At 62.0% G+C, this 227,185-nt stretch carries 219 protein-coding genes, 2 tRNA genes and 1 pseudogene (2 of these 222 only partly in view); 128 read left to right on the top strand and 94 right to left on the bottom strand.

Annotated elements, in window-relative coordinates:
- Window positions 1–306, top strand: the 3' portion of a protein-coding gene (locus ASS64_RS03775) for a DUF1801 domain-containing protein (RefSeq protein WP_067690005.1). 132 nt of this gene lie to the left of the window's left edge; 306 of the gene's 438 nt are visible here — the last part of the coding sequence; its start codon lies beyond the left edge, outside the window; it ends in the stop codon at window positions 304–306.
- A 21-nt stretch (window positions 307–327) separates the two neighbouring features.
- Here the strand turns inward: ASS64_RS03775 and ASS64_RS03770 are convergent, their stop codons facing one another.
- From ASS64_RS03770 to rlmN, 8 genes are all read right to left on the bottom strand, one after another.
- Entirely contained in the window at window positions 328–1,068 is a 741-nt protein-coding gene (locus ASS64_RS03770; RefSeq protein WP_067690002.1) for a molybdopterin-dependent oxidoreductase, read from the bottom strand.
- Entirely contained in the window at window positions 1,065–1,730 is a 666-nt protein-coding gene (locus ASS64_RS03765) for a cytochrome b/b6 domain-containing protein (RefSeq protein WP_067690000.1), read from the bottom strand. Before ASS64_RS03765 ends, ASS64_RS03770 begins: the two co-directional genes overlap by 4 nt.
- On the bottom strand, window positions 1,727–2,497 hold the full coding sequence (locus ASS64_RS03760; RefSeq protein ID WP_067689997.1) for an SDR family oxidoreductase: 771 nt from the start codon (window positions 2,495–2,497) through the stop codon (window positions 1,727–1,729). Before ASS64_RS03760 ends, ASS64_RS03765 begins: the two co-directional genes overlap by 4 nt.
- A gap of 104 nt (window positions 2,498–2,601) precedes the next feature.
- The gene (locus ASS64_RS03755; protein ID WP_067690413.1) at window positions 2,602–3,048 is read right to left on the bottom strand and encodes a glycine zipper 2TM domain-containing protein; all 447 of its coding nucleotides are present in this window, start codon (window positions 3,046–3,048) and stop codon (window positions 2,602–2,604) included.
- Window positions 3,049–3,179: 131 nt separating this feature from the next.
- The gene (locus ASS64_RS03750) at window positions 3,180–3,827 is read right to left on the bottom strand and encodes an MOSC domain-containing protein (protein WP_067689994.1); all 648 of its coding nucleotides are present in this window, start codon (window positions 3,825–3,827) and stop codon (window positions 3,180–3,182) included.
- Between the two features lie 180 nt (window positions 3,828–4,007).
- Window positions 4,008–4,604: a class I SAM-dependent methyltransferase gene (locus tag ASS64_RS03745; RefSeq protein WP_067689991.1), complete on the bottom strand. Its 597-nt coding sequence runs from the start codon at window positions 4,602–4,604 to the stop codon at window positions 4,008–4,010.
- Window positions 4,601–5,590, bottom strand: coding sequence for a septation protein IspZ (locus ASS64_RS03740; protein ID WP_067689988.1), 990 nt, complete (start codon window positions 5,588–5,590; stop codon window positions 4,601–4,603). The genes ASS64_RS03745 and ASS64_RS03740 overlap by 4 nt, the downstream gene beginning before the upstream one ends.
- On the bottom strand, window positions 5,587–6,840 hold the full coding sequence (rlmN, locus tag ASS64_RS03735) for a 23S rRNA (adenine(2503)-C(2))-methyltransferase RlmN (RefSeq protein ID WP_067689985.1): 1,254 nt from the start codon (window positions 6,838–6,840) through the stop codon (window positions 5,587–5,589). Before rlmN ends, ASS64_RS03740 begins: the two co-directional genes overlap by 4 nt.
- Window positions 6,841–7,134: 294 nt before the next feature.
- On the opposite strand from rlmN, the gene ASS64_RS03730 reads away from it, so the two are divergent.
- Window positions 7,135–7,800: an outer membrane protein gene (locus tag ASS64_RS03730; RefSeq protein WP_067689982.1), complete on the top strand. Its 666-nt coding sequence runs from the start codon at window positions 7,135–7,137 to the stop codon at window positions 7,798–7,800.
- Window positions 7,801–7,864: 64 nt separating this feature from the next.
- Here ASS64_RS03730 and ASS64_RS03725 read toward each other — a convergent pair whose 3' ends face one another.
- From ASS64_RS03725 to ASS64_RS03715, 3 genes are read right to left on the bottom strand one after another with little or no spacing between them, the layout of a single operon-like run.
- On the bottom strand, window positions 7,865–8,347 hold the full coding sequence (locus ASS64_RS03725; protein WP_067689979.1) for an invasion associated locus B family protein: 483 nt from the start codon (window positions 8,345–8,347) through the stop codon (window positions 7,865–7,867).
- Window positions 8,340–8,819 (bottom strand): GreA/GreB family elongation factor, encoded by a 480-nt coding sequence (locus ASS64_RS03720; RefSeq protein ID WP_067689977.1) that lies wholly within the window; start codon window positions 8,817–8,819, stop codon window positions 8,340–8,342. Before ASS64_RS03720 ends, ASS64_RS03725 begins: the two co-directional genes overlap by 8 nt.
- Before the next feature lie 23 nt (window positions 8,820–8,842).
- Complete coding sequence (locus ASS64_RS03715) at window positions 8,843–10,744, bottom strand: lytic transglycosylase domain-containing protein (RefSeq protein ID WP_067689974.1); 1,902 nt, start codon at window positions 10,742–10,744, stop codon at window positions 8,843–8,845.
- Between the two features lie 137 nt (window positions 10,745–10,881).
- On the opposite strand from ASS64_RS03715, the gene dapA reads away from it, so the two are divergent.
- Entirely contained in the window at window positions 10,882–11,763 is an 882-nt protein-coding gene (dapA, locus tag ASS64_RS03710; RefSeq protein ID WP_067689971.1) for a 4-hydroxy-tetrahydrodipicolinate synthase, read from the top strand.
- Here dapA and ASS64_RS03705 read toward each other — a convergent pair.
- Window positions 11,760–12,833 (bottom strand): succinylglutamate desuccinylase/aspartoacylase family protein, encoded by a 1,074-nt coding sequence (locus ASS64_RS03705; protein ID WP_067690408.1) that lies wholly within the window; start codon window positions 12,831–12,833, stop codon window positions 11,760–11,762. The genes dapA and ASS64_RS03705 overlap by 4 nt on opposite strands.
- A gap of 95 nt (window positions 12,834–12,928) precedes the next feature.
- On the opposite strand from ASS64_RS03705, the gene smpB reads away from it, so the two are divergent.
- The 9 genes from smpB to alaS all read left to right on the top strand — a co-directional run bounded on the left by smpB (window position 12,929) and on the right by alaS (window position 24,534).
- Window positions 12,929–13,411, top strand: coding sequence for an SsrA-binding protein SmpB (smpB, locus tag ASS64_RS03700; protein ID WP_067689969.1), 483 nt, complete (start codon window positions 12,929–12,931; stop codon window positions 13,409–13,411).
- A gap of 130 nt (window positions 13,412–13,541) precedes the next feature.
- Complete coding sequence (locus tag ASS64_RS03695; protein ID WP_083508150.1) at window positions 13,542–14,150, top strand: DUF2062 domain-containing protein; 609 nt, start codon at window positions 13,542–13,544, stop codon at window positions 14,148–14,150.
- Window positions 14,150–16,621: a PAS domain-containing sensor histidine kinase gene (locus ASS64_RS03690; protein ID WP_067689963.1), complete on the top strand. Its 2,472-nt coding sequence runs from the start codon at window positions 14,150–14,152 to the stop codon at window positions 16,619–16,621. Before ASS64_RS03695 ends, ASS64_RS03690 begins: the two co-directional genes overlap by 1 nt.
- Before the next feature lie 146 nt (window positions 16,622–16,767).
- Entirely contained in the window at window positions 16,768–17,832 is a 1,065-nt protein-coding gene (gene recA / locus ASS64_RS03685; protein ID WP_067689960.1) for a recombinase RecA, read from the top strand.
- A 212-nt stretch (window positions 17,833–18,044) separates the two neighbouring features.
- A complete protein-coding gene (locus ASS64_RS03680) occupies window positions 18,045–18,671 on the top strand; it encodes a glutathione S-transferase family protein (RefSeq protein ID WP_067689958.1) in 627 nt (208 codons plus the stop codon).
- A gap of 103 nt (window positions 18,672–18,774) precedes the next feature.
- A complete protein-coding gene (locus ASS64_RS03675; protein ID WP_067689956.1) occupies window positions 18,775–19,941 on the top strand; it encodes a nucleotide sugar dehydrogenase in 1,167 nt (388 codons plus the stop codon).
- Window positions 19,941–20,963, top strand: a complete 1,023-nt coding sequence (locus tag ASS64_RS03670) for an NAD-dependent epimerase/dehydratase family protein (RefSeq protein WP_067689953.1) — start codon at window positions 19,941–19,943, stop codon at window positions 20,961–20,963. The genes ASS64_RS03675 and ASS64_RS03670 overlap by 1 nt, the downstream gene beginning before the upstream one ends.
- 4 nt (window positions 20,964–20,967) lie before the next feature.
- A complete protein-coding gene (locus tag ASS64_RS03665; RefSeq protein WP_067689950.1) occupies window positions 20,968–21,798 on the top strand; it encodes a trans-aconitate 2-methyltransferase in 831 nt (276 codons plus the stop codon).
- Between the two features lie 72 nt (window positions 21,799–21,870).
- A complete protein-coding gene (gene alaS / locus ASS64_RS03660; protein WP_067689948.1) occupies window positions 21,871–24,534 on the top strand; it encodes an alanine--tRNA ligase in 2,664 nt (887 codons plus the stop codon).
- A 13-nt stretch (window positions 24,535–24,547) separates the two neighbouring features.
- On the opposite strand, the gene ASS64_RS03655 is transcribed toward alaS, so the two are convergent.
- From ASS64_RS03655 to ASS64_RS03630, 6 genes are all read right to left on the bottom strand, one after another.
- On the bottom strand, window positions 24,548–24,727 hold the full coding sequence (locus ASS64_RS03655) for a hypothetical protein (RefSeq protein WP_067689945.1): 180 nt from the start codon (window positions 24,725–24,727) through the stop codon (window positions 24,548–24,550).
- A gap of 43 nt (window positions 24,728–24,770) precedes the next feature.
- A complete protein-coding gene (locus tag ASS64_RS03650; RefSeq protein WP_067689942.1) occupies window positions 24,771–25,292 on the bottom strand; it encodes a hypothetical protein in 522 nt (173 codons plus the stop codon).
- A 3-nt stretch (window positions 25,293–25,295) separates the two neighbouring features.
- Window positions 25,296–27,056, bottom strand: a complete 1,761-nt coding sequence (locus ASS64_RS03645; protein ID WP_067689940.1) for a cation:proton antiporter — start codon at window positions 27,054–27,056, stop codon at window positions 25,296–25,298.
- A 50-nt stretch (window positions 27,057–27,106) separates the two neighbouring features.
- Window positions 27,107–28,762, bottom strand: a complete 1,656-nt coding sequence (locus ASS64_RS03640; RefSeq protein WP_067689937.1) for a carbon-nitrogen hydrolase family protein — start codon at window positions 28,760–28,762, stop codon at window positions 27,107–27,109.
- 159 nt (window positions 28,763–28,921) lie between these two features.
- The gene (locus ASS64_RS03635) at window positions 28,922–30,142 is read right to left on the bottom strand and encodes an NADP-dependent isocitrate dehydrogenase (RefSeq protein ID WP_067689935.1); all 1,221 of its coding nucleotides are present in this window, start codon (window positions 30,140–30,142) and stop codon (window positions 28,922–28,924) included.
- A gap of 305 nt (window positions 30,143–30,447) precedes the next feature.
- A complete protein-coding gene (locus tag ASS64_RS03630; RefSeq protein ID WP_083508148.1) occupies window positions 30,448–30,684 on the bottom strand; it encodes a hypothetical protein in 237 nt (78 codons plus the stop codon).
- Between the two features lie 607 nt (window positions 30,685–31,291).
- On the opposite strand from ASS64_RS03630, the gene ASS64_RS03625 reads away from it, so the two are divergent.
- A complete protein-coding gene (locus ASS64_RS03625; RefSeq protein WP_157075064.1) occupies window positions 31,292–32,509 on the top strand; it encodes a sugar transferase in 1,218 nt (405 codons plus the stop codon).
- Window positions 32,510–32,656: 147 nt separating this feature from the next.
- Here ASS64_RS03625 and ASS64_RS03620 read toward each other — a convergent pair whose 3' ends face one another.
- On the bottom strand, window positions 32,657–33,169 hold the full coding sequence (locus ASS64_RS03620; protein WP_067689927.1) for a transcription termination/antitermination protein NusG: 513 nt from the start codon (window positions 33,167–33,169) through the stop codon (window positions 32,657–32,659).
- Window positions 33,170–33,433: 264 nt separating this feature from the next.
- Between ASS64_RS03620 and ASS64_RS03615 the strand changes: the two genes are divergently transcribed.
- From ASS64_RS03615 to ASS64_RS03520, 22 genes are all read left to right on the top strand, one after another.
- Window positions 33,434–33,823, top strand: a complete 390-nt coding sequence (locus ASS64_RS03615; protein WP_067689924.1) for a MarR family EPS-associated transcriptional regulator — start codon at window positions 33,434–33,436, stop codon at window positions 33,821–33,823.
- 255 nt (window positions 33,824–34,078) lie between these two features.
- Window positions 34,079–34,276, top strand: a complete 198-nt coding sequence (locus ASS64_RS03610) for a hypothetical protein (RefSeq protein WP_067689921.1) — start codon at window positions 34,079–34,081, stop codon at window positions 34,274–34,276.
- A gap of 29 nt (window positions 34,277–34,305) precedes the next feature.
- The gene (glmS, locus tag ASS64_RS03605; RefSeq protein WP_067689918.1) at window positions 34,306–36,129 is read left to right on the top strand and encodes a glutamine--fructose-6-phosphate transaminase (isomerizing); all 1,824 of its coding nucleotides are present in this window, start codon (window positions 34,306–34,308) and stop codon (window positions 36,127–36,129) included.
- 6 nt (window positions 36,130–36,135) lie between these two features.
- Window positions 36,136–37,272, top strand: coding sequence for a non-hydrolyzing UDP-N-acetylglucosamine 2-epimerase (gene wecB / locus ASS64_RS03600; RefSeq protein WP_067689915.1), 1,137 nt, complete (start codon window positions 36,136–36,138; stop codon window positions 37,270–37,272).
- A gap of 11 nt (window positions 37,273–37,283) precedes the next feature.
- Complete coding sequence (gene wecC / locus ASS64_RS03595; RefSeq protein ID WP_067690406.1) at window positions 37,284–38,558, top strand: UDP-N-acetyl-D-mannosamine dehydrogenase; 1,275 nt, start codon at window positions 37,284–37,286, stop codon at window positions 38,556–38,558.
- On the top strand, window positions 38,530–39,825 hold the full coding sequence (gene tviB, locus ASS64_RS03590) for a Vi polysaccharide biosynthesis UDP-N-acetylglucosamine C-6 dehydrogenase TviB (RefSeq protein ID WP_291171988.1): 1,296 nt from the start codon (window positions 38,530–38,532) through the stop codon (window positions 39,823–39,825). The genes wecC and tviB overlap by 29 nt, the downstream gene beginning before the upstream one ends.
- Window positions 39,826–40,022: 197 nt before the next feature.
- Window positions 40,023–40,841, top strand: a complete 819-nt coding sequence (locus tag ASS64_RS16330) for a bifunctional 2-polyprenyl-6-hydroxyphenol methylase/3-demethylubiquinol 3-O-methyltransferase UbiG (RefSeq protein ID WP_157075062.1) — start codon at window positions 40,023–40,025, stop codon at window positions 40,839–40,841.
- Between the two features lie 168 nt (window positions 40,842–41,009).
- Window positions 41,010–42,179, top strand: coding sequence for a glycosyltransferase family 4 protein (locus ASS64_RS03585; RefSeq protein WP_157075061.1), 1,170 nt, complete (start codon window positions 41,010–41,012; stop codon window positions 42,177–42,179).
- Entirely contained in the window at window positions 42,176–42,982 is an 807-nt protein-coding gene (locus ASS64_RS16325) for a GNAT family N-acetyltransferase (RefSeq protein ID WP_083508145.1), read from the top strand. Before ASS64_RS03585 ends, ASS64_RS16325 begins: the two co-directional genes overlap by 4 nt.
- A 68-nt stretch (window positions 42,983–43,050) precedes the next feature.
- Complete coding sequence (locus ASS64_RS03575; RefSeq protein ID WP_198147625.1) at window positions 43,051–44,154, top strand: DegT/DnrJ/EryC1/StrS aminotransferase family protein; 1,104 nt, start codon at window positions 43,051–43,053, stop codon at window positions 44,152–44,154.
- A 59-nt stretch (window positions 44,155–44,213) separates the two neighbouring features.
- Window positions 44,214–45,299: a DegT/DnrJ/EryC1/StrS aminotransferase family protein gene (locus ASS64_RS16320; protein WP_198147624.1), complete on the top strand. Its 1,086-nt coding sequence runs from the start codon at window positions 44,214–44,216 to the stop codon at window positions 45,297–45,299.
- A gap of 7 nt (window positions 45,300–45,306) precedes the next feature.
- Entirely contained in the window at window positions 45,307–46,320 is a 1,014-nt protein-coding gene (locus ASS64_RS03570; RefSeq protein WP_067689903.1) for a polysaccharide biosynthesis protein, read from the top strand.
- Window positions 46,313–47,476, top strand: a complete 1,164-nt coding sequence (locus ASS64_RS16315) for a glycosyltransferase family 2 protein (protein WP_083508143.1) — start codon at window positions 46,313–46,315, stop codon at window positions 47,474–47,476. The genes ASS64_RS03570 and ASS64_RS16315 overlap by 8 nt, the downstream gene beginning before the upstream one ends.
- Before the next feature lie 275 nt (window positions 47,477–47,751).
- Window positions 47,752–48,009 carry an acyltransferase gene (locus ASS64_RS16910; protein WP_234002301.1) on the top strand — a complete coding sequence of 86 codons (258 nt, stop codon included), beginning with the start codon at window positions 47,752–47,754 and terminating at the stop codon, window positions 48,007–48,009.
- Window positions 48,006–49,538, top strand: coding sequence for a lipopolysaccharide biosynthesis protein (locus ASS64_RS03560; RefSeq protein WP_083508141.1), 1,533 nt, complete (start codon window positions 48,006–48,008; stop codon window positions 49,536–49,538). The genes ASS64_RS16910 and ASS64_RS03560 overlap by 4 nt, the downstream gene beginning before the upstream one ends.
- Window positions 49,535–50,845 carry an O-antigen ligase family protein gene (locus tag ASS64_RS16305; RefSeq protein WP_083508140.1) on the top strand — a complete coding sequence of 437 codons (1,311 nt, stop codon included), beginning with the start codon at window positions 49,535–49,537 and terminating at the stop codon, window positions 50,843–50,845. Before ASS64_RS03560 ends, ASS64_RS16305 begins: the two co-directional genes overlap by 4 nt.
- A 62-nt stretch (window positions 50,846–50,907) precedes the next feature.
- The gene (locus ASS64_RS03555) at window positions 50,908–52,044 is read left to right on the top strand and encodes an N-acetyl sugar amidotransferase (protein WP_083508139.1); all 1,137 of its coding nucleotides are present in this window, start codon (window positions 50,908–50,910) and stop codon (window positions 52,042–52,044) included.
- Window positions 52,041–52,655: an imidazole glycerol phosphate synthase subunit HisH gene (gene hisH / locus ASS64_RS03550; RefSeq protein WP_067689892.1), complete on the top strand. Its 615-nt coding sequence runs from the start codon at window positions 52,041–52,043 to the stop codon at window positions 52,653–52,655. The genes ASS64_RS03555 and hisH overlap by 4 nt, the downstream gene beginning before the upstream one ends.
- A complete protein-coding gene (locus tag ASS64_RS03545; RefSeq protein ID WP_067689889.1) occupies window positions 52,655–53,434 on the top strand; it encodes an AglZ/HisF2 family acetamidino modification protein in 780 nt (259 codons plus the stop codon). Before hisH ends, ASS64_RS03545 begins: the two co-directional genes overlap by 1 nt.
- A gap of 22 nt (window positions 53,435–53,456) precedes the next feature.
- The gene (locus ASS64_RS03540; protein ID WP_198147622.1) at window positions 53,457–55,565 is read left to right on the top strand and encodes a bi-domain-containing oxidoreductase; all 2,109 of its coding nucleotides are present in this window, start codon (window positions 53,457–53,459) and stop codon (window positions 55,563–55,565) included.
- Between the two features lie 209 nt (window positions 55,566–55,774).
- The gene (locus ASS64_RS16300; protein WP_198147621.1) at window positions 55,775–57,244 is read left to right on the top strand and encodes a heparinase II/III family protein; all 1,470 of its coding nucleotides are present in this window, start codon (window positions 55,775–55,777) and stop codon (window positions 57,242–57,244) included.
- Window positions 57,244–58,446 carry a glycosyltransferase family 4 protein gene (locus ASS64_RS03520; protein WP_067689867.1) on the top strand — a complete coding sequence of 401 codons (1,203 nt, stop codon included), beginning with the start codon at window positions 57,244–57,246 and terminating at the stop codon, window positions 58,444–58,446. The genes ASS64_RS16300 and ASS64_RS03520 overlap by 1 nt, the downstream gene beginning before the upstream one ends.
- Window positions 58,447–58,531: 85 nt before the next feature.
- On the opposite strand, the gene ASS64_RS03515 is transcribed toward ASS64_RS03520, so the two are convergent.
- The gene (locus ASS64_RS03515; RefSeq protein WP_304438364.1) at window positions 58,532–58,846 is read right to left on the bottom strand and encodes a tyrosine-type recombinase/integrase; all 315 of its coding nucleotides are present in this window, start codon (window positions 58,844–58,846) and stop codon (window positions 58,532–58,534) included.
- A complete protein-coding gene (locus ASS64_RS03510) occupies window positions 58,771–59,439 on the bottom strand; it encodes a site-specific integrase (protein ID WP_067689861.1) in 669 nt (222 codons plus the stop codon). The genes ASS64_RS03515 and ASS64_RS03510 overlap by 76 nt, the downstream gene beginning before the upstream one ends.
- A 35-nt stretch (window positions 59,440–59,474) precedes the next feature.
- On the opposite strand from ASS64_RS03510, the gene ASS64_RS17100 reads away from it, so the two are divergent.
- Window positions 59,475–59,720, top strand: a complete 246-nt coding sequence (locus ASS64_RS17100; RefSeq protein WP_157075060.1) for a helix-turn-helix transcriptional regulator — start codon at window positions 59,475–59,477, stop codon at window positions 59,718–59,720.
- A 17-nt stretch (window positions 59,721–59,737) separates the two neighbouring features.
- Here ASS64_RS17100 and ASS64_RS03505 read toward each other — a convergent pair whose 3' ends face one another.
- Both ASS64_RS03505 and ASS64_RS03500 read right to left on the bottom strand, forming a co-directional pair.
- Window positions 59,738–59,971, bottom strand: coding sequence for an HGGxSTG domain-containing protein (locus ASS64_RS03505; protein ID WP_067690402.1), 234 nt, complete (start codon window positions 59,969–59,971; stop codon window positions 59,738–59,740).
- 29 nt (window positions 59,972–60,000) lie between these two features.
- Window positions 60,001–60,597 carry a hypothetical protein gene (locus ASS64_RS03500; protein ID WP_067689858.1) on the bottom strand — a complete coding sequence of 199 codons (597 nt, stop codon included), beginning with the start codon at window positions 60,595–60,597 and terminating at the stop codon, window positions 60,001–60,003.
- A 372-nt stretch (window positions 60,598–60,969) separates the two neighbouring features.
- Between ASS64_RS03500 and ASS64_RS03495 the strand changes: the two genes are divergently transcribed.
- From ASS64_RS03495 to ASS64_RS03480, 4 genes are all read left to right on the top strand, one after another.
- Window positions 60,970–62,376: an O-antigen ligase gene (locus ASS64_RS03495; protein WP_083508136.1), complete on the top strand. Its 1,407-nt coding sequence runs from the start codon at window positions 60,970–60,972 to the stop codon at window positions 62,374–62,376.
- 70 nt (window positions 62,377–62,446) lie between these two features.
- Entirely contained in the window at window positions 62,447–63,172 is a 726-nt protein-coding gene (locus ASS64_RS03490) for a polysaccharide biosynthesis/export family protein (RefSeq protein WP_067689852.1), read from the top strand.
- The gene (locus tag ASS64_RS03485; protein WP_067689850.1) at window positions 63,169–65,313 is read left to right on the top strand and encodes a polysaccharide biosynthesis tyrosine autokinase; all 2,145 of its coding nucleotides are present in this window, start codon (window positions 63,169–63,171) and stop codon (window positions 65,311–65,313) included. Before ASS64_RS03490 ends, ASS64_RS03485 begins: the two co-directional genes overlap by 4 nt.
- 50 nt (window positions 65,314–65,363) lie before the next feature.
- The gene (locus ASS64_RS03480) at window positions 65,364–66,503 is read left to right on the top strand and encodes a hypothetical protein (protein ID WP_067689848.1); all 1,140 of its coding nucleotides are present in this window, start codon (window positions 65,364–65,366) and stop codon (window positions 66,501–66,503) included.
- A gap of 331 nt (window positions 66,504–66,834) precedes the next feature.
- On the opposite strand, the gene ASS64_RS03475 is transcribed toward ASS64_RS03480, so the two are convergent.
- Both ASS64_RS03475 and cpdR read right to left on the bottom strand, forming a co-directional pair.
- Window positions 66,835–66,909, bottom strand: a tRNA-Val gene (locus tag ASS64_RS03475).
- Window positions 66,910–66,988: 79 nt separating this feature from the next.
- Window positions 66,989–67,381 (bottom strand): cell cycle two-component system response regulator CpdR, encoded by a 393-nt coding sequence (gene cpdR, locus ASS64_RS03470; RefSeq protein WP_067689845.1) that lies wholly within the window; start codon window positions 67,379–67,381, stop codon window positions 66,989–66,991.
- Window positions 67,382–67,579: 198 nt separating this feature from the next.
- Here cpdR and ASS64_RS03465 point away from each other — a divergent pair, with 198 nt between their 5' ends.
- Window positions 67,580–68,530, top strand: a complete 951-nt coding sequence (locus tag ASS64_RS03465) for an N-formylglutamate amidohydrolase (RefSeq protein ID WP_067689843.1) — start codon at window positions 67,580–67,582, stop codon at window positions 68,528–68,530.
- A gap of 213 nt (window positions 68,531–68,743) precedes the next feature.
- Here the strand turns inward: ASS64_RS03465 and ASS64_RS03460 are convergent, their stop codons facing one another.
- The 5 genes from ASS64_RS03460 to ASS64_RS03440 all read right to left on the bottom strand — a co-directional run bounded on the left by ASS64_RS03460 (window position 68,744) and on the right by ASS64_RS03440 (window position 74,038).
- Window positions 68,744–69,556 (bottom strand): class I mannose-6-phosphate isomerase, encoded by an 813-nt coding sequence (locus ASS64_RS03460; protein WP_067689840.1) that lies wholly within the window; start codon window positions 69,554–69,556, stop codon window positions 68,744–68,746.
- Window positions 69,553–70,572 (bottom strand): mannose-1-phosphate guanylyltransferase, encoded by a 1,020-nt coding sequence (locus ASS64_RS03455; protein ID WP_369815349.1) that lies wholly within the window; start codon window positions 70,570–70,572, stop codon window positions 69,553–69,555. The genes ASS64_RS03460 and ASS64_RS03455 overlap by 4 nt, the downstream gene beginning before the upstream one ends.
- A gap of 117 nt (window positions 70,573–70,689) precedes the next feature.
- Window positions 70,690–71,670, bottom strand: coding sequence for a hypothetical protein (locus tag ASS64_RS03450; RefSeq protein ID WP_067689836.1), 981 nt, complete (start codon window positions 71,668–71,670; stop codon window positions 70,690–70,692).
- Window positions 71,671–71,734: 64 nt separating this feature from the next.
- A complete protein-coding gene (locus ASS64_RS03445; RefSeq protein WP_067689833.1) occupies window positions 71,735–72,523 on the bottom strand; it encodes a SapC family protein in 789 nt (262 codons plus the stop codon).
- Window positions 72,524–72,589: 66 nt separating this feature from the next.
- Window positions 72,590–74,038 carry an FAD-binding oxidoreductase gene (locus ASS64_RS03440; protein WP_067689831.1) on the bottom strand — a complete coding sequence of 483 codons (1,449 nt, stop codon included), beginning with the start codon at window positions 74,036–74,038 and terminating at the stop codon, window positions 72,590–72,592.
- A gap of 185 nt (window positions 74,039–74,223) precedes the next feature.
- Here ASS64_RS03440 and ASS64_RS03435 point away from each other — a divergent pair, with 185 nt between their 5' ends.
- Both ASS64_RS03435 and ASS64_RS03430 read left to right on the top strand, forming a co-directional pair.
- Complete coding sequence (locus tag ASS64_RS03435; RefSeq protein WP_067689828.1) at window positions 74,224–74,766, top strand: hypothetical protein; 543 nt, start codon at window positions 74,224–74,226, stop codon at window positions 74,764–74,766.
- Between the two features lie 118 nt (window positions 74,767–74,884).
- Window positions 74,885–76,234 carry a DEAD/DEAH box helicase gene (locus ASS64_RS03430; protein ID WP_067689825.1) on the top strand — a complete coding sequence of 450 codons (1,350 nt, stop codon included), beginning with the start codon at window positions 74,885–74,887 and terminating at the stop codon, window positions 76,232–76,234.
- Between the two features lie 45 nt (window positions 76,235–76,279).
- Here the strand turns inward: ASS64_RS03430 and ASS64_RS03425 are convergent, their stop codons facing one another.
- The gene (locus tag ASS64_RS03425) at window positions 76,280–78,589 is read right to left on the bottom strand and encodes an ATP-dependent helicase (RefSeq protein WP_067689823.1); all 2,310 of its coding nucleotides are present in this window, start codon (window positions 78,587–78,589) and stop codon (window positions 76,280–76,282) included.
- A 147-nt stretch (window positions 78,590–78,736) separates the two neighbouring features.
- Here ASS64_RS03425 and ASS64_RS03420 point away from each other — a divergent pair, with 147 nt between their 5' ends.
- The gene (locus tag ASS64_RS03420) at window positions 78,737–79,042 is read left to right on the top strand and encodes a hypothetical protein (protein ID WP_067689820.1); all 306 of its coding nucleotides are present in this window, start codon (window positions 78,737–78,739) and stop codon (window positions 79,040–79,042) included.
- A 276-nt stretch (window positions 79,043–79,318) separates the two neighbouring features.
- Window positions 79,319–79,759 (top strand): hypothetical protein, encoded by a 441-nt coding sequence (locus ASS64_RS03415; RefSeq protein ID WP_067689817.1) that lies wholly within the window; start codon window positions 79,319–79,321, stop codon window positions 79,757–79,759.
- A gap of 22 nt (window positions 79,760–79,781) precedes the next feature.
- Here the strand turns inward: ASS64_RS03415 and rsmD are convergent, their stop codons facing one another.
- From rsmD to ASS64_RS03400, 3 genes are read right to left on the bottom strand one after another with little or no spacing between them, the layout of a single operon-like run.
- Window positions 79,782–80,336 (bottom strand): 16S rRNA (guanine(966)-N(2))-methyltransferase RsmD, encoded by a 555-nt coding sequence (rsmD, locus tag ASS64_RS03410; protein WP_067689814.1) that lies wholly within the window; start codon window positions 80,334–80,336, stop codon window positions 79,782–79,784.
- Window positions 80,333–81,100, bottom strand: coding sequence for a pseudouridine synthase (locus tag ASS64_RS03405; protein ID WP_067689812.1), 768 nt, complete (start codon window positions 81,098–81,100; stop codon window positions 80,333–80,335). The genes rsmD and ASS64_RS03405 overlap by 4 nt, the downstream gene beginning before the upstream one ends.
- Before the next feature lie 18 nt (window positions 81,101–81,118).
- The gene (locus tag ASS64_RS03400) at window positions 81,119–82,282 is read right to left on the bottom strand and encodes an aromatic ring-hydroxylating dioxygenase subunit alpha (RefSeq protein WP_067689810.1); all 1,164 of its coding nucleotides are present in this window, start codon (window positions 82,280–82,282) and stop codon (window positions 81,119–81,121) included.
- A gap of 71 nt (window positions 82,283–82,353) precedes the next feature.
- Between ASS64_RS03400 and ASS64_RS03395 the strand changes: the two genes are divergently transcribed.
- Together ASS64_RS03395 and ASS64_RS03390 are read left to right on the top strand one after the other, a co-directional pair.
- Entirely contained in the window at window positions 82,354–84,087 is a 1,734-nt protein-coding gene (locus ASS64_RS03395; protein WP_067689807.1) for an MFS transporter, read from the top strand.
- Between the two features lie 64 nt (window positions 84,088–84,151).
- Window positions 84,152–84,529 carry a PilZ domain-containing protein gene (locus ASS64_RS03390; protein WP_067689804.1) on the top strand — a complete coding sequence of 126 codons (378 nt, stop codon included), beginning with the start codon at window positions 84,152–84,154 and terminating at the stop codon, window positions 84,527–84,529.
- On the opposite strand, the gene ASS64_RS03385 is transcribed toward ASS64_RS03390, so the two are convergent.
- From ASS64_RS03385 to purB, 8 genes are all read right to left on the bottom strand, one after another.
- Entirely contained in the window at window positions 84,526–85,827 is a 1,302-nt protein-coding gene (locus ASS64_RS03385; RefSeq protein ID WP_067689801.1) for a folylpolyglutamate synthase/dihydrofolate synthase family protein, read from the bottom strand. The two genes, ASS64_RS03390 and ASS64_RS03385, sit on opposite strands and share 4 nt — an antisense overlap.
- 8 nt (window positions 85,828–85,835) lie before the next feature.
- Window positions 85,836–86,684, bottom strand: coding sequence for an acetyl-CoA carboxylase, carboxyltransferase subunit beta (gene accD, locus ASS64_RS03380; protein WP_067689797.1), 849 nt, complete (start codon window positions 86,682–86,684; stop codon window positions 85,836–85,838).
- Between the two features lie 152 nt (window positions 86,685–86,836).
- A complete protein-coding gene (gene trpA / locus ASS64_RS03375) occupies window positions 86,837–87,625 on the bottom strand; it encodes a tryptophan synthase subunit alpha (protein ID WP_067689794.1) in 789 nt (262 codons plus the stop codon).
- A gap of 216 nt (window positions 87,626–87,841) precedes the next feature.
- Complete coding sequence (gene trpB / locus ASS64_RS03370) at window positions 87,842–89,059, bottom strand: tryptophan synthase subunit beta (RefSeq protein ID WP_067690399.1); 1,218 nt, start codon at window positions 89,057–89,059, stop codon at window positions 87,842–87,844.
- A gap of 87 nt (window positions 89,060–89,146) precedes the next feature.
- Window positions 89,147–89,788, bottom strand: coding sequence for a phosphoribosylanthranilate isomerase (locus ASS64_RS03365; RefSeq protein ID WP_067689792.1), 642 nt, complete (start codon window positions 89,786–89,788; stop codon window positions 89,147–89,149).
- A 10-nt stretch (window positions 89,789–89,798) separates the two neighbouring features.
- Window positions 89,799–90,473: an orotidine-5'-phosphate decarboxylase gene (gene pyrF, locus ASS64_RS03360; protein ID WP_067689789.1), complete on the bottom strand. Its 675-nt coding sequence runs from the start codon at window positions 90,471–90,473 to the stop codon at window positions 89,799–89,801.
- Window positions 90,470–90,823 (bottom strand): lipopolysaccharide assembly protein LapA domain-containing protein, encoded by a 354-nt coding sequence (locus ASS64_RS03355; RefSeq protein WP_067689787.1) that lies wholly within the window; start codon window positions 90,821–90,823, stop codon window positions 90,470–90,472. The genes pyrF and ASS64_RS03355 overlap by 4 nt, the downstream gene beginning before the upstream one ends.
- Before the next feature lie 59 nt (window positions 90,824–90,882).
- Window positions 90,883–92,193, bottom strand: coding sequence for an adenylosuccinate lyase (gene purB / locus ASS64_RS03350; protein WP_067689785.1), 1,311 nt, complete (start codon window positions 92,191–92,193; stop codon window positions 90,883–90,885).
- Between the two features lie 211 nt (window positions 92,194–92,404).
- On the opposite strand from purB, the gene ASS64_RS03345 reads away from it, so the two are divergent.
- Entirely contained in the window at window positions 92,405–95,176 is a 2,772-nt protein-coding gene (locus ASS64_RS03345; RefSeq protein ID WP_067689782.1) for a DUF3857 domain-containing protein, read from the top strand.
- Here ASS64_RS03345 and radC read toward each other — a convergent pair whose 3' ends face one another.
- Window positions 95,177–95,887 carry a DNA repair protein RadC gene (radC, locus tag ASS64_RS03340; RefSeq protein ID WP_067689779.1) on the bottom strand — a complete coding sequence of 237 codons (711 nt, stop codon included), beginning with the start codon at window positions 95,885–95,887 and terminating at the stop codon, window positions 95,177–95,179. It abuts the gene before it with no gap.
- Window positions 95,888–95,947: 60 nt separating this feature from the next.
- On the opposite strand from radC, the gene ASS64_RS03335 reads away from it, so the two are divergent.
- The 8 genes from ASS64_RS03335 to ASS64_RS03305 all read left to right on the top strand — a co-directional run bounded on the left by ASS64_RS03335 (window position 95,948) and on the right by ASS64_RS03305 (window position 102,517).
- Window positions 95,948–99,175: a YdbH domain-containing protein gene (locus ASS64_RS03335; protein ID WP_234002299.1), complete on the top strand. Its 3,228-nt coding sequence runs from the start codon at window positions 95,948–95,950 to the stop codon at window positions 99,173–99,175.
- Between the two features lie 32 nt (window positions 99,176–99,207).
- Window positions 99,208–99,375 carry a YnbE family lipoprotein gene (locus ASS64_RS16295; RefSeq protein WP_369815348.1) on the top strand — a complete coding sequence of 56 codons (168 nt, stop codon included), beginning with the start codon at window positions 99,208–99,210 and terminating at the stop codon, window positions 99,373–99,375.
- Between the two features lie 11 nt (window positions 99,376–99,386).
- Entirely contained in the window at window positions 99,387–99,776 is a 390-nt protein-coding gene (locus ASS64_RS03330; protein WP_157075076.1) for a YdbL family protein, read from the top strand.
- Between the two features lie 161 nt (window positions 99,777–99,937).
- Window positions 99,938–100,258: an AtpZ/AtpI family protein gene (locus ASS64_RS03325; RefSeq protein ID WP_067689776.1), complete on the top strand. Its 321-nt coding sequence runs from the start codon at window positions 99,938–99,940 to the stop codon at window positions 100,256–100,258.
- Window positions 100,259–100,313: 55 nt separating this feature from the next.
- The gene (locus ASS64_RS03320; protein ID WP_255356007.1) at window positions 100,314–101,102 is read left to right on the top strand and encodes a F0F1 ATP synthase subunit A; all 789 of its coding nucleotides are present in this window, start codon (window positions 100,314–100,316) and stop codon (window positions 101,100–101,102) included.
- A gap of 39 nt (window positions 101,103–101,141) precedes the next feature.
- Window positions 101,142–101,369, top strand: coding sequence for a F0F1 ATP synthase subunit C (locus ASS64_RS03315; RefSeq protein WP_040964046.1), 228 nt, complete (start codon window positions 101,142–101,144; stop codon window positions 101,367–101,369).
- Between the two features lie 82 nt (window positions 101,370–101,451).
- Window positions 101,452–101,946 (top strand): ATPase, encoded by a 495-nt coding sequence (locus ASS64_RS03310; RefSeq protein WP_067689772.1) that lies wholly within the window; start codon window positions 101,452–101,454, stop codon window positions 101,944–101,946.
- Window positions 101,939–102,517, top strand: a complete 579-nt coding sequence (locus ASS64_RS03305; protein ID WP_067689769.1) for an ATP synthase subunit B — start codon at window positions 101,939–101,941, stop codon at window positions 102,515–102,517. Before ASS64_RS03310 ends, ASS64_RS03305 begins: the two co-directional genes overlap by 8 nt.
- A gap of 158 nt (window positions 102,518–102,675) precedes the next feature.
- On the opposite strand, the gene ASS64_RS03300 is transcribed toward ASS64_RS03305, so the two are convergent.
- From ASS64_RS03300 to aroA, 7 genes are all read right to left on the bottom strand, one after another.
- A complete protein-coding gene (locus ASS64_RS03300) occupies window positions 102,676–103,641 on the bottom strand; it encodes an NADPH:quinone oxidoreductase family protein (RefSeq protein ID WP_067689766.1) in 966 nt (321 codons plus the stop codon).
- Window positions 103,642–103,825: 184 nt separating this feature from the next.
- Window positions 103,826–104,581, bottom strand: a complete 756-nt coding sequence (gloB, locus tag ASS64_RS03290) for a hydroxyacylglutathione hydrolase (protein ID WP_067689760.1) — start codon at window positions 104,579–104,581, stop codon at window positions 103,826–103,828.
- A gap of 146 nt (window positions 104,582–104,727) precedes the next feature.
- The gene (gene rpsA, locus ASS64_RS03285) at window positions 104,728–106,431 is read right to left on the bottom strand and encodes a 30S ribosomal protein S1 (protein WP_067689757.1); all 1,704 of its coding nucleotides are present in this window, start codon (window positions 106,429–106,431) and stop codon (window positions 104,728–104,730) included.
- A gap of 386 nt (window positions 106,432–106,817) precedes the next feature.
- Window positions 106,818–107,765, bottom strand: coding sequence for a bifunctional helix-turn-helix transcriptional regulator/GNAT family N-acetyltransferase (locus tag ASS64_RS03280; protein ID WP_067690385.1), 948 nt, complete (start codon window positions 107,763–107,765; stop codon window positions 106,818–106,820).
- 72 nt (window positions 107,766–107,837) lie between these two features.
- Window positions 107,838–108,458 carry a d(CMP) kinase gene (locus ASS64_RS03275; RefSeq protein ID WP_067689754.1) on the bottom strand — a complete coding sequence of 207 codons (621 nt, stop codon included), beginning with the start codon at window positions 108,456–108,458 and terminating at the stop codon, window positions 107,838–107,840.
- Window positions 108,455–108,715, bottom strand: coding sequence for a permease (locus ASS64_RS03270; protein WP_234002297.1), 261 nt, complete (start codon window positions 108,713–108,715; stop codon window positions 108,455–108,457). Before ASS64_RS03270 ends, ASS64_RS03275 begins: the two co-directional genes overlap by 4 nt.
- On the bottom strand, window positions 108,712–110,001 hold the full coding sequence (gene aroA / locus ASS64_RS03265) for a 3-phosphoshikimate 1-carboxyvinyltransferase (protein ID WP_234002321.1): 1,290 nt from the start codon (window positions 109,999–110,001) through the stop codon (window positions 108,712–108,714). The genes ASS64_RS03270 and aroA overlap by 4 nt, the downstream gene beginning before the upstream one ends.
- Window positions 110,002–110,190: 189 nt before the next feature.
- On the opposite strand from aroA, the gene ASS64_RS03260 reads away from it, so the two are divergent.
- The 6 genes from ASS64_RS03260 to rimM all read left to right on the top strand — a co-directional run bounded on the left by ASS64_RS03260 (window position 110,191) and on the right by rimM (window position 113,793).
- Window positions 110,191–110,535 (top strand): TIGR02300 family protein, encoded by a 345-nt coding sequence (locus ASS64_RS03260; protein WP_067689751.1) that lies wholly within the window; start codon window positions 110,191–110,193, stop codon window positions 110,533–110,535.
- A gap of 299 nt (window positions 110,536–110,834) precedes the next feature.
- Window positions 110,835–110,910 (top strand) — tRNA-Ala (locus tag ASS64_RS03255).
- A 213-nt stretch (window positions 110,911–111,123) separates the two neighbouring features.
- Window positions 111,124–111,282 carry a hypothetical protein gene (locus tag ASS64_RS16605; RefSeq protein WP_157075058.1) on the top strand — a complete coding sequence of 53 codons (159 nt, stop codon included), beginning with the start codon at window positions 111,124–111,126 and terminating at the stop codon, window positions 111,280–111,282.
- A 15-nt stretch (window positions 111,283–111,297) separates the two neighbouring features.
- The gene (ffh, locus tag ASS64_RS03250) at window positions 111,298–112,794 is read left to right on the top strand and encodes a signal recognition particle protein (protein WP_067689748.1); all 1,497 of its coding nucleotides are present in this window, start codon (window positions 111,298–111,300) and stop codon (window positions 112,792–112,794) included.
- Between the two features lie 34 nt (window positions 112,795–112,828).
- Window positions 112,829–113,299 (top strand): 30S ribosomal protein S16, encoded by a 471-nt coding sequence (gene rpsP / locus ASS64_RS03245; RefSeq protein WP_067689745.1) that lies wholly within the window; start codon window positions 112,829–112,831, stop codon window positions 113,297–113,299.
- Between the two features lie 8 nt (window positions 113,300–113,307).
- Window positions 113,308–113,793, top strand: a complete 486-nt coding sequence (rimM, locus tag ASS64_RS03240; RefSeq protein WP_067689742.1) for a ribosome maturation factor RimM — start codon at window positions 113,308–113,310, stop codon at window positions 113,791–113,793.
- On the opposite strand, the gene ASS64_RS03235 is transcribed toward rimM, so the two are convergent.
- Entirely contained in the window at window positions 113,790–114,704 is a 915-nt protein-coding gene (locus tag ASS64_RS03235; RefSeq protein ID WP_067689739.1) for an NAD(P)/FAD-dependent oxidoreductase, read from the bottom strand. The two genes, rimM and ASS64_RS03235, sit on opposite strands and share 4 nt — an antisense overlap.
- Before the next feature lie 55 nt (window positions 114,705–114,759).
- Here ASS64_RS03235 and ASS64_RS03230 point away from each other — a divergent pair, with 55 nt between their 5' ends.
- The 15 genes from ASS64_RS03230 (at window position 114,760) to rimK (ending at window position 128,162) form a co-directional block, all read left to right on the top strand.
- A complete protein-coding gene (locus ASS64_RS03230; protein ID WP_067689736.1) occupies window positions 114,760–115,722 on the top strand; it encodes a carbon-nitrogen hydrolase family protein in 963 nt (320 codons plus the stop codon).
- Window positions 115,712–116,011 (top strand): hypothetical protein, encoded by a 300-nt coding sequence (locus ASS64_RS03225; RefSeq protein ID WP_067689733.1) that lies wholly within the window; start codon window positions 115,712–115,714, stop codon window positions 116,009–116,011. The genes ASS64_RS03230 and ASS64_RS03225 overlap by 11 nt, the downstream gene beginning before the upstream one ends.
- Before the next feature lie 48 nt (window positions 116,012–116,059).
- On the top strand, window positions 116,060–116,908 hold the full coding sequence (gene trmD / locus ASS64_RS03220; RefSeq protein WP_067689730.1) for a tRNA (guanosine(37)-N1)-methyltransferase TrmD: 849 nt from the start codon (window positions 116,060–116,062) through the stop codon (window positions 116,906–116,908).
- Window positions 116,909–116,920: 12 nt separating this feature from the next.
- A complete protein-coding gene (rplS, locus tag ASS64_RS03215; protein ID WP_067689727.1) occupies window positions 116,921–117,289 on the top strand; it encodes a 50S ribosomal protein L19 in 369 nt (122 codons plus the stop codon).
- A 273-nt stretch (window positions 117,290–117,562) separates the two neighbouring features.
- A complete protein-coding gene (locus tag ASS64_RS03210; RefSeq protein ID WP_067690378.1) occupies window positions 117,563–119,809 on the top strand; it encodes a S9 family peptidase in 2,247 nt (748 codons plus the stop codon).
- A gap of 86 nt (window positions 119,810–119,895) precedes the next feature.
- Window positions 119,896–120,921 (top strand): aspartate-semialdehyde dehydrogenase, encoded by a 1,026-nt coding sequence (locus ASS64_RS03205; RefSeq protein WP_067689724.1) that lies wholly within the window; start codon window positions 119,896–119,898, stop codon window positions 120,919–120,921.
- Window positions 120,918–121,463 (top strand): hypothetical protein, encoded by a 546-nt coding sequence (locus ASS64_RS03200; RefSeq protein WP_067689721.1) that lies wholly within the window; start codon window positions 120,918–120,920, stop codon window positions 121,461–121,463. Before ASS64_RS03205 ends, ASS64_RS03200 begins: the two co-directional genes overlap by 4 nt.
- 25 nt (window positions 121,464–121,488) lie before the next feature.
- Window positions 121,489–122,136: a 2-hydroxychromene-2-carboxylate isomerase gene (locus tag ASS64_RS03195; protein ID WP_067689717.1), complete on the top strand. Its 648-nt coding sequence runs from the start codon at window positions 121,489–121,491 to the stop codon at window positions 122,134–122,136.
- Window positions 122,100–122,582, top strand: a complete 483-nt coding sequence (locus ASS64_RS03190) for a GFA family protein (protein WP_083508133.1) — start codon at window positions 122,100–122,102, stop codon at window positions 122,580–122,582. The genes ASS64_RS03195 and ASS64_RS03190 overlap by 37 nt, the downstream gene beginning before the upstream one ends.
- Complete coding sequence (locus ASS64_RS03185; protein ID WP_067689712.1) at window positions 122,579–123,343, top strand: alpha/beta fold hydrolase; 765 nt, start codon at window positions 122,579–122,581, stop codon at window positions 123,341–123,343. The genes ASS64_RS03190 and ASS64_RS03185 overlap by 4 nt, the downstream gene beginning before the upstream one ends.
- Window positions 123,340–123,858, top strand: a complete 519-nt coding sequence (locus tag ASS64_RS03180; RefSeq protein WP_067689709.1) for a hypothetical protein — start codon at window positions 123,340–123,342, stop codon at window positions 123,856–123,858. The genes ASS64_RS03185 and ASS64_RS03180 overlap by 4 nt, the downstream gene beginning before the upstream one ends.
- Window positions 123,859–123,930: 72 nt before the next feature.
- Window positions 123,931–125,775: a M2 family metallopeptidase gene (locus ASS64_RS03175; RefSeq protein WP_067689707.1), complete on the top strand. Its 1,845-nt coding sequence runs from the start codon at window positions 123,931–123,933 to the stop codon at window positions 125,773–125,775.
- A complete protein-coding gene (locus tag ASS64_RS03170; RefSeq protein ID WP_067689704.1) occupies window positions 125,769–126,785 on the top strand; it encodes a YncE family protein in 1,017 nt (338 codons plus the stop codon). Before ASS64_RS03175 ends, ASS64_RS03170 begins: the two co-directional genes overlap by 7 nt.
- A complete protein-coding gene (locus ASS64_RS03165) occupies window positions 126,782–127,246 on the top strand; it encodes a RimK/LysX family protein (RefSeq protein ID WP_067689701.1) in 465 nt (154 codons plus the stop codon). The genes ASS64_RS03170 and ASS64_RS03165 overlap by 4 nt, the downstream gene beginning before the upstream one ends.
- A 10-nt stretch (window positions 127,247–127,256) precedes the next feature.
- Complete coding sequence (gene rimK, locus ASS64_RS03160) at window positions 127,257–128,162, top strand: 30S ribosomal protein S6--L-glutamate ligase (protein WP_067689698.1); 906 nt, start codon at window positions 127,257–127,259, stop codon at window positions 128,160–128,162.
- A gap of 167 nt (window positions 128,163–128,329) precedes the next feature.
- Here rimK and ASS64_RS03155 read toward each other — a convergent pair whose 3' ends face one another.
- The 5 genes and pseudogenes from ASS64_RS03155 to rpsF form a co-directional block, all read right to left on the bottom strand.
- Entirely contained in the window at window positions 128,330–129,298 is a 969-nt protein-coding gene (locus tag ASS64_RS03155) for a DMT family transporter (protein WP_067689696.1), read from the bottom strand.
- A 135-nt stretch (window positions 129,299–129,433) separates the two neighbouring features.
- Window positions 129,434–130,888 (bottom strand): annotated as a pseudogene (locus ASS64_RS03150) (AMP nucleosidase); the annotation flags it as partial.
- Window positions 130,889–131,002: 114 nt separating this feature from the next.
- The gene (gene rplI, locus ASS64_RS03145; RefSeq protein WP_067689690.1) at window positions 131,003–131,671 is read right to left on the bottom strand and encodes a 50S ribosomal protein L9; all 669 of its coding nucleotides are present in this window, start codon (window positions 131,669–131,671) and stop codon (window positions 131,003–131,005) included.
- 11 nt (window positions 131,672–131,682) lie between these two features.
- Window positions 131,683–131,907, bottom strand: a complete 225-nt coding sequence (gene rpsR, locus ASS64_RS03140) for a 30S ribosomal protein S18 (protein ID WP_067468986.1) — start codon at window positions 131,905–131,907, stop codon at window positions 131,683–131,685.
- Window positions 131,907–132,272, bottom strand: coding sequence for a 30S ribosomal protein S6 (gene rpsF / locus ASS64_RS03135; protein ID WP_050601122.1), 366 nt, complete (start codon window positions 132,270–132,272; stop codon window positions 131,907–131,909). Before rpsF ends, rpsR begins: the two co-directional genes overlap by 1 nt.
- Window positions 132,273–132,425: 153 nt before the next feature.
- On the opposite strand from rpsF, the gene ASS64_RS03130 reads away from it, so the two are divergent.
- The 3 genes from ASS64_RS03130 to ASS64_RS03120 all read left to right on the top strand — a co-directional run bounded on the left by ASS64_RS03130 (window position 132,426) and on the right by ASS64_RS03120 (window position 136,520).
- A complete protein-coding gene (locus ASS64_RS03130) occupies window positions 132,426–133,652 on the top strand; it encodes a hypothetical protein (protein WP_198147618.1) in 1,227 nt (408 codons plus the stop codon).
- Between the two features lie 51 nt (window positions 133,653–133,703).
- Window positions 133,704–134,654 (top strand): DUF808 domain-containing protein, encoded by a 951-nt coding sequence (locus tag ASS64_RS03125; RefSeq protein ID WP_067689684.1) that lies wholly within the window; start codon window positions 133,704–133,706, stop codon window positions 134,652–134,654.
- Between the two features lie 423 nt (window positions 134,655–135,077).
- Window positions 135,078–136,520 (top strand): diguanylate cyclase, encoded by a 1,443-nt coding sequence (locus tag ASS64_RS03120; protein ID WP_198147617.1) that lies wholly within the window; start codon window positions 135,078–135,080, stop codon window positions 136,518–136,520.
- Here the strand turns inward: ASS64_RS03120 and ASS64_RS03115 are convergent.
- A complete protein-coding gene (locus ASS64_RS03115; protein ID WP_067689678.1) occupies window positions 136,517–137,944 on the bottom strand; it encodes a Mur ligase family protein in 1,428 nt (475 codons plus the stop codon). The genes ASS64_RS03120 and ASS64_RS03115 overlap by 4 nt on opposite strands.
- A gap of 54 nt (window positions 137,945–137,998) precedes the next feature.
- Between ASS64_RS03115 and ASS64_RS03110 the strand changes: the two genes are divergently transcribed.
- The 5 genes from ASS64_RS03110 to dnaN all read left to right on the top strand — a co-directional run bounded on the left by ASS64_RS03110 (window position 137,999) and on the right by dnaN (window position 142,367).
- Window positions 137,999–138,823, top strand: a complete 825-nt coding sequence (locus ASS64_RS03110) for an LD-carboxypeptidase (RefSeq protein WP_067689675.1) — start codon at window positions 137,999–138,001, stop codon at window positions 138,821–138,823.
- 22 nt (window positions 138,824–138,845) lie between these two features.
- On the top strand, window positions 138,846–139,781 hold the full coding sequence (gene fabD, locus ASS64_RS03105; RefSeq protein ID WP_067689672.1) for an ACP S-malonyltransferase: 936 nt from the start codon (window positions 138,846–138,848) through the stop codon (window positions 139,779–139,781).
- A 31-nt stretch (window positions 139,782–139,812) separates the two neighbouring features.
- Window positions 139,813–140,193: a GxxExxY protein gene (locus ASS64_RS03100; RefSeq protein WP_067689669.1), complete on the top strand. Its 381-nt coding sequence runs from the start codon at window positions 139,813–139,815 to the stop codon at window positions 140,191–140,193.
- A 52-nt stretch (window positions 140,194–140,245) separates the two neighbouring features.
- Window positions 140,246–140,998: a 3-oxoacyl-[acyl-carrier-protein] reductase gene (gene fabG, locus ASS64_RS03095; protein WP_067689666.1), complete on the top strand. Its 753-nt coding sequence runs from the start codon at window positions 140,246–140,248 to the stop codon at window positions 140,996–140,998.
- Between the two features lie 244 nt (window positions 140,999–141,242).
- On the top strand, window positions 141,243–142,367 hold the full coding sequence (gene dnaN / locus ASS64_RS03090; RefSeq protein WP_067689663.1) for a DNA polymerase III subunit beta: 1,125 nt from the start codon (window positions 141,243–141,245) through the stop codon (window positions 142,365–142,367).
- 10 nt (window positions 142,368–142,377) lie between these two features.
- Here dnaN and ASS64_RS03085 read toward each other — a convergent pair whose 3' ends face one another.
- Entirely contained in the window at window positions 142,378–143,328 is a 951-nt protein-coding gene (locus ASS64_RS03085) for an acyltransferase (protein ID WP_067689660.1), read from the bottom strand.
- Between the two features lie 137 nt (window positions 143,329–143,465).
- On the opposite strand from ASS64_RS03085, the gene ASS64_RS03080 reads away from it, so the two are divergent.
- Window positions 143,466–144,539, top strand: a complete 1,074-nt coding sequence (locus tag ASS64_RS03080) for a DUF2855 family protein (protein ID WP_067689657.1) — start codon at window positions 143,466–143,468, stop codon at window positions 144,537–144,539.
- On the opposite strand, the gene ASS64_RS03075 is transcribed toward ASS64_RS03080, so the two are convergent.
- The 7 genes from ASS64_RS03075 to ASS64_RS03045 all read right to left on the bottom strand — a co-directional run bounded on the left by ASS64_RS03075 (window position 144,536) and on the right by ASS64_RS03045 (window position 153,659).
- The gene (locus ASS64_RS03075) at window positions 144,536–145,546 is read right to left on the bottom strand and encodes an NAD(P)-dependent alcohol dehydrogenase (protein WP_067689654.1); all 1,011 of its coding nucleotides are present in this window, start codon (window positions 145,544–145,546) and stop codon (window positions 144,536–144,538) included. The two genes, ASS64_RS03080 and ASS64_RS03075, sit on opposite strands and share 4 nt — an antisense overlap.
- Complete coding sequence (locus ASS64_RS03070) at window positions 145,543–146,325, bottom strand: crotonase/enoyl-CoA hydratase family protein (protein WP_067689651.1); 783 nt, start codon at window positions 146,323–146,325, stop codon at window positions 145,543–145,545. The genes ASS64_RS03075 and ASS64_RS03070 overlap by 4 nt, the downstream gene beginning before the upstream one ends.
- 4 nt (window positions 146,326–146,329) lie before the next feature.
- Window positions 146,330–148,081: an amidohydrolase family protein gene (locus tag ASS64_RS03065; RefSeq protein ID WP_067689648.1), complete on the bottom strand. Its 1,752-nt coding sequence runs from the start codon at window positions 148,079–148,081 to the stop codon at window positions 146,330–146,332.
- 63 nt (window positions 148,082–148,144) lie between these two features.
- The gene (locus ASS64_RS03060) at window positions 148,145–149,632 is read right to left on the bottom strand and encodes an MFS transporter (protein ID WP_067689645.1); all 1,488 of its coding nucleotides are present in this window, start codon (window positions 149,630–149,632) and stop codon (window positions 148,145–148,147) included.
- A gap of 34 nt (window positions 149,633–149,666) precedes the next feature.
- A complete protein-coding gene (locus ASS64_RS03055) occupies window positions 149,667–150,545 on the bottom strand; it encodes an alpha/beta fold hydrolase (RefSeq protein ID WP_369815340.1) in 879 nt (292 codons plus the stop codon).
- 23 nt (window positions 150,546–150,568) lie between these two features.
- Complete coding sequence (locus ASS64_RS03050) at window positions 150,569–152,257, bottom strand: alpha/beta hydrolase (RefSeq protein ID WP_067690375.1); 1,689 nt, start codon at window positions 152,255–152,257, stop codon at window positions 150,569–150,571.
- Window positions 152,258–152,348: 91 nt separating this feature from the next.
- Window positions 152,349–153,659, bottom strand: coding sequence for an FAD-dependent oxidoreductase (locus ASS64_RS03045; RefSeq protein WP_067689638.1), 1,311 nt, complete (start codon window positions 153,657–153,659; stop codon window positions 152,349–152,351).
- 186 nt (window positions 153,660–153,845) lie between these two features.
- Here ASS64_RS03045 and ASS64_RS03040 point away from each other — a divergent pair, with 186 nt between their 5' ends.
- Window positions 153,846–156,071: an EAL domain-containing protein gene (locus ASS64_RS03040; protein WP_083508131.1), complete on the top strand. Its 2,226-nt coding sequence runs from the start codon at window positions 153,846–153,848 to the stop codon at window positions 156,069–156,071.
- 156 nt (window positions 156,072–156,227) lie between these two features.
- A complete protein-coding gene (gene lepA, locus ASS64_RS03035; RefSeq protein ID WP_067689635.1) occupies window positions 156,228–158,063 on the top strand; it encodes a translation elongation factor 4 in 1,836 nt (611 codons plus the stop codon).
- Window positions 158,064–158,179: 116 nt separating this feature from the next.
- On the opposite strand, the gene ASS64_RS03030 is transcribed toward lepA, so the two are convergent.
- The 4 genes from ASS64_RS03030 to ASS64_RS03015 form a co-directional block, all read right to left on the bottom strand.
- A complete protein-coding gene (locus tag ASS64_RS03030) occupies window positions 158,180–159,097 on the bottom strand; it encodes a hypothetical protein (RefSeq protein ID WP_067689632.1) in 918 nt (305 codons plus the stop codon).
- Between the two features lie 5 nt (window positions 159,098–159,102).
- Window positions 159,103–160,431: a DNA cytosine methyltransferase gene (locus tag ASS64_RS16290; protein ID WP_083508130.1), complete on the bottom strand. Its 1,329-nt coding sequence runs from the start codon at window positions 160,429–160,431 to the stop codon at window positions 159,103–159,105.
- 45 nt (window positions 160,432–160,476) lie between these two features.
- Complete coding sequence (locus ASS64_RS03020; RefSeq protein WP_234002296.1) at window positions 160,477–160,908, bottom strand: very short patch repair endonuclease; 432 nt, start codon at window positions 160,906–160,908, stop codon at window positions 160,477–160,479.
- A gap of 532 nt (window positions 160,909–161,440) precedes the next feature.
- The gene (locus tag ASS64_RS03015; RefSeq protein WP_067689627.1) at window positions 161,441–162,313 is read right to left on the bottom strand and encodes a hypothetical protein; all 873 of its coding nucleotides are present in this window, start codon (window positions 162,311–162,313) and stop codon (window positions 161,441–161,443) included.
- A 270-nt stretch (window positions 162,314–162,583) separates the two neighbouring features.
- Between ASS64_RS03015 and ASS64_RS03010 the strand changes: the two genes are divergently transcribed.
- Entirely contained in the window at window positions 162,584–164,800 is a 2,217-nt protein-coding gene (locus ASS64_RS03010; protein WP_067689624.1) for a CHASE2 domain-containing protein, read from the top strand.
- A gap of 21 nt (window positions 164,801–164,821) precedes the next feature.
- On the opposite strand, the gene ASS64_RS03005 is transcribed toward ASS64_RS03010, so the two are convergent.
- The 4 genes from ASS64_RS03005 to ASS64_RS02990 all read right to left on the bottom strand — a co-directional run bounded on the left by ASS64_RS03005 (window position 164,822) and on the right by ASS64_RS02990 (window position 168,263).
- Window positions 164,822–165,715 (bottom strand): FecR domain-containing protein, encoded by an 894-nt coding sequence (locus ASS64_RS03005; protein ID WP_067689621.1) that lies wholly within the window; start codon window positions 165,713–165,715, stop codon window positions 164,822–164,824.
- Window positions 165,715–166,092, bottom strand: coding sequence for a hypothetical protein (locus tag ASS64_RS03000; protein WP_067689618.1), 378 nt, complete (start codon window positions 166,090–166,092; stop codon window positions 165,715–165,717). The genes ASS64_RS03005 and ASS64_RS03000 overlap by 1 nt, the downstream gene beginning before the upstream one ends.
- A gap of 93 nt (window positions 166,093–166,185) precedes the next feature.
- Window positions 166,186–167,451 (bottom strand): glutamate-5-semialdehyde dehydrogenase, encoded by a 1,266-nt coding sequence (locus tag ASS64_RS02995; protein WP_067689615.1) that lies wholly within the window; start codon window positions 167,449–167,451, stop codon window positions 166,186–166,188.
- Between the two features lie 44 nt (window positions 167,452–167,495).
- Window positions 167,496–168,263, bottom strand: a complete 768-nt coding sequence (locus tag ASS64_RS02990) for a pyrroline-5-carboxylate reductase (protein WP_255356013.1) — start codon at window positions 168,261–168,263, stop codon at window positions 167,496–167,498.
- A 250-nt stretch (window positions 168,264–168,513) separates the two neighbouring features.
- Between ASS64_RS02990 and proB the strand changes: the two genes are divergently transcribed.
- Both proB and ASS64_RS02980 read left to right on the top strand, forming a co-directional pair.
- Entirely contained in the window at window positions 168,514–169,683 is a 1,170-nt protein-coding gene (proB, locus tag ASS64_RS02985) for a glutamate 5-kinase (protein ID WP_067689609.1), read from the top strand.
- 81 nt (window positions 169,684–169,764) lie between these two features.
- Window positions 169,765–170,568 (top strand): outer membrane protein assembly factor BamD, encoded by an 804-nt coding sequence (locus ASS64_RS02980; RefSeq protein WP_067689606.1) that lies wholly within the window; start codon window positions 169,765–169,767, stop codon window positions 170,566–170,568.
- Window positions 170,569–170,576: 8 nt separating this feature from the next.
- Here the strand turns inward: ASS64_RS02980 and ASS64_RS02975 are convergent, their stop codons facing one another.
- On the bottom strand, window positions 170,577–171,734 hold the full coding sequence (locus tag ASS64_RS02975; RefSeq protein ID WP_067689603.1) for a diguanylate cyclase: 1,158 nt from the start codon (window positions 171,732–171,734) through the stop codon (window positions 170,577–170,579).
- A gap of 130 nt (window positions 171,735–171,864) precedes the next feature.
- Here ASS64_RS02975 and recN point away from each other — a divergent pair, with 130 nt between their 5' ends.
- From recN to ASS64_RS02950, 5 genes are read left to right on the top strand one after another with little or no spacing between them, the layout of a single operon-like run.
- Entirely contained in the window at window positions 171,865–173,529 is a 1,665-nt protein-coding gene (gene recN / locus ASS64_RS02970) for a DNA repair protein RecN (protein WP_067689600.1), read from the top strand.
- Window positions 173,529–173,993 carry an endonuclease domain-containing protein gene (locus ASS64_RS02965; RefSeq protein ID WP_083508129.1) on the top strand — a complete coding sequence of 155 codons (465 nt, stop codon included), beginning with the start codon at window positions 173,529–173,531 and terminating at the stop codon, window positions 173,991–173,993. The genes recN and ASS64_RS02965 overlap by 1 nt, the downstream gene beginning before the upstream one ends.
- On the top strand, window positions 173,993–176,176 hold the full coding sequence (gene ligA / locus ASS64_RS02960) for an NAD-dependent DNA ligase LigA (protein WP_067689594.1): 2,184 nt from the start codon (window positions 173,993–173,995) through the stop codon (window positions 176,174–176,176). Before ASS64_RS02965 ends, ligA begins: the two co-directional genes overlap by 1 nt.
- A 28-nt stretch (window positions 176,177–176,204) precedes the next feature.
- Entirely contained in the window at window positions 176,205–176,738 is a 534-nt protein-coding gene (locus ASS64_RS02955) for a hypothetical protein (RefSeq protein ID WP_067689591.1), read from the top strand.
- On the top strand, window positions 176,735–177,226 hold the full coding sequence (locus tag ASS64_RS02950) for a CinA family protein (protein ID WP_067689588.1): 492 nt from the start codon (window positions 176,735–176,737) through the stop codon (window positions 177,224–177,226). Before ASS64_RS02955 ends, ASS64_RS02950 begins: the two co-directional genes overlap by 4 nt.
- Here the strand turns inward: ASS64_RS02950 and ASS64_RS02945 are convergent, their stop codons facing one another.
- Window positions 177,227–177,898, bottom strand: coding sequence for an SDR family oxidoreductase (locus ASS64_RS02945; RefSeq protein WP_067689584.1), 672 nt, complete (start codon window positions 177,896–177,898; stop codon window positions 177,227–177,229).
- Window positions 177,899–178,039: 141 nt separating this feature from the next.
- On the opposite strand from ASS64_RS02945, the gene ASS64_RS02940 reads away from it, so the two are divergent.
- Window positions 178,040–179,509 (top strand): FAD-binding protein, encoded by a 1,470-nt coding sequence (locus ASS64_RS02940; protein ID WP_067689581.1) that lies wholly within the window; start codon window positions 178,040–178,042, stop codon window positions 179,507–179,509.
- 38 nt (window positions 179,510–179,547) lie between these two features.
- Window positions 179,548–180,696 carry a serine hydrolase gene (locus tag ASS64_RS02935; protein WP_234002295.1) on the top strand — a complete coding sequence of 383 codons (1,149 nt, stop codon included), beginning with the start codon at window positions 179,548–179,550 and terminating at the stop codon, window positions 180,694–180,696.
- Window positions 180,697–180,741: 45 nt separating this feature from the next.
- Here ASS64_RS02935 and ASS64_RS02930 read toward each other — a convergent pair whose 3' ends face one another.
- The 4 genes from ASS64_RS02930 to ASS64_RS02915 are packed head-to-tail and all read right to left on the bottom strand — an operon-like array spanning window position 180,742 to window position 183,964.
- Window positions 180,742–181,458, bottom strand: coding sequence for a DUF2459 domain-containing protein (locus tag ASS64_RS02930; protein WP_083508126.1), 717 nt, complete (start codon window positions 181,456–181,458; stop codon window positions 180,742–180,744).
- Entirely contained in the window at window positions 181,455–182,360 is a 906-nt protein-coding gene (locus ASS64_RS02925) for a 50S ribosomal protein L11 methyltransferase (protein ID WP_234002294.1), read from the bottom strand. Before ASS64_RS02925 ends, ASS64_RS02930 begins: the two co-directional genes overlap by 4 nt.
- Entirely contained in the window at window positions 182,353–183,264 is a 912-nt protein-coding gene (gene bla, locus ASS64_RS02920) for a subclass B3 metallo-beta-lactamase (RefSeq protein WP_067689575.1), read from the bottom strand. The genes ASS64_RS02925 and bla overlap by 8 nt, the downstream gene beginning before the upstream one ends.
- The gene (locus ASS64_RS02915) at window positions 183,254–183,964 is read right to left on the bottom strand and encodes an SDR family NAD(P)-dependent oxidoreductase (RefSeq protein ID WP_067689572.1); all 711 of its coding nucleotides are present in this window, start codon (window positions 183,962–183,964) and stop codon (window positions 183,254–183,256) included. The genes bla and ASS64_RS02915 overlap by 11 nt, the downstream gene beginning before the upstream one ends.
- 108 nt (window positions 183,965–184,072) lie before the next feature.
- Between ASS64_RS02915 and sdhC the strand changes: the two genes are divergently transcribed.
- From sdhC to ASS64_RS16600, 4 genes are all read left to right on the top strand, one after another.
- Complete coding sequence (gene sdhC, locus ASS64_RS02910; RefSeq protein ID WP_067689569.1) at window positions 184,073–184,453, top strand: succinate dehydrogenase, cytochrome b556 subunit; 381 nt, start codon at window positions 184,073–184,075, stop codon at window positions 184,451–184,453.
- Window positions 184,454–184,464: 11 nt separating this feature from the next.
- On the top strand, window positions 184,465–184,851 hold the full coding sequence (gene sdhD, locus ASS64_RS02905; RefSeq protein ID WP_067689566.1) for a succinate dehydrogenase, hydrophobic membrane anchor protein: 387 nt from the start codon (window positions 184,465–184,467) through the stop codon (window positions 184,849–184,851).
- The gene (sdhA, locus tag ASS64_RS02900) at window positions 184,851–186,680 is read left to right on the top strand and encodes a succinate dehydrogenase flavoprotein subunit (protein WP_067689563.1); all 1,830 of its coding nucleotides are present in this window, start codon (window positions 184,851–184,853) and stop codon (window positions 186,678–186,680) included. Before sdhD ends, sdhA begins: the two co-directional genes overlap by 1 nt.
- A 70-nt stretch (window positions 186,681–186,750) precedes the next feature.
- Window positions 186,751–187,188, top strand: coding sequence for a hypothetical protein (locus tag ASS64_RS16600; protein WP_157075056.1), 438 nt, complete (start codon window positions 186,751–186,753; stop codon window positions 187,186–187,188).
- On the opposite strand, the gene ASS64_RS02890 is transcribed toward ASS64_RS16600, so the two are convergent.
- Both ASS64_RS02890 and ASS64_RS02885 read right to left on the bottom strand, forming a co-directional pair.
- Window positions 187,185–187,472, bottom strand: coding sequence for a type II toxin-antitoxin system RelE/ParE family toxin (locus ASS64_RS02890; RefSeq protein WP_067689557.1), 288 nt, complete (start codon window positions 187,470–187,472; stop codon window positions 187,185–187,187). The two genes, ASS64_RS16600 and ASS64_RS02890, sit on opposite strands and share 4 nt — an antisense overlap.
- The gene (locus tag ASS64_RS02885; protein ID WP_067689554.1) at window positions 187,469–187,711 is read right to left on the bottom strand and encodes a type II toxin-antitoxin system ParD family antitoxin; all 243 of its coding nucleotides are present in this window, start codon (window positions 187,709–187,711) and stop codon (window positions 187,469–187,471) included. Before ASS64_RS02885 ends, ASS64_RS02890 begins: the two co-directional genes overlap by 4 nt.
- Before the next feature lie 75 nt (window positions 187,712–187,786).
- Here ASS64_RS02885 and ASS64_RS02880 point away from each other — a divergent pair, with 75 nt between their 5' ends.
- Together ASS64_RS02880 and ASS64_RS02875 are read left to right on the top strand one after the other, a co-directional pair.
- Window positions 187,787–189,094 carry a M20/M25/M40 family metallo-hydrolase gene (locus ASS64_RS02880; RefSeq protein WP_067689551.1) on the top strand — a complete coding sequence of 436 codons (1,308 nt, stop codon included), beginning with the start codon at window positions 187,787–187,789 and terminating at the stop codon, window positions 189,092–189,094.
- A gap of 26 nt (window positions 189,095–189,120) precedes the next feature.
- Window positions 189,121–189,966: a glycoside hydrolase gene (locus ASS64_RS02875; RefSeq protein ID WP_067689547.1), complete on the top strand. Its 846-nt coding sequence runs from the start codon at window positions 189,121–189,123 to the stop codon at window positions 189,964–189,966.
- Here the strand turns inward: ASS64_RS02875 and ASS64_RS02870 are convergent.
- Window positions 189,963–190,616 (bottom strand): peptidylprolyl isomerase, encoded by a 654-nt coding sequence (locus ASS64_RS02870; RefSeq protein WP_067689543.1) that lies wholly within the window; start codon window positions 190,614–190,616, stop codon window positions 189,963–189,965. The two genes, ASS64_RS02875 and ASS64_RS02870, sit on opposite strands and share 4 nt — an antisense overlap.
- Before the next feature lie 137 nt (window positions 190,617–190,753).
- On the opposite strand from ASS64_RS02870, the gene ASS64_RS02865 reads away from it, so the two are divergent.
- Both ASS64_RS02865 and ASS64_RS02860 read left to right on the top strand, forming a co-directional pair.
- On the top strand, window positions 190,754–191,143 hold the full coding sequence (locus ASS64_RS02865; RefSeq protein ID WP_067689541.1) for a BlaI/MecI/CopY family transcriptional regulator: 390 nt from the start codon (window positions 190,754–190,756) through the stop codon (window positions 191,141–191,143).
- Window positions 191,140–192,861 carry a M56 family metallopeptidase gene (locus tag ASS64_RS02860; RefSeq protein ID WP_067689538.1) on the top strand — a complete coding sequence of 574 codons (1,722 nt, stop codon included), beginning with the start codon at window positions 191,140–191,142 and terminating at the stop codon, window positions 192,859–192,861. Before ASS64_RS02865 ends, ASS64_RS02860 begins: the two co-directional genes overlap by 4 nt.
- Before the next feature lie 97 nt (window positions 192,862–192,958).
- Here the strand turns inward: ASS64_RS02860 and ASS64_RS02855 are convergent, their stop codons facing one another.
- A complete protein-coding gene (locus ASS64_RS02855; protein WP_067689536.1) occupies window positions 192,959–193,813 on the bottom strand; it encodes a neutral zinc metallopeptidase in 855 nt (284 codons plus the stop codon).
- An 89-nt stretch (window positions 193,814–193,902) separates the two neighbouring features.
- Between ASS64_RS02855 and ASS64_RS02850 the strand changes: the two genes are divergently transcribed.
- From ASS64_RS02850 to ASS64_RS02830, 5 genes are all read left to right on the top strand, one after another.
- Entirely contained in the window at window positions 193,903–194,658 is a 756-nt protein-coding gene (locus ASS64_RS02850; RefSeq protein ID WP_067689534.1) for a 3-hydroxybutyrate dehydrogenase, read from the top strand.
- A gap of 6 nt (window positions 194,659–194,664) precedes the next feature.
- Entirely contained in the window at window positions 194,665–195,018 is a 354-nt protein-coding gene (locus tag ASS64_RS02845) for a hypothetical protein (protein ID WP_067689532.1), read from the top strand.
- Window positions 195,019–195,037: 19 nt separating this feature from the next.
- A complete protein-coding gene (gene guaB / locus ASS64_RS02840; RefSeq protein WP_067689530.1) occupies window positions 195,038–196,540 on the top strand; it encodes an IMP dehydrogenase in 1,503 nt (500 codons plus the stop codon).
- A gap of 112 nt (window positions 196,541–196,652) precedes the next feature.
- On the top strand, window positions 196,653–197,825 hold the full coding sequence (locus ASS64_RS02835; protein ID WP_067689527.1) for an RsmB/NOP family class I SAM-dependent RNA methyltransferase: 1,173 nt from the start codon (window positions 196,653–196,655) through the stop codon (window positions 197,823–197,825).
- A gap of 68 nt (window positions 197,826–197,893) precedes the next feature.
- Window positions 197,894–198,400, top strand: a complete 507-nt coding sequence (locus ASS64_RS02830; protein WP_067690362.1) for a tetratricopeptide repeat protein — start codon at window positions 197,894–197,896, stop codon at window positions 198,398–198,400.
- An 85-nt stretch (window positions 198,401–198,485) separates the two neighbouring features.
- On the opposite strand, the gene ASS64_RS02825 is transcribed toward ASS64_RS02830, so the two are convergent.
- A complete protein-coding gene (locus ASS64_RS02825; protein ID WP_083508124.1) occupies window positions 198,486–198,962 on the bottom strand; it encodes an RNA pyrophosphohydrolase in 477 nt (158 codons plus the stop codon).
- The gene (locus ASS64_RS02820; RefSeq protein WP_067689524.1) at window positions 198,959–199,909 is read right to left on the bottom strand and encodes an alpha/beta hydrolase; all 951 of its coding nucleotides are present in this window, start codon (window positions 199,907–199,909) and stop codon (window positions 198,959–198,961) included. Before ASS64_RS02820 ends, ASS64_RS02825 begins: the two co-directional genes overlap by 4 nt.
- A 174-nt stretch (window positions 199,910–200,083) precedes the next feature.
- Between ASS64_RS02820 and ASS64_RS02815 the strand changes: the two genes are divergently transcribed.
- From ASS64_RS02815 to ASS64_RS02785, 8 genes are all read left to right on the top strand, one after another.
- Window positions 200,084–202,015 carry a 2-oxoacid:acceptor oxidoreductase subunit alpha gene (locus ASS64_RS02815; protein ID WP_067689521.1) on the top strand — a complete coding sequence of 644 codons (1,932 nt, stop codon included), beginning with the start codon at window positions 200,084–200,086 and terminating at the stop codon, window positions 202,013–202,015.
- 3 nt (window positions 202,016–202,018) lie between these two features.
- Window positions 202,019–202,360 carry a hypothetical protein gene (locus ASS64_RS16595; protein ID WP_157075055.1) on the top strand — a complete coding sequence of 114 codons (342 nt, stop codon included), beginning with the start codon at window positions 202,019–202,021 and terminating at the stop codon, window positions 202,358–202,360.
- A 4-nt stretch (window positions 202,361–202,364) separates the two neighbouring features.
- A complete protein-coding gene (locus ASS64_RS02810) occupies window positions 202,365–203,399 on the top strand; it encodes a 2-oxoacid:ferredoxin oxidoreductase subunit beta (protein WP_067689517.1) in 1,035 nt (344 codons plus the stop codon).
- A 113-nt stretch (window positions 203,400–203,512) separates the two neighbouring features.
- Window positions 203,513–204,121 carry a hypothetical protein gene (locus ASS64_RS02805; protein ID WP_067689514.1) on the top strand — a complete coding sequence of 203 codons (609 nt, stop codon included), beginning with the start codon at window positions 203,513–203,515 and terminating at the stop codon, window positions 204,119–204,121.
- A gap of 86 nt (window positions 204,122–204,207) precedes the next feature.
- A complete protein-coding gene (locus ASS64_RS02800; RefSeq protein WP_067689511.1) occupies window positions 204,208–205,149 on the top strand; it encodes a metal-dependent hydrolase in 942 nt (313 codons plus the stop codon).
- A gap of 167 nt (window positions 205,150–205,316) precedes the next feature.
- On the top strand, window positions 205,317–206,723 hold the full coding sequence (locus tag ASS64_RS02795) for a deoxyribodipyrimidine photo-lyase (RefSeq protein WP_067689507.1): 1,407 nt from the start codon (window positions 205,317–205,319) through the stop codon (window positions 206,721–206,723).
- 41 nt (window positions 206,724–206,764) lie between these two features.
- Window positions 206,765–208,012 (top strand): cyclopropane-fatty-acyl-phospholipid synthase family protein, encoded by a 1,248-nt coding sequence (locus ASS64_RS02790; RefSeq protein ID WP_067689504.1) that lies wholly within the window; start codon window positions 206,765–206,767, stop codon window positions 208,010–208,012.
- The gene (locus ASS64_RS02785) at window positions 208,009–209,217 is read left to right on the top strand and encodes a serine hydrolase (protein WP_067689501.1); all 1,209 of its coding nucleotides are present in this window, start codon (window positions 208,009–208,011) and stop codon (window positions 209,215–209,217) included. Before ASS64_RS02790 ends, ASS64_RS02785 begins: the two co-directional genes overlap by 4 nt.
- A 21-nt stretch (window positions 209,218–209,238) precedes the next feature.
- Here the strand turns inward: ASS64_RS02785 and ASS64_RS02780 are convergent, their stop codons facing one another.
- From ASS64_RS02780 to purF, 3 genes are all read right to left on the bottom strand, one after another.
- Window positions 209,239–209,586 carry a PilZ domain-containing protein gene (locus ASS64_RS02780; RefSeq protein WP_067689498.1) on the bottom strand — a complete coding sequence of 116 codons (348 nt, stop codon included), beginning with the start codon at window positions 209,584–209,586 and terminating at the stop codon, window positions 209,239–209,241.
- Window positions 209,587–209,713: 127 nt separating this feature from the next.
- Entirely contained in the window at window positions 209,714–210,424 is a 711-nt protein-coding gene (locus tag ASS64_RS02775) for an SDR family NAD(P)-dependent oxidoreductase (RefSeq protein WP_067689495.1), read from the bottom strand.
- A gap of 47 nt (window positions 210,425–210,471) precedes the next feature.
- Complete coding sequence (gene purF, locus ASS64_RS02770; RefSeq protein WP_067689491.1) at window positions 210,472–211,896, bottom strand: amidophosphoribosyltransferase; 1,425 nt, start codon at window positions 211,894–211,896, stop codon at window positions 210,472–210,474.
- Between the two features lie 174 nt (window positions 211,897–212,070).
- On the opposite strand from purF, the gene ASS64_RS02765 reads away from it, so the two are divergent.
- The 9 genes from ASS64_RS02765 (at window position 212,071) to ASS64_RS02725 (ending at window position 221,638) form a co-directional block, all read left to right on the top strand.
- Window positions 212,071–213,312: a lipoprotein-releasing ABC transporter permease subunit gene (locus ASS64_RS02765; protein WP_067690356.1), complete on the top strand. Its 1,242-nt coding sequence runs from the start codon at window positions 212,071–212,073 to the stop codon at window positions 213,310–213,312.
- Window positions 213,305–213,991 (top strand): ABC transporter ATP-binding protein, encoded by a 687-nt coding sequence (locus ASS64_RS02760; RefSeq protein ID WP_067689488.1) that lies wholly within the window; start codon window positions 213,305–213,307, stop codon window positions 213,989–213,991. Before ASS64_RS02765 ends, ASS64_RS02760 begins: the two co-directional genes overlap by 8 nt.
- 47 nt (window positions 213,992–214,038) lie before the next feature.
- Window positions 214,039–214,317 (top strand): hypothetical protein, encoded by a 279-nt coding sequence (locus tag ASS64_RS02755; RefSeq protein ID WP_067689485.1) that lies wholly within the window; start codon window positions 214,039–214,041, stop codon window positions 214,315–214,317.
- An 82-nt stretch (window positions 214,318–214,399) separates the two neighbouring features.
- Window positions 214,400–214,909, top strand: a complete 510-nt coding sequence (locus tag ASS64_RS02750) for a hypothetical protein (protein WP_067689482.1) — start codon at window positions 214,400–214,402, stop codon at window positions 214,907–214,909.
- Window positions 214,910–214,916: 7 nt separating this feature from the next.
- A complete protein-coding gene (locus ASS64_RS02745; protein WP_067689480.1) occupies window positions 214,917–215,396 on the top strand; it encodes a glutathione peroxidase in 480 nt (159 codons plus the stop codon).
- 167 nt (window positions 215,397–215,563) lie between these two features.
- On the top strand, window positions 215,564–219,040 hold the full coding sequence (gene dnaE / locus ASS64_RS02740) for a DNA polymerase III subunit alpha (RefSeq protein ID WP_067689477.1): 3,477 nt from the start codon (window positions 215,564–215,566) through the stop codon (window positions 219,038–219,040).
- Between the two features lie 34 nt (window positions 219,041–219,074).
- Window positions 219,075–220,673, top strand: a complete 1,599-nt coding sequence (locus ASS64_RS02735) for a long-chain fatty acid--CoA ligase (RefSeq protein WP_067689474.1) — start codon at window positions 219,075–219,077, stop codon at window positions 220,671–220,673.
- Between the two features lie 45 nt (window positions 220,674–220,718).
- Complete coding sequence (locus ASS64_RS02730; RefSeq protein ID WP_067689471.1) at window positions 220,719–221,186, top strand: DUF411 domain-containing protein; 468 nt, start codon at window positions 220,719–220,721, stop codon at window positions 221,184–221,186.
- A gap of 20 nt (window positions 221,187–221,206) precedes the next feature.
- Window positions 221,207–221,638: a DUF1330 domain-containing protein gene (locus tag ASS64_RS02725; protein WP_067689469.1), complete on the top strand. Its 432-nt coding sequence runs from the start codon at window positions 221,207–221,209 to the stop codon at window positions 221,636–221,638.
- Window positions 221,639–221,685: 47 nt separating this feature from the next.
- Here ASS64_RS02725 and ASS64_RS02720 read toward each other — a convergent pair whose 3' ends face one another.
- The 6 genes from ASS64_RS02720 to ASS64_RS02695 form a co-directional block, all read right to left on the bottom strand.
- Window positions 221,686–222,006, bottom strand: a complete 321-nt coding sequence (locus ASS64_RS02720) for an endonuclease domain-containing protein (protein WP_234002293.1) — start codon at window positions 222,004–222,006, stop codon at window positions 221,686–221,688.
- Window positions 222,007–222,115: 109 nt separating this feature from the next.
- Window positions 222,116–223,213, bottom strand: a complete 1,098-nt coding sequence (locus tag ASS64_RS02715) for a PA0069 family radical SAM protein (protein ID WP_067690353.1) — start codon at window positions 223,211–223,213, stop codon at window positions 222,116–222,118.
- 40 nt (window positions 223,214–223,253) lie between these two features.
- Complete coding sequence (locus ASS64_RS02710) at window positions 223,254–224,246, bottom strand: sodium:calcium antiporter (RefSeq protein WP_255356012.1); 993 nt, start codon at window positions 224,244–224,246, stop codon at window positions 223,254–223,256.
- 97 nt (window positions 224,247–224,343) lie between these two features.
- A complete protein-coding gene (moaB, locus tag ASS64_RS02705) occupies window positions 224,344–224,871 on the bottom strand; it encodes a molybdenum cofactor biosynthesis protein B (RefSeq protein ID WP_067689455.1) in 528 nt (175 codons plus the stop codon).
- A gap of 12 nt (window positions 224,872–224,883) precedes the next feature.
- Window positions 224,884–226,602, bottom strand: coding sequence for a lytic transglycosylase domain-containing protein (locus tag ASS64_RS02700; RefSeq protein WP_067689452.1), 1,719 nt, complete (start codon window positions 226,600–226,602; stop codon window positions 224,884–224,886).
- Window positions 226,599–227,185: the 3' portion of a hypothetical protein gene (locus ASS64_RS02695; protein WP_067689448.1), read on the bottom strand. The gene runs 199 nt beyond the window's last position; 587 of the gene's 786 nt are visible here — the last part of the coding sequence; the start codon falls outside the window, past its right edge; its stop codon occupies window positions 226,599–226,601. The genes ASS64_RS02700 and ASS64_RS02695 overlap by 4 nt, the downstream gene beginning before the upstream one ends.

Here is a 227,185-nt window from a genome sequence, read left to right as displayed (position 1 = left end):
AAGATGTGGGGGCCGAGCATCATCGGCTACGGCAGCTACCGCACCACCTATGCCAGCGGGCGCGAGGTGCATTGGATGCGGACCGGCTTCAGCCCGCGCAAGGCGAAGCATTCGCTCTATCTGATGGGCGGCTATTGCGATGAGGCAACGGGCGAACGCCGCGACGAATTGCTGGCGAAGCTGGGCAAGTACAAGACCGGCAAGAGCTGCCTCTACGTCAACAAGCTGGCCGACGTGGATATTGAGGTTCTCGAAGCGCTGGTGCGTAACGACTGGGAAGGGATGAAGCGGCGCTATCCAGACTAGGTCGAACCCCTGCGCGAGGACTCAGATCCCCGCATACCACTGGTACCCGGCGCGGTCCTCCCAATAGCCGCCCTGGCCTTTGCCGATCTCGTCGAGAGTGGCGACCGCCTCGATCGCGGTGAGGTATTTGGCGTGCTTATAGCCCAGCTGCCGCTCGATCCGCATCCGCAGCGGCGCGCCGTTGCGGATGGGCAGCGGCTCGCCATTGAGGCTGTGCGCGACGATGGTCTGCGGGTGATAGGCATCGATCAGGTCGACGCTCTCGTAATAGTCCTGCCCGTTGAGATTGTCGGCGCAGCGGAAGACGATGAACTTCGCCTCTTCGCGCAGGCTTGCGGCGTCGAGCAGGAGCGAGAGCTGTGGCCCGGTCCATTCGCCGATCGCGCTCCACCCTTCGACGCAATCGTGGCGCGTGACCTGGCTGCGCTGGGGCAGCTTGCGGATATTCTCGAGACTGAGGCTGAGCGGCGTGTCGACCAGGCCGCGCACCTCGAGCCGCCAATTGGCGAAGCCTTCCTCGGCATGGCGCGGATAGTCGCCATTCTGCGGGTCGACGGAGCCATTGCCGCGCAAATAGGGCGAGATCGCGCTGCGCGGATATTCGGGGGCGAGGGCCGTGCGATCGGTCAGCAGCCGGTGTGCGCCTTCGTGCCACTTTTCCGCCGCGCCGAGGAGCGACTTGCCCGCGTCGGTTTCGGCGATCCTGTTGCAGCCCGCGACGAAGGCGGCGCCCGCGGCGACGAGGAAGTTCCTGCGCTTCATCCCTCGCGCCCCCCGGTAATCATGTCGCGGATCTGACGGTACGGCCCGGCGAGGATCACCAGAACGACATGCACCACGAAAAAGGCGGCGATGGCGAAGGCGAAGATGAAATGCAGGCTGCGCGCCGATTGCCGTCCGCCGAGCAGCTCGACCAGCCAGCCGAAGGTGGGCTCCATGCCGGGGCTGATGGCGATGCCGGTGAACACCATCATCGGCAGGAACACGCCCAGCACGAGGCCATAGGCGAGCTTCTGCAGGAAGTTGTATTTGCCGCCGTCATGGTCGAAATCGAGCTTGAGGTGCTGGACGATGTCATGCCGGATTGCGCCCGGCTTCCATTCCTTGCGACTGGTGACGATGTCGTGTTTGAAGTGGCGGTTGGCGAGCATGACGATCCACATGAACAGCAGCCCCAGCGCAAAGGGCCAGGCCATGAGGATATGCCAGTCTCGGGCCACGGCGAGGCTGTAATAGCCGGGGATCGTCATCCAGTCGGGAAAGCGCGGCACGGTGAGCCAGGCCTGCTCCGCCGCAAAGCCCCAATCGCCCCAGTAGAGCCGGCGATGCGCATTGGAGATCGTCAGGCCGGACATGAACAGTACGACCACGCAGACGAGGTTGAGCCAGTGCCACAGCCGCGTGCTGAGCGCGTGGCGCTTCATGCTTCGGCCCTCTCGCGGGCGAGATAGATCACGTCGCGTGGCTGAGCGAGCAAGTGCTGTCCGCTGTCGACATAGAGCGTCTGCCCGCTGGCGAGATGACCCTGCGCGAGGAAGAGCGCGGCATCGGCGACCTCCTCCGGCCCGGTCTTGCGGCCGAGCAGATTCATGCGATGCGAGACCTCGGTTTCCGCTTCGGTCTGGTCGTGGCTGGCGAGGATGGCGCCGGGTGCGAGCGCATAGACCCGATCTTCTGGGCGGGCCGCGCCCATCGCCAGCATCGGCACGGTCGCTGCCAGCGCGTGCTTGCTCATCGTGTAGCTGAAGAAGTCCGGGTTGGGGTTCGCAAGCTTCTGGTCGGTGAAGTGGATCACGCGCCGTCCGCCGCTCGCCTTCGCATGGGCGAGATAGGCCTGGGCCATGCGGGCGGGGCTTCGCGCGTTGATCTGCATGGCCCGGGCATTCGTCGCCGGGTCGAGTGCGGTTACAGCGTCATTGTCGAAGACCGCCGCGCAGTTGATGAGGGCTCGCCAGTCCGCCAGCCGCTCGGCCAGCGCCTCGACCATCGCGACTGCCGCATCGCCATCTTCGAGATCGCACTGCACCGCCTCCGCCGAGGGGAGCTGCTTCGCCAATGCTTTGGCCTCGCCGTGCGAGGAGCCGTAATGGACGAACACATGCCATCCTGCCTCGCCGAAAGCACGGGCGACCGCCGCGCCGATACGCTTTGCGCCTCCCGTTACGAGCACCGCTGGCCTGCTGTCGGTCATTGGCCGCAACCATAGCGCCATGACGCGCAAAGGGAAGGCGCGCCGCCACCCGAGGGGAAGGTGACGGCGCGCTGCATTTGCAACCCGAGGGTTGCTTCAAAGCGTTAGCGGCACTTCAGGCTACCGCGATCGATCTCGCGGCCGACCAGCGCGCCCACCGCGCCGCCGAGAATCGCACCCAGCGTGCGATCGCCGCGCCCGGCGATCTCGTGACCGGCCAGCGCGCCGACGCCTGCGCCGATTACCAGCCCGGTCGTGCCATTGTCGCGGCGGCAGTAATAGCGCCCGTCACGCCCGCGCCACATGCGGTCGCGGTGGCTGATCCGGCGTGGTTCGTAATAGCGGCCGTAACGGTCGTAGACCCGGTCGTGGCCGCGGCCGCGATGCCAGCGGCGATCATCGTCGTCGTAGTCGTCATCGTCGTCATAGGACGCGGTCATGTCGGCGATGGCGTAGGGTTGTGCGGCCGGAGCGGGGAGTTCGACAGCTGCGGCGGGTGTGGCCAGCGCGGCCAGCGAACCTGCAGCGATACCAAGTGCGATCTTCTTCATCGATACGTTCCTCATTTCGAACTTTGTGTTTCGATGACTCCCAAAATCGTGAGAGGCTCCACAACCTCGGATGAACGGCGCGTTGTGCGGCGAAAAACGCGGTGAACCGAACCGCTCCGAGCGACGAATCGCTACTTCCCGAGCTTCCGGCGGATGCGCGTTCGCCATTCCGCGCTCAGCCTTTCGAGTCCGGCGATGTCTTCCAGCTCTTCACGCGTCGCCTTGTGTCCGGGATCGTAGAGCTTGGCGAACAGCCGGGAGACGTTCCACCCGTCGTGCCCCGCCTCGATCCGCTCGAGCGGATCGCCCGCCAGCGCTTCGCCTTCTTCGACGACGCGATAGTACCAGCCGCAGACATGCTGCTTCACGATCCGCGCGACCATGCCCTTGTGGCCGAAACGGTGCTCGATCTTCCAGCAGGGCTGGCGCGGCTGGCTGACTTCGAGCAGCGCGCCGCCCAGGCGAAAGCGATCGCCGATCCGCACCTGGTCTTCGGTCAGGCCCGAGGCCATCAGGTTCTCGCCGAATGCCGCGGGGCCCGAGAGCAGCGGATGGCCACCGAGCCATTCGCCCCAGCCCGCATAGTGATCGTGCGGGTAGTGATGGACCGCCATGTCGACGCCGCCGTGGTTCTTGGTATCGGCGACCATGTCGCCTTCCAGGCCGAAGCTGCGGATCATGACCTTCCCCTCGACCGGCCGCTTGTCGATGGCGCTCAATTCCGCGCCGTTGAACGGTTTGGGCAGGCCGACACACAGGGCCTCGACACGCACGCTCATTGCGCAGACCCCGATCCTACGGCTTGGGAGACATGGACCGCATGGACCACCGTCCAGGCGGGAAAAACGCCAGTCGGCGCGAAGCGGCGGATTCCTGCGGGTTCGAGGTGATGGGTGCGGGCCATGCGAGCCTTTCAGCACATCGTCCTGGTGTAGGAAAGGGGGCCGGGCTTCCGGGCCTCAGCATGGACGGCGAAGCGTGAGCGCCAGCCAGTCGCGCTGCGTTCCGTCCGCTGCCTCTCCCGCGTAGATCTGCCTTTCCTCGATCGCGAAACCGGCGGCGCGATAGGTGTCCTGCAACCACTCGTCGCTCGGGAAATTATGCAACCGGCCGAGCAGGTCGCGCCCCTCGCCATCGCCGAGCTTGAAATTGGCAAAGTGCCAGCCTCCCGGCCGCAGCGCGCGAAGAATGGCGGTCAAGACGCCGGGCATGTCGTCACGCGGCAGGTGCAGCAGGCTGGCATGGGCCCAGACGGCATCGTAGGCCTCGATCGCATCGAGCTCGCCGAACAGCATGAGCCGGGCGCCGACCTCGAAGCGTTCGTTCGCCTTGCGCACCATCGCCGGTGTGCCGTCGGTCGCATCGCAATCGAAGCCCCGTTCGAGGATACGCGCCGCATCGCGCCCGCCGCCGCAGCCGAGTTCGAGCACGCGCGCCCCTGGTTCGAGCCGGTCGAGGAAGGGATCGAGGTGGCGGCTCGGCGCTTGCCCAAAGCTCAGCGTGTAACGCGGCGCGTTCGCCTCGTAGAATGCGATCGTGGCCGGATCGGTACTCATTCGTCTGCGGCTTGCCAGCGCGCTTCGGCGGGCCGATAGCGCGGCATCCGCTCGCGCCACGTCTCGCCGCGGGCATAGCGGAACACCAGGATGATCAGCACCATGGTGACCGGGAAATCCGCGAAAGTGGAATAGAACAGCCAGGTGTCGGTCGAAGTCCATAGCGCGACGACCAGGTTCGCCAGCGCCATGACCGCGCCAAGAACGCCCATGCCTAGGCCGAGGCGGACCGGGTCGATATCGGTGTAAGGCAGGTAGCGCATCAGCCGTTTGGAAAGGCGTTTGCCGCCCATTGCGCCATCGGCGAAGAACAGCGCGGCGCTGACCAGCCCGATCGCGGTGGTGCGGTACTTCACCGCCTCGTCGCTCTGGAACGCCAGCGCGAATCCCGCAGACAGTAGCAACAGCGCGATCCCGAACAGTGCAAGACCGCCCAGCAGGTCGATCTTCGTGAGGCGTTGGGCGACCAGCAACGCCAGACCCACGCCCGCGCCGACCAGCGCGGCGGTGGTAAGGTCGGTCAGTTTCGCTACCATGAAAAAAAGCAGGCCGAGCGCGATATCGACCCCGATCGGGATCCGGTTGCGCTTCCAGACGCCGGAATCGTAATCGCCGCTCTTGCCGGTAGCGCTCATCATCTTGCGCGCGCTTTCGGGCATTGCGATGGTGCGGCCGGGATGGCTTTCGTAGACCAGTTCGCCATCGACCCGCGCGGCGATGGCGATGGTAATCCAGTTGATATATCCGGCCTCGACGCTCAGCCGGCGTCCGTCGGGCAGGGTGGTTTCGAGACGATGATTGCGCGCGCCCTCTTCGCCGACGGCGGGCGTGAAATCGCCGGCGACCACTTTCCCGTCGACGCTGAGCGTGCTTTCGTTTCCGGCGAGCCCGCTACGGATCAGCACCTCGCAGGCATGCGGGCCCAGCGTGAACGGGCGTCGGTACGGGTATGCCCACTTTCCGACGCGCGCCGCCGCTTCGGTCATACGGTGGTCGCGGCCTCGGCGGCTTCCGCCGCTTCGCGATCCCGCTGCGCGCGGCTCTTCTTTTCGGCGGCAGTCTTGAGCTGGCCGCAGGCGGCATCGATATCGCGGCCGCGCGGGGTGCGCACGGGTGCGCTGATGCCGTGTTCGAAGACGATTTCCGAAAAGCGCTTGACCCGCTCGGGCGTCGAGCATTCGTAGGGCGCGCCCGGCCAGGGATTGAAGGGGATCAGGTTAACCTTGGCGGGCAGCTTGTACTGCTTGAGCAACCGGACGAGTTCATGCGCATGCTCGTCGGTATCGTTCTTGTCCTTGAGCATCACATATTCGAACGTGATCCGCCGGGCGTTGCTGGCGCCGGGATAGGCGGCGCAGGCCTCGAGCAGTTCCTCGATGCCGTACTTCTTGTTCAGCGGGACGATCTCGTCACGGATTTCCTTGGTTACGGCGTGGAGCGAAACCGCCAAATTCACGCCGATTTCCTCGCCGCAGCGTTCCATCGCCGGGACGACGCCGCTTGTCGACAGCGTGATCCGACGCTTCGAGAGGGCGAGGCCGTCGCCGTCCATCACCAGCTTGAGCGCGCCCTTGACGTTGTCGAAATTGTAGAGCGGTTCGCCCATGCCCATCATCACGATATTGGTGAGCAGGCGACCGTCGGAGGTGTAACGCCCGCTGTCCTCCTCCGTATCGAGGCCCGCCATCGAGCCCTTGGGCCATTCGCCCAGCGCATCGCGCGCGAGCATGACCTGGCCGACGATTTCGCCCGGAGTGAGGTTACGCACAAGCCGCATGGTGCCAGTGTGGCAGAAGCGGCAATTGAGCGTGCAGCCGACCTGGCTCGACACGCACAGCGTGCCGCGATCGGCATCGGGGATGAAGACCATCTCGAACTCGTGGCCGTCCGAGGTCTTGAGCAGCCATTTGCGCGTGCCGTCGGTCGAATGCTGGGCTTCGACCACGTCGGGGCGGCCGATGAAGAACCGCTCGGCCAGCCACGGGCGCATGGTCTTGGCGATATCGGTCATCGCCGCGAAATCGGTCACGCCGCGATGATAGAGCCAGTGGAACACCTGCTTGGCGCGCAGCTTGGCCTGCTTCGCGTCGAGCCCCGCTTCGGCGAACAGTTCGCGAATGCGCTCCTTGGGCAGACCGATCAGGTCCACGCGGCCATCTTCGCGCGGCGTGATGTCACGCGCGACGGGTACCGGGTCGACCTGCCCGGGGATGCTCATGAGTGTCGTATCGGCCATGGGAGCGGCGCATATAGGGCCTAATGCGGCGAAAGCAAAGCATGTGCGCGGGGCCGCGCGCAACTCGGCATGCGCACTCGCGTTCCCACCATTCGTCGCAAATCGCCGGCGCCAAGCTCGCCCCTTCGCAGATGCACAATCCGACGATGGATTTGCACGGTCGAACGCGCAACATGTGTTCAATCTGCAACTATTTCCTGTTGTACGAGGTTAATGAAACTGTTTCGACCTGGGCGGCGTTCTCCCGGCCCAAGCAGCGCAAAAGCTGCGGGTAACCAAGAACGGAGTTCGCACATGAATAAGATTTCCACCCTCCTCGTCGCCGGTTCGATGGCTGCCATCTCGGCCCCTGCCATGGCGCAGGATGCCGACGGCAATTTCGACGGTTTCCGCATCCAGGGCGTGGCCGGTTACGACGCCCTGCAGGCGGGCAGCAGCGTCGACGACGACGGCAACGACAATAACGACCAGTCGATCGACGGCGTGGTCTACGGTGTCCAGGCCGGTTACGATTTCGACCTCGGCGGGGCCGTCGTCGGTCTCGAGGCCGAGCTGACCGATTCCAGCGCCAAGACCGAATTCACCGATGGCGATTTCGAAGGCTTCGGCTTCGGCCGCGTCGATGCGGGCCGCGACCTCTTCCTCGGCGCACGCGTGGGTGCCAAGGTGGCGCCCGATGCGCTGATCTACGCCAAGGGCGGCTATACCAATGCGCGTCTGAACATCCTGTCGAACGACGGCACCACCGAGTTCCGGGAGAACTTCGACCTCGACGGCTACCGTGTCGGTGCCGGCGTCGAATATTCGATCAACCCACGCACCTTCGTCAATCTCGAGTATCGCTATTCGAACTACAGCGAAGGTGAAGTCGATTTCGACGGCGATCTGCCCGACAGCGACCGCTTCGACGTCGACCTCGACCGTCACCAGGTGATGGCCGGTGTGGGCGTGCGCTTCTAAGCGTCAAGCCGAACACAAAGATGCGGGCCGGGGAGCGCGAGGACGCTTCCCGGCCCGTTGCGTTTCAGCGCCGCGCGCAGGCGAGCGTGGCGGCATCCATCGCGGTCGCGGCCCCGGCGAGCGAATAGCTGTTGGCGAAGCGCCGCCCGCGCCTGTCGGTTGCGCGAATGGTCATCCGGTCCGCCGAGCGCATCGCGGCAACGATCGCCGCGTCCATCGTGCGGTCCTGCGCCCAGGCATCGCCCCCGCCGCCGGTCAGCCGGAAACGCTTGCCGCCGACCGTCAGGGTGATGGTGCCGCGCTCCGCAAGCTGGCGCGACAGGCGGAAATGGACCTGCCCGCGCAGGTTGCGGCGCGGCCAGGTGCCGACCGTGGCGAAGGGTTCGAACTCGCGGCTCGCCTGGCTGGGGGCGGGGATTGCGATGGCATAGCAGCGCGGGACCGAGGAATCGCGGAAAGCGCCCCAGTCGGAAAAGACGCCGAGGCTGTCCTTTGCCGCGAGTGGTGCGGCCAGTCCGATCAGGAGCAGGGCGGCGAGCCTACGCATAGGCAATCGCCATCACTTCCCATTCCTTCAGCCCGCCGGGAAGGCGCACGCTGCGCAAATCCCCGATCGCGGCACCCTTCAGCGCGCGGGCAAGGGGCGAGGACCAGCCGATCCGTCCGGCGCTCGCATCCTGCTCGTCGTCCCCTACCAGAGTCACGACCTTCTCGTTGTCGTCCTCGTCGGCGAGTGTGACCGTGGCGCCGAAGAAGGCGCGCGTCTTGTCGGGCTGTGCGGCGGGATCGATCACCCGCGCGGTCTTCATGCGCCGCGCCAGATGCGCAAGTTCGCGGTCGATCTCGCGCATGCGCTTGCGGCCGTAGAGATAGTCGCCGTTTTCGCTGCGGTCGCCATTGCCCGCCGCCCAGCTGACGATCTCGACGATCTCGGGCCTCTCCGTGCCGAGCAAATGGTCGTAGCGCGCCTTCATCGCGGCAAAGCCGGCGGGCGTGACGGGATTGGTCTTGCCTTGCATCAGGCCAGCGGCCCTAGCGCAAATCAGCGCCGCAGGTAATTGGCGATATCGCGCTCGTACCCGGCCGACTTGTCCGGGTGCATGTTGGCATAGCTGACCGCGTTCCCGATCACGCGCATGACATAGTAGCGCGTCTCGAAATTCGCGGGGATCTGCTCGATCCAGGTCACCCAGTCGACGCCGCCGGTCCGCGGATCGCCATTGAGCCGCAGCCATTGGTTCACCCGGCCGGGGCCTGCATTGTAGGCGGCGAGCGCCAGCGGATAGGCACCGTCATAGCGGTCCATCAGCCGCGCAAAATGCGCATCGCCCAGGCGGATGTTGTAGCTCGGGCTCTCGGTCAGGCTGGCGGACATGTAGTTGATGCCGATCTTGCCCGCTTCCTCGCGCGCAGTGCCGGGCATCAGCTGCATCATCCCGCGCGCGCCGGCATGGCTGACGCGGTTACGGTCGAATTCGCTTTCCTGCCGCGCGATCGCATGGACCATGGTCCAGTTGGCCCCGGCGTGCGTCGGCACGGTCGGATAGCCGAGCCGCTCGAAACCCTTAAGACCGTGCTCGCCCGCAACCAGACCGGCCACGACGGCCATTTCCTCCAGACCCGTTTCGCGCGCGAGCTGGCCGACCAGCGCCATCTGCGCGGGCGTGTCGGCCTTGTCGGCGATCGCTTCGAAGAAGGCGCGCTCGGTGCGCCAGTCGCGGCGGTTGCGGGCGATCGCACGCAGCGCGCCGGTCAGCGGGTCGGCTTCGAAGGCTGCGCGATCGGCGTCGCTCGGCTGCGGCACCGCGGCAAAGCTGGGCATCGGCCGCCCGAGTTCGCTGAGCGCGAGCTGGCCGTAATACCAGTCGGGAAATTCGGCGGCCATTTCCCAATAGCGCTCGGCCTCGGCACGGTCGCCGGCACGCGCCGCGGCGCGACCGGCCCAGTAAAAGCCTTTCGAGCGGGTCAGCGGGGTCTTGGCGGCGGTACCATAACGATAGAACAGCGGCGCGGCCTGCGCGCCGTCGCCGAGCGACCACAGTGCCTTGGTCCCGCCGAGCCACATCAGGTCGGTATATGTGTCGCGCAGGGCGAAGGACCCGTCCGAGATATCGGTGCCGGGCGCGAAGATATCGTCGACCTTCGAGGCGATGCTGACCGCCTGGCTCGCCCCGGCGCTCTTCGCCACCGCCAGCGCTTCGCTGACGAATTGCGTCCCGTCGAAGGCGGGCGATGCAAAGGCGGCGCGCGTCGACAGCAGGTTCACCGCTTCATAGGGCTGGCCCGAATTGCGGTAGTGCCGTGTCAGATTGTAGACATAGCCCGCATCGTTCATCGCACCGGCGGGCACAGTCAGGCCGGCCTGCGAAGGCGTGCTCCCCTGCAGCAGCGCGAGCCGCGCCTGCGCCATCGGGCGATAGGCAGGCGACACGCGCGAAATATGGCGCGAGGCGGCTTCGTAATTGCCCTGCCACAGCAGCGCGTCCATGCGCGCGTCATGATCTTCGGGGGCGAAGCGGCTGCCGAACAGACCCTGCATATAGAGTTCGGCCGGGCCGCTCATCGTGCCTCCACGCCAGGCGGCGCGGGCCATTTCCAGGGCCTCGGGGCGGTCGAGCGAAGCCAGCGCCAATGCGTAGCGGGCCTTGGCGCTGTTGGTCAGCGGCGGATAGCGGTCGAAGAAGGCGACCAGCGCTTGCGGCGAGGGCGCATCGCGGTCGAGCGCGGCTTCGGCGCGCCGCTGCAGCAATTGCTGCTTGGGAAAATCGGGATAGGTCGTCAGGAAGCTGGCATAGGGAGCGAAGGGGAGCTCATCCTGGCTGGTGAGATACTCCCACTGCGTCACCGCCTGATCCATCCGCCCGGGCTGCTGCGCCACCATCTCGCTGCGCGCGCCATCCTGTGCCTGAGCCATTGCGGGGAAGGCCAGTGCGGAACCGGCCATAAGTGCTAGCGTGAGAACTGTTTTTCGACCCATGCTGGACATCGTGGCCGGCCTCTCCTTATCAGGCGCTGAATGAAAAGTGGCGGTGCCCATGAAAACGGGCCTTGTTTCCTATCTCTAACGCAGGACTTCGGTAAATGTTCTCAGGCTCGATTCCCGCTCTGGCGACTCCTTTTCGCGACGGATCGTTCGACGAGGCCGCTTTCCGCAAGCTCGTCGACTGGCAGATCGAAAACGGCAGCAAGGGACTGGTCCCCTGCGGCACCACGGGCGAGGCCTCGACCCTGTCGAATGCCGAACATCACCGCGTGGTCGAGGTCTGCATCGAACAGGCGGCGGGGCGCGTCCCGGTCATCGCGGGGTGCGGATCGAACGATACGCGCAATGCGTTGCTGCACATGCAGTTTTCGAAGAAGGCCGGAGCAGCGGCGGGTCTGTGCGTCGCGCCCTATTACAACCGCCCCAGCCAGGCCGGTCTGATCGCGCATTTCAGCTATCTGGCCGAGAACAGCGACCTGCCGATCGTGCTCTACAACGTGCCCAGTCGCACGGTCACCGATATCGAGGACGAAACGGTGGTCGAACTGGTGCGCAAGTATCCGGACCGGATCGTGGCGATCAAGGATGCGAGCGGCGACCTCTCGCGCGTGGCCGACCACCGCATGGGGCTGGACCACGAGTTCTGCCAGCTATCGGGCAATGACGAATTGTGGCTGCCGCATTCGGCAGCGGGCGGGGCGGGGTGCATTTCGGTCACCGCCAATGTCGCACCCGCACTCTGCGCGGAGTTCCACGAGGCGATCGCCGCGAACGATCTGGTCAAGGCGCGCAAGCTCAACGACCGGCTGTTCCCGCTGCACTATGCGATGTTCTCCGACGCCAGCCCCGCGCCGGTGAAATACGCGCTCAGCCGCGTGCACGACTGGTTCTCCCCCGACGTCCGCCTGCCGCTGTGCAATGCCAGCGAGGCAAGCCGCAAGGCGGTCGACGAAGCGCTGGCGATCGCGGGGCTGGTCTAAAGCACCTCGTCCTCGTCGAGCAGTGGAGCGGCGGGGAAGGGTGGTTCGCTGACCGCGAGTGCTTCGACGATGCTGTCGGCATGCTCGCCCGCGTGGTCGAGCGCTTCGACCTCGGCGACATGGAACAGCGCGTCTCCCTGGTTGACGATCGGCAGTGTCGCATGGCCAATGATCACTCCATTGCTCGGACTGACCAGGTCTTCCGGGTCCTCGCCGAACAGCCCGCCGACCCGCGCCAGCAGGTCGCCTTCGCGCACGACGTCGCCCGATCTGCACACCCGTCGCGATACGCCGCCGCGCGGCGCGCGGACCCAGCTGGATCGCGTCGAGCGCAGCGGAACCTCGACATCGCCGAGGCCATCGTCGCCTTCGACCATTCCGATATGGGCGAGCACGCGCAGCACGCCCACCACGCCGACATCGATCGCGAAGCGGTCGAAACGCAGGGCCTCGCCCGCTTCCAGCAGCAACATGGGCGTTTCGCGCTCGGCAGCCAGCGCGCGCATCGATCCGGCGCGCAGCGGGCTCTCGATGATGATCGGCGCCCCGAAGGCCATGGCCAGTTCGGACAGATAGGGACTGCCCGAAGCGATGCGGATCTGCGGCAGATTGTAGCGATGCTTGGCAGCCGAATGGATATCGATGCCGAGCGAACAGCGGTCGATCACATGCGTCAGGAATGTGTGGGCCAGCTGGGCAGCCAGGCTGCCTTTCTCCGAGCCGGGGAAGCTGCGGTTCAGATCGCGCCGGTCGGGCAGGTAACGGCTGTGCGAGGCGAAACCGTAGATATTGACCGCAGGCGCGAAGATGATCGTGCCCGCGAGCCGCTCGGGCGAAAGCTGCTCGAGCAGCCGCTGGATGACCGCGGTGCCAATGATCTCGTCACCATGGATCGCCCCGCTGACGAAGATCGCCGGGCCGGGCATCGCGCCATGCATCACTTTGAGCGCGAGCGCCGAGTTGAGTCCTGTGACCTGCTGGCTGACCGGGATCGCGACCGTGGCCTGTGAACCTGCTTCGATTGCGATGTCGTAGATGGAGAAAGATTGGATTGCGGTACGGTCGTCCATCGTGAGCATTCGCCACATGCCCAAGCGAGTTGGCAAGCGATTTCGCGTCTCGACCCTTTCCAAGCGCTGCCCTGTCGCCTACATGCGCCCGCCTTATGGCCCGTCCCAAACCCGCAACGTTCGACAAGCAGAAGGTCGTCGCCGACAATCGTCGCGCGCGGTTCGACTACTCGATCGAGGACACGTTCGAGGCCGGGCTGGCGCTGCAGGGTACCGAGGTGAAGGCCTTGCGTGCGGGTGAGGCGAGCATCAAGGAAAGCTATGCCGAGGTGCGCGACGGGCAGGTCTGGCTGGTCAATGCCAACATCCCGGAATACTCGCATGGCAACCGGCTCAACCACGAACCGCGCCGCCCGCGCAAGCTCTTGCTCCATGCGCGCGAGATCGAGAAGCTGTTCGGGGCGGTCGAGCGCAAGGGCATGACGCTGGTGCCGCTGTCGATTTACTTCAACAGTACCGGCCGGGCGAAGGTCGAGCTCGCACTGGCCAAGGGCAAGCAGGCGCATGACAAGCGCCAGTCGATCAAGGAGCGCGACTGGAAGCGCGACAAGGCCCGCCTGATGCGCGAACGCGGCTGATCCGCGCCGTTCACCCCTTAAAAATCGCGTCCCCGCTAACCACATCGCCAGCTATGCCGCATTCGTCGCAACCCGCTTCCCTCAACCCCTTGCGCCCGCCAGTGAGGCGGCGCATGGCAGGGTCGTGGCAATGAGCGAGCGCAGATCAAAGACATTCCTGGCGGACTGGCTCCGCCGGCACATGCCGACGCGCGAGCAAATGGCGAGGAACAAGTATCTGCGGCCGATCGCGCATCGCTTCCTGACGCCGGAACTGTGGCGTTTTACCCGCCGCAGCGTTCCGCGCGGTGTGGCGCTCGGAATATTCGCGGGCTTCATCATTCCGGTGGGTCAGATATTCCTCGCCGCGTTCATGGCTTTGCCGGCGCGTGCGAATGTGCCGCTTTCCGCGCTCGTGACCTTTATAACCAATCCCTTTACCTTCCCCTTCTGGGCGGTGGTGGCGAATAAGCTGGGTGCCTTCATCCTGAAGGTCGATCTGGCGACGACGGGCGGCGCCGCGCAGGACGAAATCAACAGCGGCCGCTGGGCTTGGCTGATCGAGATGTTCGAAGGGGTGGGGGTGACGGTTCTGGTGACGATATTCGGCTTCATTATAATGGCCGTCGTCGGTGCCGCGGTCGGCTATCTGCTTGCAGGTGTGGTCTGGCGTTTCGTGGTCGCGCGCAAGCGTCAGCGCCGCCTGCGCGCGATGGAGCGCCGTCTCGACGAGCGCCTGCATAAGGATGCCGAAGCATAATGCTGCGGGAGGACAACCCGGTCTCGCAATTTCCTCCGGTGCCTCTCCTGCTCGGGATACTGGTGGCCTGCCTCGTCTCGGTCGGGCTCGTCTGGATGGTCGGCCAGCAGTCCATCGTCGCGCTCGCCTATGGCGGAGCGCTCGTCGCAATCCTTTTGACGTTGCTGCTGATGGCCAGGCTGCGGGGCGCGCCGGTCGAGGAATTGGCATTTCAGGCCGACTGGTCGGTCACCAGCGCAGCGATGGAAAACCGTCGGCGCGGAGTGGCGATCATCGACCGGGCGAACCGGCTGGTCTGCGCCAATTCGACCTATGTCGACTGGTTCGATGGCGAGACCGCCCCTTACGATCTGCCGTTCGACGAACCCTCTCGCGAGGCGATCATGGATGCGGCGCGCGATGCCTGGCGCGACGGGAAGGCGAAAGCCGACGAGTTGCAGCTGTCCGGATCGGAGGCGCAATACCGGTTGCATGTCGATCGCAGCGGTCGGGGTGAATCCTATCTCGTCTGGCGGTTTGCCGAGATTCGCGAGGAGCGCAGCTATGACGGGCTGGCCGAACGGCTTTCGGGCCGGCTTGGCGACGTGATCTCGCGCGCAGGGCTCGAACTCGCGCTGGTTGCGCCCGACGGCATCGTGCTGACGACCACCCCGGGCCTGGCGGAGCGCGCAACCGGCAATCGCGAGAAGTCGCTTGCAGGCCATGAATTCGTGCAATTGCTGCGCTCGGACGATCGCGACCGCATTTTCTTCGCCCGCGAGGGCCAGCAGGGTTCGCCGCAAACGCTCGTTCACGTGCCGCTCGATACGCCAGCGAATGCGCGGCTGAGCGATGCCGATCAGGCCCCTTCGCTGATGTTGCTGATCGACAGCACGGTAGGGATCGGCGGCGGCTGGGAAGGCAGTGGCAAGGCCGCCATTCCGCAGCTCGAGGCGCTGCTGTCCGCGCTGCCGCTCGGCCTTGCGCTGACCGACCGCGATGGTCGCTTCCTGTTTGCCAACAAGGCGTTCCTGCGCGCGGTCGAACGCAAGGAGCAGGGACTGCCGCAATTCCCTTCCGACCTTGTCGTGCAGGACGACAAGGCCGCCATGGCAGATACCGTGCGGCGTTTTGCCAAGGGCGCGACCGCGAGCGGCGACATGGCCGTGCGTCTTTCCAACGACAAGGAAGAACCGGTCTCGATCGGCCTTGCCGGCATACGCGGGCTGGGCGATGCGGCTGTTCTGCTGTCGATCTCCGATTCCTCTGAGGAAAAGCGTCTGCGCCGCCAGGTCGCACAGGCCACCAAGATGCAGGCGGTGGGCCAGCTTGCGGGCGGCGTTGCGCATGACTTCAACAACGTGCTGACCGCGATCATCGGCTATTGCGACCTGATGTTGTTGCGCCACACGCCGGGCGACAGCGACTATGACGATATCCAGCAGATCAAGGCCAATTCGAATCGCGCTGCGAGCCTGACGCGGCAGCTCCTCGCCTTCAGCCGCCAGCAGACGCTGCGTCCGGTGGTGCTGCAACTGCCCGATGTCGTCAGCGAGGTAAGCCAGCTGTTGAAGCGCCTGATGGGCGAGAAGATCGAATTCTCGGTTCGCCACGACCGCGAGCTCGGTTCGGTTCGGGCGGATCCGCAACAGCTCGAGCAGGTCATCATCAACCTGGCCGTCAATGCGCGCGACGCCATGCAGGCGAATGCGCTCGAGCGTGGCAAGCAGGACTGGAAGGGACGTCTCACGCTCGCCACGCGGCGGGTCTCGGCGCGCGACGTGCGCAAGATGGGCATCGATATCATGCCCGCCGACGATTACACCGTGCTCATCGTGCAGGACACGGGCGGCGGCATTCCGCCTGAGCATCTCAACAAAATCTTCGAACCCTTCTTTACCACCAAGGAGCAGGGCAAGGGCACCGGGCTCGGTCTCTCGACGGTCTACGGGATCGTCAAGCAATCCAACGGCTTCATTTTCGCCGACAACGTCCAGGGTCCCGACGGCACTCCCATCGGTGCGCGGTTCACCATGTACCTGCCCGTGCATAAGGGCGAGTTGCCCGCCAGCATGCGCGGCGAGGCGGCGGAAGAGGCCAAGGCGACCGAATGGTCGGCAGGCGGCAACTTGCTGCTGGTCGAGGACGAGGACATGGTGCGGGCAGTGGCCGAGCGGGCGCTGGCGCGCGCCGGCTATACCGTGACCACCGCGACCGACGGGGAAGAGGGGCTGGCCGAAGTGGCCAACGGTTCGACCGAATTCGATCTGATCGTATCGGATGTCGTCATGCCCGCGATGGACGGACCGGCCATGGCGCGCGCGATCCGCAAGGTGAAACCCGACATCCCGATCCTGTTCATGTCGGGCTATGCCGAAGAGCAATTGCGCAACGAGATCGATATCGACAACATGCACTTCATTCCCAAGCCCTTCAGCGTGCAGCAGATCAACGCCAAGGTTGCCGAGGTACTCGGCGAACAGCGCGATTAGCGGGCGGACCAGTCGAATTCCGCGCGCTGGAACGAAACGTGAAAATAAATTTCGTTCCCCACTTGTTCTTTGAGAACAAAGCCGATACACCAATTGCCAGTTGAAGAGTCGAGACCCGGCTCTGGCCAAGCGCAGGAGGTAATGTCATGGCGGCAAGTCTGAAGCTCGTAGAGGACAAGAAAGTGGACGCAGACCGCCAGAAGGCATTGGACGCCGCGCTCGCGCAGATCGATCGCGCATTCGGCAAGGGCTCGGCAATGAAGCTGGGCCAGAAGGAAGCAATGCAGGTGGAGGCGATCTCCACCGGTTCGCTCGGCCTCGATATCGCGCTGGGTGTGGGCGGCTTGCCCAAGGGGCGCGTGATCGAAGTTTACGGTCCGGAAAGCTCGGGCAAGACCACGCTGGCGCTGCATGTACTGGCCGAAGCGCAGAAGGCGGGCGGCACGGTCGCCTTCGTCGATGCCGAACATGCGCTCGACCCGGTCTATGCCCGCAAGCTCGGCGTTGATATCGACGAGCTTATCGTATCGCAGCCCGACACGGGGGAGCAGGCGCTCGAAATCACCGATACGCTGGTCCGCTCCAACGCGATCGACGTGCTGGTGGTCGATTCGGTCGCCGCGCTCGTGCCGCGCGCCGAGATCGAAGGCGAGATGGGTGACAGCCACGTCGGCCTGCAGGCCCGCCTCATGTCGCAATCGCTGCGCAAGCTGACCGGTTCGATCAACCGTTCCAAGTGCATGGTGATCTTCATCAACCAGCTGCGCATGAAGATCGGGGTGATGTACGGCAATCCGGAAACCACGACCGGGGGCAATGCGCTCAAATTCTATGCTTCGGTCCGCCTCGACATTCGCCGCACCGGCCAGATCAAGGACCGCGACGAGGTGATCGGCAATTCGACCCGCGTGAAAGTGGTCAAGAACAAGGTCGCCCCGCCGTTCAAGCAGGTCGAATTCGACATCATGTATGGCGAGGGCATTTCGAAGATCGGCGAAATCCTCGACCTCGGCGTCAAGGCCGGCGTGGTCGAAAAGTCGGGCAGCTGGTTCAGCTACGACAGCGTCCGCATCGGCCAGGGGCGCGAAAACGCCAAGAAGTTCCTCAAGGAAAATCCCGAGATGTGTGCCAAGTTGGAAGCCGCCATTCGCGGCCGCACCGACGAGGTCGCCGAAGAGATGATGACCGGTCCGGACGCGGACGAGGACTGACCTCTCTTCAAGCGGGAGCGTGCCGGTCCCATTCCCCCGGGCGGCGCGGAAGCCGGACTGTCCCCCGGCGCTCCCGAACAAACGGAAAGCCGGTGCGCGCCGCCTCATGGCCGTACCGGCTTTTCCGTATCCCGGGTTGGCGCAATTGGGCCATGGCCGCTCCTCATCCGCGCGCCTAGGGTGCAGGCGAATCGCGAAAGAGGAGCGCCCGCATGACCATTACCGTCCACCATCTCAACAACAGCCGCTCGCAGCGTATCCTCTGGCTGCTCGAGGAATTGGGGGCGGATTACGAAATTATCCACTACCAGCGCGATGCGGAAAGCAATCTAGCACCGCCGGAGCTGAAGAATGCTCACCCGCTCGGCAAGTCGCCGCTGATCGAGGACGACGGTCTGCGGGTGGCGGAAAGCGGGGCGATAATCCAGTATCTGTGCGAGCGTCACGGCGGCGAAAGCTGGCTTCCTGATCCGAAAAGCGAGGACCACGTCCGTCACCTCGAATGGATGCAGTTCGGAGAAAGCAGCTTTTTCGTGCCGGTCATGCTCAAGATCTATGCCGGGCGCCTCGGCGATGCCGCGGCCCCGCTCATGCCGCGCGTCGATGAACAATTCGAAGCGCATGTGAAATTCGCCGAGGACAATATCTCAGACGATCTCCATTTCGTCGGCAATGACTGGTCAGCCGCCGACGTGATGATGAGCTTCCCGGCCGAGATCGCCGTGATGCAGGGATATGGGGAGAAGGCGCCGAAGCTCGCGAAGTTCGTCGAGGCGATCCATGCGCGCCCCGCCTGGCAGCGCGCCCGCGAGCGCGGCGGCGCCTATTTCATCTGGTGAGCTTTGCGGGGAGGGCAGGCTTGCAATCGCCCGCGCCTCCCCACAGAAGGCGAGCGCTGCCGAAGCACCGGCGGCCAAGCGGACCGAGGGTTTGGGAAGTTCGATGAAGATTGCCGTTTTCGGGCTTGGCTACGTTGGCCTGTCCAACGCCATCATGCTCTCGCAGCATAATACGGTCGTCGGCTGCGATATCTCGCCCGAGCGCGTCGCACTGCTGCAGGATCGCCAATCGCCAATTCAGGACGAATTGGTCGAAGAATATCTCAAGCGCGACGACCTCGATCTCGCCTTCACCACGGACGCCGGCGCCGCGATCGAGGGCGCAGATTTCGCCATCGCCGCGGTTCCGACCAATTACGATGTCGACACAAATTTCTTCGACACCTCCGCCGTCGATGCTGTGATCGAGCAGGTGCTCGGAGCCAACACCACCACCGTGGTCGTGATCAAGTCGACCGTGCCCGTGGGTTACGTGACCCAGGCTCGTGAGCGTTTCGCCAGCGACCGGATCATTTTCAGTCCCGAATTCCTGCGCGAAGGCAAGGCACTCTACGACAACCTCCATCCCTCGCGCATCATCGTGGGCGAGCGGTCCGAGCGCGCCCGGCGCTTCGCCGACCTGTTGCTCGAACCGGCGCTCGAGGACGATGTCCCGGTTCTTCTTACCGATGCCGACGAGGCCGAGGCGATCAAGCTCTTCGCCAATACATACCTCGCCATGCGCGTCGCCTTTTTCAACGAGCTCGACAGTTATGCACTCTCGCACGGCATCGACACGCGCCAGATCATAGAGGGTATCGGTCACGATCCGCGCATCGGCAGCCACTACAACAACCCCTCTTTCGGCTATGGCGGATACTGCCTGCCCAAGGATACCAAGCAGCTGCTCGCGAATTACTCGGAAGTCCCGCAGAACCTTATCCGCGCGATCGTCGACGCCAATCGTACGCGTAAGGATTTCCTGTCGGACCGGATCATCGCGAAAGAACCCAAGACGGTTGGGGTTTTCCGCCTCGTCATGAAGGCCGGCTCGGACAATTTCCGCCAGTCGTCGATCCAGGGGATTATGAAGCGCGTGAAAGCCAAGGGCATCGAGGTGATCGTCTACGAACCGGTGATAGAAGAGGACAGTTTCTTCGGAAGCCGCGTCGAGCGCGATCTGGAAAAATTCAAGGCCGAAGCCGACGTCATCGTCGCCAACCGGCTCGATCCGGACCTCGCCGAAGTGCGCGAGAAGGTCTTCACCCGCGACCTGTTCGGCGCCGATTGATGGGCGAAAGCCGTACAGCGCTGGTTACGGGATCGGCGGGCTTCATCGGCTATTTCACCTGCCGCCGCCTGCTGGCCGACGGTTTTGCGGTGATCGGGATCGACAGCCTTTCGGACTATTACGACCCCGAACTCAAGCGCAGACGCCAAGCGGGTCTGCTGCAGAACGCGGGCTTCACGGCGATAAACGAGGCGATCGAGACTCCCGGCCTGCTCGCCGACCTGTTTGCGCAGCACCAGCCCGACATCGTTATCCACCTCGCCGCTCAGGCGGGCGTGCGCTATTCGATCGACAATCCGCGGACCTATCTGGAAAGCAATCTGGTGGGCACGTTCGAACTGCTCGAAGCGGCGCGCACGCATCCGCCGCAGCATATGCTGCTCGCCTCGACGTCGTCGGCCTACGGCGCCAACACCGAAATGCCCTATCGCGAGACGATGAAGGCGGACCACCAGATGTCCTTCTATGCCGCGACCAAGAAGGCGACCGAGGCGATGGCGCATTCCTACGCGCATCTGTTCGAGTTGCCGGTGACGATGTTCCGCTTTTTCACCGTCTACGGCCCCTGGGGGCGACCGGACATGGCGCTGTTCAAGTTCACCCGCGCGATGCTCGAGGGCGAGCCGATCGACGTCTACAACCACGGCGACATGATGCGCGATTTCACTTACGTGGAGGACCTCGTCGAAGCGATCCGCCGCCTTGTCGACACAGCTCCCGAACGCCCGCAATCGCCGGAAGACATTGCCGAGGGCGACAGCCTCTCGCCGGTAGCTCCCTGGCGCGTCGTCAATATCGGCAATTCGCAGCCGGTCCAGCTCGGCGAGATGATCGCGGCGATCGAGGATGCGCTGGGGATCGAAGCGAAGCGCAATCTGATGCCGATGCAGCCGGGCGATGTGCCCGCCACCTGGGCCGATGCGCAACTGCTCCACTCGCTCACCGGCTATGTCCCGAAAACCGACATCCGCGAAGGCGTGCAGCGTTTCGTCGAATGGTATCGCGACTACTATCGAGTGTGAATTCATGACCAACCAATTCGAATGGACCGGCCAGGTCGGGAACGTCTGGGCTGCTGAGTGGCAACGGACCGATCGCAGTTTCACCCCCGTGACGCACCGTCTGCTCGAAGCCGCCCGATCGCAGGATTTCGCGCAGGCGCTGGACATCGGCTGCGGTGCGGGTGAGCTTGCCGTCTCGCTTGCTGTCGAGGCGCCCTCCGCAAGGGTGATCGGTGTCGACGTGAGCGACGAATTGCTCGCCATCGCGCGCGAACGCGGCGATGCCTTGCCAAACCTGCGGTTCGAACTCTGCGATGCGGCTGCGTGGTCGTCGGGCGAGGGGGAACGGCCCGATCTGCTCGTTTCGCGTCATGGCGTGATGTTCTTCGACGATCCCGTCGCCGCATTCGCGCATATCGCGGGCGAAGCTGCGCCCGGGGCGAACCTCATCTTTTCCTGCTTCCGCGAGCGAGGCGAGAACGCCTGGGTGCGCGAGCTCGCATCCGCATTGCCGCCGGGCGAGGGGCCCAAGCCGGACCCGAATGCACCGGGCCCCTTTGCGTTCGGCAATCGCGACCGGGTGGCGGGTATTCTCGCCGATGCCGGTTGGCGCGAGATCGACTTCGAACCGATCGACTACCCGATGCTTGCCGGGGAGGGCCCGGGCGCGGTCGACGAAGCGCTGTCCTATTTCCTGCGCATAGGCCCCGCAGCGCGCGCTGTGGCATCGCTCGAAGGGAAGCAACGCGAGGATGCGCTTGCCGGCATGCGCAACGTTATGGAGCGCAATCTGAGCGACACCGGTGTCACATTGCCCGCCGCCTGCTGGATCGTCACCGCCTGCGCGCCCGGCTGATCGCCGATACTGCACAGTCTGTCCGGGCATTCGCGCTTGTCGGCTGGGGCGCGATTGCCTAACTGCGCGCTCATGACTTCGACCAACGACATCCGCCGCAGCTTCCTCGATTATTTCGGCTCGCACGAGCACGCCGAAGTCGCCAGCGCGCCGCTCGTTCCCTTCAGCGACCCGACGCTGATGTTCGTCAATGCCGGCATGGTGCCGTTCAAGAATGCTTTCACCGGTCTCGAAACGCCGCCCGCACCGCGGGCAACCAGCGCGCAGAAGTGCGTGCGCGCCGGTGGCAAGCACAACGATCTCGACAATGTCGGCTACACCGCACGCCACCACACCTTCTTCGAGATGCTCGGCAATTTCAGCTTCGGCGACTATTTCAAGGAGCAGGCGATCGAGCATGCCTGGACGCTGCTGACCCGCGAATGGGGGCTCGACAAGGACCGCCTGCTGGTCACGGTCTACCATACGGACGACGAGGCTTTCGATCTTTGGAAGAAGCTGACCGGCTTCGCCGACGAGCGGATCATTCGCATCCCGACCAAGGACAATTTCTGGGCCATGGGCTCGGATGGGCCATGCGGGCCCTGTTCGGAAATCTTCTACGATCATGGCGAGCATATCTGGGGCGGCCCTCCGGGCAGTCCGGAAGAAGACGGCGACCGCTTCGTCGAAATATGGAACCTCGTCTTCATGCAGTTCACGCAGGAGAACGACGAGATCGTCGGCGACCTGCCCAAGCCGAGCATCGACACCGGCATGGGGATCGAGCGCATCGCCGCGGTGATGCAGGGCGTGCACGACAATTACGACACCGACACCTTCAAGAACCTGATCGCGGCGAGCGAAAGCCTGACCGGGGTCGAGGCAGCGGGTGATCGGACCGCCAGCCACCGGGTGATCGCCGATCACCTGCGCTCGACCAGCTTCCTGATGGCCGACGGCGTGCTGCCGTCGAACGAAGGGCGCGGATACGTGCTGCGCCGGATCATGCGCCGCGCGATGCGTCATGCGCACCTGCTTGGCGCCAACGAGCCACTGATGCACCGGCTTGTGCCCGCGCTCGTAACCGAGATGGGGCAGGCCTATCCCGAGCTCGTGCGCGGTCAGGCGCTGATCGAGGAGGTGCTCGAGCGTGAGGAAACCCAGTTCCGCCGCACGCTCGACAAGGGGCTCAAGCTGCTCGACGAGGCGACCGGCGACATGGGCGAGGGCGGCACGCTCGACGGCGAGACCGCGTTCAAGCTCTACGACACCTACGGCTTTCCCTACGACCTTACCGAGGATGCGTTGCGCAGCCGCGGGATTGGCGTCGACAAAGACGGGTTCGATGCCGCGATGGAACGGCAGAAAGCCGCCGCACGCGCCGCATGGAGGGGGTCTGGCGAAGCCGCCAGCGAGGACGTCTGGTTCGATATTGCCGAGCGCGAGGGCTCGACCGAATTTACCGGCTACAACTCGACCACGGGTGAGGGGGTGGTAGTCGCCATCGTCAAGGACGGCACCGAGGTGGAATCGGCCAATGAGGGGGATACGGTCGTCATCCTGACCAACCAGACGCCTTTCTATGGCGAAAGCGGCGGACAGACGGGCGATGCGGGCCGTATCTGGACGCCCGAAGGGCTCGACTTCGCGGTCGAGACCACCGACAAACCCCTGGGCCGCTTGCACACGCATGTCGGCACGATCGCCAAGGGCTCGGTAAAGCTCGGCGACGCGGTGCATCTCGAGGTCGATGCCGAGCGCCGCGACCGCATTCGCGCGAATCACTCGGCGACGCACCTCGCACACGCTGCTCTGCGCAACCGGCTCGGCGGACATGTGACGCAGAAGGGATCGCTGGTCTCCGATGACCGATTCCGCTTCGACTTCTCGCATCCCAAGCCGCTGAGCGACGAGGACATCGCCGCGATCGAGGCCGAGGTGAACGAGGAAATCCGCGCCAACGAACAGGTCGGCACGCGGCTGATGACGCCTGACGATGCGGTTGCCGCAGGTGCCCTGGCGCTCTTCGGAGAAAAGTACGGCGACGAGGTTCGCGTATTGTCGATGGGCCGGGCGGGCGACGAGGGTCGCAGCTATTCGGTCGAGCTATGCGGCGGCACGCATGTCAAGGCCACGGGCGATATCGGTGTGTTCAAGATCGTGTCCGAAAGCGCGGTCAGTTCGGGTGTGCGCCGGATCGAGGCCCTGACCGGAGAAGCCGCGCGCCAGTGGCTGGTCGCGCGCGATGAGGCGGTGCGCGCCATCGCCAATGCGCTCAAGACGTCCCCGGACGAAGCGCCTGCGCGGGTTGCGGCGCTGGTCGATGAACGCAAGCGGCTGGAAAAGGAACTGGCCGAGGCAAAGCGCGCCCTGGCGCTGAGCGGTGGCGGTTCGGGCGATGCCGGACCGGCGGACGAGGACATCGGCGGCGTGACCTTCTCCGGCCAAGTGATCGAGGGATTGAGCCCCAAGGAACTGCGCCCGCTGCTCGACGAGGCCAAGACCCACATGGGTTCGGGCATCGCGGCAATCTGCGCGGTCAATGACGGCAAGGGTGCCTTCGCCGTGGCGGTAACCGACGATCTGACCGAGCGTTTCAGCGCGGTCGACCTCGTTCGCATCGGCGTAGAAGCGCTGGGCGGCAAGGGCGGGGGTGGTCGCCCCGACATGGCGCAGGGCGGCGGTCCCGACGGCAGCAAGGCCGAAGCGGCGCTCGCTGCCGTGCGGGATGCGATCGCTAAGGTTTCCGCTTAACGAACAAGCGCAATCACGCGCTGGGGGTCTTCTTGGTCACCCCGCTGGAACCCTGCTCGATATCGTAGCCTTCGGTATCGCCCGGAGCGCCCCGTTTGCTCGTCGGCGCCTTGTCCTTCAGCGGGTCCTGTACGTTCTGCGGCTTGAATTTCTCGCTATTGGGCGTCGGTTCGGTCGGGTCGGGATTGCTCATGTCTTTCTCCTTTGCTCAACCAACGCGCGGGCAATGCGAAAGTTCAGGATTTCCGCAGGTGGGCGGGATCGAGCGAGGCATAGATGCTGCGCAGCGCCCGTTCGCAGCGCGCGATCCGCCCGCTGTCACGCACAGTGTGAAGCGATCCGGCGATTTCCCGCAATTCGCGGCCTACCTGCCGCAAATCTTCCTTCAGACCGTCTTGCGGTGCAGCCTCCATCGCCTTTTCGGCCAAATAGGCAAGGTCGCTGACCGGGCGCATGGCGAGGAAGGCCTCGATCATGGGGCGGAGCAGCGCCCGATCTTCGCGCCAGTCCCTGCCGCCGAACAATTGCTGGACCACATGCTGGCCCGCCCCAAAGCACTCGTAGCGGGTGCAGCCGGCAAAGCCTTGTTCGACACGATCTTCGTAGATCGTACACAGCCCGTCCTTGCCAAGCTTGGGGCAGGGCTCGCCTGCCGCCTTGGCGGCGGAGAACCCCGGCATGTCCTGGGATGGATAGGCGATGCAGCACAGCGCCGCGCAGCGGCTGCAGTCCGAGCGGGTCTCCAGCACGGGCGCCACGGCTCAGGCCTCCGTTGTGCTCGTGCGCAACTTGGGCTTGTAGGCGAGCGCACCTTCCTGCTCGATCTGCTCGCGAAACTCGTCGCGCTTTTCGTGGATCGAGGCGATCACCGGTCCCATCGCCACGCCGATATCGACCAGCACCGCCTCGGACAACTGAAGCGAGCTTTCCAGCGTTTCCGGCACTGCATGGCTGGCGCCGACGCGATAGAGTTCGGCGGCATGGCGCACATCGCGTGCGCGGCAAACGATCAGCAGGTCGGGATACTCCTTGCGCAGCTTGGAGACCAGCCGTTGCACCAGCACCGGTTCGTCCATGGTGAGGACGACGGCCAGAGCGTTTTCAACCCCCAACCGGGTCATCGAATCGCCTCGGGCCGCATCGCCGAACGTGGCGCGAAAGCCGCTGCGCTTCGCATCCTCGATCAGGTCCGGATCGGAATCGAGCGCGATATAGGGTTTGTCATGCGCGTGGAGCATCTGCGCAACCAGCAGACCCACGCGGCCTGCCCCGACGATGATGACCCTTGCTTCATTGCCCGTGTCCTCGGGCAATTCGGGAATGGGTTCGACTCTCCGCGCGATCGCACGACCGAGACGTGCGAGCAGCGGCGTGACGGTCAGGCCGATGGCGGTCACGATCTGCCAGAACTGGGCTGTGCCGGGCTGGATCAGCAGGGCCGAGCTGGCCGCGGCGATGATGATTAGGCTGGTCTCCGATGGGCTTGCCATCAGGATCCCCGTTTCCGCGGCCGTGCTGCGGCGCGCGCCCATCAGACGGAGCAGAACGCCGGTAACCAGCGCTTTGAACGGCAGGATCAGCAGCACAGCTGTCGCAATCAGGCCGAGGTTCTCCCAGATCGTCTGCAAGTCGATGCTCATGCCGACCGTAATCAGAAAAACACCCAGCGCGAGCCCCTTGAAGGGCTCCATGATCGTTTCGACTTCACCGTGATATTCGGTCTCGGCAATCAGCAGGCCCGCGATCAGAGCGCCGACGATCGGCGACAGGCCTACCGCCGCGGTGGCGAGACTGGCGCCGATCACCACCAGCAGGGAGGCGGCGAGGAAAAGCTCTGGGCTCTTGGTGCGCGCGGCCTGGCCGAACAGGCGAGGAAGGGCGACACGTCCCAGAATCATCATCGCGGCGATGACGAGGCCGCCCTGCCACAGAGTGGTGAGCATGCCTTCCCAGCCCTCTCCTGCCGCATTGGGTGCCATGGCGCCGAGGACGAAGATGATCGGCACGATCATGATGTCTTCGAACAGCAGCATGGCCAGGGCTGCGCGGCCGACCGGCGAATGCGTGCCGGCGATGGGCAGCACGATGGCGGTGGAAGAGAAAGCCAGCGCAAAGCCCAGGGCGAGCGCGCCGGTCCAGAATTGCCCCATCATCGACAGCGCGATCGCGAGGCAGCTGCCGATCACGATAAGCTCCATCGCGCCGAGCCCGAAGACCAGTTTTCGCATTTGCCACAAGCGGTTGAAGCTGAGTTCGAGACCGATCGTGAACAGCAGCAGGATTATCCCGAACTCGGCAAATGGCTCCAGCGCCTCGGGATCGGATATGGTTATGTGATTGAGCCATGGATGCTCGAAGACGAGCCGCCCGAGGCCATAGGGCCCCACGGCAATGCCGATCAGGATGAAACCGATGATCGGTGTTACGCGAAAGCGCGTGAAGACCGGGATGACGAGCCCTGCCGCCCCGAGAATCACCAGCGCGTCCGATACCGCCGGGCTTGCGAATTCAGCCGATGCCATGGACTTACTCGTAACCGCGCCTTGCTACGCTGTCACGACGCTTGCGCGGCCTAACCCCCGCCGGCATGCGAGGGGCCGAGCGGTTCGCGGCGCGGGCGTGGTTTGCCCGGGTGTTTGCCGTCCTCGTCCCATTCGATGCGGTAGAGGTCGAAGCGGCGGTCGGCGAGGTTGCGCACCGTCCCCTCGGCACGGGCCCAGCTGAGATCGGCGAGATTGATATCGCTGATCGTCAGCGTCTCCACATTCTCGCTCGCCTCGGCGGCGATCCCGTCGCGCGCGAAGGGGAAGTCGCAGGGCGTCAGGATGCAGCTTTGCGCATATTGGATGTCCATGTTCGCGACATTGGGCAGGTTGCCGACATTGCCGCTGAGGACGATGAAGCACTGGTTCTCGATCGCTCGCGCCTGCCCGCAATAGCGCACGCGCAAGTAGCCCTGGCGGCTATCGGTGCAGAACGGCACGAAGATGATTCGCGCGCCCTCGTCGGCCAGCCGGCGGCTGAGTTCGGGGAATTCGCTATCGTAGCAGATCTGCACGCCGATCGGACCGCAGTCGGTCTGGATCACTTCGACCTTGTCGCCGCCCTTGATGTTCCACCAATACCGCTCGTTCGGGGTGGGATGGATCTTTTCCTGCGCGTGGACCGACCCGTCGCGCAGGCAGACATAGGCGACGTTGTGAATGTCGCCATCCTCCATCCGTGTCGGGTGCGAGCCGGCAATGATGTTGATGTTGTAGCGCATCGCCATTTCCGAAATGTCGGTGCGCAGACGTGGAGTGTATTCGGATAGCCGCTCGATCGCTTCGACCGGCGACAGCTCCTTCTCCTCGAAACTCAGCAGCATGAGCGTGAAGAGTTCGGGAAAGACGATGAAGTCTGCCTCGTAATCGCTTGCGACATCGACGAAATAGCGAATCGCGCGCATGAATTCGTCGTAATCGGCAACCTGGCGCGCCTGGAGCTGGCAGGTCGCCACGCGCACCGCCTCGACCCCGCGCGGGAGTCGTTTCTTGACCGGTTGGTCGCGCTCCACATAGGGATTGCGCCAGACCATCATGACGGCATTGGCCATCGAGGCTTTGTCCTCGGGCAGATAGCCTTCCATGATCCGTTCGGGCTCGAAGCCATTGGCCAGTTGGAAGCGCAGCACCGGGTCGTGCAGTTTCCCTGCGACGACCTTTTCGAGATAGTCATCCGGTCCATCGACCCGCCGGCGAAAACGGCGATAGTTGGGCATCCGCCCGGCGAATACTATGCCGGTCAAATCCTTCTCTTCGGCGAGCGCGCGGCGTTCTTCGTAAAGCCGTCGCCCGATGCGCACACCGCGTACCTTGGGATCGACGCACATCTCGTAACCATAGAGCCAGTCGCCGGTGGGATCGTGCCTGCTGCCATAGCCATTGCCGGTGATCTCGTCCCAGTCGTGCGGCTGGAATGCGAGCGCCTGAGCCAGTTGCATGGTCGCGCAATAGCCGACCACCTCGTCGTCGAGCAGGGCGACGAAACAGCCTTCCTTGAAATTGTTGATCTGGCCGCGGATTTCTCCGTGGGTATAGGCGGGCATGTCCTCGTAGACCCGGCGAACGAGTTTCGCGATGCCGGGGATGTCCTTGATCATCGCATTGCGCACCTCGAGCCGGCGCTGGCCGAACTTCTCCGTGCCCTTGCGTTTCACACTGCGCGTCTTGGTCGGCTGCTTGGCCATTAGCCCCTCGATTAAAGTGTTTGCGAGCGACCAAAGGTCGCGCGGCAATCCATGCTCATACCGTGCCAGAAAAGCAAAGGGCGCCGCGTCATTCGACGCCGCGCCCTTTGCTTCCTCGCCATGCTCATCGCAATGACGAGCAAGCGGGGTGGTTCCTCATCAGGCCCAGGCCTGCATTTCCTTCTCGAGATTCTCGACGATCGCCTCGAAGAATTGTTCGGTGGTCATCCAGCTCTGGTCCGGACCGATGAGCAGCGCGAGGTCCTTGGTCATATTGCCGCTCTCGACCGTCTTGATGCAGACCTTCTCGAGCGTTTCGGCGAACTTCACCACCTCGGGCGTGTTGTCGAAGCGGCCGCGGTAGATCAGGCCACGGGTCCAGGCGAAGATGCTTGCGATCGGGTTGGTGCTGGTCGCCTTGCCTTCCTGGTGCTGACGATAGTGGCGCGTGACGGTGCCGTGCGCGGCTTCGGCTTCGACGGTCTTGCCATCGGGCGTCATCAGCACCGAAGTCATCAGGCCCAGCGAACCGAAGCCCTGCGCCACCACGTCCGACTGAACGTCGCCGTCGTAGTTCTTGCAAGCCCAGACGAACTTACCGCTCCACTTGAGCGCGGCGGCGACCATGTCGTCGATCAGACGGTGCTCATAGGTGATGCCGGCTTCCTTGAACTTGTCGGCGAACTCCGCGTCGAACACTTCCTGGAACAGGTCCTTGAAGCGGCCATCGTACTTCTTGAGGATGGTGTTCTTGGTCGACAGATATACCGGCCAGCCGCGGTCGAGGCCGTAATTCATGCAGGCGCGCGCGAAATCGCGGATACTGTCGTCGAGATTGTACATCGCCATGGCGACGCCCGAGCTTTGGAACTCGTAGACGTCGAGATCGATGTTCTCGCCGTTCTCGCCTTCGAACACCAGGCGCAGCTTGCCCGCGCCGGGAATGAGCGTGTCCTTTGCGCGGTACTGGTCGCCGAAAGCGTGGCGACCGACCACGATCGGGTCGGTCCAGCCCGGGACGAGCCGCGGGACGTTGTCGATCACGATCGGTTCGCGAAAGACGACGCCGCCGAGGATGTTGCGGATCGTGCCGTTCGGGCTCACCCACATCTTCTGGAGGTCGAATTCCTCGACACGCGCTTCATCAGGCGTGATCGTCGCGCATTTTACGCCGACGCCATACTTCTTGATGGCATTGGCTGCGTCGACAGTGATCTGGTCTTCGGTTTCGTCGCGCTTTTCGATCGACAGGTCGTAATACTTCAGGTCGACATCGAGATAGGGCAGGATTAGCCGTTCGCGGATCCACTGCCAGATGATTTTCGTCATTTCGTCGCCGTCGAGCTCGACGATCGGGTTCGCAACCTTGATCTTCGCCATGGGTTTCCTGTTCGTTCGGATGTGTGTTGCGCGCGCCATAGCAGAGCGCCGGGCGAGGGCAAGGGAGCGGTCGCACCATCGCGGCCCACCGAGAGCGAGCGAAGGTCAAAAGCACTGACCTGCGACCATAGGCCTTTGCCACGGCCATTACACGACCGGGCAGGATCGGCGGAGATAGGACACGGCAATGGCCCCGATGGACCGGTCAAGCGATAGATAAAGCGGCGATCGGAATTTACGCCGCACATGAAAAACCGGCCGCGGAAAAGCTCCGCGACCGGTTCAATCAAAATTCAGTCAGATCGTTAGACGCTGATCGGCGTGTCGTCGTCGTCGCTTGCAGCGGCGATGATGCCACCGATAACGGCCAGGCCAGCCAGGATAGCGATGATGAGGCCAGTGCCACCCAGTTCCGAGCTATCTTTGGCGCTCTGCGACGAACGCTCAACGGCAACCGAGGCAGCAGGTGCGGCCGAAGCAGCTACGGGCGCGAACGCCATTGCAGCAGCCGAAGCCGAGATCATTATTTTCTTTGCAATCATGTTTATCTCCGTTGCATTTTTTGTTCACGACAAGCGACACAAATTTCGCGCCGCAACGCGCCCGTTTTCGATTCTCTTGATAATTGAAGTGACGCGGTGTCGCAACCCCTTTTGTCCTCTGAATCGAACCGTTTGTCTGCTTGAAGCCCCAATAATTCCGATTGGTTCCCAGAAAGTTGACGTCTCAGCTATTTTCGGGCCCGTCGAACTTCGCTCTTCATAAGCCGCGTCGTTGAAGCAGAATGGTCCTCCGCCTCCCCGTCGGCGGAGCTTGCACGGAAGCCGGACGGTTTACTTTGGCCCAACCATTGCGTGGCCTTATCCCTAACGCTGCGATGTCAATCCTGCGCAGTTCAGCCCTGCCGATCTGGCAGCTATGAAGGACACTTTCTGACAATCCCACTATGGTAAGTGGACTGACCTAAGGCTATCGGCACCAACTTAGAAAAACCCGGCTGGTCTGAATTGCAAGTTGAGGCTAGATAGAGACAAGCGCCGCTAAGGCTCTCGGAGGAAAATCTTGTCAGTAAATTTGCCCTCGGCGATAGTTCGTCGCGGCTTATTCCACTCGTTGCGATTTGAGCTCGCTTTCGTTCTGTTGCTTGGTGTGGCAGTGCCGATTTTTGTACTCGCGGTGGTTGAAGTGGGTGCGCCTCCCAGCCCAGCCCGGGCGGTCAATTGGATCGCGCAAGGGCCCGCCGGGAATTCGCTCGTAGGCGTGACGCTCTGCGCCTTGGGTGCGATCGCGGTTCTTCGCCGATTGGGGTTCTATCCGGGCGTGGCTGTCGCGAGGTCGATTCTGCCAGTGATGGGGATCTCATTCGGATTGCTGATCGCGGTCATCGCCGGGTTCAGGCTCGATTATTCCAGTAAAGTACTTGCCACTGGATTTTTTGGCATCTTGACCGCGCGTTTCGCCATCACTGCAATGCGATCACGAGCCAAGGGTTTATTGTATTACCTCGTTCCGGGAGGGCGGGCAGATCTTATTGGTGACCTGCGTTCAGCGCCAGTCATGGTTCTGACGAGCCCCTCGCTAAGAAATCTGCCCGATTGTGCGATCGTAGCCGATGTGTATGCGGACCTCGCGCCCGAATGGGAGAGATTTCTCGCCGAGGCTGCGATCTCCGGTCGCCCCGTGTATCATTACAAGCAAGTCTGGGAGGCGGAGACCGGTCGGGTGCAGATAGAACATCTGTCCGAGAATAGCTTCGGCGCGCTCGTCCCGAACTTCGCTTATCAGAAAATGAAGCGTGCGATCGACTTGGCGCTTTCCTTGCTCCTGCTTCCGATTATCATCCCTCTGGTTTCTGTTTGTGCCCTGGCGATTAAGTTGGACAGTAAGGGGCCGGTATTCTTTCGTCAGCGGCGAATGGGGTTCCGCGGGAATGAGTTCCGTGTCCTCAAGCTTCGAACGATGAGCGAAGGGCACAACGGTGAGAATCGCGATCTGTCGATCACACGGTCCGGAGACAAACGTGTGACAAAGGTCGGCGGTTTCCTGCGCCGGACCCGGTTGGATGAATTGCCCCAGGTCATCAACATCTTGCGCGGGGAGATGAGCTGGATCGGACCGCGGCCCGAGGCGGTAAGCCTTTCGAAATGGTACGAAGGCGAGATACCATTCTACCGGTATCGGCATATTGTCCGGCCCGGGATCAGTGGATGGGCCCAGGTCAATCAAGGGCATGTGGCCGAAGTGGATGAAGTGGACGAAAAGCTGCAGTACGACTTCTACTATATCAAGAATTTGTCGTATTGGTTAGACATCATTATAGTGCTGAGAACCGTTAAAGTCATACTTTCAGGCTTCGGTTCCAAATGAAGATGGCGCCGCCTACATTGGATGTGGGGGTCGGAAATGGCCATAAACTAAATTATGGTGCTGCGTGTTCTCACCCGTTCGATCAACGGCCGGTTACAATTTCGACAATCGTAGGGGGCAGCATTAAGTCGCAGCGAACTCGGCTCACTAAATCACAACCCTCAAATCTGAACGCGGCATCGAAGAACGTATTGATTGGCCCATCATATCGATGAGCACCCACGCGCGTTCGTTCGCCGCCAATTTCTCCACTACTCCAAAAAAATTGGCCAAGGGCCCGTGGCTGATCTCAACCCTATCTCTTTCTGCGACGGCGACATGGTTCCGAATGCAGCCTTCATTGTCGCAACGGCTCATGAGTTCTCCGATGAGCTCCTCCGGCACGATCGCGGGTTCGAGACCAAAGCTCACCAATTTTGCTACCCCATAAGTGGAGCGTATTGCTCTCCAGGGTGTATCATCCGCCTCGATGCCGACGAACAAGTAGCCTGGGAAAAAAGGAGTCTTCACCGGCGTGAGCTGACCTCTTAATCGACGGGTCCGGCGGTCTAGTGGAAGGAAACACTTGAACCCCTGCCGTTCCAAGTTGCGCTTGGCTATGGAGGTCGAGTTGGGCTTCACCTGCGCAAGCAGCCAATGCGATGTATTTTCGGGTCTCATTTGGCTTGTCCCCTTGGGAAATCTGATGTTTTTCCGTGAGCAAACAATGCATTCCGGTGGAGAAGGCATTCGGTGAGGGTTACGGTGAAACCGATTGATGATCGTTGGGATCGGTGAAATCCATTTGCCCTTGACCGCTATGCGCAAGCTGATATCGCTCAAAGTTGAACGATGCAAATGCATTGTCACCAAGATGGTCCAGATTCCGTGCGGGTGGTGTTCACCAGGCTCGGTGCGGTAGCGTGCCTGATCTCGGTGTGATCGATGGCTGGTCGTCCTACAAAACTCAATGAAAGTGCGCGCTTTCGAGCGCTTCGCCTGCTCGAGAAAAAGCCCGACGTTTCTCAGCGCGAACTGGCTGAAGAAATTGGGGTCAGCGTGGGTAGTGCGAACTATGTAGTCCGCGCCTTGATTGAGAAAGGGCTGGTCAAGGTGGCCAATTTCAAGGCTGCCAAAGACAAGCGCCAATATTCTTACATTCTCACGCCCAAGGGACTCGCTGAGAAGGCTGCGCTGACCGGCCGGTTTTTGGTAAAGCGGCTAAAGGAATATGAGGCGCTGAGAAAAGAAATTGAGGAACTCAGATTGGAAGATCGGCCTCGATCCGGCGAAGGTCCCGAAGTCTCTCCAGTTGACGAAGACGGGGGGCGGTAATGGTATGCAACGGTATGTGTTGGCCTTTCTGGTCCAACCCCTTATCGCATCATTGTCGGAAGCATTTTGCTATCGATGGAGAATAAAGAAATCTTGATTGCGATGCTTTCTCGCTTAGCGTTATCGGAGGCTTGCGGTCACTTCTTACATATCCGGCTCTGGGCCGACTTGTCGGATGCTCAGGGTTTTTGCGTTGTCGGGGTTTTAAGTGCCTTGAGTGCGAGAGCGCTCTTGGCTGAATAACTGGGGGGAACCATGAATCAGAAGGAAGTTAAGGAGCTCGAAGAAATCGAGCGCGAAAAAGCTTTGGATCAATTGGTTATGATCGTTCGGGCACATGACCTTGAGATCGATGAGGTGTTGTCGGTGTTTCCGCAATTCAGGCAAAAAGACACTGAGAGCGGCGACTTGAAAATCGCAAAAAAATACGATCCGATTTTCAATCCCTACTAAATCAAAACATCAAATCCGGCTTTGCAAGAATGTGCGGCATTATTGGAATTGTGAGCGAAGAAGCGGTCGCTGATCGGTTGGTCGATGGCCTGCGGCGGATGGAATATCGCGGCTATGACAGCGCTGGCGTTTGCACGCTAAGCGACGGCGCAATTGTGCGTCGCCGTGCGGAGGGGAGATTGCTGAACCTTGTCGGCGTTTTGGAAGTGGATCCTGCGCCCGGCGCGATTGGGATTGCGCATACGCGCTGGGCGACACATGGTGCGCCGACCGCTGCGAACGCGCACCCGCACGCAACCGGTGAAGTCGCGATCGTTCACAATGGCATTATCGAAAATTTCAAAGAGCTGCGCGCTGAGCTGGCAGATGCAGGCCGCACTTTTGAAAGTGAGACCGATAGCGAGGTCGTGGCGCATTTGATCTCGCAGCGGGTCGAAACAGGCGATAGTCCGGAAGAGGCGGTGCGCAATGTGCTCCCGCGCCTTCGCGGAGCCTTTGCCTTGGCCATCGCATTCCGTTCGCAACCCGACCTGTTGTTTGGTGCGCGGCTCGGCTCGCCTTTGGTAGTCGGGCATGGCGAAAGCGAGATGTTCTTAGGTTCAGACGCGCTCGCGCTCGCGCCCCTTACTCAAAAAATCACCTATCTCGAAGAAGGCGATTGGGTCGTTATCGACCGCGAGCACGCCCGAATATTTGATGAACGTGGCGAGTCGGTTGATCGTCCGGTTCAATCTTCTGGAGCTTCGGCGGCTGCGGTGGAGAAAGGCAATTATCGCCACTTCATGCAGAAAGAGATTTACGAGCAGCCGACAGTCGTTGCGCAGACTCTTTGTTCTTATCTGCGCCGCGACGACAATTCGGTCGCATTGCCGCAATTCGATTTTGACGTGGCCGCAATTCGCCGCCTGACCATTGTTGCATGCGGCACCTCTTTCTATGCTGGAATGGTCGCGAAATACTGGTTTGAGAATTTTGCCCGCGTGCCAGTGGATATCGATGTCGCGTCGGAGTTTCGTTACCGAGAGCCTGTGCTGGAAGAAGGGGGCTTGGCGCTCCTTATCTCTCAGTCTGGTGAGACGGCTGATACTCTCGCAGCTTTGCGCCATTGCAAGGCCAATGGTCAGGTGATTGGCGTCGTTGTAAATGTGCCGACCAGTTCGATGGCGCGCGAAGCGGATTTGCTTCTTCCCACCCATGCTGGGCCGGAGATTGGCGTGGCGTCGACTAAAGCCTTTACCTGCCAGCTCGCTGTGCTGGCCGCGCTAGCGGCGCATATGGCGGTCAAGAAAGGCCTAATGACCCGCGATGAAGAGATTGATGTAGTACGTCATTTGTTGGAGACGCCAGCGGCTTTGAACGCAGCGCTCGCACATGATGATGACATTGCGGCTATGGCGCCGCTGATCACGCCGGCGCGCGATGTGCTTTATCTCGGGCGCGGGCAGGACTTTCCATTGGCGCTCGAGGGCGCGTTGAAGCTCAAAGAAATCAGCTACATTCACGCGGAAGGTTATGCATCGGGTGAGATGAAGGACGGGCCGATTGCGCTCATCGATGACGGCGTGCCAGTAGTGGTAATCGCCCCATCTGGGCCGCTATTTGAAAAGACGGTCTCCAATATGGAAGAGGTGCGCGCACGGGGTGGGCAATTGGTCCTGATCTCCGACGCAGAAGGTCTGAAACAAGCGGGGGAAGGTTGCATTGCCACGATCGAAATGCCGGTTGTCCACCCACTTATCGCGCCACTTGTCTATTCGATACCCGTGCAATTGCTGGCCTATCATGTGGCTGTGGTCAAAGGCACTGACGTCGACCAACCACGCAACCTTGCCAAATCGGTGACAGTAGAGTGAGTTTGAATGAGCAATAAGTTCAAGGTTTTGCTGGTATTTGGCACACGGCCTGAGGCCATAAAGATGGCGCCCGTAGTGAAGGCTCTCAAGGCTGCGCCCGAGATAGATGCAAGTGTTTGCGTTACAGCGCAGCACCGCGAAATGCTTGACCAGGTTTTGAGTCTGTTTGAGGTCGTGCCAGACTATGATCTGGATTTGATGAAGCCTGGTCAGGGCCTATTTGAGATTACCAGCGGCGCACTGCTCGGACTAAAAGAGGTCTTATCAAAGGCCTCACCCGATCTCGTTCTGGTGCACGGGGACACGACAACCACCCTTTCCGCGTCTCTGGCGTCCTATTATGAGCGCATCCCGGTTGGCCATGTCGAGGCAGGTCTGAGGACCGGGAACGTTTATTCACCATGGCCCGAAGAGATCAACCGCAAGATTGCGGGCGCGATTACGCGCTTGCATTTCGCTCCAACTAAGAGGTCGAAACAGAACCTGCTCACTGAGAATACGCCCGAAGAGCACATTTTCGTGACGGGCAATACAGTCATCGATGCCCTGCTGGACGTTGTCGAACGGCTAGAGTCAGATTTTGAAAAGAGCGCCGAATTCGATGAAGCTTTCAATATCGACCCTTCGCGGCGGATGGTGTTGGTCACTGGCCATCGTCGGGAAAGCTTTGGTGATGGCTTCCAGCGAATTTGTGATGCATTGGCCCAATTGGCGAAGCGCGATGATATCCAGATCATCTATCCTGTACACCTCAATCCAAACGTGAAAGGGCCCGTAGAGGAGAGGCTAGGCTCGCTTGATCAAGTGAAGCTGATACCGCCTCAGGATTATCTGCCTTTTGTACATTTGATGCGTCGTGCGGATGTTATTCTGACAGATTCCGGTGGCGTCCAAGAAGAAGCGCCTTCGCTCGGAAAGCCAGTTCTTGTGATGCGTGACACCACTGAACGGCCTGAGGCAGTCGCAGCCGGGACGGTAAAGCTTGTAGGAACCGACGTCGAACTGATCGTCAATGAAGTGACTTCACTGCTCGATGATCAGACGGCGTATGAGAGGATGTCGCGGGCGCACAATCCCTATGGCGATGGGCTTGCGTCAGGTCGCGTTCGCGACGGCATCCTTGCATTCGCAGAATCGCAGTGATGGAAAGTAGAATGGAATATCACTTCAAGAAAATATCTGTCGTAGGGCTAGGGTATATCGGCTTGCCAACGGCGGCTATGTTTGCGTCCCGGAAGATCGAAGTCGTTGGAGTAGATGTAAACCAAAATACCGTTGATACGATCAATAGGGGTGACATCCACATAGTGGAGCCAGACCTCGACATGGTCGTGCATTCAGCGGTAACGCAAGGCTATCTGCGTGCTGCGATGACCCCTGAGCCTGCTGAAGCTTTTCTTATCGCAGTGCCGACGCCGTTTAAGGGCGACAATCACGAGCCTGATTTATCCTATATTGAAGCCGCGTCCGAAGCGATTGGCCCGGTTCTTGAAAAAGGAAATCTAGTCATTCTGGAGTCAACATCGCCAGTCGGCGCCACAGAAGCGATGGCGGGCTGGCTGGCTGATGCCCGCCCTGATTTGTCTTTCCCTCAGGACATGGGCGAGGCATCGGACATTCGGATCGCCCATTGTCCTGAGCGAGTCTTGCCAGGCAAAGTCATGCAAGAGCTGATCACGAATGATCGCGTGATTGGGGGCATCACTAGGCGCTGCTCAGAACTGGCTGCTTCTCTTTACAAGAGTTTTGTAACCGCCGATTGCGTCATCTCATCGGGTCCTCGTGTCGCCGAGATGGCCAAACTCACTGAGAACAGCTACCGGGATGTCAATATCGCCTTTGCGAATGAACTTTCCGTCGTTGCTGAAAAGCTGGAGATTGATGTTTGGGAACTGATCGGCCTCGCTAACCGCCACCCAAGAGTTAACGTATTGCAACCGGGGCCGGGTGTGGGGGGGCACTGCATCGCAGTGGATCCATGGTTCATCGTTTCTTCTGCTCGCGAGCAGGCCAAGCTCATCGAAATGGCGCGCGGGGTGAATGATGCCAAGCCCGAATGGGTGCTTGCCAAGGTCCGAGAGAAAATTAGCCAAGCAATTGCTCGAGGCTCTGCGAAAACCGAAGACCAAATCTCGATTGCGGTCTACGGATTGGCCTTTAAGCCCGATATCGACGATCTACGTGAGAGCCCAGCGCTTCGCATTGTCTCCCAACTGGCCGCCTCACACAAGGGCCCGATCACGGTGATAGAGCCGAATATTACTGCACTGCCTGAGGAACTTAATTTGGAACAAGTGACTTTGACGACGGACGCCGCCAGTGCGGACATTCACCTGATGCTCGTTGATCACCAATCTTTCAAGCAAATGCACAAGCCTTCAGGTGCAATAGTAGACACTCGTGGAGTTTGGTGCACAAATGATTGCTGATCAAGACAAGCGAATTGGAGTGATAGGGCTTGGCTATGTGGGCCTGCCGCTTGCTGTTGAATTCGCCAAGCATTTTTCTGTGGTTGGTTTCGACATTAATCAAACCCGAGTAGAGCAATTGCGCGCCGGGCACGATGACACCCTAGAAACCTCAGACGAAGAACTCGCGCAGGCGACCAGACTGCATATTACCTGTGATGACGCAGACTTGGCGGCGTGCAACTTTTACATTGTGACAGTTCCAACACCGGTCAACGAGTTCATGCAGCCTGACCTTTCCGCCTTAGTGAGCGCCTCAGAGCTCATTGGCTCCATGATCTCTCAAGGCGATTTTGTAGTTTATGAATCAACTGTCTATCCTGGGGCTACTGAAGATGAGTGCGTTCCTGTAATTGAGCGCGTCTCGGGTTTGAGGCTTAATCAAGATTTCTTTGCAGGTTATAGCCCAGAACGCATAAATCCCGGTGACACAGAACGACGGCTGCCCCAAATCAAAAAAATCACTGCAGGCTCAACTACTGAGGCAGCTGCAACGATTGATGCCGTCTATAAGAAGATCATCAAAGCGGGTACATTCTGTGCAGAAAACATTCGCGTTGCTGAGGCTGCCAAGGTAATCGAGAATACCCAGCGAGACCTCAATATAGCCTTGGTCAATGAACTCGCTATCATTTTCAATCGTATGGGTATTGATACGCAAGCGGTTCTAGAGGCTGCTGGTACGAAGTGGAATTTTCTTCCCTTTAGACCCGGTCTGGTCGGCGGCCACTGCATCGGTGTCGATCCCTACTATCTCACACACAAAGCGCAATCTGTTGGGTATCATCCCCAGGTTATTTTGTCGGGCCGACAGTTGAACGAAGGAATGGGGATCTTTGTTGCTGAGCAACTCATTAAGGCTATGACACAAAAGGCGATTGACTTGCCAGGTTCGCGCGTATTGATCCTTGGCCTTGCGTTTAAGGAAAACTGCCCCGATCTCCGGAATACCCGCGTGATAGACGTTGTGCAAACTCTGCGAAGCTATTCTATCGATGTCGATATCCACGATCCTTGGGTAAACCCTTCCGAGGCCAAAGATAAATTGGATATCGAGCTTATCGCAAATCCACAGGTTGGCTCTTATGATGCTGTACTCATCGCTGTTCCTCACAACCAATTTTTGGAACGGGGCGGCGAGAGGCTCAGAGCTTTTGGGAAACCTATACATGTTCTCTATGATCTCAAATCGGTCCTTCCATTTGGGGAAAGTGATCTGAGGCTTTGACAGAATGGGGGAGATGTGGAGATAGTCAAAGCATTTCTCGCAACAAGTGTTCTTGACGCTCTTTTACAAATAATTGGATGTCAGATTAGTGGGCTTTAGATGTGAAGAATTGTGAAGCATGCGGCGGGTCAAGACTCTCGTTGCGCAAGGTGTCGCCAGATCTTGCTTATTGGCAGTGCAGAGAGTGCGCACATCACTTGATAGATGCGCCAGACGGTCTTGAAGCGGCGTTTAGAAATGCGCAAGAAAAGTATTTCGGCGATGAGTCTATACTTCTAACAAAAAAACCTACTGTAATGGAGCGAGAGATACTTGCCGAAAGGAAGCGGCTTTCTGAGCGGTATATCCCTGCACATGCAAATATATTAGAGGTTGGCCCAGGGTCGGGTTTTTTTGCCGACCTGCTTCAGAAGCGAGGCAATAGAATAGAGCTAGTTGAACATTCTCCCCAATTGGCTTCCGCTCTCTACAGCCGTTTGGAGACTAAAGTTCATGTGGGTGAATTTGAAGCGTTAGAGCTTTCTTTTGACGATACAGATGTATTTTGTTCTTTCCACGTGGTTGAGCATGTACAGAGCCCATTGGCGCATTTGCGTGCTGGGTTTAGCGCTGTTCGTCCAGGCGGATTAGGGTTGGTGGCCACGCCCAATGCAGCATCTTGGGAACAGAGCTTCTTTCCAAGTCTTTCTCCAAATTTTGACTACGCACATTTGCGTGTGTTCTCGCCAAAATCGCTTGCAATGTTCTGCGAGCAGGCTGGATGGAAAGTGGAGGTCGCGTTGACACAAGAGTATATGAGTAGCTGGCTGCGAGTTTTTTCAAAAGTGGTGAGAAGAGTGCGGCGAGAGCATGAAGTGGAAACAGCCGGTAAGTATGCAACTCCCTCAAAGCGTTTGGAGATGGCTTACAAGACAATAGCCAATCTCACTTGGCCATTTCGAAAGCTTCAAAGTGCGCTTGGAGGCGGTAACGAAGTTTTACTTGTCGTGCGTCGTCCATCAGATGGTTGGCGATGAGGGTCTCTAGAAAATCTGAGGTTTTGCAACGCCGCCGGAAAGCGACCTGCTGAAAATTCATATGGCAATGTTTTGCCGTTCGGGACCTGTTCAGCTTCAGTTTGGGGGTTGCGGCGTGGGGCTAGAGAAAAAAGACTGTTTGAACCGAATTACCAGTGAGAGCTCCCTTTGAGAATAGCACATCTTTGTCTGGCCGCCTTTTACATCGATAATTTTGGTTATCAGGAGAACATCCTCCCTCGGGTGCATAAGCGGATGGGACATGATGTAGAGATTATTGCCTCAACAGAAACCTACGTAGATCAAACGAAGCTGGGCTATGTACAGCCGTCCAGTTACATGAATTGCGACGGTATCTGGGTGCATCGACTGCCATACGCCAGTTGGGTGCCGAAGCCTATCAGAAGCAAAGTGCGCGCTTATCAAGGCCTATGGGAGAAGCTTACCGAATTCGCCCCCGATCTCATTTTCCTACACGATATCCAATTCTGGGATATCCTCACCGTGCGCAAATACGCTTTGCAGCACAAGGTTCCGGTGAGAGCTGACGGACACACCGATTTCATCAATAGTGCCAAGGGCCTTATATCAAAATACGTACTTCATGGGATGTTCTATAGAAGCCTCATCAAGACCGCTGATCCTGTTATTGATAAGTATTTTCCGACTCTTCCCGCGCGGGGCGATTTTATGAATGTAATGTATGGCATTGCACCGCATAAAATGGAACTGCTGCCTTTCGGATTTGATGATGGCGCAGTTTCTGGATTGGATCGTCAAGCTATAAGGTCTGAACTCCGAAAAAAACATGGCATCCCGGATAACGACACGGTTATCGTAACGGGCGGTAAGCTAGATATGCGCAAGAATATCCATGTTCTTGTCGAACGCTTTTCTCAACTGCATCAAGCGGGGAAGTTAGACGGAATGCACCTTGTTGTATTCGGCAAGGCAGACCCTCTAGTCAAACGCGAGCTGGATTGTATCAGACTGAGCAAAAATGTTCATATGCTGGGCTGGGTTAGCGCTGACGAGCTCTTCCGAGTTTTCTGGTGCGGTGATCTCGGCTTTTTCCCCGGAACACATTCGGTTGTTTGGGAGGAGGCTATTGCACATGGCTTGGGAGCAGTTTTCCATCGTTGGGAGGGGATGCAACACCTCGATCTCGGCGGAAACGCTATTTTTATAGATGACGCCGAACCTGCGACGCTTGATCAACTGTTATTGGATCTTGTGCGTGACAACAAAGCACTTGTTTCACAGTTGGGCCACATCGCCAGCACAGTCGGTCCCGAGATTTTCTCTTTCCAAGAAATTGCCGAGAAAGCAATTAAATGAGCGCATCTCTCGAAATTCTGTCTGCAGACAACGCGGATTTTGAAGATCATAAGATCATATGGGAAGTGTTCTTTGCCGCTCGATCACGCGGGCTCTCTTTGAAAGTACATGCGCCTTGGCTTTTCAGCGGTCCACCGTTCAAATGCATTCGAGCCAACTACATGGACAGTCGCGTCGGTTGCGCAATTTTAAAACCATGTCGGCAAGAGGGCATCGGTGCATTTGGTTTGATTGGGTTCGTTTGTGTAAGGTATGAGTTCCGAGGATGCGGTGTTGCTCAATCAATATTGTCCAAGTTATTGGATGAGGCAAAGTCTATGCAGCTGGCGTCTCTTATTTTGTGGACCCAAGCACCACAATTGTATGAGAAACTGGGCTTCTCAAGAAGCCAGGATGATGTTCTTTATGAACTGCCATCTTTGCCCGATTCAGAAGTAGTGCGCTTGCCGAAACCTTTGACCACTCCCTTGAAGGGACGATATGGGCCCAGAGGCTTACCACCATTTGCTTCGTCAGCTTACCAAATTAAAAACGGGCAAGCGGAACTGCTGGTTCTAGACTGTGGTGGCATAATGACTTTGGCCGAATGGAATGGGCCTGTTAACGATGTGATTGACGTGGTCATGAAAACCCGCGGCCAAGATTGGTGGGTTAATGCGCTGTTGGGCGATGAACTTCTCGAAGAGATACACGCCCGCTTGGGAGATACACTTGGTGAGCAACCGTCTGCCCGGATGGTTCTCAATCTGTCTTCGACTGGCGATGAATATACGCAGGATGTTAGGTTACTTGACAGAATTTAGATGTCTCAGGTTTCGACCGAAATCCAAATGTGACATGCTCGGCTTCGGCTAATAAAGATCGACGATCAGTGAAAGATTTAGATACAATAGTGCCTCTAGTCAAAGTTGCTATGCCTGCCCGCGAGAAGTTGATGCCGGCTCTTGAGAAAGTTCTCTATGGCGGATTTATAGCAGAGGGCGAACCAGTCTATGAATTTGAGAGGCAATTTGCCGCCAAATTTGAGCTGGGTGAGATTCTGGCAACCTCAAGCGGTACTGGCGCCCTACACATCGCGCTTTTGTTGGCTGGGGCAGGTCACGAAAAAGAAGTCATTTCCACCTCAATGACAGCGGAGCCCACCAACACAGCTATCCTACAAACGGGCGCAATACCAGTATTCGCAGATGTAGATCCAGATACCGGAAATCTTGATCCTGCCAGTGTCAAGCGAGCAATTAATGATAAAACGGCGGCGATAGTAGTTGTTCATTATGCTGGATATCCAGCAGATATGAAGCAATTGCGCGAGCTTGCAGATGCATCTGGCATACAGCTTGTTGAGGATTGCGCGCATGCCTTAGGGGCACGCTACGCCGATCAGCCAATTGGGACGTGGGGAGACAGTGCGATCTTCTCGTTTCAAGCAATCAAACATATGACTACGATCGATGGTGGAGCGCTTGTCTTACACGACAAAAGCCAGATGGAACGTGCGCGGCGCCTAAGATGGTTCGGACTCTCTAAAGGAGTGGCCAGGACGGAGGTGAATATCACTGAGGGTGGCTACAAATACAACATGAACAACGTAGCTGCGACGATTGGGTTGATGCAATTGTCCAATCTTGACGAAATGATACAAAGTCATAAGCAAAACGGGCAGTTTTTTGATAGTGCCTTTGAACCTGTGGCAGGAATAAAACCCGCCAAAATTCTTGCGGGCACTGAGCCAAGTTATTGGATTTACACACTACTCACAGACTGCTCCAAAGACGTGATACGTTGCCTAAATGACAATGGGGTAGCTGCGTCAAAGCTACATCGCCCAAATCATCTGCATTCCGTCTTTGCTTGCCCCAAGACGTCGTTAGGAGGTGTCGAGCAGTTCTATGACAAGTTAGTCCACATTCCCTGTGGCTGGTGGGTCGACGCGGTAGCCCGGGACAAGATTGCAGAGCTACTTAAAAAGGGCTGATCGAGACTATGCCACCTTTGTTCGATTGCCGTCTGTCGCCCGATGCCAGAGCTGCGATGATGCCCGTTCTGGAATCGGGTCAACTGGCTGCAGGAGCTAAAGTCCATGCTCTTGAGGACGCGATTGGGAGTCTCTCGAGTGGGAAAGAGGCTGTCGCCTTCTCAAACATGAGCATGGCTTTGACGATCGCCTTGGAGATAATTGGTGTTGGGGTTGGCGATGAAGTTTTGACACTTTCGCTAAATTGCTTGTCGTCAAACTCCCCGATCAAGAATGTTGGTGCAACGCCAGTCTGGGTCGATGTCAACCCTCAGACAGCGACCATGGATACCGAAGATGCTGAACGAAAAATCACGCCCAGAACCAAAGCGATAATTGTCTATCATGTCGCAGGATATCTTGCTGAAACTGAAAGACTGCGAGCAGTTTGCGATCAAGCAGGAATTGCGCTCATCGAAGACGCCAATGCTGCGTTTGGCAGTCAATACTCCAATGGCAGCAATGCTGGCAGCATAGGCGATTTTGCAGTATTTTCTTTCTACGCCAATCGCCAGGTCAATGGCATAGAAGGAGCCGCCCTGATCTGTCCCAATGCTGATACAGCCCAACGCGCCCGCAGGCTGCGGCGCTATGGGGTTGATGAAAATAGATTTCGAGATGAGCGCGGTGAAATTGACCCGACAGCTGATGTGGCTGAGATTGGGTATTCAGCCAGCATGACAAATGTCAACGCCGCCTGTGCCTTAGCCAATCTGAGGACGCTCGATGAGCGAATGGCTGCGGTTCGCAGGAACCGCAATCTCTACAACAATGCTCTAAAGAATGTTGAGGGAGTTGATCTTGTAGCAGCCTTAGATGGTACGGACCCCGCCAATTGGGTGATGTTGCTTCTGTGCGAACGTCGTGATGACCTTCTTGCCAGTCTAAAAGCTAGAGGGATAGGATCTTCCTGCCTACATCAACCCAACCATATCTACAGCGGCTTCGAAGGGCGAGAAAGCTCCTTACCAGGCACTCTCCACCTTTCACAGAGAATGATCGCAATTCCATGTGGATGGTGGATTGACACCCAAACAATAATGCAAGTGATCCAAGAGATTAGCGCTTCAATTAACAGCCTTGCATTGAATACACGCAAAAGCTGAGGTTAGAATGTTTAAAGACAAGACTCTGATGATCACAGGAGGTACTGGGTCCTTCGGCAAGGTGGTTCTGGAGCGCTTCCTGAATACTGACGTTGAGCGTATTATCATCTTCAGCCGGGACGAAAAGAAGCAAGAAGACATGCGCATATCTTTGCGAAGCCCCAAAGTATCCTTTGCTTTGGGTGACGTACGCAGTTTTGAGTCGATTAACCAGGCGATGAAGGGCGTGGATTATATTTTTCATGCCGCTGCATTGAAGCAGGTGCCGTCTTGCGAATTCCATCCAATGGAGGCTGTCCGTACCAACGTAAATGGGACGGACAACGTAACCCGAGCGGCAATTGAAAACGGCGTTGATAGAATGGTTTTGCTCAGCACAGACAAAGCGGTCTACCCCATAAATGCCATGGGCATTTCAAAAGCCATGGCTGAGAAAGTGCTGATCGCAAAGGCACGGACCGCCGGCAATGACGGCGTCGTTATGTGCGCGACCAGATATGGCAATGTAATGGCCTCGCGCGGCTCAGTAATCCCACTTTTTGTTGAAAAGCTAAAAGCAAAAGAACCGCTGCGTGTTACCGACCCACGCATGACCCGCTTTATGATGTCCCTAGATGACTCTGTCGATCTGGTCCTGAACGCATTTGAAAATGGTGATCAGGGGGATATTTTTGTACAGAAGTCACCTGCATGCACCCTTGAGGTTCTCAGTTTGGCATTGATGGAGTTGTTCAATGTCGATGTACCCATTGAAATAATGGGGACTCGGCATGGCGAGAAACTATTCGAAACTCTTGTGTCTCGTGAGGAGATGTCCAAGGCTGATGAGATTGGCAAATATTTCAGAGTGCCTGCGGACAATAGGGACCTTAATTATGAACTCTTCATAAGTGAAGGTAGCCCGGATAGGAATGAAATAGAAGATTACACTTCCCACAATACGCAGCGCTTAAGCGTGGAAGAGACAAAAGGCTTGTTACTAACTCTTCCTTTTATCAAGAGAAGCTTAACCCGTGGATAAATTTATCGATGAATCGAATAAGATCATTCTTTCTATAGCAATTCCGACAAAAGATAGGTCGGACTACGTCAAAGTTTTGATTAATGATTTGACGAGAAGTTCAAATGAAAGCTTCGAGATCGTAGTGCACGACAATTCAAGCCACTCTGGCTTGGGACAAACGATCGCCGCCTTGAAGGATGACAGGATCCGATACCATCATGAGCCTCGATGGTTGTCCGTAGTTGATAATTGTGATGCAGCGGTACGAGCGTGTCGAGGCACATATGTTTGCATGATTGGAGACGATGATGGCATCTTGCTCTCCGAGGCTCTTGATGCTTTGGCTACTTACAAACGCGACGGCATCGAAGCCGTCACCAGCCCCGTGCTACACTACGTCTGGCCTGATCTCGAACACCCTCTAATCACCGGCTACGCTGGTCGTCTCGCTAAGAAACCGATAAAGGGTAACTCGGCCATTAGCGATTTTAACCGACATGTAGGCTCTGTTTTTCGTCATGCTGGTGCTTTCGGTTTGCAGGGCTTGCCGTGCGTCTATCACGGTTTTATTGCAAAGATCGCACTCGATCGTCTTTATTCTCTCAGCGGAAGTTATTTTCCTGGACCTAGTCCAGATATGGCCAACGCGGTTGGCCTCACCTCAGTTTTGTCAAAAATCTCTTGGCACTCCAAGCCTTTGGTAATTACGGGCCATTCAGCTGTTAGCACTGCTGGCGCAGGTACCAGGAAAAGCCATCACGGGTCCATTGCTGCCCAACCTCATTTGCCAAAAGACACTGCGCAAACGTGGGACAAAGACATTCCCTTTTTCTGGTCTGGCCCAACAATTTACGCGCAGTCCTTGCGCTCCGCAGCAAGACGTTGCGGCAGGAGAGGTCAGGATGCGCGAAATCTCGCTTGCCTTTATGCAACTTGTCTTATTTATCATCGAGAGTACCTCCAGGATATACGCACGGCGATACGACATTCCGAATTGCAGGGTTTTTGGTTGTGGGTGCAAATCATATTTTTTGGCAGCAAGCTAACGCTCATGCGTGCAAAAAGCCTTCTGAATAACTTGATGCGATCAAAGAGGGGGCGCGGCAGCGGTTCTGTTGGAGCCAAAACGATTTCGGATGCGATGAGAATAGCCAAAGAATGGAGTCGGAGTTGAAGCCAACGGGAGCCAAAAAACGGCCCAATGTCGTAGCCTGGGTCGTTGCGGTGCTTAGTGGCATATGGCGCGAATTTATTCTTGCCCTCCCTATCGAGCTTAATCGGGTAAGACTACTCTACTATGGCCGGCGCGGAGTAGTTCTCGGGGGTAGAGTTGCAATTTCACCCAACGTTCGGCTGACAGGGAACATTGAAGTTGGTGAAGGTAGCTCGATTGCACAAAACTGCACTATCTCTGGTGAAACGGCGGGCGTGTCAATAGGACGGCACGTAATGCTTGCACCCAACGTTGTCGTTGTGGCGTTTGATCATGGCTTCGCAGATTTGGAAGTCCCTATGGCGCATCAGGCCAATGAAGAGAGCAAAGTGATCATTGAAGATGATGTATGGATCGGAGCGAATGTAACCATCGCAAAGGGTGTTACGATCGGCAGTGGTTCGATTGTGGGTGCTAATAGCTTCGTAAATCGTGATGTTCCAGCAGAAACGATAGTAGCCGGAGTGCCCGCTGTTCTGGTTGGTCGGCGATGAATCTGAGAACAAACTTGATTGCCAGCATAGGGAGCCGGGCTATATCCGCGCTCTCCACTTTTCTGTTTGTCCCATTCTACATAGATATCCTCGGCGTTGAAGCATTTGCTGTCATAGCCCTTTCCGTATCAATTTCAGCAATTTTGATGGTCCTCGACCTGGGCCTTTCCGCTTCAATTGGCCGTGAAATGGCTCGCACTGACACAGACGACTGCGAGCGGCATCGCTCATTTCGGGCGATCGAAAATGTGTATTTGCTTATCATTTGCTGCATTGCAATTCTTGGGGTTCTCTTCGGTCAGGCTTTGGCGAATAACACACTTTCTGGTACTTCGATCGATCGAACTGTGATAGCTTGCTGCTTAATGATCGTCGCAGTAGAGGCGGGCGGTCAACTACTCTTTCGTTTCTATATTAACGCGCAAATTGGACTTGAAAGACATATTTCTGCCAATCTAATGCTAATAGCGTGGACAATTTTTCGAAATGCCTTTGTCCTTATATTGATTGGGTATTGGCCGTACCTGATAACTTTCTTCATATGGCAACTTGGAGTTACTCTGCTTCTCGCAGCGCTCGGGCGACTGGCCTGTTCCCAGATGATGAAGAATTGGCCTACGCAAACGCGCGCCCTGTTCAACTTAGATTGGAAGGCGTTGAAGAAGCTTCGCCAGTTTGCGTTTGGTATGCTGATTATCTCGTTAATTGCTGCACTGAATACCCAGTTAGACAAAATTCTTGTTAGTGTCTATTTCGCTGCCGAACAATTGACTATTTACACATTGGCTAGCACGATGGGGACATCGATATTGATCTCAGCGAGCCCGGTGCTGACTGTGACCTTACCTCGCCTAACGGCACTCTTCACCAAGGGGCAGACACATGAGGCACTCTTGGTTTACCGCAAGTCAATGCGTGTAGTCGCATTGATTGCGTACCCTGCAGCTGCTGCAATAGCTTTTAACGCCGAAGAAATGATGTATGCTTGGACCGGAGACAGAGAGCTTGCACTGCACACGGCTCCACTCGTTCCCATGCTTTTGGTAGGTAACTTAGCGATAGCAGCCGCCACAATTCCCCACGCAGTTGCCATCGCAAATGGCTTTACAACGTACAGCAATATATTAGGTGTTTGTTCGTTTGTTGTATCCGCTTTCGGATATTACTTTGCTGTTATTTTCAACGAGCTGATCATATTGAGCTTTGTATATATGATGGTCCAGTCGATTGGTACCGCTGTATTTGGATGGAGTGTTTTCAAGAAATATTATGGAGCATCCTATTTCAAAACGCTGGCAGTTGACCATGGGCTCGTTCTCGCATCCGTTTTGGTCGCTGCTTTCGCAATCAACCATTATGTTCCATTCCCCTCTAATAACCGGGCTTTCGCAGGTATGGGTATATTGTTTAACGTGATCGCTTGTTTCTCAGTAGCCGCGTTTTCTGTCTGGTTGGCGCCCAAAATTTCCGACAGACAAGTAAAAACCCATCCCGAAGTAAGAAATGTCGAGCGGGTACGAAACCAATGAGAGCGCTATACATACCCGCACTTGCATTTCTTGCATTCAGCTATCCCGCCACAACTGTTTTAGGATTCTTCGCTAACACTCCCATCGATCAGGCAAACTTGGTGCTGAAGCTAGTCTTTGCAGCAATGTTCGGTATTTCACTTCTGGCAGCTCTCTCGAAAGGAAAAGTCAGACTCCCCTGGCTCAGTAAGCCTATTATGTTCTTCTTTCTTCTATATGGCCTTCGGCTTGGTTATGACATCTTCGTCAAAGGTATTGCACCTCCAAATGTTGAAGGCAGCTATATAGCAATTTATTTTTATTTTCTAACCTTGTTGCCAGCTCTGAGTATCGCTGTTGCATTTCAGCCAGGAGATTTGGCTAGGCTCAGAAGGGTGTCTTTCTACACGCTATTCGCTTCTTGTGTTCTTATTCTTCTTTATTTCTTGGAAAGTGGCGCATCCGCAGCCGACTTTCTTCGGGCCCAACGGCTTGAAATTAGGGGAGATGGTGAAGTAGCGGCAGTACTCAATCCTATCACAATCGGGATTACCGGTGGACTATTGGTCGCTTTCGCAATAGGTCAATTGGCTGTGAGGGGAAGTCTTTCGCGATCAGATTATTCGTTTTCATTTTGCGCATTAGCTCTTGGACTGGTCTGCTTGCTACTGTCAGGCTCGCGGGGGCCCTTTGTGGCCTTTATTTTCGCTCTGCTGTTCTACTTTGCCTCTGTGGTGGCGCGCTACCACCAGGCTGGGGGGCAATCTAAAGAATTAGCATCGAGATCGTTTCAGTTCCTATTCGCCTTAGGCTCAATTATTGGAGTGTATTTTATCATCAAGAGTGGTGACCTACTATTGTCAATAGCGCGTCTGGCAGAGACATCTGCCTTGAGCGGAGAGCGCGGGTCAGAAATCCGCAATCTGATCTATAGAGATGCAATTGCAAGTTTCGTTGATTCCCCGGTTTTGGGGCATTCCTATCTTGCTTATGGACAGACTGCATACGCACACAATGCGCTACTAGAAGCGTTCCTTGCGACCGGCCTAATTGGGGGGCTGATTTTTAGTTTTAGCCTTGTTGCGGTACTGAAGTCCGCGTGGACCCTAGCTACCAAGCTGCTGTCGCGTGACGCTTTGCCTTGGGCGCTGGTGACAGTAATGCTAGTCACACTTTCGATGGTTTCAAAAACACTGAGTCAGTCCCCCGACATCTGGCTGATAGCTGTTCTAACGTTATGCGCAGCGGAGAGAGGGGCTAGTCACAAAGCACTTTCAACATCTGCTCAGAAGAGTGGCAACGTGGGCCGACTTCCAATGACCTCCTGACTAAATAGCATTTAGGCGAAGTAGTTTCAGGCCCCAGATAGAACTCTCACGAGGTTCGATGAATGATTCAAGAAAAACAAATTTGCACAAATTGTGTGATGGACACAACCGACCGCGCAATCGTCTTTGATCACAAGGGCGTTTGTGATCACTGCAATACGTTCTACAGTGACATCAAGCCAAATTGGCACACTGGTGAGCGAGGCGCGGCAGATCTTGAGCGCATGGCAAACAAGATCAAAGCTGCGGGCAAAGGTCGCGATTTCGACTGCATCATTGGAATGAGTGGCGGTATTGACAGTTCATACTTGGTCTATGCAGCAAAAGAGAAGCTTGGGTTGCGGCCGTTAGTTTTTCATGTTGATGCAGGTTGGAATTCTCAGATTGCAGTGCACAATATTGAGAGACTGGTCGATGGATTAGGCCTGGATCTCTTTACCGAGGTCATCAACTGGGAAGAGATGAAAGACCTTCAGCGCGCCTTCTTTCGCTCAGGCGTTTCACATATAGATACGCCGCAAGATCATGCCTTCTTCGCGACCATGTATAAGTTCGCAACAGAGCATAATATCAAATACATCCTCACAGGCGCAAATCTATCAACTGAGTGCATCCGCAACCCGCTCGAATGGATGTATTTTCAATCAGATTCCCGCCAGATCAAAGATATCCATAGACAATTTGGCGAGCGCCCTTTGAAGACTTACCCTTTAACCTCAATATTGTGGCACAAAATATGGCTACCCTATGTCAAGGGGATCCAAGTGTTACGGCCATTGAACTATATGCCTTACATCAAAGAAGATGCTAAAACATTGTTGATGGAGCGATTTGGCTGGCAGCCTTATCCACAAAAGCACTTTGAATCGCGCTTTACGCGCTTCTACGAGAGCTATTGGCTTCCGAAGCGCTTTGGCTATGACGTCCGCAAAGTGCAATTTTCGAGCCTGATAGTGACTGGGCAAATGACCCGTGAGGAAGCCTTGGCAGAGCTTGAGAAGTCACCTTTCGATGAGGCTTCAATTGAACAAGAAATCGAGTTTATTGCCAATAAACTCGATATCACGGTGGGCGAGCTCAACGGCTATATGGAACTACCTAAGAAGAGTTATCTGGACTATGAAAACCAACAACAAATCTACAAGGTTGGCGCATTTGCAATGCGCGCGCTTGGCTTAGAGTTAGGGGGCAAGCGTTGATCGGCATTGTTGACTACGGCTTGGGCAATGTAGGGGCATTTGAAACGATTTTTCGGCGTCTAGGCCTGCCTGCGAAGCGGGCGCGGACACCGGATGATCTTGCAACTTCGGAACGATTGATTTTGCCTGGCGTTGGCGCCTTTGATTGGGCAATGGGAAAGCTTAATCGGTCTGGGATGCGGGCAATGTTAGACCGACGAGTATTGGAAGACAAAGTCCCGGTTCTTGGCGTCTGCGTCGGCATGCAAATCATGGCCGAACAAAGCGACGAAGGGAATAGCGCTGGACTAGGTTGGATCAAAGGACACGTCGAGCGGTTTCGTAGCTCTTGGTTTCAGCATAAAACTCACTTGCCGCATATGGGCTGGAATACTGTCTCGCCCAAGGCCGCTGAACCGACGTTCAAAGGCATTGATGACCCACAATACTACTTTTTGCACTCATATTTCTTCAAACCAGCAGACCCGGACCATATAATTGCTCATGCGCATTACGGGATTGAATTTGCTGCTGCGGTAAGAAGTAAGAACATCGTTGCGACTCAGTTTCATCCCGAGAAGAGCCACGATTGGGGCATTGGCCTACTTAAGAACTTTGCGATGTCCGCCTAATGCTTCGCCCACGCCTCATTCCGTGCTTACTGGTTCACAATTCCGGACTGGTGAAGACCGTGAAATTTGATGATCCTAAGTATGTCGGTGACCCTATCAACGCGGTGCGGATCTTCAACGAGAAGTCCGTCGACGAATTGATGGTGATAGATATTGATGCGACCCGACTGGGAAATGAACCCAATTATCGGATGATAGAAAATTTGGCCAATGAGAGCCGCATGCCACTTTCATATGGCGGCGGCGTGAACAGCGTAGAGCAGGTCGAGAGGATAATCGGCTTAGGTGTAGAAAAAGTGGCCATTTCCGCAGCAGCCGTCTCTAATCCTGATCTAATCCGCAAAGCGGCTGAGCGTGTAGGAGCGCAAAGCGTGGTAGTGGTACTCGACATTCAGCGAACTGGGCTTTTTCGACGGCCTGAGATCGTAACCCATAATGCCACGAAGCGGACCGGCCTTGAACCCGGCAAGTTCTTGAATGAGATCTCGCAACAGGGCGCAGGCGAAATAGTATTGAATTTTGTCGATCTCGATGGGACATTGAAGGGATATGACCTCGATTTGATTGACAGAGTTCGCCAGAATTGCAGCTTGCCCATGACGGTGCTAGGTGGCGCGGGGTCCCTTCAAGACATCGAACAGCTTTGGAATTCTCAAGGTTTGATCGGTGCCGCCGCCGGTAGCCTCTTCGTCTTTAAAGGTAGATACCGCGCCGTCCTCATCAATTATCCTAATCCGGAAGAAAAAGTGGCCCTGCTAAGACAGGTTCAACCTCTCTGATATGAAACAAGTCCTACAATCCTTGAAAGATGGAACCACCAGTCTTGAAGACGTGCCAATCCCGCGACCTGTCTCCGGCCAGTTGCTGATTAGCACTGATACGACGCTCGTCTCCGCCGGAACTGAGCGGATGTTGGTCAAGTTCGGCAAGTCTGGCTGGATTTCGAAAGCCCGTCAGCAGCCAGACAAAGTCAAGATGGTTCTAGGCAAAGCGCGGTCGGACGGGGTCGCGGCGACGTATGACGCCGTGAAGTCTAAGCTCGATCAGCCGTTAGCTCTTGGATATTGTAATGTAGGGCGCGTCGCGGAGATTGGCTCCGGTGTCGAGGGATACGAGTTAGGGGATCGCATCGTCTCGAATGGCAAACATGCCGAATTCGTAACAGTGCCAAGGAATTTGTGCGCTAAGATTCCAGCTTCTGTTTCCGCAGAAGAGGCTAGCTTTACGGTGCTCGGCGCGATCGGCTTGCAGGGCATCCGTCTAGCCAATCCCACTCTCGGTGAGTGCATTGTGGTAACGGGTCTTGGCGTGATCGGGCTTATGGTCGTGCAGATGCTTCGTGCGCAGGGATGCCGAGTGCTTGGGATCGACTTTGACGAGAGCCGCCTGTCGCTCGCCCGGCAGTTCGGTGCGAAAACCGTCAATCCCGGAGCTGGCGAAGATGTGCTCGAGGCAGCCGCCGCCTTTTCGCGCGGGAATGGCGTAGATGCGGTGATCATAACTGCGGCGTCCGATAGTGATGAGCCCATGCGTCAGGCCGCACATATGAGCCGCAAACGCGGTCGCATCGTGCTAGTAGGCGTGGTTGGCCTAAACCTGATGCGCGAGGATTTCTATGAAAAGGAGCTCACTTTTCAAGTCAGTTGCTCCTATGGGCCCGGCCGTTATGATCCGAAATACGAAGAAGGCGGACAAGACTACCCGCTCGCTTTCGTACGCTGGACCGAGCAGCGCAATTTTGAAGCTGTCCTTGATTTGATGGCTTCAGGTTTGCTGGACGTGAAGCCATTGATCACGCATCGCTTCGATATTGAGCAAGCTGCCCAAGCAATGGACCTGCTGACGTCTGGCGAACCATCGATGGGGATCCTCATCAACTACCCGGATACTGTAGATGCCGGCCGATTGGCGAAGGAGCGCAAGGTTGCGCTTGGCACAGCAAACTCAAAGCCGAGCGCGGGTAACGTCGCCTTCCTTGGTGCTGGCAACTATGCAGGCCGTGTATTGATACCCGCCTTTGCTGCCGCAGGCGCGCAACTCACAACTGTCGTCAGCTCCGGCGGGATCAGCGCAGTGCATTCCGGAAAGAAACACGGCTTTGTCAATGCGTCGACCGATGCAGCTGATGTATTCGAGGACGAAAATGTAGATACGGTCGTGATAGCCACTCGGCATGATGCCCATGCCGATCAGATCCTAGAGGTGCTAAAAGCGGGCAAGCATGTTTTCTGCGAAAAGCCGCTGTGCCTGACCGTTGAAGAGCTCAAGGAAATTGAGGCGGCAAAGGCTGATCGCCCTGATCAGCAACTCATGATCGGCTTCAACCGTCGTTTTGCCCCGCATGTTGTCCAAATGAAAGAACTGCTCGAAAAGGTCGATCAGCCCAAGGCGTTTGTGATGACTGTCAATGCTGGCGAGATACCGCCCGAACACTGGACGCAAGACCCGGTCGTTGGGGGAGGGAGGATAGTGGGTGAGGGCTGCCACTTCATCGACTTGCTACGCCACCTAGCTGGCGCACCGATCGTGTCTCATCACGCTATTGCTCTAGGTGATCATCCCGCCATTGCAGTGCGCGACGACAAAGCAACTATCACCTTGTCATTCGAAGACGGTTCAATTGGCACGATCCACTATTTCGCTAACGGACACAGCGGCGTGCCTAAGGAACGTCTCGAAGTGTTCGCCGCTGGTCGGGTGCTCCAACTCGACAATTTTCTGCGCCTGAAAGCTCACGGTTGGCCGGGCACAAAGGGCAGCAGGTTGTGGAAACAGGATAAGGGGCAAACCGACTGCGCAGCTGCCTTTATGGAAGCGGTACGCGGTACGTCGGGCCCAGCAATACCCGTCGACGAGGTCTTCGAGGTGAGCCGGGTTTCGATCGAAGTGGCCGACGCCCTCAAAAAGTAACTTCGGGGGCACAATCATTGCCTGAAACTGTCTCCACGCTAGGCAAGGTGGCGCGATTGTGGCGCACCGTGCGATATCTGAAACCAGTTCAGATTTATAGCCGTGCGCGATTTCGACTTACACGACCCACGCCGGACTCCGCTCCCGCACCACGTCGCCGAATAAGAGAGGGTGCTTGGCAAGTGCCCGCCCAGAGAGCGCCAAGCCTTTTGGCCCAAACCCGTTTTCGTTTCTTAGGTGAAGAGGCCGATCTGGCTGATGTTGGCTGGGACGAACCTACGCGAACAAAACTCTGGCGCTATAACCAGCACTACTTTGACGACCTGAATGCAAGTGGGGCAGCACAGCGTAGGGGATGGCATACTGCCTTGATCGAGCGATGGATCGTGGAGAACCCAGCAGCCAAGGGCTCTGGCTGGGAACCTTATCCAACCTCGCTGAGGATCGTAAATTGGGTCAAATTCGCCCTTGGCTGCGAGGCGCTATCCGATGCGGCATGTCACAGCCTTTCAATTCAAACACGCTGGCTGCGAAAGCGACTTGAATGGCATCTTTTGGGCAATCACCTCTTTGCAAACGCCAAAGCACTGGTTTTCGCCGGCCTCTTTTTTCAGGGCAAGGAAGCGGAAGAATGGCTGGCTGCGGGGATTGAAATCCTGCGCGATGAACTGCGCGAACAAATCCTTGCTGATGGCGCGCAGTTCGAACTCAGTCCGATGTATCATGCGCTCGCGCTTGAGGACGTTCTAGACCTAGTTAACCTCGCGCATTCCTTTGGCAGGAATGATCTGGCTCAGGAATTCGCAACTCGTATTCCTGACATGCTTGAATGGTTGCGCGCGGTGAGCCACCCCAATGGTGAGATCGCATTCTTCAATGATGCGGCACTCGGTATCGCGCCTAGCAATATCGAGCTGCTTCGCTACGCCCGTGATCTGGATTTTTCTGTAGAACCGCCAGCCACTGGCATTACGCAGAAAGTGGAATCGGGATATGTGCGCATGGAAGTGGGCGCAGCGGTTGTTATTGCAGACCTTGCTCAAATTGGGCCTGACTATCTGCCGGGTCACGCACATGCGGATACGCTCAGCTTTGAACTCGCTGTCGCTGGAAAGCGCTTGGTCACAAACTCAGGTACATCCGAATACGGGACCGGTCCAGAGCGTCAGCGTCAGCGCGGAACCGCTGCACACTCAACATTGGTTCTCGATGGTCAGAATTCGTCAGAAGTTTGGTCAGGTTTTCGGGTGGGCCGACGGGCCAGGCCGTTCGATGTTTCTGTCTGGAATGACGGGGAAAGCTTGATCGCACATGGCGCGCATAATGGTTACGCCCACTTGCCAGGTGGTCCGGTGCATCGGCGCAAATGGTGCCTTCGCAATGACAAGCTGATTATCGAGGATGAGGTCACTGGGGCTGGCGCTCATCACCTCGAGGCCTACTTTCACTTGGGCCCCGAGATTGTAGCCAACCTCGAAGCTGCAGGTGGCACTGTGGAGCTCAACGGAATTGATGGTGGACGCCGAGCGACATTTTCAGCGGAAGGGGGTGTGATCGAAGTCATACCATCAAGCTGGCACCCGGAGTTTGGGAAGAAAGTCGATACAATGGCAATCCGCGTTAGCGCCCAGCAGTCGCTGCCACATGCCTTAAGATACGAATTAGCCTGGAACTCCTGATGAAGCTGCTGATGCTCTCCAACTACTTCACGCCGGACTTAAGCGCTGGTTCGTTCCGTATGCAAGCTCTAGTCGACGCCCTCGAGCCTTGGAGCGCCGAGGGGCTCGATCTCGACCTCATCACAACTCGGCCAAACCGCTATGCTAGTCTGCGCGCGGAGGCACCAGCCTTTGAAGACCGCTCCTGGATTAGGGTGCATCGAATAGAGATTCCTTCACATAAGAGCGGGATGGCGGATCAAGCGCGGGCTTATATACGCTATGCTCAAGGCGTTCGGAAGCTCACACGCTCACAGCAATGGGATGCGGTTTTCGCTACCTCGTCTCGACTGATGACGGCAGGTTTGGGAGCCCACATTTCGCAGCGATTGGATGTCCCGCTCTATCTGGATATCCGCGACCTATTCACTGACAATATGGACGAGCTCTTGGCGGGCAGTCCCATTAAGTCTCTCATGCCGGTCTTTCGCATGATTGAGCGCAGAGCTTTCGGCCGAGCCTCGCGTATCAATGTGGTTTCGCAAGGCTTTGCATCGTATATTAAATCAATCGCTCCGAGAGCCCGGCTAAGAGTTTTGACCAACGGTATCGATTCGATCTTCTCAGATTCGGATTTTCGCAAGCCCAGTGGTGATGGCCAGAAGCCACTCATCGTTTATGCCGGGAATATGGGAGAAGGCCAGGGGCTGCATAGGATCGTCCCGCAAGTGGCCAGGCGGATTGAGGGTAGGGCTCGGTTTCGCCTGATCGGTGATGGCGGGCAAAAGAGCGCGTTGGAAGCTGCTATTGCAGCTGCCGAATTGGGCCATGTCGAATTATTACCCCCAGTCCCGAGAGCGAACTTGCTCGACCACTATCGCGAGGCTGATATTCTTTTCCTTCATCTCAATGACCTTGATGCATTTCGTAAGGTATTGCCTTCGAAAGTCTTTGAGTACGCCGCTACTGAGAAGCCGATCCTCGCGGGTGTTGCGGGACATGCGGCGGAGTTCCTGTCAGAGCACCTCCCCGATGCAGAAGTCTTCGAACCGCTCGATGCTGATGCGATGACACAAGCTATTGATCGGCTCCTTCAGAGTCCTCCCGAGCCAGACCGCACCGAGTTCCGAGAAGCTTTTGCGCGTAGCCAAATCATGGAGCGTCTGGCGAGCGATATCATAGATATGATTGATGAGCCTGCGGACCTCCGCGACCTCGCATGATAGGGGCTGTTTCGAAAGCTTTGATCAGACCGAAAAATCCTCAAACCAGGTAATCGCACATAGGTGCGGCTCGGTTTGCTGCCATTCAGACCCAGACGTTATGCTCGGCCTTCTCAAGATAACGGGCCAAGACATTCACTGATTTCCAGCCGCCCGCCCGCATGATGGCGGCTGTATCAAACCCCCGCTTCAAAAGGTCCTGCGCAGCACCCACTCGCATTGAGTGGCCGCTGAACGACGCGACCTGATCTTGGCGCAGGCCGCAGCGCTGCGCCGCTTCCTTGATCACTCTTCGGACCGTCGTTGTTTCTAGGCAACGATCAATCACCTTGTTCTGGTAGATAGGGCAGAACAGCCACTCGATCTCGGGGCCGCGATAGGCGAGCCATTCCTTAAGCAGGTTAGCAGTCGGCTTCGAAGTAAACGCGATCCGCCGCTGTCAGCTTTGCTGCGGCGGATTAGTACTCTGAGAGTTCCGTCGCACCTCTCGGTGATATCCTGATTGCGCAGCGCGATGAGCTCTGATCGTCGCGTCATCAATTCATAGCCGAGCGCCAACATCGCGCGATTGCGCAGGCCCCACGGCGTATCGGGCTCGCTTTCCAGAAATCTATCGAGATAGTTGCGCGTCAATCCCTTGGCCTGGCGGGGGCGGATCGGTTTCTGGCGCCTGACCTTGCGCATGGCGAGATTGATGTCCTCGTCAAAGGTTGGGTCGGGCAGTCGCAGCAGGCGGTGGACCTTGCGGATCGCATAGAGCCGCCGCTGTACCGTCGATGGAGCCTTGGCCTGCCCCTGGTCTTCGAGAAACTGGCAGACGGTTTCAACGCTCGCGGGGAAGGGTTCGTCGATCCGATTGTCCACGCACCAGTGCTCGAAAGCCTCGACATCCGCGCGGTAACTGCGCATTGTTGCTGGCGCATAGGCGCCTTCAAGGCGCTGGAGTTCGGAGCGCCAGCTAGATGGGCTCATATTGCTCTTTATGAAAATCATAGTGCTCAATATGAGCAAAGACAGGAAAAGATCAAGTGATAACTGCTGAGCAGATCCGCGCTGGGCGTGCCGCGGTTGGTTGGTCGGCAGAGCAGCTTGCTAAGGCGTCGGGTATCGTTCGTCGAACGGTCGTCGCAATCGAAGTCTCGACTGGCGTCCCTTCTTCAAACGCGCAAACGCTCCAGAAGATTCAATCTGCCCTTGAAGCTGAAGGTATCGAATTCATAGGCTCGCCCGATGATCGACCTGGCATCCGTATTGGCAAGCCGCCGGCCCCCTAGGACACTGGTACAAGCTTTCAGAAATCGTCGAGCATTTCCTTGCCGTCTTTGAGAAGCTCGCGGACATGCTGGCGGAATGCCTTCGCCTCGCGCGTATATTCGCCGTGTTTCAGCGCATTTTGATTGCCTATGGGCGCGCCCGATCCCTCGGCGCCGCCATGCATACGGCAGCGCTTTCTCCCGCTCACTGCTGGAGACTGGCATGGAGTACCCATTCGGGTTTTCGCGCCGCAGCGTGGGCTTTGCCGCATAGGGACGGTGTTGCGCTTATGCGTTCCCGTCACTTGCGTTTTCTCTGGCGGACTTTGGCCTTCTTGGGATTTGCCAGAGGCATCGTATCGTCTGGTTTATGCTCCAGCTCGGCAGGCCTGTTATCAGCTTCGCGCTTGCCGCCCGTTTCAACATTACCAACGATCGCTTGGCCACCTTTTTCGACACGGACATGCTCGACCGTGACTTTCTGCTGTCCCTTGCCGCGATGCTTGTTCAAGGTTTCAAGCTGCCGTGCATAAAGCGCCATCAGTTTGTGGGCGTGCTTCAGGTTGATGTCACGGCCCTCGAACGTCTGGTTCGGGACAGCTGCGCGCCGAAGGCAGTCTAGCGCCGCAAAATGTGTCCCGACCATTTGTTGAGCCAGCATGCCTTCAGCACCATCTGAAGGCTCGAGACTGTTGAAGTGCTCGATCGCCCGGGCAATACGAGTGTTGACCTGCTCCTCGCTCATCTTCTCGTGATGCCAAAGAAGATTGGCCAGTTCATTGACGCGGTCTTGCAGGTTCTTGACCTCTTTAACCTTGAGAAGCTCGCGCGCTTGCTCATCGGTTAAGAGCTTATGGGTCGGGAGAGGCTCCGGTCGCTTGTCTTTTCCATTGGGCATTGGCCGCTGTCCTCGAGCTGCAAGATTGGCGCACTGTACAGCCTATTCCGAGTCAATTCAGTGCCAAAATATGGTCGAACTCTACTGTGCAGGGGTTGTTTGCCAATTTCTGCTGGAGAGACCCCCACCCCAGTGATTTCGAGAGAAGGCATCCGTCATTGCTGAAAACAGATCGGCAGGGCCAAATGCCTGATAACGCGCAGCTTCAGGAATTCGGTCTTCTAGCAAGAATGCGATGTCAAGCAGCATTGGCGCTGGGTTCAAAGCGCTAAATGTCTGTGGACATTTAGGTCGCTATTTGGCCAACGCCGTTGCATACGGCTTGGACGCTGCAAAGGGTGCGCAGCCCGAAAGACGGAGGTGCAAACTACGATGGACGGTAGCCGTGAGCGACAAGGGCAAGTGGGAATAATGGAGGAAGGCCTAGACAGAGGCTGGATCGTACTAGGACTGCTTGCTCTCGTGTTGGCGTTTACGGGAGGGGCATCCAGATTTGATGCAATCCAAATCGTTCCGCTGCGCACTTTGTCCGCGCTCTTCTTGGTGTCATCACTTTTCTTTCTGACAAAGGAAAGACTTAAGGCCGAGCGTGCGCTCATCATATTGTTTGTATGCTTTGCGTTGATCGTGGTGGTGCAGCTCGTTCCGTTACCACCGTGGTTATGGCAGAGCCTGCCGCAGCGCGCTAACATCCTTCGATTGGACGCCGTGCTGGGTCTAGAAGGAGCCTGGCGCCCCTTGACGCTGACTCCGATGCGTAGCTGGAATGTGCTCGGGAGCTTGGTCGTGCCGGCAGCCGGCTTGTTTTTGGCAATTGCCCTTCGTGCGTCTTCTCTGACGCTATTGCGAATTGTTACAGGGTTGGGAGTTCTCAACGCGCTGTTGGGCCTTTTCCAGATCGTAATGGGAAGATCGAGCGTTTTCTATTTCTATGAAGTAACCAACAGGGGCGGGGCAGTAGGTGTTTTCGCAAATGAAAACCACGCGGCAGTTTTTGCGGCTTGTTCTATGCTGGTAGTGACATTGCTCGGTCTAAGGGTCCGTAAGGAGCGGAGTGCGGTTTGGGAGCGCTTGATCTATCCTGCTGCCTTTTTCTTGATCCTTTTTGTATCCTTGGCCGGAGGTTCACGGGCTGGCTTCGTAGCCGTCATCGGCGCGATTCTGGTCTCGATGACTATGCTCGCTTTGTCTCCGCGCCCTCGCAGGGGGCTTCACGCTGAGCAGTCAGTGGGTCGGTGGCTGGACCAGCACCCTCGCCTGATATTGGCCATTCCGGTCATTTTGGTATCGCTGACGGCAGCTGCATTTCTGACGCTTGACCGGACGCCAGCATTTCGTGAAATTCTTGTGAGAGATAGCTTTGAAGATTTGAGATGGGCATTGTGGCCGGTGATTATCGAGATGTTTGAAGGCCATTGGGTGCTAGGGACGGGTTTCGGATCCTTTGAACAAGTATATCATATCTATGAGCCATCGGCATTGTTGATGCCTTCCTATGTCAATCAAGCGCATAACGATTGGGCGCAGTTTATTATCGAGGGAGGAGTGCTGGCAGGGCTTCTTTTGACTGGACTTCTTGTTTGGATGATAAAGGCGATCGGGACCATATCGTTGCATCGAACGCGTAGGGTCGACTCAATCTTTTGGATGAGCATCTTTGCGATTGTCGGAGCTGCGTCGTTGGCTGATTATCCCTTGAGAACTCCTCTCTTTCAGCTAGTCACCATCTGGCTTTTGCTCGCCCTTTCGCGAGATGCCCGTGATATCAAAGCAACATAGTTTGATTGCTGCGGGAGTATCTGGGTCGACGCGGCTTTCATCGTTTCGGAGTTGCGCTAATGCGCGCATTATGAAGACAACAAGATCAGTCAAAAATCTCAGATTAGCCCTGAGCGGGTTGATGTTACCTCTTGCTCTTTCGGGGTGCGCAACGGATCGGACCTTTGGTCAGGCGCCCGGGATTGAAATTGCCGAGCTGGAAGAGCTTCCGGCTCCTCGTATCGAAAACCTGTATGTTATCGGTCCTCAGGAGGCGCTCGAAATCGAAGTCGTGGGTGCTGAACGGTTGAGCGGGAAGTATCTCACAGATGGAGAAGGTCGCATCTCCTTCCCGCTCGTGGGTTTGCTCGACCTTGGAGGGTTGGCGCCCAACGAGGCAGCTGACATGATCGCGAACTTCCTGCGGGGCAGCTATCTGCTCAACCCTCAAGTGCGCGTGATTCCAGAAGAAATTCCTCCCCCTACAGTATCGGTGGGAGGTCAGGTTGATGAGCCTGGAGAGTATCCGGTGCTCGGTCGGCAGTCTCTCTTGCGCGTTGTCAATCAGGCAGGCGGCTTGGCAGAGTACGCGAAATTGGATGACGTCCTGATTCTGAGGACCGTCGGGGGGCAGCGCTATATCGGCGCTTACAATATCCAGGCGATCCAACGAGGTAATTACGGAGATCCGACTGTATATCCCAATGACATAATAATCGTGGGGGATTCGCCGAACCGAAGGCGCCTGGACAGCATTTTGCGATTCGCGCCCTTGCTCTCGACTTCTGCTATTCTAATTGATCGGATTGGCCGTTGAACAATCTCAATTTTGCGTCTCATGAGCTCGCTGGACGAGATGATCGTCGTGAGCTGATCGATGATCGTGATTCCAACGATGACTCCTTTGCCATCGACCTTGAGCGGTATTGGCACGAAGCTATCGGTCTGAAATATTGGCTCGCGGGAATAATCGCGCTTGGCCTCCTGCTTGGTATTCTCATTACGTTGCTGGCGACCCCTCTGTACCAGGCCAGCGCACGCTTGGAAGTCTCTCAGGTGACGGCCGACGTCACGAATCTCGACTCACTCGAGGTTGATAGTCAGATATCGGAGCTCCAGTATCTCAACACACAGTATGAGCTTCTGGTTTCGAGGTTCATGGCCAAGCGCGTGATGGAGGCTGGTAATCTCTCCCGGGACGAAGCCTTTCGCGAAGCATTCGTGATCGAAGATGGAGAAAATCTCGATAAGCGGATCGAGGAAATACTATTCGACAATGTGAGTATCGATCCGATCACGCAGTCGAGCCTGGTCGATGTAAGGTTTTCCAGCCCCGATCCGGTTGTTTCCGCCGAAATCGCGAATCTCTGGGTTCAGGAATTCGTGGCGGCCAATTATGAAAAGCGCTTCGGTGCGAATATTGAGGCCCGAGATTTCCTTCAGAGCCAGATTGCGGAGCTTCGTGAACGTCTTTCGGAATCCGAGCAGGAACTCGTCGAATACGCAAATGCTAACGAGATTCTCGTCCTTAATGCGGGAGGCGATTCGGGCTCCGAAAGCGCGGGCCAAACGCTGGTAGGTGCTGATCTGGAGGCCCTCAATACTGCCCTTGCCGCTGCTGTCGCCGACCGGGTCAGTGCGCAGGCTGCAGTGGTCGGTGGAAATTTTCCCAGTAATGATCCGCGCAATGAATTACTTACAAGTTTGAGCGAGGCAGAAGCCGAACTCGCTGTTCTTCGCGCCAATTTCGGGCCTGATTATCCGGAGGTGCAAGAAAAACAAGCGGAAGTAGACTCGCTTCGATCGGCAATTTCTGGCGGTAGTCGCGATCTCCTTCAATCCGCGAGGATTAGAGAGGCGGAACTTCGCGATCAAGTCGAGCAGGTCAAGCAGCGCTTCCTCGGGCAGCAGGGCCAGGGGATCCGATATGGAATCCTTAAACGAGAAGTAGATACCAACCGCGAGATCTATGATGCATTGTTGCAGCGCTTCAAGGAACTCGAAGCCTCGGGCGCGGGTCAGAACAATATTCAGATTATTGACCAAGCCGACGTTCCTGCGGATCCCTATGCTCCCTCTTTGGTTCAGAACCTTCTTGTGGCGCTTGTCGCGAGCTTTGTATTCGCCGCAGGCTTGGTCTACCTCAAGGTGACCCTAAGCCAGACCTTACAGGATCCTGAAGACGTCCGCAGGCGACTGGGCCTTCCTCTCCTCGGCGCTATACCTCGCGAGATGGACGGCGATTTGACCGAGCGGCTGACTGAGCGTTCTTCGGAAATAAACGAAGCCTATACCACCGTTCGTACCAATATGAATTTCCTGACCCCCAAGGGCGCGCCGGAAGTTTTGATGTTCACTTCTTCGGTGCCAGCGGAAGGTAAGAGCGTTTCTTCGGTCGGGGTCGCCACCAGTTTTGCGCAGTTGGGCAAGCGTACACTGCTGATCGATGCTGACCTGCGTAACTCAAGGCTTAGGGATACGCTCGATCTGCATGGCTATGACAAGGGTGGGTTGGTGCCTCTCCTTGCCAGCCAGGAAACCGACATGGCGTCGCAGATCGTCTCACTCGAGCAATATGGCTTCGATTTTCTTCCAATGGGCCGCACCCCACCCAATCCGGTCGAGCTTCTTGCCGGCGAGCGGTTCGCACAGATTATCGAAGCTGCCCGCGAGGCTTACGATCAAGTCCTCATCGACGGCGCTCCGATGCTGGCCCTGGCTGACGCGGTCGAAATGTCGCGGGCCGTTGATGGCGTCGTTTTCGTCATCGAGGCAGAACGTATCAAGCTGCGAGGCATCGAGAATGCGATCGGCCGCCTTCAGCGCTCCGGCGCGCAGGTTTATGGCGCCATCGTTACCAAGGTGAGCCAGAAGAACTCCGCATATGGCTATGGCTATGGCTATGGTTATGGCTACGGCTACGGCTACGGTGAAGAGAAGCGCGAGGAACCGGCCTGATCGGCCAGACCTGATCGATGAAACTGGCTAACCCACTCCGTTTTGTGGCCATGGCAATCTTGGGCGTGGCACTCGCCATCGCCCTTGCGGCTCAGTCGGCGGGGATCGCTCTAACGCGTAAGGCGCCTGAGACTGCTCTGTCGCTCTTCCCGCTTAATGGTCTGGCGCAGGAGGAACTCGCGTCCTCGGCGTTTCTCTCGGTTGCCGAAGGTCTGGTTCCTGCCGAAGTTGGTATGCCGATGGCGGAGCAATGGGCTCTCGAAGCTTACCGGAAGGAACCTCTCACTCCCGAGGCGCATGCTATTCTCGCTCTGGCCGAAGAGGATGCAAGTGCCCGTTCGGAAATCGTGAGCCTGGCTTCGCAATTGAATCGGAGGAACCCAAGGCTCCAGGCGGTGGTTCTCCAGGAACAAGTGGCACAACAGGATTACCCCGGGGCCATCGCGACTCTCGATCGCATTCTACGCGTCCGGCCTTCGCGATCCGCCGAGCTGTTTCCCAGTTTGATCCCGCTATTCGCGCGAGAGGGAGCTGTCGACGAATTCGCTCGAATTCTCGATGGCACATCGCCTTGGCATGAGGTCTTTTTCCGTTACGCGGTCAGGGAACCGGCGGCGCTTTCCAATCTTCTCGAATTGCGCAAGCGAGTGTCCTTCGACAATCAGCAGCTGGATCAGACCCTGCTCAAGAATCTCGTTACCGAGGGCGAGCTCGATGCGGCTTACGGATTCTACAAGCAATTACGCGACGGTGATCAGTCCAGCGATCGCTTAGGAGTGCTCGACTGGGACAATACATTTGCGCCTTTCGATTGGGCATTCTCCGATCGCGCGGGATTGCGCGCTCAGCCAAGTTTGAGCGCGGAGCAGCTCGAAATCTCTGTGAAGCCGGGTGAAGGCGGCGTGGTGGCGCGACGCCTCATCAAAACACCCGACAGCCCGTTCATCCTGGAAATCGAGCACGACATCGAATCGTCTCAAGCCCTGCAGGATATTGATATCGGCCTTCGCTGTGGCGGTGCGGATAACTCTCTTGTGCTGGACCAAGACCTGGCGAGCCAAGGTAACGGATTCGAGATCGCCAACCTCCCTGACTCGTGCTCGTTCATCGAGATACTCATTGAGGCGAGGGCATGGTCGGGGCGCTCTGCCCTGAATGTGGAAATCGACTCTGTTCGAATTCGGAATTGACTGGTTGGTATCGGGCCGTTCGGGACGGTTCTGCATTGAAAGTTGATGCGATCGCTGCGCGTCCGAACTAACGCCGTGACACGATCTACGGTCCTCGACCGGCCAGGTGCCAGTCGAGGACCGTAGATCGATGCAGTGTCTGCGAAGGGGGAGCGATTGACTGGATACAGAGTGTCCCCAATCTGCCCGGCTTTCGACATGGGCCATAATTATCGACCGGTTCGATCCCGCCCAATTTGACCGAATGTCCAGGAATCATTGTCGCAGGCGCTCAGGGAACGCAAAAAGCCCGCCAAGATGGCGGGCTTTTTCATGCCTCATGGGGCTTCGATGGTGGGCGTACCAAGGTTCGAACTTGGGACCCCTACGATGTCAACATAGTGCTCTACCACTGAGCTATACGCCCACACCATCGGGCGCCCCGTTACGGGGCAGGCGGGCCATTTAGCGAGGCTTCGAATACCGCGCAAGGCCCTATCGCAGACTTATTGCAATCGCGCGTTGACCCGGTCATCCAGAACCCGTTCCACCTCGAGGACGAGGTCGCGCAAATGGAACGGTTTCGACAGGACTTTGGCATGCGGCTGTTCGCGGCTGGCCTTGAGCGTGACAGCGGCGAACCCGGTGATGAACATGACTTTGGTGTGCGGGCTCACGTCGTTGCAGCGTTGTGCAAGTTCGATACCGTCCATTTCGGGCATGACGATATCCGAGAGCAGAAGGTCATAGCCTCCATCCTCCAGCAACGGGATCGCATCGGTGCCGCGATCGACCGAATCGACTGCATAGCCGGCATTGACCAGCGCCCGTTCGAGATAGACGCGCATCGCATCGTCATCCTCGGCGAGCAGGATTCGTTGTGTCGGTGATTCCGTCATACGGTCTATGTACTCCGCGCGCTTTAAAAAAGCATGTATGCAAAACAGGGATCGTTAATGGGGCGGGAGGCGCGCGGCGGCTGGCACGACCATTGGCGTTTCCGATTCCTGCGCAGCCTGCCGGCACGCGGGTAAATCTCGCGCCCGATGAACAAATCCGAGCTTGATTAATGGGGCTGCGAGACCGACGATGAAATCATGAACCACGGCAAGGCGACACTGTCCGGCGATGCCGAGCAATTGACCGGGGGCGCGATTCCCGGACAGCCGGGGCCATCCTACAGACTGTGGCGGCGGTCGAAGGCCGACGTACCCGTGCTCATCGCGTCGCCGCATTGCGGCCGGTGCTATTCCGACGATGTTCTTGCCGCCTTGCGCGATCCCGACCAAGCGCGGTTGCGACTGGAAGATCGCCATATCGATGCGGTGGCGCACCCGGTTGCCGCCGCCTCGGGCAGCAGCCTTCTGCTTGCCGAGGCGCCCAGAGCGATGATCGACCTCAATCGATCGGTCGAAGATGTTGACTGGGGCATGGTCCGCGGCGCCAGACCCGGGCCGCGACGCCATTCGCTGGCAAACCGCCGCTCGCGGAACGGATTGGGTCTCGTGCCTCGGCGTATCCCCGGCATGGGCGAACTCTGGCGCCGACCATTGACCATGCCGGAACTCGATGAGTGGATCGAATCGATCTACCGGCCGTATCACGCTGCCCTGGGTGCCGAACTCGAGCGCCTGCGCGATCGATGGGGTGTGGCGCTGTTGGTGGATCTGCACTCCATGCCGCCATTGAAGAAATCCCATCTGCAGGACCGGCCGGCCGAATTCGTCATCGGCGACCGGTTCGGCGCGTCCTGCGATCCGGGGCTTGTCGACCTTGCCATCCGCTATCTCGGCAACCACGGTCGGCGAGTGGCGCATAATCGGCCCTATTCGGGTGGATACGTGCTTGATCGGTATGGGCAAACTGCGCGTGGCATCCACGCCATTCAAATCGAGGTCTGCCGCACCGCCTATCTCGATACGCGGCTCGACCTGCCCAGTGCGCGCGTGGCGGCGATAGCAAAGCTCCTCGCCGGGCTCGTGCGAATGCTCGGTGCGGAAACCAGGACCATGGGGCGGCGGGGGCAGATAGCCCAGGCTGCGGAGTAGTGATCCGCAACAAAAAACCACCCCGCGCTATGCGCACGGGGTGGCCAAGGTTCAGGGAGGAAATGCACTCGCGTGCATCTACCGGGAGGGCCATGAGGGGAAGCGCCGCCCGGCGATTACGAAATGGTGGTGCGACGCATCGGTTTCAAGCCCGCGGCGACCGCGGCTGCAGCACGGTTCGGCGCAGATATGGTGCGGCCTGTCAGAGCGACTTCAGCAGGTCGAATTGGGCTGAGCCAACAGCAAAAGGCAATCACCGGAAATTGACTGCGGATCGAAGTCCAATGCGAGAGCGCATTCCCCTGTGACAAGCTGGTCGTTACCAATCGAAGCCTCGCCTGAAAGCGGAATTAGGAGTGTGGGTCTATCCTCCAGGGGCGGGGCGGGACTGGAGCTGCCACATTGCCAGAAACTCAGGCTGAAGTGAGGACCATCGAGCAGCACGCCGGCATCGGTGTCGAGCCTGCTGCGATACTCAGACTGGTAAGGGCCAGTTTTGGCAATCTTCATTGCCTGATCTAGATGCAATTCTCGTGGGCGGCCGTAGTCGAACAGCCGAAAGGTGATATCGTTGTTTTGCTGGACCTCGATCAGGCTGACCCCGCCTCCGATCGCGTGGACGGTGCCCGCGGGGATGTAGAAAGTGTCTCGGGGTCGGACTTCGTGCCACACAAGCATGTCGACAATGCTGCCGTCGATCGCAGCCTGCGTCATGGCATTCGGAGTGATCTCCTCATGAAATCCGGCCGCGATGGTCGCGTCTGGCGCCGCGTCCAGAATGACCCAGCACTCGCTCTTGCCGCTACGTCCAAGGTTCATAGACCGCGCCTGGGCATCGCTCGGATGGGCCTGTACCGATAAGCGCTCGCTGGCAAATATGTATTTCACCAGCAGTTGTTGGAGCTCCGGGGGAGGTTCGAACCAGACCTCGCCGATGCGCTTCTTCGATGGATGGGAGAAGGGCGCAGGCAGCTTTTCGACACCCCAGACCTTCTCGACGAAGGTGCTGCTCAGCTTGCGGATCATTGGTCCTTGCATCGGCTTGCCTCACGGACACGTTGCACGGCACCGCGGGCGGTCACGAGGATATCCTCTCCATCGACCACCACGACCAGATCGTTAGCACCGATCAGAGTGACATGTGGTCCGTCGCTATCGATCATGACGCCTGTGGCACCGATAACTTCGCCCGGACCCACAATCACATTGTCGTCAGAGGGAAGCTGGCGCTCGCGGAACAGCGCATCCCAATTGCCGATGTCGGACCATCCCATGGAGACATCGACCATCGCGGCGTGATCCGTGTTCTCCATCACGGCGTAATCGACTGATTCTCCACGGATCTCCGCGAAGCTTTCTTGATCCGGGTGGATTGTGGCCCCTGCATTGTCTCCTCGCTCGAAAGCGCACTTGGTTGTCGCGAAAAGATTCGGTCGATGGCGCGACAACTCGGCCAGGAACTTGCCGGCCCGGAAGGCGAAGATACCTCCGTTCCAGGCGTATCCGCCATCCGCAAGAAATCCGAGCGCCGTGTCCAGATCGGGTTTCTCGACGAACCGTTGGACCCGATAGCCACCATCCAGCGCCTCCCCGCGACGGATGTATCCATAGCCTGTTTCGGGAGCCGTTGCGGCGATACCGAATGCGACCAGCCAATCCTCGGTTGCCATCTGCGCTGCGATCCGCGCAGCATTTCTGAACGCTTCCGGATCGGTTATGTGGTGGTCGCTCGGGCAAACAAGCATGATTTCGTCGGGGTCGAGGGCCAGGGCCGCCAGAGCGATGGCAGGCGCGGTGTTCCGGCCGAATGGCTCGACTACGAAAAGGGCATCGGGAGCATTGGCTTCGACCTGCTTCTCGGCAAATCGAAGGTGCCGCTCCCCGATAACAACCACGGGACGCGCGAAGATCTCGCGGTCCGCGCACCGCTCCAGCGTAGCCTGAAAAAGTGTCTGTTCGCCCAGAAGCGGAATAAACGGCTTCGGCATCGTAGCACGACTTCGCGGCCACAGCCGGGTTCCATTCCCGCCACACAGAACCACCGGTACGATCTTCGACAACGCTTTTCCCCAAAAAATCCCGGACCGATCGTCCCGCTCGGATATCGCGCCCCGACCGTAGCTCGCAAATGTTCGATGTCGAGGTGCTAGCGAATGGTGTTAGCGGTCGGCGGCTGCGGTATCGAACTCGGGAGAGAAATACCGCGACCAGTCGGCGAGGCCGTCGTCGCGGTCCTGCGCGGCGCGTTCGATCGTCGCCAGTTCCGCCTCGATGAACTCGACCCGTTCGTCCCAGCCGTCATGCGTGCGCTTGCGGAATATCCAGCCGCCGTGCCTGGGCCCCCAGGTGCGCATGAAGCGAATGGCGGCGCGCGGATCGTAGCCGGCGTTGTGGAGAAGCCAGGGCATCAGCCGGTCGGCGTCACGCTCGGACAGGCGCACCAGTTTGCGCTTCCAGCCGATCTCGCGAAAGGTCTGCGGGTGGCGAAGGATGTTGTGCGCCATTTCGTGGGCCACAGCGGCGGCAAAGGCGGCCTCGTCATATCCGAGGCCCGGGAAATTCTCACCTATGAGCACCCGGTTCCCGTCCGCTGCGGCGCTTTTCTTCGAATCGACAAGCTCGAAACGCGTCGGGCAGGCGGGGACGCCCTCAAGGCGTTCCGTCCTTACAAGAGCACCTCCGGGGGATTGCCAGGATATGTCGACGCCGCCGCGGGACAGTGCTGCATCGATCGAATCGCGTAGTGCGGAAACTCGCTCCCAGCGCGGTTCGGATTTAGGCCAGGCAACGGAAACGGATTTGCCTTCGATCGCCAGGATCGTGTCGTTCTGGACGATGCCGATGGCGGTGGCGGGCGATCCCGGGGCGACAGCCTGGGCAGCGATGTCGCCGGTTAGGCCGAACAGTGTCCGGACCGCGGCAGGGTCGCCATAGCTGTCGGCGTCGTGCAGCAGCAGGCCCGAGACCATGATCGCCCGATCGCAGAATGGGGCATTGGCCGTAGCCAGCCGATACCCGACGCGAAAAAGCCGGTCCTCGCTTTTTTGGAAAACCTCGAGCGGAACAGGCTTGGTTGTCGCCTCGCTACCATCTTCTGCCCTGGCCGGAATGGAGTGAGCCAGTGCTGCGCCGCCAGCCACAAGGCAAAGCGCGCGGAGAAAGGACGCCCGGCGATCCCATCGCCGGGCGCGTATTCCAGTTCGGTTATGCGGTCGGGACACCGGCAGTCGCGGCATCGGGCTGGGGAACCTTGCCCTGCTGGAGCTGGCGGCCGAAAATGGTCCGCATCATGTCCATCGAGAAGATCTGCGCCCAGATCAGCGGCAGCAGACCGTTCTCGGTCCACTTGCGCAGCTGGTCGCCGCGCAGTTCGCGCAGCTTTTCCTGATTGATCATCTGGAAACCGCGATAGACGAATGGCTTGTCCTTGCCCTGCTCGGTGATGGCGATTTCGCCTTCCATCAGCAGGTCGTGATCCTTGAGCTCCTTCATGAAAGCCTGGGTCCGCTGACCGGCCTGTTCGAATTGCTCGCAGAACTCGAGGATCTGCTTGGTGCCTTCGCTGGGTTCGCCATTCTCGAACAGCGGCTGGCCATCGTCGAATTCGCCAATGTTTTCCGCAGTCGGGTCGAAGCAGAGCGACAGGTCCTGGCTGTCCTGCTTGAGCCGGGCGAGCATGAAGGGATAGCGGCGGACATAGGCCGGGATGTAGATCTGTTCGGTTACGGTGCCTTCTTCGTCGACGAAGGTGTTGACGCCGTCGTTGAGGCCCATCAGCGCCAGCGGAACGGCATCCGGACCGGTCGAGAAGACGATCGGCATATCGCGCTGTGCCTGGACGAATTCGTCGACCGTCAGCGGCACGGCATGCTGCTTGGCAAGCCAGGGCGCCTTGGCCATCGGACGCGAGCGATAATTCGCATGGTCCTTGCTGTTGAGGGGCATCAGGTCATTGAAGAAAAGGGGCAAGTTGGGCTGCGGCGCGCTGGCCATGGATCTCTCCGAAATTCGATTGGATTGGGCGGCAAGCCCGATGGGCCAGCGCTCGGTAGGCGCGCTTTACGGCGTTGCAGCATCGGGCGCAAGCGGCACGAGCTTGCCCGGATTGAGTATCCCCTGCGGATCGAGGGCCTGTTTGATGTTGCGCATAAGGTTCAGCGCAACCGGATCGCCCAGTCGCCCGAGTTCGTCCCGCTTCATCTGGCCGATCCCGTGTTCCGCGCTGATCGAACCGCCGAATTCCGTGACGAGGTCGTGGACATAGGCGCTGATCACTTTCCCGTCGCTCTCTTCCCACTCGCCGCGTACCGCGCCTGCGGGAGCGAGCACGTGATAATGAATGTTGCCATCGCCCAGATGGCCGAAGCCGACCGCCAATGTGCCGGGAAAGCGGTATTCGATGCGCGGCGAGGCGGTTTCCACGAACTCGGCCATTCGCGCTACCGGTACCGAGATATCATGCTGCATTGCCGGCCCGATCGCGCGCTCGGCAGGGGAAATGCTGTCGCGTAGTTGCCAGAAGTCCTCGGCTTGGGTCTCGCTTGAGGCAAGTACGGCATCGTCTACCAGGCCAAGTTCCATCGCGCTCTCGAAGATATCTTCCACGAGACGGTCGAGATGGTCCGAGTTCCGATCTTCGGTCACCAGCTCGACCAGCGCATGCCAGGCATGGTCTTCGGTCAGCGGAGAACGAGCATCGGGCAGGTGCGCCAGGACCGATTCGAGGCAATGCGCGGGCAAGACCTCGAACCCCTCGAGCGCCGGCCCGGCCATTTGTTCGCAATGTCGCAAAAGTTCGCTGGCGGTCGAAATGCTCTGCACGCCGACCCAGGCGACCCGGCGTTCAGCGATTTGCGGCAGCAGGCGCAGTGTGGCGGCCGTGACGATCCCCAGCGTACCTTCCGACCCGATCAGCAACTGTTTGAGATCGAATCCGCGATTGTCCTTCTTCAGCGGTACCAGGCCGGAGAAAACCTCGCCATCGGCAAGCACCGCTTCGATACCGAGCACCTGCGCGCGCATCGTGCCGTGGCGCAGGACCTGTGTCCCTCCTGCATTGGTCGAGATCAGCCCGCCGATGGTTGCGGATCCCTTGCCGCCAAGGGTGAGCGGGAAGCGCATTCCTTCGGCCTCTGCAGCCTCGTGCAGCGACTGGAGCACGACCCCGGCATCGCAGGTGACCTGCATAGCATCGGCATCCAGCTCGCGAATGGTATTCATCCGGCGCAGCGACACCACCACACTGTCTCCGCTCTCGTCGGGGGTGGCGCCGCCCGACATCCCGCTGTTGCCTCCCTGAGGAACGATGGGCACGCCGTGGGCGCCGCACAGGCGAACGAAGCGGGCGAGCTCCTCGGTCGAAGCGGGCGACGCAAGGCCGATTGCCTTTCCGGTGTAGCGTCCCCGCCAATCGGTAAGCCACGGATCGACCAGCTCGGGGTCGGTGGTGAATCCTCGCGGCCCCAGGAGTTTGGTGGCAGCGCTGCTGAAGGTGTCGCTATTCGTCATGTGTGGTCCCCTTGCCACAGCTTGCCGCGCCAACGCCACCGCTTGCCAATCGAGGCAGAACAATTAAGCCCGTATTCAAGCGGGGGAGGGCAACGGACAAGTCCGCGATTTCCCGCACGTAAACCGGATCCCGGTCGAGGAGCGTTCGAATTTAATCCATGTCGCTTCTGTCTCCCCTGGCTGCCATGCTGATTGCATTGGGCACACCGCAAGGCGCGGTGGAGGATGCCGTCGTGCATCAGGGCGCGGCGAGCGAGAGCGGACGGATCGATGCCGAGGCGCTTTCGGCAAGAGGGTCAGCCTGGACCGGATTCATCGACAGTTTCCGAGTACCGGTGGCCAATCAGGTCCGGATCGAACGGCGTGTTATCTTGCGGATCAACCCTCGGCCAAGCAATATCAGGCGCGGTTTCCTTGCCGACCTGCCACGCCAAAGGGTTCCGGCGCGATTCGTCGAACGCCCGCATGGTAAATGTGTCGATGCTGGCGATATCGTCGGCGTGTCCGACCGCGGCAGTAGGCTCGTGATGTATATGCGCAACCAGCAGATGATTACCGCCGAACTCGAGAAGGCCTGCAGCCCGCGAGATTTCTATCTCGGTTTTTATGTCGAGCGCAATGAAGACGGGAAGCTGTGTGTCGATCGCGACCGGTTATTGTCGCGAGCAGGGGCGAAGTGCCGGATATCCAATCTCAGCCGGCTTGTGGCAGTGAGTGACGAGCGCTGAAGCGGCCCGCGCGCCGATTTCTTGACTTTTGGGGTATTTCCGGCGAAGGGCGCCGCTGCCGATGCTGCGAAGACGCAGATTTGTGTCGGCCAACGTTCCAGGGACAGTTTCGAACCGCATGACTTTCGCCGATCTCGGCCTTTCCGAAGACTTGCTCAAGGCAGTAAGCGAAGCCGGCTATGCCGAGCCGACCGACATCCAGCGCGAAGCGATTCCGCCGGTGCTCATGATGAAGGACATCATCGGCATCGCGCAGACGGGAACCGGCAAGACCGCGAGCTTCGTCCTGCCGATGATCGACATCATGGCCAGCGGACGCCGCCGGGCGCTGATGCCCCGCTCGCTCATTCTCGCCCCGACCCGGGAACTGGCGGCGCAGGTGGCCGAGAATTTCGAGAAATACGGCAAGAACCACGATCTCAAGCTCGCGCTGCTCATCGGCGGTGTGCAGATGGGCGACCAGGTCAAGGCGCTGAATGAGGGGGTCGATGTCCTGATCGCGACGCCGGGTCGCCTGATGGACCTGTTCGAGCGCGGCAAGATCCTTCTCAACGGCTGCGAGCTGCTCGTCATCGACGAGGCCGACCGGATGCTCGATATGGGCTTTATTCCGGACATCGAGTTCATCTGCTCGAAACTGCCCGAATCGCGCCAGACCATGCTGTTCTCGGCCACGATGCCGCCGCCGATCGAGAAGCTGGCGAAGAAGTTCCTCGACAATCCCAAGCGGATCGAAGTCAGTCGCCGCGCTTCGACGAACGAAAACATCACGGCTTTCAAGGTGCCGGTAAAGGCCCGCCAGAAGCGCGAGACGCTGCGCTGGTTGCTGGAAAACGATCACATCGAAACGGCGATCGTCTTCGCCAACCGCAAGACGACTGTGCGCGAGCTCAATAAGAGTCTGCAAAGCTACGGTTTTCGCAGCAGCGAGATCCATGGCGATATGGACCAGTCCAGCCGGATCAAGGAACTCGAACGTTTCAAGGCGGGCGAGGTCAACATTCTCGTAGCTAGCGACGTCGCGGCGCGCGGGCTCGACATCAAGGGCGTCAGCCACGTCTTCAATTTCGACACGCCTTGGCATCCGGACGATTATGTCCACCGCATCGGCCGGACGGGCAGGGCAGGGGCCAAGGGTCGCGCCTTCACCTTCGTCGCCGATGAAGATGCCGAAGCAATCGGGAATGTCGAGAAGCTTACCGGCGCCGAGATCAAGGTCTTCGGCAAGGAGGACGTACGGGTCGATTTGGTCGAGAAAGCTGCCGAAGCTGAAGCCGAAGACAAAGCCAACGAGAAGCCCAAGCGCAGCCGCAAGAAGCGCAGCGACGATTCTGCGGGCGAAAAGCCCGCGCGCAAGGCAAAGGCCGACCGCGCACCGCGGCGAAAACGGGACGAGGACGAGGCTCCTGTCGCACCGGGCGAATGGAACGGCCCGCGCCCCGGCTTTCTCGACGTCTCGGCAACCTGAGTTCTCGTAGCCGACGGCGGACCGGTTCGCCCGTGTCCGCCGCTGCTAATCCGCCAGCTTCACGAAGCTGTCGAGAACGCGTTTTTCGCCCGCTTTCTCGAATTCGATTGTCAGCTTGTTGCCTTCCTGATCGGTAACGCAGCCATAGCCGAACTTGTCATGGAACACGCGTGCGCCGATGGCGACGTCGCTGCGCGGCTTGGCGGCGAAACTCGCGGCGCTGCGACCGGGTTCGGCCAGCCGCTTTGGCGTGCTGTCGTAACCCGACGATAGTGCCCGTTGCCATCCCGGTCCGCGTGCACCTGAGCGATCCGGGCGATTCGACGAGACATGCGCGAAGGGATCGTCGGTCTCGCTCCAGTTCGCACGCCACAAGGAAGCGCCGCCGGTCATGGTGGTCTCGCTCTTGATGTGCTCCTCGGGCAGTTCCTCGATGAAGCGGCTGGGGATCGAGCTTGTCCATTGCCCGTAGATGCGCCGGTTCGCGGCGTGCAGGATCGTGCAGCGGCGCTTGGCGCGCGTGATCGCAACATAGGCGAGACGACGTTCTTCCTCGAGGCTGGCGAGCCCGCCTTCGTCGATGGACCGCTGGCTGGGAAAGACGCCTTCTTCCCAGCCGGGCAGGAAGACATGGTCGAATTCGAGGCCCTTGGCCGCATGCATGGTCATGATGGTGACCTTCTCGCCTTCGTCGGCGCGGTCATTGTCCATCACGAGGCTGACATGCTCGAGGAAATCGCCGAGAGACTCATACTCCTCCATCGCGCGGGCAAGCTCGGTGAGGTTTTCCAGCCGCCCGGCGCTCTCGGGGCTGCGGTCCTTCTGCAGCATGTCTTCATAGCCGCTTTCGGCGAGCACGGTACGCAGCAGTTCGGAAGGCGTGACCTTCTCGGCCATCTCGCGCCAATGGACGAACTGGCCCAGCAGACCGACGAGGCTGTTCTTGGCCCGCGCGGGCAATTCGTCGCTATCGCACAGGTCGAGGCTGGCCGCGGCGAGCGGCGTCTGCGTCCGGCGTGCGTGGCGGCGCATGGCTTCGAGTGTCTTGGCGCCGAGACCGCGCTTTGGCTGGTTGTAGATACGTTCGAAGGCGAGGTCGTCGGCGGGCTGGGCGATGGTACGCAGATAGGCAAGCGCGTCGCGGATTTCGGCGCGTTCGTAGAAACGGAAGCCGCCGACGATCCGGTAATTGAGACCGATCTGGATGAAGCGGTCTTCGAATTCGCGGGTCTGGTATTGCGCGCGAACCAGGATCGCGACCTGATCGAGCGGGGCGCCTTCCGCTTCCAGGCGCTCGATCTCCTCGCCGACGCGGCGCGCCTCCTCGGGCGCATCCCACACGCCGATGACGCGCACCTTCTCACCCGCCGGAAGTTCGGTCCACAGCGTCTTGCCGAGCCGTTCGCTATTGGCATCGATCAGACCCGAGGCGGCGGCGAGGATCTGCGGGGTGGAGCGATAATTCTGCTCCAGCTTTATCACCGCTGCGCCGGGAAAATCCTTTTCGAACTTGAGGATATTGGCGACTTCTGCGCCGCGCCATGAATAGATCGACTGGTCGTCGTCGCCCACCACGCAGATGTTCTTGCGCGTCTGCGCGAGCAGCCGCAGCCACAGATACTGGACCTGGTTGGTGTCCTGATATTCGTCGACAAGGATGTATTTGAAGCGCTGTTGGTACTGTTCCAGCACATCGCGGTGCTGTCGGAAGATATTGAGCATATGCAGCAGCAGGTCGCCGAAATCGCAGGCGTTGAGTGCTTTCAGCCGGTCCTGGTAAAGCTTGTAGAACTGCGCGCCCTTGCCATTGGCGTAGGCTTCGTTTTCCACTGCATCGAGATCGCTGGGATTGAGGCCGCGGTTCTTCCAGCGATCGATAAGCCCGGCGAGCTGGCGCGCGGGCCAGCGTTTCTCGTCGAGGTCGTTTTCCTGGATCAGCTGCTTGAGCAGGCGGAGTTGATCGTCGGTGTCGATGATCGTGTAATTGCTCTCCAGCCCGACCAGCTCGGCATGGCGGCGCAGCATGCGCGCGCCGATCGAATGGAAGGTGCCGAGCCACGGCATGCCTTCGACCGCATCGCCGATATGTCTGCCGACCCGCTCGCGCATCTCGCGTGCGGCCTTGTTGGTGAAGGTTACGCACAGGATTTCGCTCGGCCAGGCACGGCGGGTCGCGATGAGATGCGCCAGCCGTGCGGTCAGCGCCGCCGTCTTGCCGGTGCCGGCCCCGGCCAGCATCAGCACGGGGCCCTCGGTCGTCAGCACCGCCTCGCGCTGCGGTGCATTGAGGCGGGCCGCGTAGGGCGGAATGTCGCCGGTTTCGGCGGTCTGATCGGGGGATTCGGGAAGAGACATGGAGGCGTGAACAGTTAGGGAACAGGGCGCTCTGACGCAAGGCGACATACGCATACGCAGAAGGCAATCGCTGACAGGCTGTCGGAACACAAGGGACCGCCGCCGCGTTGCAAGGCACGTAAATCGCCGAATTCAAGGGAGAATACGATGAAACCCCTATTTGCAATCGCCGCTGCATCGGGCCTTGCTCTGACCGCCGCACCTGCCTTTGCCGACGAGCCCGGCACGAAAGCCAATTCACCGGAAGTGGTGGAGACGAATGCCAGGGGCCAGGCCACCAAGGTGCGGATCGATGGCAAGGTCTATGACGTCTGCATGAAAGACGATCAGGACGGCTGCATCAACCCGCGCGCCGCCGGGCTCAAATGGGGCAACCGACCGCTGAGCTACTGGCCTGGCAAACCGGCGAGCGAGATCGAAGGGCCTCTCCCGGCCGAAAAACCGGACAGCTAATCTCGGCTTTTCGCCCGCGCTCCCTTCTTACCTGGGTTAGAGCGCGGCGCTTGGAGGGGGCGGGGCTGCCATGGCGGCTCCGCCCCTTTTTGTGCCATCTCTGGAAGAGACCACCCGACGTGAATTTCGAACGACTGACGCCGGAGCGTTCAGAATGCAGGATGTCGGGGACGGCGCTGGCTTGCGCAGCTATTCCTCCCCACCGATAAGGATCGCACCTGAAGGGAAGGGTCAGGGTCGCGTTCGTCGCGCATGTAGAAATCCGCGGAGGATCACATGCGTAAGACTTTTTGGTATTTCATCGGTGGCCAGCTCGCCACCATATCGATTCCCGTAGTGGCGCAGGATACCGAGCCGGCTCCGCAAGTTCAGCCAGCTCCGCTGCCTACAGAGCCGGGGAACGTCCCGCTCTCGCCCGACCAACAGGCGATTGTCGACACGTGGCCCGCCGAGCGCCAGGCGGAGTTTCTTCGTTGGCCGCCGCAGGTGCAGGCATATTACTGGGCGCTTCCGCCGCAACGACAGGACATGCTTTGGCAGCTGACCGACCGTGATCGCCTGGCAATTGCGGATATGGACGAGGCCGGGCGGGACGAAGCCTGGGCGATCATCGAGAGTCGCTTGCAGGCAAACCCGATGGACGATCCGCCTGCCAATGAAAAGCCTCAGCCGGACCAGCCGGGCGAACCGCCCGAGGTCGACGAACCGACGCAATAGGTGGCTCGGCAGGTTAGATAGGTTAAGCCGCGTCGGCGGCTAGTTTCAGCAGGCTGAGCTTGGCTTTGCCGACGCGGCGATCCTTGGCGATTTCCAGTCCCTTGACGGCGATCTGTTCCTTCGCACCGGTCTCGAGCGCGATCCATGTGGCCGGACCGATCCAGCCGAGCCGTAGCATGCGATCGAGTGCGACCTGTCCCGCTCCCGTATCATAGGGTGGGTCGAGCAGGACCAGGTCGTGCGATTGTTTGGCAGGACCCAGCGACATGACCGATGCCTGCTGAACCGTGGCGCGCGGGCGGGCGTCAAGCGCATCGATATTGGCCCTGATCGCCTTGATCGCCGCGCTTTCCTGTTCGACGAAAAGACACGACGCTGCGCCGCGCGATAGCGCTTCGAGACCCAGCGCACCCGATCCCGCAAAGAGATCGAGCACCGAAAGGCCCTCGAAACTGCCCAGACGGCTGGCCAGCATGTTGAACAGCGTCTCGCGCGTCCGGTCGGCAGTCGGCCGCGTCACTTCGCCTGCGGGCGCGGCAAGTTTTCGCCCCCGCCATTCACCCGCGACGATTCTCACTGGCGTCCTCCGCGGGCCAGTTCGCGCTTGAAGGCCATGACGTCGCCGCGTTTGATTTCGAGTGCCTGCCCGCGCGGAAGATCGCCGATGTGGAACGGGCCATAGCCGATCCGCAGGAGCCGGTTCACTTCCAGCCCGAGATGTTCGAGCACCCGCCGTACTTCGCGGTTCTTGCCCTCGCGCAGGGTCAACTCGATCCAGCGGTTGCGGCCCGAGCCACGTTCCAGATCGGCTTCGATCCGGCCGTAGCGCACACCATCGACCTCGATGCCTTCGATCAGCTTGTCGAGATCTGCCTGCGTCACGTCGCCGAATGCGCGGGCCCGATAGGTACGCGGAACGCCGCTCGACGGCAGTTCCATCGCGCGCTTCATCTCGCCGTCATTGGTCAGCAGCAGCAGGCCTTCGGTGTTGTAGTCGAGCCGACCCACCGGCATCACGCGCCCTGCATCCTTGGGCAGCGCGTTGCGCAAGGCGGCGTAGATCGTCGTCCGACCCTTGGGGTCGTGTTCGGTGGTCAGCATGCCGGCCGGCTTGTGAAAAGCGAACAGGCGTGTTTCCTCGACCTTGCCGACAGGTTTGCCATCGACCGTTACGCCTTTGAGGCTGGTCAACTTCACTGCGGGCGTGTCGAGCACCTTGCCGTCGATCGCTACGCGCCCGTCGGCGATCATGCGTTCGATCTCGCGGCGGCTGGCAACGCCTGCACGCGCGAGCAGCTTGGCGATCCGGTCGCCTTCTTCGGGTAGTCGGTTGTCGGCCATGGCCGCGCAGCTAGGCCTTCAGTTGGCAGCCCGCAAGGCCTCTTCGACGGTCTCGTGGTAGCGCCTGATACCGCCTTCCATCGTGCCGAGCGTGAGATGCGGCACCGCGCCGGTCGCCAGACCCTGCTGGCCGAGCTCGGCCGCGCGAAAATCCTCGGAAGCGAAAACCCCGCCGTCGAGCAGCGCCCAGCTGCGTTCCCAGTGGTCGCGCGCCTTTTCGGTCGCGGGGTGCTCGGGAATGAGCATGAAATCCTCGACCAGCGTGCGGTCGTGCGCCTGCGGCATCATCACCATGACGTTGATGTAATCGGGGCTGGGGATGATCAGCGCGCCGGGGAGAAGCTGATAGGCATAAGTCACCACGCGGCGTAGCGCGGCCATATCCTCCAGGTCGATCCCTTCCATCTCCTCGAGCCGCCCGACGGCGCTGCGCGAATGCGGCCCGATCATGTCGCCGCTGGTGGCGCCGTCCTTGAAGAACGGGCCGATCGTCTGCGCGTGAAGCCGTGTCACATGGTAGCTTTCCAGGAAGGCATCCATAATGAGCTTCCAGTTTCCCGCGACTTCATGCGTCTTGCGGCGAAACAGGACCTGATCGCCCATGCCGAGCGCGTCGAAATCGGCGCCAAGTTTCTCGGCATAGGAAAAGTCCGCGGTCTCTTCCCGCGGGCAGAACCAGATCAGCCCGCCGGTTTCGCTGCTCGGCAGCTCGACGAGGCCATATCCGGTCTTGTCGAGGCCCGGAAACGTATCGGGGCGGGGCAGGGCGAGCAGACGGCCGTCAACCGAGTACGTCCAGGCGTGGTAGGGGCAGACCAGCTTCTTGGTACACTGCACATCCTCGCCCTCGACCAGTCTTGTGCCACGATGACGGCACACATTGAGGAACACATGCGCCTTGCCCTCCGCATCGCGCGTGATGAGGAGCGGACGGCCGGTGGCATCATGCGGAACCGCCATGCCGGGATCGGGCAAGAGTGCAGAGGGGCACAGGATCTGCGGCAATCGGTCGTAGATCGCAGCCTTTTCGCGCGCCCAGTAGTCGGGATCGATATAGACGCTTGCCGGGACGGTCGTCGCTTCCGACGCATCGCGCTTGCGACCCTCGGCAATGTCCTTGGCCAGCGCAAGCATGCCGTCCGTCGGGCGGCCTGTGGGTTGTTTGGTGTCGACAGCGCTCATGACGCCTGTTCCTTCCTCTCTCTCACCGCTAGTGTCGCAAAAAATACGCTGGATTGGAAGGACGCTAGGGAATGGCCGCGGTCGCAGAAGAAAAGAAAAAGATCTCCGCCTGGCGCGCGCTCGGCATGGCGCTGGGCAATCGCAAGACCGGTTTCATGCTGCTGTTCGGTTTCGCCAGCGGGCTGCCCTTTGCGCTGTTTCTCGGCACGCTGTTCGCCTGGCTGACCGAGGCCGAGGTCGATCTCGAGACCATGGGGATATTCTCGCTGATCGGGCTCGCCTACGCCTTCCAGTTCCTGTGGTCGCCGCTGATCGACAAGGTCAATATTCCGCTGCTGCGCAAGCTTGGGCGCCGGAAGCAGTGGATCGTCCCGATGCAGTTGCTGCTGGGCACTATTCTCGTCACGATGAGCCTGCTCGAGCCGCGCTCCCAACTCGGCATGTTCTCGCTGCTGGCAGGAATCGGTGCCTTCGCCAGCGCAACGCAGGATATTGCGATCAACGCCTGGCGTATCGACGTGGCGGACGAGGTGGCGACGATCGATATCCTCTCGACCGTCTATCAGATGGGCTACCGGCTTTCCTCGCTCGTCGGCGGGGCGCTCGGCCTGATCATCGCCGCGCGGATCGGTTGGCCGGAAACTTATGCGCTGATGGGCGCGATCCTGCTTTCTGTGGGCTTTGTCGGTCTCTGGGCGCCCAATGCCCGGGAGAATGCCGTCGATGTCGCCTCCGAAAGCGAAAAACAGGTTCGCGCGCTCAGGCAGGCCGGGGAACTCGCGCCTGCGATCCGCAACCGCGCGTTGGCGCTTGTCGCAGTTCTGTGGGCGGGGGCAATCGGCGTAGTTCTGGCCTTCATGATCATGTCGATGACCTACGCGCCGGAGGATCGGCCCAATCCGACCGAATTCACCGTCAATGTCGGGCCGTGGATAATCGTCGCGACCATTATCCTTCCCGCGCTGATTGCGGGATGGCTCGCCGCGAAGAAACGCCGGGGCGAACACCTGCTGGCTGCCGATGAAACGCCTGCGACCGGCGGTGCCTACGCGCTTGATCACCTTTACCGTGCGCTGGTCCTGCCGCTGGTCGAGCTGGTCGGGCGAATGGGCTGGTCGCTGGTGCTGATCTTTGCAGTCGTGCTGACCTACCGGATCTGCGACGCGATTTGGGGCACTTTCGCTTATCCGTTCTATCTCGGCGAACTCGCCTATACGAATGACGACGTGGCCTTCGCTTCGAAGTTCTTCGGCGTCGGCGCGATCATTGCCGGATTGGCTCTGGGAGGATTGATGCTCACCGCGATCGGTCGCATGCCGACCCTGCTCATCGGCGGCGTGCTGGCCGCGCTGACCAACCTGCTCTACGCCGACATGGCCATCGGCGGTGCCAATATGCAGGCCTTCAGCGACGCGGTGGGCTTCACCTATCTGATCGAGCAGGTGCCCGCGATCGGCGACGCGGACCTCGCCAAGCTGACGATTACCATCGGGTTCGAGAACCTCGCCATCGGTATCGCCGGGGCGGCCTATATCGCCTGGCTCTCCTCGATCGTCTCGAAGAAGTTCAGCGCGGTGCAATATGCCCTGCTGTCCTCGCTCACCCTGCTGGTCGGCACGCTCGGTCGCGGAGCCTTGGGCGAGATGATCGAGGAACAAGGCTACTTCGATGTCTTCATCCTGACGACGTGGATAGGGCTGGCAGCAGCGGTGCTGGTGTGCATCGAATGGTGGCGCGAAAGCCGCTCCAAAGCCGCCGCGGGGATCGTCGCGCCCGAAGCGGGGGAAGCCATGCCGGCAGAATAGGCTGGTAAATCGCAGTAGCCGCTGGAAAGCTTGTCGTAACCATCGCAGTGTAGTCTCGGTCTCCATGACCGACACTACGCAACATGTTTCGCCGCTGCGCCGCGATTACCAGCGGTTGACCCTCGGCGTTCCGGCGATCCTCGAGACGATCGACGCACGGCACCGCGTGGAAATCGTCGACATTTCGCAGGGCGGGGCGCAGCTGGTCTTGCCACGCAAGGATGCGTTCGCACAGGAATGCCTGCTGATCTGGTTGCATTACGAAGCATTCGGATCGGTCAGCTGGCGCAAGGGTGCGCATATCGGCCTGACTTTCGATGAGCCCCTGTCGCACAAGACGATCTTCGAAACGCGCAGGAATGCGGAGGCGATCGTCAGACAGGATGCCGAGCGGACCCAGAACGAGGCGAGGAATTGGGCCCAGGGCCCGCTGCGGTTCTAGTCCGGCATCTCATCGTTCAACTGCAACACTGCCCCCGCGAGATAGAGCGAGCCTGCGATCAAAATGGGATAATCGTCGGGCGCGATGTTCCGCAGCGCTTCCTCGGCACTCCCCGCAAAGATGGCACCTTCGCCGAATGCATCTGCGGGATGGCTCTCATGGCCGGGTACCGGGACGATCTGCAGCGAGTGGATACGGCCCGCTAACGGATCGAGCAGGGCGCGCGGGTCCTTGTTGGACAACATGCCCAGGATGAGGTGAAACCGCTCACCGAGCGCGCCGGCGATTGCTTGACCCGCATCCCGATTATGCCCGCCATCGAGGAGGATGCTGTGGCCCTCCGCAAGCGCCGTCAGCGGCCCGGACGCAAGGGGATGAAGCCGTCCGGGCCATGTCGCCTCTCGCATCCCCGCGACGATGGCACTTTCTTCGACAGGCAGTCTGTCCTGATGGCTCAGCATGGCGGTTGCCAGTCCGGCGTTCCCATATTGATGTTCGCCGGGCAGCGAGAGTTCGGGCAACTCGAAATGGTATCGCTTGTCGCGATATTCGCCGCCCTGCCAGCCATCGACGTACCAGTCCCGCCCGGCTTCGAAATGGGGGGCCGCGTGGCGCTTGGCCTGTTCGCGGATCGATGCGATCGATTCGGGCGGATAGTGCGCCATTGTCACCAGCGGAACGCCCGGTTTGGCGATGCCCGCCTTCTCGAAGGCGATACGCGCCATCGGTTCTTGCGGTACGTTCTTCTCCGGCGCGAGCAGGAAGCGCTCGTGATCGAGGCCCAGCGACGCGATCCCGCAGGCAGCGAGGACATCGGGCTGCAGCACGTTGGTTGCATCGAACCGTCCGCCGAGGCCGACCTCGACCACGCAGGCATCGGCGGGGACGCGTGCGAACTCGGTGAAGGCGGCGGCGATTGTCACTTCGAAGAAGCTTGGATTCAGGTCATCGCTTGCGTCGAGCACCTCGCGCAGCAGTTCGGCCAGTCGATCATCCTCGATCAGCCTGCCCGCCACGCGAATTCGTTCGTTATAGCGCACGAGGTGGGGGCTGGTCGTGACGTGGACCGCGTAGCCCTGCGCTTCGAGCATCGCGCGCAGGAAGGCGCAGGTCGAGCCCTTGCCGTTGGTCCCCGCAACATGGAACACGGGCGGGAGCCTGCGATGCGGGTTGCCGAGGCGATCGAGCAGCGCGCGGATCGTCTCGAGGCCGAGTCTGCCGTCGGGCACGGAGAGCTGACCCAGCCGGTCGAGCTGGGTCTGTACCCCTGCGTGGTCGGAGCGGGCGAAATCCCGCATGGCGCGGCTCAGGCGGCCTTGGCCGGCGCCAGGTAGTCGAGCAACGTTGCCAGCGTGTCCTTCAGGTCGTGGCGGTGGACCACCATGTCGACCATGCCGTGCTTGTGCAGGTATTCGGCGCGCTGGAAGCCGTCGGGCAGCTGTTCGCGGATCGTGTCCTGGATCACGCGCTGTCCGGCAAAGCCGATAAGCGCGCCGGGCTCGGCGATATGGACGTCGCCCAGCATGGCGTAGCTCGCGGTCACGCCGCCCGTCGTCGGGTCGGTCAGCACGACGATGTATGGGAGCTTCGCTTCCTTGAGGCGGCGCGTCATCACGGTCGCCTTGGGCATCTGCATCAGGCTGAGGATGCCTTCCTGCATGCGCGCGCCGCCTGCCGCGGTGACGACGATATAGGGGCAGTGCCGGGTCAGCGCGCGCTCGGCGCCCTGGCAGAAGGCGGTGCCCACGGCCATGCCCATCGATCCGCCCATGAAGCCGAAATCTTGTACGCCGACGACCGCGGGCTTGCCCTCGATCGCACCAGAACCGACGAGGAAGGCATCCTTGTGCGGGCTCTTGGCGCGCGCCTTCTTGAGGCGGTCGGTATATTTCGACGTATCGCGGAACCTGAGCGGGTCTTCCTTCACATCGGGAATCGGGAGGACCTCGTAGCCCTCGTCGAGCAGCTGGCGCAGGCGCTCGTCGGCGCCGATCCGGCCGTGGTGGTCGCAGCGCGGGCAGACGAAGGAATTGTCCTCATACTCCTGCGCGAACACCATCTGCTGGCAGCTGGGGCACTTGACCCACAAATCCTTGTCGGTGCTGCGCTTGGACAGCGAGGTGATCGAATTGCGGACGCGGGTGAACCAGTTCATGGGTGGGCCTATAGTCGGGTTGTCACAAAGCTCAAATAGGCAGCGAACCGGCGGAAGACGGTCATCCCTGCGCAGGCAGGGATCCAGATGAGCTAACGTCAGTCTCCAAGAACCGAGGTTATCTAGGCCCCTGCCTGCGCAGGGGCGACGAACTAGCGGGCGGCGCGAATGGCCCCGGCCAGCTCTGCGGTCAGCTCACGCAGCCTTTCCGGGGCGTCGGCGCCATGTTCGGCGACCAGATCGACCAGCGCCGAGCCCACGACCACGCCATCGGCCACGCGCGCTATCTCGCTTGCCTGCTGCGGCGTGCGTACGCCGAAGCCGACAGCGACGGGAATGTCGGTCGCCTTCTTGATCCGGCCGACGTTGGCCTCGATCGATTCTATCGCCGCCTGCTGCATTCCCGTGATGCCAGCGACGGCGACGTAGTAGAGGAAACCCTCGCTGCCTTCGACCACGGCAGGCAGCCGCTTGTCGTCGGTCGTCGGGGTGGCAAGCCGGATGGGGGCAATCCCCGCCTCACGAAGCGCCGGACCGAGTGCCTCGTCTTCCTCGGGCGGGATGTCGACGCAGATCACGCCGTCGACGCCTGCTTCTTTCGCAGCGGCGGCAAACCACTCGGGACCGCGCCGGATCATCGGATTGGCATAGCCCATCAGCACGAGAGGCACCTCGGGATGACGCTTACGGAACTCGGTGGCCATGCGCAGCACATCGGCGGTGGTCGTTCCGGCGCCGAGCGAACGGATATTGGCCTGCTGGATCGCGGGACCATCGGCCATCGGGTCGGTAAAGGGCATTCCCAGCTCGATCACATCCGCGCCGCCCGCGACCAGCGCATCCAGATTGGCCGCCGTGTCGCCATCGCCTGCGGTAAGGAAGCAGACGAGCGCGGGGTGGGGCTTGGCGAAGGCGTTGGAGAGGCGATTCGAGCTGTTCATAGTGTCAGGTTCGTTCATCTAACTCGGCAGAAGTCTGAGACATGGACCGGGTGTTACACTGTCCAAGCGAAGAAAAGCTGGCTGGTATGGAGAGGGGTTCTGCAATTGGGGTGCGCTGAAGGAAAAAGCGGATCATGCGGGCATGATGGCATATTCTGCGCGGTGTAGGACAGAGAGAGCATCAGCGCATCCCCCTCTCCCCTCGACGGGAGAGGGTTAGATTTCCACTCCCAGCTTCTCCGCCACCGTGAAGATGTCCTTGTCGCCGCGTCCGCACAAATTGGCGAGGATCACGCTGTCTTTCGGCATATCCTTCGCGCGCTTGGCCACGGCGGCGATGGCGTGGCTGGGTTCCAGCGCGGGTATGATGCCCTCGGTGCGGCAAAGAAGCTGGAAGGCCTCGAGCGCCTCCTCGTCGGTGACGGCGGTGTATTCGACGCGTTCCATATCCTTCAGCCAGGCGTGTTCGGGGCCGATGCCGGGATAGTCGAGCCCGGCGCTGATCGAGTGGCCCTCGGTGATCTGGCCGTCCTCGTCCTGCAGCAGATAGGTCTTGTTGCCGTGCAGCACGCCGGGGACACCGCCGAGCAGGCTCGCGGCGTGCTCGTCGCCATCGAAACCATGGCCCGCCGCCTCGACGCCGAGCAGCTTGACCTCCGGATCGTCGAGGAACGGATGGAACAGGCCGAGCGCGTTGGAGCCGCCACCGATGCAGGCGACCGCAAGGTCGGGCAGGCGACCGGTGCGATCGAGCATCTGCTGGCGTGCCTCCCTGCCGATAACGCTTTGGAAATCGCGTACCAGCTCGGGATAGGGATGCGGCCCTGCGGCGGTACCGATGATGTAGAAGGTGTCGTGGACGTTTGCTACCCAGTCGCGCAGCCCTTCGTTCATCGCGTCCTTGAGCGTGCCGCGCCCGCTCGTGACCGGCACGATCTCCGCACCCAGCAGCTTCATGCGGAAGACGTTGGGCGATTGCCGCTTCACGTCCTCCGCGCCCATGTAGATCACGCAGGGCAGGCCGAAGCGCGCGCAAACCGTGGCCGTGGCGACGCCGTGCTGGCCCGCGCCGGTCTCCGCGATGATCCGCGTCTTGCCCATGCGGATCGCCAGCAGGATCTGGCCGATGCAATTGTTGATCTTGTGCGCGCCCGTGTGATTGAGCTCGTCTCGCTTGAACCACACCTGCGCCCCGCCGAGCGCTTCGGTCAGCCGCTCGGCGAAATAGAGCGGGGAGGGGCGACCGACGTAGTGCTCGAGCAGGTCGTCGAATTCGCGCTGGAATTCGGGATCGGCCTGCGCCGCGCGATACTCACGCTCGAGGTCGAGCACCAGCGGCATCAGCGTCTCGGCGACATAGCGCCCGCCATAATCGCCAAAATGGCCGCGCTCGTCGGGCTGGTTGCGGAAGGAGTTGGGAGTGGAATCGGTCATCGCGACATCCAATGCCGCCCTGTCCGCATGAAGTCGAGACAAGATAGGTTGCGATTGTAGTATCGTGTCTTGCTTGTCGCGAACCGGTCAGTCGGCGCGCACCGCGTTGCAGAATGCGGCAATTCTTTCCGCATTCTTGACTCCCGGCGCGCTCTCGACGCCGCTGGACGTGTCGACCAGCGGCGTGCCGGTTTCCGCAATCGCCTGGGCCACATTCGAAGGGCTCAATCCTCCCGCCAGGCCCCAACCGGCCTTGCCGCGGTAACGCGAAACCAGCGACCAGTCGAACCGCAGCCCCATGCCGCCGGGCAGCGCTGCATCCTTGGGTGTCTTGGCATCGAAGAGGATGAGATCGGCTGCACCGCGGAAGTCCTGCGCCGCCGCGACATCGTCCGCGGTAGCGACGGGCAGCGCTTTCCATACCGGGACGCCGAAGCGCTGCTTCACCTGGGCTACGCGCTGCGGCGATTCTCCACCATGCAACTGGATTGCATCGAGGCGTGCCGCGTTCACACCTTCGGCGATTTGGCCATCGTCCGCATCCACGAAAAGGCCGACCCGCCCGATCGTCGATCCCGACCGCGCCGCCAGCGCCGCCGCTGCATGGGCATCGACATGGCGGGGCGAGGGTGGGAAGAAAACGAAGCCGACGAAATCGGCCCGCGCGGCGATGGCCGCGTCGAGCGCGTCGGGGGTCGAAATTCCGCAGATTTTGATCGCGACGGACATGAGGCAGGAGCTAGAGCGTCGCCTCGATCTCGCGCGCGGCCTGGGCGGGGTCCGCCGCGCGACTGATCGGGCGGCCGATGACCAGCACGCTGGCGCCATGGTCGCGCGCCTGTCGGGGAGTGACCACGCGCTTCTGGTCGCCGACCGCGTTGCCTGCGGGACGCAGGCCGGGGACGACGAAGAAACCATCCTTCCACCGGTCGTGGACCGATTTCACTTCCTGTCCCGAACAAACGATCCCGTCGAGCCCGCTTTCCTGTGCCAGGTCCGCCAGGCGCATGACGTGATCGTGCGCATCGCCTTCTATTCCGGTACGTTCCAAGTCGCGCTGATCCATACTGGTCAACATGGTGACACCGACGACCTTGGTGTTTTCTCCCGCAGCGGCCTTCGCATCCTCCATCATCGCCCGGCCCCCGCTCGCATGGATCGTGACGATTTCGGGTTCGAGACCATGTATCGCGTGCATCGCACCAGCGACCGTGTTGGGAATGTCGTAGAGCTTGAGGTCGAGGAAGATCGGCAGGCCGAGCTGGCCAATCATATGCACGCCGTGTGCGCCATGCGCGCAGAAGAACTCCAGCCCCAGCTTGATCCCGCCGACATGCCCCTTGACCTTCTTCGCGAGAGCCACGCCGTCGTCGAGGCGTGGAACGTCGAGAGCGAGGTAGATCGGATTGGTCATGCCGGTTTCGACGGTTCGGGTTCGACCGGATTGTCCGGCTCGGGAGCACTCTCTTCGGCCGGGTTGTCGGTGGCTGTCGTCGGTGCGGATGCCGGCGCCGGCGTCGCCAGTCGGTTCGTCGCCGCCTCGAGAGCACTGATGCGCCGCGCCGCCCGCCACTTGCTCGCCCGGTGGAGCAACCACATCGGAACCAGGCCAAGCAGGAAAGCGACGATTACCAGAGCTGGCAGCTTCGTCTCCAGCACGAGGTTAGACCAGATCTGCACTTCGACCGGCTTCCAGTTGAAAAAGCTGAAAGCCAGCAGCGAGAAGAGCAACAGGGCCCAGACGATGGTACGCACGATCTGCATGGAGCGATGTCCCCTCTTGTGTATCGTGACCGGATGCTAGGCTGCGGTGACCTGCGCGTCTAGCCGAAGACCCTCGCGAAGATGGTGTCGACATGCTTGAAGTGGTACTCGAGGTCGAATTTCTCTTCGAGTTGCGCTTCGGATAGGGCCGAGGTGACTTCTTCGTCCTGCTTGAGCAGGTCGAGCAGCTTCAGTTGTCCGTCGGACTCCCACACTTTCATCGCATTGCGCTGGACCAGGCGATAAGCGTCCTCGCGGCTTACTCCGTTCTGGGTCAATGCCAGCAACACGCGCTGCGAATGGATCAGGCCGCCCATGCGGTCCATGTTGGCCTGCATGCGGTCGGGATAGATCAGCAGCTTGTCGACCACGCCGGTGAGGCGGGCGAGCGCGAAGTCGAGCGTGATGCACGCATCCGGTCCGATGAAACGCTCGACCGAGGAATGCGAAATATCGCGCTCGTGCCAAAGCGCCACGTTTTCCAATGCGGGCAGGGCATAGGCGCGGATCATGCGCGCCTGGCCGGTGAGGTTCTCGGTCAGGATCGGGTTGCGCTTGTGCGGCATTGCGCTCGACCCCTTCTGGCCGGGCGAGAAGTATTCTTCCGCCTCGAGCACTTCGGTGCGCTGGAGATGTCGCACTTCGACCGCCAGTCGCTCGATCGATCCGGCGATCACTGCGAGCGTGGAAAAGAACATGGCATGGCGGTCGCGCGGGATGACCTGGGTGGAGACGGGCTCGACCGACAGGCCGAGCTTGTCGGCGACATGCTGTTCCACTGCGGGATCGATATTGGCGAAGGTGCCCACCGCGCCGCTGATCGCACAGGTCGCGATTTCCTCGCGCGCGGCGATGAGGCGGGTCTTGCAGCGATCGAACTCGGCATAGGCCTGCGCGAGCTTGAGGCCGAAGGTCACCGGTTCGGCGTGGATGCCATGGCTGCGGCCGATGGTCGGGGTGTATTTATGCTCTTCCGCGCGGCGCTTGATGGCCGACAGCAGGTCGTCGAGATCGGCGAGCAGGATATCGGCCGAGCGCGCCAGTTGCACTGCCAGCGTGGTGTCGAGCACGTCGCTCGACGTCATACCCTGGTGCATGAAGCGTGCTTCGTCGCCCACGTTTTCTGCCACCCAGGTGAGGAAAGCGATCACGTCGTGCTTGGTGACCGCCTCGATCGCATCGATCGCCTCGACGTCGATCTCGGGATCGGTCGCCCACCAGTCCCACAGCGCCCTGGCCGCACTTTCGGGCACGACTCCCAGTTCGCCGAGCTTTTCGGTGGCATGCGCCTCGATCTCGAACCAGATGCGGTATTTCGCTTCGGCTTCCCAGAGGGCAGTCATTTCGGGGCGGGCGTAACGGGGGACCATGTGTGAACTCCAGGTGCGCTCTGGCGGGATTCGCGGGATGCGCGGCGGCTAGGCGGAGCGGCCCGGAATAGCAAGGTTCGCGCATTGCATCCGAAGCTGTGTTGTGCGCGCCACTTAGGACGATGAAACGGTTCACCTTTGCGACGAATTCTTGTGAGGAAGCCGCAAATACCATAGGCTTGGCGAAAAAAGGGGGAGTTCCAAAAACTTGTTGTACCGTTCGCTTGTCATCGCACCGATGTTCGTTCTCGCTGCGCCTGCCATCGCAGGGGAAGAGGTCCGCTTCGTCGAGCCGCCGGCCTGGGTCGAGCCGCTCTATGACGGCGGCATAGCTGAATCGCGCGAAGACGTGCCGCTTTACGACCGCCAGGTACGGCTCGAAGACGGGACGGTCACCCGCTACACCGATATCGCCTATCGCCTCGATACGACCCAGGCGCTGCAGCAGATGGGCACCATCCAGCTGGCCTGGTTGCCGGACAAGGGCGACCTGTCGATCCACCGCCTCCAGATCCTGCGCGATGGCGAGATCATCGATCTCGTCGCGGACGGACTGCGTCCCGAAATCCTGCGCCGAGAGCGTGAACTGGAAAAACGATCGGTCGACGGCGCGCTTACCGCGGCTTTCGCGATTCCGGGGTTGAAGATCGGCGATGTGTTGCGCGTAACCTCTTCGACCAGCCTGCGCGACCAGGCGCTGGCGGGCGAGATGCAGGCGATCGAGACGATCCTCGCCGAACCGACCAAGATCGGATTGGGTCGCCTGCGGCTCTCCTGGCCGGAATCCGCGCCGATACGCTGGGCGACGTTGGGCGATGTCGCGGATCCCGAAAGCTGGAGCGAAAACGGCTTTACGATATTGGACTTCAACCTGCCCGTAACCCAGCCTGCAGCGATGCCAGAAGATGCTCCGGGCCGTTTCAAGGTCTCGCCGCACATTCAGGTCGGCAGTTTCGCCGACTGGGCGGATGTCTCGAGCACGATGGGCGGATATTTCGCGACCGAAGGCACCATCGCACCGGGCGGTTCGATCGCTCAGGAGATCGAACGGATCGAGCAGGCGACCACGCAGCCGCTCGAACGTGCGGCCCTGGCATTGCGGCTGGTTCAGGACGAGGTGAGCTACCTGCTGAACGGGATGGCCGGGGGCAACTATCTGCCTCAGTCTCCGGCCGAGACCTGGGCCAAGCGCTACGGCGACTGCAAGGCCAAGAGCCTGCTGCTGCTGGCGATGCTCCGCGCCATGGAGATCGAGGCGGAGGCCGTGCTGGTCGACAGCCGGAACGGCGATGCGGTGGCGATTTCGCAGCCGATCCCGGGGGCTTTCGACCATATGATCGTGCGCGCGACTATCGACGGCAAGGACTATTGGCTGGATGGCACCAGCGCAGGCACGCGCCTTGAAACCATTGGGGAAGTGCCCGACTTCACATGGGCGCTGCCGCTTCGCAGCGAGGGCGCCGGATTGATACCCGTCGAACAGCGCTGGCCGAGCGTGCCGGACAGGGTGCTGAAGGTCACCTACGACATGTCGGCCGGTGTCGATATGCCGGTGCTCTATGCGGCTGATGTCGAGCTTCGCGGCATCATGGGCGCGCGCCTTCGCGCGCAGGCCGCGCGCGACGATCGTATGACGCTGGTCGGGGTCGCGACAAAATATCTCGAAGACGTGATCGGCGGGCTCGTTTACGACGCGCGCATCACCTACGACGATGAGGCCGGGATCGCACGCCTGGAAGCCGAGGGAATGACCTTCGACCAGTTCGGGTTCGATCGCGGAGTGGCCAGTCATGCGATTCCGGGGGCGACCGTCAACTGGAGCTTCAAACCCGACCGCGCGCGCTCCGCCTGGCGCGACATACCCTATCGCACCGGCGGTCCGCTGACGATGCGGGAACACTGGACCTACCGCCTGCCCGAAGCTGCGGGCAGCATCCAGATGACCGGCATCGCCGAGCTCGACGAGACTGCGGCCGGGGTTCGCTTCAAACGCAGCACGAGGTTGGGAGACGGCATCTTCGAGATCGCCGATTCCACTTCCTATATCCCAGCCGAGATTCCGGCAGCAGAACTGGGCGATGCGCGCCGCGCCATGCGCCGAATAGCAAGCGGCGACCCCGAACTGAGATTGGAAAACCCGCAGCGGCTGTGGGAACTCGACGATCGGGCTATCGCCCGGCGGCTCCAACCGCATATCGATGCAGCATCGACGCTGATCGACCTGCAGGACGATATGGCGGCATTCCATAATTTCCGCGCCAGCCTGTTGAGCCTGGCGCGCGATTACGAGGCTGCGATCGCCGATTACGATCGCGCGATCGAACTCGAAGCGACCCCGGAAATGTATCTCTTGCGTGGCGAAGCCTATAATGCGCTGGGGGAATACGATGCCGCGCTGGCCGATGCGCAGACCGCGTTCGACCTTCAGGGCGATATCTCCTACGCTTCCAACCTCGCCATACAGCTTTCCCGCGCGGGCCGGGCCGATGAAGCGCTCGACCTCATCGACCGGCTGGGCCTCTCGGGCGACGAGGGTGTCGATGCCGAGATCGTCTGGTCGGAAATCGCCGGCCATGCCGATCGCGCCGCGGAAGCATGGGACCGATTGCAGGTCGCGCTCGACGAGCGCCCGGACGAGGCAGCCCTGCTCAATTCGCAATGCTGGACCGCAGGCATCTGGAACTACGAGGTGGAGCTTGCCGAGGAGGTCTGCGACCGCGCGGTTGCGGTGTCGGGCAATTCGCCCGGCGTGCTCGATAGCCGCGCGCTCGCCTACTATCGTCTCGGCCGAAAGGACCGCGCCATGGCGGATCTCGACGCTGCACTGGCCCAGGAACCGGGACAGGCGGCGAGCCTTTTCCTGCGTGGTCTGATCCGTCTCGAAACGGGGGACAAGGGCGGTCGCGAAGACCTGGTCAAAGCACGCCGCATCAGCCCGGATATCGATCGCCAGTACAAGGGCTATGGCCTGGTACCGCGCTGATCAAATCAGGCCTTTCGCCCGAAGGCTGACATGCCCGTCGCGCCCGACGATCACGTGGTCGTGCACGGTTACGCCCAGCAACCGGCCCGCTTCGGCGATGCGCGCGGTGATCGCGATGTCGGCGCGGCTCGGTTCCGGATTGCCGCTCGGGTGATTGTGCACGAGGATCAGCGCGGTCGCGCCGATGTCGAAGGCCTTGCGGATCACCTCGCGCGGATGGATCGCGGCCTCGTCGATCGAACCCTCGCCCAGCATGTGATCGAGGATCAGGCGATTCTGCGTGTTGAGATAGAGCACCCTTACGCGCTCGTGATTGAGATGGGCCATATCGATCGCGAGATAGTCGAGTAGCGCCTGCCAGCTTCCCAACACCGGCTTGTCTTGTACGGCTCCGCGCGCCATGCGCCTCGCGGCAAGGTTGACCGCATGGAGCGCAGCGGCGCTGGCTTCGCCCATACCTTTCACCTGTTTGAGCGCCTGCGGATCTGCCGCCAACACTGCCGACAACGATCCGAAATGCCGGATCAGCGCCTTGGCGAGCGGCTTGGTATCGCCCTGCCGGATCGCCGCGAACAGGAGGAATTCGAGCAATTCGTAATCGGCCAGCGCTTCTGCCCCGCCGGATAACAGCCGCTGACGTAGTCGACCGCGATGCCCCGCACCCGTGTGTGCTGGCGAAATTTTTCGATCCCCCGGCAACCATTCCCCCATGCACGGCGTTTCAAGCACTTGCATTGCCTTCGGCGAGCGCTAGGCGCAAGTGTGGGATCGATGGAGCGGGACGCAAACGACGATACTATGACGGTCGATATCGATCCCGTCCGCCGTGCGCGCTGGCGCCGAAAGCGCTGGGCGATCCCCGGCGTCCTGCTTGCCCTGCTTGTCGTCGCGGGCATTGCCGTGTGGTTCTCGCGCGAAACGATCGTCGACGACATCATCCGCGACCAGCTCGAAACCAACGGCGTCCCGGCAAGCTACACGATCGACCGGGTAGGTGGGCAGACGCAGGTCCTGTCGGACGTTGTCGTCGGGGATCCCAATGCCCCCGATTTCACGGCCGAGCGCGTCATCGTCGACTTGCGCCACCGCTTCGGCACGCCCGAGATCGGCGGTGTCACGCTCGTCGCGCCGAGGCTTTATGGCACCTATGTCGATGGCGAAATCAGCTTCGGCAGTCTCGACAGCCTGATCTTCGGGCCAAGCGAGGAACCTGCGGGCCTCCCGAATATCAATCTCGCGATTCGCGACGGGCGTGGGCTGATCGAGACCGAATTCGGTCCGGTCGGGCTCAAGGTAGTCGGATCGGGACTGCTGAGTCACGGTTGGGAGGGGCGACTGGCCGCGGTCGCGCCGGATCTTGCCTTGACCGGCTGCGAAACGGTGCGAGCGAGCGCCTACGGCCGACTTTCGACGACTTCGGGCGAGCCGCAGTTTTCCGGGCCCGTTCGCCTGGCTTCGCTCACTTGCGAAGAGCCCGACCTCGCCCTCGCCGACTACGCGATGGATTTGACTGTCGCCGCGGATACGAGACTGGCCAATCCCTCGATCGAGGCGCGGATCGAGGGCGGAGACACGCGTTATGCGGAGAATTCGGCGTCCGCAGTGCTGGGCACCATCCGTGCGCAGATGCGCGACCGGCTGGTCACCGCACGGTTCTCGCTCGCTGCGCGGGGGGTCGAGACTCCGCAGGCGCTGGCAGCGGTCATGACCGCCGAAGGACAGTTGCGCGCCAATGACGGGTTCGCGCGCGTCCAGCTGGACGGCAATCTCGAAGGCAACGGCTTGCGGCTCGGCCGCGATTTGGTTGCGGGCGTGGAGGGACTGGCGCGCACGGGCGAGGGCACTTTCATCGCGCCGCTTACGCGCAAGCTGGCGAATGCGCTGCAGGCGGAAACCCGCGGCAGCGCGCTCGATGCCGAAATCCGGATGCGGCTCGATCCCAATGGCTATTCCTTGCTGACACCGCGGGCGGAGCTTCGCGGAGGCAGCGGTGCGCGCCTGGTTTCGCTCTCGCGGGTCGAGATCGCTGCACAGGGTGGCGAGATGCCGCGAATCGCGGGCAACATCGCGACGGGCGGGGCGAATATGCCGCGGATCACCGGACGCATGGAGCGCAGCGAATCGGGCGGCTCGATCTTCCGCCTCGCCATGGAACGCTATGCTGCCGGATCGTCCGCTTTGGCCGTTCCGCAGATCGTTATCGCGCAGGGCAGTTCGGGGGCGCTGGGCTTTTCGGGCCGCGTCCTCGCCAGCGGCCCGCTTCCGGGCGGTTCGGCAACCAATCTCTTGCTGCCGGTGGAAGGACGCTACGGCAACCAACAACTCGCGCTGTGGCGCAAGTGCATGGATGTGCGCTTCGACCGGCTGGAGTATGCCGATCTCGCCTTCGAGAAGCGCGGGCTGACGCTGTGCCCGGTCCCCGGTCGCGCGATCCTGACCAATGGCCCGGGGGGCATGCGGATCGCCGCCGGAACGCCGTCGCTCGACCTCGAAGGCTACCTTGGCGAAACGCCCATGAGGCTCACCACGGGACCTGTCGGATTTGCCTATCCCGGCGTGATGACGGCCCGCTCGATCGACGTTGCGCTCGGGCCGCCGGACACCGCCAGCCGCTTCCGTGTCGCAGATCTCGAAGCGCGCATCGGCGAAAACGTCGCGGGTACGTTCACCGATGCCGACGTGGCGCTCGCGGCAGTGCCGTTGAATCTCAACGGGGCCAGTGGAAACTGGCGTTTTGCCGATGGCCGGCTGGCGATCGATCAGGGCGCGTTCACGCTGGTCGACCGCGAGAATCCGCCGCGGTTCGAACCGCTCGTTGCGCGCGGCGCGACCCTGTCGCTCGTCGACAATCTCATCCTGGCCGATGCCGAGCTGCGCAACCCGGCGAGCGATCGGCTCGTGACCACGGTCGACATCCGTCACGATCTTGCGAGCGGCGCAGGCCATGCCGATCTGGATGTGCCCGGAGTGCAGTTCGACCGCGGCTTGCAGCCCGACGAGCTTTCCCGTCTCGCGCTGGGCGTGATCGCCAATGCCGAAGGTGTCGTAACCGGTTCGGGTAGGATCGATTGGGCGCCGGACGGCACGATCACCAGCTCGGGCGAGTTCTCCAGCGACGATCTCGATTTCGCCGCCGCCTTCGGACCGGTGAAGGGGGCCAGCGGGACGGTCACGTTCACCGATCTGCTCAACCTGACGACCGCACCGAATCAGACGATCAGGGTGGGCTCGGTCAATCCGGGCGTCGAGGTCTTCGATGGCGAGGTGGCGTTCGAATTGCGCAATGGCGAACTGCTCGCCGTGTCGGGTGGCAGCTGGCCGTTCATGGGCGGCCAGCTGATCCTGCGCGATGTCGATCTCAACCTCGGGATCAGCGAGGAACGGCGCTACATATTCGAGATCGTCGGTCTCGACGCGGGAACATTCGTTACCGAAATGGAGCTGGAAAACCTGTCCGCCACCGGCCGGTTCGACGGCACGGTTCCGATCGTCTTCGACGAGAACGGCAATGGCAAGATCGACACCGGCGTGCTGATTTCCCGTCCACCCGGCGGCAATATCTCCTATGTCGGCGAACTGAGCTATGAGGATCTCTCGCCGATCGCCAATTTCGCCTTCGATGCGCTCAAGAGCCTGGACTACTCGCAGATGCGGGTGATCATGGAGGGGCCGCTGACCGGTGAAATCGTGACCCGCGTCCGGTTCGACGGCGTCAAGCAGGGCGATGGCGCCAAGTCCAACTTCGTCACTCGGCGCCTCGCCGCGCTGCCTTTACAGTTTCGCATCAACATCAAGGCGCAGTTCTATCAGCTGCTGACCAGCCTCAAATCGCTTTACGATCCCGCTTCCGTGCGCGATCCGCGCGAACTGGGCCTGCTGTCCGACGACGGCACACGCCTGCTGCGCCGCTCGATCACCGGCGAGGAAGCCGAACCCGACATCGATCCGGAAGATATCCTTCCGGATGAATCCACTATTCAGGAGCAGGAAAGCGAGTGAGGGCTATGACTCATGCCAAATTGACCGGGAGGATGGCTGCCGCCATGCTTGGTACCGTCGCGCTCGGAGGATGTATTACGGTCAATGCGCCCGAAGAGCCGATCGTGATCGAGCTGAACGTCAACATCCGCCAGGAAGTGATCTACCGGCTCGCGGAGGATGCGGGCAATACGATCGAGGAAAACGCGGATATCTTCTGATGGGTGACATGATGAAATCAATAACCAAATCGGTTCTTGCGGCTACGGCGTTCGCCACCGCGCTCGGTGGATTTGCCGCGCCTGCCTTCGCTCAGCGCGATCCGGCATACGCCGCCGCGCGCGCCGCCGGTCAGGTCGGCGAAAAGATGGACGGCTATCTCGGCATCGTCGTTGCCGAAACGCCCGAACTGCGGCGCATCGTCAACGATATCAACATCAAGCGGCGCGCCGTCTATTCGGAGCGCGCGCAGGCCAACAACGCCACGCTTGAGGAATATGCGCTGACGGCGGGCTGTCAGGCGATCCTCGCGACAGCGCCGGGCGAGAAGTACCAGGCCCCCGATGGCAGCTGGCAGACGCGTGGCACATCGGCCCCACTGCGCGATCCGCGTTGCCCCTGACTTGATAGGTGCGCTCGCGACGTCCGTCGCAAGCTTTCGGCTGATCCGGCCAATCGCGCCGCACTCCATGTTGACTCGCCACCACCCCCCTTCTAAGGGGGCGGCGCCCTCGGCGGGCAAGTCCGTGCCCGTGCCGCGCAACCCCCTTCAAGGAGCAAGGCATGAGCGACGACGAGCCCGCACGGGAACCTATCGAGGAGGATGCGCGGATCGACGCGCTGGAAAAGCGGCTAGCGGCCGCCCAGCAGCGCGAAGAGCAGCGTAACCGCCCGCAAAGTTCCGGGGCCGATGCGAATTATCGCAGCGGCAACCGGGTCCTGGCGGACCTCCTTGGCGGGATTCTCGGTGGAACGGTGATCGGATATGCCATCGGCTATTTTACCGGCACCAACCCCTGGGGTCTGTTGGTCGGCCTGTTCCTCGGAATAGTGGTCGCCTTCAGGAACGTAATTCGTGCGGCAAACAAGCGCCCCGAGGAATGATCTCCCAAGCGGGAATTTCCGGGGCGTTGTTCTTAGGGTTTAGGGATTAGCAGACGTGGCAGCCGATCAAGCCAAAGTCGACCCGATGAAGCAGTTCGCGATCGAGCCGATCGCCGGAACGCAGGGTTGGGAAATTGCCGGCCTCAACATCGCCTTCACCAACAGTGCGATGTGGATGCTGATCACGACCGTGGTTCTGTTCTTGTTCGTGCTGGGCGGCATGAGGCGCGAGCTGGTTCCCGGTCGCTGGCAGATGATGGTGGAGACCTTCACCGGCTTCATCGACAACATGCTCGAAGCGAACATCGGCAAGGAAGGGCGCAAATATGTGCCCTATGTCTTCAGCCTGTTCATGTTCATCCTGATCGCCAACCTGATCGGCCTGCTGCCGCTGGGCCTCGTCGGCATCCACCCGTTCACCTTCACCAGCCATTTCACGGTGACCGGCGTGCTGGCGATCATCAGCTTCTCGATCGTGCTGATCGTGGGCTTCTGGAAGCACGGCCTGCATTTCTTCAGCCTGTTCGTACCCCATGGCACGCCGTTGCCGATGGTTCCGGTGATCGCGCCGATCGAGTTCATCTCCTTCATGGTGCGCCCCTTCAGCCTCGCGCTCCGTCTCTTCGTTGCGATGATGGCCGGTCACGTGCTGCTCAAGGTCCTGTCCAGCTTCGTGATCGACGGTACCAATGCCGGTATCGGCTTCGGTGCGCTGGTCGGTCTGCCGAGCTTCCTGCTGATGATCGGGATCAGCGCCCTCGAAATTCTGGTGGCGGGCATCCAGGCCTATGTTTTCGCCCTGCTCACCTCGCTCTACATCAACGATGCAGAGAACCTTCACTAAGTTTATCCCTCAATTGCCTGTTTTCCAAAGGAGTTTGTCATGGAAGTAGAAGCTGCAAAGCTGGTTGGTGCCGGTCTCGCTGCAATCGGTGCCGGCATGGCCGCCATCGGTGTCGGTAACGTCTTCGGTTCGTTCCTCGAAAGCGCCCTGCGCAACCCGGGTGCAGCCGACGGCCAGCAGGGCCGCCTGTTCATCGGCTTCGCCGCTGCCGAGCTTCTCGGCCTGCTGGCGTTCGTCGTCGCGATGATCCTGATCTTCGTCGCCTAAGCACGACTGCCGATTTCGCACCGGCCGGGGAATGCCTCGGCCGGTGCCGTGAATTTATCGTACCCGCCTTTCGAGAGCTGCAATGCCCCAGATAGCACAGCTTGCCGATACATGGTCCAGCCAGGTCTTCTGGCTGCTGGTGTTCTTCGGCATCACCTTCTTCGTCATCGGCCGCGGCATGGTGCCCAAGGTGATGGAAACCGTCGCCCAGCGTGACGGCCAGATCGCCGCCGACCTCGCTGCCGCCAAGGCCGCGCGCGAGGCCGCCGACGAGCAGGAAGAAGCCTGGCGGGTGCGCGAGAACGAGAACCGCGCCGCGGCGCAGGCGATCGTCGCCAAGGCCAAGGACGAGGCTGCGGCCAAGTCCGAGAAGAAGCTGAAGGCGGCGCAGACGCGGCTCGACAAGAAGCTCGCCGAAGCCGAGACCCGTATCGCCGAGGCGCGCACCGCGGCACTCACGGAAGTGGAGTCGGTTGCGGTCGAAGCGGCGCAGGACATCGTCAAGACGCTCGCCGGCGTGAAGGTGACCAAGCCCACCGCCGCCAAGGCGGTGAAGGAGGCGATGGCCCATGGCTAATCCCACATCCGATCTGCCCGAAGTAATCGCCACCGAAGCCGCCCAGACGGAAGCGGTGGTCGATATGGGCGCAGCCAAGCTCGTCGGCCCCGAACTGTGGGGACTCGAGCCCTACCAGATCGTCTCGGTGGCGATGCTGGCGCTGCTCGCTTTCGCCTTCTTCGGCGCCAAGGTGCACAAGATGATCGGCGGCGGCCTCGACGGCAAGATCGCCTCGATCAAGGAACAGCTCGACGAAGCCAAGCAGCTGCGCGCCGAAGCCGAGGCGCTGCGCCAGGAATATGCCGACAAGATCGCCGGTGCCGAGAAGGACGCGGAAGCCATGCTCGCCAATGCGCAGCACGAAGCCGATGCGATCCTCGAGAAGGCCGAGGCGGACAGCAAGGCAATGGTCGAACGCCGCAAGCGCATGGCCGAAGACAAGATCGCCGCTGCCGAGCGCGAAGCGGTCGAGGACGTGCGCAACCGCGCCGTCAGTGCCGCGACCGAGGCCAGCCGCACGTTGATCGCCTCCAAGCACGACGCGGAAGCGGACAAGGCGCTGGCCGACAAGGTCATCGCCGGGATCTGAGCGACCCTTGATCGAAGAACCTTCGAGAGGGCGGTCCTGCGGGGCCGCCCTTTTCGTATGTCGCAAGTCCCAGCGAAGGCCGGGACCTCAGGCAATGACGCGCCAACCCTCCCGAGACCTCTGCGTTGGCCGTCGGCCAGCTCTGCTTCCGCAGGAGATCACGGTTCAAGCACGATCTTCCCGACGATCTCGCCGCGCTGCATGGCCTCGAAAGCCTCTCGCCAGTCGGTGAGGGGAAGGGTGCGGTCGACATGGGGCCTGATGCGCCTCTCCGCAGCCAGCCGATCGATTGCCTCGGCGATCCGCGCACCTCGATCGGGAAAGCGCCGCGCATATTCGCCCGCCCGCACACCGACGACCGAGAAGCCCTTGATCAGCGGGATGTTGACCGCGATCTCCGGGATGCGACCCGATACGAAGCCGATTACCAGCAGCTTGCCGCCGAAGGCCACGCAGCGCGTGCTCTCGTCGAATACGTCGCCGCCGATGGGATCGTAGACGAGGTCGCACAATTTCCCGTCGGTCAATTCCGAGACGTCTTCGCGAAACCGGCCGGTGTTGAGTATGACGGCATCGGGCCTGGCGATCCTGCGCAATGGCTCGATCTTGTCTTCGCGATGCGTCGCCGCGATGACTGTCGCTCCGAGAGCACGCGCAAGATCGCAGGCGGCAAGCCCCACGCCGCCGCTCGCGCCGTGGACCAGAATCGTCTGCCCCGCCTTCAGCCCGCCGATCTCTACCAGCGCGACATAGGCGGTATGATAGGCGGCGCCCATGGCCGCTGCCGTGGCGAAATCGAGATTCTCGGGCATTTTGCGCAGCGAGGCGGCGGGCAGGGCGACATAGTCGGCAAAAGCGCCGGTCTTGGCCCCGCCGCGTACCCTGTCGCCGGACACGAAGCCGCTATCCGCAGGGGCTTCGACCACTTCGCCCGCCATCTCGAGTCCCGAGACGAAGGGCGGCTCGGGTTTGAACTGGTACTCCCCTCGAGTCATCAGCAGGTCGGGATAGTTGAGCGAGGCGGCGCGAACGCGCACCAGCACCTCGCCTTCCGGCTGCTCGAGCTCGGCCAGCTCGACACCCGAAAGGTCGGGCGACAGCTTGCTGACAAAAACGGCTTTCATTGCTGCTGGGCCGGCAGATCAATAGTTACCGTATGTGACTGGGAATCAGGGGGAGCAAATAGCACAGCCATCCCGGCTACGATCCCTACCGCCCCCCAAGTGTATTTTCGCTGTCGAATGTCGGCAAAAGCCCGAGCAAAACAATAAAGGGCTGCGCCAAGTAGTATCAACATCCAGAACATGTTCAGAAATGGTCCTTGGCGGTGCGCAATGCGGCGAAGGTTTCGGCAGGGCTGTTGCCGCCCCAGCGATCGCGCAGATCGGCATCGTCGGCCCGCAGGAAGGGATTGGTTGCAAGTTCGCGGGAGAGAACCGTCGGGACCGTCGGCTCGCCCTTGGCGCGCTTCTCGTCGATCCGTGCGGCATAGAGGCGCAATTCGGCATTGTCGGGGTCGGCATGAAGCGCGAATTTCGCATTCGCCTGCGTATATTCATGCGCGCAATAGAGCAGCGTGTTGTCGGGCAGCTGGCGAATACGGTCGAGGCTGTTCCAGAACTGCTCCGGCTGGCCTTCGAACATCCGGCCGCATCCCAGCGCGAAGACGCTGTCGCCCACGAAGGCCATATCGGCATCGGCGATGTGATAGGCGATATGGCCGTTGGTGTGGCCCGACACGTCGATCACGCGCGCCTGCCAGTCGCCCAGCGCCACGCTGTCGCCATTACCTACGACGCGGTCGATCGGGCTGAGCTTCTCGACTTCCCTGGGCGCAATCACCTTGGCACCGGTTGCCTCGGTGATGGCCTTGTTTCCGCCCGCGTGATCGGGGTGCCAATGGGTGTTCCAGATCTGCGTGATTTCCCAGCCCTTGGCCTCGGCCTGCTTGAGGTACTCCGCGCCATCGGGCGTATCGATCGCCGCAGTCTCGCCGCTATCGGGATCGTGGAGGAGGAATCCGTAATTGTCGGACAGGCAGGGGAACTGGTGGACTTCGAGCATGGCGGGCAAGGTAAGCGCTGCCGCGCCAAAGGGAAAGGCCCGCCTGCCGGACTGGCAAGCGGGCCTTCCTTTGTCGTCTGGATCCCCGCCTGCGCGGAGATGACGGTGCGGTAAGCGCCCGCTTCGCAGGCGCCAACCTGTTACCGTCAGTCTTCCTTCTTCTTCAGCGCTTCGCCGAGGATATCGCCGAGCGATGCGCCCGAATCCGACGAACCGAACTGCGCAACCGCTTCCTTCTCTTCGGCGATCTGACGCGCCTTGATCGAGAAGTTCGGCTTCTTCGAGCGATCGAAGCCGGTGACCATCGCGTCGACCTTGCCGCCGACCTGGAAGCGGTCGGGGCGCTGTTCGTCGCGGTCGCGCCCGAGGTCGCTGCGCTTGATGAAGCCGGTCGCGCCGTCTTCGCCAACCTGCACTTCGAGGCCGCCATCGCGGACTTCGAGAACGGTGACGGTGACGGTTTCGCCCCTGCGCAGCGAGCCCGAAGCGCCTGCTTCGGTCGGCGCGCCCTTTTCGAGCTGCTTCATGCCGAGGCTGATGCGCTCCTTGTCGGTGTCGACGTCGAGAACGACGGCTTCGACCTGCTCGCCCTTGCGGTGCAGCGCCAGCGCGTCTTCACCCGAGATGCCCCAGGCGATGTCCGACATGTGGACCATGCCGTCGACGTCGCCATCGAGGCCGATGAAGAGGCCGAATTCGGTGGCGTTCTTGACTTCGCCTTCGACCTTCGAGCCGACCGGGTGCTTCTCGGCGAACTCTTCCCACGGGTTGCGCTGGGCCTGCTTGAGGCCGAGGCTGATGCGACGCTTTTCGCTGTCGACCTCGAGGACCATGACTTCGACTTCCTGCGAGGTCGAGACGATCTTGCCCGGGTGGACGTTCTTCTTGGTCCAGCTCATTTCCGAAACGTGGACCAGGCCTTCGATGCCCGGTTCGATTTCGACGAATGCGCCGTATTCGGTGATGTTGGTCACGGTGCCAGTCAGCTTCATGCCGACCGGGTACTTGGCCGAAACGCCGTCCCACGGATCCGATTCCAGCTGCTTCATGCCGAGGCTGATGCGCTGCGTTTCTTCGTTGATGCGGATGATCTGGACGGTCACGGTCGCGCCGATTTCGATCATTTCGCTGGGGTGGTTGACGCGCTTGTAGCTCATGTCGGTGACGTGGAGCAGGCCGTCGATACCGCCGAGATCGACGAAGGCACCATAATCGGTGATGTTCTTCACGACGCCGTCGATCACCTGACCTTCGGCCAGCTTGTCGATCAGTTCGCTGCGCTGTTCGGCGCGGGTTTCTTCGAGGACCGCACGGCGCGAGACGACGATGTTACCGCGGCGGCGGTCCATCTTGAGGATCTGGAACGGCTGAGCCATGTCCATCAGCGGGGTCACGTCGCGCACGGGGCGGATGTCGACCTGGCTGCCGGGCAGGAAGGCCACGGCGCCGTCGAGGTCTACGGTGAAGCCGCCCTTGACGCGGCCGAAGATGCGGCCTTCGACGCGCTTGCCTTCGCCGAATTCGCTTTCGAGCTTGTCCCAGGCGGCTTCGCGGCGGGCGCGGTCGCGGCTGAGCATCGCTTCGCCTTCGGCATTTTCGACGCGGTCGACATAGACTTCGACTTCGTCACCGACGCCGGGCGCGGTTTCGCTTTCGGAGCGCTGGAATTCCTTGAGGTCGACGCGGCCTTCGCTTTTCAGGCCGACATCGATGTGCGCCATGCCGTTTTCAATGGCGGTGACGGTGCCCTTGACGACGCGGCCTTCGAAGCCGCCGTCATCTGCGCCGCCGAGCTGCTCGTCGAGCATTTTCGCGAAATCGTCGCGAGTGGGATTGGCTGCAGTTGCCATGTGTGTAGTCCTAACGTTCGTTTTGCTACCGGCCACCGGTTTTCCCGGGGTCTTTACCCGTCTGCCTGCGCACCATTGCACGGGCCGTACGGGGCAAGAGGGCCGATGCCGCGCGGGGCCGGATGCCGTCGCACGGGTCCACTCAATCCAGAGATTGCGAGAACGGGCGCGCGCCTAGGCGAAACGGGCACGAAAGGCAAGTGAATTGCGGGAGCGTCGTCCGGAGACATGGACCGCATGTTACACCGTCCAAGGCGAAAACCGTCGCCGCCGGTTCGGGGACGGAAAACGGGGGGATTGGGAGGGTTTCGAGGTCGGGCGAGGGCATCGGGCAGGTCATGCCAGCGCAGGCTCCCTGTAGGAAAGCGGCCATCCCCGCGATGCGGTCATCCTGTGTAGAGCATTGCGACATCGCAACGATCGTAGCGCGCGGCATAGCGCTCCATCACTGCCCGATCGTGTTCGAAGCCGAGCTTCTCGTACAGATGGATGGCCGGGGCGCACTTGCTGTTGGTGAGGAGGTAGAGCGTCTCGGCACCGAGTTCGCGCGCGCGCTCGATTGTCGCGGCGAGCAGGAATTCGCCCGCTTTCAGCCCGCGCGCGCTTTCGCGCACGCCCATCTTGGTGAGTTCGAAGGCGCCCGGACCCGTCTTGAGCAGCGCGCAGGTGCCGACGATGCCGAGCCCTGCAGCTTCGACGAACAGGATATCGCCGCCTGCATCGATGATCCGCTCCTGCGGGTGTTCGAGGATCTCGCGGTCGGCCTCTTCCATCGCGAACATGTCCTCGATCCATTCACGGTTGATGTCGAAGAATTCGTGAGCGAGCGAGCGATCGTATTCGCGCAGGGAGAGGGGTTGCGGAACGGTACGGGCGGCGCGTTCGGCGATGGAGGCCTCGGCAAGCGCCTCTTCGATAATCGCCAGCTGGCGAAGGAAGTCGCCATCGACGCGGGCGAGGATTTGCTCCGCGGCGGCGCCTACCTTGGGCCATACGTCGCTCGCGATGGTCTGCGCCATGCGCTCGCCTTGCTCGGTAAGCGAGATCATGCGGCTGCGCTGGTCCGCGCAGGCTTCGTCCGTGGCAAGGCCGAGCTTCTTCAGGTGCCCGATCGTGCGCGTCATGCCCGGCTGGCTGGTCCCGCTGGCTTCGGCGAGCTGGCCGACCGTCTTCGGTCCCGTCCTCAGCGCCGCCATCGCCGCCATATGGCCGGGTTGCAGCGGGATACCCGCATCCGTCAGGACGCTCGCCGCGCCTGCCTGCATGCGCTCGCCAAGCCGCTTGAGGCGGCTGCCGAGAAAGGCGGGGCCCATCTGGGCAACGACATCGACCATGCGAATCTCCATAGCGTGATATATAACATGATATGGATATGGGCGAAGTATGGCAAGGGCGGGAGAGGCAGCTTAGGAAACGGCTTCAGTCACAGCCTCGATCGCGGCGGCGATGGCCTCGTCCTTTCCCAGCGCGCTGGTGTCGATCACCATCGCGTTCTCGGCAGGGATCAGCGGCGCCACTGCACGGTTGCGATCGCGCTCGTCGCGGCGGCGCAAATCGTCCTGGATTTCGAGCAAGGTCACTCCGGCCCCGCGCTCGCGCATCTCGACGAAGCGCCGCTGGGCGCGCGCTTCGACGCTCGCCGTGATGAACAGCTTCGCCTCCGCCTCCGGCGCAATGACGGTCCCGATATCGCGTCCGTCGAGGATCGCTCCGCCATCCTGCGTGGCAAAGGCTCGCTGCCTTTCGAACAGCGCCTGCCGAACGGCCTGATGGACCGAGACGCGGCTGGCGAGTCCGCCGGTTTCCTCGTCGCGCAATTGGGGATCGTCCAGCAGGCTGTCCGCAAAGCCCGTCGCCGCTAGCGCATCCTCGGCATCGTCGGGATTGCCGCCATTCAGCGAGACCTGCCTCCCGACCGCGCGGTAGAGCAGCCCGGTATCGAGATGCGGCAGGCCGAAGTGCGCGGCCAGCGCCTTGGCAATCGTGCCTTTCCCGCTGGCAGTGGGTCCGTCGACGGCGATAATCATACGCCCGTCCTGCGCGCCCGCACCGCTTTCGCCAAGCCCCAGATGGCAATCGCTGCCCAGAATCCTTCGAGCACGAGGCTGGGCCAGTTGGTGTGCACCAGCAGCGAGACGGTCAGTAGCGCCGCGCCGGTGAGATTGGTGCCGTGCAGGACGAAGGGGTTCGGGTCTTCCTTCCAGGTGAGATAGGCATAGGCGGCAATGATGCAGGCCATCCCGACGAAGCCGATGAGCGTATAGATGTCGAGCTGGTCGGTCACTCGGCCGCCTCGTCCAGCAGGGCGGTGAAATTCGGGAAACTCGTCGCGATCGGTTCGATGCTGTCGATTTCGACGCCGTCGCGGCTGACCAGTCCGGCGATTGCCATGCTCATGGCGATGCGGTGATCGAGGTGAGTGGCGATGGGGCCACCTCCGGCAAGGGGCTTACCCCCGGTCCCCTCGATAACCAGGCCATCGTCATTCTCCTCGACATTCGCACCAGCGAGGCTGAGCGCCTCGGCCATGGCCGACAGACGGTCGCTTTCCTTGACGCGCAGTTCCTCAAGCCCGCTGGTGATGGTCGTCCCTTCGGCCAGCGCAGCGGCGACGAACAGGACGGGAAATTCGTCGATCATGCTCGGTGCGATGCCGGGGTCGACCTCGATGCCTTTCAGCGCCGCATGGCGCACGCGCAGGTCGGCAACCGGCTCGCCGCCGACTTCGCGCGCATCGACGTCCTCGATGTCGGCGCCCATCAGCTCCAGCACGCGGAAGATGCCGTCGCGTGTGGGATTGAGCCCGACGTTCTCGATCACGAGATCGCTGCCCGGCACCACGCTTGCCGCTACCGCGAAGAAAGCGGCGGAGGAGGGGTCGCCCGGCACGGTGATGTCGCAAGGCTTGAGGTCGGCGGGGCCATGAATGCGGATCACGCGCTCGCCCTGGTTCTCCTCGACCGTCAGTTCGGCACCGAAACCGCGCAGCATGCGCTCGGTATGATCGCGCGTCGGCACCGGTTCGATCACCGTGGTGATGCCGGGGGTGTTGAGACCGGCGAGCAGCACCGCGCTCTTTACCTGCGCGCTCGCCACCGGCAGGCGGTATTCGATCGGCACGGCCGGTTGCATGCCTTCCATCATCAGCGGCAGCGTACCGCCGGGCGAGGGGGTGAAGCTTGTGCCCATGGTCGAAAGGGGATCGATCACCCGGCCCATCGGTCGCTTCGACAGGCTCGCATCGCCGGTAAAGGCCGCGGTGATGCTGTGGCTTGCGACGAGGCCCATGAGCAGCCGGGTGGAAGTGCCCGAATTGCCCATATCGAGCGCCTGATCGGGCTGGAGCAATCCTCCGACACCCACGCCGTCGACCACCCAGTCGTCACCGTCGCGCTCGATCCGCGCGCCCATGGTGCGCAGGGCCGCTGCGGTCGCGAGAACGTCCTCGCCCTCGAGCAGGCCCGAAATGCGGCTGCGGCCCACGGCCAGCGCGCCGAACATGAGCGAACGATGGCTGATCGATTTGTCGCCCGGTACACGGATGCGTCCGGTCAGCGGTCCTGCGGGCATGAAGCGGTGAGCGGTCAATCGGGCGTCCCGGTGATGGCATGGATAGGGATGCGGCGCTTTGACAGCGCACATACGTTCTGGCAAGGCGCGCGCGCTGTTGATTCCTGCCCAGCGGGAACCCATCAAGACAATTACGAATTCACGACCCCGCGGCGCTACGCCGGGGGCGGCAGACTCTAAGGATTACACATGGTCAAACCTGAATGGGGCACCAAGCGGACCTGCCCGAACTGCGGCACCCGCTTCTACGATCTGAACAAGGACGATCCCGTCACCTGCATCGAATGCGGCGAAGAATGGACGCCGGAACCCGTGCTCAAGTCGAAACAGCCGATCCTCGCCGAGGAAGAGAAGAAGGACAAGAAGGGCGAAGCCGACAGCGATCTGGGCGGCGACGACGACGATGACGATCTGGACATCGACATCGACGAGGACGACGATTCGCCCGACAATGAAGTCGATCTGGGCGGCGACGACGACCTCGGCGTCGAGACGAAATCGAAGGGCGACGACGACGACGCCGATGAGTCCTGATTTGCGAACCCGCCTCCGCGGGTTCGTCCTCGCTAGACGCGCAGCATAGCTGCGCACGCTACGGGCGGCCGGTTGGCCTTTGACTGCCGTGACCAGGAACCGGGCCGGCGGAGGCCCGGCAAGGGCGACCGCCCGCCCGCAGGCGCCCGTAGCGTAGCGGAGGGATAGCGCCGAGGACGCGCCCACGGATGTGGGTGCGAAAAACTGAAAAACATTCTTGCAAAGAATGGAGGCCCCTTATATTGGGCGCCTCCCGCAAGGGTGACGCGCCTCCCAGGACGCGTCGCAGGAAATGGCTCGGGGCCTTAGCTCAGCTGGGAGAGCGCTACAATGGCATTGTAGAGGTCAGCGGTTCGATCCCGCTAGGCTCCACCATTTCCGGACTTACCGTCTGACGGCCCAGACCGGGCTGCAAATGACGGCTCGGTGCGCTTCCGGTGCTCACGGACCTTTAGTCCGCTGCGCTCCGGTTCTCCCGATCCATCATTTTCGCTTCCGGCCTGAACCGACATCCGGCAAGTCCGCAGACCGGATTTGATGGTAGCAGGTCGTGGCGACGGCTGCGGCTTGCTTCCACCACACCCGGGCATGAGTTTGGGTTTCATCGGGGAATTCCCCACGCTGGCCGACGAGTTCTCGTCCGCCGGCGATTTTTGCGTTTCCGGGAGTTTCCCAGAAAAAGTGGCTCCCACTTTTTCGGTTCGGGAAGCGACCAAACAAGAGCTCGGGCCGGTCATGGTTCGATAAGGAGTTTAGGCAGTCATGTTCGACAATCTGTCCGACCGCCTCGGTAATGTCTTCGACCGCCTGAAAGGGCGTGGCGCGCTGTCGGAAAACGACGTGCGCGAGGCGATGCGCGAAATTCGCATCGCGCTGCTCGAAGCCGATGTCGCGCTGCCCGTCGTGCGCCGCTTCATCGACGCGGTCACCGAAAAGGCGATCGGTTCGGAAGTTCTCAAGTCGGTCACGCCCGGCCAGCAGGTCGTCAAGATCGTCGACGACGAACTCACCGCCATGCTGGGCGGAGGCGAGGATGCCGATCCTGCCGACCGCGAGCTGAATTTCGCCGCCAAGCCCCCGGTTGTGATCATGATGGTCGGCCTGCAGGGCTCGGGTAAGACGACCACCACTGCCAAGCTCGGCAAGCTGATCCGCGAAAAGCACGGCAAGAAGGCCATGATGGCTTCGCTCGATGTCAATCGGCCCGCCGCGCAGGAACAGCTCAGGGTACTGGGCGAACAGGTCGATGTCGCGACGCTGCCGATCATCGAAGGCCAGCAGCCGGTCGACATTGCCCGCCGCGCGATGGAAAGCGCCAAGCTTCAGGCCGCCGACGTGCTGCTGCTCGATACTGCGGGCCGCCTCCACGTCGACGAGGCGTTGATGGCCGAGATGAAGGCGATCGCCAGCGTCTCCGCACCCACCGAGGTGCTGCTGGTGGTCGACAGCCTGACCGGTCAGGACGCGGTCAACGTGGCGCAGAGCTTTACCGGCGAAGTGCCGCTGACCGGCGTGGTGCTCACCCGCATGGACGGCGATGCGCGCGGCGGTGCGGCGCTCTCGATGCGCTATGTCACCGGCAAACCGATCAAATTCGCGGGTACGGGTGAAAAACTCGACGCGATCGAGGCTTTCGATCCCAAGCGCGTGGCCGGCCGAATCCTCGGCATGGGCGATGTCGTGTCGCTGGTCGAAAAGGCCGCCGAAACCATCAAGCAGGACGAGGCGGAAGCGCTCGCCAAGAAGATGGCGAAGGGCGAATTCGACCTCGAAGACCTGCGCATGCAATTGAAGCAGATGCAGAACATGGGCGGACTTGGCATGCTGGCAGGCATGCTTCCGGGCATGAAGAAGGCCAAGCAGGCCATGGCGGCCTCGAACATGGACGACAAGGTGCTCGTCCACATGGATGCGATCATCGGTTCGATGACGCCCAAGGAGCGCAAGCAGCCCAAACTGCTCAACGCCAAGCGCAAGAAGCGCGTGGCCGCCGGTTCGGGCACGCAGGTGCAGGACGTTAACAAGGTGCTGAAGATGCACCAGGAAATGTCCCGCGCGATGAAGCAGATCAAGAAAATGGGCGGGCTTAAGGGCCTCGGCGCGCTGTTCGGCGGCGGAGGCATGGGGGCTGCAATGCCCGGCCTCGGCGGTCCCGGCGGCGCATCGGGCGGCCTTCCCGGAATGGGCGGCGGCAAGGGCCCCGGCGTGGACCCCGGCACGCTCCCGCCCGACCTTCAGGACCTCCTTAAGAAGAAATAAATTTCAGACGTTTACATTCGAAAGGTAATACCAAATGGCAGTTGCAATCCGTCTTTCCCGTGGTGGTGCCAAGAAGCGCCCATACTACCGCATCGTCGTCGCCGACTCGCGCGCTGCGCGCGACGGCAAGTATCTCGAGCAGATCGGCACCTACAACCCGATGCTGCCGAAGGATTCGGGTGAGCGCGTGAAGCTCAACGAAGACCGCGCGCGTCATTGGCTGTCGGTCGGCGCAACGCCGTCGGACCGCGTCCACCGCTTCCTCGATGCCGCCGGCATCCTCGAGCGCGCGCCGAAGAACAACCCGAAGAAGGGCGAGCCGGGTGAAGCCGCCAAGGAACGCGCCGAGGAGAAGGCCGCCAAGATCGCTGAAGCCGAGGAAGCCAAGAAGGCTGCCGAGGAAGAAGCCAAGGCTCCGGCGGAAGAAGCTGCTTCTGAAGAGGCTCCGGCTGAAGAAGCCGCCGAAACCGCTTCGGAAGACGCTTCGGAAGACAAGGGCGAGTAATCGCGCCCATGTCGGACAAACCCGTCACGCTGGCTGCCGTCACCGGCGCGCATGGCGTGACGGGCGAGGTTCGGCTGAAGCTGTTCGGCGAGGGCGTCGACGCGCTCAAGCCGCATAAAAGCTTCAACGAGGGTGCGCTGACCCTCACAAAAATCCGCAGCGACAACAAGGGCGGTGCCATCGCGCGCTTTGCCGAGGTGACCGATCGCACCGCGGCCGAGCTGCTGCGCGGCACCGCCCTTTCCGTCTCGCGCGACGCCTTGCCCGCGCTGGACGAGGGCGAATTCTACTTCTCAGACCTTGTCGATCTCGCGGTGGTCACCGACAAGGGCGACACGGTCGGTCGGGTTTGCGCGATCGAGAATTTCGGGGCGACCGACATCGTCGAAATCGAAAAGCCCGACGGCAGGAAATTCATGGTGCCGTTGACCAGTCAGGCCGTTCCCGAATGGGATGACACGCGCCTGATCGTCAGTGCCGATTTCGTGGATTAGCGCCGAAGGGGTGCCTTTTCCGACAGGTGGTTGCGGATGGTCGTCGCCGCCACGCCCGCCTGGCCCATCGCATGGCTGATCTGGTCGAGCCCGAGCACGACGTCGCCCGCGGCGAATAGGCCGGGGACGCTGGTCTCGAGATGGTCGTCGACGATGATGCAGTCCTTCTCGCTCACCTTGGCGCCGCATTTTACGGCCAGTCCCGAGCGCACCACCGACCCCAGCGCGGGATAGACGCTGTCGAACGCCAGACGTCCCTCGGCAGTGTCGAACGCAATCTGCCCGTTCTCGATTGCATAGCCGCCGCAGGGCCCCGCCACGCGGGCAATTCCCGCGTCGCCGAGCACAGTCGAACATTCTTCCGACAAATCGTGATCGCCGCCTGGTGAGACCAGCGTCAGGTCCTTCGTATAGGCACGGATGAATTGCGCCTCTGCCGTGCCGTGCTCGCCCGTGCCGATGACCGCCACGCGCTTGTCGGTCACTTCGTAGCCGTCGCAGATCGGGCAATAGCGGATCAGCCCTCGGCTTACCGCCTCGTCGTGAAGCTGGTCCTCGATACCCTCGGGCCGGTTGTTGACCACGCCGGTGGCCAGAAGGACCGAGCGGGCCCGATATTCCTCCCTGTCGCAGCAGACCGTGAAAGACTCGCCGTCGCGCCTGAGGTCCGTAACGCGTTTCGGCTCGCGCAGAGCGCCATATTTCGCCGCCTGTTCGCGCATGCGTTCGAGCAGTTCGTTGCCGTTGATGCCATCGGGAAACCCGGCGTGGTTGTGGCTCTTCGGGATCCAGCTTGCCCGGCTGGTCCCGCAATCGAACAGGCGAATGTCGAGATGGTAGCGCGCAAGGTAGATCGCGGCGGTCAGTCCGGCAGGGCCAGCGCCCACGATGATGCAATCGTCGACATCCATGGCAGGGATACGCGCGGGATGGCCATACGGTGCCCACCGGGTTAGCAAGCGGGCCATGACCAAGCTTCCCGTCGCCATCGTGCAGGCCGCTCCCATTCCGCTCGCCATCGGCGAAGGGATCGAGAAGGCGGTTCGTTTGGCACGCGAAGCGGTGGAGGGCGGGGCAAAGCTCGTCGCATTCGGCGAGACCTTCCTCGGCGGCTATCCATTGTGGCTCGACGAGGCACCCGGCGCGGCCTTGTGGGACCACCCCGGCACAAAGGCGCTGCACCGCATCCTGCTTCAACAGGCGGTGGTCGCGGACGACGAGCGGCTGCTGCCGCTGCAGGAACTCGCCGACGAAAGCGGCGCGGTCATTAGCATCGGCGCGCATGAGCGGATGCGGCAGAGCCTCTACAACAACCAGATGACTTTCCGGCCCGGCCTGCCGGTGCTCGACCACCGCAAGCTGGTGCCCACGCATGGCGAGCGGCTCGTCTGGATGCGCGGCGACGGCTCGACGCTGGGCGTCCACCAGGCCGAATGGGGCAAGGTCGGCTCGCTGATCTGCTGGGAACACTGGATGCCCCTGGCGCGCGCGGCAATGCACAACCTCGGCGAGAGCGTGCACGTCGCCGCCTGGCCCACCGTGCGTCAGGAATACGCGCTCGCCTCGCGGCACTATGCGATGGAGGGCCGCTGCTTCGTGCTGGCAGCAGGACTAGTGCAGGCGAAGAACGACCTCTTCGACGGGCTGGAGCGGGCCGGAGGGGGCGACAACGCTGCCGCGCGCGAACTGCTGGAAGCCATCGAAGCGGAAACCCTCAATCGCGGCGGCTCGCTCATTATCGCCCCCGACGCGCGCATCCTCGCTGAGGCGGGCGAGGGCGAGGAAACGCTGTTCGCAGAGCTCGATCTTACCGAGATAGACGAAGGCTTGGCATCGCTCGACACCGACGGTCATTACTCGCGACCCGATGTATTCGAGCTGCGTGTCGACACGCGGGCCAAGGATGGGGTGGAGTGGAATGATCGATAATGCAGTTTTCCTGATCGCGGCCTATGGCGCGATGACCGCGGGGCTCAGCGCCACGGTTGCGAAGGTTTCGCCGAGCATCGGCCCGAAGCTGCGCCACCTGTTCTCGGGCGCAGCCCCGCTTGCCGCGGTGCTCGCTGCGCGTCTCGAAGGCGCGGACAGCGTGACCTTGCAGGGGATGGACCTGTTTGCCGCGGGCGGATTGGTCGTTTTCGGGGTTCTTACCTCGAGTGTGGTCGGGAAATTCGTGCCGAGCCAGCAGACCGGCGAGAAGCGCCTGACTTCGCGCTGATCGCGCCGGGATGGAATTGCGCTCGCCGACCCGCTAAGGGCGCGGCCGATGACCTTCGCCGCTACGATCCTAACTCTCTATCCCGAGATGTTTCCCGGGCCGCTTGGCGTTTCGCTTGCAGGTAGGGCGCTCGAGCGAGGGGACTGGTCGTGCGAAACGGTCCAGATCCGCGACTTCGCCAAGGACAAGCACCGCACGGTCGACGATACGCCGGCCGGCGGCGGTGCGGGCATGGTGCTTAAGCCCGATGTGCTCGGGCGGGCGCTCGATAGCATCCTCCCCGGAACGGGGAGGGGGACCAGCGAAGCTGGTGGAGAGGCACTATCCCCTGATCAGAACGGTTCCGAGCAGCCGACCGTGCCCCTCCACCATCCTGCGGATGGTTCCCCTCCCCCGGTGGGGGAGGCTATTCCCATCCTCGCGATGACACCGCGCGGGAAACCGATCACGCAGGCGCGTATCCGCGAAATCGCACAGGGGCCCGGCGTCGCCATTCTGTGCGGCCGGTTCGAGGGCTTCGACGAGCGCATTTTCGAGGCCTACCCGCAGATCGAGCAGGTCAGCCTGGCCGACATCGTCCTGTCTGGCGGAGAGCCCGCCGCGCTGGCGATTCTCGACGCTTGCATTCGCCTGCTTCCCGGAGTAATGGGCGCGCCCGATAGCGGAGTCGAAGAGAGCTACGAAAATGGCCTCATCGAATATCCGCAATATACCCGACCTGCCGAATGGGAAGGGCGCACGATCCCTGAAGTGCTGCGATCGGGGGATCATGCGAAGATCGCTGCTTGGCGCAAGGCAAGGAGCGAGGAAGACACACGGTTACGCAGGCCGGACCTTTGGGAGCGTTACAGTGACGCTCGGGACCAGTCTGCCTCTGGCGCGCGGCGAAAAGACTAAGGATATGGTTCGATGAACCTCATTCAGCAGCTCGAAGCAGAAGCTATCGAGAACCTCGGGAAGGACGTTCCCGAATTCCGCGCCGGTGACACCGTGCGCGTCGGCGTCCGCGTTGTCGAAGGCAGCCGCGAACGCGTCCAGAATTTCGAAGGCGTCGTCATTGCCCGCTCGAACCGCGGCATGGGCAGCAACTTCACCGTGCGCAAAATCTCCTTCGGTGAAGGCGTGGAACGCGTGTTCCCGCTTTACTCGCCGATCGTCGACAGCATCACCGTGGTCCGCCGCGGCGTGGTGCGTCGCGCCAAGCTCTACTACCTGCGCGGCCGCACCGGTAAGCGCGCCCGCATCGCCGAGCGCCGCGAGAACGCGCCCAAGGCGTAAGCCAGACCCGTTTTCTCGTCACTGGAGAATGAAGGGCGGCCTCCCGAACGGGAAGCCGCCCTTTTTCGTGGGTATCGCATGTGAAGACCGCAATCGGTGTCGCCCGCTGCCCCGCTCCGTCGCTGCGTATCAGGCCATGGAAAGGCGCGTGGATAGGTTGACGGGATTCCCGACACGTGCGTGCAATGCGAATCTGCCCAAAGCAGCCATGCAGCGGCTTGCACGCTCCCGCCCATTTCTCCATCACCCACCACATCGATGAAGGAGAGATCGTTGCGCCACCTGACTTTCGCGACCGCACTGGTCCTCGGCACATGCCTTGCCGCCCCGCTTGCCGCACAAGACCCCACGCAGGAAACGGAGAACGCGCCCATGGAGCTGACTTTCGAGCGCGTATTCGCCTCGCCCGACCTTACCGGGCCTGCCCCGCGCAAAGTCAAGCTGTCGCCCGACGGTCGCTATCTCACCTTGCTGCGCAACCGCGAGGACGACCGCGAGCGGTACGATCTGTGGGCCTACGACCGCGAGGCGAGCGAGTGGACGATGCTGGTCGACAGCGAAGCGCTGGGTACGGGCCGGGAATTGTCGGAGGACGAAAAGATGCAGCGCGAACGCGCGCGCGTCGGCAGCCTGAAGGGTATCATCGATTACCAGTGGACCGAGGATGGCAGCGGCGTGCTCGTCCCGCTCGACGGCGATCTCTATCTCGCGCGATTGGGCGGCGAGGTCCTGCGCCTCACCGATACCGAGGAGAGCGAACTCAATCCGGCCCTGAGCAGCAAGGGCGGCTATGTTTCCTTCGTGCGCGACCGCCAGCTGTGGGTCGGCGAAGTCGGTGGCGAGGCGCAGCCGATCACGCCGAAGGAGGGCGAGGCGATCCGTTGGGGCGAGGCCGAATTCGTAGCCCAAGAGGAAATGGCAAGGCTTACAGGATACTGGTGGGGGCCGAACGACCAGCGCATTGCCGTTCAGCGTTTCGACGAGAGCATGGTCGGTATCGTCACTCGCGCCGCGATCGGCGCGACCGGCACCAAGGTTTTCGACCAGCGTTATCCGGTCGCGGGCAGCGCCAATGCGGTGGTCGAGCTGTTTGTGATGGACCCCGATGGCGAGAACCGCGTGAAGGTCGATCTCGGCGAGGAGACCGACATCTACCTCGCCCGCGTCGACTGGGCGCCCGATGGCAGCGCGCTCTATGTCCAGCGCCAGAACCGCGAGCAGACCGTGCTCGACATGCTCAAGGTCGATCCTGTCACCGGCGAGAGCGAGGTGCTGTTCACCGAACGCGCCGCGATGGACGATTACTGGATCAACCTCGGCGACGACTACAAATGGCTCGACGATGGCAGCCTGATCTGGTGGTCGGAGCGCGATGGCTTCGGCCATCTCTATCGCTATTCCGAGGGCAATTGGACCCAGCTGACCAGTGGCGAGTGGGTGGTGACCAAGCTGGTCGGCATCGACCAGCAGGCGGGCCGGGTGTTCTTCCAGGGGACGAAGGACGATGTGCTGGCGCAGCAGGTCTATTCGCTCGACCTGGCCGATCCGGGTACGATCACGCGGCTGACCGATACGGACTACGTCAACAGCGCGACGATGGATGCGAAGGGCCAGACACTCGTCGTCACCCGCTCCAACGACGATACCCCGCCGCACAGCTATATCGCCGACCAGCAGGGCAATCGTCTGGCCTGGATCGAGGAAAACGCGCTCGATGCGGACCATCCTTACGCGCCGTTCCTGGCCAGCCACCGGCCCACGCAATACGGGACGATCCCTGCCGAGGACGGCACGCCGCTCTATTGGGAGATGGTCACGCCCGAGATGGAGCCGAGCAAGCGCTACCCGGTCTATTACTACCACTACAGCGGGCCGGGGCCGCAGGTCGTCAACAAGGGCTGGAACGGCGCGCTGCGGCAGGCGATCGTCGACAAGGGCTATATCTGGTTCGCGCTCGACAATCGCGGCAGCGCCAATCGCGGCGTCGCCTTCGAGCAACCGCTCTACCGCGCCATGGGCGGGGTCGAGGTGCGCGACCAGAAAACGGGGGCCGAGTTCCTCAAGACGCTCGACTTCGTCGATCCCGACAAGATCGCGATCGATGGCTGGTCCTATGGCGGGTACATCACCCTGAAGCAGCTGCAGGCCGATCCGGGCCTTTACGCCGCCGGGATCAGCGGTGCGCCGGTAACCAAGTGGGAGCTGTACGACACCCATTACACCGAGCGTTACATGGGCAAACCGCAAGAGAATGCAGAGGCGTATGAGAAGGCCTCCGCCATTCCGGATGCCGCTAAAATCTCAGATCCGCTGCTGATCATTCACGGCATGGCCGACGACAATGTGGTGTTCGAGAATGCGACCGAAGTGATCTCGGCGATGCAGGAGGCCAATGTGCCGTTCGAGATGATGCTCTATCCCGGATATACGCACCGCGTCTCGGGCGAGCAGATTTCGCCGCATCGCTACAACACGGTTTTCCGCTTTCTCGAGGCCCACGGCGTAACGCCGCCCGAATAGCGCTTTAGGCCGCGCAATCGAATGTGCGCTTGCGGGGGCGGGGGTAATCGCTATCTCGGCCGCGCACGCAAAGTGGAGATGGTGAATTGGGTTATCGTGTTGCCGTTGTCGGCGCGACCGGGAATGTCGGTCGTGAAATGATGCAGGTGCTCGCCGAGCGCGGGTTTCCCTGCGACGAGGTGGCGGCGGTTGCCAGCAGCCGTTCGCATGGCACCGAGGTCGAATTCGGCGACACCGGCAAGATGCTCAAATGCAAGAATATCGAGCATTTCGACTGGTCGGGCTGGGACATTGCGCTGTTCGCAGCGGGCAGCGGCCCGGCGAAGGAGTATGCGCCCAAGGCCGCGGCCGCCGGCTGCGTGGTGATCGACAACAGCTCGCTCTATCGCATGGACCCCGACGTGCCGCTGATCGTGCCCGAGGTGAACCCGGATGCAATCCACGATTATGCCAAGCGCAACATCATCGCCAATCCCAACTGCTCGACCGCGCAATTGGTCGTCGCACTCGCGCCATTGCACAAGGCGGCAACCATCAAGCGCGTGGTGGTTTCGACCTACCAGTCGGTCTCCGGCGCAGGGAAGGCGGGCATGGACGAGCTGTTTCAGCAGAGCCGCGCGATCTTCGTCGGCGACCCGATCGAGCCGGTGAAGTTCACCAAGCAGATCGCCTTCAATGTCATCCCGCATATCGATGTCTTCATGGATGACGGCTCGACCAAGGAAGAGTGGAAGATGGTGGTCGAGACGAAGAAGATCCTCGACCCCAAGATCAAGCTCAATGCCACTTGTGTGCGTGTGCCGGTCTTCGTCGGCCATTCCGAAGCGGTGAATATCGAGTTCGAGAACGAGCTGTCGGCCGAGCAGGCGCAGGAAATCCTGCGCGAGGCGCCCGGCATCATGCTGATCGACAAGCGTGAGGACGAGGGATACGTCACCCCGGTCGAAAGCGCGGGCGACAGCGCGACCTATATCAGCCGCGTGCGCGACGACCCGACGGTCGACAATGGCATTGCCCTGTGGTGCGTCAGCGACAACTTGCGCAAGGGCGCGGCGCTCAACGCGGTGCAGATCGCGGAACTGCTTGGGCGCGAGTGCCTTAAGAAGGGATGATCCGACAAAGCCTTCTCGTCGTCCTCCCGCTGGCTCTTGCCGCCTGCGGCGAAGCCCGGACCGAACCCGAGCCGATCGAAACATCGGCAGATACGGTGGAGGAGGCAAAGGTGTTGGTCGATGCCAATGGCCTGGGGCCGGCGGGAGCGGCGCCCTTCCGTTTCGGTGCGGCGCGCGCGGATGTCGACGCGGCCATCAGCGAAGCGCTCGCCATCGCGCCGGGACAATCGCGCAACGAGGAATGCGGTGCGGGTCCGATGGATTTCAGCCAGTTCGGCCCGCTTCAGATCGCCTATATGGATGGCGAACTTCGCGGCTGGTTCCTGCGCGAAGGCGAGGGCGTGGCGACCTCCGACGGCGTGCAACCCGGTACGACCACGTTCGAAGGGCTCAAGCTCGAAAAGCGGGTGCGCGAACTTGACACCACGCTGGAGGGCGAATTCGAGTATACGACTGCCGATTACGGGACGATCACCGGCTTTGCCGAAGATGGCGAGAGTGTGACCGCGCTGCAGGCCGGGATAAGCTGCTTCTTCCGCTAAGGCGCTGCGCGCGTATAAGGGCCGCATGACCCTGTCCGCAGACCTCTATTTCAGCTTCCGCTCACCTTACAGCTTCCTTTCGGTCGGGCGCTACCGCGCGCTGGCCGAAGAATACGATGTCGATATCGCACTAAGGCCCGTCTATCCGCTCGCAATCCGCCAGCCCGATTTTTTCGAGCGTAACCATCCGAACTGGATGGCCTATACGATCCGCGACATGATGCGCGTGGCACAATACCACTCGATCGCCTTCGGTCCGCCGCGCCCCGACCCGATCGTGCAAGACCCCGATACCCGCGCGATTGCCGATGAACAGCCCTATATCCGGCGCGTCACCCGCATGGGGCAGGCCGCTGCTAGGCGCGGCAAGGGCCTTGTCTTCGCGCATGAGGCGGGCAGGCTCATCTGGGGTGGACAGGAGAACTGGCACGAGGGCGACCATCTTGAGGACGCTTTGACTACCGCCGGGCTCGATGCGGCGAAAGTCGTTGGCGAGGTGGAGGCGCAGGGGAAGGAACTCGACGCCGAGATTGCGGCCAACCAGGATGCGCTCGAAGCCGCCGGGCATTGGGGCGTGCCCACGCTGGTATTCGAAGGCGAACCCTTCTTCGGCCAGGATCGGATCGAGATGGCGCAATGGCGAATGGAGCAAAACGGGCTCGCCAGGCGGTGAAAGGCGAGCTGACCGGCGGCTGCCTGTGCGGCGCCGTGCGCTATACCTTGCACGAGGGCTTTCGCCTCAAACCCTATGCCTGCCACTGCACCGACTGCCAGAGCCGAACCGGTACGGCCTTCAGCGAGCATATGCTCTTTGCACTCGCCGATCTCGAAATCTCGGGCGAACTCGACACCGGCGAGTACGATCAGCCCAGCGGAGCCCATTCGCGCATCCTCGGCTGTGTGACATGCAAGGCGCGAGTCTATGCGGTGAACGACGCTCGCGAGGGCTTCGCCAGCCTGCGCTGCGGCACGCTCGACGACAGCGCGTCGCTGGTTCCCGCGGCGCATCTGTGGGTGAAGAGCAAACAGCCGTGGATCGGCCTGCCCGCGGATGCGAAGGTCATGGACGGACAGCCGCACACCACCGAGGAGTGGATCGAATTCGTGGGGATGGCATGAACGGACCGGTGACCGAAAAATTCGAGAGTTTCGACGGGACGAAACTCGCCGTCCATCGGCACGGCGAAGGGCGAACGCTCGTCTTGCTGCATGGTCTATTCTCCAGCGCGCAGATGAACTGGATCAAGTGGGGCCACCACGAAGCGATCGCGGCGCAGGGCTTCGAGGTACTGATGCTCGACTTTCGCGTGCATGGCGAGAGCGAGGCTCCGCACCAGCCTGAGAGATATCCCACCAATGTCCTGGTACGCGATGTGGCAGCGCTGGTGGATCACTACGGGCTCGACGAATACGATCTCGGCGGCTTTTCGCTAGGCGCGCGCACTTCGCTTCATGCGACCGCGCATGGCGTGCTCGAGCCACGGCGGCTGATCGTGGGCGGGATGGGGACTGCAGGGCTGGGCGAATGGCATCGCCGTGCGGCCAAGTTCCGGCGCGTGATCGACGAGTTCGATGCGATCCCGCGTGGCGATCCGGACTATTTCTCGATGCAGTTCCTCAAGTCGCAGGGAGTCGATCGGGTTGCCGCGCGGCTGCTTCTCGACACCATGCCCGATCTCGACCTTGCGCTGCTCGATGCCGTCACCATGCCCACTCTGGTGGTCTGCGGCGACGAGGATCGCGACAATGGCTCGCCCGAGGAGCTCGCCGACCTGCTGCCGAACGCCGATTTCGTCGAGGTTCCCGGCACGCATATGGGCAGCGTGACCAAGCCCGATCTGGGGCAGGCGATCGCACGTTGGCTTGGGGGGCAAACATGAGAGAACCGAAACCGAACCTGCGCTGGTGGCTGTGGGGCCTGCTGGCATTCGTGATCGTCATTCCGCTGAGCATGGCGGTTACGCATCCCGAAAGCGTGACGCTGGGCATTGCCAAACACCAGGCGGCGGGCAGCGCGGCGCGGGTGGACGAAATACAGGACCAGTGGCGCGAAGGGGGCGTACGCACGCTCGCCATTATTGCGATGCTCGGCGATCTGGTTTTCATCGGCATCTATGGCTGGGGCAGCTGGCTCGCCGGCCGCAGCTTCATGGCGATGCGGGGTTCGGCAAGGATGCTCGGCATATTGATCGCCATTTCGGCGATCATCTTTCTCGTCACAGACTACACCGAAACCATTCTTCAGGTGGTCCAGCTTCTCAGCGAACAGGGTTCGGACTGGATGGCAGCAGTCGCTGCCACGGTCCGCCCGGTGAAGATTCTCGCCTGGATCGCGACCTTCGGCGGGGTGCTGATGGCGCTCGCCATTCGTCGATTTGGCGCGCCTGCCGCTTGATTAAGCGTCTCGGCAGGTGCAATCCGGTAGCACGTGAAACTACACGCAAGAATAATCCCTGAGAGGACAACCATGAAACTCGCATCCGTCGCCCTTTCCGCGCTCGCAATTTCGCTCGCGACGCCCGCGCTCGCCGATCATCACGCTGCCGATACTGACATGGCCAGCGCCTACCCGTTGACCCCGCAGGGTGCGGCCGACTGGGTGGCGATGGTCGAAAAGGACATGTTCGATTTCTCGGTCGAATATGGCCGGGTGCTGTGGATCAATTCGACTTACATCATCCACGATAGCGACCAGCTCGCCGCCAAATACGGTGCCGAGGCGACCGAGAAGTCGGTCAAATACGCCAATGAAGCAGCGAAGTATGCGCAGGTTGCAGGGCTCGATCCAGAAGTCGCGCGCAAGCTCGACATCCTGCGCAACGGCATCGTCATGCCCGCGCCGGTCCGCGATGGTGCGGCGACCGAGCTCAACGAAATCGCCACACGGCTCGGCTCGGCCTACGGCAAGGGCAAGGGCACGCTCAACGGCGAGGAGATCAACGGCAGCGATATCGAGGCCGAAATGGGCAACCTCGACCGCACGCCTGCCGAGAAAGCCGAAATGTGGACCAGCTGGCACGACAATGTCGGCGCGCCGATGCGCGAGGATTACCAGCGCATGATCGCCATCGCCGGCGAGGGCGCGAAGGAGCTGGGCTTCGACGATCTGGGCGCGATGTGGCGCTCGAATTACGACATGTCGCCCTACCAGTTCGCCGCCGAGACCGAGCGCATGTGGCAGGAAGTGAAGCCGCTCTACATGGCGCTGCACACCTATGTGCGTGGCAAGCTCAACGAGAAGTACGGCGACGAGGTGCAGGCCGCCACCGGCCCGATCCGCGCCGATTTGCTCGGCAATATGTGGGCGCAGGAATGGGGCAATATTTATCCGCTGGTCGCGCCTGCGGGTGCCGGCGATATCGGCTACGACCTCACCGAACTGATCGAGCAGAAGGACCTCGACGAGGTCGAGATGGTCCGCGTGGGCGAGCAGTTCTTCTCCTCGCTGGGATTCGAACCGCTGCCCGAGACGTTCTGGCAGCGCAGCCAGTTCGTGAAGCCCGCCGACCGCGAAGTGGTCTGCCATGCCAGCGCCTGGGACGTCGACAATGTCGACGACCTGCGCATCAAGATGTGCATCAAGCGCAATGCGGACGACTTCAAGGTCATCCACCACGAGCTCGGCCACAACTACTACCAGCGCGCCTACAACCAGCAGGACTATCTGCACCTCAACGGCGCAAACGACGGCTTCCATGAGGCTATCGGCGACATGATCTCGCTGTCGATCACCCCCGAGTACCTCGTCCAGATCGACATGCTCGACCGGGCCCAAGTGCCCAGCGCCGACAAGGACATCGGCCTGCTGCTGCGCGAAGCGATGGACAAGGTCGCATTCCTACCCTTCGGCCTGATGGTCGATCGCTATCGCTGGCAGCTCTTCGACGGCACCATTCCCGCAGAGGGTTTGAACAAGGGCTGGAACGACCTGCGCCTCGAATACCAGGGCATCGTGCCGCCGGTCGAGCGCGACGAGACCAAATTCGATGCGGGCGCGAAGTACCACATCCCGGGCAACGTGCCCTACACGCGCTATTTCCTCGCACGCATCCTGCAGTTCCAGTTCTTCAAGGCCGCGTGCGACCAGGCCGGCTGGGAAGGCCCGCTGCACCGCTGCTCGTTCTACGGCAACGAAGAGGTCGGCAAGAACCTCAATGCGATGCTCGAAATGGGCGCCAGCAAACCTTGGCCCGACGCGCTCGAAGCCTTCACCGGCGAGCGTCAGATGAGCGGCAAGGCGATGGCCGAATACTTCGCCCCGCTGAAGGCATGGCTCGATGAACAAAACGCGGGTAAGACGGAAGGGTGGTAAGTCGCTTCGCCTCGCTCCTGGTCCTTCCGCTCGCGGTCGCCTGTGCGCCCGTGGCGGGGGAAGGGGATGCCGCCTCCCAGCCTATTGCGAGCGATGTCGAGGGCGCCCTGTTCGTCGCGGGCAAGTTCGGCAACACGCTGTCGAAGGTCGATCTTGCTACGGGCCAGCAGGTCGTCAGCGTCGACAGCTGTGCCAATCCACACGAATTGGCGACTTCACCCGATGACAGCCACGTCGCGCTGGCCTGCTACGGCGGCACGAGCGTCGACATCTTCAAAACTGCCGATCTTTCGAAGGTTGCTAGCGTCGACCTCGGCGAGAACGCGCGGCCGCACGGCATCGTGTGGCATGCGAATGGCGATCTCTATGCGACTGCCGAAGGGCGCCAATCGATCTTCTGGATCCGCGACCCGCTGGGCGCGGCAGAGACCTTCGAATACGGATCGGGCCAACGCGGGACGCATATGCTCGCGGTTGCTCCCGACGGCACGCACGCCTGGACCACCGATCTAGGATCGCGCACCGTCACGCTGATCGACCTCAAGACCCGCCGGTCACCGCAATCGGTCGAGGTCGGGGAAGAACCCGAAGGCATCTGGCTGTCGCAGGATGGCGAAACCCTTTGGGTGTCGGCGCGCGGTTCGAACGCCGCTTTCATGCTCGACCCGCAATCGCTCGAAGTGCGCCAGAGGATCGAAACCGGCGCGTTCCCTCTGCGCATCACGCTGCGCCCGCAGGGCGACTATGCGGTCACATCCGACCTCGCCGATGGCGGCTTGACCGTGATCGACACGGCCACCGGCAAGGTCGTGCGCAGCATCGCCGTGTCGAGCCCGTCGGAGGCCGCGGCGCGCGCGCAGGTGACGATCCTCTTCTCGCCCGATGGCGAACGCATTTATGTCGCCGAAACGCGCAACGATACGATCGCCGAAGTCGATTTCGACACCGGTGAGGTTCTGCGCCGCCTGCCGGGGACCGGTGGCGGCGACGGGATTGCAATCATCGAATGAGCGCCCAACGCAGGGATCTGCCGGTGGTCGGCTGGCGCGAGCTGGTGCACCTTCCCGAACTGGGATTGCACGACGTCCCGGCGAAGATCGACACCGGCGCGCGGACGTCTTCGCTTCATGGCACGGTGATCGAGGAATTCGAACGCGATGGCGAGCAATTCGTCCGCTTCGCGGTGGATTTCGAACAGCAGCACGTGCGCCAGGTTTGCGAGGCGGTGCATGTCGACATTCGCGGTATCACCAGCTCGAATGGGGAAACGCAGCGACGCTATGTGATCAAGACTCCGCTCAGGATCGGGGACGTCGAATTCCGCGCGGAAATCAGCCTCGCGGATCGCCGGGACATGCGCTTTCCCATGCTGATCGGCCGATCCTCGCTGCGCCGTCGATTCGTAGTCGACAGCGGCTATTCCTGGCTGCAGACGCCCGAACGCAAGACCACGAAAGGGCACAAGCCCTGAGGAGAACACCATGAAAATCGCGATGCTGGCGCGCAATGCCAATCTCTATTCGCACCAGCGCCTCAAGCAGGCGGCGGAGGAGCGCGGACACCAGCTCGATATCCTCAACACCACGCGTTGCACGGTCCATATCGCCAGCCACCGACCCGAGGTTTACTACAATGGCGAGCCCTGTGTCGGTTACGACGCGGTGATTCCGCGGATCGGCGCGTCGATCACCAATTACGGCCTGGCGATCCTGCGGCAATTCGAAATGCGCGGCTGCTGGCCGCTCAACGAGAGCGTCGCGATCGGGCGTAGCCGCGACAAGCTGCGTTCGATGCAGATCCTCGCCAAGCATGGGTTGGGGCTGCCGCTGACTGCCTATGCCAACGATCCCAAAGCGGCCGAGGAAATCATCAAGGCGGTCAATGGCCCACCCGTGGTGATCAAGTTGCTCGAGGGAACACAGGGCATCGGCGTTGTGCTGGCCGAAACGATGAGCAGCGCCAAGTCGGTGATCGAGGCCTTCCGCGGGGCCAACGTCAATATCCTTGTGCAGGAATTCATCAAGGAGGCCGGCGGTACCGATATCCGTGCACTGGTGGTCGGCGGCAAGGTCGTGGCAGCGATGAAGCGCACCGGCGCGCCCGACGATTTCCGCAGCAACCTTCACCGCGGCGGCAGCGCGCAGCTGATCAAGATCACGCCCGAAGAACGTTCGACAGCCGTCCGTGCGGCGAAGCGTATGGGGCTCAACGTGTGCGGCGTCGACATGCTGCGCAGCAACCACGGACCGGTGATTATGGAGGTGAACTCCTCACCCGGCCTCGAGGGCATCGAGAAGGCGACCGAGAAGGACGTCGCCGGAATGATCATCGAGTTTATCGAGAAGAGCGCGAAGGACGGCAAGACGAAGACGAAGGGGCAGGGGTAGGATCGGGATTGACCGCGATGCGCAGATCGCCCTGATGCGCGTCGAATTCGATCCAATGAGGGATGCCGTTGGCGTTATCGCGCGGCCACGGTTCGGCCATCCCTGAGGGCAGTTGGGGCGGGCCGGACCGCCGTGCGAAAGCGATTACGGCTCGAGAGACGGTCTCGTCAGCCTCCACCTCCATGCAAGCTGCCATCGCGATAGCGCCGGCGCTTGAATCGTCTGCGGATTGCGGCGATCGGTCTGCCGTCGATTGCCGCGAGTCCGAGGCCGACGAGAACCATGCCCGCGACATGCTTCGCGGCCAATGTTTCGCCGAGCACCACCACTCCGAGTATGATCGCGCTGATCGGGATCAGGAAGGTGACCAATAGCAGGTTGGTGGCACCCGCCGTCGAGAGAATCCGGAAATAGAGAATATAGGCGATCGCCGTCGACAGGATAGCCAAGCCCAGAAGCGATGCGATTGTGGACGGGGATGGAACGGCCAGAGTCCAGGGTCGATCGACGATCATTGCAACGGGCATCAGTATGATCGTGGACATCGTAACCTGGCCGGTTGCCGTGGCCATGGGCTGGACGCCCATTTCCTTGAACCGCCGGCCGAATATGCCTGCCAGCGCGTAGGAAAGCGCTGCGGCGAGTACAGCCAGTTGGGCGAGCGCATCCATCTGGATCGAACGGAACACCGCTATGCCGATCATGATGGCAACGCCGCAAAATCCGAGCGAAACCCCGATGAATCTGGCTCTGGTCAGCCTTTCGTCGGCGGTCAGGAAATGTGCCAGGACCACAGTGAAGAGTGGGGTCGTCGCGTTCAGGATCGATGCCACGCCACTGGCAATATGGGTCTGACCCCAGACGATCAGGCTGAAGGGAACGACGTTGTTGAGCAGGCCCATCGCGAGAAATGCCAGCCAGACTTCGCGTTGTAATGGCAATTTATTCCCGCGAAACGCCATGATCGCGAGCAGGGTTGCCGCCGCGATGGCAAGCCTGGCAGTGACGATCGTTAGTGGCGGGAGCTCATTTACCGCGACTTCGATGAAAAAGAACGAACCGCCCCATAGCACCGAAAGGCCAACGAGCAGGGCCCATTCCGCGCCCGACATGGAATGATTGTTGGCACGCTCCATATGCGGGTTGCTCCGTTCGCACAGACAGTCCGAACAGCATTGTCAGGCATTGGGTCGGCAGACGTCCCGTTTCTTGCGCTCAAAGCAATCGCGACACGTCAGGGTACGGGTTCTTCGCCGCGGTCACGGACTAGCTTACCTGAACGGCGGCTCGTTGAAAGCGCGCAGCTTGCGGCTGTGGAGGCGCGGGCCTTCCTCTTTCAGCCTGCGGCAGGCGGTGACACCGATCTGGAGATGCGCGGCAATCGCCTGCTCGTAAAAGGCGTTGGCCTGGCCGGGCAGCTTGATCTCGCCATGCAGCGGCTTGTCCGAAACGCACAGCAGCGTGCCGTAAGGCACGCGGAAGCGGAAACCCTGACCGGCGATGGTGGCGCTTTCCATGTCCACCCCGACCGCACGGCTGAGGCTCATGCGGTGTGCGGAATTGGTATAACGCAGCTCCCAGTTGCGATCGTCGGTGGTGACCACGGTGCCGGTGCGCATGCGTTTCTTGAGGTCCGCGCCGTGTTCGCCCGATACCTCTTCCGCCGCACCGGCCAGTGCCTGCTGCACTTCTGCGATGGCGGGAAGGGGGATTTCGGGCGGAAGGACCGGGTCGAGCACATGGTCGTCGCGCAGATAGGCGTGGGCGAGCACGTAATCGCCGATCTTCTGGCTTGGCCGCAGACCGCCGCAATGTCCGATCATCAACCAGGCTTCGGGACGCAGTACCGCAAGATGGTCGCAGATGGTCTTGGCGTTGGACGGGCCGACGCCGATATTGACCAGCGTGATGCCTTCCTTGTTGGGGCCGACGAGATGGTAGGCCGGCATCTGATGCCGCCGCCATGCCGTGTCGGACAATTGCTCGCGCGCATTGTCGGTTTTCTCGGTCAGCATAAGCCCGCCCGCGCCGGCGAGTGCGGTGTAACCGTTCGATCCCAGCTGCGAACCCGCCCAGTCGACGAATTCGTCGACGTAGCGGTGATAGTTGGTGAAAAGGACGAAGCGCTGGAAATGCTCGGTGCTCGTGCCGGTATAATGCGCCAGGCGCGCGAGGCTGAAATCGGTGCGCAGGCCGTCGAAAAGCGACAGCGGGATCGCATCGTCGGGACCTTCAAGCACGATGCCGTCGGCCAATTCGTCGCCGATATCGGCGAGCTCGGTCGAGGGAAAATGCCGCGCGATCAGGTTGGGATCGACCCCGACCAGTTCGGCGCCCGCTTCTCCATCGAGGACATAGGGAAAGGGGATCTCCTGCCGCGAGGAGCCCACTTCGAACTCGACCTCGTAATTTTCGGAAATCAGTTCGAGCTGCTCGCGCAGGTAATCGCGGAACAGCGCAGGGCGCGTGACCGTGGTGGTGTAGAGACCCGCCGCGTTCAGCCGACCGAAGGCACGATTGCGATCCTCGGGCTGGTCGCCGCCGCGAAAGCGCAGGCGCAATTCGGGATAGGCGTAGCTTCCGTCGCTGCGGCGTTCGGGCGCGGGCAGTTCGCGCTCGCGCCCGAAAGCGATGACGTCCTCGCGCAGCCGCTCCACCGCCGCGTCGTAAATCGTCTCGATTCGGTCGAGCGTCTGTTCGATCGATTCCATGGGCGCTTCTCCTGCCTCTTGTTGTTTTCGCTTTTGCGTCTCGCCCGCAGATAGGGATTGCGGGCGTCTCTTACAAAAAGGGCGCGGGGGCCGAAGCCGCCGCGCCCTGAATGTTCTCGTCGCCGAAGGTCAGGCGTCGTCGCCGTCGGGCGCGGTCGCTTCGATCTTGGCTTCGGTTTCGCTCACACCTTCGGGCGTGCTGACGCCGTCTTCGAGCATGTCGGCGGGAATTTCGCCGGGCTCGAGCGTCGGGTCGACGCGGTTGGCTTCGGCCTGCTCTTCGATCTCGCGCTGTTCGTCTTCGAACATCTGCGCCATCACGTCGATGCCCTGGCTCTGCAGTTCGGCTTCGTCGTCCGAGCGAGCGACGTTTGCCTTGATCGACACCGAAACCTCGGGGTGGAGGTCGATGCGGACTTCATGCATGCCGATCGTCTTGATCGGGTCACCCATGATGACCTGCTTCTTGTCGATGTCGTGGCCCTTGTCGTTGAGCGAGGCGGCGATGTCGCGCACGTTCACCGAGCCGTAGAGCTGGCCGGTGTTCGACGAGGCGCGGATCAGGACGATCTCTTCGCCATTGACCTTCTCGCCGGCCTTTTCGGCTTCGCTGCGGCGCTCGGCGTTTTCCTTTTCCAGGCGCTCGCGGTTCGCTTCGAAGACCTTCTTGTTGGCTTCGTTGGCGCGCAGGGCCTTCTTCTGCGGGAGCAGGAAGTTGCGGGCATAGCCGTCCTTCACGGTGACGACGTCACCGATCGAGCCGAGCTTTTCGATCCTCTGAAGGAGAATGATATCCATGGATTTTCCCCTTACTTCACGATGTACGGCAGCAGGCCGATGTGGCGCGCACGCTTGATGGCCTTGGCCAGTTCGCGCTGCTTTTTCGCGCTGACGGCGGTGATGCGGCTGGGGACGATCTTGCCACGTTCGGACATGAAGCCCTGGAGGAGGCGGACGTCCTTGTAGTCGATCTTGGGGGCGTTCTTGCCCGAGAACGGGCAGGACTTGCGGCGGCGGAAAAACGGGCGGGCCATCAGTTACGCTCCTCACGGTCGCGGCGCTTCTTCGCATCGCGCTCGTTCTTGCGCATCATCACGCTGGGGCCTTCTTCGTGTTCTTCGACACGGATGGTCATGTAGCGGATGACGTCTTCGTTGATGCGCGTCTGGCGCTCGAGCTCTTCCACGACGGCACCGGGGCCCTCGATGTTGAGCATGACGAAATGCGCCTTGCGGTTGCGGTCGATCTTGTAGGCGAGGTTCTTGAGGCCCCAGGTCTCCGTCTTGGTGACCTTGCCTTCATTCTTCTCGACGATCTCGGTGGCGGTGGCGGCGAGCTGGTCGACCTGAGCCTGGCTCAGGTCCTGTCGCGCCAAGAAAACATGCTCGTAGAGAGCCATGCCCTTGTCCTTTCACTTAGCGGCCGATCGCTGGCTGATCCGCGGGATTGCGGGGCCCCTCCGGCTTTCTTCGAATCCCCCGGGGCGGACCCGAGGGATGCGCGCACATAGCGGGATTGGCGCGGAATGCAAGCCTCTGCATTGGGTCGCGAGGTGACCGAAACATACAATCAATCGCACTTATCGTTGATGATGAAGGGGGTGGAGGTAGGGGGTATGAAAAAGTTTCACTCATGGTCGGCAGTATTCGGCAGTTTCGCGGTCTTGTTCGCTCATTCCGCTGTCGCCCAGACGCCACCGGAAGCGCAGGATGGGACGACCATCGTCCAATCCACCGATAGTTTCCGTATCGAAAAGCTGGCAACTGGCGGTCAGTCTATACCCGACAACGCGTACACTCGTCTCGTAATCGAGGCGGACCCCGAGGCGCTGAAAACGCTCGGATACGGTAAGCGTTCGGCATTCTGGCGTTTGGCAGCCGGCAAGAAATACAGTTATGCGGCCGTCCTCAAGGCACAAACGGGGCGATTTTCGGATACGATTCCGATCTATGGGCGTGATTATGAGAGCTCGCGCAAAATCGGGGAGAGTTTCGAACGAAAGGTCAGCGGCGACATTCTGGCCTTCCCGTACTTTCTGGTTGGTAGCGAAGCATCCGCCGGCATCGTAAGCTTCGTGTTCGATGCGAACATGACCGAGACCACCAGTACGGAGATTTCAGCCAATACGCTCGGCGTCGTACGAAATCTCCTCAAGGCAGTCGCCCCATCGTCCAGCGTCGTCACTACACTGACCGCAGATTCCAGCCGGTCGGTGGCCGATAAGATCGACGGGCAGGTCAACAAGCTTTTCGGAACGTCGATGGCCGAGGGAAAGACCTTCGACCTCAATATGAGAACGACAAACTCATACAGGATTACGGTTTACGCGCCATATCGGGAACTGAACGAGATGGAATATGATCGAACGGTGGGCCGCTGGACCCTTTCGGTCGCTCAGCCCCGGGCATCGATGTTCGTGGAATCCGACTGCAGTTCTTCTTGCGACTGGGCCGGCGCATTCGAGGGTGCCACGGCCAATCCGTCGAACGTCCTGCAGTTCAAGCTTGTCGATCAGATAGGCGACCAAGGCGACGTTGCGGCATATCTGCAAGCCAGAGATTGGTGGACCGAGACCGTTTCCAGCCTCGAAGACGGCAACAATCAGGAAAAGGATTTCGGCAAATTCTGCAACAAGATACGCGATGCGATTCAAGGCCTCGGGTTCAATTTCACGGACGGCACAATCGTCGCTGCATCGGTGGCACGCTCTGGATTGGTCTCATCCGGCCTGGGTGCATCGATGCAAGGTGAATCTTCCTGCAAAATTCAACCAGCTTGAATTGGCTGCCGCTCGCGGGCAATGCGCTCGCTTTAGCTGGAGGAGTAACGCGTGCCCGGTGGACTTGTAGCCCTGCTCGACGACGTATCGATCATTGCGCGTGCAGCGGCGGCCTCGGTCGACGATATCACCGTTGCGGCCGGCAAGGCAGGTTCGAAGACGGCCGGAGTGGTGATCGACGATGCGGCGGTGACACCGAGCTACGTGACGGGCCTCAGCCCGGCGCGAGAGTTGCCGATCATTTGGAGCATCACCAAGGGTAGCTTCAAGAACAAGCTCATCATCCTGCTGCCCGGCGCTCTATTGCTGAGCTGGCTGCTGCCGAGCGCGATCATCTTCATCCTCATGCTGGGCGGGGCGTATTTGTCCTACGAGGGCGCCGAGAAGGTGATGGAAAAGCTCGGCGGGCAAAAGCACGGCCAAACGGTCGACGATGTGATCGACGATCCGGTGGCGTTCGAAATGAAGCGCATAAACGGTGCGATCCGGACCGACCTGATCCTGTCGGCGGAGATCATGGCGATTACGCTGAACGAGGTCGCATCGGAAGATTTCGTGGTGCGCGCCGGCGTGCTGGCGATCGTCGGGATTGCGGTAACGGTGGTGGTCTATGGTTCGGTTGCCCTGATCGTGAAGCTCGACGATATCGGCCTGCATCTCAGGGAGAAATCCTCACAATTTGCGCAGGCGTTCGGCCGCTTCCTCGTGAACTCGGTTCCTTACCTGCTGACCTTCCTCTCCTTCATCGGGACCATCGCCATGCTGTGGGTAGGCGGCGGGATCATCCTCCACGGCCTCCACGAACTGGGTATCCACGGACCTTCAGACTGGGCGCATGGCTTGCAACACACGGTCGAGGCGGCGACCGGGGAGATGTCCGGCATTCTCGGCTGGACGACGTATGCAGGCCTGTCGGCGCTGGCAGGCCTCGCGCTCGGTTTCGTCATCGCGATCCTGCTGCACAATGTCTTGGGCGTGGGTACCGCGGAGAAGGCGCATTGAGATCGTATTTTCCAGGCGCCGGCGAATCCCTTCGCGCCTGTTTTCCCTTTTCGGCACACCATGGATTCCGGTGCAGGCGGGAGTTTCGCGGATTGATAGGCTGGTGCGCTAACGAATAACGAAGATAGGGCGGAAGATAGGGCAAGGGTGCGGCGGTTTTGTGCAATCATGGCAGGATGCTTTGGCCTGATAACGGCCGCACCTGCTGCCGCCCACGCAATCGATCTCGAAGACAGGGTGTGTACCGGCGGCGCCGACAGCGTGGAAGCCGCATTGGACCTTCCCACCCAAGGCCTCCAATGTTCCGGTAACCGTTTCGATCTCCAAGACAGGTTCGTGCGCACTTCGGTGCAATTGGAGGATCTCTTTCTCCCTCAAATCTCCGAGATGATGTGGCAGCCGGTTGCATCGAATTTCGAGTCGATGCTCATTCGATTTACCTATGCGGACGGGACCCAACGGATCGTCGACGTGGACCACCAACTGCCTGCACGCGACTGGTTTGCGGGAAATCGCTTCAACGTTCCGGTCCCGTCCTATCCGGAGCAATTGGTGGCGGTCGACACGGTTATAGAAGAACCGCATTCGCGAATGACCATCCGGAGTCCGCGCCTCATGGCGCAGGACCATGTGGAGCAGGATAACTTCGGGCGATCTCTGGTCTACGCACTGGTGCTCGGGCTCTTGATCCTGCCGGTTTTCTACGACCTGCTGTTTTTTCGCATCCTGCGGCAGAGTTTCATAATCTGGCATCTGGTCACGGTCGGCAGCATGGCGGCCTATACCCTCTTACATTCGGGCCTTATCTACGTCGTCATCCCGAACCTGGGCCTCGGAGCCCGGTGGTGGGGTATGGTCTCCAGCTTCGTCTTCTCGGTCTCTTCTGCGATCTTTCTGGTTCGCGGACTCATCGAGCGCCGCTGCATGACGCGACGCATGCTCGTGACCATGAACATTGCAGCCATCATTCCTCTTGCGTTGCTGGTCGTCTCATTCGTCGGGGTCGACCAATTGCGAATAGTATCGAATCAGCTGCAATTGCTCGGCTTCATCCCTTCGGCACTCATGGTGCTGGCGGTCTTGTTGATTGCCCTCGCCAAAGGCAGCCGCGGCGCAGTCTGGGCGATGCTGGGTCTTGGCGGGCTGATCATCGTCGGCGCGATGCGGCTGCTTAAGGGGCTCGATCTATATTTTCTGCCTTTCCCGGTGGCGGATATGATCTTTGCGGCGATGGTGGGGCTGTCGGTCTTCACGACCTTTGGGGTGGGCGACAGGTTCCTGAGCCTGCGCCGGGACCGCGATTTTGCGCGCGATCAGGCGATCCGGCTGCGCCAGGTGGCCAATACCGACGGGCTTACAGGCCTCGCCAACCGCCGCGCTTTCGACATGATGGGGCGTCTGAGCAAAGGATACGGGCTGCTGGTCATCGACGTCGATCGCTTCAAGCAGGTCAACGACAGTCACGGGCATCAGGTCGGCGATGCGGTCTTATGCCAGCTCGCCAGCGTGCTGCGCGCGGCTCTCGAGGATCGACCCGGTGCGCGCGTTTTTCGTCTAGGAGGGGAGGAGTTCGCGGTCATCGCCAAGGTCGGCGCCAGGGAGGCCCTGAGAGACTTGGCCGAAGATCTGCGGAACCGTGCGGACGGTTCGGACGAAATGACCAAGAACCTCGACCTGCCGCCCGTCACGGTCAGTATCGGCGGCGTGCTGGGCCAGGGCCAGTTGATCCACGAAGCGTTCGGCAATGCCGATGCGGCGCTCTATCGCGCAAAGGAAACCGGCCGCAACCGAACGGTGATCTTCCCCTACGATCAGGATCAAGAGCGACGCCGCGAGATGCGTTTCGAGCGTCTCGGCGGAGGCTAGTTCAACCTGCCGAAGAGATCGCGCGCGAAGGCGCTCAGCGTATCGTCCCGCGCGCCCATGATGACGATGCGATCGCCGGGCCGCGCGATACTCGCCAGCCTTTCGCCTACCTCCTCGCGCGAAGGGACGTATTCGGCATCGCCGCCAGCATCCTCGATCAGCCGCACGATCCGCTCGCTACCCTGGCTGCGATCGACCGTCCCCCCGAAATAGACCGGATCGCACAGGATCACACGATCATCTTCGTCGAGTTCCTGGGCGAAGGTTTCTGCCAGCTCTTCGCCCATCTGGACAAGCGGGCCGTAGCCATGCGGCTGGAAGAATGCGAGCACGCGGCCCGGATGCGCCTTGAGCGTGCGCAGCGTGGCGGCGCATTTCTCCGGATTGTGCCCGAAATCGTCGATCACCGTGATGGCCGAGGTACTGGTTCCGACCACGTCGAAGCGGCGTGCCAACCCCTCGAATGCAGCGAGCGCCTCGACCGCCCTGGCCACCGGGATGCCCGCCGCAGCCGCACCGGCAATCGCAGCGAGTGCGTTCGACAGATTGTGCCGCCCGGGCAGATTGAGCATAAGCGCGTGCTCGCTGCCATCGTGCCGGTCGATCACCATCGCCGCCTGGCGCATCGGACCCTCGGCAATCGAACCTGGCACGATGCCGATTTGCGCCTTTTCTTGCTCGATGCCGAAGGTAATCGTTTCCTTGGCATGCGGCAGCAACGCAAGCGCTTCGGCATCGTCGGCATTGATCACCGAGATGCGGCTACGCGCGAGATATTCGCCGAAAAGCTGGCGCAGTTCCTCCATGCTCTTGTGGTCGAGGCTGACGTTGAGCAGCACGCCCACTGCCGGGCGGTAGAGCGCGATCGAACCGTCGCTTTCGTCGACCTCGCTAACGTAAAGGGTCTGCCCGCCGACCACTGCGCTCGCATAGGGACGTTCGGGAGCGACGAAATTTTTCATCACCGCGCCATTCATGATCGTCGGCTCGCGCCCGCAGGCGTGTAGGATCCAGCCGAGCATTCCGGTAACGGTCGACTTGCCGCTGGTGCCGGCCACCGCGATCCCGGCGCCGCTGGTATTGAACAGGATCGAATTGAGCTCCGCGCGGCTGAGACGCAGGCAGCCAAGCTCCTTCGCCCGTTGCACTTCGGGCACGCTGTCCTCGACCGCTGCGCTTGCAACCAGGATCTGCTCCTTCGAAACCATACCGCTGCCGTCCTGCGGATGCAGCGCGAAACCCTGCCGCTCGAGCGCGCCGAATTTCTCGGGCGTACGGCCCTGGTCGCGGCTTCGGTCCGAGCCTTCGACCGTGCAGCCGCGCCCTGCCAGGATCTGTGCCAACGGCAGCATTCCCGATCCGCCGATCCCGCAGAAGAAGAAGGGACGGGCGAAGAGTTCGTCTGGAGTGGGCATATCGCTCATCCGCGTGCAGCTATTGAGTTGTGCCGCCCGATACAAGCGCGCTAGCAGACGCAGATGGTCAGAATTGCGATCTGCGCCCCCGGAAAACGGTTGAAGCGCGAGCGGGCCGAGGCTCTCGAAGCGTTGGTCGCGCGGCGCGACGATGTTTCGCTGCACTTTCACGAGCAGTGCTTTCTCGAGGACGGTCATTTCGCCGGGAGCGACGAAGTACGGCTCGCGGCCTTGCTCGAATGCGCCAACGATACGGATTTCGATGCGGTATGGTTCGCTATGGGCGGCTACGGGTCGAACCGCATCGCAGCGCGGGCGGTCGCGCAGATGAACAATGCGGCGCGCGGCAAATCCTATCTCGGCTATTCGGACACGGGATTTTTGCTAGGCGCGCTTTACCGGCATGGCATCGGGCGCGTGGCGCATGGGCCGCTGGCGGGCGATATCAGGCGCGATGGCGGCGAGGCGGCGATCGAGCGCGCGCTCGATTGGCTCAAGGGCGGTTCGCAGGGACTGGAACCGCATCTCGACCAACGGCCCGCCGCCGCATTCAACCTGACCACGCTCGCAATGCTGGTCGGGACCGAACTGGCGCCCGACCTTTCGGATCATGTCGTCATGGTCGAGGAAGTGGCCGAGCATCTCTATGCAGTCGACCGGATGTTCTTCCATGTGACACAGCACCTGTCCGGCATAGCGGGCTTGCGACTCGGGCGGGTTAGCGAAGTGCCCGAAAACGACCGGCCGTTCGGCAGCGACGAACTCGCCATCGCGCAGGATTGGTGCACGCGCAGCGGTATCCCGTTCCTCGGGCGCGCCGACATCGGTCACGATGCAGCCAACACAATTGTTCCCTTCGGGCTTGAGGCGCGCCGCACACGAGCCTAGGCGCGCTCGCGAGGAGATTTTCATGACTGCATTCATCTTTCCCGGACAGGGCAGCCAGAAGGTCGGCATGGGTGCCGCACTCGCCGATGCCAGCGCGCATGCGCGCGAGGTGTTCGAAGAAGTCGACGAGGCTTTGAAGCAGAAGCTTTCCGCGCTGATGAAGGACGGGCCCGAGAGCGAGCTCACCATGACGGCCAACGCGCAGCCGGTGATCATGGCCAATTCGGTCGCCACGGCGCGCGTGCTGGAGAAGGAATTCGGCGTTGCGCTCGCCGATGCGGCCGATTGCGTCGCAGGCCACTCGCTGGGCGAATACAGCGCGCTGTGCGCTGCCGGAGCCTTCTCTCTGACCGATACCGCCAAGCTGCTGCGCCTTCGCGGTATCGCCATGCAGGATGCCGTCCCGATCGGCGTCGGCGCGATGGCCGCCCTGCTCGGCGCCGATATCGACAAGGCGACCGCCCTTGCCGAAGCTGCCGCACAGGGTCAGGTGTGCGAAGTCGCCAACGACAACGATCCCACGCAGGTCGTGATTTCCGGCCATGCCGAGGCGATCGAGCGCGCCATAGAAATGGCCAAGGATCACGGCGTCAAGCGCGGCATCAAACTGCCCGTTTCGGCGCCCTTCCACTGTTCGCTGATGGGTCCCGCTGCCCTGCGCATGAAGAACGCGCTGGAAGAGACACCCCCTCAGGCCTTCACCGTCCCGTTGTTCGCCAATGTCACCGCCGCGCGCGTCACCGACCCGGCGGAAGAACAGGGTCTGCTGGTCGAACAGATTACCGGTCGCGTGCGCTGGCGCGAGAGCGTCCTCACGATGCGCGAGGCGGGGGTGGAGCGCTTCGTCGAACTGGGCGGGAAAGTGCTCGGCCCGATGGTCGGCCGCATCGATAAGGAGGCGACCACGGTCAACCTCGTCACCATGGAAGACCTGGAAAACTTCGCGAAGGAAATTTGAACGCTCACGGAGGCGCTGAGGCGCAGAGGCCATGGAGATCGACCTCAATCGCTTGACCGGCGCCGTGATCGAGGAGTGCATTCGCATCCACCGCGAACTTGGCCCTGGCCTGCTCGAATCCGTTTACGAAACGGTTCTTGCCGGTAGCCTTCAGCGCCGCGGATTCAAGGTCGACCGGCAAGTGCCGGTCGACATCCACTATGACGGGCTGACCTTTTCGAAGGCGTTCCGCGTCGACCTGCGGATCGACGGCGTGCTGCTCCTCGAAATCAAATCGGTAGAGAAGCTGTCTAACTTGCACGCCAAGCAGTTGCTGACCTATCTGCGGCTCACCGACAGCCGATTGGGGCTGCTGCTGAATTTTTCCGGCGAAACCATGAAAGAGGGAATTCGCCGCGTCATCAACGACTAGGGTGCATCCCCTCTGCGCCCCTGCGCCTCTGTGAGCGCATTGAGGAGGAAATATGTTCTCACTTGAAGGCAAGACCGCCCTCGTTACCGGTGCCAGCGGCGGGATCGGCTCCTCGATCGCCTATGCGCTGGCCAAGCAGGGCGCACGGCTCGCGCTATCGGGTTCCAACGGAGACAAGCTGCGCGCCTTTCGCGAGCAGTTGAACGACGAATTCGGCCACGATCATGTCGAGATCACCTGTGATCTGTCGAATTCGACACAGGTCGAGGAGCTGATCCCCGCCACGGTCGACACGCTCGGCAGCATGAACATCCTGGTCAACAATGCCGGCATCACGCGCGACAATCTCGCCATGCGGATGAAGGATGAGGAATGGGACGATGTGATCCGCATCAACCTCGAAGCCAGCTTTCGCCTGATGCGCGCGAGCGCACGCCCTATGATGAGGGCAAAAGGCGGCCGGATCATCTCGATCACCAGCGTGGTCGGTCACACGGGTAATCCGGGGCAGATGAACTACACCGCGGCGAAGGGCGGACTGACTGCCATGTCGAAGAGCCTCGCGCAGGAGCTCGCCAGCCGCAACATCACCGTCAACTGTGTCGCCCCGGGCTTTATCCGCACCGCGATGACCGATGCGCTGACCGACGAGCAGAAGGCCGCGATCAATGACCGCATCCCGATGGGCCGGATGGGCGAGGGCGAGGAGATCGGCGCAGCCGTGACCTATCTCGCCAGCGACGAAGCAGCCTATATTACCGGCCAGACGCTGCATGTGAACGGCGGCATGGCGATGATGGGGTAGGGAATAGGGAAGAGTTTGGTGGCGTCTTTCTGCGTCTGACTGCGTCAGTCGCTGGAACAGTGAAGTGAAGCGCGGAGGCGCTCCGCGCACACGACAAAAACCCCTACTTTTCCCCAAGGAATCACTCCTCAGCGGCGTCCAGCCTTGCTCCACATGTCGGCCCCGCTAGGGTGACTATCCGTATTCCGGCGCTGGTGGGGCGATTCCGGCCTGCCCAGTGCCCAAAAGGGACGAAAGTAGGACCATGAAGGCCACCATCGAACGCGCGACGCTGTTGCGTTGTCTCAGCCACGTCCAGTCGGTCGTAGAACGCCGCAACACCATCCCCATCCTCTCGAATGTGCTGATCGAGGCCGAAGGTGACAATTCGCTTAAGGTGATGGCGACCGACCTCGACTTGCAGGTTGTCGAGCATATGGACGCGAGCGTCGAAAGCGCTGGTTCCATCACCGTTTCCGCGCATCTGCTGTTCGATATCGCGCGCAAGCTGCCAGAGGGTTCGCAGGTGAGCCTGGAAGCGGCGGAGAACCGTATGGCGATCAAGGCGGGCCGCAGCCGCTTCTCGCTGCCGACCCTGCCGCGCGACGATTTCCCGGTGATCGTCGAGGGCGACCTGCCCACCAGCTTCGAACTGCCCGCGAAGACGCTGGCCGAACTGATCGACCGCACGCGCTTCGCCATCTCGACCGAGGAAACGCGCTATTACCTCAACGGGATCTTCTTCCACGTATCGGACGATGCCGACCCGGTGCTCAAGGCTGCCGCGACCGACGGCCACCGTCTCGCACGCTTCACGCTGCCGCGCCCGGATGGCGCCGAAGGCATGCCAGATGTGATCGTGCCGCGCAAAGCCGTGGCCGAACTGCGCAAACTGCTCGAGGAAGCGATGGACGGGAATGTCCAGATCGACCTGTCGGCCAGCAAGATTCGCTTCACTCTCGGCGGCGAGGGCGGCGTAGTCCTGACCAGCAAGCTGATCGATGGCACTTTCCCCGATTATTCGCGCGTGATTCCAACGGGTAACGACAAGCTCCTCAAGCTCGATCCGAAGAGCTTTCACGAAGGTGTCGACCGTGTGGCGACCATCGCCACCGAGAAAACGCGCGCGGTTAAGATGGGCCTCGACAAGGACAAGGTCACGCTGACCGTCACCAGCCCTGACAACGGCACGGCGACCGAGGAAGTGCCCGCCGAATATGCCTCGGACGGCTTCGAGATCGGCTTCAATGCAGCCTATCTCAAGGATATCCTCGGTCAGATCGACAGCGACAATGTCGAGATCCACCTCGCCGATGCCGGCGCGCCGACCCTCATCCGCAAGGACGAGAACTCGCCTGCCCTTTACGTCCTCATGCCGATGCGGGTCTGACCGGCTTTCTTCAGGCGGCGGGAACGGCGGCTCGGGGCCGGGCTTGCTGCACGCGCGCAATGAGCCATACACGCGCAGGCCTGTCGCAAAACCGGTCGAGTGCCAGCGATAGCGCCGCTATCGCAGCGCATGCGCTTGCAATCACGAGATTGCCGCCTCCGGCTGCCAATGCGATCAGTGGTACGTGGACGCAATATAGCGGGTAAGAGAGGTCGCCCAGTACGGCCGCTGACCGGCGCTGGGGCAGTTCGATCCGCGCCGTCCATGCGACGATAAGCGGGACGCCGATCAGGGCTGCGACGACGGCCGCATTGTTGTCTGCCGTACCGATTGTGAGGAAGCCGACCACAGCCAGGCCGATGGGAAGCCAGGCGCCATTGCCAGTGTGCCGCCGGTCGATGCCTTGCCTGCGATAGATCAACACGCCCGCAGTAAAGCCGTAGCCAACTCGTGCGAGACCGCCCACGATCGATGGCCAGTCGGCTCCGAAGTCCGCAAACCTTCCCGGTGAAAATGCCATGTTGATCAATACAAGGGCGCTCACAGCCATGATCGCGAGGAGCATTATTGCTTTCAAGCGGTAGAGCAGCAGGGCGAAAGCGAAATAGGCGAGCATTTCGAACATGAGCGACCACAGCGGCGGGTTCGCGGGAAACAGCAGGGTGGGTGATTTCCAATTGGGAAGGAGGAACAGCATACCTGCATGTCCTCCATGCAGCATCATGCCCAGCACCGCGCCCAGTGCGAGCATCGGCCAAAGCCTGACAGCTCGCCGAAGCAGGAATTCGCGCGTCGAGAACCCGTTCCTCAATCGCTGTTCGTAGGCATGAGCGATGACAAAACCGCTGAGACAGAAGAACAGGTCAACGGCGAGAAAGCCGCCGGTCATATGCAGAGCAAAGCTGGCCTCGGCATGGAAGAGCATGACACAGACGGCTGCCACACCGCGTATCGCATCCATGGTTGCGAAACGGCCGTCTGCTGGGGTGCTCCTGCCCATTGTTCCGCGCTAGTCCAACATGATTAAGGAAGGCTTGTCGGTGACCTATCGCCAGAACCTTTTCCGCACGCTAGCGTGACATTGAAGGAGAATTCACGATGGTCACGCAGGTTCATGTCAACAAGTCGGATATCGGCAAGGCCGAGCTTGCGGAATTGGCCACGGAAACGCTTGCCGACAGTGCTGTACGGCTCGCGATCGAGAGTTTCTCGGTCACCGCCAACAACGTGACCTACGCGGTGGTCGGCGACGGTTTCGGTTACTGGAACTTCTTCCCCGCGCCGGACGGCAAGGGCATCGTGCCGATGTGGGGGCACGCCCGGGTCGTCGAGAGCAACCACCCCGACATCGCCGTTGGCGAACGGGTCTATGGCTACCTTCCGATGGCGAGCCATCTCGACGTGCTGCCGGGCAAGGTCTCGACCGGCGGCTTTACCGACATGGCCGAGCATCGCCAGCCGATGAGCCCGATCTACAATCAGTATTCACGCCTTGCAGCCGATCCCGAGCACGATCCTGCACGCGAGGGCGAACGGATGATCTTCGGGCCGCTGTTCAAGACCGGCTTCCTGATCGAGTATTTCATGCGTTCGGAAGACTGGTTCGGCGCATCGCAGGTCATCCTCACCAGCGCCTCGTCCAAGACCGCCATGGGCCTGGCGAGTGTGGCCAAGCATCGCTCGCCGCAGGTAAGGCGGATCGGGCTGACTTCCGCGGGCAATGTGGACTTCGTGAAGGAAAGTGGTCTTTACGACGAGGTGCTGGCCTATGACGATGTCGGCTCCATCGCAGCCTCACCCAGCGTATCGGTCGATTTCGCCGGCAATTCGGGTCTACTCAAGTCGATGCACACGCATCTCGGCGAGGCGCTCAAATACTCCTGCCTCGTTGGCGTGACGCATATCGACGAGCGTGCCGGCGGGACCGAGGACATTCCGGGACCCACGCCGACGCTGTTCTTTGCGCCGGACCATGCGGTGGCGCTGTTCAAGAATGTTGGGCCGGAAGAGGCTGGCAAGATGCTGGCGGAGAGCTGGCACGCCTTCCTCGCCGATGCGGGAGACAGCGTGACGATCGAGCGCCGCCAAGGGCTTGCCGCCGCACGCGACGTCTTTGTCGAAATGGTTGGGGGGACGGTCGATCCCGCGAAGGGGATCGTAATCGAGCCCTAGATTTCCACCGCAATCTTGCCGAAGTGGCTGCCGCTTTCCTGGTGGCGGAATGCATCGGCGAGGTTTTTCAGCGCAAAGCTGTCGCTGATCTGGGGTTTGATCCCATTCGCGTCGATCGCGGCGATCATTTCCTGCTGCATCGTGCGGCTGCCCACGGTCAGGCCCTGCACCTTGAGGTTTTTCGAGAACAGCAGCGCGGTCTGGACCGGTCCGGCGAAGCCTGCGAGCACGCCGATCAGCGCGATATGTCCCCCGACGCGCGTTGCCAGCATCGACTGGTCAAGCGTTCCGGCACCGCCGATTTCGACCACGCAATCAACGCCGCGCCCGCCGGTGATCTCGAGCGCTTTCGGACCCCAGGCCTGCACTTCCTTGTAATTGATGAGATGGTCCGCGCCCAGTTTGCGGACGCGTTCCAGCTTCTCGTCCGAGGAGCTGGTGGCGATCACCGTCGCACCCGCCGCTTTTGCGAATTGCAGCGCGAAGATCGATACGCCGCCTGTGCCCTGCACCAGAACGGTATCGCCGGGCTTCAGCGAATAGTCGACGAACAGCGCACGCCAGGCGGTCAGCCCCGCGCAGGTCAGCGTCGCCGCCTCGGCGTGGCTGAAGCCCTCCGGGGCCCGCGTGAACCAGTGCGTCGGCGCGGTGATCGCCTCGCGCGCATAGCCATCGATCCCATCGCCCGGAACGCGGGTGAAGGCGGTGGCGGGCGGTTCTCCGTCGAGCCAGTCGGGAAAGAAGGTGCTGACGACATGGTCGCCGACGGCGAACTCGGTAACGCCTTCGCCGATAGCGGTAACTTCTCCCGCACCGTCCGACATTGGGATGCGGCCCTGCTGGGTCGGGATCATGCCTTTGACCACGGCATAGTCGTGATAATTGAGCGAGCTCGCCTTCAGCCCGACTGTGACCTCTCCCGGTCCCGGGGCAGGTGCATCGTCGATCTCGCAATAGTCGAGCGCTTCGAGTGTCGAGGGGCTGGCGCCGGTGCGGATGGCTTTCATTGCGAACTCTCCGAATTTTTGAATTCCCCGTGACGTCCGGTCCCGGCGGCGAAACGCGCTGCCCCCGATTGCGTCTCGCCACTTTCGACTATGGCCATGCCGAGCTGCATTTCATTGCGGATGGCATCGTCCTCTTCGAGCGACCATTGCTCGATGGCGGAACGCCGGTCGCTGCGCATGCAGGCTTGCGGAAAGCTGGCGATCTGGTTGGCCAGCGCAAGGGCATGTTCGAGGGCACCCCCGCTGGGAGACACCCGGTTGGTCAGCCCGATGGATTCGGCTTCTTGTGCATCGACCGGCCGGCCCGTCAGGATCAGGTCCATGGCGCGCGAGTGGCCGATGAGCCGGGGAAGTCGGATTGTACCCATGTCGATCAGCGGCACGCCGAAGCGGCGACAGAACACACCGAGCACGGCATCTTCCGCCATGACACGCAGGTCGCACCACAGCGCCAGTTCGAGCCCGCCGGCGACCGCATGGCCTTCGATTGCCGCGATCACCGGCTTGGACAGCTGCATCCGGCTCGGGCCCATCGGTGCATCGCCATCGAGCGCCAGACGATTGCCGCCGCCCTCGGCGATCGCGTGCAAATCGGCCCCGGCGCAGAACGTGCCTCCCGCGCCGGTCAGGATCGCGACATTCGCCTCGGCGTCGGCATCGAATCTGGTGAACGCCTGCACGAGCGCTTCTGCCGTCGGGCGATCGACGGCATTGCGGCGTTCCGGCCGCTCGATCGAGACGATCGCGACCGGTCCTTCGCACCGGTATCCGACCGTCATGCGCTTATTCCGCAGCCTCCAGCATCTCGACGCGCTGCGGCCCACGAATCAGGCCGCCGGGGGTTTCGCCGGTCCATTCTCCCTCGCGGAAAGTGACCTTGCCGTTCTTGATCGTCGCGACATAGCCTTCGGCCTTCTGCAGCAAGCGCTTGCCACCGGCGGGCAGGTCGAAGGCGAGCCACGGCTTGCCGAGCTTCAGCCGGTCCATGTCGATGATGTTGAGATCGGCGAGATAGCCCGGCGCGATGATGCCGCGATCTTCGAGGCCGTAGAGGCGCGCGGTGTCGTTACACTGGCGCTTGATCGCATTTTCGAGCGTGATCGTGCCGCGCTCGCGGTCGCGTACCCAGTGCTGCAGCATGAATGTGGGCGAGGCTGCATCGCAGATCGTCCCGCAATGCGCGCCGCCGTCGGACAGCGAATTCACCGTGTCGTCCGACTGCTGGAGGTCCATCAGGAAGTCGAGATTGCCATCCGCGTAATTGAGGATGGGCAGGTAGATGAAGCCCTTGCCATCGTCGCTGCACAGCAGATCGTAGGCATATTCATCGCCCGACTTGCCAGCGGCCTTGGCGCGTTCGAGGATGCTCTCGGCCGCGGTCGGCTCGTAGTTGAAATCGGGGTCCATCTCGAACTGCATGTTCCACCCGCCGCAGACCACCATGATCAGGCCGATGATATCCTGATTGACCTCAGAGAAGTCGTGATGTTCGGCCAGCAGCTTTGCCTTGAATTCGGGATCGAACAGCTTGGCCTTCTGCTCTTCCCACGGCAGGTCCTCGATGTCCTTCCAGCTCGGCTTGAGACGGAAGGGGTGGACGGTGCCCTGCCAGGCCATCACGATGCCGTTCCCGCGCAGGGCGATCTGCGCGACGATATTGGCGCCGTTGTCATTCTCGGCGCGCATGCTCTCGATCTGCTCTTCGAGCGGAAGCTCCTTGGCGATCGACTGGAGCGCGGCGAATGTGACGGGCAGGCCGGTCTCGCGGCTCATCTTGCCCATCCAGCCGAACTCATCCCATTCGCGCATCATGTCGGATGCCATTTCGAAGACGCCGTGACCCGCACGGCCCATCGCGCGGCCGATCTCTACCAGTTCCTCGGCGGTGGCGGTGGTGCCCGGGACGACTTCGCCGTCGATGTCTCGGTGGAGCACGGTACGCGAGGTGGAGAAGCCCAGAGCGCCTGCGCGAACGCCTTCTTCGACGATCTGGCTCATCTGGGCGATGTCGTCCTCGGTCGGCACGGCGCCGGGGCGCTCGCGATCACCCAGCACATAGGCGCGCACCGAACCGTGGGGCACATGCGTACCGACATCGACCGTGCGCGGCATCTTCTCGAGAGCGTCGAGATATTCGGGGAAGGTCTCCCAGTCCCAACTCATCCCTTCGGCGAGCGCGGTGCCGGGGATATCCTCGACTCCTTCCATCAGGCCGATCAGCCATTCGTGCTTGTCGGGCTTGGCGGGGGCGAAGCCGACACCGCAATTGCCCATCACGACCGTAGTCACGCCGTGCCAGCTCGACGGGGCCATTTCCTGGTCCCAGGTAGCCTGCCCGTCGTAATGCGTGTGAATGTCGACAAACCCAGGGGTGACCAGGTGGCCGCCCGCATCGATTTCCTCTTTCGCATCGCCGCTGACTTCGCCGACCTGGGCGATCAGTCCATCCTTGATTGCTATATCGCCGGAAAAGCGGTCCTGGCCGGTGCCATCGACGATTGTGCCGTTGCGAATGATCAGGTCGAATACGGGCATGATTGCGTGCTCCTCTCTCCACGGAGGAAGGTTCCACATTGCAACCGATGAGTCCAGCGGTGTTTAGGTAGTGCGTGCGGGCATTCGGACCGCGAGCAGGACGCCAAGACCGATGACGAATAGCAGGTGGATCGAAGTCATGCCGATCCGCTGATCGCCCGACCAGAGCGTGAATTGTTCGACCAGCAACGGTCCCATCCAGACAGTGATTGTGCCGGCGATGGCATAAAGCCCGAAGAACTCGCCACTGCGCCCCGGCGGGGCGAGCGTGACGAGCATCGTACGGCTGGAAGAGATGCTCGCGGTTGCAGTCACCGCGATGATGCTGATCGACCCGAGGTAGACGAGGTCGGAAAGCGTCCGGAAAACGAGGCCGTCCCACACCACGAAATTGTCGACGAGCCCGAGAAACAGGCTTTCGCGGGTGATCGTAAGCTGGAACAGGCCGACCAGCACCATGCCGAATATCTCGAGCGCGAGCGCGCGTTTGACGCCGACCTTGCCTTCCAGCCAACCGCCGAAAATTCCGCCGCCAAATGCGCAGGCGCTGGCGAAAATCGCGTAGCAGAGCATTTCGAGGAAGTTCCAACCGAGGAACAGTGCGACATAGACGGCACCCAGCGCAAGCAATGCTGCCATGCCATCCGCATAAAACATCCGCGCTATGAGAAATTTGAGCAGCTCGCGGTATTTGGTCGCCTCGCGCACCGTGCGCCAGACACTGAGCGCACCTTCGCGAAATGCTGCGATCCAGCTTGCTCCGGGAACACCGGGATCCTTGGCGTTGGTGAAGAAGGGGATCGAAAAAAGCGCGAGCCAGACCGCGCAGATGGGGCCGGCGAGACGGGCGTGCTCGAATTTCGACAGGTCGACACCGAATTGCGGGACGGCGAAGGGCCAGCCGACCATGGCGGGCAGGACAAAGAGCAGCGCGATGGCAAGGAATATGAGCGTTGCCGCGCCGTTGCCGAGACCAAGCCCCAGGCCCGAAATCATAGCGAGCCGCCTGGGCTCGCCCGACACGCTCAGCATCGCGTTGTGCGTCACCTCGGAATAGGTGTAGCTGACATAGGCGATCACCAGCAGCGCCATGATCGCCGATACGGGCAGGCCCTGTCCGCCCGGCATCGCAAACCACAGCAATGCAGAGCAGATCGTTATCGAGCCCAGGAAGACGGCAAGGATCGGTTTGAGCCTTCCGCCCCGATCGAGCGCGGCCCCGAGAAAGGGGGCGGTCAGCGCGGCGATGAAACCTGCCCATTTGGTAACCGAGGCAATGGTCGCCTGACCCTGTGCATTTGCGGCTGCTCGCGCATCTTCTTGCGACAGATCGTCGAGCGCGCCGCTCGTCAGCAGGTCGGCCCCGATGATGTCGCGCGCGAAATAGGGCGCGAAGATGTAGATGACGATCAGGATGTAGTAGGGGTTGCGGGCCCACTCGAAGATCGCCCAGGCAAAGCCTGTCCTGCCCAGCGCCCCGCCTTCACCGGTCGTCTGTCTGACGGGCTGGTTAGCGAGCGGGTTGGCGGAAAGGGCTGGATCGGTGGCCATCGCTTGTCCCTGTCCGATCCCGCTGCAAGCCCAGTCAGGCAGCCCGGGCCATCTCCGCTTCGGTGGCCGGCGCATCGAGGAAAGTGCGTAGCTTGGCCACGCTGTCGTCGGCATGGGTCAGCAGAAACAGGTGCCCGCCGCCCTCGATCACGTCGAGCTGGGCATTGGGTATTGCCATAGCAAGGATGCGGCCATTGACGAGCGGGACGATCTGGTCGTCGTCGCCCATCATCACCAGCACCTCTTTGCTCAGGAAGGGCAGGGCGGGTAGGCTCGTCCAGCCGAGCATGGCGATGAGCTGATAGAAATAGCCGCGGGGCGAGGGCGGCTTGAGACGGCCGATATGGCTGTCCTTCTGGTGTGCCTGTCCATCGGGATCGATCCCGCCATAAAGCGTCTGAAAATGCTCGTTCATGAATTTCGGATCGATGTAGCGGCGCGGATTGGCCATCTTGGTCAGCGCCTTGGGATTACCCGGCACCATCAACATGCCTGCCGTGGTCGCGGCGAGCACCAGGCGGCGCGTGCGCTTGGGGTATTGCAGGGCAAAATGCTGCGCCATTGCGCCGCCCCAGCTCACTCCCATCACATCGACTTCGTCCACGCCGAGCTGGTCGAGGATAAGGCTCGCCGTCCAGCTCATGGTGAAGGGGTTGTAAGGCAGAGTGGGATCGGGGCTCTCGCCCGTGCCCGGCATGTCGAACATGACGAAGGCACGCTCGGTCAACATCTCTGCGAGCGGTGCGACCGCCTCGATATTGGCGCCGATACCGTTGAAGAACAGAATCGGCGGATGGTCCGATGGCTCCTCCAGCCGCCAGTAAGCGACGCGTAATGTCCGACCACCCGCCTCCATCATCTGGATGTTCGCGGTCCCAGAGGATTCTTGGGGCTCGTACTTGCTTGCGGTCACTCGCGCGTCCTTTGTGCGGCTGCTCAGCAGGGTTCCATAACGTAGAGACCCGGGGCCGGGTCCAGCGGCGTGTAGTCCTTGTTCCCCAGCTTAGCGGGCGCTTTCTTCTTCTCGCCCGCGCGCGTCTGCACCCATTCCATCCAGAACGGCCACCAACTCCCGGCGACCTCCTCGGTGCCCTTGAGCCATTCGTCCGCCGTGTCGGGCAGCTTCTTCTTCGGGTCCTTCTGGACGTAATACTTCGCCTTGGGATTGCCCGGCGGGTTGAGGATCGCCTGCATGTGCCCCGAATGGCTGAGGACGTAGGTCACGTCTTTCGACCCGAACAGGCGGGTCGAGCGATAAGTCGCTTTCCACGGGGTGATGTGGTCGGTGACCCCGCCGAGGATGAACAGGTCGCTGGTGACCTTCGACAGGTCGATCTTGTGGTCGACCATTTCGACTTCGCCCTGCCTGGTGAAGGCGAGCGTTTCGAAGATGGTCAGGAAGTCTCCCATCAGGCTGGCCGAAAGATTGGTCGCATCGGCATTCCAGAACAACACGTCGAAAGCGGGCGGGTCCTGGCCGAGCAGGTAGTTGTTGATGACGTAGTTCCAGATGAGATCGTTCGGCCGCAGCCAGGCGAACCCGCGCGCGAGGTCGTCGCCCTTGATGACGCCCTTCTTCTCCGCCCGGCGGCGGGCGAGTTTCAGACCGTTTTCGCTGACCAGCGAACCGGCCTCGATATCGTTCTGCTTGGGATGCAGCACACAGACCATCAGGGTGAGCGCGCCCAGCAGATCGTCCCCGTCCGCGGCCATCTTGGACGCAAGCATCGCGGCGGTCTGCCCGCCCGAGCATCCGGCCGAGACATTGACCTTCTTCGAACCGGTGATTGTGCTCACCGCCTCCATCGCCTCGCGGCAGGAACGGACATAATCGGCCATGTCCCACACGCCCTGTTCCTTGCTCGGGTTCTTCCAGCTGATGACGAAGGTCTGGATGCCGTTGTCGAGCTGGTACTTCACCACCGATTTCTCCGGCGAGAGATCGTTGATGTACATCTTGTTGATCTGCGGCGGGATGGTGAGCTGCGGGATCTCGTAGACCTCGTCGGTGGTCGGGGCATACTGGATCAATTCCATCATCTCGGTGCGCAGGACGACCGAGCCTTTCGACGTCGCAACATTCTCGCCCAGTTTGAAGGGCTTCTTGTCCACCTGGCTGACCATGCCCTTGTTGTAGACCATGTCGTCATAGGCGTTCTTGAGGCCCTTGATCAGGCTCAGACCGCCACTGGTGATCGCCATTTTCTGCGCGCTGGGATTGCCGACCAGCGTATTCGTGGGCGCAAGGCCGTCGATGATGATGTTCGAGATGAACCGCGCGCGGTCGCGCTCGAGTTCGTCCAGTTCGAGATCCTCGAGCCATTTCGAGGCGCCCTTCTGCACCGCGAGGTAATATTGCATCCCGGCGCGCATGAACGGGTTGTACTGCCAGGCGGGATCCTGGAAACGCTTGTCCTTGGGGTGAGGGGCGAGATCGCTCTGGCCGGTCATGATCTTGATCATGTCCTCGCCCATCGCCTGGCTGTGCTTGACCAGGCGTTGGGGGTCCGAAGCCGTTTCGCGCAGCATGACCGCGACTGCGCCGAAGATATCCTCGCGGGTCAATCCGACCAGTGGTCCAAGGGCGCTGGTGGACTGGGCGGCTTCGTCTTCGAGCTTGGCCATATTCGAGTTGTTCTCCATCCTGCTTCGCGCCGTTCTGCAGCGGCTTGTCCCACGGGTCATGCGGCGTACGGACGAGCAATGCAAGCGAGCCCTATCCGCTGCGCGCGGCAATCATGCTTTCGACATCGACGAATTTCTCGCGCGGAGCGCCTTCTCGCGCGGCGGCGATTTCGGCTTCCTCGATCTTCTGCCAGTCGCGGAAAGAAACCACGTCGAGCCCGCGCGCCTCGGCCAGCTCGTCGAAGCCTTCGCGTCCGCGCTTTCGCGAGGAGGACGCAAAATCCTGATCGACGAGATCGATTACCGCGTAGCCGTCGGGCCGGTTGGTCCCGATCGTCCCGCTTGGCCCACGCTTGGCCCAGCCGACGCAATAGAGGCCGGGCAGGATCCGCCCATCGTCATTGGCGAACCTCCCCGCGCGTTCTTCGAAGGGGACACCTTCGATGGTGTTCGTCTGATACCCGATACAAGTCACCACCAGATCGGCGGGGAGGCGATAGACTTCTCCCGTGCCGACCGCACGCCCGGCTTCCACCGTGGTCCGCTCCACCTCGATCGCGGTGACCTTTCCTCCCTCGCTGACGATCGCATTGGGGTTGGCGAAGAAGTCGAAGTTCAGGGAAAGCGGCTTCTCGCCATGGATGCTTTCCGGGATCGCTGCGAATTCGCGGAGCAGCGTAACCGACTTGCGCAATCCGGGCTCGAGAATCGCATCGTCTTCCACCGGCGGCAGGTCGGCCGGATCGACACGCGGGCTGGCGCGCTCCAAATGCAGCAATTCTCCCAATTCCTTGGGCGTCATCATGATTTGGTGCGGACCGCGCCGACCGAGAATCGTTACCGTTTCGATCTTGCTCGCTTGTAACGCGGCGAGGGCATGGGCGACTATGTCCGAACCGGCGAATTCAGCCTCGGTCTTGGACAGTATGCGCGCGACATCGAGTGCGACGTTGCCCATGCCGATCACCACGGCGTGCCGCCCCGAGAGATCCGGGTCGAGCGCGGCAAATTCGGGATGGCCATTGTACCACCCGACGAAGGCTGCGCTGCCGACGACGTTTTTCGCGTCCGCCCCTTCGATATTCAGCGGTCGGTCACTTGGCGCGCCGGTAGCCAGCACGACGGCATCGTAGAGCTCTCGAAGCTCGGCGATCGAAATGTCTTTGCCGACGGTAACATTGCCAGCGAAACGCACCGTGTCGCCTACCGCAGTTTTTTCGTATCGCCGCGCAACGGCCTTGATCGACTGGTGATCGGGGGCGACACCGGTCCGGATCAGGCCGAAAGGCACCGGCAGTCTGTCGAATACGTCGATGCGCGCGTTTTCGCCCCATTTCTTCACCGCCGCTTCCGCCGTGTAATAGCCCGCCGGTCCCGAACCCACGATAGCGATGTGACGCATGCCCCTCTCCCACAAGACCAGCACTCAATGCACATGTGCCGCATGACTGGCAAGATAACGCAATCTCGCAGAAGGTCAGTGCAGACATGGTTATCCGTTTGGAAAGATATCGTCTCTATAGATGACGATTGGCGCAAGGCGTCAGAGACGAGACCCGAGAGTTTTCAGTTGGGAGTTCGATAGCAGATGGGAGGGTTCTTCTCACGATCGGCACGGGCAGTTGCCGATGGAGATTTCGCGCCGGAGAATGCGCCGGTAAACCCGATTGTCGCATCCGACGCCGTTCGCCGGGTCGAACTCCTCGACAGCTTCGAGGCTGCCGGCCTCGGCCGGTTCTGGGCAACCGACGCCCAGGGACGGCTCATCTATCTATCCGACAATGCCGCCCGAATGCTCGGCTGGACCGATGGCGAGGCGATCGGGAAGCCGCTCGGCGAGCTGTTCATTCCCGAACGAGCCGGAGATCCGGACAAGGCCGAACGTCCGCTTGCCTTCCTCTTGGGCGCGCGCAACTCGATCAGCGGGCTCAATGTTCGACTGGCTGTCGAGGGGCAGGAAGTCTGGTGGGAAATTGCCGGCAAACCGCAATTCGACGACAAGCAGCGCTTCACCGGCTACCGCGGCAGCGCAAAGGACATTACTGCCACGCGGGAGAGCCAGCGCGATGCCGCACGTCTTGCGCAATATGATCCGCTGACGGGCCTTGCCAATCGACATCGGATTACCAGGCGATTGACCGAGACGCTCAAGGCCTACCGCAATTCGAAGCGCACCTGTGCGCTGGTGATGCTCGACCTGGACCGGTTCAAGCAAGTAAACGAAACGCTCGGGCACCAGGCTGGCGACGAATTGCTCAAACAGGTCGCCACGAGGCTCGGGCGCATCGTCGACAACAAGGGCGAAATCGGCCGACCGGGGGGTGACGAGTTCCAGATCATTCTGCCCGATATGGATGATCGCGGCGCACTCGGCGAACTGGTTCAACGCCTGATCCAGATGGTCTCGCAGCCCTATTCGCTCAACGGCACGCGTGCGATCGTCGGGACGTCGGCCGGTATTGCCATTGCTCCTTATGACGGCCTCGAAGCCGAGGAACTCACTGCGGCTTCCGATCTTGCTCTACATGCTGCCAAGGGTGGGGGCCGTGGCCAGTATCGCTTCTACTCAAGCGACCTCAAGGACGGCGCAAAGAACCGCCGCCGGATCGAAGAAGACCTGCGCGACGCGATCGAGAACGGTCAACTTTCGATGCATTACCAGCCGCTGGTCTGCGCCAAAACGCATGAGGTCCGGTGTTGCGAAGCGTTGATGCGCTGGGAACATCCCGATCGCGGTGAAATCTCTCCCGCGGAGTTCATTCCTGTCGCCGAAGAGGTCGGAATCATCAAGGAAATGGGCGAGTGGGCCTTGAACGAGGTTTGCCGCCAGGCGAAACAATGGCCCGTCGACCTGCGCGTAGCGGTCAATGTTTCGGCCGTGCAATTTGCGGATGACGATTTTCCGCAGGTCGTCAGCAACGCCTTGGACAATACCGATTTCGAGCCTGAGCGCCTCGAACTCGAAATTACCGAGAGCGTGTTTCTCGGCGATGCGGGCCGTGCGGAGATCATCTTTGGCAAGCTCAAGGCGCTGGGCGTCAAACTTGCACTCGACGATTTCGGAACGGGTTATAGCTCGCTCAGCTATTTGCGCACCGCGCCATTCGACAAGATCAAGATCGACCAGAGCTTCGTTCGCGGCGCGACCGAAGAAGGCAATAACAACGCTGCCATCCTCAGCGCGATCGTCAGCCTCGCCGGAGCTCTCAACATGGAAACGGTGGCCGAAGGGGTTCAGGCAAAGGACGAGCTGGATCTTGTCACCGAACGCGGAGCGACTCTGATCCAGGGGCAGATTTTCTCCCGTGCCCTGACCAATGACGATTTCCTCGGCCGCCTGCAGGAAGGAAAGATCAAATACGAACCCAGGGGGCCGGCGAAGTACCGCGCCGATCGCAAGAAGGTGTTCCGTCGGATCGGGCTGATCCACGAAGACAGTCGCTACAAGGTGGTGATGCGCAACCTCTCGAAAACGGGGGCGATGATCGAAGGTCTGCTGGAAGTGCCCTTGGGGACGCAGGTGGTGCTCGATCTCGGCGGTGGCCAGCTGGCCGTTGCGACGGTGCGTCGGTCCAAGGGATCGGTGCAGGGAGTAAAGTTCGAAACCCCGCTGATCAGCGACGGCGCGGATGGCCTGTGCACCCGCCATCGGGTTTCGCCTTATCAAATAGAGGCAGCCGGTCGCCCCTTGGCCGCGCTGCCGCACGATCCCTATTCGCTTATCATGGCCGAGCGGATGGGCGCCGGCGCGCCTAAGAAATTCGTCGAGGTCGAAGTCGGCACACCCAAACCCGGCGCCAGCCGCGGATCGTAATCCGTTCGCGACTAGGCAAGCGCGTGCGTCGCGTGGCATGGGCCTTAGCGGATTGGCCCGCGTTGCTCGGTCGAAAACCACCTGGGCGGCAGGGAAGTTGCTACGCGCGCTTTGCTAGCTGACAGGGGGTTTCTGTGCGGCTAAAGGGCGCTCGCAATGACTGACCTTTCCAAGATCCGCAATTTTTCGATTATCGCGCATATCGACCATGGCAAGTCCACGCTGGCCGATCGGCTGATCCAGCACTGCGGCGGGCTGACCGACCGCGAGATGTCCGAGCAAGTCCTTGATAACATGGACATCGAGAAGGAGCGCGGCATCACCATCAAGGCGCAGACCGTGCGCCTCGACTACACCGCGCGCGATGGCGAGACCTATGAGCTCAACCTCATGGACACGCCCGGCCATGTCGACTTCGCCTATGAGGTTTCCCGCAGCCTCGCCGCATGCGAAGGCGCGCTCCTCGTCGTCGACGCCGCGCAGGGCGTGGAGGCCCAGACGCTCGCCAATGTCTACCAGTCGATCGAGCACGACCACGAGATCGTCCCCGTCATCAACAAGATCGATCTCCCCGCCGCCGAGCCAGAGCGCGTGGCCGAGGAGATCGAGGAGATCGTCGGCATCGAGGCCACCGGCCCGTGGGAGGAAGGCGGCGCCGTCCTCACCTCGGCAAAATCCGGCATCGGCATCGAGGAAACGCTCGAGGCGCTGGTCAAACGCATCCCGCCCCCCAAGGGCGACCGCGACGCACCGCTCAAGGCCATGCTCGTCGATTCGTGGTACGATCCCTATCTCGGCGTCGTCATCCTCGTGCGCGTGATGGACGGCGTCATCACCAAGGGCCAGCAGGTCAGGTTCATGCAGGGCGGCACGCAGCATTTGATCGACCGCGTCGGCTGCTTCACCCCCAAGCGCACCGATTTGCCCGAGCTCGGCCCCGGCGAAATCGGCTTCATCACCGCGCAGATCAAGGAAGTCGAACAGGCCCGCGTGGGCGACACCATCACCACGGTGAAGGGCGGGGCGGACACGGCGCTGCCGGGCTACAAGGAAGTCCAGCCCGTGGTCTTCTGCGGCCTGTTCCCGGTCGACGCCGCCGATTTCGAGAAACTGCGCGAGAGCATCGGCAAGCTGCGCCTCAACGATGCCAGCTTCAGCTACGAGATGGAAAGCAGCGCCGCATTGGGCTTCGGCTTTCGCGCCGGTTTCCTCGGCCTGCTGCACCTGGAAATCATCCAGGAACGCCTCTCCCGCGAATACGACCTCGACCTCATCACCACGGCCCCGTCCGTGGTCTACCGCGTCCACCTCGCCCACACCAAGACCGAGGACGCCAAGGTCATCGACATCCACAACCCCGCCGACTGGCCCGACGTCAACCGGATCGAGGCGGTGGAGGAACCGTGGATCAAGGCGGTGATCTACACGCCCGACGAATATCTCGGCGCCATCCTCAAGCTGTGCCAGGACCGCCGCGGCATCCAGACCGACCTCACCTATGTCGGCGGCCGCGCGCAGGTGAGCTACGAGCTGCCGCTGAACGAGGTGGTGTTCGACTTCTACGACCGCCTCAAATCGATCAGCCGCGGCTATGCCAGCTTCGATTACGAACAGATCGGCCTGCGCGAAGGCGACCTCGTGAAGATGAACATCCTCGTCAACAACGAGCCGGTCGACGCGCTATCGCTGATCGTCCACCGCAGCGTGGCGGAAGAGCGCGGCCGCGGCATGTGCGAGCGGCTGAAAGACCTCATCCCGCGCCACCTGTTCAAGATCCCGATCCAGGCCGCGATCGGCGGCAAGATCATCGCCCGCGAAACCATCGCCGCGCTGCGCAAGGACGTGACGGCGAAATGCTATGGCGGCGACATCACGCGCAAGAAAAAGCTGTTGGAAAAGCAGAAAAAGGGGAAGGCCCGGATGAGGGAGTACGGCAACGTGTCGATCCCTCAGGAAGCCTTCATCGCCGCGCTACGCATGGGTGAAGAGTAGCCCTCATTCTGAGGATGCGGGCGCGCCCGAATGGCGGCCTGTCCCCGCGTAGGCGTGGAGGAATGTGAGCATCCCGCAGGAGGCATCCTGCGGGCAAGAAAGTCGTGGAACTGGAGCTACCTCAACGCGGTAATGGGCGGTCGGCAACGATACAATGTACTCGAGCACCTCTTCAGTTCCAGTGAGTATAGTGCTTCATCGTCAGTTGAGTTTAAGACCTGACCTTCAAACTCTTCGCGCAAAACATTCTCAAATTCAATAACATAGAACCCAATCTCAGTTTCTTCGAGGCCGCTAACATCTGAAGCGGCGAGCGATTGCATGGCAAATGGTTTCACTGCCTTGATCGTTGGCTCAGTTAGATTTTTTGTTATTTGAAACGCTTTCATTACCTGCTCGCGAATCTGATCAAGCAGAATTCTTTCTACTCGTTGCTTGACCTCACAGGTCACATAGAACGCAAACTCTTGCCCCTCACCATCGGACGCGCTTGCCACATAGCCGGCATCGATCTCGGGCTGTGTTTTGATCCCAGTCTGAAGAAACGATACATCTCGCAAATCCGCAATGTTTGGGTCTTTAGTGAAGATCGACAATTGTGTTTCGACTAATCGCAAGTTCACGGCTATTTGTGTTAGCCAAGTTTCTTCGGTCCGCCCGAGTTGCCTGGATATGAACGGCAGAGATGCTGTTTGTATAAGGTAATCATTTGTGTCTCCGTCAGGACCAAACTCATCCGGGAAGGGCACAGTTTGGCCGGCGTCATACGGATAAAATTGGAGCACGCGCTTCTGACCATAGCGCTGACGAGCCGTGATCTGCTTGTCTTTCAAAAATTTTGGCCAATTCTCATTGGCCCGTTTGTTACGAATTATGTCCTTAAGAAAATTGGCGGGGTTTCTCTTGCTTAAATCTGCGCCGAGGTGGTCGATTGCGTTTGCAATGTCATCATTTGTCACGACTGAAAATTTATTTGGATCGGCAAGATATTTCTTTCCGAGATATTCTATAACCTCGGTCTTAGCAGACGCCATGGTCTCTATCCATTCATTCGCTTAAGCATTTGAGCTTCGATTTCTTCCTGCTTTCGCTTTTTAGCGCCGCTTTTATGAGTGCGCTTCGAGGGCGGTGCATCGATGCCGAAGAATTCGGCAGCCTGTCCGACGGTGAACCTGAGAAGGGCGTCATCTCCAAGGTGGATCGTTTCTTCTGGTTCACCGATCAACACTTCCATAGCTTTGATGACTTGATGACCAATGGCGCGCGCGAGCGGCGGCGGGACTGAATTGCCGATTTGCCTCGCGCCGTGCCATTTAGTTTCGTTGAAACGGAACCAATCGGGGTAGCCATGTAGCCGCGCCATTTCTCTAACGGTGACGCATCGGTTGTACTTGGGGTGGATTGGGCGAGGACTAGTGAAGGCACCTCGGGCGCCGTCTGTACCGGCCCGAAGGGTGTTACTGAGACCCTTGGGATGAAGCTTGTAAAACCGTGAAATTGGCTCTGTTTCTCCACCGGCTGTTTTCGAAAAGCGCCGGCGAGAGATTTCCGTGTGTTCTGTTCTTGCGCTCGAGGTGAGCAGTTTGCGATCCCAATCACGGATCTCTCCGAGGTGCCAAGCCGAATTTGTTCTGCAACGCATTTCGAGCGCATAGGTCGAGCCTTCAACCCAGTCGTCAATGGTCACTTCGTCGGTATTCCGCAACTCTTCGAATTTTTCGGCATCTGGAACGTCGCTTAGCGCGTCTGCTACCGAGGGACCGAGCGGTAGACCTTCATAAGTTCTCCGCTTCCCGTCGGCAGGATTGGTCCAAGGCATTGGATATTTTGGAAGCGTTTCACCTTTCTTCGCACCGAGAAGAATTAGGCGTTCGCGATGTTGGGGCACGGCATAGTTTGCAGCATCAAGAACCTGCCATGGCTGGCGGACCTGATAGCCAAGGTCATCAGCATATTCGATGAATTCGTCGAGAAACTTTCGATGTTTCCCGACAGTCAACCCTTTCACGTTCTCGAATACGAAATAAGTGGCATCTAGCTCCGAGACGATGCGTAAAAAGTCGCGCACTAGTCGATTGCGAGGATCGTCAAGAACACGCTGCCCGATCATCGAGAAGCCTTGGCAAGGCGCCCCGCCGAAAACCACATCCACAGTGCGGTTGCCGAGACCTGCCGCCACGCGAATTTCGCTACCCTTCAAGCCCTCGACCGAACGAGGGATCACAGCGCATTTTGGAAAATTAAACTTGTGCGTAGCACAATGAACAGGGTCGATTTCGACTGCGGCTTTGATGTCGAATCCTGCCTGCTCGAAGCCTAGGCTCATTCCACCTGCACCAGCAAAAAGGTCGACTCCTATGGGACGCATAATCAACTCCTCTGCCTGACTAACGCTGGAACGTTAGCAGAACATTTAGCGGATGTCGATCGCTTTCTTGGGTCCGAGGAAGGTTTGCAAACGCTCCGCAAGCACTTGGAAATCCTTGATTTCACATTGCCAAACTTCTTCGACCTGCCAGCCAATCTGCTCCAATTCGGACCTTTTCTGAGCGTCACGCTCACGATTCCGCGCGATTTTTGGCAGCCAGAATTCCAGATTCGATTTTGGTGGCTTACCAATCTTACAACCGTGACCATGCCAGTAACATCCGTGCACAAAGATCGCTTTCTTGCGGCCGATGAAAACGATGTCCGGTTTGCCCGGAAGCTCCTTTCGATGAAGCCTAAAGCGATATCCCATGCTGTGAAGCATAGAGCGGACAGCGAGCTCGGGCTTGGTATGCTTTGAGCCGATCCGCGACATCAACCTGCTGCGGCTCTCTTTCGTGCGGTTATCCACCATCATACGAAGATAGTGTGGTCACAACAAAATTCACGTCTTGGCGCGGATGGCTTCGATCCCCGCCTGCGCGGGGACAGGAAGGTCCAGCGGTGATGCGACCCTTGGTCGTATCGCCTTCGGCATAGGCAATGGCATCGGCCAGCCCGATTGCCCAAGCTGTGCCTGCGCGCTAATGCCGGTCGTGCAGCGGGCCAATTCCCGCTGTGAGGCGTCGTAACCTCCCAATACGTACACCGGTCGAACAAATTTCGGCCGGGTGGCCGTCACGCATGTCCAGGGTCCGCCTAAAGGTGGCGGCGCTCCGACGTACGTGCGGGGTTACGAACACCCGGCTTTGCGGACCGGTCCAGCCTCTTGAAACAAAGAGGCGGAGCCAATGGACCAACCCAGCGAGAAAGAAGAGCGGAGAGGATCGACCCTCTGGGTGAACCTGGAGGCGTGTCTGATCGGCGTGGCGGCATTTGGGCCAGGGTTGGTCTGGCTATGGGCGTGGCTGTTCTAGGCCTGTTCGGCATTTCGCCTGCGGCGTTTTCATCTAGGCCGCCACGCGCCGTTTCGCGATTACTGGTGCAATCGCCTGTGCCAGGCGCGGGGTTTCACTCCCACCCCTCATCCTTGAGCGAGCGTCGGCGCGGGTTCTCCGGGGCCTCCGGCTCCTCCTCCGCCTCGCGCTTAGCCCAATCGGGCGGGGGTAGGGGCATCGGGTCGGGTTCGCGGGAGGCGTGCTCGCGGTCGACATACATCGGGTGCTCGGGGTCCTCACTGGCCGGTAGCCGCGGGCGGCGTCTTCGTCGCGCAGGCGTTCGAATTCGGCGCGGGCGGCGAGGGTGCGGGGGCTCAGCGTCATCTCCTGCTGGCGGCGGAAGGCCTCGACCTTGCGCTCGATGCTGGCGCGCACCTCGGAGGGGGAGACGCGGCGCTGCTCGGCCTCCCATTCGGCGCGCCACTTTTTCTTCAGCCGCTCCTCCTCCATCCGGCCGACCGCGTTGAGGGCCTTGGGGCGGCCTTCCGCAAAGCGCTCGGGCGCGCGGTTTCGCAGCATGAACATCAGCAGGCGGTCGTTGTGGACGGTGCGCGTGCCGACGAGCTTGCCGTAGCTGTAGACGGGCACCTCCACCCCGTTGAGCGCGCGGTCCATCGCGGTGTCCTCGATCCGCCGCATGCCGAGATCGAGCGCGGCTTCCCATGCGGCGGCGAATTCCTCGGCGCCGGGCTGGCGGCGCAAATGGTAGGCGCCGACCGTGCTGCGGCGGACCATCCGGCAGGCGGCAGCGACCGAGCCGGTATCGGCCAGCGCCTCGATGAAGGCGCGCTGGACATGCGGCTTCCATCCGTTCGAACGGTCCTTCTTGCGCGGGACCGGGGTGAAGCTGGGGAGGGTGGAAGGGGATTTCGGGTCGTTGCTCATTGCGCAGGATGAAGCAGATTCGGCGCGAGTAGGAAAATCGGGGGAGGGAGGGGAGAGAGTTCTTGTTTTGCGTACCCGCCTCCGCGGGTTCGTCCTCGGGGCTGTCCCTCCGCTTCGCTACGGGCCCCTGCGGGTGCAGCTTGCTGCACGTCTAGCGAGGACGAACCGACGGAGGTCGGTTGGCAAACCAAAAACCCACCCGGTTCGAAAACCAAGCTCTCTTGCCCCGGCGAAAAAGCGCAATAGGATTGGGGGGAGGGAGGCCCGACGATGCTCGAACGCCTGCGCGGCCTGCGCGATGCGCCTGCGATCCTTGCGGGGCTGATCGCGCTGGCGCTGGTGGTGGTGCTCCAGCTGGCGCAGCCGGGGGCGTTGGGACGCGTGGGGCTGGCAGTGTTCGATGCCTACCAGCGCGCCGCTCCCCGCGACCTGCCCGGCGAGGAGCGGGTGGCGGTGGTCGATGTGGACGAAGCCTCCATCGCGCGGCTCGGTCAGTGGCCCTGGCCGCGCACCGAGCTGGTCACGCTTACCGAGCGGCTGACGGATGCGGGCGCCGCGGCGGTGGTCTACGACATCGTCTTTTCCGAACCCGACCGCACTTCGCCCGAGCAACTGACCGCCTCGCTCGACCTCGGCGAGAGGCTTGCGGACCTGCCGTCGCACGATGCGCTGCTGGCGCAGAGCTTTTCCGCAAGACCCGTGGTCACCGCCTATTTCCTCGACCGCGAGCCGCGCGGCGGTGCGATCGAGCCGAAAGCGAGCTTCACGCTGCACGGTTCGCTGCCATCGCGCGACGTGCCCGGCTATGCGGGTGCGATCCAACCGCTCGCGGTCCTGGAAGGGGCCGCCCGGGGCAGCGGTTTCGTCAGTCTGGAAAGCGATGCCGACGGGATCGTTCGCCGGATACCGCTGGTCGCGATCCATCGCGGCGTATTGGTGCCTTCGCTGGGCCTCGAGGCGGTGCGGGTCGCCGAAGGAGCCGGTTCGCCCAATCTCCTCGCCAGCGATGGCAGCGGGGAAACGCAGGGGGCGGGCGGGGCGGCGGTGGCCGTGCGGCTGGCGGGGCGCGAAATCCCGGTCACCGATGCCGGCGAGATGTGGGTGCATTTCCCCGCCACCGAGCGGGCGTCGCTGCCGGCCTGGCAGATCATCGATGGGGCTATCGACGATGCCGCGCTGGCCGAAGCGGTGCGCGGGCGGATCGTCTTCATCGGCGGGAGCGCTGCGGGGCTGCAGGATCTCGTCTCGACCCCGGTGGCCGAGCGGGTCGCGGGCGTGACCGTCCATGCCGCCGGGGTCGAGCAAATGCTGGCCGGCCATTTCCTCGAGCGGCCCGACTGGGCCTTCGGACTCGAACTCGTGCTCGTGCTGGGGCTGGGTGGAGTGCTGGCATTGCTGCTCCCCCGCCTGGGCGCGACGCTGGGTGCGGTGGCGGTCATCGCGGGGATCGCGCTCGTCGCCGGGGGAAGCTGGCTGGCCTTCACCCGCGCGCAATATCTACTTGACCCGACCTGGCCGGTGCTGGCGCTGGTCGCGGTCTATGCGGTGCAGACGGTCGCCGTCTTCTACCGAGAGGAGCGTCAGCGCGCCTATATCCATTCGGCATTCGACCGTTATCTCTCGCCCGAGATGGTCCGCCGTATCGCCGCCGATCCCGACCAGCTCGAACTGGGCGGCGAGGAACGCGACATGAGCGTGCTGATGTGCGACATCCGCGGTTTCAGCCGCATGTCGGAGCGCTATTCCCCGCGCGAGGTAATCGACTTCCTGATCGAATTCCTCACCCCGATGAGCGAGATCCTGCTCGCGCGGAAAGCCACGCTCGACAAATATATCGGCGATGCCATCCTGGCCTTCTGGAATGCCCCGCTCGACGATCCCGACCACCACCGCAACGCCGCGCGCGCCGCGCTCGAAATGGTTGCGATGGTCGAAGAGCTCAACCGGACCATGCCGACCCGCAAGGGCGTGGTCTGGCCGGGCGAGGTCGGGATCGGGATCGGGCTCAATTCGGGATTGTGCTGCGTCGGCAACATGGGCTCGCGCCAGCGGCTGTCCTATTCGCTGATCGGCGATACGGTGAACATGGCCTCGCGCATGGAAGGGCTGACCAAGCAATATGGCGTGCCGATCGTTACCGGAAGCGCGCTAGCGAAAGAACTGCCGGGTTTCGCGCTGATCGAGCTGGATCGCGTGCGCGTCGTAGGTCGCGATGCGCCGGAGACGATCTTCGCGCTGCTGGGCGATGAGGCGCGTTCGAGCGAAGCCGATTTCGCACGATTGTCCGCCGCCCATCACGACATGCTCGTAGCTTATCGCGCGCAGGATTGGGACCTGGCCGATGCGATCCTGGCCAAGGCGGAGGACCATTATGCGGCGCTGGGCATTCCGAAACTGTGCGCCCTCATACGCGAGCGGATCGAAGCGCTGCGCAGCGACTCGCCGCCACCCGAATGGGACGGGGTCTACCAGGCCACCAGCAAATAGCTCTACGTAGGCGCGGCGCGCCTACCGATTGCGATAATTGTTCGACTGGTTGCGATTGTGGTCCTGCGTCCGGTCGTCGGGCTCTTCATCGTCGTCCCCGTTGCTGCCGCTGAGCAGCGCGCCGACCGCAATGGCTCCCGCAATCGGGAGCAGCGCGCGCAGCAAGCCGCCGCCACCGCTCGCCGCGCGGGCAACCTCTGGCTGGAGCTGGTCCTGCACTTGCGCCAGGCCGGGGCTCGAGATGAAGAACGGCCCGATCGGCTGGGCGCCGTCGCGCGGGATGTAGGCGGCGAGGCCCGGCTGGTCGAGCAGCACGGTCTTGCCCGCAGCGCTGACTTCGGCCTGCCCGACGGTGAGGCCGCCCGCGGTTCCCGCACCCGGCCCGCGCAGCACGACCAGCGTCGCCTCGTCCCTGTCGCTGTCGACATTGCCGACGAACTCCTCGTCCTCGGCGATATCTTCGGCTTCCTCGCCGACCAGCATGTCGAGCGCGGTGCCGCGAATGCCGATCCGCCCCGAGGGTGTCTGGATTTCGCCGCTGTTGTCGCCTTCCGCGCTGCCCGAGAAGAAGCGCAGCGCGCCCTTGACGAAGGTGGCGAAGAAGCTGCGCCCTTCGTTCGGGTCGTAGACGAAGCGATCGATCCGCACGCGCGAACTCGCGCCGATGCCGAAGCTGGAGCGGTCGAGCAGGAGGATCTGCAATTGCGATTTTCGGGCCGTGTCGATCAGATCGCCCCAGGCGATGCGCTGCTTGCGCTGGATCTTCGCGGGTTTGCGGATTTGCGCATTGCTCATCCGCACGTCCCCGACGACGGTGGAGGCATTGCCCACCTCGACCCGCTGCTGCGCGGAAAGTGGCGTGGCAAGCATGCCGCCCGCGACGAGCATGGCGGTGATTTTCAACGGTGCGCCCATCACTGCACCTCTCCACCGGCTTCGCAGGCGCTGCGGGCATCGGCGAGCGTTTCGCGACCGAATTCGCGCTCTTTCAGCTTGTCGATCTCGACCAGCCCGCCGCGGATATCGTCGATCCGGCACAGGTAGAGTGCATGCAGCAGCCGCCCTTCGGCGGATTTGGGATTGACCGCCAGCATGCGTTCCAGCGTCGCCAGCGCCTCGAGATAGGCGCCTTGCCGGGCGAGTGCCTGCGCGGCCTCGATCCCGCCGCGCTCGTCCTGCGCGGCATCGGACAGGGCGTCGAGCTCGGCCAGCGTCTCGGCCTGTAGCGCTGCCGACGGCAGGCAGGTGGCACCTGCCAGCAGCATGGCGCCCATGATTTCCTTGGGTGTCATAACGTGTTCCTCCCCGGAAAACGCATGATGCGACCAGGGAGGAAGATAAAGGAAATTCGGCGATTTCTCCAGTCGCGCGCGCGACTGGCAGGTTTACGGGCGTGTCTGACCCTCGCCGTGGACGAGATATTTGAAGCTGCACAGCTGTTCGAGACCGACGGGTCCGCGCGCGTGCATCTTGCCCGTGGCGATCCCGATTTCGGCGCCCATGCCGAATTCGCCGCCATCGGCAAACTGGGTGCTGGCATTGTGCATCACGATCGCGCTGTCGATCGCGGTCATGAACCGGCGCGCTGCATCGTCGTCCTCGGTGATGATCGCATCGGTATGATGACTCGAATGCTCGTCGACCCAGGCGATGCCTTCTTCAAGTCCGTCAACGATCTTAACCGAAGCGATCGGATCGAGATATTCGGTACCCCAGTCGTCCTCGCTGGCGGGCTTCAACCGGTCGTCGATCGCGACCGCGTCGGCATCGCCGCGCAGCTCGCAATCGCCGGCCATCGCATCGGCGAATTTGGGAATGAAGGCCTCGGCCGCAGAGCGGTCGACCACCACGCTTTCGGTCGCCCCGCACACGCCCGTACGGCGCAGCTTTGCGTTGCGAATGACCCTGACCGCCTTGTCGATATCGGCTGCGGAGTGGACATAGCTGTGACAATTGCCGTCGAGGTGGAGGAGCGTGGGAACGCTCGCCTGGTCGCGCACCAGCTCGACCAGGCCGCGCCCGCCACGCGGGATCACGAGGTCGACGAATTCATCGGCCTTGAGCAGTGCGGCGACAGCGCCGCGATCGGTGGTCTGGACGGTCTGCACCGCATCTTCGGGCAGGCCCGCGGCCTTTAGCCCGGCGCGCATGCATTCGACGATCACGCGGGTCGAATGGCGGCTCTCGCTGCCACCGCGCAGGATCACGGCATTGCCGCTCTTGAGGCACAGAGCGCTGGCATCGGCGCCGACATTGGGGCGCGATTCGTAGATCATCCCGATCACGCCGATCGGCACGGCGACGCGTTCGATGGTAAGGCCGTTGGGCCGCTCGAACGTCGCCAGCTTGCGACCGACGGGATCGGGCAACTCGGCGATTTCCTCGAGCGCGCCCGCCATGCCCTCGACACGGTCCTCGCTCAAAGCGAGACGGTCGATGAAGCTGTCGGGCTTGGTGCCGCGTACGCTTTCGACATCTTCGGCATTGGCTGCGAGCAGTTCGGCCGTCCGCTCGCGCAGGGCCTTGGCCGCTTCGCGCAATGCGGTGTTCTTCGCCTCCGTGCTGGCGGCGAGCAGGCCGCGCGCAGCCTGGCGAGCGCGCTGGCCGAGGTCGTGGATATGGATTTGCGGGTCGAGTGCTTGGTCGGTCATGGTCTCTTCTCTTCTGTTTCGTGCGGGGGCGGGAGGCGCTGCGATCAGCGCAGCTCGACCGCCCGGTCGTAAGCCGCCTGCAATGTATCATGCAGGCGGGTCGATAGGCCACCGTCGCCGTTGAGCGCGTTCAGGCCCGCAGCGGTAGTGCCGCCTTTGCTGGTCACCGAATTGCGGAGGTCCTCGAGGCTTGGCGCACCCGGCTCGCTGGCCATGGCGATCGCGCCGCCGATGGTGCCGAGCACCATGTCGCGTGCTTCGTCCTCGTCGAATCCCTGTGCCATCGCGGCCTCGGCATAGGCGCGGGCGATCTCGAAGACGTAGCCCGGGCCGGAACCGGCGACCGCGGTCACGCGGTCGAGCTTCTCTTCGCTATCGACGGTGATGGTGGATCCGGCGCGGCGCATGAAGCCTTCTGCATGCGCTGTGTGATCCGTCGTCGCATGCGGGCCGGGGCAGATGCCGCTGACCCCGCGACCGATGGCGGCGGGCAGGTTGGGCATGGTGCGGATCACGGGCGCGCCGCCCATCAATTGCGACAAGCGCTCGGCCGAATAGCCCGCTGCGATCGAAAGCACGTAGCCTCCGGGCGCGAGCAGCTCTGCATAGTCGGCGAGGATGTCGTCGATCAGCTGCGGCTTTACGGCCGCGATGATCAGGTCGAAGCGCCGGTCGGCAACATCGGCCCGGTCTGCGACCAGCTCTACACCCTCGGGAACGTCGCTGCCGGCCGGATCGACGACGGTGATGGTTTCGGGCCCTTCGACCCATTGCGAAAGTAATGCGGACCCCATTTTTCCGCATCCGACAATGCAAGCAGTTTTCGTAATGACTAAAATCCGTTTCCGAGCGCAGCAGCTCTTGTTGTATCTTGCCTGTTCTTGAATATGGAGTTGAGATCGACGTAGTTATTTCCCTTAACTATATCGAATACAATCCTCTTCTATATGTATCGGTCCTTTCGAATGAATGCCGATATTCTTGAAAATCCGGTTGTGCAGTGCACAACCTCTATCTATATTGCACGCAAGAAATTTCAAGCCTAAGCAACATTCGAAAATCATGACCCAAAAGCGAAACATCGTCGTCAAAATCGGTTCTGCGCTCCTCGCCAACCAGGACCTCCTCACGCCCCGCTACGGTTTCCTTCAGCGGCTGCTGGAAGACATTGCCCAGCTGCGCGCGGAGGGCTCCAACGTCATATTGTGTTCCTCCGGTTCGGTCGCTCTGGGCCTGCGCATCATCGGGGAAACGCCCGAAAGCGCCGGAGTTTCCGACAAGCAGGCCGCTGCCGCCTGCGGAATGCCGTTGCTGCTCAATGCCTACAAGCAGGTGGGGCATGAGTTCGGATTCGAAATCGCGCAGGTCCTGCTGACGCTGGGCGATTTCGAGGATCACCGCCGCTTCCTGAACACGCGCAACACGGTGCACCGGCTGCTCGAATCCGACGTCGTCCCGATCGTCAACGAGAACGACACGATCACCACCGAGGAGATTCGCGTCGGCGACAACGATCGGCTGGCGGCCAAGGTCGCGCAGATGGTCGGCGCGGACGATTTCGTCATCCTTACCGGCGTCGACGGCCTTTACGACCGCAATCCCGACGATCCCGAGGCGCAATTCGTGCCCGAGGTGGAAGACGTCGGCATGTATATGGACGCTACCAAGGGCAAGAGCACGCTGGGCACCGGCGGAATGGGTACCAAGCTGCAGGCCGCCAACATGGCGCAGGAAGCGGGCGTGACCACCTGGATCGCGCAGGGCGAGGTCGACCGGCCGGTTTCCAACGTGCTCGACGGGACGCGCCGCGCGACCAAGATCCTGCCGCATCCCAATCCGCTGTCGGGCTGGGACAGCTGGATCGCCAATCGCTTGCAGATGGCGGGTAGCATCGTGATTTCGGACACCACTGCGGCGGCGCTCAGCGGCGACCGTCCGATCCGCCGCGAAGACATTATCTCGATGACCGGCGATTTCACGCGCGGCGATGTGCTGCATATCTATGACAGCAAGGGGATCGAGCGGGCGCGCGGCCTGAGCGACTTCACCTCCGAAGAACTGCGCGTGCTGATCAGCAACCCCGATACGCAGGCGGAAAAGCTGCTCGGCTATCGCACCAAGGGCGAGGTGATCCGCAGCGCCAACCTCGTCATGCTGGATAATCGCCACCTGCTGTGGGATGCGCCCGAGGAAATCGTGGGCGGCGAAATGGGGCGATCCGCAACGGCCTAGGGTCTTGCTTGCCGCTGCCGGGGGACAGCGGCGCGAACTTCACTTGGCGTTCATGGGGACGCTGGCTATAGGCTGCTTCCCATGACGATCCAGACCCGTTCCCCGATCAAGCTCATCCTCGGCGCCGCGCTCGCGGGTGCGACGCTTCTCACCGCCGGATGTGCGGGCCGCGACAATGGCCCCCAGGATACCGCCTATGTCGCGCGCGATGTGGAAACGCTTTATTGGGAGGCCAAGCGCCGCCTCGACCGGGGGCAGGCGCAAATCGCGGCCGCCCTGTTCGACGAGGTCGAGCGTCAGCACCCCTATTCGCCCTGGGCCCGCCGCGCCCAGCTGATGAGCTCTTTCAGCTATTACGTCGCCAAGGATTACAACAAGGCGATCCAGGCAGCCCAGCGCTTCCTGCAGATCCACCCCGGCAACAAGGACGCGCCCTATGCCTTCTACCTGATCGCGCTCAGCTATTACGAGCAGATCAGCGACGTGCAGCGCGACCAGAAGATCACCGACCAGGCCCTGACGGCGCTGAACGAGATCAACCGCCGCTTTCCCAACACCGATTATGCCGCCGATGCGCGGCTCAAGATCGACCTCGTGCGCGACCACCTCGCGGGCAAGGAAATGGAAATCGGCCGCCATTACGAACGTTCGGGCAAATGGATCGCGGCGCAGATCCGCTTCCAGAACGTGGTCGACAATTACGAGACCACCAGCCACGCGCCCGAAGCGCTCTACCGCCTGACCGAGACCAGCCTCGCGCTCGGCATTCCCGAGGAGGCGGTGAAATATGCCGCCGTGCTCGGCGCGAACTATCCGGGCAATGAATGGTACGACAAGGCGTATGAGCTGGTGCAGGATCACGCTGCGGGCGTGAGCCCGAGCTGATCGCCGCGTCAGGCGCGCATGGCCTCCAGTTCGCCGCATTGCTCCGGCGGCTGCTGTGTTTCGCCTGACGCCATGACCCGGTTCCGTCCTTCGTTTTTCGCGCGATAGAGGGCCCGGTCCGCACGGCCGTAAAGCGCGGTCCAATCCGCCGCGCCGGCGATGTCGCCCTCGGCCACGCCGATACTCGCGGTGATCGGCTCGCCATGCGGCATGTAGGCTCCGCGAATTTCGACGAGCAATTGCAGCGCGATCGCCGAATCCAGCGCCTCGACCGGGGCCAGCAGCGCGAATTCCTCGCCTCCCAGTCTTGCGGCACAGATTCCGCCGCGTGCATGGATCTGCACGAGTTGGGCAAAGGCGCGCAGCACTTCGTCGCCGACATCGTGGCCGTAGCGGTCGTTGATCGCTTTGAAGCGATCGATGTCGACCACCATCAGGCGTACTCTTCGCTCCCGCGCGGCAAGATCTTCGAACCGCTCCATCAGCGCGCGGCGATTGGACAGGCCGGTAAGCGGATCGCGGCGTGCCAGGCGAGCGGAATTGTAGCGCTCCTCGACGAGGTTCAACAGGAGGCTCTGATGCCGTTTCATCATCGTTACCTGGAACCCGATCGCCAGCACCATCGAAATTCCGAGGACGAGGTTCATCGGCTCGCCGGTCGAGGCCAGCACGACGGCCGCAGGGCCTAGCGTCACCAGCAGCACCGACAGGCCGACACCGCGGGCTGCGGTCAGACAATAGCCCAGCGTAAGGGCGCCCAGCGACATGATCGCGGGATAATAGATGCGCGTCTCGACCGGCGCGCTTGCCCAGCTGGCGATGCACCAGATGCTGCCGATGGTCGCGGTTGCCAGGCACAATTGCCACACCAGACCGATGGCCTTGCGCGCATCCGCGTTGCTTTCTTCGTATCGGGCGGGATCGTGGAGCACGACGAGGCCGAGCGTACACAGCGCGAAAATGACCAGCGGCAGGCCATAGGCGACCAGTGGGCCGGCACCCGGGCTCGCCCCGTAGACCGCCATCGGCAGGCTGAGAATGAAACCGGCGAACAGCAGCCGCGCCTGGCCGCGCATGTGATGCGCCGTGAGCATGGTGAAATCCTCGCGCAGATGCGCGGGGATGTCCGGCCCAAGCAGGCCGACGATAGTGCGTCCCAAGCTCACCTGACGGTCCTATTGCGCCAAATGCTAATTCGACGTTTATGCGCGCAGAAGATTGTTCGGCAACCAAGCTTGTCGATTGCCGTTCGCGACATGCTGACTTGAGGTGCGGCATTGGCTAGGAAGCAGCGGCATGCTGACCCGGCTATCCATCCGCAACATCGTGCTGATCGAGGCGCTCGACCTTGCCTTCGGGCGCGGGCTCGGCGTGCTCACGGGCGAAACAGGTGCGGGCAAGTCGATCCTGCTCGACGCGCTCGGCCTCGTCCTCGGCAACCGTGCCGACAGCGGGCTGGTGCGCAACGGCGAGGACAAGGCCAGCGTCACCGCGACCTTCGAATTCAACCATTTGCCGCGCGGCCTGGCCGATCTGCTCGACGATGCCGATATCGCGATCGAGGAGGGCGAGCCGCTGATCGTGCGGCGGCAATTGAAGGCCGACGGCAAGAGCAAGGCCTTCGTCAACGACCAGTCGGTTAGCGTCGGCCTGCTGCGCGAAATGGCAGGGTATCTCGTAGAACTCCATGGCCAGCACGACGACCGCGGGCTCGTCAATCCGCGCGGCCACCGTGCGCTGCTCGACCGGTTCGCCGGGGCCGACACCGCCCGGCTGGCGGCTGCGTGGGCCACCTGGCGCAAGGCCGAGGATGCGCTTGCCGAAGCGCGCGAGGCGGTCGAAACGGCCAAGGCCGACCAGGACCTGCTGCTCGCGCATCTTTCCGAACTGACCGCGCTCGAACCCAAGGCCGGCGAAGAAGCGCGGCTCGCCGAAACCCGCGCGGACATGCAGAAGGGCGAGAAGCTTTCGGGCGATCTGGAGGAATTGCGTCACCTGTGGGAAGGCTCGGATTCGCCGCTCGCGAGCTTACGCGTGGCGGCGCGGCGGCTCGACCGGATCGCGCCCGAACACCCGCTGCTCGCCGAAGCGCTCGCCGCGCTCGACCGGGCCGTGATCGAGGCGGGCGAGGCGGAGGACAGGCTAGAGGCGGCAGCCGAGGCGCTGGTCCACGACCCGGCAGAGCTGGAAGCCGCCGAAACGCGGCTGTTCGAATTGCGCGCGCTGGCCCGCAAGCACCGCTGCGAAGTCGACGAACTGCCCGCCAGGATGCGCGAGATGCGCGCGGCGCTCGAAAGCATCGAGGGTGGGGAGGCGCAGCTCGACGCGCTCGAGGCGGCGGCGAAGGATGCGGGAGCGCGCTATCGCGCCGAGGCCGAGGCGCTGCATGGCGCGCGGGTGGCGGCGGCGTTGCGGCTCGACGAGGCGGTCGCGCGCGAGCTCGCCCCGCTCAAGCTCGATGCCGCGCGATTCAGGACGGCGGTGACAGAATTGCCCGAGGACAAGTGGGGCGCGCATGGGATGGACGCGGTCGAATTCCTCATCGCGACCAATCCGGGTGCCGATTTCGCGCCGCTCGCCAAGATTGCGAGCGGGGGCGAATTGTCGCGCTTCATCCTCGCGCTGAAGGTTGCGCTGGCCGAACAGGGCGGGGCGGCGACGGTGATCTTCGACGAGATCGATCGCGGTGTCGGCGGCGCGGTCGCCAGCGCGATCGGCGAGCGGCTCGCGCGGCTTTCGGCCGACGGGCAATTGCTCGCCGTCACCCACAGCCCGCAGGTCGCCGCGCGCGGACGCACGCATTACATGATCGCCAAAAGCTCCGACGGGACGGTGACCAAGACCAGCGTCGCGCTGCTCGACGAAGCCGGCCGCCAGGAAGAGATCGCACGGATGCTGAGCGGCGCCGAGGTCACGCCCGAAGCGCGCGCGCAGGCCGACCGGCTGCTGGAGGGGGTGTGATGGGCGCTCCCAAAGCCCCCTCTTCTTCAGAGGAGGGGGTTGGGGGTGGTGGCGTCTCGCCAGAGACGCTGCGGGCCAGAGCCGCGCGTATGCGCCGCGACATGCCAGAACCCGAGCGGCGCTTGTGGCAGGAGTTACGTGGCAGCAGGTTGGGTGGTTTCAAATTCAGGCGCCAGGTCGTGATTGGAAACCGGATCGTCGATTTCTTCTGCCCGGCCAAAGGGCTGGTGATCGAAGTGGACGGCGATACCCACGATCCCGAAGAGGATACGAAACGCGATATGGCGATGTTTCGCGACCATGCCTTTACGACCCTGAGGTTTACCAACCATCAGGTGATACGAAATCTCGATGGGGTGCTGGAGAAGTTGAAAAGCGTGCTCGACGAAACTGCGGATCGCTGGCCGAGCGGGTCCAATCACCACCCCCAAACCCCCTCCTCTGAAGAAGAAGGGGCTTTTTGATGGCGCTCGACATCACCGAGGCCGAAGCCGCCAACGAATTGATGCGGCTGGCGAAGGCGATCGCGAAGCACGACCGGCTCTATCATGCCGAGGATGCGCCCGAGATTTCGGACCCCGAATACGATGCGCTGGTGCGGCGCAATGCGGAGCTGGAGGCGGCGTTTCCGCATCTGGTGCGCGCGGATTCGCCCAGCCGGAAGGTCGGGCACACCGCATCCGCCTCGCCGCTTTCCAAGGTTCGCCACGAGGTTCGCATGATGAGCCTCGACAATGCCTTCAATGCCGAGGAGGTCGAGGAATGGGTCGCGCGCGTGCGGCGGTTCCTGTCGCTGTCCAAAGACGATCCGGTAGCCTTCACCGCCGAGGACAAGATCGACGGGCTGTCCTGCTCGCTGCGCTACGAACAAGGCCGGCTGGTTCGCGCCGCCACACGCGGCGACGGACAGGTGGGCGAGGACGTGACGCCCAATGTCGCGCACATCGCGGATATCCCGCAGCAGCTGGATCGCGATGCACCGGAGGTGTTCGAGATTCGCGGTGAGGTCTATATGGCCCGCGCCGATTTCGAGGCGCTCAATGCGCGGCTGATGGACGATGCGCGCGCCTTGGCCGAGGAGAAGGGCGAGGAGTTCGACCCGTCCAAGATCCGCCAATTCGCCAATCCGCGCAATGCCGCCGCCGGATCGCTGCGGCAGAAGGATGCCAGCGTAACCGCGCAGCGACCGCTCAAGTTCTGGGCGCATGGCTGGGGCGCGGCGTCCGATGTGCCGGGTGAGAGCCAGGAGGAGGTCGTGCGCCGGATCGAGCGCTGGGGTGTGCCCGTCTCGCCGCTGTTCGCCCGTTTCGACAGCGCAGGCGACATCCTCGCGCATTACGAGACGATCGCTGCGCAGCGCGCGACGCTGCCTTATGAGATCGATGGCGTCGTCTACAAGGTCGACCGGCTCGACTACCAGCAGCGCCTCGGATTCGTCGCCAAGGCACCGCGCTGGGCGCTGGCGCACAAATTTCCGGCCGAGCAGGCGGAGACCACGCTCGAGAGCATCGATATCCAGGTCGGGCGCACGGGCAAGCTGACGCCGGTGGGTCGTCTCGCGCCGGTGCTGGTGGGCGGGGTGACGGTGACCAATGTCACGCTGCACAATCGCGACGAGATCGCGCGGTTGGGCGTGCGCCCGGGCGATCGCGTGGTCGTCCAGCGTGCGGGCGACGTTATTCCACAGCTTGTGGATAACCTCACACGCGACGAAACCCGAGAACCCTTCGTCTTCCCCGACCGCTGCCCCGAATGCGGCAGCGAGGCGGTGGCGGAGGAGGGCGAGGTCGACGTGCGGTGCACAGGCGGTCTCATATGTCCCGCGCAACGCACTGAAAGGCTGAAACATTTCGTCTCGCGCGGGGCGCTCGACATCGACGGGCTGGGCGAGAAGACGATCGACCAGTTCTTCGCGCTCGGCTGGCTCGAAAGCCCCGCCGACATTTTCCGCCTCAAGCAGCGCCGCGAGGACATCCTCGCGCTCGACGGGTGGAAGGAGCGGTCTGTGGACAACCTGTTGGCTTCTGTGGAAGCCCGGCGCGAACCGGATGCTGCGCGGCTGCTGTTCGGCCTCGGTATCCGCCATGTCGGCGCGGTCACCGCGCGCGATCTGATGAAGGGATTGGGCGATATCCGCCTGTTGCCGCGAAAGGCGGGTGAATTCGATGCCTACCGGTCGGACAATCCGCGCGGTGAGGACGAGAAGGAAAGCCCCTTCAACACCCGCATGACCGAAGCGGTGAAGAGGATATTCGAGGTCCGCACCGATGGCATCGGGACCGCGGTCGGCCATGCACTCGCCGACTTCTTCCACGAAGAGCACAATCGCACCGTCTGGAACGATCTGATCGGTGAGGAACCGGGCAAGGGCGTCGTCGACCCGCCCCGCTACGAGGTGGAGACGAAGGAAAGCCCGGTCAGCGGCAAGACCGTGGTCTTTACCGGCAAGCTCGAGACGATGAGCCGCGACGAGGCCAAGGCGCAGGCCGAACGCCTGGGCGCCAAGGCCAGCGGCTCGGTCAGTTCGAAGACCGACCTGCTGGTCGCCGGGCCGGGTGCGGGCAGCAAGCTCAAAAAGGCCGCCGAACTCGGGATCGAAGTGATCGACGAGGCCGGTTGGGCCGAGATCGTGAAAGCGGCCGGATAGTCGCTCAATCCAGGGGGAATTTCCAGATATGTTGATCGTCGATGCGCAGGCCGACCTGCGCCGTGCCTATACCGATGGCGGGCCGGGGGTGCTGATTTCGGGCCTGGTCTGGCTCGCCGCATGGTTCGCGGAAAGCCGCAGCGGCATCCCGACCGGCTTCGCCGTGCTCTTCTTCGGCGGAATGCTGATCTATCCGCTCGCGCTGTTCGCCAATCGTGCACTGCTGCGCCGCGCGGGCGAGCAAAAGGGCAACCCCGGCGGGCCGCTGGTCATGGAATCGACCATCGCAATGATCGCCGGATTGTTCGCCGCCTTCCTGTTTCTCGACCATGCGCCCGAACTGGTCATGCCGCTCGCCGCGATCATGGTCGGCACGCATTATTTCGCCTTCAAGACGGCCTATGGCGACAAGGCCTTCTGGCTGCTTGGCGCCGTCATCACGCTGCTCGGTTTCGCCGCGATCTATCATTTCCTGCCGCTGCCCGGATCGGTCACGCTGCAGGTAGCGGTGGTCGAGATCCTCTTCGGTATCGGCCTGACGCTGCGCGGCACCAGAGGATGATTGCCGAAACGCACGAGCAGGCCGCGCGCATCGCAGGGCTGCTGCGCGACCGCGGCGAGACGATCGCGGTGGCCGATGGCGCGACCGGCGGGCTGATCGCCGCCTCGCTGCTGACGGTGCCCGGCGCGCTCGATTTCTTCGTCGGGGGCGGCGTGGTCTATTCCTTTCGCGCCCGCGACGTACTGTTCGACCTCCCGCGCGAAGCCTATGCGGGCATGCGCGGTGCGAGCGAGGATTACGCGCTGCTGCAGGCGCGCGCGATCCGCGACAATTTCGGCGCCGCCTGGGGTCTCGCCGAAAGCGGCTCGGTCGGCGGGTCGAACCACCCCAGCGGTGCGCCTGCAGGCCGCAGTTGTGCGGCGGTGGTCGGGCCCGACGGCTTCGAGTTCACCCGCGTGACCGAGACCGGCAGCGACGACCGGATCGCCAATATGGAGGCATTCACCCGCGCTGCCTTGCAGACGCTCGAGGATGCGCTGAGCCGCTGATCAGTCGTTGGGCATGATGTGCACTTCGCGCACCGCCGCCGTGCCCGGCTGCGACAGCGCGAAGACCACCGCGTTCGCGACATCCTCGGGCTGGATCTTGTCGGGCTTGGGCTCGTCGAAGAAGGGTGTGTCGACCATTCCCGGCGTGATGACCGTGCAGCGACCGCCCCATTCGCGCATCTCCTCGGCGAGGTTGCCCGCAAAGCCCTGCACGAACCACTTGGTCGCGCCATAGACCGAGCCTTTCAGATGGTCGCGTCCGGCCTTCGAGCCGGTGACGACGAACTGACCCCTGGTCTTGCGCAGATGCGGCAGTGTGGCATGCGCGGTGGTGAGCACCGCGAGCACGTTGAGATGGATCATGGCGTGCCATTCGTCGGGATTGCCCTTTTCGATCCCAGGGTTCGATACGCCGGTGCCGGCATTGGCAAAAACCGCGTCGAGGCTGCCGAAGTGCGCGGCGGCTTTCTCGATCGCAGCGTTCAATTCGTCGTGATCGGTGATGTCGCAGGGCAGAGCCAGCGCGGCCTCGCCGATCTCGCCGGCGAGCTTTTCCAGCTTGTCTTTCGAACGGGCGAGCAGCGCGACGTTCCAGCCGTCCGCCGCGGCGGCGCGTGCGGTTGCGGCGCCGATCCCGCTCGAAGCGCCGGTGATGAGCAGGGTCTTCGACATGCAATCTCCTGTAGGATGTGTTTCTTTCCCAGTGCCGGGGCGGCATCTTGGTTCCAGCCTCGCACCATGTCGTTCCTATCCTCGCTTCTGCTGGTATAGATGGTTATGGTGCGATCACAGGGGCTTGGCAGGGGGTACGCCATGATCGGGAGCAATCTGAGCAGGAGCGAGCGCCGCGCCGATGCGCGCGCCATAGGGACCGAGGGGAAGCGCTGGATCCGTTCGTGGATCAACGTCTTCCGCTGCGAGACCGAGGCACGCGTTCCCGCCGACGAGGCGCGGCTCGCCGAGTTGTTGCGCGAGGGGAAGTTCAGCTGCGTGGGCAAATCGCATTCCTACAATGGCGTGCAGGTGGTGCCCGGCGTCACCGCGATGATGATGCGCGAGGGCGGGCTGACGACGCTGTCCTACGACCCGGCAACCGAAACCGTCCGCGTGGGCGCTTCGGTCTCGGTGCGCGATCTCAAACTCTATCTGCGCGATGAGCATGGCCGCGGCTTGCACAATTCGGGCAATTACATGGAACAGTCGGTCATCGGCGCATTGGCGACCGGAACGCACGGTTTTGGCCCGCGCGCGGTGATGGCCGACAGCATCGTCGAGCTGACTTTCCTCGACGGCGCGGGCCAACGGGTGACGCTGAAGCGCGGCGAACCCGATTTCGCCTATGTCGCGCTGTCCTTCGGCACGATCGCGCCGATCGTCGAGCTGGTGCTCGAGACCAAGCCGCTCGAACCCTATGTCTCGGTCAGCTCGATGAGCCGGCTGTCGAAACTGGACGAGCTCAAACAAGGCTCGATCGCCGCGAACTGGGCGGTCCTGCCCTATACCGACAAGGACGATCCGGTAATCATGCTCCACGCGCTGGCCGAGTGCGACAAGGGGCAGGAACCGCCCGCGCATCCGGAAGCCAAGGGCGGCAGCGGCTGGTTCGCCAAGTGGTTTCTCAAGCGTTACTACAAGTTCGACAAGTTCCTGCCGTGGCTGCGCCGCCCGCTGCAGCGGTTCATCGACTGGCTCGATCTCAAGCAGAGCGAGCGCGTGATCACCGATCCTGGCGACCTCGACTATCTCTACGATCCCAAGCCCGGGCTGAAGGAAAATCGCGCGCCGAGCATTACGCGCGGGCTCTTTTCGACTACCTACACGGGTTACAACCTCGCCTTCTTCGTGCCGCTGGAGAAGGCGCCTGCGGTGGTGAAATACATCATCCGCGAGGCGGATGCGCTGCGCGATCTGGGGTTCTTTCTCAAGGGGATCGTCTCGGTGCGCGAATTGCCCGGCGAGGCGGGGCCGCATTTCGCCGCCAATGCGCGCCGGTCGATGGCTGCGATCGACCTGTTCGCCGACCCGCGCGACTATGCCTGGCTCGAGCGGCTCCAGCGGCTGGTGATGCATTACGAGCCCGCCACGCGCCCGCATTTCGGCAAGAGCGCGCTGGGGCCGGAATTCTGCAGCAGTCTCGACCAGCACCATCTGGACGAACTGATGAAAATCCATCGCAAGCATTTCCCGCAAGGCAATCTGATGTTTTCCGAACGTGTTCGCGCGATGCTCGATGTGGGACGTCCGCTGGCAGGTGAATCGGTCGCAGCAGCCGGGCTCGCCTGACGCCGAGGAACCTCGCCAGAACAGGGCGTTGTTTGGGTGTGACCCTGTCGTTTCGCTTTCTGCTGATCCTCGTTCCCGTTCTCCTGCTGGCGCTGCTCGTCGTGTGGCTGCCGCGTCTGCAGCCGGCGGCTGGGAGCGATCCGCTGGTCGAGCAGGCTGTGGAAGAGGCCGAAGGCCCCGAACTGAGCCCCGCGCAGCAGCGGCTCGATCGCGAACTCAGCCGGATCGGAAGCACATTTGCCGGCCATGCCGGGATTGCAGTGCGCGACATGGAGGCTCGCCGGACGCTGCATTTCAACGGTCTTGAAGCCTTCCCGCAGCAGAGTGTGAGCAAGCTGTGGGTGGCGATGACCGCGCTGGACGAGGTCGACGAGAAGCGGCTGGACCTCACCGAACGGGTCGAGATCCGCGCTCGCGACCTCACGGTCTTCTACCAGCCGATCCGCGATATCGTGCGGCGCGACGGCCGCTTCGCCTCCGACTACGCCGACCTGATCGAACGCGCCATCGCCGAAAGCGACAATACTGCGAACGACCGCATCCTGCGCCGGATCGGCGGACCAGAGGCGGTACAGGATTTCCTCGATGGTCACGGCCTTTCGAGCATTCGCTTCGGCACCGACGAGCGGAGCAAGCAAAGCGCGATCGCGGGACTCGACTGGCGCCAATCCTATGCCCAGGGCCCGGCCTTCTTCGAGGCACGCGATCGCGTGCCCGATGCGCGGCGGCGCGAGGCGTTCGAGACCTATCTCGCCGATCCGGTGGATGGTGCGCCTCCGGTGGCGATCGTCGAGGCGCTTGCGCGCCTGTACCGGGGCAATTTGCTGTCGAATTCCTCGACCAGCCTGCTGCTCGGCGCGCTATCGCGGACGAAGAGCGGACCGCAAAGGCTCAAGGCGGGAGCTCCCGAGGATTGGTTGGTGCGCCACAAGACCGGCACCGGCCAGTTCTTCGATGGCGAGCAGTCGGGCTATAACGATGTCGGACTGGTCACTTCGCCCGAGGGACGCAGCTACGCCATCGCAGTGATGATTGCCCGCACGCGCGAGCCCACTCCGCTGCGGATGGAAATGATGCAGGAAGTGGTTCGTGCCGTGGCGCGCTACGATGCGGCGCAATATGGCGATCAGGCCTCGAGCGGTTCAGTCGCCGGACCCGCCGCCCCTTCGCGCAGCGCGAAACCATAGCCAATTTCCGCCCACACGCAGTTGTGAACGAAGCACCGTGCCCGCTTACGGACCGCTTCCTGCCCGGCGATCGAGGCGAGGGCGCGTATCGGGTATCCAGCGCATCACGCCGCCTGCGAGCGGCGTCCACAGCCCCATCTCGATCCCCGCATGGGCGAGCACGTCGCCGACCCACTGGTTGCAGGTGTTCGTCAGCGTATAGCGGCCGAGTGCATCGTAATTGCGCGCGCCGCGCTCGAAGCTGTCATAGGTGATACGGGTTTCACCCGCAGCAAGCGGCGGCAATGCCGCCTCGACCTGCTCGACCAGCCGGGCATATTCCTCGCGCCGGAGGGTAAGCGGGCGGTGGTACTCGCTCGTCGCCGGGCGCACGTAATGGCCAACGCGCATCAGTCCCTCTCCGCCGAACAGCGCGATCCGCAGCGCAGTGCTCAGCTTGAGATCGCCCCAGGTCGGCGTGTTGAGAAATACCTCCTTCTCGCCCCATCCGATCGCGACATGCGTTGGCATCTGCCCGTCGAAACGCGCCTGACCGGCGGAGGGGAAGGTCGTCCGCCAATCCTTGACCGGGCTGACCACCGGCATGACGATCCCGGTATGGACGCCATTGGTCTCCACCATGATGGTGATACCCTCTTCCGGTTCGGTCCATCCCGCATTGCGCGGTATGCTGCTGCCGATCCACGCAGTCAGGAGGAAGATCGCCACGAGGGCGACGGGGAGGGCGACCAGCCCTGCGAGCCAGCGCCGCCAGTGCCTCATCGTACGCGGCTCTTGCGCAGCCACAGGATCGACCAGTCGCCATTGACCAGCTTGCGCGACAGACGGAAGCCGAGCGCGCGGTAGGCGCGGCGCACGCGGCTCTCCTGCGTTTCGAGCAGGCCGGCAAGCAGCAGGTTGCCGCCCGGTGCGATCGATTCGGCGAAGGAAGGCGCAAGCTCCACCAGCGGCCCGGCAAGGATATTGGCGATGAACAGATCGTATGGGGCGCGCAGCGCGAGAAGCGGATCCTCCATTCCGTCGGCGATCACCATGGTCAGTTCGCCCGGTCCGTCGCCCTCGGTAATGGCATTGGTCGCCATATTGTCGCGCACCACCTCCGCGCAGACCGGATCGATATCCGATGCGGTGGCCGTGGCGTTCGGCCAGAGGTGCATGGCGGCAAAGGCCAGCAGGCCGGTTCCCGTGCCGATATCGACGTGGTTGCGCGCGACCACGCCCTCGCGCTTCATCAGATCGAGTATGGCGAGGCAGCCCGCCGTCGTCTCGTGCTGTCCGGTGCCGAACGCCTGGCTCGCCGGAATGACGAAATCGACCATCGCCGGATCGGCTTCATGCTCTGGCGTGCGGACGTGAAAGCGACCCGCTCGGATCGGATCGACGCCTTTCTGGCTTTCGGTCACCCAGTCGGTGTCGGGCAGTTTCTCTACCGAAAGGGCGGGAGGCGTGCCTTCGAACAGCGCGGCCACGCGCTTGAGATCGGCCGGTTTGGGCTTGCGGTCGAGATAGACTTCGAAAGTCCATTCGTCGGGCAGATGGTCGGCGACTTCCATGCCGGTGACCACCCATTCGACGGGCCAGTCGAGCGCATCCTCATGCGCGACCAGCGCCGCCCTGGCGACCGATTTGGATACCTCGGCATGGATTTTCCAGGCGTCACCCACCGGCGAGTTCCTTGGCGAGGCGCTGGTCGAGGCGGGCTTCGACGGCATCGGCATAGCGCGTGCAGCTCATCCCGCCGACCAGCGATCCCCCGGCCGCGCGTTCGACCATCTTGCTGGCGGAGGGATGCGGCGTGAGCAGCAGGTCGCAGTCTACCTCGCGCAAGGTTTGCAGCCCGGCGCGATAGGCGGCGACATAGTCGGGATGGTCCGAAAAGCGATAGGCATCGCCGCTGACCGGCGACAGCGAGTCGGCATAGACGATATCGAGGCAGTCCCCCGCTGCATCGCAGGATTGCCATGTCCAGCTCAGCGCACCGGGCGAATGACCGGGCGTGGCGAGGGCGGTCAGCGTGGCGGTTTCGGTGCGGACCGTGTCGCCATTCTCGACCACCACGTCGACACCGACCGGGCGCATGGCATCGTGCATGCCGAATTGCGGATCCTGCGGGTCGGATTCGCCCGTTCTCAGGACCTCGACCGCTCTGCGCGAGGCGACGACATGCGCGCCGCTGGCTTGTTTGATCAGCGCGTGTCCGCCGGTGTGATCGAAATGTTCGTGGCTGTGCAGCAGGCTGGCAACCTTATTGGGACGGAAGCCGAGCTTGCCGATATTGTCGAGAACGACTCTGGCGCCTGCCTCGGTCCCGCTATCGATCAGCACGTGGCCCTGCTCGCCTGCGACAAGGATCGCCGAAATGCCGCAGGTGCCGACGTAATAGGTCGATCCATGTATGCGATAGGGCGGGGCGGGCTTTTCCCAATCGTCCCATTTCGTGCAGCCGGCCGCCCATTGCTGCGGCGAGACGCGTTCGGGCTCGGGCAGCGGATCGGGCCGCTGGATCGGCGGGGCGCAGGCGGTAAGCAGCGCAGTCAGAGCCAGCGCGCAATTCACTCTAACGGACATAGCTGGCTCCATTGGCATCGAGCGTCGCGCCGGTCATGCTCGGCGGTGCATCGAGCGCGCAGAAGGTGATGAGCTTGGCGATTTCCTCCGGCTCGGCGACACGGCCGAGCGGGATGTCGGCGAGCAGCCCTGCGCCGCCCCGGCTTTCGAGATAGTCTCCCGCCATCGACGTGTCGGTAAAGCCCGGCGTGATCGCGAAGCTCAATATGCCCTCGCTGGCATATTGGCGCGCGATGGTCTTGTGCATCGCCAGCATTCCGCCCTTGCTCGCCGCATAGTGCCAATGCGCGGGCGAATCGCCGCGATGGCCCGCCCGGCTGGCAACATGGACGATGCGCCCCGGCACGCCGCGTTCCTGCCAGTGCTTCACCGCGAAACGGCTGAGCTGCGCGGCAGCGGTCAGATTTATCCGCATGGTGTCTTCCCAGGCATCGAGCCACTCGATGTCCGATCGCTCGATCGGATTGGGATCGAACAGGCCGGCATTGTTGACCAGCACATCGATCGCGCCGCCGGACCGGGCGAGGGCCGCGAGCCACAATTCCTGCGGCGCACCCGGTTCGGTGAAATCGGCGGGCACCGTGTCTATGGTGCTGCTCCTGGTCGCCTGGCCGACGACCTTCGCGCCGCGCGCTTCAAGTGCGGTCTTGGCCGCCGCGCCAATTCCGCGACTGGAGCCGGTGAGGAGGATGCATGTCATGCAAACACCCTTCGAAAAATTTGCGCAGCTTGTCGAGGCCGCGCGCCTTGTCACACACTGTCATATCGCTAAGGGAGGCGTTCCAATCTCTTCTACCGGACGAAACGCATGGCCAACCGCCCGATCGCACCGCACCTTCAGATATGGAAATGGGGACCGCACATGGCGGTCTCGATCCTCCACCGCATCACTGGCGACGGTCTTGCTATCGTCGGGCTGGGGGTGCTGCTGTGGTGGCTGGGCGCGATGGCAGCGGGTCCCGCGGCATACGCGACCTTCGAAATGGTCATGGGCTCGCCGCTGGGCATGGTCGTGCTGGTGGGCCTGTCGTGGGCCTTCTTCACGCACATGATGAGCGGCCTTCGCCACTTCGTCCTCGACATCGGTGCCGGTTACGAGCTCGACACCAACAAGACCTGGTCGATCCTCTCGCCGCTGCTCGGCATCCTCCTCACCGCGGGCTTCTGGGCCCTCGTCCTTCTCAAGTGAGCTGACTGAACATGGGTAACGGAACCTCCATCGGACGCGTGCGCGGGCTCGGCTCGGCGCATGAAGGCGCGCATCACTGGCTGGTGCAGCGCTTCACCGCCATCGGCAATCTGGTGCTGATGCTCTTCCTCGCGATCAGCCTCGCACTGCTGCCGAACTATTCCTTCGCTACCGTCACCGGTTGGGCCTCGCAGACATTGCCCGCGACCGCGCTGGCGCTGCTGATCGTTTCGGTCTTCTGGCATGCGCGCCTCGGCCTGCAGGTGCTGATCGAAGACTATGTCCACGACGCCGGAACCAAGTTCGGCACTCTCGCCCTTCTCAACCTTGCAACCATCGGCGGCGGCGCCTTCGGCCTCGTTTCGATCGCCCGCCTCGCGCTTGGAGGAGCCGCCTGATGGCCCACAGCGATACTTTCAGCATCAACGGCCGCGAATACCCGATTACCGACCACACTTATGACGTGGTCGTCGTCGGCGCGGGCGGCAGCGGCCTGCGCGCCACCATGGGTGCGGCCGAAAGCGGCCTCAAGACCGCCAATATCACTAAGGTCTTCCCCACGCGTTCGCACACCGTCGCCGCGCAGGGCGGCATCGCCGCCAGCCTCGGCAACAACACGCCCGACCACTGGTCGTGGCACATGTACGATACCGTCAAGGGTTCGGACTGGCTCGGCGACCAGGACGCGATCGAATATCTCGTGCGCGAAGCCCCGCAGGCGGTCTACGAGCTGGAGCACGCGGGCGTGCCCTTCAGCCGCAACGACGACGGCACGATCTACCAGCGCCCCTTCGGCGGCCACATGCAGAACATGGGCGAAGGCCCGCCGGTGCAGCGCACCTGTGCCGCGGCCGACCGTACCGGCCACGCCATGCTGCACGCGCTCTACCAGCAGAGCCTGAAATACGATGCGGACTTCTTCATCGAATATTTCGCGCTCGACTTGATCATGAAGGACGGCGAGTGCGTCGGCGTGATCGCCATGTGCCTCGATGACGGTACGATCCATCGCTTCCGTTCGAAGGCGGTGGTTCTGGCGACCGGCGGCTATGGCCGCTGCTATTTCACCGCGACTTCGGCCCACACCTGCACCGGAGACGGCGGCGGCATGGTTCTGCGCGCAGGCCTGCCGCTGCAGGACATGGAATTCGTCCAGTTCCACCCGACCGGCATCTACGGCGCGGGCGTGCTCATCACCGAAGGTGCGCGCGGCGAGGGAGGGTACCTCACCAATTCCGAGGGCGAGCGCTTCATGGAGCGCTATGCGCCCAGCGCTAAGGACCTCGCCAGCCGCGACGTCGTCTCGCGTTCGATGGCGCTCGAAATGCGCGAAGGCCGCGGTGTGGGCCCCGAGAAGGACCACATCTACCTCCACCTCGATCACATCGACCCCAACGTGCTCGCGCAGCGCCTGCCGGGCATTACCGAAAGCGGCAAGATTTTCGCCGGCGTCGACCTGACCCGCGAACCGCTCCCGGTCACCCCGACCGTGCACTACAACATGGGCGGCATCCCCTGTAACTATCACGGCGAAGTGATGGCGGGCGACGCGAACGATCCCGAAAAGATCGTCCCCGGCCTGTTCGCGGTGGGCGAGGCGGCCTGCGTCTCGGTCCACGGTGCGAACCGCCTCGGCTCGAACTCGCTGATCGACCTCGTGGTCTTCGGTCGCGCGACCGGCCATCGCCTCAAGGAACTGATCAAGCCGGGCACCAGCCATGATGAGCTGCCCAAGGACAGCGCCGAGCTTTCGCTTACCCGTCTCGACCACTTCCGCCACGCCGACGGCGGCACGCCCACCGCGGCGCTGCGCGCGGACATGCAGAAGACCATGACCCGCCACGCGGCGGTGTTCCGCGACAGCAAGCTGATGGCCGAGGGTGTCGAGAACCTGAAGCAGATCAACAAGCGCATGGAGGACGTGAAGGTCCACGACCGCTCGCTGATCTGGAACAGCGATTTGATCGAGACGCTCGAACTCGACAATCTCATGGCGCAGGCCAATGTCACCATGGCATCGGCCGAGAACCGCAAGGAAAGCCGCGGCGCCCACGCGCACGAGGACTTCCCCGATCGCGACGATGCCAACTGGATGAAGCACACCATCGCCTGGTTCGACGGCTGGGGCGGAAACGGCGGCGGTGTGAAGATCGACTACCGCCCGGTCCACGAATACACGCTGACCGACGATGTGAAGTACATCGAGCCGAAGAAGCGGGTTTACTGATATGGGGGTGTGATTGCCAGTTCCTGGAGCCATTGAGAGCGCGACCAGTGCAATCAGCCTCGCATCGAGCGTGGCGGAACTGGCGAGGGAGTCGCGCCACAATAGGCGTCGGTTGAAGCCGGTCATTCAGTCACTTCGAAGAATTTATTTCACCCCTCGCGGCACCAGAAAGATACTCAGAAATCTAGCAGAAGGGCGTCGATCCGAGCAGGATGATATCCGGGATGTTTTGATCGATTTCAACGACGCAGAATGGGAAGTAAGGCGTGAACTGGATCGCCTTGATTTTCGCGAGCTAGAGCGTTTTGGTGACTTGTCGTTGCGTCAACGTCGGACTTTGGACGAAATTGCATATGGAAAAAGGGTGTTGCGTCGAGATCTTCAGGACGCACTAAATGAGGCGCTTCATCACGATCATGCGATTGAAGCCGACGATGCGAAGGCCCTTTTGACTCGGATTGAAGCGCTGAATTTTATGATCGAATCGCTGGAAGAAGAGTTTCTCTAGACCAACGCCTCCCAATCCCGCGCCACATGCACGATATTGACGATCTCGATTGCCTCGTCTGACACGCGGTAGAAGACCAGATGCTGGCCGCAGCGCATTTCCCGGATGCCCGCCCTTTCGGCGACCTCCGGATAGCGTAGCGGATACCGGCGGAGCGCCTTGATTCGCTGGCGCAGTCGTTCCGTATATCGTCGGGCCTGTTTCTCACCCCATTCGCGTTTCGTATAACGCGCGATACGGCGCAACTCGGTCGAGGCCGCTGTGCGATAAATGAGTCTCCTCATTCCTTGCCGAATTCGCCCTCGAACCATTGATCAATGTCGAAATCTTCGTCGATCGGGCTGGCCAGCCCTTGGTCGATTCGTTCCAGCAGCCTCGAACGGAACTGCGCGCGTTCTTCATGCAGGCGCAGGGCATCGCGGATCACTTCACTGGTCGAAGCATATTCGCCGGATTCGACCTTCTTACGGGTGTATTCCGCGAAGCGCTCGCCCAAGGCGATAGAGGTATTCTTGGCGGCCATTCGCAAGCGATACCAAAATTTAGTATTTGCGGCAAACGCGTTGACTTGCGGGGATCGAAACCGTCAATTCGCGCGATGCGTTTCATTCTCCCCGTGCTGGCAATTGCAGCCTCCTTCGCTTGCCCCGCTGCCGCCCAGCTCACCGCGCCCGAGCAGGCCATCGTCGAAACCGTGGAGAGCGGGTTCGAGACCGATGTCGCGCTGCTCGAGGAAATTACGCTCATCAATTCGGGCACGCACAACCATGCGGGCGTGAAGGCGGTTGCCGATGTGCTGGCGCCCGAGTTCGAGACGCTGGGGTTCGCGGTCGAGTGGATCGACCAGTCGGCGAACGGACGGGCGGGGCATCTGTTTGCCCGGTATGAGGGCACGCCCGGAACCACGAAGATGTTGCTGATCGGGCATCTCGACACGGTGTTCGAACCCGATTCCTCCTTCACCGGTTTCGTGCGCGAGGGCGACAGGGCGGTGGGGCCGGGCGTGGTCGACAACAAGGGCGGCATCGTGGTGATCCTCGCCGCGCTGCGCGCCATGAAAGAGGCAGGCACGCTCGATGGCGCGAATATCGTGGTCGCGCTGACCGGCGACGAGGAAGATGCGGGCGAGCCGCTCGAGGCGGCGCGCGCGGACCTGGTCGAGGCGGGCAAGTGGGCCGATGTCGCGCTCGGCTTCGAAGGGCTGTCGGTGCTCGATGGTAAGGATGCGGGTGCGATCGCGCGGCGTTCCTCGGGCAGCTGGACGCTGACCACCAGCGCGACAAGCGGGCACAGTTCGGGCATCTTTTCCGATCACGCGGGCTACGGCGCGATTTACGAAATGGCCCGCATTCTCGACAGCTTCCGCCGCGAGCTGCCGGAAGAGAACCTGACCTACAACGTCGGCTTCATGGCGGGCGGTACCCCGGCAGAACTGGGCGCAGACGCGCTTTCCGCCACCACCAGCGGGAAGACCAATATCATCCCGTCGAGCGCGGTAGCGCGCGGCGATCTGCGCGCGCTGACGCCCGAGCAGAATGAGCGTGCGGCGGAGACAATGCGCGCGATCGTCGACCGGAATTTGCCCGGCACCGATGCCGAAATCAGAATCGAATTCCGCTATCCCCCAATGGCGCCGACCGATGGTAACCGCGCGCTGCTCGACAGGTTGAACGCTATCAATGTCGATCTCGGGCGCGAGGTGATGGAGCCCTATCCGCCCTCGCGCCGAGGGGCCGCCGACATCAGCTTCGTCGCACCCTATGTCGACGGGCTGGCGGGGATGGGACCCGCGGGCAGGGGCAGCCATGCCGAAGGCGAGACGATCGAGCTGCGCTCGATTGTGCGGCAGGCGCAGCGCACCGCGATCCTGTTAAGCCGCCTGGCGAAAGAGCCATCGGCGAACTAGCTTTCCCGATGCGATTTCTTCCAGTCATGGCCTTTGCAGCTTTGCTCGCATCCTGTGCGACCACCGCCGGTGCGCCGCCTGAAAGGCTGGGGGCGCCGCCGTTCTACCAAAAGCATGTCGATGCGCACGGCATCCCGATCCTCTCCTCTTCGCGTGTGCCCGACGAGGCGCTGTTTGCCGCGCGCGACATGATGCGCGGGATGCTGGCGCATCGTCCCGATCTCGCTGCATGGCTGGCCGCCAACGATTACCGCGTCGCTCTGATCGCGCGCGACGAGGCGCTGCTCGACCTGCCCGAGAACGCCGGTTGGACGAAGCCCGGGCGCGACGATCCGCGGCTGACACGCTGCGAGATCAAGCATTACGACGTGCGGATAGGGGCCAAGACCGCGCGAGAATATTGGGACGAACGCGCGCGCGGCATCGGCGGCGAACGCATGGTCGGGTCGGAAGAGGATGTGCTCGGCCTGCCGATCAGCCGCTATTTCGGCGAGACGATCTTCGTCCACGAATTCGCGCACAATGTGCTCTTCGCGATCGAGGGCGCGGACCCTGCACTCTATGCGCGCGTCGAGGCCGCCTATGCCAACGCGCTGGCGAACAGTCTGTGGTTCGAGGAATACACCACCACGACGGTACAGGAGTATTGGGCGGAAGGTACGCAGTTCTGGTTCAATTCGAACCGCTTGCAGGCATTCGACGGTCGGCAGATCCTCAACCACACCGACCTTCGGGCCTACGATCCGCAGCTTTACGCCGTGCTGGCGGAGGCCTATGGCGACCGGCACGAGCTGAAGTCCGATCCCTTCCACATGCATCCCGCGCGCACGCCGCCCGGACCGCCACCGGAGAATACCGCCGAAGTCTGCTAGTCGCTTTGCGCGGGCAGGTCGTCCATCCGCCGCATGTCGACGATCTCAACCGGATCGGCCAGCAACTGGCCTTTCATCCAGCCTTCGCCTTTCTCGGGATCGATCGGCGCGGCGTGGATTGCGTGGACGACGTCCATCCCATCGACCACGTAGCCGAATACCGCGAAGCCCAATTGCAAAGTGGGATCGGGCGATTCCGGCGTGGCATCGAGCCCGGTCTGGTCCTTGATCATGATCGAGAAATCGCCCGTCGCGCTGCCGGGATCGTACCGCGCCATCGACAGGGCGCCGTCGGTATGGCTGAGCCCCGTGACAGTGGTCGGCTCATGCGCGATCGGATCGAGAACGCGTTCGGGATGCATCTGCGTACCGCCTTGCAGCAACCCGTTGGGCGGCTCGCCCCAGTCGAGATGCATGGCGCGGTAGAATTTGGTTCCGTCGAAGCGGTCCTCGTCGACATAGCGCAGGAAATTGGCAGCCGTTATCGGGGCGCGTTCGGTCTCGATCGAAACGGTGATGTCGCCCTTTGTGGTCTCGATCACGACCAGCTGCGTATCGAAGGTCGGCTCCTTGGCCGGGGATTCCCCCTGCGCCGACAAGGGCGAGACGAACAGGGCGAGCGGGGCCAGTGCGGCGACGATCCGTGTCATTCATCCAGACTGATATGTCGTTGGTCGATAAGCAAGCGCCTTTACCGCCCATTCATCCACGCTTCAGATTTACAAGCGTAGTCGTTTCGGCTACAGACGTAATCGAAGAATTACGCATGTCGGATCAGGAGTAGGAAATGGCCAAGCGCAAGAACGCCCCGGGCGAGCGGATCAGCGAAGCCGAGCACGCCGTTATGGAAGTGCTGTGGGACAAGAACCCCATTTCCGCTGCCGAGGTCTGCGACCAGGTCTGCGCGCAGCGTGACTGGTCGATCCCCACGGTGAAGACGCTGCTGAGCCGTCTGGTCCAGAAGGAAGTGGTCGGCACCGAGCCCGACGGTCGCAAGTTCCTCTACCGCCCGCTGATCGCGCGTGCCGACTATGTCGGGGGCGAAAGCCGCCGCCTGGTCGAACGCCTGTTCGGCGGCCGCGCCGCGCCGTTATTCGCGCAGCTCGCCGAGAGCGAAGCGCTGACCGAGGACGATCTCGCCGAAATCGAAGCGCTCTTGAGGGAGATGCGCAAATGACCGAGCTTATTCGCGAATATTGGGACTGGTTCCTGTTCGATACGCTGGTGTGGACCGGGGCCTTGCTCGGTCTCGCGCTGCTCTTGCGCCGTCCGGTGGCAAAGCACCTGGGCGCGGGTGCGGCCTATGCGCTCTGGTTCCTGCCACTCGCGCGGCTGCTGTTTCCACCGGTCACCTTGCCCGCATGGATGCGGCCTGGCTTTCTCGAGAGCGCGCCTGCATCGGCACCCGTGGTTTCCGACCTTGCGCTGGCACCGGCGGCCGAAAGCGGTTTCTCCTATACCGAATTCGTCGCCCCGGTCGCGCCGGTCACACTGGATTCGCCGATCGACCTTGTGACGCCGCTGGTGATCCTGTGGCTGCTCGGTGCGGCCCTCTTCATGGGGCGGCGCTTCTGGCTCTATGGCGAGCTGCGCCGCGAATTGCTCGAGGATGCGCGCCCCGTGGGCGAGGTCGGCAATATCCGCCTGGTCGAGACCACCGCGATATCCGGTCCGATGGCTTTCGGCGTGATCGACAAGGTCGTGGCCTTGCCCGACGGTTTCATGGTCAGCCGCGAACGCCAGGTCCGCGATCTCGCCATCGCGCATGAACTCGAACATCACCGCGGCCACGACATCCTCGTCAACGTGCTGATCCAGCCGCTGTTCGCAGTGCACTGGTTCAATCCGCTGGGCTGGATGGGCTGGACCGCCATGCGCCGCGACCAGGAAGCTGCCTGCGATGCCCGCGTGGTTGCCAGCCGCAGCCGTGACGAGCGCGCCGCCTATGCCGCGATCATCGCCGATTTCGCCCGCCGCCCGCAAATCGCTCCGCGACCCGCGCTGGCGGCGCCGATGGCCTGTCCGGTGCTGGGCGACAAGTCGATCATCCACCGGCTGCGCAGCCTGCCGATGACCGATGATTCACGCCGTCGCCGTTTCGCCGCGCGCGGAGCGGTTGCCGCTGCCGTCCTCGCGCTGCCGATGACCGCCAGCATCTGCTACGTCGGCGCAAGCCCGGCGCTTGCCAGTGCGGCTCCGGAAATGACCGAAGTGGTCCACCCGGTCGGCTACGAGGACGAGCAGCCGGTGGCTCGGCGAGCGGAGCTTGCGTTTCTCGATACCGAAGCCATGGCCGAAGTGGTGCAGGAGCGCGTAGAGGAACGCCGGGAAAAGGCTGCGGAAGCGCGCGAGCGCGCCCATGCCTTGCGCGAGGAAGCGCACCGGATGCGCGAGCGGGCCCACGCTAGGCGCGAAGACCATTCGGCAGAATATTCGGAAGAGCGGAAGCAATGGGTCGAGGGCCGCATTCAATTCGCACGCGGTCGCCAGCAATGGGCCGATGGACGTCTCCAATGGGCCGATGGCCGCGTGCAGCATGCCAAGAACGAGGCCGAACACAGCAAGGCGCGTGCGGTTGTCTATGCTTCGGCAGGTGAGTGGGAAGAAGAGCTCGGCGAAGCGATCGAGGAGAGCGTCGCACTGGCCATGAACCATGTGCCGGAGGTGATCGAAAGTTGCCGTTATCCCGACAGCCCGGTGACTACCATCCACAAGGACGACAAGGCGGTAATGTATATCTGCGATACCGCAGGTGATCGCCTCGCTCTCAAGGCGCTCAAGAATGCCCGCCGCGGGATCGAAACCGACGATCGTGTGTCGGAAGAAACGCGCCGCGAGATTATGCGCGACCTGGATGCCGAAATTCGCGAACTGAAGCGTAGCATACGCGGCTGATCGTACACTCGGGCCTGTACGCCGAGCCCCGTAGCGCGAAAGGAAGGGCGCAGCCGCCAAATGCTGCGCCCTTCTTCTCGCTTGTCCGGATTGTCCCTCAGCCGATCGCGGTGATCCGGTCGCAGGCGCGATCGTCGCCCTGTAGGCCTAGTCGCAGCGCGTCGCTACGCTGCTGGCTGGTGCCGTGGGTGAAGTTCTCAGCCGATACACGCCCCCGGGTCAGCCGGTCGTCGCCAATGGCAGCGGCGGCCCGCATACCCTCCTCGATATCGCCGGGCTCGATCAGGTTGCGGTTCTTGCCCGCCCACACGCCGGCATAGCAATCGGCCTGCAGTTCCATCAGTACGTTAAGCTGGTTGGCCTGGCGCGGGTTCTGTTGCTGGGCACTGCGGATCTGACCGGAAATACCGGTAATCGTCTGGATATGGTGCCCGTATTCATGCGCCAGCACGTAATAGCGGGCAAAGTCTCCTCCCGCGCCAAGCTGTCGTTCGAGCGTGTCGTAGAAGCTGGTGTCGATGTAGATCGTCTGGTCGGCAGGGCAGTAAAACGGACCCATGGAGGAACTGCCGCTGCCGCATGCGGTGCGCACTCCGCCGCCGCCATAGAGGTCGAGCGTGGGCTGCTGGAACCGGTCGCCGAGGCCCTGTTCCGCAAAGGTGCGCGCCCAGGTCTGGTTGAGCGATTGGAGCCCGTTGCAAGCCTCGCGCGCATATTCGCTGCTGGTGCAGATTTCCTGTTCGTTGGTGTTGGCGGGACCGGATGCGACCTGCCCTTGTTGCACGCTTTCGACCATGCCCGCTGTCTGCATCGGATCGAGCCCGAACACGAAATAGCCCAGCGCCGCGATCACGATCGTACCGCAGCCTAGACCGCCGGCCTTCCCTCCGGGCAAGCCTCCCCCGCTCGAGCGCACCTTGATATTTCCGGTATTGAACGGATTGAGCCGCATGCGCTCCCCCATGGTTCTGGCCGCTTTACAGCGCACTCCATGTGCGCGATGGCCGTATCTGATTACTGACCTAACGCCTGGAGCCCCGAATGTTTCTCGAAGGAAAGCGCGCACTTGTCACCGGATCGACCAGCGGCATCGGCCTCGCCATCGCGCGGGCGCTGGCGGGCGAGGGCGCCGAGGTCGTTCTCAACGGCTTCGGCGACGAGGGCGAGATCGCGGAATTGTGCAAGGAATTGGGCGCCAGCCACAGCGGCGCGGACCTGACGGACGTGGCACAGGTCGAGGCGATGATGGAAGAGGCGGGCGAGATCGACATCCTGGTCAACAATGCCGGGGTCCAGCATGTCAGCCCGGTCGAGGATTTCTCAGTCGACAAGTGGAACCTCATCATCGCGCTGAACCTCACGGCCGCCTTTCACACCACCCGCCTCGCGGTGCCGGGCATGAAGAAGAAGGGCTGGGGCCGGATCATCAACACTGCCAGCGCGCATTCGAAGGTCGCGAGCCCGTTCAAGAGCGCCTACAACGCATCGAAGCACGGCATCGCGGGCTTTACCAAGACGATCGCGCTCGAGCTCGCCGAGCACGGCGTGACCGCGAATTGTATCAGCCCCGGCTATGTCTGGACGCCGCTGATCGAAGGGCAGATCCCCGACACGATGAAGGCGCGCGGGATGACTCGCGAGCAGGTCATCAACGACGTGCTGCTGGTCAAGCAGGCGACCAAGAAATTCGTCCAGCCCGAGGAAGTGGGCGCGCTCGCCGCCTTCCTCTGCCGCGAAGAAGCGCAGAACGTCAACGGCGCCAACTGGAGCGTAGACGGCGGCTGGACGGCGGAATAACGCGCGATGTCGGTCACCCTGGCTGCGTTTCTCGCAGCTGCCGCCGCGAGCTTGATGGTCAGCCTTGCCGCATGCGTCACCGTGCTACGCGAGCCGGGGCTCCGGTTCAAATTCGTCTGGGCTCCGTTTTGTTTTGTCGGGATGGGCGGAGGGGCGCTGGTTTTGGCAGTGCCGGACCAGATCTATTGGTTCTTTGGCATCGCATTACCAACTGCGTCCTTCTCGACTGTCGATGGTAGCTTGCGGCCGGAGCTGGTCCGATTCCTGTTCCCGGCGGGCGCATTTCTGGCTGGCGCGCGCGTCTATCGGCATCGCGCCGTCAAGGCGCGCGATGCAGCTGATGCCCGAGCCTCTAGCTAATCCCACAATCCGTCGTTACATGGGCCGCCACATTTCCTCCGGCAGGCGATTCTTAAACGTGGCACAGCTCGACATTCCCCTCGGTCTTACTTTCGACGACGTTCTCCTGGTGCCGGCCGAGAGCGATATCCTTCCGTCGATGGCCAATACCGCCACGCAGCTGACCCGCGAGATCGGGCTCAACATCCCGGTCATTTCATCTGCTATGGATACCGTGACAGGGGCGGATATGGCGATCGCCATGGGGCAGCTCGGCGGAATCGGCGTGCTGCACCGGAATTTCGAAGTCGAGGACCAGGCCGCCGCCGTGCGCGCGGTGAAGCGCTATGAAAGCGGCATGGTGGTCAATCCGATCACCATCCATCCCGACGCCACGCTGGGCGAGGCGCAGGAAATCATGGCCAAGAACCGGATCAGCGGCATCCCGGTGACCGACCGCAGCGGCAAGCTGGTCGGCATTCTCACCAATCGCGATGTGCGCTTTGCGGAAAATCCGCGTCAGCCGGTCAAGGAATTGATGACCACCGACAACCTCGCCACCGTGCCGCTCGGCACCAGCCAGGAAGAGGCGCGCCGCATGCTGCACCAGCGCCGGATCGAAAAGCTGCTCGTGGTCGATGACAACGGTCGCTGCGTCGGCCTCATCACGGTCAAGGATATCGAGAAGGCGGTCGCCTATCCCGACGCCACCAAGGATGCGACCGGCCGCCTGCGGGTCGCGGCGGCGACCACGGTGGGCGACAAGGGCTTCGAGCGTACCGAAGCGCTGATCGACGCCGAAGTGGACGTGGTGGTGATCGACACCGCTCACGGGCACAACAAGGATGTCGCGCGCTCGGTCGAGCGGGTGAAGAAGCTTTCCAACTCGGTCCAGGTCATCGCCGGCAACATCGCTACCGGCGAGGCGGCCAAGGTGCTCGCCGGCGCGGGCGCCGATGCGGTCAAGGTCGGGATCGGTCCCGGATCGATCTGCACCACGCGCGTCGTCGCGGGCGTGGGCGTGCCACAACTGACTGCAATCATGGACTGCGTAGAGGAAGCGGAAAAACAGGGCGTGCCCGTGATTGCCGATGGCGGCCTTCGCACCAGCGGCGATGCGGCCAAGGCGCTGGCGGCCGGTGCCTCGTCGATCATGATCGGCTCGATGCTCGCCGGAACCGAGGAAGCGCCGGGCGAAACCTTCATCTATCAGGGCCGCAGCTACAAGGCGTATCGCGGCATGGGCAGCGTGGGCGCGATGGCACGCGGCAGCGCCGACCGCTATTTCCAGGCCGATGTCAGCCAGCAGAAGCTGGTGCCCGAGGGGATCGAGGGCCAGGTGCCCTACAAGGGCCATGCCAGCGCGGTCGTCCACCAGCTCGTTGGCGGTATCAAGGCCGCGATGGGCTATACGGGCAGCGCATCGATCGAGGATCTGCGCAAGCGCGCGAAGTTCGTGCGTATAACCAATGCGGGCCTGACCGAAAGCCATGTTCACGACGTGTCGATCACCCGCGAGGCGCCGAATTATCCCACCCGATGACATTGCGAACGTCATCGTGTGAGTCCCCGCGCAGGCGGGGATCTTGGGCCGGCTTCCCTTCGTCTGCTGCGCGAGACCTCTGCCTTCCCGCGGGATCGGTGAGGAGTAAATCATGACCCCCGCCGCTCGCGTCCAGACCTCGATCGAACTGCTTGATGCAATCATCGCGGCGGCACGCGGCAAGGGCGCGCCCGCCGACCGCATCCTTGCGGACTGGTTCCGCAACAACCGCTTCGCCGGATCGAAGGATCGCCGCGCAATTCGCGAGCTCGTCTATGCCGCAATCCGCGCCTGCGGACCGGTGCCGGAAACGGGCCGAGCCGCGATGCTCCGCCTCGCCGAGCTGGACGAGAGCATCGCCCCGCTGTTCGATGGTTCGACCTATGGTCCCGCGCCAATCGGCAAGGGCGAGGGCTCGGCACGGGGCGGCGTGGCTCCGGTGTGGCTCGAAGAGCGGCTTGCCGGATCGGGCATCGCCGGGCCCGAGGCCGAAGCGCTGCTTGAGCGCGCACCGCTCGATCTGCGAGTCAACACGCTCAAAGCGGATCGCGCGAGATTGGATCTCCCGGCAGAGTTCGCGCTCACCGATGCGCCCCACGGCCTGCGCCTCGAAGCTGGAACGCCGGTCGAGCAATGGCCCGCCTTTCGCGAGGGCCAGATCGAGGTGCAGGACACCGGTTCCCAGCTCGCCTGCCTCGCCGTCGCTGCGCAGCCGGGCGAAACGGTGATCGATCTGTGCGCGGGCGGGGGCGGCAAGACGCTCGCGCTGGCCGCTGCGATGGACAATCGGGGGCGGTTGATCGCTTCGGATACCGACCGCAATCGTCTTGCACGGCTTGCGCCGCGAGCCGAACGCGCAGGGGCCGCCAATATCGAGACCATCCTGCTCGATCCGCAAAAGGAGCTGGATGCGCTCGCCGAATTCGCAGGGCAGGCCGATGCCGTGCTGATCGATGCGCCGTGTTCGGGCACGGGCACTTGGCGCCGCAACCCGGAGGCACGCTGGCGGCTCGACGAAAAGGAGCTGGCGCGGCTGTGCGCAGTCCAGGCGCACCTGCTGGATGTGGCGACACGCCTGGTCAAGCCGGGCGGACGGATCGTCTATGTCACCTGCTCGCTGCTCGACGAGGAAGGGGCGGGGCAGATCGACGCCTTTCTGATGCGCCACCCGCAACTGGCGGCGCGCGAACTTGCGCTTCCGTTGGGCCGGAAACGTGGACAAGGAACGCGGCTTTCACCGTTCCATGACGGCACGGACGGTTTTTTCATCGCCTGTGCAGGGTGAACATGGTAGCCCTACTGATTATGGCTGACACGCCAAGCCTTGGACGGAATACACTTCTGGAGACGATGATGCGTTTTGCCCCTGCTGCCGCAGCCCTTTCTCTTGTCTTTGCCGTGACCTCGAGCGTGGGCTGGGCCGGCGACCGCGAACCCGCGCCGCGCGCGGGCGTGCTGATCGCCGAGGGCAAGGCCGCGCTGGCGCAGGGCGATACGCAGGGCGCGATCGACGCCTTCGAAGCCGCGCTGGCAGTCGACCCGGGCCATACGCCGATTTTCCTGCGACTTGCCGAAGCCGCGCGTGCCGACCGGCTGCAGGGCAAGGCGATCCGCTATTACCGCGAAGCGCTGACCCGCGATCCGCGCAACCTCGCCGCGATTGCAGGCGAGGGTGAGGCGCTGGTGGAAAAGGGCGCGGTCGAGAAGGCCAAGGGCAATCTCGCCAGGCTCGAATCGCTGTGCGGCGCGAGCTGCCCGGAAACGATGACCCTCTCGGCCCGCATTGCGGCTGGCCCGCCCGCGCGCGTGATGACCGCCGAAGCGGTGCTGCCCGATGCGCCGGTAGCGCAGACGAATTGAGCGGGCATCCCCGCGAAGGCGGGGACTTCGCTCGGCAAGCGGTTCTCTATACGCCTGAAAACCCTGCCGTCGCCGGGGCTCGCGATCAGACCAGCTCGCGGAACGCCTCGACCACCGCGCGGTAGACGCGTTTCTTGAACGGCACGATCAGCTCGGGAAGCTGCTCTGGCTCGACCCATTTCCAGTCGCAGAATTCGGGCGGGTCGTGCGCCTCGAGGTCGATGTCGGCATCCACGCCGGAAAAGCGCGCGAAATACCACACCTGTTCCTGCCCGCGATACTTGCCGCCCCACAGCTTGCCGATCAATTCCTCGGGCAGATCGTAGCGCACCGGTTCGTCCATCGCCTTGAGGATCGTGACATGTTCGGGCCTCGCGCCGGTTTCCTCGCCAAGCTCGCGCAGCGCCGCCTCCTTGAGATCCTCGCCATCGTCGACGCCGCCCTGCGGCATCTGCCACCAGTCGCCTTCCTTGTTGTCGATCCGGCGCCCGACGAAGACCTTGCCGTCGCCGTTCACCAGCATCACGCCCACGCAGGGCCGGTATCCGAGCGGTTCGCTCACCTGTATCGCTCCACCATCAGTTTCGTCGCATCGAGGAAGGCCTCGAGATCGGTCTGGCCGCTCGGTATCGCTTTTCGCAGCGTCGTAAACCCGTGAATGATGCCGGGAAACTCGAGATAGACCACTTCCGTGCCGAGTTGCACCAGATGTGCGGCGTATTCCCGTCCGGAATCGCGCAAGGGATCGAGCCCTGCGGTGCATAGCACGGTGGGCGGCGTGTTCGTGCAATCCCCGACCATCGGCATGTTGCGCGGATCCGTGCTGTCGGCGCCGTATTGATCGGTGAACCATGCCATCGCTGCGCCGGTCAGCAGGAATCCTTCGGCGAACAGCGCGAGGCTGTGATGCTCGCTGACGTCCGAGGCGACCGGATAGATGGGCGCCTGGACGATTACCGGGACGCCCGCCGGATCGTTCATCAGCTGGTTGGTGGTGACGATGGTGAGGTTGCCGCCCGCGCTGTCGCCGGTGATGACGAGGCCGGTAATCTCGCGCTCGAGCTCGCCCGGCGAGGTTGCGATCCAGCGCGCCGCCGCCTCGCAATCGTCGGGCGCGGCGGGGAAGGGATGCTCGGGCGCCAGACGATAGTCGACCGAGACGACCGGCAGGTCGAGATGGTGCGAAATCTCGGTGCACAGCGCGTTGTAAACCTCAAGGTCGCCGATCACGAAGCCGCCGCCGTGGATGAACAGCACGCAGGGGCCCGGTGCGCGTTCGGCCTTCACGTCGTAGAAGCGCACCGGGATCGGACCGGCGGGGCCGGGGCAGGTGAGGTCTTTCTGCACGGCCATGGTGCGCGGTTCGGCTTCGGCGATGGCGCCCATCGCGCGCATTTGCTGGCGACCTTCTTCGGCGCCGACCTCTTCCACGCCCTTGCCGCCCATGGCCTCCAGCATGTCGAGGAAGCCGCGCACATCGTCGCGGACATAGTGTTCGGTATCGGCCATTGCGCTCTCTCCCTTTACGTTTCTTTTCGGGACTTAGCCTGTTCGCAGCGCTTTTCCACGCCGCTTTTTTCCCCTAGCAGAGAAACTTCATTGCGAGAGGCAGGGGCCCATCCTAGGTGCGGTCCCGGACTGAAAACGGCGCCGCAGCAGACGGTGCAGACAAGGAATTCACGGATGGCAACAGCCGCCACCCAACCGAAAGACGGCCTTACCGCTGCTCCCGAAGCCATCGTCGTGCGATTTGCCGGCGATTCCGGCGACGGGATGCAGCTTACCGGCGGGCAGTTCACCCTGTCCACCGCGCTGGCCGGCAACGATCTCGCCACCTTCCCCGATTTCCCCGCCGAGATCCGCGCGCCGCAGGGCACGCTATTCGGCGTCTCGGCCTTCCAGATCAATTTCGGCAGCCGCGAGATCGACACTGCGGGCGATGCGCCCGACGTGCTGGTGGCGATGAACCCGGCCGCGCTCAAGGTGAACCTTTCGGCGGTAAAGCCGGGCGGGCTGATCGTTGCCGACACCGGTGCCTTCACGAAGCGCAATCTCGACAAAGCCAAATACGAGAGCAACCCGCTCGAGGATGGCAGCCTCGCCAAATACGACCTGCTCGCCTTCGACATCAGCGAAAAGACGATCGAGGCGGTCAAGCCGTTCGGTCTCGGCAACAAGGATGCGCTGCGGTCCAAGAACATGTGGACGCTCGGCCTTGCGCTGTGGATGTTCGGCCGGCCCCGCAAGCCGATCCACGACTGGCTGCGCCAGAAGTTCAAATCCAAGCCCGAGATCGCCGATGCCAATATCGCCGCGCTCGATGCGGGCCATGCCTATGGCGAGACTGCTGAGCTCGCCGGGCCGTTGCGCCAGGTGCATCTCGATCCGGTGCCCAGCGCGCCGGGGCTCTATCGCACGATCACCGGCGCCGAAGCGGTCGCGCTGGGCCTCGTCGCGGGTGCGCGCCTGCTGCGCCTGCCGATCTTCTTCGGCGGCTATCCGATCACTCCGGCGAGCGCGGTCCTGCATCACCTCGCGCGGATGAAGGAATTCAACGTCACCACCTTCCAGGCGGAAGACGAGATCGCCGCGATCTGCGCCGCGATCGGCGCCTCCTATGCTGGACAGCTGGGCGTGACCTCCTCCTCGGGCCCGGGCATCGCCTTGAAGACCGAGGCCATGGGCCTCGCGATCATGACCGAACTGCCGCTGGTAATCGTCAATTCGCAGCGCGGCGGGCCCAGTACCGGCCTACCGACCAAGACCGAACAGAGCGACCTCTACCAGGCGATCTACGGCCGCAACGGCGATGCGCCCATGCCGGTGATCGCCGCGCGCAGCCCCGCCGACGTTTTCGAATGTGCGATCGAGGCGTGCCGCATCGCGGTGCAATACATGACCCCGGTCATGCTGCTGACCGACGGCTATATCGCCAATGCCAGCGAGCCTTGGAAGGTGCCCGATCCGGAAAGTTTCGAGCGCATGCCGGCCGAATTTCTCACGGAGGCCAACGGGCCCGACGGCACGCTGCTGCCCTACGCCCGCGATGCACACGGCGCGCGTCCCTGGATCAAGCCCGGCACGCCCGGCCTGATGCACCGCATCGGCGGCATCGAGAAAGCGCAGGGCACCGGCAATATCGACTATTCGCCGGACAATCACCAGGCGATGACCGATTCCCGTCGCGACAAGGTTCTCGGTGTGCAAGTCAGCGACCAGAAGGTCGAGATCGGCGAAAAGACCGGCAGGCTTGCCGTGGTGGGCTGGGGCAGTACCTACGGCCCGATCCACCAGGCAGTCAGCCGCGCGCGCCGCAAGGGGTTAGACGTCAGCCACATCCACGTGCGCCACATCTGGCCGCTGCCGAAGAACCTCGGCGAGCTGCTGCGCGGCTTCGACAATGTGCTCGTGCCCGAAATGAACACCGGCCAGTTCAAGACCGTGCTGCGCGACCAGTTCCTCGTCGACGCGCAGCCGCTGACCAAGACCAGCGGCCAGCCGTTCCAGATCGCTGAACTCGAAGAGGCCATCGCGAAGTTCTTCGACGACATCCCCGGCAACGAAGGCGGGCAGGTCCCCGCCAACGACCAACAGCTTCCGAGCACGGAGGGCTGAGTGATGACAGCTAAGGCAAAAGGTAACCAGGGCAGTTGGTTTGCTGAGGTTGAGGCTCCTCGACATCCGGAAGTTGATGGAAAATCACTGCCCTGCATATGGGACTACTGGGTCCATGGCGGGACCAAGTATGTCGATCCCGGCTATGCGGCAGGAAATTCGAAAGCTCAGAAGGTCGTTGAAGCGCTAAGGCGCGATGGCTTTGCAGTCATGCGAAAGCGCGGCAAGGATGAAGGGAAGGCTTGGCGTTCTGCTGGGTACATAGCTGTATTCGAAGTCGCTAATGTTGAATTTGATGAAGCGCTAACTTTCGACATCGTCCGTCGTGTTTGCGAGCTGAGGTAAAGCTATGAACGCACCCGTAAAAATCGAAACCACGCTCAAGGACTGGGAAACCGACCAGGAGGTTCGTTGGTGCCCGGGTTGCGGGGACTATGCGATCCTCAAGGCTGTGCAGCGCACGCTGCCGCAGCTCGGCTGCGATCCGGCCAACACCGTGTTCATCTCGGGCATCGGCTGTTCGAGCCGCTTTCCCTATTACGTCGAGAGCTACGGCTTCCACACCATCCATGGCCGCGCGCCGGCAGTGGCGACCGGCGTCAAGCTGGCCAATCCCGATCTCGATATCTGGCTGGTGACCGGCGACGGCGATGGATTGTCCATCGGTGGCAATCACTTGATGCATGTTCTTCGACGCAATGTGAACATGCAGATCCTGCTGTTCAACAATGAGATCTACGGGCTCACCAAGGGTCAGGCCTCGCCCACCAGCCGCATCGGCACCAAGAGTCCGTCGACCCCGACCGGTTCGGTCGACCGACCGACGCGTGTTGCCGCCTTCGCGCTGGGCGTGGGCGCGCGTTTCGTGGCGCGCGGCTTCGATGTGTCGAAGAAGCTGCCCGAAGTGCTCAAGGCCGCGCACAAGCACCAGGGTGCCGCGATCGTCGAGATTTACCAGAACTGCATCGTCTACAATAAGGACGTATTCGACGGTTTCGCCGCGCCCAAGGGCGCCGAGGATTCTCAGCTCTGGCTGGAAGACGGCGAACCGATGCTGTTCGCGAACGGCACCAAGGGCATCGCGCTCGACAGCGAGAAGCTCGCGCTCAAGGTCGTCGACGTAGTCGATGGCGACTGGCAGGCCGCCGGCGTCATCCGCCACGACGTGACCAACCGTTCGATCGCGCATATGCTGGTCGAGCTGCCCTTCGGTCCGTTCCCCAAGGCGCTCGGCGTACTTTACGACGATCCCAAGCCGACCTTCGAGAGCCAGGTGATCGAGGAACGCGAGCGCGCCACCGAGGGCAAGGAAGCGAACCTCGCGAAACTGCTTGCGAAGGGGCAGACCTGGACCGTCGACGGGACCGCGCAGGATCCGGTCTAGACGCACCACCGTGCCACAATTCGGCCTTTTTCGGACCGATTGCCGCTCGGGCCCGTTATTCGTCTGATACCCTCGCGATGTGCGGGGGGTGGATAGACAATGACGGAGAACACATGACTAAGCTCAAGACGACCGCTCTTGCTTCCGCTCTGACCCTCGCGATTGCCGCTTGCGGCGAGGCCGAAGAACCCGTGGTCGACAATGACCTTGCCGATGAGCAGGTGATCGACACTGCCGAATACGACCCGATGACGCGGGATTACCTGCTGTCCGACGACGCGGCAGAGCGTCGCGCCGAATTCAGCGAACCCGATTTCCGTAGCGAATATCGAACCTATCGCGACGAGATCGTAAGCGAGCAGGTGCGGTTGGTAAACGAAGCCGGCGATGACGCGGACATGTCGGAAACCGATCGCGAAGAGGCAGAGGCCGCCGCGCAGCCGCGCGAGGCTAACACCAACATGCGCGCTCGCGAGAACATGACCTGGGGTTATCTCGACCGGAACGACGACGACCAGCTCTCGGTTGCCGAATATGCGATCTGGGCGATCCCGCTCAATCCGCAAAACGAGGCGCTCAACGACCAGGGCCAACCCGAGCTTAAGGCCGACACGATCAACAAGGCCGCCGACAGTTTCTTCTATTACGACCTCGACGGCGATACCTATCTCGACCGCCGCGAGTTTACGGCTGCCCGCCGGGGCGAGAATTTCGACCTCTGATCGGATCGGCACGAGACCCCATCGGGCGACGGACCATTCTCCGTCGCCCTTTTCATTTGCGTGTGCGCCACTAAGGCTGCGCACCAATGGACAATTTGACACACAGCCTCGTCGGGGCGCTGATCGGACAGGCGGGGCTCAAGCGGAAGACCGGGCTTGCCATGCCCGCGCTGATTATCGGCGCGAACCTTCCCGATGTCGACGCCGCCTGCCTCTTCTGGCTGGAGGGGGTCGAGCATCTCGGTTTCCGCCGCGGGATCACCCATGGGCCGATCGCCTGGGTGCTTCTGCCGATGGTCCTGGCGGGGCTGCTCTACGGCTTCGACCGCTGGCAGGCGAAGCGTGGCACGCGGCCAGCTGGACGGCTGCCGGTGGACCTCAAGTGGCTCTACTTGCTGAGCTTCATCGCCTGCCTGACCCACCCGGCGCTCGACTGGCTCAACGTCTACGGCATTCGCCTGCTCGAACCTTTTTCGTCGCAATGGTATTATGGCGACACGCTGTTCATCATCGACGTCTGGCTGTGGGCGCTGCTGGGCTTCGCGACCTGGTTCTCGCTGCGGCGCGAAAAGCGGGGCGAGGAGTGGCAGCGACCGGCGCGTGCGGCGATAGCGGTGGCGCTGGTGTACATTGGGGTGAATGGGGTGATTTCGTCGTTTGCAGGAACTGCGCGGTACGACGCACCCTATCTGCCGGGACAGATTGCCATCGCAAGTCCCATGCCGCTGCTCTCGTGGAAGCGCGAGGTAATCGTCGGAATCGAGAACGATTGGTGGGTCAAGGACCCCAAGACCTTCAAGATGGAGCGCATTACCCGAGATCGTTGCGCATGGCCCGACATGAACCGGCTGCGCAAAGACAATGGTGAACTCGATGCCTTCCTCTTCTGGTCCCGCGCCCCCTTCGCTGAACGCGCGTCCGACGGCTCGATGATCCTACGCGATGCGCGATTCTACGATCCCCGCGCCCGAGACCGTTTCGCCGTTGCGCTGCCGGATGTGGAATGTGAGGAACTATCGGCGCAGTAGGCAGGTTCGGCATGAAAGCCCCCTCTTCTTCAGAGGAGGGGGTTGGGGGTGGTGGCGGCGCGCGAGCGCCGCGCGTGCCGCTCTCACCACCCCACTGCGACTAGGGTTTGCTGCGCAAAGCCAAGTCTCGTTGCCCCTCCTCTGAAGAAGAGGGGATGAGGAGCGTCATGACTTCACCCCAAATCGTCTGGCTGCGGCGCGATCTGCGCATGGCCGACCAGCCCGCGCTCCATGCCGCGGCCCAGGCCGGTCCCGTCATTCCGGTCTATGTGCTCGACGACGCGCGCGCGGGCGATCATGCCTATGGCGGCGCCTCGAAGGTGTGGCTGCACCATTCGCTCCAAAGCCTCGGCAAGTCGCTGGGCAGCCGCCGCTCGCAGATCGTGCTGCGCAAGGGCCATGCCCCGCAGATTCTCGCATCCATCGCCGACGAGGTGGGGGCCTCCTGCATCCACGCGATGCGGCATTACGAGCCGTGGTGGAAGGAGGCCGAGGACGAGCTGCGCGATGCACTTTCGAGTTTGGGGGGCGAGGACCGCAAGCTGTGCCTCTACGACGGCAATTACCTGCTCCCCCCGGGCAGCGTGACGACCGGATCGGGCGATCCCTACAAGATCTACACGCCGTTTTCGAAGGCGATGCTCGAGGTCATGCCCCCGCGCGATCCGCTGCCCGAACCCGGGACGATCCATTCGCCCGATAGCTGGCCTGAAAGCGATAAGCTCGAAGATTGGGGCCTACTCCCGACAAAACCCGATTGGGCAAGCGGCATCCGCGACTTCTGGGAATTCGGCGAGGCGGCGGCGCATGAGCGCCTGGATTGGTGGACCGACCAGGTCGCCGAGTATGACGAGGGCCGCAACCTGCCCTCGGACGACATCACCTCGCGCCTGTCGCCGCATCTGCACTGGGGCGAGATCAGCCCCGCGCAGGTCTGGCACAAGCTCAAGGACAAGCGCTCCGACGGCTGGAAGACCTATGCCAAGGAGATCATCTGGCGCGATTATGCGCAGAACGTGATCGACCAGTTTCCCGACTATCCGCGCGAGAGCTACCGCGACTATGACGAACGCAGGCTGTGGCGGAACCCCAATGCGGGGCACCTCATCCGCGAAGACCTCGAATGCTGGCAGCGTGGCATGACCGGCTACCCCATCGTCGATGCCGGGATGCGCCAGCTGTGGCAGACCGGCTGGATGCACAACCGCGTGCGGATGATCGCGGCGAGCTTCCTCGTGAAGCACCTGCTGATCGACTGGCGCTTCGGCGAGCAATGGTACTGGGACTGTCTCGTCGATGCGGATTATGGCAATAACGGCGTCAACTGGCAGTGGATTTCGGGCACCGGCGTCGACAGCAATATGTTCAGCCGCATCATGGCCCCGCTCACGCAGAGTGAGAAGTTCGACGCGGCAGGATACATCCGCGAATACATTCCCGAGCTTGCCGAACTGGACGACAGCGAAATCCACGACCCGCCCGACGAGAAGCGTGGCGACTATCCGGCCAAGATAATCGGGCACAAGGAAGCGCGCGAACGGGCGCTTGACGCGTACAAGGCCAGCAAACCGTAGCGGACTTGTCGCACCTTTCCCGGCGCGCCATAGGCAGCGGGATGGAGATGCGGACAAGCCAGCGCGGACGCGACCTTCTGGACGGAGCGAGAAGCTTCGCCCGCAAGCCGGGGCTCCTCGCGCGCCTGTTCGCACCCGGCTTCGGCAAGATCCTCGACCGGATCGACGAAGCGCTGGTTACGGGTGCGATCCATGCGACCCTGCCCGATGGCAGCCGCCGGACCCTGGGGGGCCGCGCCCCGGGTTTCGTCTGCCAGGTCGAGCTGCGCAGCTGGAATGCGCTTGTGCGGCTCGCCACCAATGGGTCGATCGGCTGGTACCAGGCGTGGGAGGCGGGCGAGTGGGCCAGTCCCGACCCGGTGCCGCTGTTCGCGCTGTTCATGGCCAATGGCAGCGAACTCGGCGACACCGGTCGCGCGCATGGCCCGTTCCGCTGGGCCGCGCGGTTTGCGCATTGGCTCAACCGCAACACGCATTCGGGTGCGCAGAAGAATATCAGCGCGCATTACGATCTGGGCAATGATTTCTACGCCGCCTGGCTCGATCCGACGATGAGCTACTCCTCCGCCCTCGCTGTCGCCGAAGACGGGTTGGAGGCGGCACAGCGACGCAAGTGGGATGCGCTGGCACTGCGGCTCGGCAATCCCGCCAGCGTGCTCGAAATCGGTTGTGGCTGGGGCGGGTTGGCGGCCATGCTGACCTCACGCGGCAGTGACGTCACCGCGATCAGCCTTTCCGACGCGCAACTCGCCTGGGCGCGCGAACGCCATCCCGGGGTCGATTTTCGCAAGCAGGATTATCGCGATACCGCAGGGCGTTACGATGCCGTCGTCAGCGTCGAGATGGTCGAGGCGCTGGGGCGCGAATACTGGCCCGCCTTCATGGACTGCATCGCGCGCAACCTGAGACCGGGCGGGCGCGCCGCGATCCAGTACATTTCCATGCGCGACGAGTTCTTCGAAGCCTATGCGAGAAGCGCGGATTTCATCCAGGCCTATATCTTCCCCGGTGGATTGCTGATCCGCACCAGCGAGTTTCGCCGTCTGGCCGAAGCGCGCGGGCTAATCTGGCAGGACCAGCGCGATTTCGGCCTCGACTATGCCGAGACGCTAAAATGCTGGCGCGAGAATTTCGACGCGGCGGAACGCGAAGGGCGCCTGCCGCAGGGTTTCGACAGGCGTTTCTGCGACTTGTGGCGCTATTATCTGATGTATTGCGAAGGCGGGTTCCGCGGGGGCGGGATCGACGTCCACCAGGTCACGCTGGTGAAACAGGGAGAGAGTGAATGAAGGGGTTTTGGATTTCGACTGCGGCGCTGGCGCTGGCAGGGTGTGCGACCGCTTACGATGCCGCGCCCGTTCCCGAGGTTGCGGCGGCGCCGCCTGCGGTCACGCAATCCATGCCCGAACAAATGGCGAGCATGGATCCGTCCGATTCGATCCTGTTCTGGAGCGATGAACGCCGCTCGGCTGCGTTTCGCGACATGGAGGGGCTGTTTCCCGGCCTCGAAGTGGCACCCGCCAATCGGGTGCGCGAATTGCCGCGCGCAGCCGGCGCACTGCCGGCGGATGTGCAGGCCGAAATCCGCGCCTATATGGCGCAAACACAGGCAGCGGGCGTGATGGCGCTCAAGGACGGCGAAGTGGTGTTCGAGGAGTACGGCCTCGGATTTGGCGCGGATGACCGCTGGACCAGCTTCTCGGTCGCCAAGAGCTTCACTTCGACCCTGCTCGGCGCGGCGATCGAGGACGGCGCGATCGACAGCGTCGATACGCCGGTGACCGAGATCATTCCCGCGCTCGCCGGGACGGCCTATGACGGGGTCAGTGTCGGCCAAATCGCGAGCATGACCTCGGGCGTCGCCTGGAACGAGGACTATACCGACCCGAACAGCGATGTCGCCAGAATGCTCGCCATCGCGCCGGTGGCGGGCGAATCGCAGGCGGTGACCTATGCCCGCACGCTGGAACGCGAGGCACCCGCGGGCGAGAAATGGGTCTACAAGACGCTCGAAACCAATCTGCTCGGCCTGATCGTCGAACAGGCAACCGGCCAATTGCTGGCGGCCTATGCGGCGCAAAAAATCGTCGAGCCTGCGGGCTTCGAGGGCGGCATGTTTTGGATGCAGGACCTCACCGGCGGCAATATCGGCGGCTGCTGCCTGTCGCTGCGCCTGGCCGATTATGCCCGCATGGGTCAGTTTGCGCTCGAAGGGGGCGAGGGCATTGTCCCCGCGGGCTGGTTTGCCAACGCGGGTTCGCCACTGGTCGATTTCGGTGAGCGAGCGCCGGGTTTCGGCTATGGCTACCAGTGGTGGACCTATCCCGGCGATACCTATGGCGCGCAGGGCATTTTCGGCCAGGCAATCACTATCGTCCCGGAAGAGGAGCTGGTCGTCGCGATCGTCAGCAACTGGCCGAGCGCGACCAGCAGCGATCATCGCGCCGGGTTCCGCACGCTGGTCGGGAAAATCGCCGCGGCGCTCGACGACTGAGCGGGCGGGGCTGCGGCCCCGTCAGTAGGAGCGGTAGGCGCCTTCGCCGCTGTAACGGGCGAGGATGCTGTCGTGCACGATCGGGCTCAGCAGCTCGCTGAAGGCGCAGCCGACCATGCAGTTCTCCCACCACACGACCTGCGCCTGGAGCGACTCGAGCCCGGGCAGGGTCAGCCAGCACAGCTGACCTTCGTGCATCCGGTTGAGTGCTGCGGCGGAAAAGCCGGAGATGGAAAGGTCGTGGACCACCGTTTGGAACGCGCGTCCGCCGCTGGCCCGCAGCTGTCCGGGAATGGTCAGCTTGGTCCGCGGGGCGCAGCGATCTTCCTGCGCTGCGAGTTTGTAGCGATCCTTCGATTGATGGATCATGACAGGCGGCCTTCCTCGATCGATGCGACTCAATACACCCCGCGACCGGTCGAGCCGCGATCGCTCGAGGTGATTTGAACTTTCTGCCGGGATCAGGGTTGAAAAGCGCTGAACGCGCGTGGTTAACCTAGCCTTCGACGCGCTCGCGGTGGAAGCCCTCGAAATCGTTAACCAGAAGCTCGACAAGGCGATCGGCGACCGCCTCCGGCTCCTTTACTGTCGTCGGGTCTTCACCGGGATAGGCCTTGGCACGCATGGCAGTGCGGGTCGCCCCGGGATCGATCAGCGCGACGCGGACCTTGGAGACTTTTTCGACCTCTTGCGCATAGCTTTCCAGCAGGTTGTCGAAAGCTGCCTTGGTGGCGCCATAAGCCGACCAATAGGCGCGCGGTGTCGCGCCGACGCTGCTGGTCAGGCCGATGACGCGGCCCGCATCGGCACGCTTCAGCAGCGGATCGAAATTGGCCAGCAGCGCCTGCGTGGCAAGGAAATTGACCGTCAACGCCTGGCTTAACTGCTTGCCGTCGATCTGCGTGACCGGCGTCAGGGCAGGCAGGTATGCCCCAGAAACCACCAGAAAATCGAGCTTGTCCCAACGCCCGCCGATGGCCGATGCAAGGCGCGCGATGCCATCGCTTTCAGCCAGGTCGACCGGCGCGATGGTCGATGCGCCGCCGGCGTCGTGAATGGCATCCTCGACCGTTTCGAGTGCACGCACGTCGCGCCCCGTCAGCACCACATGCGCGCCAGCCGCGGCCAGCGCCCGCGCGGTAGCGGCACCGATCCCCTTGCTCGCCCCGGTCACGAGAGCGAGGCGATTGTCGAGCGGTTTCGTCATCAGGCAACCTGTTCGGAAGGAAATGCGAGTTTGTGTTGCTTGTCCTCTCACCGCGTCATGTCCGTCAGCGAGGTCGGATAATCCCCGGTGAAACAGGCGTCGCAGAATTGCGGGCACCCGGAATTGCGCGGCTTTTCGCCAACTGCCCGGTACAGTCCGTCGATCGAGACGAAAGCGAGGCTGTCGGCCCTGATGAACTCGCGCATCGGTTCGACATCCATGCGCGCGGCGAGCAGCTTGGAGCGCTCTGGCGTGTCGACGCCGTAGAAACAGCTATGCGCGGTAGGCGGGCTTGCCACCCGGAAATGAACTTCGGTAGCCCCGGCATCGCGCATCATCTCGACGATTTGCATGCTCGTGGTGCCGCGCACGATCGAATCGTCGATCAGCACGATCCGCTTACCTTCGACCAGGGCGCGATTGGCATTGTGCTTGCGCTTGACGCCTGCGTGGCGCGCGCCGTCCGAAGGCTGAATGAAGGTGCGCCCGACATAGTGTGAGCGGATAATGCCAAGCTCGAAGGGAATGCCCGATTCCTGCGCATAGCCGATCGCAGCGGGTACGCCGCTGTCCGGCACCGGAATGACGAGATCGGCTTCGACCGGCTTTTCGCGGGCCAGCTCGGCGCCGATGGCCTTGCGTGCCTCGTAGATGTTGCGCCCGTCGAATACCGAATCCGGGCGGCTGAAATAGACGTGTTCGAAGATACAGGGACGCGGCGCATGATCGCCAAAAGGATGAAGCGAATCGACATTGCCGTCGAAATCGACCTTGATGACTTCGCCCGGTTCGACCTGGCGGACGAACTGCGCCCCGACCACGTCGAAGGCCACGGTTTCCGACGCGAAGACGGTGGCATCGCCGATCCGGCCCATCTGCAAGGGGCGTATGCCCAGCGGATCGCGGCAGGCGATCATGCCCTCGGGCGTCATCACGATCAGCGCATAGGCCCCTTCGAGCAGGCGCAGCGCGTCGATCAGCCGGTCCATGATCGTGGGATAGCGGCTGGTCGCGACGAGGTGGATGATGACCTCGGTATCGCTGGTCGACTGGAAGATCGACCCGCGTCGTACAAGATCGTCGCGCAGCATACCTGCATTCGAGATATTGCCATTATGGGCGACCGCGAATCCGCCGCTGGCCAGGTCGGCATAGAGCGGCTGGACGTTGCGCAGGCCCGCACCGCCGGTGGTCGAGTAACGGACATGACCCGCGGCCATCATTCCAGGCAGTTCCGCGATAGCCTCTTGCGAGGAGAAATTCTCCGCCACATGGCCAAGGCCGCGGCGGGTGTAGAATTCCGTACCATCGAAGCTGGTGATGCCGGCGGCTTCCTGCCCGCGGTGCTGCAGCGCGTGAAGGCCGAGCGCGGTCGCGGCTGCCGCATCGGTTGCATTGACAGCGCCGAACACGCCGCACTCCTCGCGCAGCTTGTCGCCATCCTCGTCGAGAAACGGGTGGGTGAGGTTCATCGAATGGCCTGTCCGCGGCGACTGATCGGGATGGGCGCCCCAATGGCGATGTTACGCGCGGATTACAAGGGTAGAGCGACGGATGCCCCCCGACTGGATGACACGATTTCATTGCACGGCAAGCTTCGGCTGCCTAAACGCCCTCGCAACGCACCGAAAGACACAAGGGCCGTCTTGATCCTCTCTCCCTTCGAATGGACCATCGCCAAACGCTACTTGCTCCCGGGCAAGGGCGAGGCATTCATTGCGCTGGTCGCGAGCATTTCGATCGGCGTGGTTATGCTCTCGGTTGCGATGCTGGTCGTGGTGATGAGCGTGATGAACGGCTTTCGCGCCGAACTGCTCGACAAGATCGTCGGCCTCAACGGCCATGCGATCGTCCAGGCCTATGGCGGCCGGCTCGACGATTGGGAAAATGTCCTCGCACGGGTCGAGGAAACGCCGGGCGTAGTCAGCGCCTCGCCGCTGATAGAGCAACCGCTGCTGACGAGCTTCAACGGCCGGGTCGAGGCGATCCTGGTGCGCGGGAATACGCCGCAGGACCTCCAGGACCTCTCGACCAAGGCGATCAGCGGCAATTTCGATGCGCTGCAGCCCGGCGCGAGCAAGGTCGCGATCGGCGTCCGCCTTGCCGAGAATATCGGCGCGCGGGTGGGCGACACGATCACCATCATCAACCCGCAGGGCCGCTCTACACCATTCGGCACGGTTCCCCGGCAGGTCGGTTACGAAGTCGCCGCGATCTTCGAGGTCGGCGTCTACGATTACGACGGGGCCTTCGTGGTCATGCCGATGCAGGATGCCCAGACGCTTCTGCTGATCGGGGATACGGTGGGCATGATCGAGGTCACGGTGGAAGACGCCGACGAGGTCGGCGAAATCCTCGATCCGGTGCAACGCGCGGTTCAGGGCAGGGCGGTCGTGTCCGACTGGAAAACCATCAATTCGACGCTATTCGAAGCGCTTCAGGTCGAACGCGTTGCCATGGCTTTCGCGCTGAGTTTCATGGTCTTGGTGGCAGCTTTCAATATTCTTTCGAGCTTGGTCATGCTGGTGCGCGCCAAGACGCGCGATATCGCGATTATGCGCACCATGGGGGCGACCCGCGCAAGCCTGATGAAGATTTTCGTCACTACCGGCTTCACCGTCGGGGCCATCGGGACCGTGGCGGGCCTGGTGCTGGGCTTCCTGATCCTTGGCTTCCGCCAGCAGATCGTCACCGGCATCGGCTATCTGACGGGGGTCGAGTTATGGGACCCGCAGGTGCGCTTTCTCACCATGCTGCCGTCCAAGACCGATCCGGTCGAAGTGGCGCTGATCGTTCTGCTAGCGCTCGTGCTGAGTTTCCTCGCGACACTGTATCCGGCGTGGAAGGCGGCGAGCACCGATCCGGTCCAGGTGCTGCGCTATGAGTGACACGGGCATCGAACCGGTGGTCGAGCTCAAGGGCCTCACCCGCAGCTTCGAGCAGGGCGGCGTGCGCATCGACGTGCTGCGCGGCGTCGATCTCGCGATCAAGCCGGGCGAAATCGTCGCGCTGCTGGGCCCATCGGGCTCGGGCAAATCGACCTTGTTGCAGGCGGTCGGCCTGCTCGAAGGCGGGTTCGGGGGCGAGATCGTCATCGCGGGCCATTCCGCCGAAAAATCGGATTCGCGCGCCCGCACCGTGCTGCGGCGCGAGCATCTGGGCTTCGTTTACCAGTTCCACCATCTGCTGCCCGATTTCGACGCGCGCGAGAATGTGATCCTGCCGCAACTCGTCGCCGGCAGGCCGCGCGCCGAGGCCGAGGCGCGCGCCGAACAGCTGCTCGTCGCGCTGGGCCTCGAACATCGGCTCGACCATAGGCCGAGCCAGCTTTCGGGCGGCGAGCAGCAGCGCGTGGCCGTCGCGCGCGGGCTCGCCAACAAGCCCGATCTCGTGCTGGCCGACGAACCCACCGGCAATCTCGACGAGGCGACGTCCGACAGGGTGCTCGCGGAGTTCCTCGCGCTGGTACGCGGGGAGGGCAGCGCGGCGCTGATCGCGACGCATAACGAGCGCCTGGCAAAAAAGATGGACCGCGTGGTGCGGCTGCACGAAGGCCATCTCGAATAGCGGACCCGGATGCGCTCTCGCCCGTTGGTTGGTCGAAGGAGATTTGCATGACCGATCATCCGAGTACCTACCGAGGCGAAAACACGCACCAGGAGGGCATAGAGTGGGACGACCGTGCCAGCCTGCATCGAAAGGACGACGGCGATGGTGTGCTCGATTCCGCCAAAGGGCTGCGCTCCGGCACGTTCGCCGATCTCATCCGGCACATGATGCTGATGCCGGAGCACGAACGCGCCGATTACTACATCGAAAAGGCCGGTGACCGAGAGTATCACGCCGACGAGGTGGCAAGCCTATCGCAGCGCGACGACTTCCCCCGCTCGTAGGATGGGGTCGTTTTTTCGTCGATAGCGGGTCGCCCGATCCGCCCTACCGACGCAAGGTGGCGGCATCAGGGGAGAACCGACCATGCTGACCGCCGCTTTCGCGCTTGCCGTTGCGCAAGCCACCGCGCCTGCCGCTGCGCCCACGCCGCCACCAGCCTGTGAAGGCGTGAACCACAAAGCCTTCGATTTCTGGGTCGGCGAATGGGATGTGTTTCCCAATGGCGGGGACCAGCAGGTTGCGAACAGCAGGATCGAAAAGGTCAGTGCGGGCTGCGCGATCCGTGAGACCTGGATGCCATTTCAAGGGCGTGGCGGCTCAAGTCTGAGCGCCTATGATCCGCAAACCGGCGGCTGGCATCAGCTATGGGTCGGCGGTTCGCCCGGCCGCGTCTTCTTCGATGGCGGGGCGGTCGATGGCGGCATGGTGCTGACCGGCTATTGGGGCCGGAATGCGGAGGGTGACCGGATGCTCGTGCGGATGACCTATACTCTTGAAGAGGACGGCAGCGTGCGACAATACGGGCAGGCAAGCGCGGATCACGGCCGGACGTGGTCCGACGCTTTCGATTATATCTACCGCCGCAAGGAATAGCGCGCCCATGACGACCATCGCCGATTTCACCGTCGACACCAACACGGGCGACCAGCTCGACCTGTCGGAAAAGCTCGGCAAGGTGCTGCTGGTGGTGAACACCGCAAGCAAGTGCGGGTTCACCCCGCAGTATGACGGACTGGAAGAGCTGTTTCAGGATTACAAGGACAAGGGCTTCGAGGTCCTCGCCTTCCCTTGCAACCAGTTCGGCAATCAGGAACCGGGCGATGCGGACGAGATCGCCGAATTCTGCAAGGTCAATTTCGGCCTCACATTTCCGCTGATGGCCAAGGTCAACGTCAATGGCGAGGATGCCAGCCCGCTGTTCGACTGGATGAAGGCGGAAAAGCCGGGCCTGATGGGCTCGCGCGCGATCAAGTGGAACTTCACCAAATTCCTCATCGACCGCGAGGGCAATGTGGTGAAGCGCTACGGCCCCGCCGATGCGCCCAAGACGATCGCCAAGGATATCGAAAAGCTGCTGTAGTCTCTGCTCGATGGCCGTCGCCCCTGCGCAGGCAGGGGCCTAGATAGGCTCGCGTCTGGCGACCCGCCGGCGTTATCTGGATCCCTGCACGCGCAGGGATGACGCAGTGGAGGAAAGGACTGGGTCGGCGGCTTGGCGAATCCCCCATCCCTCCGCATATTGTCCCGATGTCGTTCAAGCCTTTCGTCCCGTTCCGTATTCTGTCGGCCTATACGATGCTGGAGGGCGCGATCGATCCCAAGGCGATGGCGAAGCTGGCGAAGGAGCGCGGCTTTCCGGCGATCGCGATTGCCGACCGCAACGGCCTTTATGGCGCGGTGATGTTCGCCAATGCGTGTAAGGCAGAAGGCATCCAGCCGATCATCGGGACCCTGCTTGGCGTGGCGCGCGACAAGGAAGGCAAGCAGGTCGACTACCTGCCGCTCTATGCCCAGGACGAGGCGGGTTACGACAATCTCTGCCATCTCGTCTCAAATGCGCATCTCGAGCGCCCGCTGGAATACGAGCCGCATGTCGCCATGGCGGATTTCGACGGCCATACCGACGGGCTGATCGCCTTTACCGGGGCGAGCGAAGGGGCGCTGACCAAGCTGCTCGCCGAGGGTCAGCAGAGCCATGCCGAGGCGCTGCTCGACCGCCTGCAGGGCCTTTTCCCTGACCGACTCTATGTCGAACTGGCGCGCCGTGGAAACGATGTGGAGGAGCGCGCCGAGGCCGCGCTGGTCGAGCTCGCCTATGCGCGCGACCTGCCGCTAGTGGCGACAAATCCGGCCAATTTTGCCGAGCCGCATATGCATAAGGCGCACGACGCCATGCTGTGCATCGCCGGCTCGACGCATATCGATGCGGAGGAGCGTGCCCGGTCCAATCCCGAAAGCTACGTCAAGACCTACCACATGATGGAGGAGGCCTTCGACGATCTGCCCGAAGCGGTGGAGAACACGCTGGTGGTCGCTCAACGCTGCGCTTACGCACCGCCCTATCGCGATCCCATTCTGCCAAGCCTTGCGGGCGATCTCGAAGGCGAGGCGCGCATGCTGGAGGAAGACGCGCGCAAGGGCCTCGAAGCGCGGCTCGAACCCTATGGCGAGATGAGCGACGAAGATCGCAAGGTCTATTTCGACCGGTTGAAATTCGAAGTCGACATCATCAACCAGATGGGCTTCCCCGGCTACTTCCTGATCGTTGCCGACTTTATCAAATGGGCCAAGGATCATGACATCCCTGTCGGCCCGGGCCGTGGTTCGGGTGCGGGCAGCCTGGTCGCCTGGGCGCTGACCATCACCGATCTCGACCCGATCCAGCTGGGCCTGCTGTTTGAACGCTTCCTCAATCCGGAACGCGTTTCAATGCCCGACTTCGACATCGACTTCTGCGAAACGCGGCGCGGCGAGGTGATCCGCTACGTCCAGCAGAAATACGGACACGACCACGTCGCGCAGATCATCACTTTCGGTAAGCTGAAAGCGCGCGCCGTGCTGCGCGATACGGGCCGCATCCTCCAGATGAGCTACGGCCATGTCGATCGCCTCTGTAAGATGGTGCCCAACCATCCGACCGATCCGTGGACCCTGCCGCGTGCATTGAACGGGGCGGCGGACTTCAAGCGCGAATACGACAATGACAACGAGGTGAAACGCCTCGTCGATCTGGCGATGCAGCTAGAAGGTTTCCCGCGCAACAGCTCGACCCACGCGGCGGGCGTGGTGATCGGCGATCGCCCGCTCGCCAAGCTCGTCCCGCTATACCGCGATCCGCGCTCGGACATGCCGGTGACGCAATACGACATGAAGAATGTCGAGAGCTCCGGCCTCGTCAAGTTCGACTTCCTCGGGCTCAAGACGCTATCGGTGCTCAAGAAGGCGGTCGACCTCCTCAAGCGACGCGAGATCGATATCGACCTCTCGCAGCTGCCGCTCGACGATCCGAAGGTCTACGAGCTGATGAAGGCGGGCAACACGGTCGGCGTCTTTCAGCTCGAATCCGAAGGCATGCGGCGCACGCTGACTGCGGTGAAGCCGACCAATTTCGGCGACATCATCGCGCTCGTCTCGCTCTATCGCCCGGGCCCGATGGACAACATCCCGCTGTTCGGCAAGCGCAAGGCGGGCGAAGTCGAAATCGAATATCCGCACGCCAAACTCGAAGGCATCCTCGCCGAGACCTACGGCATCTTCGTCTACCAGGAACAGGTCATGCAGGCCGCACAGATTCTCGCCGGCTACTCGCTCGGCGACGCCGACCTGCTGCGCCGTGCGATGGGCAAGAAGGTGCAGGCGGAGATGGACATCCAGCGCACCCGTTTCGTCGAAGGGTGCAAGGAAGTCTCGGGCATCGAGAAGAACGAGGCCAACGCGCTGTTCGACTTGATCGACAAGTTCGCCGGCTACGGCTTCAACAAGTCGCACGCCGCCGCCTATGCGCTGCTCGCCTACCAGACCGCCTGGCTCAAGGCGCATTACCCGGAGGAATTCTACGCCGCCTCGATGTGCTTCGACATGCACCAGTCGGAAAAGCTGGCGATCTTCGTCGACGATGCGCGGCGCGGCGGGATCACGGTCCTGCCGCCTTCGCTCAACCATTCGGAGGCCGAATATACGGTCGAGCAGACTGACGACGGCTATGCTGTGCGCTATGCGCTGGCGGGCATTCGCAATGTCGGCGAGCGCGCGATGGAAGCGATCGTCGAGGAGCGAGAAGCGGCGGGCAAGTTCGAAAGCCTGAAGGGTCTGTTCGAACGCCTCCCCAAGGGCTCGATGAATTCGCGCCAGCTCGAAGCGCTGATCAGCGCAGGCGCCTTGGACGAATTCGAGCCCAACCGCGCCAGGCTGATGGCCAATACCGACATGCTGCTAGCAGTCGCCGATGCGGCCGAGCGCGAGCGGTCGAGCGGGCAGGCGGGGCTGTTCGGCGGAGAGGATGCCGCGGTCGAGGATACGCTGCGGCTGAAGGATGCCGAAGACTGGTCGCTCAGCGAGGCGCGCAGCCGCGAGAAGGAGAACCTGGGCTTCTCCTTCAAGGAACACGCGACGGCCGCCTATCGCGAGATCGCCAGCGCGCAGGGCGCCCGTTCGCACGCCTCGCTGATGGCGGGCGGTGTGCCGGGCGGCGGGCGCATGGGCGCGGTCATGGCGGTGCAGGTCGAAGGCGCGAGCAAGGGCACGACCAAGCGCGGCAAACCCTTCATCCGCGCCGATTTTTCCGACGCGTCGGGCCAGTTCAGCGCCGCCTGTTTCGAAGAGGGGCTGGTCGACAGGATCCTCGAATGGGCCGAAAACCAGACCTGTGTGAAGCTCGATGTCGAACTCGACAGCCCGAGCCCCGACGAACCGCCGCGGATTACCGTGCGCGGTGCGGTGCCGCTGGAGGCGGTGAAGGGCTCCATGGCCATGCTGCTCACGCTCGAGGTGGAAAGCGTCGATGCGCTGACCCAGCTCGCGCTTGAGCTCGGCGAGGATGGGGCAGGGGGCGACGAGGCCATTGCCACGCTGCTGACCGGGGATGCGACCCCGCCTGTGATGCGATTGGGGCGAAGCTTTTCTATCGACGGCGACCTCGCCGAACGCTTGGCAAGCGTGCCCGGCCTTGCCAAGGTGCAGCTGACCGCGCGACGGGGGAAGGCAAACTTGCGCCTCGTCGCCTGAGCCATTGGGCCTGATACAGGTAAGAGGAGAGAGTATGTCGCTTGGCGCGATGCAGGACTGGACCATGCGCATTGGGCATGTGATCGACCACGCTGCCCGGGAAGCCCCCGACCGTGAAATCGTCACCCGCTGGGCCGATGGAAGCGAAACCCGCACCGACTGGGCGGGCATCCATCGCGATGCGCGCAAGATGAGCCAAGCGCTGCTCGCGCTGGGCCTGAAGAAGGGCGACAAGGTCGCGAGCCTGGCGATGAACCACGCGCGCCACCTCGTCAGCTGGTTCGGCGTGGCGGGGATGGGCGGCGTGCTGCACACCTGCAACCCGCGCCTGTTCGAGGACCAGCTCGAATACATCGTCAATCACGCCGAAGACAAAGTCATGCTCTACGATGCGGCGTTCCAGCCGATCATCGACAAGATGCGCGACAAGTGGCCGGGCGTGGAGCACTACATCTGCTTCGACAGCGGCGAGCACGCGCCCAGTTTCGAAGACTGGATCGCCGGGCAGGATGGTGACTACAAATGGGCCGAGGTCGACGAACGCGACCCCTGCATGATCTGCTACACCAGCGGCACCACGGGCAACCCCAAAGGCGTCCAGTACGAACACCGCTCCACCATGCTGCACGCGATCGCCGGTTTGCAGCCCGCTGCGTTCAACTTCAGCGCGTCGAGCGTGATGCTTCCCGTCGTGCCGATGTTCCACGCGGCGAGCTGGGGCCTGCCCTATGCAGGCGCGATGGCCGGCATCAAGTTCGTCTTCAGCGCGGTCAACGATCCCGCCGTGCTCGACGAGCTGATGAAAACCGAAGGCGTCACCGATTCCGCCGGCGTGCCGACGGTGTGGCTGGCGCATTTCCAGTATTGCGACGCGCAAGGCATCGACCTGCCCAAGCTGCGCGCGGCGACGATTGGCGGTTCGGCCGCGCCGCGCTTCATGATCGAGCGGCTGATGAAGAACGGCACGCGCGTCCAGCATGCCTGGGGCATGACCGAGACGAGCCCGATCGGCACCGTCGGCGGACCAACCGGCGACTGGGACGAACTGACCTTCGACCAGAAGGTCGAGAAGACCATGAAGCAGGGCCGCCCGATCTTCGGCGTCGAACTGCGCACGGTCGATCTCGACGATCCGACCAAGGTGCTGCCGCGCGATGGGGAAAGCTCGGGCGCGCTGCATATCCGCGGGCCGTGGGTGGTGAAACGCTATTTCAAGGCGGAGGAAGACGCGATCGACGCCGATGGCTGGTTCAACACCGGCGACGTGGCGATCCTTCACCCCGACGGCACCATGCAGATCACCGACCGGACCAAGGACGTGATAAAGTCGGGCGGCGAATGGATCAGCTCGGTCGAGCTGGAAAATGCCGCCGTCGGCCATCCCGCCGTCGCCGAGGCCGCCGCGATCGGCATGCCGCACCCCAAATGGGATGAGCGCCCCGTGCTGTTTGTCGTCCGCAAGGAAGGGCAGGACGTCGGCCCCGAGGATCTCACCAGCTTCCTTGCCGACAAGGTCGCCAAGTGGTGGCTGCCTGATGCGGTCGAATTCGTCGACGACATCCCGCACACCGCCACCGGCAAGATCAGCAAGAAGGACCTGCGCGAGCGGTTCAGCGACTATACGCTCGGCTGAGCCGCACCTTTCCGCGCTATCCGAAGAACCAGGGACTTCTACGACATGAAACGCCGTCCGCTTTCGATGCTGCTCGCCCCGCTCGCGCTGCTTGCCTGTACGCAGGCCGCCGCTGCCACGGTGATCGACGTGACCAAGACGCCGTGGTGCGGGTGCTGCAGCGAATGGGTCGAGCGGATGGAGGCTGCCGGCTTCACCGTCACCACGCGCGATGTCGACAAGCTCGACCCGGTTGCGCGGGCGGCCGGGGTGCCCGACACCTTGCGGTCCTGCCACACGGCCAGGGTGGAGGGCTACACGATCGAGGGGCACGTCCCAGCCGCCGACATCCGGCGGCTGCTCGCTAGCCGACCCGATGCGGTCGGCCTCAGCGTGCCGGGTATGGTCGCGGGGTCGCCGGGGATGGAGGTTCCGGGACGGTCGGACCCCTATATGGTCGTGCTGATCGGGCGTGACGGCAAACACCGCGTATGGGCGCGCTACGAAGGCGGCGCTCCTGCGCACCGGCACTGAACAACACAGGGGGAGACCCGATGAGCGCAACCTATATCGATCCGAGCCCGGCCAATTTCCGGGCTTTCAAGGACCTGCCGCGCGACGAGCCGATCCACATGCTCAACCTGCTGCTCTACCGCGACGAGGCGGAATATCCGGAAGGGCACGAGCATCACGGCAACGGCTGGAGCGGACGCCGCGCCTATGAAGAATACGGCAAGACCAGCGGCCCGATCTTCCGCCGCGTGGGCGGCGATATCTTCTGGCGCGGGGCGTTCCAGACGATGGTGACCGGGCCCGACGACAAACGCTGGCACGATGGCTTCGTGGCGCAATACCCCAATGCGGGCGCCTTCTTCGAGATGATCAAGGATCCGGACTACCAGCAGGCGGTCGTCAACCGCACCGCAGCGCTGGCGGACAGCAGGCTGATGCGGTTTGCGCCGGGCGAGGCGGGCGAGGGGTTCTAGCCTCCCCGGAACGGGGAGGGGGACCACGTAGTGGTGGAGGGGTACCCTCACCGGCTCAAGAGACCATCCGCCCGCGCTTCGCAAATATCGGCAAGCCGAACCATCACGGCTTCAACACTGTCCAAGACTGCCTTCGCCGGAATGCGCGTCGTGGCAATGCCCTGCGACCGGAGGAATGCCGACCTTTGTCTGTCCCTCGCGATCGTCTTAACGCTGTCGTGCGCCCATCCATCGACCTCGACGGCCAATCGCAGCCGCGCGCAGTAAAAGTCGAGCACATAGATGCCAGCCGGGTGCTGGCGTCGAAACTTGAACCCGCCCGGACGTTTGCGAAGGTGCTGCCATAGAAGCCGCTCGGGCACGCTCATCTCGCTGCGAAGCTGGCGTGCTCGCTTGATCGTTTCGCGTGATCCGGTGATCATAGCATGTGCCCCTCCACCACTACGTGTTCCCCCTCCCCCTGTGGGGGCGGACCTTTCATAGCAACCGCAACTGCCCGCCCACCGCTGGCGGCCTGAACAGCGTGCAGTCCAGTTCGAATTTCGCCTTGCCGAGCCCCGCACGCTTGCAAGCCACACGGAACCGCGCGCGGAACAGGTCGGCCCACACGCCCTCCGGCTTCAGGCGGGTGTGGAAGTCGGGATCATTGTCCTTTCCGCCGCGGATAGAGCGGACGATGCTCATCACCTTGTCGCCGCGTTCGGGGAAATGGACCGAGAGCCATTCGCGGAACAGCGGGGCGACCTCGTGCGGCAGGCGCAGCGGGATCCAGCCCACGCTGCCGGTGCCGATGGCGGCAACGCGCTGTACTATCTCCTCCATGAACTCGTCGGTGATCGCGGGGATGATCGGCGAGACAGAGCAATGCGTCGGCACGCCCGCCTCGACCAGTTTCTGTAAGGCCTGCAGGCGCTTGGCGGGAGCAGCTGCGCGCGGTTCGAGCTTTCCCGACAGTTTGGGGTCGAGCGTGGTCACCGATATCGCGACCGCCACCAATCGGCGCTCGGCGAGCTGCTCCAGAAGATCCAGATCGGCCAGCACGCGGTCCGACTTCGTGGTGACCGTCACAGGATGGCGAGCGTCGAGGCACACTTCGAGCACCTGCCGCGTGATCCGATACCGCGCCTCGATCGGCTGGTAGGGATCCGTATTGGTCCCCATCGAAATCGGCTTGGGGCGATACTTCGGCTTGGCCAGCGTTGCCCGCAAAAGCTCCGCCGCGTTGGGCTTGGCGAAGAGCCTGGTCTCGAAATCCAGCCCGGGCGACAGGTCGTGATAGGCATGCGTGGGCCGCGCGAAGCAGTAGACGCAGCCATGCTCGCACCCGCGATAGGCGTTGACCGACCGGTCGAAGGGCACGTCGGGCGACTGGTTGAAGCTGAGGATCGTCTTCGGATGCTCCTCGGTCACCTGCGTGCGCAGTTTCACCGGCGGGCCCCCTTCGAGATTGGCCAGCCGCTCTACATAGTCGCGCCAGTCGCCATCCACCTCGCGCGTAGCGAGGCCGAAGCGCGTGGGCACCTCGGCACCCTGCGCACCGCGACCGGCAATGGCAGGGGCGAGTCGGCGTTTCATATACGAGAACATACATGGAACAAAAGGCGCGGTCGAGACGCTATCCCAAGCTGACCTGAAGCACCGCGCCACCGAACCACAGACCGATCAGCAGGACCGATTCCCAACCGATCCCGCCAGGGCCCTGCCGTTCGCGCCGCAGCAGGCCGAGGAGCAGCACGGCGGTCATCAGGGTGGCCAGTGCCATCCAGAACACGGTGCGCTCGGTGATGGCATTGTAAATGCTGCCATCGCGATAGGCGACATCGCTCGCGGCGACGAACAGCGCATCGAACATGTTGCCGCCGATGATCCCGCCGACCGCAAGTTGGAGCGCGCCGCGACGCACGGCGGCGATGGTGGTGACGAGCTCGGGCAGCGAGGTGACCACCGCCGTGCCCAGCGCGCCGACGACGCCTTGCGAGATGCCGAGCCGCTGCGACAGTTCGAGTCCGGTGGCGCCGACCAGCCAGCCGCATAGGCCGACGACGCCGACCATGGCCGCGAACAGCGCTGCTAAGAGCCAGATCGGCCGGTCATCGTCGCACTCATCCTCGTCCTCGTCGCGCGTATCGCTGGTGCTGCGCGGTAACCACATCGGCTCCTGCTTGATGCGGTGGGCGTTATGCAGGCCGACCAGATAGGTCGCGACTAGCACGGGGGTGAGCAGGTTGACGCTCCAGATCGCAATCGGCGGTGAGGCCCAGGCCATTATCGGCAGGATCAGGAGGATGATCAGCACGCTGGCCTGACCCAGGTTGACCGGGCTGGCGGCGGCATGTTCGAGATTGACCCGGCGATAAGCGACATCGGCGATGGCCAGGAACATGGTCTGTGCCGCGATGCCTCCCACCGCATTGGATATGGCGAGGTCGGGGGCGCCGCTGGCCGCCGTGCTGGTCGAAGTCACGATACCGGCGATGCTGGTCCCTGCACCGAGGAGGACCGAGCCGACCAGTGCCTCTCCGAAACCTGTGCGATCGGCAAGCGTATCCGCCAGCCCTGCCATCCTTGTGCCGACGAGCGCGATGACCAGCGCCGTCGCACCAAACAGTAGCAGGACCGTGCTTGTGGAAAGCAGGGCGATGTCGGGCAGGTCGCGTCCCCTTGGCAGCTTATCCTGACGACGCGTGGGGAAGGAGGGAGGTTCCTCAGCGCTCGCGCAGGCGCGGCATCAGCTCGACGAAATTGCAGGGGCGAAAGCGGCTGTCGAGCTGGTGGACGAGGATCTTGTCCCACCCGTCCTTCACCGCGCCGTTCGAGCCGGGCAGTGCGAAGATATAGGTCCCGCGCGCCAGCACCGCGCAGGCGCGGCTCTGGATCGTGCTGGTGCCGATGGTCTCGTAGCTGAGCCAGCGGAACAGTTCACCGAAGCCGGGGATGTCCTTGCTCTTGACCTTGTGGAGTGCTTCGGGCGTCACATCGCGCCCGGTGAGGCCGGTACCGCCGGTACAAATGATGCAATCGATGCTTTCGTCGTCGATCCAGCGATGCAGGTGCGCGGTCAGCTCGCCGACATCGTCGCGGCTGATCTCGCGGGTCGCCAAATCGTGGCCAGCGTCCTCGATCCGCTGGGCGAGTATATCGCCCGAGCTATCGTCGGCCGGCGTGCGCGAATCCGAAACGGTCAGCAACGCGATGCGGACCGGCTTGAAGGCAAGGCTTTCGTCGATCGCCATGGGGGCAGGCTCCTATCGGACGCGGGGGAATAGCGGCCAGTCGTTTTCGGCAAGGTCGGTGCGGCTGGGGGCAAGGGCATTGGCCTGGCGCAGGTACATCCAGTAATTGCGCATCACGATCGCGACATAGCCGCGGGTTTCCCAATAGGGGATCGATTCCATCCACAACAACGGATCGTCCTGGTCGCGGATCTCGCTTTCCCAGCGCATCACCGGGCTTGGGCCGGCATTGTAGGCGGCCATCACCTTGGGCAGCTTGCCCTGCGTGTAATTCGCGCTGCCGAGCGCTTCGAGCGTGCGCTGACCGAATGCAAGGTTGACCGCCGGGTCCTTGAGGTCGGCGCCCGCGCTCATGTTGATCGAGGCGGCATATTCGCGGCGCGTGATCGGCATGATCTGCATCAGGCCGATCGCTCCCGCCGGGCTGACTACGCGTTCGCGGAAATTCGATTCCTGCAAAGCGTGGGCAAAGGCTAGCGCCGGATCGACCCGCCAGCCGCCCACGGGTGCGCGGAAGGTAACCGGATAGCGCAAGCTCGGGTGCGCCGCTTCGCCGCGCGGGGCGTTGTAGGCCATGTAATTCTGCGCGCCGGTCAGCCCGAGTGCGCGGGCAAGGCGGGCGAGCGCGCCGAAATCGTCCGGATCGCCGGTGCGTACCAGCCACAGGATGTCGTTCTCCGCCTGCTCGCGCTGGCCGATCTCGGCGAGCATGACCGCCTGGCGGACTGCCTGTTCGTCCTGCAGCCGGCGCCAGTCGTCGGCGGTGAGGTCGGGCTCGGTATGCGTGGGCGGCAGGTCGCGCCCCATCTGCTCATGCGCGAGCATGCCGTAGAGCGTTTCGGGGAAGCGCGCCGCTCCGCGCAATTGCTCGTCCGCCTGCTCGGGCATGCGGCAGCGGATCAAGGCGCGGCTGGCCCAGTAATGCGCGGCGGCGCCGAGTTCGGGATTGACTGCGCCAGCGGCAGAGCGCTGGAAGGCCTCGGCGGCGCGCTCGCAATCGCCCAGTCGCCAGGCGGCGAGCCCGGCGGCCCAGTCACCTTCCGCCACCCAGGCGCCGCTGCCGCCGTCGCGTACCGTGTCGGCAAGCGCCCAAGCCTGAGCGTCCCGGTTCTCGATGTAATAGCTCCAGGCGACGCGATAGCGCCATTCGGCGCGCGCCTGCGGAGAGAGCGTGGCATCGACCCCGTCGAGCAGCAGCCGGGCGCCGTCGGGATCGTCATTGGTTATCCGCTCGAGGATCGCCGACTTCACGCTTTCGGGCATCGTCCCGTCCTGGACCGCGCGCGGACGGATGCGCTTGGTCATACCGGGCTGGCGGACGAGATTGCGCTCGGCGCGAAGGCGTGGCGGGTTTTCGAGTCCGCGCGTCTGCCCCAGCCGGACCATCGCCTCCGCCTCGGGAAGGTCGGCGTAACGGGCCAGCCAGGCCTCGATCCGCGGCAGTTCGATCCGCGGGCTTTCGGGGTGGAGGTAATAGCTCGCCAGCGCCGCGCCGTGCAGCGGACCATCGGTGCGGCCAGCGAGCATCACCTCGACCCGGTCCCAGTTGCGCGCATCGATCGCTTCGAACAGCGAACCGTAATAGGCGCGGTCGTCGGTCGAGAGCATTTGCGGCAGGGCGGCGGCGCGCGAGCGGGTGAAATAGTCGACGCTGCCGTTTTGCGCCATCGCCGTCTCGGCGGAAAATGTGGCGGTGGCAACGGCGGCGAGGGCAAGCGAGCGTAGGATCATCGGGTCCAATCCAGCCAACGGTTCCAGAAAGTCTCCCGCCGGGCAGCCGAGCGGGCGAGATTGCGCAGATCGGGCGCAGCGAGCAGCGCGACGGGATTGCCGTCGCATTCGATCGACAGTGGCTCGCGCGCCTGCTCGGGCGTCATGCCGAACAGCGCCAGTTGTGCGCGGCCGAACAGTACGACGCGTTGCGGTGCGGCGAGCGCGATATGATGCCGGACGACGTCCCCCCGACCGGAAGCTGTCAGTTGCGCCCAGTCGGGCATCGCCATGGGTGCGGGCAGCGCGCTGGCATAATAGGCCTCGTGCTCGGCGATCCCCATCGCCTTAAGCATGGAATTGACGAACTTGCCCGCGCCGCCGGTCAATACGCCTTCGGCATCGTCATCGAACGGCTGGGAAACCAGCAGCATCAGTTTGGCTCCAGCAACTCCGCGCGGCGGCACGCGGCGGTCGAGCGCGCCCTCGGCAAGCGAGGGGTCGCTCATCCACCATTCGCGAAATTTTTCGAGACTGTCGGGCAGCGTGGCCGGATCGATCCTGGTCGCAGGTATTTCAGGCTGGGCGAGCGCACGCTGGAGCG

This window comes from Erythrobacter sp. AP23 (assembly GCF_001542855.1).
Classification (GTDB): domain Bacteria; phylum Pseudomonadota; class Alphaproteobacteria; order Sphingomonadales; family Sphingomonadaceae; genus Qipengyuania.
Note: the sequence above shows the minus strand (reverse complement) of the source record. Positions and strands in the feature narration are given on the sequence as shown.

Coding starts and splice junctions, on each gene's coding strand:
- ASS64_RS03770 (WP_067690002.1), bottom strand. CDS start 1,068: ATGAAGCGCAGGAACTTCCTCGTCGCCGCGGGCGCCGCCTTCGTCGCG.
- ASS64_RS03765 (WP_067690000.1), bottom strand. CDS start 1,730: ATGAAGCGCCACGCGCTCAGCACGCGGCTGTGGCACTGGCTCAACCTC.
- ASS64_RS03760 (WP_067689997.1), bottom strand. CDS start 2,497: ATGACCGACAGCAGGCCAGCGGTGCTCGTAACGGGAGGCGCAAAGCGT.
- ASS64_RS03755 (WP_067690413.1), bottom strand. CDS start 3,048: ATGAAGAAGATCGCACTTGGTATCGCTGCAGGTTCGCTGGCCGCGCTG.
- ASS64_RS03750 (WP_067689994.1), bottom strand. CDS start 3,827: ATGAGCGTGCGTGTCGAGGCCCTGTGTGTCGGCCTGCCCAAACCGTTC.
- ASS64_RS03745 (WP_067689991.1), bottom strand. CDS start 4,604: ATGAGTACCGATCCGGCCACGATCGCATTCTACGAGGCGAACGCGCCG.
- ASS64_RS03740 (WP_067689988.1), bottom strand. CDS start 5,590: ATGACCGAAGCGGCGGCGCGCGTCGGAAAGTGGGCATACCCGTACCGA.
- rlmN (WP_067689985.1), bottom strand. CDS start 6,840: ATGGCCGATACGACACTCATGAGCATCCCCGGGCAGGTCGACCCGGTA.
- ASS64_RS03730 (WP_067689982.1), top strand. CDS start 7,135: ATGAATAAGATTTCCACCCTCCTCGTCGCCGGTTCGATGGCTGCCATC.
- ASS64_RS03725 (WP_067689979.1), bottom strand. CDS start 8,347: ATGCGTAGGCTCGCCGCCCTGCTCCTGATCGGACTGGCCGCACCACTC.
- ASS64_RS03720 (WP_067689977.1), bottom strand. CDS start 8,819: ATGCAAGGCAAGACCAATCCCGTCACGCCCGCCGGCTTTGCCGCGATG.
- ASS64_RS03715 (WP_067689974.1), bottom strand. CDS start 10,744: ATGGCCGGTTCCGCACTGGCCTTCCCCGCAATGGCTCAGGCACAGGAT.
- dapA (WP_067689971.1), top strand. CDS start 10,882: ATGTTCTCAGGCTCGATTCCCGCTCTGGCGACTCCTTTTCGCGACGGA.
- ASS64_RS03705 (WP_067690408.1), bottom strand. CDS start 12,833: ATGGACGACCGTACCGCAATCCAATCTTTCTCCATCTACGACATCGCA.
- smpB (WP_067689969.1), top strand. CDS start 12,929: ATGGCCCGTCCCAAACCCGCAACGTTCGACAAGCAGAAGGTCGTCGCC.
- ASS64_RS03695 (WP_083508150.1), top strand. CDS start 13,542: ATGAGCGAGCGCAGATCAAAGACATTCCTGGCGGACTGGCTCCGCCGG.
- ASS64_RS03690 (WP_067689963.1), top strand. CDS start 14,150: ATGCTGCGGGAGGACAACCCGGTCTCGCAATTTCCTCCGGTGCCTCTC.
- recA (WP_067689960.1), top strand. CDS start 16,768: ATGGCGGCAAGTCTGAAGCTCGTAGAGGACAAGAAAGTGGACGCAGAC.
- ASS64_RS03680 (WP_067689958.1), top strand. CDS start 18,045: ATGACCATTACCGTCCACCATCTCAACAACAGCCGCTCGCAGCGTATC.
- ASS64_RS03675 (WP_067689956.1), top strand. CDS start 18,775: ATGAAGATTGCCGTTTTCGGGCTTGGCTACGTTGGCCTGTCCAACGCC.
- ASS64_RS03670 (WP_067689953.1), top strand. CDS start 19,941: ATGGGCGAAAGCCGTACAGCGCTGGTTACGGGATCGGCGGGCTTCATC.
- ASS64_RS03665 (WP_067689950.1), top strand. CDS start 20,968: ATGACCAACCAATTCGAATGGACCGGCCAGGTCGGGAACGTCTGGGCT.
- alaS (WP_067689948.1), top strand. CDS start 21,871: ATGACTTCGACCAACGACATCCGCCGCAGCTTCCTCGATTATTTCGGC.
- ASS64_RS03655 (WP_067689945.1), bottom strand. CDS start 24,727: ATGAGCAATCCCGACCCGACCGAACCGACGCCCAATAGCGAGAAATTC.
- ASS64_RS03645 (WP_067689940.1), bottom strand. CDS start 27,056: ATGGCATCGGCTGAATTCGCAAGCCCGGCGGTATCGGACGCGCTGGTG.
- ASS64_RS03640 (WP_067689937.1), bottom strand. CDS start 28,762: ATGGCCAAGCAGCCGACCAAGACGCGCAGTGTGAAACGCAAGGGCACG.
- ASS64_RS03635 (WP_067689935.1), bottom strand. CDS start 30,142: ATGGCGAAGATCAAGGTTGCGAACCCGATCGTCGAGCTCGACGGCGAC.
- ASS64_RS03630 (WP_083508148.1), bottom strand. CDS start 30,684: ATGATTGCAAAGAAAATAATGATCTCGGCTTCGGCTGCTGCAATGGCG.
- ASS64_RS03620 (WP_067689927.1), bottom strand. CDS start 33,169: ATGAGACCCGAAAATACATCGCATTGGCTGCTTGCGCAGGTGAAGCCC.
- ASS64_RS03615 (WP_067689924.1), top strand. CDS start 33,434: ATGGCTGGTCGTCCTACAAAACTCAATGAAAGTGCGCGCTTTCGAGCG.
- ASS64_RS03610 (WP_067689921.1), top strand. CDS start 34,079: ATGAATCAGAAGGAAGTTAAGGAGCTCGAAGAAATCGAGCGCGAAAAA.
- glmS (WP_067689918.1), top strand. CDS start 34,306: ATGTGCGGCATTATTGGAATTGTGAGCGAAGAAGCGGTCGCTGATCGG.
- wecB (WP_067689915.1), top strand. CDS start 36,136: ATGAGCAATAAGTTCAAGGTTTTGCTGGTATTTGGCACACGGCCTGAG.
- wecC (WP_067690406.1), top strand. CDS start 37,284: ATGGAATATCACTTCAAGAAAATATCTGTCGTAGGGCTAGGGTATATC.
- ASS64_RS16325 (WP_083508145.1), top strand. CDS start 42,176: ATGAGCGCATCTCTCGAAATTCTGTCTGCAGACAACGCGGATTTTGAA.
- ASS64_RS16320 (WP_198147624.1), top strand. CDS start 44,214: ATGCCCGTTCTGGAATCGGGTCAACTGGCTGCAGGAGCTAAAGTCCAT.
- ASS64_RS03570 (WP_067689903.1), top strand. CDS start 45,307: ATGTTTAAAGACAAGACTCTGATGATCACAGGAGGTACTGGGTCCTTC.
- ASS64_RS16910 (WP_234002301.1), top strand. CDS start 47,752: ATGCTTGCACCCAACGTTGTCGTTGTGGCGTTTGATCATGGCTTCGCA.
- ASS64_RS03560 (WP_083508141.1), top strand. CDS start 48,006: ATGAATCTGAGAACAAACTTGATTGCCAGCATAGGGAGCCGGGCTATA.
- ASS64_RS16305 (WP_083508140.1), top strand. CDS start 49,535: ATGAGAGCGCTATACATACCCGCACTTGCATTTCTTGCATTCAGCTAT.
- ASS64_RS03555 (WP_083508139.1), top strand. CDS start 50,908: ATGATTCAAGAAAAACAAATTTGCACAAATTGTGTGATGGACACAACC.
- ASS64_RS03545 (WP_067689889.1), top strand. CDS start 52,655: ATGCTTCGCCCACGCCTCATTCCGTGCTTACTGGTTCACAATTCCGGA.
- ASS64_RS03520 (WP_067689867.1), top strand. CDS start 57,244: ATGAAGCTGCTGATGCTCTCCAACTACTTCACGCCGGACTTAAGCGCT.
- ASS64_RS03510 (WP_067689861.1), bottom strand. CDS start 59,439: ATGATTTTCATAAAGAGCAATATGAGCCCATCTAGCTGGCGCTCCGAA.
- ASS64_RS03505 (WP_067690402.1), bottom strand. CDS start 59,971: ATGCGGCAAAGCCCACGCTGCGGCGCGAAAACCCGAATGGGTACTCCA.
- ASS64_RS03500 (WP_067689858.1), bottom strand. CDS start 60,597: ATGCCCAATGGAAAAGACAAGCGACCGGAGCCTCTCCCGACCCATAAG.
- ASS64_RS03495 (WP_083508136.1), top strand. CDS start 60,970: ATGGACGGTAGCCGTGAGCGACAAGGGCAAGTGGGAATAATGGAGGAA.
- ASS64_RS03490 (WP_067689852.1), top strand. CDS start 62,447: ATGAAGACAACAAGATCAGTCAAAAATCTCAGATTAGCCCTGAGCGGG.
- ASS64_RS03480 (WP_067689848.1), top strand. CDS start 65,364: ATGGCAATCTTGGGCGTGGCACTCGCCATCGCCCTTGCGGCTCAGTCG.
- cpdR (WP_067689845.1), bottom strand. CDS start 67,381: ATGACGGAATCACCGACACAACGAATCCTGCTCGCCGAGGATGACGAT.
- ASS64_RS03465 (WP_067689843.1), top strand. CDS start 67,580: ATGAACCACGGCAAGGCGACACTGTCCGGCGATGCCGAGCAATTGACC.
- ASS64_RS03460 (WP_067689840.1), bottom strand. CDS start 69,556: ATGATCCGCAAGCTGAGCAGCACCTTCGTCGAGAAGGTCTGGGGTGTC.
- ASS64_RS03445 (WP_067689833.1), bottom strand. CDS start 72,523: ATGGCCAGCGCGCCGCAGCCCAACTTGCCCCTTTTCTTCAATGACCTG.
- ASS64_RS03440 (WP_067689831.1), bottom strand. CDS start 74,038: ATGACGAATAGCGACACCTTCAGCAGCGCTGCCACCAAACTCCTGGGG.
- ASS64_RS03435 (WP_067689828.1), top strand. CDS start 74,224: ATGCTGATTGCATTGGGCACACCGCAAGGCGCGGTGGAGGATGCCGTC.
- ASS64_RS03430 (WP_067689825.1), top strand. CDS start 74,885: ATGACTTTCGCCGATCTCGGCCTTTCCGAAGACTTGCTCAAGGCAGTA.
- ASS64_RS03425 (WP_067689823.1), bottom strand. CDS start 78,589: ATGTCTCTTCCCGAATCCCCCGATCAGACCGCCGAAACCGGCGACATT.
- ASS64_RS03420 (WP_067689820.1), top strand. CDS start 78,737: ATGAAACCCCTATTTGCAATCGCCGCTGCATCGGGCCTTGCTCTGACC.
- ASS64_RS03415 (WP_067689817.1), top strand. CDS start 79,319: ATGCGTAAGACTTTTTGGTATTTCATCGGTGGCCAGCTCGCCACCATA.
- ASS64_RS03405 (WP_067689812.1), bottom strand. CDS start 81,100: ATGGCCGACAACCGACTACCCGAAGAAGGCGACCGGATCGCCAAGCTG.
- ASS64_RS03400 (WP_067689810.1), bottom strand. CDS start 82,282: ATGAGCGCTGTCGACACCAAACAACCCACAGGCCGCCCGACGGACGGC.
- ASS64_RS03395 (WP_067689807.1), top strand. CDS start 82,354: ATGGCCGCGGTCGCAGAAGAAAAGAAAAAGATCTCCGCCTGGCGCGCG.
- ASS64_RS03390 (WP_067689804.1), top strand. CDS start 84,152: ATGACCGACACTACGCAACATGTTTCGCCGCTGCGCCGCGATTACCAG.
- ASS64_RS03385 (WP_067689801.1), bottom strand. CDS start 85,827: ATGCGGGATTTCGCCCGCTCCGACCACGCAGGGGTACAGACCCAGCTC.
- accD (WP_067689797.1), bottom strand. CDS start 86,684: ATGAACTGGTTCACCCGCGTCCGCAATTCGATCACCTCGCTGTCCAAG.
- trpA (WP_067689794.1), bottom strand. CDS start 87,625: ATGAACAGCTCGAATCGCCTCTCCAACGCCTTCGCCAAGCCCCACCCC.
- trpB (WP_067690399.1), bottom strand. CDS start 89,059: ATGACCGATTCCACTCCCAACTCCTTCCGCAACCAGCCCGACGAGCGC.
- ASS64_RS03365 (WP_067689792.1), bottom strand. CDS start 89,788: ATGTCCGTCGCGATCAAAATCTGCGGAATTTCGACCCCCGACGCGCTC.
- pyrF (WP_067689789.1), bottom strand. CDS start 90,473: ATGACCAATCCGATCTACCTCGCTCTCGACGTTCCACGCCTCGACGAC.
- ASS64_RS03355 (WP_067689787.1), bottom strand. CDS start 90,823: ATGCAGATCGTGCGTACCATCGTCTGGGCCCTGTTGCTCTTCTCGCTG.
- purB (WP_067689785.1), bottom strand. CDS start 92,193: ATGGTCCCCCGTTACGCCCGCCCCGAAATGACTGCCCTCTGGGAAGCC.
- radC (WP_067689779.1), bottom strand. CDS start 95,887: ATGGGGGAATGGTTGCCGGGGGATCGAAAAATTTCGCCAGCACACACG.
- ASS64_RS03335 (WP_234002299.1), top strand. CDS start 95,948: ATGGAGCGGGACGCAAACGACGATACTATGACGGTCGATATCGATCCC.
- ASS64_RS16295 (WP_369815348.1), top strand. CDS start 99,208: ATGGCTGCCGCCATGCTTGGTACCGTCGCGCTCGGAGGATGTATTACG.
- ASS64_RS03330 (WP_157075076.1), top strand. CDS start 99,387: ATGAAATCAATAACCAAATCGGTTCTTGCGGCTACGGCGTTCGCCACC.
- ASS64_RS03325 (WP_067689776.1), top strand. CDS start 99,938: ATGAGCGACGACGAGCCCGCACGGGAACCTATCGAGGAGGATGCGCGG.
- ASS64_RS03315 (WP_040964046.1), top strand. CDS start 101,142: ATGGAAGTAGAAGCTGCAAAGCTGGTTGGTGCCGGTCTCGCTGCAATC.
- ASS64_RS03310 (WP_067689772.1), top strand. CDS start 101,452: ATGCCCCAGATAGCACAGCTTGCCGATACATGGTCCAGCCAGGTCTTC.
- ASS64_RS03305 (WP_067689769.1), top strand. CDS start 101,939: ATGGCTAATCCCACATCCGATCTGCCCGAAGTAATCGCCACCGAAGCC.
- ASS64_RS03300 (WP_067689766.1), bottom strand. CDS start 103,641: ATGAAAGCCGTTTTTGTCAGCAAGCTGTCGCCCGACCTTTCGGGTGTC.
- gloB (WP_067689760.1), bottom strand. CDS start 104,581: ATGCTCGAAGTCCACCAGTTCCCCTGCCTGTCCGACAATTACGGATTC.
- rpsA (WP_067689757.1), bottom strand. CDS start 106,431: ATGGCAACTGCAGCCAATCCCACTCGCGACGATTTCGCGAAAATGCTC.
- ASS64_RS03280 (WP_067690385.1), bottom strand. CDS start 107,765: ATGGTCGATGTCGTTGCCCAGATGGGCCCCGCCTTTCTCGGCAGCCGC.
- ASS64_RS03275 (WP_067689754.1), bottom strand. CDS start 108,458: ATGATTATCGCCGTCGACGGACCCACTGCCAGCGGGAAAGGCACGATT.
- aroA (WP_234002321.1), bottom strand. CDS start 110,001: ATGCCCGCAGGACCGCTGACCGGACGCATCCGTGTACCGGGCGACAAA.
- ASS64_RS03260 (WP_067689751.1), top strand. CDS start 110,191: ATGGTCAAACCTGAATGGGGCACCAAGCGGACCTGCCCGAACTGCGGC.
- ASS64_RS16605 (WP_157075058.1), top strand. CDS start 111,124: ATGAGTTTGGGTTTCATCGGGGAATTCCCCACGCTGGCCGACGAGTTC.
- ffh (WP_067689748.1), top strand. CDS start 111,298: ATGTTCGACAATCTGTCCGACCGCCTCGGTAATGTCTTCGACCGCCTG.
- rpsP (WP_067689745.1), top strand. CDS start 112,829: ATGGCAGTTGCAATCCGTCTTTCCCGTGGTGGTGCCAAGAAGCGCCCA.
- rimM (WP_067689742.1), top strand. CDS start 113,308: ATGTCGGACAAACCCGTCACGCTGGCTGCCGTCACCGGCGCGCATGGC.
- ASS64_RS03235 (WP_067689739.1), bottom strand. CDS start 114,704: ATGGATGTCGACGATTGCATCATCGTGGGCGCTGGCCCTGCCGGACTG.
- ASS64_RS03230 (WP_067689736.1), top strand. CDS start 114,760: ATGACCAAGCTTCCCGTCGCCATCGTGCAGGCCGCTCCCATTCCGCTC.
- ASS64_RS03225 (WP_067689733.1), top strand. CDS start 115,712: ATGATCGATAATGCAGTTTTCCTGATCGCGGCCTATGGCGCGATGACC.
- trmD (WP_067689730.1), top strand. CDS start 116,060: ATGACCTTCGCCGCTACGATCCTAACTCTCTATCCCGAGATGTTTCCC.
- rplS (WP_067689727.1), top strand. CDS start 116,921: ATGAACCTCATTCAGCAGCTCGAAGCAGAAGCTATCGAGAACCTCGGG.
- ASS64_RS03200 (WP_067689721.1), top strand. CDS start 120,918: ATGATCCGACAAAGCCTTCTCGTCGTCCTCCCGCTGGCTCTTGCCGCC.
- ASS64_RS03195 (WP_067689717.1), top strand. CDS start 121,489: ATGACCCTGTCCGCAGACCTCTATTTCAGCTTCCGCTCACCTTACAGC.
- ASS64_RS03190 (WP_083508133.1), top strand. CDS start 122,100: ATGGCGAATGGAGCAAAACGGGCTCGCCAGGCGGTGAAAGGCGAGCTG.
- ASS64_RS03185 (WP_067689712.1), top strand. CDS start 122,579: ATGAACGGACCGGTGACCGAAAAATTCGAGAGTTTCGACGGGACGAAA.
- ASS64_RS03180 (WP_067689709.1), top strand. CDS start 123,340: ATGAGAGAACCGAAACCGAACCTGCGCTGGTGGCTGTGGGGCCTGCTG.
- ASS64_RS03175 (WP_067689707.1), top strand. CDS start 123,931: ATGAAACTCGCATCCGTCGCCCTTTCCGCGCTCGCAATTTCGCTCGCG.
- ASS64_RS03165 (WP_067689701.1), top strand. CDS start 126,782: ATGAGCGCCCAACGCAGGGATCTGCCGGTGGTCGGCTGGCGCGAGCTG.
- rimK (WP_067689698.1), top strand. CDS start 127,257: ATGAAAATCGCGATGCTGGCGCGCAATGCCAATCTCTATTCGCACCAG.
- ASS64_RS03155 (WP_067689696.1), bottom strand. CDS start 129,298: ATGGAGCGTGCCAACAATCATTCCATGTCGGGCGCGGAATGGGCCCTG.
- rplI (WP_067689690.1), bottom strand. CDS start 131,671: ATGGATATCATTCTCCTTCAGAGGATCGAAAAGCTCGGCTCGATCGGT.
- rpsR (WP_067468986.1), bottom strand. CDS start 131,907: ATGGCCCGCCCGTTTTTCCGCCGCCGCAAGTCCTGCCCGTTCTCGGGC.
- rpsF (WP_050601122.1), bottom strand. CDS start 132,272: ATGGCTCTCTACGAGCATGTTTTCTTGGCGCGACAGGACCTGAGCCAG.
- ASS64_RS03120 (WP_198147617.1), top strand. CDS start 135,078: ATGCTCATTCGATTTACCTATGCGGACGGGACCCAACGGATCGTCGAC.
- ASS64_RS03115 (WP_067689678.1), bottom strand. CDS start 137,944: ATGAGCGATATGCCCACTCCAGACGAACTCTTCGCCCGTCCCTTCTTC.
- ASS64_RS03110 (WP_067689675.1), top strand. CDS start 137,999: ATGGTCAGAATTGCGATCTGCGCCCCCGGAAAACGGTTGAAGCGCGAG.
- fabD (WP_067689672.1), top strand. CDS start 138,846: ATGACTGCATTCATCTTTCCCGGACAGGGCAGCCAGAAGGTCGGCATG.
- ASS64_RS03100 (WP_067689669.1), top strand. CDS start 139,813: ATGGAGATCGACCTCAATCGCTTGACCGGCGCCGTGATCGAGGAGTGC.
- fabG (WP_067689666.1), top strand. CDS start 140,246: ATGTTCTCACTTGAAGGCAAGACCGCCCTCGTTACCGGTGCCAGCGGC.
- dnaN (WP_067689663.1), top strand. CDS start 141,243: ATGAAGGCCACCATCGAACGCGCGACGCTGTTGCGTTGTCTCAGCCAC.
- ASS64_RS03085 (WP_067689660.1), bottom strand. CDS start 143,328: ATGGATGCGATACGCGGTGTGGCAGCCGTCTGTGTCATGCTCTTCCAT.
- ASS64_RS03080 (WP_067689657.1), top strand. CDS start 143,466: ATGGTCACGCAGGTTCATGTCAACAAGTCGGATATCGGCAAGGCCGAG.
- ASS64_RS03075 (WP_067689654.1), bottom strand. CDS start 145,546: ATGAAAGCCATCCGCACCGGCGCCAGCCCCTCGACACTCGAAGCGCTC.
- ASS64_RS03070 (WP_067689651.1), bottom strand. CDS start 146,325: ATGACGGTCGGATACCGGTGCGAAGGACCGGTCGCGATCGTCTCGATC.
- ASS64_RS03065 (WP_067689648.1), bottom strand. CDS start 148,081: ATGCCCGTATTCGACCTGATCATTCGCAACGGCACAATCGTCGATGGC.
- ASS64_RS03060 (WP_067689645.1), bottom strand. CDS start 149,632: ATGGCCACCGATCCAGCCCTTTCCGCCAACCCGCTCGCTAACCAGCCC.
- ASS64_RS03050 (WP_067690375.1), bottom strand. CDS start 152,257: ATGGCCAAGCTCGAAGACGAAGCCGCCCAGTCCACCAGCGCCCTTGGA.
- ASS64_RS03045 (WP_067689638.1), bottom strand. CDS start 153,659: ATGCGTCACATCGCTATCGTGGGTTCGGGACCGGCGGGCTATTACACG.
- ASS64_RS03040 (WP_083508131.1), top strand. CDS start 153,846: ATGGGAGGGTTCTTCTCACGATCGGCACGGGCAGTTGCCGATGGAGAT.
- lepA (WP_067689635.1), top strand. CDS start 156,228: ATGACTGACCTTTCCAAGATCCGCAATTTTTCGATTATCGCGCATATC.
- ASS64_RS03030 (WP_067689632.1), bottom strand. CDS start 159,097: ATGGCGTCTGCTAAGACCGAGGTTATAGAATATCTCGGAAAGAAATAT.
- ASS64_RS16290 (WP_083508130.1), bottom strand. CDS start 160,431: ATGCGTCCCATAGGAGTCGACCTTTTTGCTGGTGCAGGTGGAATGAGC.
- ASS64_RS03020 (WP_234002296.1), bottom strand. CDS start 160,908: ATGATGGTGGATAACCGCACGAAAGAGAGCCGCAGCAGGTTGATGTCG.
- ASS64_RS03015 (WP_067689627.1), bottom strand. CDS start 162,313: ATGAGCAACGACCCGAAATCCCCTTCCACCCTCCCCAGCTTCACCCCG.
- ASS64_RS03010 (WP_067689624.1), top strand. CDS start 162,584: ATGCTCGAACGCCTGCGCGGCCTGCGCGATGCGCCTGCGATCCTTGCG.
- ASS64_RS03005 (WP_067689621.1), bottom strand. CDS start 165,715: ATGGGCGCACCGTTGAAAATCACCGCCATGCTCGTCGCGGGCGGCATG.
- ASS64_RS03000 (WP_067689618.1), bottom strand. CDS start 166,092: ATGACACCCAAGGAAATCATGGGCGCCATGCTGCTGGCAGGTGCCACC.
- ASS64_RS02995 (WP_067689615.1), bottom strand. CDS start 167,451: ATGACCGACCAAGCACTCGACCCGCAAATCCATATCCACGACCTCGGC.
- proB (WP_067689609.1), top strand. CDS start 168,514: ATGACCCAAAAGCGAAACATCGTCGTCAAAATCGGTTCTGCGCTCCTC.
- ASS64_RS02980 (WP_067689606.1), top strand. CDS start 169,765: ATGACGATCCAGACCCGTTCCCCGATCAAGCTCATCCTCGGCGCCGCG.
- recN (WP_067689600.1), top strand. CDS start 171,865: ATGCTGACCCGGCTATCCATCCGCAACATCGTGCTGATCGAGGCGCTC.
- ASS64_RS02965 (WP_083508129.1), top strand. CDS start 173,529: ATGGGCGCTCCCAAAGCCCCCTCTTCTTCAGAGGAGGGGGTTGGGGGT.
- ligA (WP_067689594.1), top strand. CDS start 173,993: ATGGCGCTCGACATCACCGAGGCCGAAGCCGCCAACGAATTGATGCGG.
- ASS64_RS02955 (WP_067689591.1), top strand. CDS start 176,205: ATGTTGATCGTCGATGCGCAGGCCGACCTGCGCCGTGCCTATACCGAT.
- ASS64_RS02950 (WP_067689588.1), top strand. CDS start 176,735: ATGATTGCCGAAACGCACGAGCAGGCCGCGCGCATCGCAGGGCTGCTG.
- ASS64_RS02945 (WP_067689584.1), bottom strand. CDS start 177,898: ATGTCGAAGACCCTGCTCATCACCGGCGCTTCGAGCGGGATCGGCGCC.
- ASS64_RS02940 (WP_067689581.1), top strand. CDS start 178,040: ATGATCGGGAGCAATCTGAGCAGGAGCGAGCGCCGCGCCGATGCGCGC.
- ASS64_RS02930 (WP_083508126.1), bottom strand. CDS start 181,458: ATGAGGCACTGGCGGCGCTGGCTCGCAGGGCTGGTCGCCCTCCCCGTC.
- bla (WP_067689575.1), bottom strand. CDS start 183,264: ATGTCCGTTAGAGTGAATTGCGCGCTGGCTCTGACTGCGCTGCTTACC.
- ASS64_RS02915 (WP_067689572.1), bottom strand. CDS start 183,964: ATGACATGCATCCTCCTCACCGGCTCCAGTCGCGGAATTGGCGCGGCG.
- sdhC (WP_067689569.1), top strand. CDS start 184,073: ATGGCCAACCGCCCGATCGCACCGCACCTTCAGATATGGAAATGGGGA.
- sdhD (WP_067689566.1), top strand. CDS start 184,465: ATGGGTAACGGAACCTCCATCGGACGCGTGCGCGGGCTCGGCTCGGCG.
- sdhA (WP_067689563.1), top strand. CDS start 184,851: ATGGCCCACAGCGATACTTTCAGCATCAACGGCCGCGAATACCCGATT.
- ASS64_RS02890 (WP_067689557.1), bottom strand. CDS start 187,472: ATGAGGAGACTCATTTATCGCACAGCGGCCTCGACCGAGTTGCGCCGT.
- ASS64_RS02885 (WP_067689554.1), bottom strand. CDS start 187,711: ATGGCCGCCAAGAATACCTCTATCGCCTTGGGCGAGCGCTTCGCGGAA.
- ASS64_RS02880 (WP_067689551.1), top strand. CDS start 187,787: ATGCGTTTCATTCTCCCCGTGCTGGCAATTGCAGCCTCCTTCGCTTGC.
- ASS64_RS02875 (WP_067689547.1), top strand. CDS start 189,121: ATGGCCTTTGCAGCTTTGCTCGCATCCTGTGCGACCACCGCCGGTGCG.
- ASS64_RS02870 (WP_067689543.1), bottom strand. CDS start 190,616: ATGACACGGATCGTCGCCGCACTGGCCCCGCTCGCCCTGTTCGTCTCG.
- ASS64_RS02865 (WP_067689541.1), top strand. CDS start 190,754: ATGGCCAAGCGCAAGAACGCCCCGGGCGAGCGGATCAGCGAAGCCGAG.
- ASS64_RS02860 (WP_067689538.1), top strand. CDS start 191,140: ATGACCGAGCTTATTCGCGAATATTGGGACTGGTTCCTGTTCGATACG.
- ASS64_RS02855 (WP_067689536.1), bottom strand. CDS start 193,813: ATGCGGCTCAATCCGTTCAATACCGGAAATATCAAGGTGCGCTCGAGC.
- ASS64_RS02850 (WP_067689534.1), top strand. CDS start 193,903: ATGTTTCTCGAAGGAAAGCGCGCACTTGTCACCGGATCGACCAGCGGC.
- ASS64_RS02845 (WP_067689532.1), top strand. CDS start 194,665: ATGTCGGTCACCCTGGCTGCGTTTCTCGCAGCTGCCGCCGCGAGCTTG.
- guaB (WP_067689530.1), top strand. CDS start 195,038: ATGGGCCGCCACATTTCCTCCGGCAGGCGATTCTTAAACGTGGCACAG.
- ASS64_RS02835 (WP_067689527.1), top strand. CDS start 196,653: ATGACCCCCGCCGCTCGCGTCCAGACCTCGATCGAACTGCTTGATGCA.
- ASS64_RS02830 (WP_067690362.1), top strand. CDS start 197,894: ATGCGTTTTGCCCCTGCTGCCGCAGCCCTTTCTCTTGTCTTTGCCGTG.
- ASS64_RS02820 (WP_067689524.1), bottom strand. CDS start 199,909: ATGGCCGATACCGAACACTATGTCCGCGACGATGTGCGCGGCTTCCTC.
- ASS64_RS02815 (WP_067689521.1), top strand. CDS start 200,084: ATGGCAACAGCCGCCACCCAACCGAAAGACGGCCTTACCGCTGCTCCC.
- ASS64_RS16595 (WP_157075055.1), top strand. CDS start 202,019: ATGACAGCTAAGGCAAAAGGTAACCAGGGCAGTTGGTTTGCTGAGGTT.
- ASS64_RS02810 (WP_067689517.1), top strand. CDS start 202,365: ATGAACGCACCCGTAAAAATCGAAACCACGCTCAAGGACTGGGAAACC.
- ASS64_RS02805 (WP_067689514.1), top strand. CDS start 203,513: ATGACTAAGCTCAAGACGACCGCTCTTGCTTCCGCTCTGACCCTCGCG.
- ASS64_RS02800 (WP_067689511.1), top strand. CDS start 204,208: ATGGACAATTTGACACACAGCCTCGTCGGGGCGCTGATCGGACAGGCG.
- ASS64_RS02795 (WP_067689507.1), top strand. CDS start 205,317: ATGACTTCACCCCAAATCGTCTGGCTGCGGCGCGATCTGCGCATGGCC.
- ASS64_RS02790 (WP_067689504.1), top strand. CDS start 206,765: ATGGAGATGCGGACAAGCCAGCGCGGACGCGACCTTCTGGACGGAGCG.
- ASS64_RS02785 (WP_067689501.1), top strand. CDS start 208,009: ATGAAGGGGTTTTGGATTTCGACTGCGGCGCTGGCGCTGGCAGGGTGT.
- ASS64_RS02780 (WP_067689498.1), bottom strand. CDS start 209,586: ATGATCCATCAATCGAAGGATCGCTACAAACTCGCAGCGCAGGAAGAT.
- ASS64_RS02775 (WP_067689495.1), bottom strand. CDS start 210,424: ATGACGAAACCGCTCGACAATCGCCTCGCTCTCGTGACCGGGGCGAGC.
- purF (WP_067689491.1), bottom strand. CDS start 211,896: ATGAACCTCACCCACCCGTTTCTCGACGAGGATGGCGACAAGCTGCGC.
- ASS64_RS02760 (WP_067689488.1), top strand. CDS start 213,305: ATGAGTGACACGGGCATCGAACCGGTGGTCGAGCTCAAGGGCCTCACC.
- ASS64_RS02755 (WP_067689485.1), top strand. CDS start 214,039: ATGACCGATCATCCGAGTACCTACCGAGGCGAAAACACGCACCAGGAG.
- ASS64_RS02750 (WP_067689482.1), top strand. CDS start 214,400: ATGCTGACCGCCGCTTTCGCGCTTGCCGTTGCGCAAGCCACCGCGCCT.
- ASS64_RS02745 (WP_067689480.1), top strand. CDS start 214,917: ATGACGACCATCGCCGATTTCACCGTCGACACCAACACGGGCGACCAG.
- dnaE (WP_067689477.1), top strand. CDS start 215,564: ATGTCGTTCAAGCCTTTCGTCCCGTTCCGTATTCTGTCGGCCTATACG.
- ASS64_RS02735 (WP_067689474.1), top strand. CDS start 219,075: ATGTCGCTTGGCGCGATGCAGGACTGGACCATGCGCATTGGGCATGTG.
- ASS64_RS02730 (WP_067689471.1), top strand. CDS start 220,719: ATGAAACGCCGTCCGCTTTCGATGCTGCTCGCCCCGCTCGCGCTGCTT.
- ASS64_RS02725 (WP_067689469.1), top strand. CDS start 221,207: ATGAGCGCAACCTATATCGATCCGAGCCCGGCCAATTTCCGGGCTTTC.
- ASS64_RS02720 (WP_234002293.1), bottom strand. CDS start 222,006: ATGAGCGTGCCCGAGCGGCTTCTATGGCAGCACCTTCGCAAACGTCCG.
- ASS64_RS02715 (WP_067690353.1), bottom strand. CDS start 223,213: ATGAAACGCCGACTCGCCCCTGCCATTGCCGGTCGCGGTGCGCAGGGT.
- moaB (WP_067689455.1), bottom strand. CDS start 224,871: ATGGCGATCGACGAAAGCCTTGCCTTCAAGCCGGTCCGCATCGCGTTG.
- ASS64_RS02700 (WP_067689452.1), bottom strand. CDS start 226,602: ATGATCCTACGCTCGCTTGCCCTCGCCGCCGTTGCCACCGCCACATTT.